This window comes from Sphingobacterium sp. UBA5789 (assembly GCF_002418355.1).
GTDB lineage: Bacteria > Bacteroidota > Bacteroidia > Sphingobacteriales > Sphingobacteriaceae > Sphingobacterium.
This window is the reverse complement of sequence record NZ_DIDX01000001.1, coordinates 692,057-922,742: the sequence shown is the minus strand read 5'-3', so window position 1 is coordinate 922,742 and position 230,686 is coordinate 692,057. Positions and strand designations below refer to the sequence as shown.

The 230,686-nt window shown below is 39.3% G+C and carries 188 protein-coding genes and 3 tRNA genes (2 of these 191 cut by a window edge); 91 read left to right on the top strand and 100 right to left on the bottom strand.

Annotated features, from left to right (window positions below):
* The 3 genes in view from nrfD to B4B65_RS03950 are tightly spaced (at most 43 nt apart) and all read right to left on the bottom strand, a layout consistent with a single transcriptional unit that may run on beyond the window.
* Positions 1-464, bottom strand: partial view of an NrfD/PsrC family molybdoenzyme membrane anchor subunit gene (nrfD, locus tag B4B65_RS03960; protein ID WP_037460200.1) — the 5' portion only. 1,015 nt of this gene lie to the left of the window's left edge; 464 of the gene's 1,479 nt are visible here — the first part of the coding sequence; it begins with the start codon at positions 462-464; its stop codon lies off the left edge, out of view.
* Positions 465-494: 30 nt separating this feature from the next.
* A complete protein-coding gene (locus B4B65_RS03955) occupies positions 495-3,500 on the bottom strand; it encodes a TAT-variant-translocated molybdopterin oxidoreductase (protein ID WP_201681581.1) in 3,006 nt (1,001 codons plus the stop codon).
* Between the two features lie 43 nt (positions 3,501-3,543).
* The gene (locus B4B65_RS03950) at positions 3,544-4,818 is read right to left on the bottom strand and encodes a cytochrome c3 family protein (RefSeq protein WP_201681580.1); all 1,275 of its coding nucleotides are present in this window, start codon (positions 4,816-4,818) and stop codon (positions 3,544-3,546) included.
* 371 nt (positions 4,819-5,189) lie between these two features.
* Here B4B65_RS03950 and B4B65_RS03945 point away from each other — a divergent pair, with 371 nt between their 5' ends.
* Complete coding sequence (locus tag B4B65_RS03945) at positions 5,190-5,687, top strand: methionine-R-sulfoxide reductase (protein ID WP_293913511.1); 498 nt, start codon at positions 5,190-5,192, stop codon at positions 5,685-5,687.
* 15 nt (positions 5,688-5,702) lie between these two features.
* On the opposite strand, the gene B4B65_RS03940 is transcribed toward B4B65_RS03945, so the two are convergent.
* Positions 5,703-6,710: a LacI family DNA-binding transcriptional regulator gene (locus B4B65_RS03940; RefSeq protein ID WP_201681578.1), complete on the bottom strand. Its 1,008-nt coding sequence runs from the start codon at positions 6,708-6,710 to the stop codon at positions 5,703-5,705.
* Positions 6,711-6,877: 167 nt separating this feature from the next.
* On the opposite strand from B4B65_RS03940, the gene B4B65_RS03935 reads away from it, so the two are divergent.
* Positions 6,878-9,163, top strand: coding sequence for a GH92 family glycosyl hydrolase (locus B4B65_RS03935; protein WP_293913508.1), 2,286 nt, complete (start codon positions 6,878-6,880; stop codon positions 9,161-9,163).
* Between the two features lie 118 nt (positions 9,164-9,281).
* On the top strand, positions 9,282-9,608 hold the full coding sequence (locus B4B65_RS03930; protein ID WP_002997042.1) for a DUF493 domain-containing protein: 327 nt from the start codon (positions 9,282-9,284) through the stop codon (positions 9,606-9,608).
* Positions 9,609-9,779: 171 nt separating this feature from the next.
* Here the strand turns inward: B4B65_RS03930 and pnp are convergent, their stop codons facing one another.
* The 3 genes from pnp to B4B65_RS03915 form a co-directional block, all read right to left on the bottom strand.
* The gene (pnp, locus tag B4B65_RS03925) at positions 9,780-11,969 is read right to left on the bottom strand and encodes a polyribonucleotide nucleotidyltransferase (protein ID WP_293913504.1); all 2,190 of its coding nucleotides are present in this window, start codon (positions 11,967-11,969) and stop codon (positions 9,780-9,782) included.
* 299 nt (positions 11,970-12,268) lie between these two features.
* Positions 12,269-12,547 carry a 30S ribosomal protein S15 gene (gene rpsO, locus B4B65_RS03920; RefSeq protein WP_003008102.1) on the bottom strand — a complete coding sequence of 93 codons (279 nt, stop codon included), beginning with the start codon at positions 12,545-12,547 and terminating at the stop codon, positions 12,269-12,271.
* 69 nt (positions 12,548-12,616) lie between these two features.
* Positions 12,617-13,831 carry an acyltransferase family protein gene (locus tag B4B65_RS03915; RefSeq protein WP_293913501.1) on the bottom strand — a complete coding sequence of 405 codons (1,215 nt, stop codon included), beginning with the start codon at positions 13,829-13,831 and terminating at the stop codon, positions 12,617-12,619.
* Positions 13,832-14,305: 474 nt separating this feature from the next.
* Here B4B65_RS03915 and B4B65_RS03910 point away from each other — a divergent pair, with 474 nt between their 5' ends.
* Complete coding sequence (locus B4B65_RS03910; RefSeq protein ID WP_293913499.1) at positions 14,306-15,505, top strand: ROK family protein; 1,200 nt, start codon at positions 14,306-14,308, stop codon at positions 15,503-15,505.
* Between the two features lie 252 nt (positions 15,506-15,757).
* On the opposite strand, the gene B4B65_RS03905 is transcribed toward B4B65_RS03910, so the two are convergent.
* Positions 15,758-17,902 (bottom strand): S8 family serine peptidase, encoded by a 2,145-nt coding sequence (locus tag B4B65_RS03905; protein WP_293913497.1) that lies wholly within the window; start codon positions 17,900-17,902, stop codon positions 15,758-15,760.
* A gap of 446 nt (positions 17,903-18,348) precedes the next feature.
* Here B4B65_RS03905 and B4B65_RS03900 point away from each other — a divergent pair, with 446 nt between their 5' ends.
* From B4B65_RS03900 to B4B65_RS03850, 11 genes are all read left to right on the top strand, one after another.
* Positions 18,349-19,548, top strand: a complete 1,200-nt coding sequence (locus B4B65_RS03900) for an ROK family protein (protein ID WP_293913495.1) — start codon at positions 18,349-18,351, stop codon at positions 19,546-19,548.
* Positions 19,549-19,561: 13 nt separating this feature from the next.
* On the top strand, positions 19,562-22,894 hold the full coding sequence (locus B4B65_RS03895) for a SusC/RagA family TonB-linked outer membrane protein (protein ID WP_293913493.1): 3,333 nt from the start codon (positions 19,562-19,564) through the stop codon (positions 22,892-22,894).
* A gap of 11 nt (positions 22,895-22,905) precedes the next feature.
* Positions 22,906-24,483, top strand: coding sequence for a SusD/RagB family nutrient-binding outer membrane lipoprotein (locus B4B65_RS03890; RefSeq protein WP_293913491.1), 1,578 nt, complete (start codon positions 22,906-22,908; stop codon positions 24,481-24,483).
* A 233-nt stretch (positions 24,484-24,716) separates the two neighbouring features.
* Complete coding sequence (locus B4B65_RS03885) at positions 24,717-25,922, top strand: ROK family protein (RefSeq protein WP_293913489.1); 1,206 nt, start codon at positions 24,717-24,719, stop codon at positions 25,920-25,922.
* The gene (locus B4B65_RS03880) at positions 25,919-29,143 is read left to right on the top strand and encodes a SusC/RagA family TonB-linked outer membrane protein (protein WP_293913487.1); all 3,225 of its coding nucleotides are present in this window, start codon (positions 25,919-25,921) and stop codon (positions 29,141-29,143) included. The genes B4B65_RS03885 and B4B65_RS03880 overlap by 4 nt, the downstream gene beginning before the upstream one ends.
* Before the next feature lie 19 nt (positions 29,144-29,162).
* Positions 29,163-30,743, top strand: coding sequence for a SusD/RagB family nutrient-binding outer membrane lipoprotein (locus B4B65_RS03875; protein ID WP_236582400.1), 1,581 nt, complete (start codon positions 29,163-29,165; stop codon positions 30,741-30,743).
* Positions 30,744-30,848: 105 nt separating this feature from the next.
* A complete protein-coding gene (locus tag B4B65_RS03870; RefSeq protein ID WP_293913484.1) occupies positions 30,849-32,282 on the top strand; it encodes an alpha-L-fucosidase in 1,434 nt (477 codons plus the stop codon).
* A gap of 64 nt (positions 32,283-32,346) precedes the next feature.
* Complete coding sequence (locus B4B65_RS03865; protein ID WP_293913482.1) at positions 32,347-35,013, top strand: glycoside hydrolase family 3 N-terminal domain-containing protein; 2,667 nt, start codon at positions 32,347-32,349, stop codon at positions 35,011-35,013.
* Between the two features lie 3 nt (positions 35,014-35,016).
* Positions 35,017-36,045: a sialidase family protein gene (locus B4B65_RS03860; RefSeq protein WP_293913480.1), complete on the top strand. Its 1,029-nt coding sequence runs from the start codon at positions 35,017-35,019 to the stop codon at positions 36,043-36,045.
* A 44-nt stretch (positions 36,046-36,089) separates the two neighbouring features.
* Complete coding sequence (locus B4B65_RS03855; RefSeq protein ID WP_293913478.1) at positions 36,090-37,874, top strand: alpha-L-fucosidase; 1,785 nt, start codon at positions 36,090-36,092, stop codon at positions 37,872-37,874.
* 298 nt (positions 37,875-38,172) lie between these two features.
* Positions 38,173-39,711 (top strand): transglutaminase-like domain-containing protein, encoded by a 1,539-nt coding sequence (locus tag B4B65_RS03850; protein ID WP_293913476.1) that lies wholly within the window; start codon positions 38,173-38,175, stop codon positions 39,709-39,711.
* A gap of 65 nt (positions 39,712-39,776) precedes the next feature.
* On the opposite strand, the gene B4B65_RS03845 is transcribed toward B4B65_RS03850, so the two are convergent.
* From B4B65_RS03845 to B4B65_RS03830, 4 genes are all read right to left on the bottom strand, one after another.
* Positions 39,777-41,510: an O-antigen ligase family protein gene (locus B4B65_RS03845; protein ID WP_293913474.1), complete on the bottom strand. Its 1,734-nt coding sequence runs from the start codon at positions 41,508-41,510 to the stop codon at positions 39,777-39,779.
* A 186-nt stretch (positions 41,511-41,696) separates the two neighbouring features.
* Positions 41,697-42,359 (bottom strand): bacteriocin fulvocin C-related protein, encoded by a 663-nt coding sequence (locus B4B65_RS03840; RefSeq protein ID WP_293913472.1) that lies wholly within the window; start codon positions 42,357-42,359, stop codon positions 41,697-41,699.
* 346 nt (positions 42,360-42,705) lie between these two features.
* Positions 42,706-44,349 carry a protein-disulfide reductase DsbD family protein gene (locus tag B4B65_RS03835; RefSeq protein ID WP_293913470.1) on the bottom strand — a complete coding sequence of 548 codons (1,644 nt, stop codon included), beginning with the start codon at positions 44,347-44,349 and terminating at the stop codon, positions 42,706-42,708.
* Positions 44,350-44,458: 109 nt separating this feature from the next.
* On the bottom strand, positions 44,459-45,544 hold the full coding sequence (locus tag B4B65_RS03830) for a PLP-dependent cysteine synthase family protein (RefSeq protein WP_293913468.1): 1,086 nt from the start codon (positions 45,542-45,544) through the stop codon (positions 44,459-44,461).
* A 237-nt stretch (positions 45,545-45,781) separates the two neighbouring features.
* Here B4B65_RS03830 and B4B65_RS03825 point away from each other — a divergent pair, with 237 nt between their 5' ends.
* Complete coding sequence (locus tag B4B65_RS03825) at positions 45,782-46,243, top strand: Lrp/AsnC family transcriptional regulator (protein WP_003008146.1); 462 nt, start codon at positions 45,782-45,784, stop codon at positions 46,241-46,243.
* A gap of 95 nt (positions 46,244-46,338) precedes the next feature.
* Here the strand turns inward: B4B65_RS03825 and B4B65_RS03820 are convergent, their stop codons facing one another.
* The 6 genes from B4B65_RS03820 to B4B65_RS03795 all read right to left on the bottom strand — a co-directional run bounded on the left by B4B65_RS03820 (position 46,339) and on the right by B4B65_RS03795 (position 59,012).
* On the bottom strand, positions 46,339-47,928 hold the full coding sequence (locus B4B65_RS03820; RefSeq protein ID WP_293913465.1) for a SusD/RagB family nutrient-binding outer membrane lipoprotein: 1,590 nt from the start codon (positions 47,926-47,928) through the stop codon (positions 46,339-46,341).
* Between the two features lie 15 nt (positions 47,929-47,943).
* Positions 47,944-51,276, bottom strand: a complete 3,333-nt coding sequence (locus B4B65_RS03815; protein WP_293913463.1) for a SusC/RagA family TonB-linked outer membrane protein — start codon at positions 51,274-51,276, stop codon at positions 47,944-47,946.
* 552 nt (positions 51,277-51,828) lie between these two features.
* Entirely contained in the window at positions 51,829-54,309 is a 2,481-nt protein-coding gene (locus tag B4B65_RS03810; RefSeq protein ID WP_293913461.1) for a glycoside hydrolase family 95 protein, read from the bottom strand.
* A gap of 80 nt (positions 54,310-54,389) precedes the next feature.
* Entirely contained in the window at positions 54,390-56,075 is a 1,686-nt protein-coding gene (locus B4B65_RS03805; RefSeq protein ID WP_201681551.1) for a sodium/sugar symporter, read from the bottom strand.
* 35 nt (positions 56,076-56,110) lie between these two features.
* On the bottom strand, positions 56,111-57,439 hold the full coding sequence (gene xylA, locus B4B65_RS03800; protein WP_293913459.1) for a xylose isomerase: 1,329 nt from the start codon (positions 57,437-57,439) through the stop codon (positions 56,111-56,113).
* A 91-nt stretch (positions 57,440-57,530) separates the two neighbouring features.
* A complete protein-coding gene (locus B4B65_RS03795; protein ID WP_293913457.1) occupies positions 57,531-59,012 on the bottom strand; it encodes a xylulokinase in 1,482 nt (493 codons plus the stop codon).
* A gap of 80 nt (positions 59,013-59,092) precedes the next feature.
* Between B4B65_RS03795 and B4B65_RS03790 the strand changes: the two genes are divergently transcribed.
* From B4B65_RS03790 to B4B65_RS03760, 7 genes are all read left to right on the top strand, one after another.
* Positions 59,093-60,121, top strand: coding sequence for a LacI family DNA-binding transcriptional regulator (locus tag B4B65_RS03790; RefSeq protein ID WP_293913455.1), 1,029 nt, complete (start codon positions 59,093-59,095; stop codon positions 60,119-60,121).
* Between the two features lie 142 nt (positions 60,122-60,263).
* Positions 60,264-60,812: an RNA polymerase sigma factor gene (locus B4B65_RS03785; protein ID WP_293913453.1), complete on the top strand. Its 549-nt coding sequence runs from the start codon at positions 60,264-60,266 to the stop codon at positions 60,810-60,812.
* Between the two features lie 106 nt (positions 60,813-60,918).
* Entirely contained in the window at positions 60,919-61,923 is a 1,005-nt protein-coding gene (locus B4B65_RS03780; protein ID WP_293913451.1) for a FecR family protein, read from the top strand.
* 3 nt (positions 61,924-61,926) lie between these two features.
* Complete coding sequence (locus tag B4B65_RS03775; protein WP_293913449.1) at positions 61,927-64,968, top strand: TonB-dependent receptor domain-containing protein; 3,042 nt, start codon at positions 61,927-61,929, stop codon at positions 64,966-64,968.
* Positions 64,969-64,972: 4 nt separating this feature from the next.
* Positions 64,973-66,307, top strand: a complete 1,335-nt coding sequence (locus B4B65_RS03770) for a DUF4876 domain-containing protein (RefSeq protein WP_293913447.1) — start codon at positions 64,973-64,975, stop codon at positions 66,305-66,307.
* A gap of 13 nt (positions 66,308-66,320) precedes the next feature.
* Positions 66,321-67,862, top strand: coding sequence for a DUF6850 family outer membrane beta-barrel protein (locus B4B65_RS03765; RefSeq protein WP_293913445.1), 1,542 nt, complete (start codon positions 66,321-66,323; stop codon positions 67,860-67,862).
* A gap of 13 nt (positions 67,863-67,875) precedes the next feature.
* Positions 67,876-69,021, top strand: coding sequence for a cytochrome-c peroxidase (locus B4B65_RS03760; RefSeq protein WP_293913443.1), 1,146 nt, complete (start codon positions 67,876-67,878; stop codon positions 69,019-69,021).
* A gap of 202 nt (positions 69,022-69,223) precedes the next feature.
* Here the strand turns inward: B4B65_RS03760 and B4B65_RS03755 are convergent, their stop codons facing one another.
* The 3 genes from B4B65_RS03755 to B4B65_RS03745 all read right to left on the bottom strand — a co-directional run bounded on the left by B4B65_RS03755 (position 69,224) and on the right by B4B65_RS03745 (position 74,688).
* Positions 69,224-72,166, bottom strand: a complete 2,943-nt coding sequence (locus B4B65_RS03755) for a M16 family metallopeptidase (protein ID WP_293913441.1) — start codon at positions 72,164-72,166, stop codon at positions 69,224-69,226.
* Between the two features lie 33 nt (positions 72,167-72,199).
* Entirely contained in the window at positions 72,200-72,649 is a 450-nt protein-coding gene (locus B4B65_RS03750) for a protein-disulfide reductase DsbD domain-containing protein (RefSeq protein ID WP_293913439.1), read from the bottom strand.
* Between the two features lie 263 nt (positions 72,650-72,912).
* Positions 72,913-74,688, bottom strand: coding sequence for an aminopeptidase P family protein (locus tag B4B65_RS03745; protein WP_293913437.1), 1,776 nt, complete (start codon positions 74,686-74,688; stop codon positions 72,913-72,915).
* Positions 74,689-74,832: 144 nt separating this feature from the next.
* Here B4B65_RS03745 and dacB point away from each other — a divergent pair, with 144 nt between their 5' ends.
* From dacB to B4B65_RS03710, 7 genes are all read left to right on the top strand, one after another.
* Positions 74,833-76,260, top strand: a complete 1,428-nt coding sequence (gene dacB / locus B4B65_RS03740) for a D-alanyl-D-alanine carboxypeptidase/D-alanyl-D-alanine endopeptidase (RefSeq protein ID WP_293913435.1) — start codon at positions 74,833-74,835, stop codon at positions 76,258-76,260.
* 120 nt (positions 76,261-76,380) lie between these two features.
* Positions 76,381-78,660: an NADP-dependent malic enzyme gene (locus B4B65_RS03735; RefSeq protein ID WP_201681540.1), complete on the top strand. Its 2,280-nt coding sequence runs from the start codon at positions 76,381-76,383 to the stop codon at positions 78,658-78,660.
* A gap of 120 nt (positions 78,661-78,780) precedes the next feature.
* Positions 78,781-79,365, top strand: coding sequence for a Holliday junction branch migration protein RuvA (ruvA, locus tag B4B65_RS03730; protein ID WP_201681539.1), 585 nt, complete (start codon positions 78,781-78,783; stop codon positions 79,363-79,365).
* A 161-nt stretch (positions 79,366-79,526) separates the two neighbouring features.
* Positions 79,527-86,552 carry a cell surface protein SprA gene (sprA, locus tag B4B65_RS03725; protein ID WP_293913432.1) on the top strand — a complete coding sequence of 2,342 codons (7,026 nt, stop codon included), beginning with the start codon at positions 79,527-79,529 and terminating at the stop codon, positions 86,550-86,552.
* Between the two features lie 374 nt (positions 86,553-86,926).
* A complete protein-coding gene (locus B4B65_RS03720; protein WP_293913430.1) occupies positions 86,927-88,030 on the top strand; it encodes a glycoside hydrolase family 43 protein in 1,104 nt (367 codons plus the stop codon).
* Positions 88,017-89,381, top strand: coding sequence for a family 43 glycosylhydrolase (locus B4B65_RS03715; protein WP_293913428.1), 1,365 nt, complete (start codon positions 88,017-88,019; stop codon positions 89,379-89,381). The genes B4B65_RS03720 and B4B65_RS03715 overlap by 14 nt, the downstream gene beginning before the upstream one ends.
* A 122-nt stretch (positions 89,382-89,503) precedes the next feature.
* Positions 89,504-89,977: a GAF domain-containing protein gene (locus B4B65_RS03710; protein WP_293913426.1), complete on the top strand. Its 474-nt coding sequence runs from the start codon at positions 89,504-89,506 to the stop codon at positions 89,975-89,977.
* Between the two features lie 42 nt (positions 89,978-90,019).
* On the opposite strand, the gene B4B65_RS03705 is transcribed toward B4B65_RS03710, so the two are convergent.
* The 13 genes from B4B65_RS03705 to B4B65_RS03645 form a co-directional block, all read right to left on the bottom strand.
* Positions 90,020-91,240, bottom strand: coding sequence for a DUF3999 family protein (locus B4B65_RS03705; protein ID WP_293913424.1), 1,221 nt, complete (start codon positions 91,238-91,240; stop codon positions 90,020-90,022).
* Entirely contained in the window at positions 91,224-93,728 is a 2,505-nt protein-coding gene (locus B4B65_RS03700) for a DUF2339 domain-containing protein (RefSeq protein WP_293913422.1), read from the bottom strand. The genes B4B65_RS03705 and B4B65_RS03700 overlap by 17 nt, the downstream gene beginning before the upstream one ends.
* A 97-nt stretch (positions 93,729-93,825) precedes the next feature.
* Positions 93,826-94,743, bottom strand: a complete 918-nt coding sequence (locus B4B65_RS03695; RefSeq protein ID WP_293913420.1) for a WD40 repeat domain-containing protein — start codon at positions 94,741-94,743, stop codon at positions 93,826-93,828.
* Positions 94,744-94,810: 67 nt separating this feature from the next.
* A complete protein-coding gene (gene hisIE, locus B4B65_RS03690; RefSeq protein WP_293913418.1) occupies positions 94,811-95,395 on the bottom strand; it encodes a bifunctional phosphoribosyl-AMP cyclohydrolase/phosphoribosyl-ATP diphosphatase HisIE in 585 nt (194 codons plus the stop codon).
* A gap of 104 nt (positions 95,396-95,499) precedes the next feature.
* Complete coding sequence (gene hisF, locus B4B65_RS03685) at positions 95,500-96,252, bottom strand: imidazole glycerol phosphate synthase subunit HisF (protein ID WP_201681528.1); 753 nt, start codon at positions 96,250-96,252, stop codon at positions 95,500-95,502.
* A gap of 3 nt (positions 96,253-96,255) precedes the next feature.
* Entirely contained in the window at positions 96,256-97,008 is a 753-nt protein-coding gene (locus B4B65_RS03680; protein ID WP_002997169.1) for a HisA/HisF-related TIM barrel protein, read from the bottom strand.
* Positions 97,009-97,025: 17 nt separating this feature from the next.
* On the bottom strand, positions 97,026-97,619 hold the full coding sequence (hisH, locus tag B4B65_RS03675; RefSeq protein WP_293913415.1) for an imidazole glycerol phosphate synthase subunit HisH: 594 nt from the start codon (positions 97,617-97,619) through the stop codon (positions 97,026-97,028).
* Between the two features lie 73 nt (positions 97,620-97,692).
* Entirely contained in the window at positions 97,693-98,832 is a 1,140-nt protein-coding gene (gene hisB, locus B4B65_RS03670) for a bifunctional histidinol-phosphatase/imidazoleglycerol-phosphate dehydratase HisB (protein ID WP_293913413.1), read from the bottom strand.
* 10 nt (positions 98,833-98,842) lie between these two features.
* On the bottom strand, positions 98,843-99,901 hold the full coding sequence (gene hisC, locus B4B65_RS03665; RefSeq protein ID WP_293913411.1) for a histidinol-phosphate transaminase: 1,059 nt from the start codon (positions 99,899-99,901) through the stop codon (positions 98,843-98,845).
* Between the two features lie 47 nt (positions 99,902-99,948).
* Positions 99,949-100,860, bottom strand: coding sequence for a ribonuclease Z (locus B4B65_RS03660; RefSeq protein ID WP_293913409.1), 912 nt, complete (start codon positions 100,858-100,860; stop codon positions 99,949-99,951).
* Positions 100,861-100,863: 3 nt separating this feature from the next.
* Positions 100,864-101,241 (bottom strand): STAS domain-containing protein, encoded by a 378-nt coding sequence (locus tag B4B65_RS03655; protein WP_201681523.1) that lies wholly within the window; start codon positions 101,239-101,241, stop codon positions 100,864-100,866.
* 133 nt (positions 101,242-101,374) lie between these two features.
* Positions 101,375-102,322, bottom strand: coding sequence for a phosphoribosylaminoimidazolesuccinocarboxamide synthase (locus tag B4B65_RS03650; RefSeq protein ID WP_201681522.1), 948 nt, complete (start codon positions 102,320-102,322; stop codon positions 101,375-101,377).
* A 90-nt stretch (positions 102,323-102,412) separates the two neighbouring features.
* The gene (locus B4B65_RS03645) at positions 102,413-103,387 is read right to left on the bottom strand and encodes a PhoH family protein (protein ID WP_201681521.1); all 975 of its coding nucleotides are present in this window, start codon (positions 103,385-103,387) and stop codon (positions 102,413-102,415) included.
* 343 nt (positions 103,388-103,730) lie between these two features.
* On the opposite strand from B4B65_RS03645, the gene B4B65_RS03640 reads away from it, so the two are divergent.
* The 18 genes from B4B65_RS03640 to B4B65_RS03555 all read left to right on the top strand — a co-directional run bounded on the left by B4B65_RS03640 (position 103,731) and on the right by B4B65_RS03555 (position 121,597).
* Positions 103,731-104,516: an SAM hydrolase/SAM-dependent halogenase family protein gene (locus tag B4B65_RS03640; protein ID WP_002997184.1), complete on the top strand. Its 786-nt coding sequence runs from the start codon at positions 103,731-103,733 to the stop codon at positions 104,514-104,516.
* A gap of 57 nt (positions 104,517-104,573) precedes the next feature.
* Complete coding sequence (locus B4B65_RS03635; protein ID WP_293913405.1) at positions 104,574-105,125, top strand: hypothetical protein; 552 nt, start codon at positions 104,574-104,576, stop codon at positions 105,123-105,125.
* A 60-nt stretch (positions 105,126-105,185) separates the two neighbouring features.
* Complete coding sequence (locus tag B4B65_RS03630; protein WP_201681519.1) at positions 105,186-107,021, top strand: ABC transporter ATP-binding protein; 1,836 nt, start codon at positions 105,186-105,188, stop codon at positions 107,019-107,021.
* 97 nt (positions 107,022-107,118) lie between these two features.
* Positions 107,119-107,460, top strand: coding sequence for a YtxH domain-containing protein (locus B4B65_RS03625; protein ID WP_201681518.1), 342 nt, complete (start codon positions 107,119-107,121; stop codon positions 107,458-107,460).
* 72 nt (positions 107,461-107,532) lie between these two features.
* On the top strand, positions 107,533-108,192 hold the full coding sequence (locus tag B4B65_RS03620; protein WP_293913403.1) for a heme exporter protein CcmB: 660 nt from the start codon (positions 107,533-107,535) through the stop codon (positions 108,190-108,192).
* Positions 108,193-108,216: 24 nt separating this feature from the next.
* Positions 108,217-108,888 (top strand): cytochrome c biogenesis protein CcsA, encoded by a 672-nt coding sequence (ccsA, locus tag B4B65_RS03615; RefSeq protein ID WP_201681516.1) that lies wholly within the window; start codon positions 108,217-108,219, stop codon positions 108,886-108,888.
* A 15-nt stretch (positions 108,889-108,903) separates the two neighbouring features.
* Positions 108,904-109,116: a CcmD family protein gene (locus B4B65_RS03610; protein WP_201681515.1), complete on the top strand. Its 213-nt coding sequence runs from the start codon at positions 108,904-108,906 to the stop codon at positions 109,114-109,116.
* 82 nt (positions 109,117-109,198) lie between these two features.
* Positions 109,199-110,182, top strand: coding sequence for a DUF6427 family protein (locus tag B4B65_RS03605; protein WP_293913399.1), 984 nt, complete (start codon positions 109,199-109,201; stop codon positions 110,180-110,182).
* A 377-nt stretch (positions 110,183-110,559) separates the two neighbouring features.
* Positions 110,560-111,882, top strand: coding sequence for a hypothetical protein (locus B4B65_RS03600; RefSeq protein WP_293913397.1), 1,323 nt, complete (start codon positions 110,560-110,562; stop codon positions 111,880-111,882).
* Positions 111,883-111,894: 12 nt separating this feature from the next.
* Positions 111,895-112,497, top strand: coding sequence for an LPS export ABC transporter periplasmic protein LptC (gene lptC, locus B4B65_RS03595; RefSeq protein WP_293913395.1), 603 nt, complete (start codon positions 111,895-111,897; stop codon positions 112,495-112,497).
* 156 nt (positions 112,498-112,653) lie between these two features.
* Entirely contained in the window at positions 112,654-114,765 is a 2,112-nt protein-coding gene (locus B4B65_RS03590; RefSeq protein ID WP_293913393.1) for a peptidylprolyl isomerase, read from the top strand.
* Between the two features lie 62 nt (positions 114,766-114,827).
* Positions 114,828-115,343, top strand: a complete 516-nt coding sequence (locus tag B4B65_RS03585; protein WP_293913391.1) for a DUF2480 family protein — start codon at positions 114,828-114,830, stop codon at positions 115,341-115,343.
* Positions 115,344-115,377: 34 nt separating this feature from the next.
* Positions 115,378-116,169: a DUF3108 domain-containing protein gene (locus B4B65_RS03580; protein WP_201681509.1), complete on the top strand. Its 792-nt coding sequence runs from the start codon at positions 115,378-115,380 to the stop codon at positions 116,167-116,169.
* A 4-nt stretch (positions 116,170-116,173) separates the two neighbouring features.
* Positions 116,174-116,737: a DUF3109 family protein gene (locus B4B65_RS03575; RefSeq protein ID WP_293913389.1), complete on the top strand. Its 564-nt coding sequence runs from the start codon at positions 116,174-116,176 to the stop codon at positions 116,735-116,737.
* Between the two features lie 61 nt (positions 116,738-116,798).
* Entirely contained in the window at positions 116,799-117,770 is a 972-nt protein-coding gene (locus B4B65_RS03570; RefSeq protein ID WP_201681507.1) for a polyprenyl synthetase family protein, read from the top strand.
* Positions 117,771-117,772: 2 nt separating this feature from the next.
* Entirely contained in the window at positions 117,773-118,831 is a 1,059-nt protein-coding gene (locus tag B4B65_RS03565; protein ID WP_201681506.1) for a TerC/Alx family metal homeostasis membrane protein, read from the top strand.
* 236 nt (positions 118,832-119,067) lie between these two features.
* On the top strand, positions 119,068-120,252 hold the full coding sequence (locus tag B4B65_RS03560; RefSeq protein WP_201681505.1) for an aminopeptidase C: 1,185 nt from the start codon (positions 119,068-119,070) through the stop codon (positions 120,250-120,252).
* A gap of 118 nt (positions 120,253-120,370) precedes the next feature.
* On the top strand, positions 120,371-121,597 hold the full coding sequence (locus tag B4B65_RS03555) for a thioredoxin family protein (protein WP_293913384.1): 1,227 nt from the start codon (positions 120,371-120,373) through the stop codon (positions 121,595-121,597).
* A 72-nt stretch (positions 121,598-121,669) separates the two neighbouring features.
* Here B4B65_RS03555 and B4B65_RS03550 read toward each other — a convergent pair whose 3' ends face one another.
* Positions 121,670-123,808: a prolyl oligopeptidase family serine peptidase gene (locus B4B65_RS03550; RefSeq protein ID WP_293913382.1), complete on the bottom strand. Its 2,139-nt coding sequence runs from the start codon at positions 123,806-123,808 to the stop codon at positions 121,670-121,672.
* A 212-nt stretch (positions 123,809-124,020) separates the two neighbouring features.
* Between B4B65_RS03550 and B4B65_RS03545 the strand changes: the two genes are divergently transcribed.
* The 6 genes from B4B65_RS03545 (at position 124,021) to B4B65_RS03520 (ending at position 126,778) form a co-directional block, all read left to right on the top strand.
* Positions 124,021-124,785 (top strand): UDP-2,3-diacylglucosamine diphosphatase, encoded by a 765-nt coding sequence (locus tag B4B65_RS03545; protein WP_201681502.1) that lies wholly within the window; start codon positions 124,021-124,023, stop codon positions 124,783-124,785.
* Positions 124,786-124,872: 87 nt separating this feature from the next.
* Positions 124,873-125,202, top strand: coding sequence for a DMT family transporter (locus tag B4B65_RS03540; protein WP_002997227.1), 330 nt, complete (start codon positions 124,873-124,875; stop codon positions 125,200-125,202).
* A 97-nt stretch (positions 125,203-125,299) separates the two neighbouring features.
* Positions 125,300-126,373, top strand: coding sequence for a peptide chain release factor 1 (prfA, locus tag B4B65_RS03535; protein ID WP_201681501.1), 1,074 nt, complete (start codon positions 125,300-125,302; stop codon positions 126,371-126,373).
* A 71-nt stretch (positions 126,374-126,444) separates the two neighbouring features.
* A tRNA-Asp gene (locus tag B4B65_RS03530) sits at positions 126,445-126,518 on the top strand.
* A gap of 59 nt (positions 126,519-126,577) precedes the next feature.
* Positions 126,578-126,651, top strand: a tRNA-Asp gene (locus B4B65_RS03525).
* 53 nt (positions 126,652-126,704) lie between these two features.
* Positions 126,705-126,778 (top strand) — tRNA-Asp (locus B4B65_RS03520).
* A gap of 79 nt (positions 126,779-126,857) precedes the next feature.
* On the opposite strand, the gene B4B65_RS03515 is transcribed toward B4B65_RS03520, so the two are convergent.
* A complete protein-coding gene (locus B4B65_RS03515; RefSeq protein ID WP_293913379.1) occupies positions 126,858-127,811 on the bottom strand; it encodes a glycoside hydrolase family 43 protein in 954 nt (317 codons plus the stop codon).
* A gap of 378 nt (positions 127,812-128,189) precedes the next feature.
* On the opposite strand from B4B65_RS03515, the gene B4B65_RS03510 reads away from it, so the two are divergent.
* The 3 genes from B4B65_RS03510 (at position 128,190) to B4B65_RS03500 (ending at position 131,629) form a co-directional block, all read left to right on the top strand.
* Positions 128,190-128,771, top strand: a complete 582-nt coding sequence (locus B4B65_RS03510; RefSeq protein ID WP_293913377.1) for an RNA polymerase sigma factor — start codon at positions 128,190-128,192, stop codon at positions 128,769-128,771.
* A gap of 39 nt (positions 128,772-128,810) precedes the next feature.
* Positions 128,811-129,917 carry a S1C family serine protease gene (locus tag B4B65_RS03505; RefSeq protein ID WP_293913375.1) on the top strand — a complete coding sequence of 369 codons (1,107 nt, stop codon included), beginning with the start codon at positions 128,811-128,813 and terminating at the stop codon, positions 129,915-129,917.
* Positions 129,918-130,114: 197 nt separating this feature from the next.
* Positions 130,115-131,629, top strand: a complete 1,515-nt coding sequence (locus B4B65_RS03500) for a TPM domain-containing protein (protein WP_293913373.1) — start codon at positions 130,115-130,117, stop codon at positions 131,627-131,629.
* Positions 131,630-131,706: 77 nt separating this feature from the next.
* Here the strand turns inward: B4B65_RS03500 and B4B65_RS03495 are convergent, their stop codons facing one another.
* Positions 131,707-132,342, bottom strand: a complete 636-nt coding sequence (locus B4B65_RS03495) for a peroxiredoxin (RefSeq protein ID WP_002997239.1) — start codon at positions 132,340-132,342, stop codon at positions 131,707-131,709.
* 179 nt (positions 132,343-132,521) lie between these two features.
* Between B4B65_RS03495 and B4B65_RS03490 the strand changes: the two genes are divergently transcribed.
* Positions 132,522-133,661, top strand: a complete 1,140-nt coding sequence (locus B4B65_RS03490; RefSeq protein WP_293913371.1) for an acyl-CoA dehydrogenase — start codon at positions 132,522-132,524, stop codon at positions 133,659-133,661.
* A gap of 71 nt (positions 133,662-133,732) precedes the next feature.
* Here the strand turns inward: B4B65_RS03490 and B4B65_RS03485 are convergent, their stop codons facing one another.
* Complete coding sequence (locus B4B65_RS03485; RefSeq protein ID WP_293913369.1) at positions 133,733-134,722, bottom strand: hypothetical protein; 990 nt, start codon at positions 134,720-134,722, stop codon at positions 133,733-133,735.
* 249 nt (positions 134,723-134,971) lie between these two features.
* Between B4B65_RS03485 and B4B65_RS03480 the strand changes: the two genes are divergently transcribed.
* Positions 134,972-135,580, top strand: coding sequence for a DoxX family protein (locus tag B4B65_RS03480; RefSeq protein ID WP_293913367.1), 609 nt, complete (start codon positions 134,972-134,974; stop codon positions 135,578-135,580).
* 10 nt (positions 135,581-135,590) lie between these two features.
* Here the strand turns inward: B4B65_RS03480 and B4B65_RS03475 are convergent, their stop codons facing one another.
* The 5 genes from B4B65_RS03475 to B4B65_RS03455 all read right to left on the bottom strand — a co-directional run bounded on the left by B4B65_RS03475 (position 135,591) and on the right by B4B65_RS03455 (position 142,790).
* Entirely contained in the window at positions 135,591-137,705 is a 2,115-nt protein-coding gene (locus B4B65_RS03475) for a type IA DNA topoisomerase (RefSeq protein ID WP_293913365.1), read from the bottom strand.
* A 94-nt stretch (positions 137,706-137,799) separates the two neighbouring features.
* Positions 137,800-139,164, bottom strand: a complete 1,365-nt coding sequence (locus B4B65_RS03470) for a deoxyguanosinetriphosphate triphosphohydrolase (protein WP_293913363.1) — start codon at positions 139,162-139,164, stop codon at positions 137,800-137,802.
* Between the two features lie 60 nt (positions 139,165-139,224).
* Complete coding sequence (locus B4B65_RS03465) at positions 139,225-140,451, bottom strand: Glu/Leu/Phe/Val dehydrogenase dimerization domain-containing protein (RefSeq protein WP_293913361.1); 1,227 nt, start codon at positions 140,449-140,451, stop codon at positions 139,225-139,227.
* Positions 140,452-140,480: 29 nt separating this feature from the next.
* Positions 140,481-141,608 carry a 4-hydroxyphenylpyruvate dioxygenase gene (gene hppD / locus B4B65_RS03460; RefSeq protein WP_293913359.1) on the bottom strand — a complete coding sequence of 376 codons (1,128 nt, stop codon included), beginning with the start codon at positions 141,606-141,608 and terminating at the stop codon, positions 140,481-140,483.
* A gap of 24 nt (positions 141,609-141,632) precedes the next feature.
* Positions 141,633-142,790: a homogentisate 1,2-dioxygenase gene (locus B4B65_RS03455; protein WP_293913357.1), complete on the bottom strand. Its 1,158-nt coding sequence runs from the start codon at positions 142,788-142,790 to the stop codon at positions 141,633-141,635.
* Between the two features lie 312 nt (positions 142,791-143,102).
* Here B4B65_RS03455 and B4B65_RS03450 point away from each other — a divergent pair, with 312 nt between their 5' ends.
* Positions 143,103-144,086, top strand: coding sequence for a fumarylacetoacetate hydrolase family protein (locus B4B65_RS03450; RefSeq protein WP_293913355.1), 984 nt, complete (start codon positions 143,103-143,105; stop codon positions 144,084-144,086).
* 50 nt (positions 144,087-144,136) lie between these two features.
* Positions 144,137-145,042 carry a flavin reductase family protein gene (locus tag B4B65_RS03445; RefSeq protein ID WP_293913353.1) on the top strand — a complete coding sequence of 302 codons (906 nt, stop codon included), beginning with the start codon at positions 144,137-144,139 and terminating at the stop codon, positions 145,040-145,042.
* On the opposite strand, the gene B4B65_RS03440 is transcribed toward B4B65_RS03445, so the two are convergent.
* Together B4B65_RS03440 and B4B65_RS03435 are read right to left on the bottom strand one after the other, a co-directional pair.
* Positions 145,028-146,794, bottom strand: a complete 1,767-nt coding sequence (locus B4B65_RS03440; RefSeq protein ID WP_293913352.1) for an aromatic amino acid hydroxylase — start codon at positions 146,792-146,794, stop codon at positions 145,028-145,030. The two genes, B4B65_RS03445 and B4B65_RS03440, sit on opposite strands and share 15 nt — an antisense overlap.
* Positions 146,795-146,894: 100 nt before the next feature.
* Positions 146,895-147,419, bottom strand: a complete 525-nt coding sequence (locus tag B4B65_RS03435) for a hypothetical protein (RefSeq protein WP_293913350.1) — start codon at positions 147,417-147,419, stop codon at positions 146,895-146,897.
* Positions 147,420-147,571: 152 nt separating this feature from the next.
* Here B4B65_RS03435 and B4B65_RS03430 point away from each other — a divergent pair, with 152 nt between their 5' ends.
* Positions 147,572-148,627: an aldose epimerase family protein gene (locus B4B65_RS03430; protein ID WP_293913348.1), complete on the top strand. Its 1,056-nt coding sequence runs from the start codon at positions 147,572-147,574 to the stop codon at positions 148,625-148,627.
* Positions 148,628-148,756: 129 nt separating this feature from the next.
* Here the strand turns inward: B4B65_RS03430 and argH are convergent, their stop codons facing one another.
* Positions 148,757-150,088 carry an argininosuccinate lyase gene (gene argH / locus B4B65_RS03425; protein ID WP_293913346.1) on the bottom strand — a complete coding sequence of 444 codons (1,332 nt, stop codon included), beginning with the start codon at positions 150,086-150,088 and terminating at the stop codon, positions 148,757-148,759.
* A 646-nt stretch (positions 150,089-150,734) separates the two neighbouring features.
* Here argH and rbfA point away from each other — a divergent pair.
* The 4 genes from rbfA (at position 150,735) to B4B65_RS03405 (ending at position 153,703) form a co-directional block, all read left to right on the top strand.
* On the top strand, positions 150,735-151,106 hold the full coding sequence (gene rbfA / locus B4B65_RS03420; RefSeq protein WP_003008319.1) for a 30S ribosome-binding factor RbfA: 372 nt from the start codon (positions 150,735-150,737) through the stop codon (positions 151,104-151,106).
* A 29-nt stretch (positions 151,107-151,135) separates the two neighbouring features.
* Positions 151,136-151,768 carry a leucyl/phenylalanyl-tRNA--protein transferase gene (gene aat, locus B4B65_RS03415; protein WP_293913343.1) on the top strand — a complete coding sequence of 211 codons (633 nt, stop codon included), beginning with the start codon at positions 151,136-151,138 and terminating at the stop codon, positions 151,766-151,768.
* Positions 151,769-151,772: 4 nt separating this feature from the next.
* Entirely contained in the window at positions 151,773-152,861 is a 1,089-nt protein-coding gene (locus B4B65_RS03410) for an aminotransferase class V-fold PLP-dependent enzyme (protein ID WP_293913341.1), read from the top strand.
* A 194-nt stretch (positions 152,862-153,055) separates the two neighbouring features.
* Positions 153,056-153,703 (top strand): hypothetical protein, encoded by a 648-nt coding sequence (locus B4B65_RS03405; protein ID WP_293913339.1) that lies wholly within the window; start codon positions 153,056-153,058, stop codon positions 153,701-153,703.
* Between the two features lie 22 nt (positions 153,704-153,725).
* On the opposite strand, the gene B4B65_RS03400 is transcribed toward B4B65_RS03405, so the two are convergent.
* Positions 153,726-154,130, bottom strand: a complete 405-nt coding sequence (locus B4B65_RS03400) for a hypothetical protein (RefSeq protein WP_201681480.1) — start codon at positions 154,128-154,130, stop codon at positions 153,726-153,728.
* 412 nt (positions 154,131-154,542) lie between these two features.
* Between B4B65_RS03400 and hemA the strand changes: the two genes are divergently transcribed.
* The 7 genes from hemA to B4B65_RS03365 all read left to right on the top strand — a co-directional run bounded on the left by hemA (position 154,543) and on the right by B4B65_RS03365 (position 164,391).
* The gene (hemA, locus tag B4B65_RS03395; protein WP_293913336.1) at positions 154,543-155,784 is read left to right on the top strand and encodes a glutamyl-tRNA reductase; all 1,242 of its coding nucleotides are present in this window, start codon (positions 154,543-154,545) and stop codon (positions 155,782-155,784) included.
* Positions 155,785-155,914: 130 nt separating this feature from the next.
* On the top strand, positions 155,915-157,501 hold the full coding sequence (gene hemC, locus B4B65_RS03390; protein ID WP_293913334.1) for a hydroxymethylbilane synthase: 1,587 nt from the start codon (positions 155,915-155,917) through the stop codon (positions 157,499-157,501).
* A 91-nt stretch (positions 157,502-157,592) separates the two neighbouring features.
* Positions 157,593-158,567: a porphobilinogen synthase gene (hemB, locus tag B4B65_RS03385; RefSeq protein WP_293913332.1), complete on the top strand. Its 975-nt coding sequence runs from the start codon at positions 157,593-157,595 to the stop codon at positions 158,565-158,567.
* A 324-nt stretch (positions 158,568-158,891) separates the two neighbouring features.
* On the top strand, positions 158,892-160,808 hold the full coding sequence (locus tag B4B65_RS03380; protein ID WP_293913330.1) for a glycoside hydrolase family 35 protein: 1,917 nt from the start codon (positions 158,892-158,894) through the stop codon (positions 160,806-160,808).
* 147 nt (positions 160,809-160,955) lie between these two features.
* On the top strand, positions 160,956-162,272 hold the full coding sequence (gene hemL, locus B4B65_RS03375) for a glutamate-1-semialdehyde 2,1-aminomutase (RefSeq protein WP_293913328.1): 1,317 nt from the start codon (positions 160,956-160,958) through the stop codon (positions 162,270-162,272).
* A gap of 100 nt (positions 162,273-162,372) precedes the next feature.
* Positions 162,373-163,203: a hypothetical protein gene (locus tag B4B65_RS03370; RefSeq protein ID WP_293913326.1), complete on the top strand. Its 831-nt coding sequence runs from the start codon at positions 162,373-162,375 to the stop codon at positions 163,201-163,203.
* Between the two features lie 174 nt (positions 163,204-163,377).
* Entirely contained in the window at positions 163,378-164,391 is a 1,014-nt protein-coding gene (locus B4B65_RS03365; protein WP_293913324.1) for a LacI family DNA-binding transcriptional regulator, read from the top strand.
* Positions 164,392-164,396: 5 nt separating this feature from the next.
* On the opposite strand, the gene nagA is transcribed toward B4B65_RS03365, so the two are convergent.
* From nagA to B4B65_RS03315, 10 genes are all read right to left on the bottom strand, one after another.
* Complete coding sequence (gene nagA / locus B4B65_RS03360; RefSeq protein WP_293914071.1) at positions 164,397-165,587, bottom strand: N-acetylglucosamine-6-phosphate deacetylase; 1,191 nt, start codon at positions 165,585-165,587, stop codon at positions 164,397-164,399.
* A gap of 57 nt (positions 165,588-165,644) precedes the next feature.
* Positions 165,645-166,928, bottom strand: a complete 1,284-nt coding sequence (locus B4B65_RS03355) for a sugar MFS transporter (protein WP_293913322.1) — start codon at positions 166,926-166,928, stop codon at positions 165,645-165,647.
* A gap of 10 nt (positions 166,929-166,938) precedes the next feature.
* Positions 166,939-167,676, bottom strand: a complete 738-nt coding sequence (locus tag B4B65_RS03350) for a glucosamine-6-phosphate deaminase (protein WP_293913320.1) — start codon at positions 167,674-167,676, stop codon at positions 166,939-166,941.
* 21 nt (positions 167,677-167,697) lie between these two features.
* Entirely contained in the window at positions 167,698-169,131 is a 1,434-nt protein-coding gene (locus B4B65_RS03345; RefSeq protein WP_293913318.1) for a Gfo/Idh/MocA family protein, read from the bottom strand.
* Positions 169,132-169,141: 10 nt separating this feature from the next.
* Positions 169,142-171,097, bottom strand: coding sequence for an alpha/beta hydrolase family protein (locus B4B65_RS03340; RefSeq protein ID WP_293913316.1), 1,956 nt, complete (start codon positions 171,095-171,097; stop codon positions 169,142-169,144).
* Positions 171,098-171,153: 56 nt separating this feature from the next.
* Complete coding sequence (locus B4B65_RS03335) at positions 171,154-172,707, bottom strand: SusD/RagB family nutrient-binding outer membrane lipoprotein (RefSeq protein ID WP_293913314.1); 1,554 nt, start codon at positions 172,705-172,707, stop codon at positions 171,154-171,156.
* Positions 172,708-172,719: 12 nt separating this feature from the next.
* Positions 172,720-175,809, bottom strand: a complete 3,090-nt coding sequence (locus B4B65_RS03330; protein WP_293913312.1) for a SusC/RagA family TonB-linked outer membrane protein — start codon at positions 175,807-175,809, stop codon at positions 172,720-172,722.
* A 265-nt stretch (positions 175,810-176,074) separates the two neighbouring features.
* Complete coding sequence (argC, locus tag B4B65_RS03325; protein WP_293913310.1) at positions 176,075-177,094, bottom strand: N-acetyl-gamma-glutamyl-phosphate reductase; 1,020 nt, start codon at positions 177,092-177,094, stop codon at positions 176,075-176,077.
* Between the two features lie 54 nt (positions 177,095-177,148).
* On the bottom strand, positions 177,149-178,333 hold the full coding sequence (gene argG, locus B4B65_RS03320; RefSeq protein WP_201681465.1) for an argininosuccinate synthase: 1,185 nt from the start codon (positions 178,331-178,333) through the stop codon (positions 177,149-177,151).
* A gap of 149 nt (positions 178,334-178,482) precedes the next feature.
* Positions 178,483-179,199, bottom strand: a complete 717-nt coding sequence (locus B4B65_RS03315) for a GNAT family N-acetyltransferase (RefSeq protein WP_002997320.1) — start codon at positions 179,197-179,199, stop codon at positions 178,483-178,485.
* A 632-nt stretch (positions 179,200-179,831) separates the two neighbouring features.
* On the opposite strand from B4B65_RS03315, the gene B4B65_RS03310 reads away from it, so the two are divergent.
* Positions 179,832-180,080 (top strand): hypothetical protein, encoded by a 249-nt coding sequence (locus B4B65_RS03310; RefSeq protein WP_002997325.1) that lies wholly within the window; start codon positions 179,832-179,834, stop codon positions 180,078-180,080.
* A gap of 59 nt (positions 180,081-180,139) precedes the next feature.
* Here the strand turns inward: B4B65_RS03310 and B4B65_RS03305 are convergent, their stop codons facing one another.
* Entirely contained in the window at positions 180,140-182,299 is a 2,160-nt protein-coding gene (locus tag B4B65_RS03305) for a S9 family peptidase (protein WP_293913306.1), read from the bottom strand.
* 181 nt (positions 182,300-182,480) lie between these two features.
* Here B4B65_RS03305 and B4B65_RS03300 point away from each other — a divergent pair, with 181 nt between their 5' ends.
* From B4B65_RS03300 to B4B65_RS03275, 6 genes are all read left to right on the top strand, one after another.
* Entirely contained in the window at positions 182,481-184,115 is a 1,635-nt protein-coding gene (locus B4B65_RS03300) for a S8 family serine peptidase (protein ID WP_293913304.1), read from the top strand.
* A gap of 82 nt (positions 184,116-184,197) precedes the next feature.
* The gene (locus B4B65_RS03295; protein WP_293913302.1) at positions 184,198-184,383 is read left to right on the top strand and encodes a hypothetical protein; all 186 of its coding nucleotides are present in this window, start codon (positions 184,198-184,200) and stop codon (positions 184,381-184,383) included.
* A gap of 76 nt (positions 184,384-184,459) precedes the next feature.
* Complete coding sequence (gene nth / locus B4B65_RS03290; RefSeq protein ID WP_201681461.1) at positions 184,460-185,146, top strand: endonuclease III; 687 nt, start codon at positions 184,460-184,462, stop codon at positions 185,144-185,146.
* A gap of 90 nt (positions 185,147-185,236) precedes the next feature.
* Positions 185,237-186,250, top strand: a complete 1,014-nt coding sequence (gene recA, locus B4B65_RS03285) for a recombinase RecA (protein WP_002997339.1) — start codon at positions 185,237-185,239, stop codon at positions 186,248-186,250.
* Positions 186,251-186,336: 86 nt separating this feature from the next.
* Positions 186,337-187,113, top strand: a complete 777-nt coding sequence (locus B4B65_RS03280) for an endonuclease/exonuclease/phosphatase family protein (RefSeq protein ID WP_293913299.1) — start codon at positions 186,337-186,339, stop codon at positions 187,111-187,113.
* A gap of 233 nt (positions 187,114-187,346) precedes the next feature.
* Positions 187,347-187,520 carry a hypothetical protein gene (locus B4B65_RS03275; protein ID WP_293913297.1) on the top strand — a complete coding sequence of 58 codons (174 nt, stop codon included), beginning with the start codon at positions 187,347-187,349 and terminating at the stop codon, positions 187,518-187,520.
* A gap of 177 nt (positions 187,521-187,697) precedes the next feature.
* Here the strand turns inward: B4B65_RS03275 and pruA are convergent, their stop codons facing one another.
* The 6 genes from pruA to B4B65_RS03245 form a co-directional block, all read right to left on the bottom strand.
* Positions 187,698-189,335 (bottom strand): L-glutamate gamma-semialdehyde dehydrogenase, encoded by a 1,638-nt coding sequence (gene pruA, locus B4B65_RS03270; RefSeq protein ID WP_201681459.1) that lies wholly within the window; start codon positions 189,333-189,335, stop codon positions 187,698-187,700.
* A 74-nt stretch (positions 189,336-189,409) separates the two neighbouring features.
* Complete coding sequence (msrA, locus tag B4B65_RS03265) at positions 189,410-190,078, bottom strand: peptide-methionine (S)-S-oxide reductase MsrA (protein WP_293913295.1); 669 nt, start codon at positions 190,076-190,078, stop codon at positions 189,410-189,412.
* A gap of 68 nt (positions 190,079-190,146) precedes the next feature.
* Positions 190,147-190,758, bottom strand: a complete 612-nt coding sequence (locus tag B4B65_RS03260) for a superoxide dismutase (RefSeq protein WP_293913293.1) — start codon at positions 190,756-190,758, stop codon at positions 190,147-190,149.
* Positions 190,759-190,862: 104 nt separating this feature from the next.
* A complete protein-coding gene (locus tag B4B65_RS03255; RefSeq protein ID WP_293913291.1) occupies positions 190,863-191,327 on the bottom strand; it encodes a nucleoside deaminase in 465 nt (154 codons plus the stop codon).
* A gap of 10 nt (positions 191,328-191,337) precedes the next feature.
* Complete coding sequence (locus tag B4B65_RS03250; protein ID WP_293913289.1) at positions 191,338-191,676, bottom strand: tRNA-binding protein; 339 nt, start codon at positions 191,674-191,676, stop codon at positions 191,338-191,340.
* Positions 191,677-191,678: 2 nt separating this feature from the next.
* Complete coding sequence (locus B4B65_RS03245) at positions 191,679-191,894, bottom strand: hypothetical protein (protein ID WP_003008418.1); 216 nt, start codon at positions 191,892-191,894, stop codon at positions 191,679-191,681.
* Positions 191,895-191,965: 71 nt separating this feature from the next.
* Here B4B65_RS03245 and B4B65_RS03240 point away from each other — a divergent pair, with 71 nt between their 5' ends.
* From B4B65_RS03240 to B4B65_RS03220, 5 genes are all read left to right on the top strand, one after another.
* Positions 191,966-192,553, top strand: coding sequence for a porin family protein (locus B4B65_RS03240; RefSeq protein WP_002997363.1), 588 nt, complete (start codon positions 191,966-191,968; stop codon positions 192,551-192,553).
* 168 nt (positions 192,554-192,721) lie between these two features.
* Entirely contained in the window at positions 192,722-193,495 is a 774-nt protein-coding gene (locus tag B4B65_RS03235) for a succinate dehydrogenase cytochrome b subunit (protein WP_201681454.1), read from the top strand.
* A gap of 54 nt (positions 193,496-193,549) precedes the next feature.
* The gene (locus tag B4B65_RS03230) at positions 193,550-195,481 is read left to right on the top strand and encodes a fumarate reductase/succinate dehydrogenase flavoprotein subunit (RefSeq protein WP_293913284.1); all 1,932 of its coding nucleotides are present in this window, start codon (positions 193,550-193,552) and stop codon (positions 195,479-195,481) included.
* Positions 195,482-195,534: 53 nt separating this feature from the next.
* Positions 195,535-196,308, top strand: a complete 774-nt coding sequence (locus B4B65_RS03225; protein ID WP_201681452.1) for a succinate dehydrogenase/fumarate reductase iron-sulfur subunit — start codon at positions 195,535-195,537, stop codon at positions 196,306-196,308.
* A gap of 89 nt (positions 196,309-196,397) precedes the next feature.
* Positions 196,398-200,147 (top strand): sensor histidine kinase, encoded by a 3,750-nt coding sequence (locus B4B65_RS03220; protein ID WP_293913281.1) that lies wholly within the window; start codon positions 196,398-196,400, stop codon positions 200,145-200,147.
* Positions 200,148-200,248: 101 nt separating this feature from the next.
* Here the strand turns inward: B4B65_RS03220 and B4B65_RS03215 are convergent, their stop codons facing one another.
* Positions 200,249-201,181 (bottom strand): hypothetical protein, encoded by a 933-nt coding sequence (locus tag B4B65_RS03215; protein WP_003008429.1) that lies wholly within the window; start codon positions 201,179-201,181, stop codon positions 200,249-200,251.
* Positions 201,182-201,450: 269 nt separating this feature from the next.
* On the bottom strand, positions 201,451-202,017 hold the full coding sequence (locus B4B65_RS03210) for a lipocalin family protein (RefSeq protein ID WP_201681451.1): 567 nt from the start codon (positions 202,015-202,017) through the stop codon (positions 201,451-201,453).
* Positions 202,018-202,076: 59 nt separating this feature from the next.
* On the opposite strand from B4B65_RS03210, the gene B4B65_RS03205 reads away from it, so the two are divergent.
* The 3 genes from B4B65_RS03205 (at position 202,077) to B4B65_RS03195 (ending at position 204,112) form a co-directional block, all read left to right on the top strand.
* Complete coding sequence (locus B4B65_RS03205; RefSeq protein ID WP_201681450.1) at positions 202,077-202,406, top strand: hypothetical protein; 330 nt, start codon at positions 202,077-202,079, stop codon at positions 202,404-202,406.
* Positions 202,407-202,480: 74 nt separating this feature from the next.
* The gene (locus tag B4B65_RS03200; RefSeq protein ID WP_293913277.1) at positions 202,481-203,395 is read left to right on the top strand and encodes a lysylphosphatidylglycerol synthase transmembrane domain-containing protein; all 915 of its coding nucleotides are present in this window, start codon (positions 202,481-202,483) and stop codon (positions 203,393-203,395) included.
* A gap of 6 nt (positions 203,396-203,401) precedes the next feature.
* Positions 203,402-204,112 carry an SDR family NAD(P)-dependent oxidoreductase gene (locus tag B4B65_RS03195; RefSeq protein WP_201681448.1) on the top strand — a complete coding sequence of 237 codons (711 nt, stop codon included), beginning with the start codon at positions 203,402-203,404 and terminating at the stop codon, positions 204,110-204,112.
* Between the two features lie 62 nt (positions 204,113-204,174).
* Here B4B65_RS03195 and B4B65_RS03190 read toward each other — a convergent pair whose 3' ends face one another.
* The 5 genes from B4B65_RS03190 to B4B65_RS03170 all read right to left on the bottom strand — a co-directional run bounded on the left by B4B65_RS03190 (position 204,175) and on the right by B4B65_RS03170 (position 209,315).
* Complete coding sequence (locus tag B4B65_RS03190) at positions 204,175-206,364, bottom strand: glycoside hydrolase family 2 protein (protein ID WP_293913274.1); 2,190 nt, start codon at positions 206,362-206,364, stop codon at positions 204,175-204,177.
* 262 nt (positions 206,365-206,626) lie between these two features.
* On the bottom strand, positions 206,627-207,970 hold the full coding sequence (locus B4B65_RS03185) for an alpha/beta hydrolase family protein (RefSeq protein WP_293913272.1): 1,344 nt from the start codon (positions 207,968-207,970) through the stop codon (positions 206,627-206,629).
* Positions 207,970-208,560 (bottom strand): hypothetical protein, encoded by a 591-nt coding sequence (locus B4B65_RS03180; protein ID WP_293913270.1) that lies wholly within the window; start codon positions 208,558-208,560, stop codon positions 207,970-207,972. Before B4B65_RS03180 ends, B4B65_RS03185 begins: the two co-directional genes overlap by 1 nt.
* Entirely contained in the window at positions 208,547-209,050 is a 504-nt protein-coding gene (locus tag B4B65_RS03175) for a hypothetical protein (RefSeq protein WP_201681444.1), read from the bottom strand. Before B4B65_RS03175 ends, B4B65_RS03180 begins: the two co-directional genes overlap by 14 nt.
* Entirely contained in the window at positions 209,040-209,315 is a 276-nt protein-coding gene (locus B4B65_RS03170) for a DUF2089 family protein (RefSeq protein WP_201681443.1), read from the bottom strand. Before B4B65_RS03170 ends, B4B65_RS03175 begins: the two co-directional genes overlap by 11 nt.
* 348 nt (positions 209,316-209,663) lie before the next feature.
* On the opposite strand from B4B65_RS03170, the gene B4B65_RS03165 reads away from it, so the two are divergent.
* Positions 209,664-210,404 carry a lysophospholipid acyltransferase family protein gene (locus B4B65_RS03165; RefSeq protein WP_293913268.1) on the top strand — a complete coding sequence of 247 codons (741 nt, stop codon included), beginning with the start codon at positions 209,664-209,666 and terminating at the stop codon, positions 210,402-210,404.
* Between the two features lie 4 nt (positions 210,405-210,408).
* Here the strand turns inward: B4B65_RS03165 and B4B65_RS03160 are convergent, their stop codons facing one another.
* Positions 210,409-211,509 carry a glycosyltransferase family 2 protein gene (locus B4B65_RS03160; protein WP_293913266.1) on the bottom strand — a complete coding sequence of 367 codons (1,101 nt, stop codon included), beginning with the start codon at positions 211,507-211,509 and terminating at the stop codon, positions 210,409-210,411.
* A 16-nt stretch (positions 211,510-211,525) separates the two neighbouring features.
* Positions 211,526-212,500 carry a lysylphosphatidylglycerol synthase domain-containing protein gene (locus tag B4B65_RS03155; protein ID WP_293913264.1) on the bottom strand — a complete coding sequence of 325 codons (975 nt, stop codon included), beginning with the start codon at positions 212,498-212,500 and terminating at the stop codon, positions 211,526-211,528.
* 91 nt (positions 212,501-212,591) lie between these two features.
* Here B4B65_RS03155 and ruvC point away from each other — a divergent pair, with 91 nt between their 5' ends.
* Positions 212,592-213,161, top strand: a complete 570-nt coding sequence (gene ruvC / locus B4B65_RS03150; RefSeq protein WP_002997414.1) for a crossover junction endodeoxyribonuclease RuvC — start codon at positions 212,592-212,594, stop codon at positions 213,159-213,161.
* Between the two features lie 2 nt (positions 213,162-213,163).
* Here the strand turns inward: ruvC and B4B65_RS03145 are convergent, their stop codons facing one another.
* A complete protein-coding gene (locus tag B4B65_RS03145) occupies positions 213,164-214,207 on the bottom strand; it encodes a hypothetical protein (protein ID WP_201681439.1) in 1,044 nt (347 codons plus the stop codon).
* Between the two features lie 349 nt (positions 214,208-214,556).
* On the opposite strand from B4B65_RS03145, the gene B4B65_RS03140 reads away from it, so the two are divergent.
* Complete coding sequence (locus B4B65_RS03140) at positions 214,557-215,030, top strand: Lrp/AsnC ligand binding domain-containing protein (protein ID WP_002997421.1); 474 nt, start codon at positions 214,557-214,559, stop codon at positions 215,028-215,030.
* A gap of 51 nt (positions 215,031-215,081) precedes the next feature.
* Here B4B65_RS03140 and B4B65_RS03135 read toward each other — a convergent pair whose 3' ends face one another.
* The 26 genes from B4B65_RS03135 to rpmC form a co-directional block, all read right to left on the bottom strand.
* A complete protein-coding gene (locus B4B65_RS03135; RefSeq protein WP_293913260.1) occupies positions 215,082-216,149 on the bottom strand; it encodes a M20 family metallo-hydrolase in 1,068 nt (355 codons plus the stop codon).
* Positions 216,142-216,942 carry a pyrroline-5-carboxylate reductase gene (gene proC, locus B4B65_RS03130; protein WP_201681437.1) on the bottom strand — a complete coding sequence of 267 codons (801 nt, stop codon included), beginning with the start codon at positions 216,940-216,942 and terminating at the stop codon, positions 216,142-216,144. The genes B4B65_RS03135 and proC overlap by 8 nt, the downstream gene beginning before the upstream one ends.
* 20 nt (positions 216,943-216,962) lie before the next feature.
* The gene (gene argB, locus B4B65_RS03125) at positions 216,963-217,760 is read right to left on the bottom strand and encodes an acetylglutamate kinase (RefSeq protein WP_201681436.1); all 798 of its coding nucleotides are present in this window, start codon (positions 217,758-217,760) and stop codon (positions 216,963-216,965) included.
* 21 nt (positions 217,761-217,781) lie between these two features.
* A complete protein-coding gene (locus tag B4B65_RS03120) occupies positions 217,782-218,750 on the bottom strand; it encodes an acetylornithine carbamoyltransferase (protein ID WP_201681435.1) in 969 nt (322 codons plus the stop codon).
* 11 nt (positions 218,751-218,761) lie between these two features.
* Positions 218,762-219,898 carry an aspartate aminotransferase family protein gene (locus tag B4B65_RS03115; RefSeq protein WP_293913256.1) on the bottom strand — a complete coding sequence of 379 codons (1,137 nt, stop codon included), beginning with the start codon at positions 219,896-219,898 and terminating at the stop codon, positions 218,762-218,764.
* A gap of 147 nt (positions 219,899-220,045) precedes the next feature.
* Positions 220,046-220,795: a 50S ribosomal protein L17 gene (rplQ, locus tag B4B65_RS03110; RefSeq protein WP_201681433.1), complete on the bottom strand. Its 750-nt coding sequence runs from the start codon at positions 220,793-220,795 to the stop codon at positions 220,046-220,048.
* Between the two features lie 153 nt (positions 220,796-220,948).
* Positions 220,949-221,941: a DNA-directed RNA polymerase subunit alpha gene (locus tag B4B65_RS03105; RefSeq protein WP_003008503.1), complete on the bottom strand. Its 993-nt coding sequence runs from the start codon at positions 221,939-221,941 to the stop codon at positions 220,949-220,951.
* Positions 221,942-222,036: 95 nt separating this feature from the next.
* Positions 222,037-222,645 (bottom strand): 30S ribosomal protein S4, encoded by a 609-nt coding sequence (gene rpsD, locus B4B65_RS03100; protein ID WP_201681432.1) that lies wholly within the window; start codon positions 222,643-222,645, stop codon positions 222,037-222,039.
* A 60-nt stretch (positions 222,646-222,705) separates the two neighbouring features.
* Positions 222,706-223,095 (bottom strand): 30S ribosomal protein S11, encoded by a 390-nt coding sequence (gene rpsK, locus B4B65_RS03095; RefSeq protein ID WP_201681431.1) that lies wholly within the window; start codon positions 223,093-223,095, stop codon positions 222,706-222,708.
* 10 nt (positions 223,096-223,105) lie between these two features.
* On the bottom strand, positions 223,106-223,483 hold the full coding sequence (rpsM, locus tag B4B65_RS03090) for a 30S ribosomal protein S13 (RefSeq protein ID WP_115169982.1): 378 nt from the start codon (positions 223,481-223,483) through the stop codon (positions 223,106-223,108).
* A gap of 27 nt (positions 223,484-223,510) precedes the next feature.
* Entirely contained in the window at positions 223,511-223,627 is a 117-nt protein-coding gene (gene rpmJ, locus B4B65_RS03085; protein WP_038702005.1) for a 50S ribosomal protein L36, read from the bottom strand.
* Between the two features lie 40 nt (positions 223,628-223,667).
* Positions 223,668-223,886 carry a translation initiation factor IF-1 gene (gene infA, locus B4B65_RS03080; protein WP_002997456.1) on the bottom strand — a complete coding sequence of 73 codons (219 nt, stop codon included), beginning with the start codon at positions 223,884-223,886 and terminating at the stop codon, positions 223,668-223,670.
* Between the two features lie 76 nt (positions 223,887-223,962).
* Complete coding sequence (gene map / locus B4B65_RS03075; RefSeq protein ID WP_201681429.1) at positions 223,963-224,745, bottom strand: type I methionyl aminopeptidase; 783 nt, start codon at positions 224,743-224,745, stop codon at positions 223,963-223,965.
* Between the two features lie 11 nt (positions 224,746-224,756).
* A complete protein-coding gene (secY, locus tag B4B65_RS03070; RefSeq protein WP_002997460.1) occupies positions 224,757-226,097 on the bottom strand; it encodes a preprotein translocase subunit SecY in 1,341 nt (446 codons plus the stop codon).
* A gap of 3 nt (positions 226,098-226,100) precedes the next feature.
* Positions 226,101-226,547: a 50S ribosomal protein L15 gene (gene rplO / locus B4B65_RS03065; RefSeq protein ID WP_002997464.1), complete on the bottom strand. Its 447-nt coding sequence runs from the start codon at positions 226,545-226,547 to the stop codon at positions 226,101-226,103.
* Positions 226,548-226,656: 109 nt separating this feature from the next.
* Positions 226,657-226,836 carry a 50S ribosomal protein L30 gene (gene rpmD / locus B4B65_RS03060; protein ID WP_002997468.1) on the bottom strand — a complete coding sequence of 60 codons (180 nt, stop codon included), beginning with the start codon at positions 226,834-226,836 and terminating at the stop codon, positions 226,657-226,659.
* A gap of 5 nt (positions 226,837-226,841) precedes the next feature.
* Positions 226,842-227,345 (bottom strand): 30S ribosomal protein S5, encoded by a 504-nt coding sequence (gene rpsE, locus B4B65_RS03055; RefSeq protein ID WP_305888081.1) that lies wholly within the window; start codon positions 227,343-227,345, stop codon positions 226,842-226,844.
* A 27-nt stretch (positions 227,346-227,372) separates the two neighbouring features.
* A complete protein-coding gene (gene rplR / locus B4B65_RS03050) occupies positions 227,373-227,735 on the bottom strand; it encodes a 50S ribosomal protein L18 (protein ID WP_181876008.1) in 363 nt (120 codons plus the stop codon).
* On the bottom strand, positions 227,732-228,286 hold the full coding sequence (gene rplF / locus B4B65_RS03045) for a 50S ribosomal protein L6 (RefSeq protein WP_201681428.1): 555 nt from the start codon (positions 228,284-228,286) through the stop codon (positions 227,732-227,734). Before rplF ends, rplR begins: the two co-directional genes overlap by 4 nt.
* A gap of 20 nt (positions 228,287-228,306) precedes the next feature.
* Entirely contained in the window at positions 228,307-228,708 is a 402-nt protein-coding gene (rpsH, locus tag B4B65_RS03040) for a 30S ribosomal protein S8 (protein ID WP_232279786.1), read from the bottom strand.
* A gap of 133 nt (positions 228,709-228,841) precedes the next feature.
* Complete coding sequence (gene rpsN, locus B4B65_RS03035; protein ID WP_002997479.1) at positions 228,842-229,111, bottom strand: 30S ribosomal protein S14; 270 nt, start codon at positions 229,109-229,111, stop codon at positions 228,842-228,844.
* Entirely contained in the window at positions 229,104-229,673 is a 570-nt protein-coding gene (rplE, locus tag B4B65_RS03030) for a 50S ribosomal protein L5 (protein ID WP_003008519.1), read from the bottom strand. The genes rpsN and rplE overlap by 8 nt, the downstream gene beginning before the upstream one ends.
* Positions 229,673-230,014 (bottom strand): 50S ribosomal protein L24, encoded by a 342-nt coding sequence (gene rplX / locus B4B65_RS03025; RefSeq protein ID WP_002997482.1) that lies wholly within the window; start codon positions 230,012-230,014, stop codon positions 229,673-229,675. The genes rplE and rplX overlap by 1 nt, the downstream gene beginning before the upstream one ends.
* Positions 230,015-230,016: 2 nt before the next feature.
* Positions 230,017-230,385 carry a 50S ribosomal protein L14 gene (rplN, locus tag B4B65_RS03020; protein WP_002997484.1) on the bottom strand — a complete coding sequence of 123 codons (369 nt, stop codon included), beginning with the start codon at positions 230,383-230,385 and terminating at the stop codon, positions 230,017-230,019.
* Positions 230,385-230,639: a 30S ribosomal protein S17 gene (gene rpsQ, locus B4B65_RS03015; RefSeq protein WP_003008522.1), complete on the bottom strand. Its 255-nt coding sequence runs from the start codon at positions 230,637-230,639 to the stop codon at positions 230,385-230,387. Before rpsQ ends, rplN begins: the two co-directional genes overlap by 1 nt.
* Positions 230,640-230,652: 13 nt before the next feature.
* Positions 230,653-230,686: the 3' end of a 50S ribosomal protein L29 gene (gene rpmC / locus B4B65_RS03010; RefSeq protein WP_002997488.1), read on the bottom strand. It continues 185 nt past the right edge of the window; 34 of the gene's 219 nt are visible here — the last part of the coding sequence; its start codon lies beyond the right edge, outside the window; its stop codon occupies positions 230,653-230,655.

Here is a 230,686-nt window from a genome sequence, read left to right as displayed (position 1 = left end):
CAAAGTGATCCGAATTGATTTGGTAACGGGAAAATCCAGTATGCTAACCATGGACGTCCCATGTGAGCTACGACATAAGTAGCGGCACAGATAACGGCGAAGATAGTCATCGCCTCTGCAGAACGGTTAATCGAGTTACGCCAGTTCTGACGGAAGATTAACAATACTGCTGAAATCAGCGTACCTGCGTGACCGATACCCACCCACCATACGAAGTCGGTGATATCCCATGCCCAGCCTACTGTTTTGTTAAGACCCCATGCACCGATACCGGTCCAGAAGGTATAACTTACACTCACTACCCATAATAAAGCACCAAGGGCTGCAACGGTAAAACCGATCCACCATGCTTTATTAGGTTTATTTTCAACTGGCAGTAGAATATCATCCGTGATCTTAGCATAGGTGATATCACGACCAGTCATTAATGGTTCTCTTAATATTGATTCGTTATGCGATGACATAGTTTTTTTTATTTCAAGTATTGAACAAGATTAAGCCTCAAAAGTGTTTCTAACTTTTGTCATATAACCAATACCTGGTTGTACGTTGATTTCTTCAAGAACATAGTAAACGCGTTCGTTACGTAATGCTTTTGAAACTTCTGACTCTGGATCGTTTGCGTCTCCGAAGATGATAGCATTTGCAGAACAAGCCGCCTGACATGCCATTTTAATATCACCATCTTTAACTTTACGGTTTTCCATTTTCGCATGCAATTTACCTGCCTGTATACGTTGGATACACATTGAACATTTCTCCATTACCCCACGTGAACGAGAAGTAACATCAGGATTCAATACTAATTGTGTAAATTCGTTATTCAGGTAATTGTCGAAACGGGAATCATTCCAGTAGTTGAACCAGTTGAAACGACGTACTTTATAAGGACAGTTGTTCGCACAGTAACGCGTACCGAAACAACGGTTATAAGCCATATGGTTAAGACCTTCAGAAGAGTGAACAGTCGCCAGTACCGGACATACTGTCTCACATGGTGCGTGAGCACAGTGCTGACATAACATCGGCTGGTGTACTACTGTTACATTTTCGAAATCTTTGATATGCGCAATTTCTTTCTCTTTTGTATATTCTTTACCTTCTTCTTCAATCGTGTAATAACGGTCAATACGTAACCAGTGCATCTCACGACGACGGCGTACCTCGTCACGACCTACAACAGGAATATTATTTTCAACGTTACATGCTACGATACATGAGCCACAACCTGTACATGCATTCAGGTCGATCGCCATTACCCATTTGTGACCAGGTTGCTCAAATTTGTTCCACAAATCATATGTTTTGTGATTATCTGAGAATTTACCTGATTCAGAAGCCGGGTTTTTAAGGTATTGTGCAAATGAAGTCTCACGGATAATGTTACGACCTTCAATTGTGTGGTGTGTCTGTGTCTGTGCTAATTCGTACGTACCGGATGCTTTGGTAACTTTTGCTTTGGATACAAACTGTACAGTACCGTTGATCAGGCTAGCAAACGGATAAGCGTTCACCCCTACTCCGTTACCTGCTTTACCTACTTTCTCACGTCCGAAACCTATTGCAACAGATACTGTCTTCATCGCCTGTCCAGGTTGAAGAAGAACAGGAAGATCTACTTTGTAGCCGTTTGCTTCTACTGTAACAATTCCATTCTCACCTAAGCCTAACTCTTCTGCATATGCAGGGTTAAGTGCAGCATAGTTATCCCATGTTACTTTAGATACCGGATCCGGTAACTCTAACAGGTAAGCATTATTTCCGTAGCGACCATCACGAACTGTAGTAGGTTCGTATAATTTCAACTCTACATCACCTGCAATATTCTTAGCAGCAGCAGCAATTGCTGAAACAGCAGTATTTACGTTACCAGCAAAAGTTGCGGCACTTCCTGAAGCTGTTCCTTTGAATACGAAACCAGTTTGTAAAACATCTTTCCATGTTTTACCTGATCCCGGAAGGATTGCAGATTCCCATGTCTGTTTTACGAAGTCGTAAATATTTGTAGTATCACCAGCCCAGATCAGCAAACTTTGTTCAGCTTGTCTGGTGTTGAATACCGGATTGATTGTCGGTTGTACGATAGTGTAGTATCCTTCTGTAGCAGAAGCATCACCCCATGATTCCAGGAATGTACTGTTAGGCGCAATAGCTTTCAATAAAGAAGCAGTTTCGTCAGCACGATCTGAGAAAGAAAGGCTGAATTCGACTTTTGCCAATGCATCTTTTACATCACCTGCTTTGAAATACGTGTAGGCAGGGTTCGTGTCCAGGAAGAAAGCTACTCCTACCTGACCAGATTTAGCATCTGTAAGGAATTGCTGGAAAGCAGCATCAGATCCCTGATGTTGTTTGCTGAAGTTATTAAGATCGATAACAGGTCCGTAAGCGTTAAGAGCCGCATTGATCGCATTGACCAACACCTGTACATTCACGTCATTAGATCCTGAAACGACTACAGAAGCACCTTTGTTAGCTAACAATTCTTTTGAAGCTAATTTAATTGCTGTCTGTGCTTTTTGTACTGTTATACCACCTGCAAGATTTGAACCTGTGATCTCATTATACAGCGAGATCAGAACAGCTCCTTCTTCAGAAGGTTTGATTGCAATACGCACATCGGCATTTGTTCCGGTCATACTTAATCCAGATTCAAATTGGATGTGACGTGACATTTTACCATTTTTCAATGATTTGTAGTCACGGTTTTTCATATAGTCCTGCGTATGTTCTTCACCAGCCAACCAGCTTCCTAAGAAGTCTGCAGCTACTGAAACTACGACCTGTGCTTTATCAAAATGATAAGTCGGGATGACAGCTTTACCAAAGCTTTGGTTATTCGCTTCTGAAATACCGTTGTAAGATACTGCATCTACCTGAACAAGGTTAGCAGTAGGATATTTGCCCGTTAATTTTGCTATTGCGGCTAAAGTAGAAGGACTGTTGATCGTGGAAGCAACAATTGTAATTTTCTTGCCAGCAGCAGCAGCTTTATCCAAAGCAGCTTTTACTGTGCTATCCAATTTAGACCATTCAACGTCTTTACCTCCGATTTGAGGATTCTGAACTTTAGACATGTCGTACAGATCCAACACCGATGCTGATGTTGCAGCGTCTGTACCCTGAGTCAAACCGATAGAATTCGGGTTTGCCTCTAATGAGATCGGACGGCCTTCACGTGTTCTTACTAATACACTCTGTCCGTTGAAAGACGAAGCGTAAAAGTTAGGTATACCTGGAGTTACCTCTTCAGGTTTGATCACATAAGGCACAGCCTTATGCACTGGTGTACGGTTACAAGCTGCTAAAGTTACAGCACCTAAACCAAAGCCCAATGCTTTTAAGAAATCACGGCGAGGAGTTTTAGTACTCAAGCCGGCTTCATTCAATACATCTTCTACAGGAATTGATTCGGCAAACTCTCCCTTGCTGTTTTTTACAAAAGCAGGCGTTTGATGCAATTCTTCCAAACCTTTCCAATATTTCTTGTTGCTATCCATTTAAGCTGTATATATAAGATTGCGTATTCCTAAATAATAATTATTAATAGTGACATTTACCACATTCCAGACCACCAATCATCGCTGCAGTCATCTTCTCACCCTTCTTCAATTTCTCGTGAGCTTCAATTAACTGGTCATAGTATTTATTGTCAGTATTTACTTCTGTTTTTCTGTGACAGTCTACACACCATTTCATGGTTAACTGTGAATACTGGTACACTTCTTCCATATCCTGAATAGGACCGTGACATGTCTGACACTCTACTCCTGCTACCACTACGTGTTGCGAGTGATTGAAGTAAGCAAAGTCTGGCAGATTGTGGATACGGATCCACTGGATCGGACTAGGATTATCGCCATATTGACGTGTATCCGGATTGTAATCCAATGCTTTGTAGATTTTCGCGATTTCCGGAGAGATCTCACCATCGTAGTGCTCAGACGCTGTTACTGTATTGTGACAGTTCATACATACATTCGCAGATGGAATAGAAGCATTCTTCGATTTGAAAGCTCCTCCGTGACAATACTGACATTCGATCTTATTCACACCAGCGTGTAGTTGGTGCGAGAATTTAATTGGCTGTACAGGTTTGTACCCTTCATGCACACCGATATTCCACATTGTTTTCCAACCGGCAACTGATAATACAGCTACGATCATCAACACGGCGAAGAACACCAGTTTCTTGTTTTTGACAAAGCTCTTAGCGAATGCCAGATAACGGCTATCAGTACCTGTACCAAGATTTGCATCTTCAGCGATCTGATTTTTAGCGATTACCTTCTCTAATGTTTTAGAAACACGGTTCAGCAATACAATCACCACCAATGCCAACAGGATAATACCTGCCATACCCAGGATAGACCAGTTAGAAGCTCCTGTATTTTCTACAGCAGCACCTCCTTTAGCACCTCCTTTATCCGGATTGTCAGCTTTTGCACTTTCAGCATCGATGTATGCCAATACACTTTTGATTTGATCGTCAGACAAATCTGTGAAGGCAGTCATCACCGATTTGTTGTACTCTTCAAAAATGGCTATCGCATCCGGATCACCGGAAGCGATTAACGCTTGCGAGTTTCTAACCCATTTGATCAACCATTCCTGATCTTTGGTTTTTGTAATGTCCTTCAAAGCAGGACCAACTAATTTTCTGTTAATCGCGTGACAAGATGTACATTTAGATTTGAAGATAGCTTCACCTTCCTTAGCATCCTGCGCATGCGACACAGTCGTAACGGCAAATAACAATACCAAACTAACTGATATTGACTTCGCAAGTCTTCCCAAAACGGATGAGATATTTCTCATATTTAGCACTTTATACTATTTATTTATGAATATAAAAATTTTTAATCCGACTATATAAGAAGACACTCCTCCCATATAGTGCCACAAAAGTATAACTTATTAAGCAATCGCTGACAATTTCATGACGTAATTTATCAATTTATAATCATTCTAAACAAATTGGATTTTTCGCCCCTCGTGATTCATGGTAGAACAACTGTTTTTATAGCTCTGTTCAACGGATTTAACGTTATTTTTGTTTTTCTGATGACAAATATACCCCAATATATTAGGATATTTACTGCTGGAAACAGACAAATATTCGGCAAAACCAAAGCCCTGAAAAAGCGAATCGCCGTGTCATCATAAACTAAAGTAATGACAGTCATTTTATGCTAAGAAAATTATTTATATCCCTCTCTGTCATACTGTCTTTATGGATCATTGGCACCACGTTTGCAACCGGTTCATTTTACTCCGGAGAAAATACAAGCGACACTATAAAAAACACATTAAAGATGGACGATAACAGCAAATACAACGAACTGACTCCTGAAGAAGAATACGTAATCTTACGTAAGGGAACAGAATACCCTTTTACCGGAACTTTATTGGAAAACAAGAAAAAAGGCACTTATATCTGTAAAAGATGCAATGCCCCACTCTATCGCTCCGAAGACAAATTTGAATCTCACTGTGGCTGGCCAAGTTTTGACGATGAGATAAAAGGAGCCGTAAAACATGTCCCTGATGCGGATGGCAGACGTACAGAGATCGTCTGTAACGCTTGTGGTGCACATCTGGGACACGTATTTACAGGTGAACAGTTCACCGCTAAGAATACACGTCACTGTGTCAATTCTATATCCATGAAATTCGTGGAAGATTAAAAAATCTCACTCTGATCAGTTTGCACTGATCAGAGAGGATTCTCTTATTTTGAGTTCACAAGGCAATACAACCTGCTTTAGTTTCTTATTTTTTCCTTGTATCTGTCCCAACAGCGCTGTGATAAGCTCATCTGCAATTTCAGCAATAGGCTGAGACACGACAGTAATGGACGGTTCATACAGCTTGAACAGTGTATGATCATCAAATGCAACCATTGCTGGTAGTTTCCGCTGATTGATTTTCACGGCTTTCAGGCCGTCAATAGCCAGATAATTGGTTGCAAAAACGACAGCATCCAGTCTGTTATCCTCGATGAATTCATCGATCTCACGTACCCGCTCCTCTTCCGGAGCATCCTGCTGTACCTTTTTAATAAAAGCCTGCTTCTTATATTTGTCTATACCTTTCATATAACCTTCCAACCGGTCTCTCATCTGTGTCTGATCGGAATACAGCGAAACAAATCCAACACGCTTGAATCCCTGTCCGATCAGATGATCGGTAGCATCATAGGCACCTTTAAAATTGTCAGTAATCACATAATTGGTTTCCACATTCGCGAGATAACGGTCAAAAAGAATAAGAGGTACATTATTCTGTTGTAATTGTGTGATGGTTTCATCCAATCCTTCAGAAGGAGTGATAATAAATCCGTCAATCTGACGATCGTAAAACATCTGGATAAGCTCCTTGGATTTTGTTTCGTCATTGTCCATACTACAATAGATAATATGGTATCCGCTGGCATAAGCTTTTCCTTCGATCAGTTTAGCAATATTGGAAAAGAAAGGGTTCGAAATATCCTCTACCAGCAAGCCTAAAATTTTAGTTTTCCCAGTGCGCAAACTTTTAGCAAGTTGGTTTGGTTTATATCCGACTTTCTTCACGTGATCAAGCACACGCTTCGTCAGACCATCGCTAATTCGCTTTTCTTTGGCTTTATCATTTAAAATAAAAGAAACGGTGGTGACGGAGATGCCCAAGTCTTTAGCAATATCGCTAATTAAAATTCTTTTCTTCATCCTGTAACTGTATAGGTAAAATTGATTGAATAACGAAGCTAAAAAATTTTTAGCATATAATCTATTATAATTTTTACAAAATTGCTAAAAGGTTTTAATAGGCATATTTAAATATTTTTTGTAATATTATCCTTATTTTAATAACAATCTATAAAAACAAATACTGAATGAAAAGTGCAGGAATTAAAGTTTTAATCTCCATAGTTGCCTCAGCAGGCCTTAGTCTTTCATCTGCTCAGGCTCAAAATTTCACCCAATATGTGGATCCTCTGATCGGGTCTGCAGGACATGGCCACGTATTCGTCGGTGCCAATGTTCCGTTGGGAGCCGTACAATTAGGTCCGACCCAGATCGCTCAGACCTGGGACAAATTCAACGGATGGGATTGGGTAAGCGGATATAATTTCAAAAGTAAAGATATACTGGGATTTACACATACACATCTCAGCGGAACCGGTATCGGAGATCTGAATGATATTATGATTGTACCGGCTAATGGTAAGCTGCAACTTCAACCTGCTCAATTTGACAAAATGGATACGGGATATGGCTCTCATTTTGCCAAAGAGAATGAAAAAGCTGTCCCCGGACTATACACTGTGTATCTTGACGATTACAAGGTAAAGGCTAAACTGACGGCATCTGAGCGTGTAGGATACCATCAATACACGTATGAAAAGACAGACAACGCACATATCCTGATTGATCTTGCATTTAAGATGAACTGGGATAAAACTACAGATACTTACATTAAGCAAATCAATGACAGTACATTCGTAGGTTACCGTTTTTCTACAGGATGGGCCAATGATCAGAAAGTATACTTCGCGCTGAAAACTTCTGTTCCAATCCAGAAAGTCGACTTTTATGATGATAAAACCCCAAAATTGGGAAGTCACGTTGTAAAGGGACTTGGAATAAAAGCTGCACTATACTTCGACGCTGTTAAAAACAAAACTATTGAACTAAAAGTCGGACTTTCTCCTGTCAGTACAGTCAATGCATTGGCCAATATTGATACCGAAATACCGGGATGGAATTTTGATAAAACAGCGGCTCTTGCAGATACAAAATGGAATAAAACACTTGGAAAAATTGACTTTCAAGGTGACGCAGATACCAAGAAAATATTCTACACTGCTTTATACCACACCTATTTTGCCCCGACTATTTTTAATGATGCAAACGGTGACTACTTAGGTACAGATAAACAGGTATACGAAAAACAAGACTTTACAAATCACACGGTCTTCTCACTTTGGGACACCTATCGTGCTCTGCACCCTTTGATGACAATTACTGAAGAACCGCAGGTTGTACGTGATTTTATTAAGTCTATGCTTGCTATCTATGAGCAACAAGGCAAATTACCGGTATGGCATTTACAGGGAAATGAAACAAACACGATGGTAGGCCTTCCGGCTATTCCGATTATTGCTGATGCAGTACTAAAAGGATTTCTGACGAAAGAAGAAGAAGAAATGGCATGGGAAGCTGTCAAAACAACAGCCATGGGCTATGATAACGGCTTACGTTTTGTGCGTGATCTGACTTATATTCCTATCGACAGCATGGATCACGAATCTGTAGCCTGGGCGCTGGAATATGCTATCGCTGATTTTGGTGCGTATAAAATAGCAGAGAAATTAGGTAAACAGGAAGATGTAGCCTATTTCCAAAAGCGTTATAAACTGTATGAGAAGTACTTTGATAAAGAAGTAGGACATTTTGTTGGCAGACGTGTCAACGGAGAATTCCGCAGACCATTTAATCCTTTAATGGCTAAACACCGTGAAAACGACTATTGTGAGGGAAATGCATGGCAATACACCTGGTTAGTCCCTCAGGATGTAAAAGGCCTGATCACCTTATTCGGGGGAGAAAAGAACTTCCTGAAGAAACTGGATGAATTCACGACTATGTCATCCCAGCTTGGCGACGAAGCTTCTCCAGACATATCAGGGCTGATTGGTCAATATGCGCAGGGTAATGAACCCAATCACCACATCCCTTACTTGTATGCTTATGCGGGCGAACAATGGAAAGGTGCAGCATTGGCAAGAAAAGCGATGACTGAATTTTACACTTCAGCCCCTGATGGCTTATGCGGAAATGATGATGTGGGACAGATGAGTGCCTGGTATGTATTTTCGGCTATGGGCTTCTACCCTCTTAACCCGATGATCGGAACTTATGTGTTCGGATCACCATTAATGGAAAAGGCAACTATTAATCTACCTAACGGAAGCAAATTTGTTATTAATGTCAAAAACCAAGGCAAAAACAATACGTATATCAAATCAATCAAACTTGACGGAAAACCGTATCACAAAACCTATATCACACACAGTGACATCAGTAAAGGTGGTCAGCTTGAAATCGAAATGAGCAGTACAGCAAATAAAAATTTCGGTAAGAACAAAGACAGCTGGCCATCAGCTATAGAAAACTAAGAAGAAGGGTTGCTTAATGGATTAAGCAACCCTTCTTTTTTGCCTGACAGAATGACATCCAAAACACAAAGGAATAGAATTTGTTAATACTATAATGTAACTAAAAAAGGAGATTAAAATGAGTAATTTGAAAAATATAAATATTCAGGACATCGGTGATGGAAACGATAACCAAAAAGATTTCTACACAACTTTCAAAGAAAGATTACAGGATGTAGAAACTTTTCCAAGTGTTTATACCTTCAAATTTATTTTACCAAAAGACGAAGAGCAATTGAATCAGATCAAATCTATTTTTTCAGGAAAAGATGCTCAATTCTCTTTAAAAGAGTCTAAAACCGGAAAATACAATTCCATAACTGTTAACGTAACGGTAAACGATGCGGATGAAGTTGTACACTACTATCAGGAAGTGGCTAAAATAAAAGGTGTTATCATGCTGTAACGAGCAGAATAAGAAACATCATCCAAAAGGCATTCTGAATTAAATCAGAATGCCTTTTTTAGTTACCCCTTCTTTCCTTGTAAAAATTATATTTCCTCTGCTATCCAGCAAAAAAAGACAATAAAAAAGCCCACCAAAGGTGGGCTGTTCTTTATCTAAAGTTCATCAGGATTACGCCTGAGGCGCATCGTTCTGAGGTGCCTGTTCAGCACTTTTTTGCTCTTGCTGAGGTTTGTCTTCTCTCGGAGGACGAGGCAATAATGCTTTACGTGAAAGCTTCATTTTACCTTGTTTATCTACATCTAACAATTTGACAGTAACTTTATCTCCTTCTTTGAAGATTCCGTCCATTGTTTCATAACGTTTCCAATCGATTTCTGAAATATGTAACAATCCGTCTTTACCCGGCATGATTTCTACGAAAGCACCAAATGGCATGATAGATTTCACTTTACCTTCATATGTAGCACCAATCTCCGGTTTAGCTGCGATCGCTCTTATACGAGCTGTAGCTTCATCGATAGCAGCTTTGTTATCGGCGAAGATCTGTACGATACCTTTGTTATCCACCTCTTCGATTGAGATAGTAGCTCCGGTTTCGCGTTGCATCTCCTGAATAATCTTACCACCTGGCCCGATAACAGCACCGATAAATTCTTTATCGATAATGATCTGAATAATGCGTGGTGCATGTGGTTTGTAATCTTCACGAGGAGCAGAAATGGTTTTAGCCATCTCTCCAAGAATATGAAGACGAGCTTCTTTGGCTTGATCCAAAGCTTGTGTCAACACTTCCCATTTAAGACCATTGATCTTAAGGTCCATCTGACAAGCTACGATACCATTAGAAGTACCTGTTACTTTAAAGTCCATATCACCCAGGTGATCTTCGTCACCAAGGATATCGGATAAGATTGCATATTTACCTGTTTTCTCATCTGTGATCAGACCCATTGCAATACCGGATACAGGAGCTTTCAGTTTCACACCTGCATCCATTAACGCCAATGTTCCGGCACATACAGTCGCCATTGATGACGAACCGTTAGACTCCAGAATGTCGGACACTACACGAATCGTATATGGGTTTTCAGCATCTGCTGGTAATACTTGCTTCAATGAACGCATAGCCAGGTTACCATGACCTACTTCACGACGACCAGGACCTCTGTTAGGTCTGACCTCACCTGTAGAGAATGCAGGGAAGTTATAGTGCAGGATAAATTTGTTGTATCCATTGATAAATGCACCGTCTATCATCTGCTCATCGTCTTTAGCACCCAGAGTAACTGAAGTCAATGATTGTGTTTCACCACGTGTGAATACTGCAGATCCGTGGGCAGCCGGAAGGTAATTCACTTCTGACCAGATCGGACGTACTGTACGTACATCACGACCATCCAGACGGATTCCTTCGTCCAGCACTAAATTACGCACTGCATCGTACTGTACATCGTGAAAATATTTTTTAGCCAGGAATTTTGTATCATCATCGATTTCTTCTCCAAGTGTAACGAAGAATTCTTCACCGATCTCAGAAAATTTCTCTCCACGTTCGTGTTTTGTTGAACCTGATTTTGCGATTGCATATACTTTATCGTATGTAGCAGCAAAAATCGCTTCACGTAACTCAGGGTTTGAAGGTTCGTGATTGTATTCACGTTTCACAGTAGCACCGACAAGATTAGCCAATTCTACCTGTGCAGCGATTTGTTTCTTTATAGCTTCGTGAGCGAAAGCAATTGCTTCAACCATTTCAGTCTCTGAAATTTCATTTGCTTCACCTTCCACCATACCGATATCCTGTGCAGAACCTGCTACGATAAATTCTAAAGTAGCACGTTCCAGATCTGATAATTTCGGGTTAATGACCAACTCGCCGTCGATTTTAGCAACACGAACTTCTGAAATAGGACCATTGAAAGGAATATCTGAAACTGCGATAGCAGCTGATGCAGCAAGACCTGCTAATGCATCAGGCATAATATCTTTATCTGCAGAGATCAGGCTGATCATTACTTGTGTATCTGCGTGATAGTTTTCAGGGAATAACGGGCGTAAAGCTCTGTCTACCAAACGAGAGATCAACACCTCATAGTCTGACAATCTGGCTTCACGACGTAGAAAACCACCAGGGATACGGCCTGTAGCCGCATATTTTTCTTGATAATCTACGGATAAAGGTAAAAAGTCTACTCCCGGCTTAGCTTCTCTTGCAGAAACAACTGTAGCCAGCAACATCGTATCACCTTGTTTGACGACTACTGAACCATCAGCTTGTTTAGCCAATTTACCAGTAGACAGTTCGATTTGGGTGCCATTACCCATATCGATAATTGTTTTGATTTCGTTATAACTCATTTTTTGTTCATTGTGACACGCTTTTCATCATTTTGGCAGCGCGTCAATATATTAAAACTTTTAAATTCAGCACAAAGGTAAGATAAAATATCTAAAGTGAAACAGTCCTGACAAGGAGTTATCCACCAAAATACCTTACCGGCAGGCAAGAGTTTAACCGGAGGTCAGGATATGTTGCGAATTACAGGAGATATCAAGCTTAAAGAAAGGCTCTATACCTTTCCCAATTAGATCATTAACCATAAAAAAAGGCTGCTTATCTTTCGATGAACAGCCTTTTCATGTGTTTTACTAAAAGCTTATTTGATAATATCACGTAAACCTAAGCCTTTGATGATCGCACGATATCTTTCGATATCTTTCTTGTAAAGATATGCTAACAAAGAACGACGTTTACCTACTAATTTCTGTAGTGAACGTTGTGTTGCGAAGTCTTTTCTGTTGTTTTTCAAATGCCCAGTTAAGTGAGCAATTCTTTTAGTGAATAATGCCACCTGACCTTCAGTAGATCCTGTGTTTGTAGCTGCTCCGGCAAATTCTGCGAAGATATCAGCTTTGTACTCTTTACTTAAATACATCTCTTGAATAATATTAAAGCGTTAAAAATTCTGTTAATTGGCTGCAAAGATAGGCATTAAAACTTTAAATTACACCTTTATATAAATTTTCTTTTTATCCAGTATATAGCAGATCACCCACATAAAAGCAAGAAAGCATAGAGAATACGCAAAAGATCCGACTTCAGGCGGACCTGGCAATTGCGCACAAACATGGGAATAGAACCAGTTGAGTGCATTGGTATAAGCCGGCAGACCATCTTCTCCTACTCCATCCGGTATACGCCATAATCCGACTAAGCGCGGCAACAAACCGCTTAACACAAAAATGAACAAAGGATTTTTACCGAATACATCAAAAAATCGCGTCAGACTATTTTTAACCCCTTGAACTTCTATAAACCAGATCATACTTCCAATATTCATTATACCCAAACCAGTTGTATACAATACATACGAACTCGTCCAGATCTTCTTATTGATCGGAAAGCCTAAAGACCATATCCATGCCAGAACAACCAAAATAAAACCGGTCACAAACAATCCGGACAATAATTTAAAGTGGGGTTCATGGGACGCCGGAACTTTTTTCCATAACCAGTCTACCTGCCCCTGCTTCTTGATATAAGTACCGGCAAGATAGCCCAGTACAACTTGTACAATTGCAGGCAGTGTACTCATCAGTCCTTCCGGATCAAAGGGAACTCCTTCTCCTTTATATACATGCGCAACTCCTAAAATCTGAATATCGTATGCGGTACCAAACCAGCCCTGTAAGCTGTATGGATCTCCGGGTGTTCCCAAAAATGCACAGATAGCCCAGTACAATACTAAAATCAAGGTTGAAATCCAGATAATAGCCTTTTCCCTGAAATAGTAAGCAATGATAGAGGCAAAACAATACGCTAATGCGATCCGTTGTAATACACCTAATATACGTACTCCACGCATCGGATCATCTGCATAACTCCATTGCTTAAAGACAAGCGTATCCTGCGCCCATTGCACAAAAGGCCACCAGTTGATAAAAAGACCTATTAAAAATATAAGAACTGTTCTCTTCAATACTTTTTGCCAGAAAACAGCAGGTCCAGCCTCCTGTAACCGCGGAATTACAAAAGACATTGCGTTCCCGACTGCAAACAGAAAAAATGGAAAAACAAGATCTGTAGGTGTACAGCCATGCCATTCTGCGTGCTTGAGAGGTGCAAACATATGCCCCCATGATCCAGGATTGTTAACCATGATCATAAGTGCGACAGTAGCTCCTCTAAATACATCCAGAGAATAATAACGTTGTTTCATGGGATAATGTGTCTGTTCTTATTTTGAAGTAAGAAGTTGTTTGATATAAAATAGGATTACAGGAGCTAATATAGAAAATATTTGACTTGCTCCCGTACTATTTAACAAAAACATACCTTTTGAAGCATTTTTATATTCTAAACATGCATAAAAGTGCATTTGAAACATTCCCCCTCTCTTCAAAAATATAAAAAGACATTAATATTAATAACAAGTTAATTTCTAAAAGTAAAGAAAATTTACAAATGCAATTCAAAATTTAATGCTGAAAGTAACTTTCAGAATAAAACCTAAAAAATGAACAAAACAAAATTAAAACTGAAAAAATTCAGAAAAAATTAACATAAATACATCATTTATTAATTTAAATAAAAAATACTTTATAATTTTTATGAAAAAGATTTTGAAGTTAAAAAATATTTGTATTAACTTTATCTTAATCACAACATAGTAAACTAACTACATTAACCTAAAATGGACAAATCAAACTTAAGCCACAAAGAGCTTATAATAAACATATTATACTACAATAAAGCTCATTCCATTGCAGAACTGAGTGCTAAGACAAAAAAAAGCATCCCCAGTATAAGCAAAATTATTAACGAACTTTATTATGATCAGTTAATTATAGACGATGGCCTGGCTCCCAGTACTGGAGGGCGCAGACCTACCCGATACAGCATTAATCCGAACCTGAACAAATTCATTCTTTCCGTAGCAGTGGATCAACATTACATTCGGACCGTAATCTACAATATGTCTAATGAAGAGCAAATCCCAATTCTTACAACTGAAAATAACTTAAACAACGCAGACCTCACTTTCCAAAATATTGTTGAATCAATAGAAAAAACACTTAATCATGGGAATTACAATCAGCATAATATTCTAGGCATCGGAATAAGTATGCCGGGCTTTGTTGATAATATACTTGGCACCAATGGTTCATACGCAGATAAAAATGAGAATTTATTCCATATCAAACGTAATATCGAGCATAAGTTCCAGATACCTACATTTTTAGAAAATGATTCATCGGCAATAGCAATAGCAGAGCAATATTTTGGTAAAGCCAAAGACACGTCACATTCACTCATTATAAATATTGGATGGGGTGTAGGATTGGGAATTATTGTTGACAACAAATTATTCAGAGGATACAGCGGGTATGCCGGAGAATTTAGCCATATTCCATTATCTGACAGCAACAAGCTATGCTCTTGTGGAAAAAGAGGATGTTTAGAAGTCGAAGCGTCCCTGTCCGCTGCAGTGGAATTTGCAGAAGAAAAACTTAAAAGCGGAGAGAAATCTATATTAGCACATCAACTGACCAATGACAAACCTGGAAACAGTCATTTATTAATTCAATCCTCCCTCGAAGGTGATCAACTGGCAATTTCAGCACTGGCTAAGTCCGGTTATATGCTTGGCAAAGGAATAGCAACACTTATACATATTTTAAATCCGGAAAAAATTATCCTAAGCGGTAGGGGTTCACAGGCCGGATCTATTCTGATGCCGCAAATCCAAACCGCCATTAATGAATTCTGTATTCCCAAAATAGCACAAAAGACAACCATTACTATATCAAATATGACAGACAGGGCGCAGTTGATAGGTTCAGCTTGTATAGTTCTGGAATACTCACTCGAAAAGCTTGTAAGTACAAATTGACAATCATTTAATTCAGATCATTAATATTATATATCACCAATACATTCTAACTTGGATTTTAGTAAAAAAACACTATAGATCACAATTTGGCACACCCACCATCAATTTAAGATAGTAGTCTCAAATTATAAACCTAAATACACATAATTAATTTTCATAATACTAAAATTAGAACGACTATTTATTATTTTACATAAATAATTAAAGATAAATTGCAATAGAAACACACAAACTTATATTATTACCTAACAGCTACTGCTTATACACAGTAGTGCTCTTCCAATTAGTCCAAACACCACATTTATTTTTCACTCTTGCCGAAATTGTATATGTACCGCTTCCAAAAAATTGTATTGTCACACCAGTATTATTTGATATTGGACAAGATATCTGACCTTCATAATTAATAATCGCATTAGCAGGAGAAACAATCCATTCTCCATCAATTGCATCTGTACATCTACGAGGAAATAAAGCAACAAAATTCATGAAAGGAAACGAACCTGGACCAATAGTCGAGGACTCTTTCCAGATTTCATCTAAAACTGTCACTCCTCCAACATTAATTGCCTTCTTAACTATGTAACTCCCACCAGCTTGACTAACAATTGCCCTTAGCACCACACTACTATTTCCCCAAACATTAAGGGTTGCATTCGCTCCTGTTCCGGAAACATTTGCTCCTGAACCAATCACAGACCAACTAACACTTGCCCCTGAAGGAACAAAACTTAGAGAATACGTATCAGACGAACACACATCAGCTGGGCCATTAATAGTCGGAATAACCCTTTTTAACGCTCCCTCTGCATTCAATCTCCCATATCCAAATGTATTATCAAATCCGCTAGCCCCCATATCAGTTGCACTCATCTGTAGATGCGATCTTACCTGAGATTCAGTGAGATTAGGACTTACAGAAAGCATAAGAGCAGCTACTCCTGCAACCTGTGGACAAGCAGCAGATGTGCCGCCAAAAATAGACGTATAATTATCGTTACTGTAACCCCAACTACCAACTCTATCTGTCGTGTATACATCACCACTCAGATTTACATTGCCAGAAGGAGCTACCAAATCCATTTCAGGTCCACGTTGGCTATAATTCCAGATATTTCCATTTTTATCTATTGCCCCCACTGTTAAGACACCATTTACACTTGAAGGGAATGATACTCCGCTTACATAAGGATTATTATTACCTGATGCAAATACAACAATAGCGCCTAAGCCGTTTCTGCCGTTTGTACGTGCATTCGTAATCTCGCTGATAATATCATTGTTGGACACGCCTCCTCCCCAGGAATTACTTAACACATCCGCATTTCCAAGATCCGGTCTCCATGCCCAATTAATTGCTGTCGCAATTTCCGAAGAAGTAACAGCTCCACTGTCATATATATTTGCAGGAGTATAGGGGAATATATTCACAGGTAATATTAATGAATTGGGAGCAATACCTTTTATGCCATCGTTGTCATCCTGAGCCGCCGCAATAATACCGGCAGAAGCGACTCCATGTCCTTTACTCGGATGATTTAATGGAGCCCCTAATGTATTGTTGCTCCCAGCAGTAAAACCACTAAGCAATCTGTTGCCGAACTCAGGATGCGCCTCCACGCCATCATCAATGACTGCAACACGAACATTTCTACCTAATGTAATATCCCATGCTTCAGGAGCATTAATATCTATATTATATATACCTCCTGTTTGTCCCATGTTATTTAGATAGTATTGATTAGGGTAATAGTCCACATACCTTTCTATTAATTGTACAAAATCTGGATTACTCCACTCCACGGCTTCATTTTCATGTATATAATTTGCAATCTTACATGTATTAACCGGAGCAATAGCTTTAAAGATTTCAGCACCATAAGGAGTTGTTGAAATATAGTTCAAATTATGTTTTTTAGCAAACCCAATCAAATCCTGGTTACTCATTTTTTGCTTGAACTTTACTGAAATCCGATCAGTGATAAATGCTGCTCCTTTACTATTAGGTACTTTAATCGATGGATAATAGCTTTTAATATTTAGCGTTCCACGTTTTTGTAACAAATCCGATTTTGCATCCCCTTGAACGATAACTTGTATAGTACTATCGTTCTCTACACGTAAAGTTTTAGAATTTTGAAGGGATCTTGATAGTTGAGGAAGGTTCGTTATCCTATCTCTTATTTGTACTAACAGCAAAGTTGTGTCATAAGTGAAGTAGTGTTTTTCATTACCTGACCAATAATACATTTCATTATTAGATTGTGCTAGTAATTGTAACAAATTTTTATCATTTAAAACATCATTTTTTAAATGATCTTTTTTACAACTAAAAAGCATTATAGAAAAGCCCATGACTACCAGCAGAGACTTAATAGCATAATTTTTCCTTTTCATAAACCAATAATTTAGGTAAAAAATTCATCAAAGCTCCAAACTAAAACTGAGCATAAAATAAAATTAATAAAAAAATATAAAAAAGAAAAAATAAATTTATCTTAGGTTAATTTAAATCAATAGTCAAATTTAAAAAACCTTCAAAATAACAAAAATACACAATACTTACATTTTATTATTTTGAAATTACAAAACAGCATTTGAGCCATGAAATGATTACTCCATAGCTCAAACCTGAAATATACTTATTAAAGTACAAATTCAATTTAACAATGAGCATGGATTGATAATCTATTCATCTTAATATTTCCTTCCAAAAAATGTTATATACATTTATTAAAAAATTAAAATACTTTTTATTTTTTTTTAAAAAGATTTTGAAGTTACAATTTCTTTATATTAACTTTATTCAAATATTACAAACCAGTTAATAACCCTAAGTCAAAATGGAAAAGACCAATTACGGACTTAAAGAGCTTATTATAAGCTTATTATATTATGAAAAATCGTATTCTATTGCCGATCTCAGTTTATTAATTGGCAAAAGCATTCCGAGTACTACAAAAATTATTAATGAACTAGCTGATTACAACCTCATTATAGAAGATGGTTTAGCTCCTTCTACAGGAGGCCGCAGACCTATAAAGTATACCATAAATTCGAATCTAAATAAATTTATACTTTCTGTAGCTATTGACCAGCATTATTCCACAGCTGTAATCTATGATCTTTCCAATGAAGAGCGCACACCTGTATTTACTATAGAAAATCATCTGGACAACCACGATGAAGTCTTTGATAATATTGTTGGCCTTATGGAAAAGACGCTGCAACATGGAGAATTTAATCAAAATAATATTCTGGGAATAGGCATCAGTATGCCTGGTTTTGTGGACAACAAACAAGGGACAAACGGATCTTATAAAGATAAAAACCCAAAATTGTATCATATTAAGCGCGAAATAGAAAACCGCTTTCAGCTTCCCACTTTTATTGAGAATGACTCCACTGCGATTGCCATAGCCGAACAGAATTTTGGAAAAGCCAGAAATATCTCCCATTCCCTCATCATTAATATTGGATGGGGCGTCGGATTGGGAATAATAGTGGATAATAAACTGTTCAGAGGATACAGCGGTTATGCCGGAGAATTCAGTCATATTCCCCTTTCAGACAGCAACAAACTATGTTCATGTGGAAAGAAAGGCTGTCTGGAAGTAGAAGCATCGTTATCTGCTGCTGTTGAATTTGCAGAAGAGAGACTGCAAAATGGTGAAAAATCCAAATTAGCAAATCATTTGACCAATGATCGGTTAGAGAGCAGTAATTCCCTTATACAATCAGCCCTTAACGGAGACCAGCTTGCTATTTCAGCACTCACCAAGTCCGGCTATATGCTTGGAAAAGGAGTAGCCACTCTCATCCACATTATGAATCCGGAAAAGATTATCCTAAGCGGTCGCGGATCTCAGGCTGGTCAGATTCTGATGCCTCAGATACAAACTGCAATCAATGAATTCTGTATACCAAGAATAGCGCAAAAAACAAGTGTAGAGATATCCGATCTGAAAAACAAGGCACAATTGATAGGTTCTGCCTGTATCGTATTGGAATATTCACTATCCAAATTTGTAAACCTTAATTAATCATCAATAAAACATGAAACAATTCTATCAAACATGTTGCACAATCATGCTGCTATCGATCTTCTCGATAACAAGCGTATTTGCACAGCAGACCGTTACAGGAAAGGTAACGGATGCAAGTGGAAATGTTCCCGGAGTAACAGTTTCCGTAAAAGGAACTTCCCGTGGAACACAAACAGCAGCGGACGGAAGTTATTCCATTCAGGCTGCACAAGGAGAGACCTTGCGTTTCTCCATGGTTGGTTACACTTCACAAGAAATTGCAGTGGGGTCAACTAAAACGATTAATGTAACTTTACAAACAGACGAAGGAGCATTAGAAGAAGTCGTAATTACAGCGATGGGCATCAAAAGAGCTCCAAAAGAGCTTGGTTATGCCATGAGCACAGTTGATTCCAAAGAACTGACTAAAACCGGTTCACCTAACTTTGCTGGAGCCTTATATGGTAAAGCTCCCGGAGTAAGAATCTCTGCAGCACCAGGTGGAGCAACTTCAGGTATCAACATCAACATTCGTGGTACCAACTCCATTACCGGAAATTCTCAGCCTCTGGTTATTATTGACGGGGTACCGATGCGTCAAACAACTTTTAACAACTCTGACTACTGGGGTGATCAACGCGCAAGAGGTAATGGTTTGGAAGATTTAAACCCTGAAGATATTGAATCTATCAGCGTTCTAAAAGGAGCTTCTGCAGCGGCACTATATGGCTCCGAAGCGATGAACGGGGTAGTATTAGTGACGACAAAGTCAGGTAAAGGCGGTAAAGGTTTTGCGATTGATTTCAATGCAACTTACACACATGATCAAATTGCATATTTACCACGCTTTCAAGACGTAAGAGGTCCAGGATATACGACCGCATATCAGAATGATGGTCAGGCAGATGATATGTTTTATTATTACCCTAATAGTAGCGCTATCAACGGAGTAAACAGAGGTTTGTTAGCTGCAACAGTAAATTTCGGTCCAAAATTCGACGGAAAAGATGTAATCTCATGGGATGGACAAGTAAGACCTTATGTCGCACAAAATGCGTATAATAAATTATTTAATAATCCGAATAATACAATCTTCAATTTAGCCCTTAGCAACACCACTGAAAACTCTAACACCAGATTTTCCGTTACACGTCAGGATAATCAGATGACTTCTTTAGACTCTTATAATAAGAAAAATATAGCGAATTTAAATTCAACTATTAAGCTTTGGGACAAACTGACTACGGATGTAGTTGTAAACTATGTAAATCAACATACCCATAACAGACCTTTTCTAACGGATCGTCTGATAAACAACTTTACCGGTATGATCTCGACGTTTGATAATCCGGAGTGGTATCTGAATAAATATCAAACCAGTTTAGGATACAAATATGTTGTACAATCTGCTGATGCACAAAGTTTAACCCCAGATGAAAACATCAGATACAACGGTGCTAAAACAGATGTATTAGATTATATCTGGAATACCAAAGCAAAACAATATGATGAGTATTCTAATCGTATAATTGGTTCCGTCACGAACACTTATCAGATTACCAGTGATTTATCCGTAAGAGCCAGATTTTCTGCTGATATGACCTCTGTGAAAACAGAAGACAAAGAGCCGAATGCTGTTCCCCTTCAATTTAATAATAGCGGATATTTCGGGTTGGGCAATCAGAATGCGAACATCTACTACACCGATCTACTAGCAACTTACAACAAACAAATCAATAAAGATATCAAATTGGGTGTAATGGCCGGTTATACTGCAACTAAAAGTCAGGATACCTATGTACAAAGAGAGACAGCAGGTGGTCTTAGTGTACGCAACTGGTATGACATCAATGCTTCAGTAAATACTATTGGTGGTAATACACGTTACAATTATCGCAGAAATATGTTGAGAGATGCATTATTTGGGACATTAAACTTCAACCTGAAAGAATTCTGGTTTGTAGAAGGAACATTACGTCGTGAGATTATTTCTACTATGCACCCAGACAGAAATGTATTGTACTATCCTTCTGTTAATTCAAGTTTAATCTTAAGTGAAGCATTCCAACTCCCTGAAATATTTAATTATGCAAAATTAAGAGGATCATGGGGTGTTGTAGGTAATTATCCAGGCATCTATCAAAGTGCTTTAAGTTATACTCAACAAAGCTTAGGCGTTCAGACTCCAAATGGTGCTTCGGTTATTTATAATAATGTTCCGACAACAGGATTTGGAAATGAGAACATTAAGCCGGAGAGAAAAAAAGAGATCGAATTCGGTTTAGAAACCCGTTTACTGAACAATCGTTTAGGGTTTGACATTACCTATTACAATGGTCTAATTCAAGATCAGATTCTGGATTATACACTTCCTATTTCAATGGGAGCGAGCTCTATCGTAGCAAATGTCGGAACTTTACGCAATAAAGGTTGGGAGTTTGCAATAACAGGGACTCCTGTTCAACACGAAAACTTCAAATGGAATACGATTTTGAATTTTTCTATGAACAAAAATATAGTAGAAGAATTACCAGGTGGTGTTCAGGAATTACTACACAGAGATTATGACGGTGCTGCTGCACAATTGGTATCTAAAGTCGGTCAACCTATGGGAGATATTATGGTTCACCCTATCAAGACAGATGCTAGTGGCAATAAAATTGTTCAGGAAAATGGTATTTATCAATTAGATGCTGATAAGTGGATTAAAGCAGGAAATGCAATGCCAAAAGCTGTCGGAGGTTTTATTAACACATTTACATATAAAAACTTCACTTTAGATGCTTTGATTGACTTTCGTTGGGGTGGTCATGCTATGCCTACCGGTATCAACTGGATGACCAGCAGAGGATTGACAGAAGAGAGTTTAACAGCAATGGATGCAGAAAACGGTGGACTAAGTTACTATAGAGTAGGAACACAAGGTATTGCAACGAACTCTGCAACCGGCCCCAATGGTGAAAAAGTTTATCATGATGGTATGTTGATGGACGGGGTATTAGCTGATGGAAGCCGTAATAATAATATCATTTCTCAAGCTACTTACTACAACCAGACTTACAACTGGGGTGGTCCTCAATATTCTAACTCCAGATATGAATTGTATGTGCAGAAAAATAATTATATCAAAATGCGCGAGATATCATTAGGTTATAGAATTCCTGCACATCTGGCATCTAAACTCAGAGCAAAGAATGTACAGATATCAGCTTTCGGCCGTAACCTTTTCTTCTTATACAGAAGTATTAAAGACTTAGATCCGGAACAAATGACCGGAGGATCTAACTGGGTGAATAATGTGTCAAATGCAGGAACAAGTCCGGCAACTAGAACAATTGGTTTAATGCTACGTGCTAGCTTTTAAAAACAGATAATATGAAACGATATTTTTTAATAATGGGGCTAGGCTTTGCTTCATTAATATATACTAGCTCCTGTAAAAAGAGCGATTTTGATGATGTTTATAGAGATCCGTCAAAAGTGACAGAAATTAACATTGAGCGACAGTTTACCGGAATAATATACAGCTATCGTCAATTAGTCGTGCCAGATTACAGAAATTTGTTTGTAACCCTGAGACCTACTATATTCAGATACTTACACACAACAGGCTGGATCAATGAACAGAATCACCTGTTGCCGGGAGCTGCTGCGATTGAAGACAGATGGACACGCTATTATGAAGGTCTTGCGCAGTACAGAGAATTGGAAACAGCTTATAACAAGTCTATTGATGTAGAAAAAGAAGAAAAGAAAATTTTCTTTCTGGCAGCCAAGGTATTATTCTATGATCAAACACAGCAAACTGTAGACTTACATGGAGATATTCCATGGAGTAAGGCAGGGATGCTGAGTACAAATAATAGTGATTATCAAAATTCTTACCCGGCTTATGACAAAGCAGAGGATATCTACAAAACAATGTTAGATGATCTGAAAGTAATAAGCACTTCACTTAATAGTATAACATTAAGTAAATCTATTCAGGAAAAATTCAAAACACAGGATCTTGTAAACAACGGAGATGTAACGCTATGGAAAAAATACTGTAACTCCCTTCGTCTACGCTTACTGACAAGAGTATCCGAAAGCCCGACCTTCGCTTCCCGTGCTACTCAGGAAATAGCGGAGATTATTAACGATCAAACTACATATCCACTTATCTTAACAAATAGTGATAATGCACAGGTTGACATCTTCAATCTAGATGATAATAATATCAACACTAAAGGTATTAAAGATGCGTTTGAAGCTACTGGATGGTATGCAAATATGGCGAGTAAGGCAATGATTGATCATATGGTCGGCAAAAGTGACCCGCGTTTACCTTTCTTCTTTGAGGCCGGATCTGATGGTCAATTCAGAGGTTTGGATCAATCATTAACAAGCGGGGCCCAATCTGATTTAGCAAGAGGAGGCACTATCTCCATTTTCAATCGTTCTACGTTTTCACGCAATCAGTATTTCCCTGGAATTTTATTTTCTGCCACTGAAACAAATCTTTTGCTGGCGGAATATTACCAGAAAAATGGAAATTCCGGATCTGCTAAAACTGCGTTTGAAAACAGTGTAAAGGAATCTGTAGATCTTTACCGCGCTATCAGAAGCAAAAGTAATGATAATACAGTAGCAGCTCCAGCCACCCCTACTCCTGCACAGATCAATACGTATATAACAAACCTGAACTGGGATGGTGCAAGTAATAAAATAGAATTAATTGCTACTCAGAAATGGTTACATTTCAATGTTCTTCAGACAGTTCAAGCATGGTCAGAAGCAAGAAGATTTGACTATCCAACATTTAGTTTTGTTGTGCAAAATTCGGATATTCAAAAAACCGTACCTGTCAAATTTAACCTGCCTCCATCAGAAAGCGTCTACAATTCTGCTAACTATGAGGCTGTAAAAGCTCAGGACAATGTAAACACAAAACTCTTCTGGGACGTTAAGTAACAGATAGTTAATGAATTTTTAAAAGGAGAGCAATTATGCTCTCCTTTTTCTTTTATATACTATCCCGCGACCAATCTACTTAATAAAATAGCATATCCTTTTCAAGAAAACATATTAAATAAAAATCTATTTTACAGCAATACTTATTGTTAAATTTTAAAAAGTATTTGAAGTTTATATCTTTTTAACATACCTTTAACGCCAAATCTATATTATTTTAACAATTAATGGATATGGAAAAGACCGTTTTAGGCCTTAAAGAATTGCTTTTGAATCTGCTTTATTTCAATAGTACCTACACTATTGCGGAATTAAGCGGACTGACCAACAAGAGTATTCCCAGCATTTCAAAGATTGTTAATGAATTGCTGGAAGACGGATTACTTGTCGAGGATGGCCTCGCCCCTTCTACCGGAGGACGAAGAGCAATCCATTATGCCCTAAACGCAAAATTAAATTGTTACATTCTTACCGTTGCCATAGATCAACATTATACTTCCGTCATTGTCTACGATCTGCATAATAAGGAATTAACTCCCGTCCATACAATTGAAAATCATCTTGATCATCCGGAAGCAGCTTTTAACAACATTGTCAATCTGATTAATGATTTGCTCACAAAACATCATTTGTCTGCAGATAATATCCTTGGGATTGGTGTAAGTATGCCGGGATTTGTCGATAATGTATCCGGAACAAATGGATCTTTCAAAGATTTTCAACTGTTCAATATTAAGAAAGAGTTTGAACGGGTATTTGCTATCCCCACTTTTATAGAGAATGATTCTACTGCTATTGCTATAGCAGAGCAGAATTTTGGAAAAGCAAAAGAAATCTCCCATGCCCTGATTATCAATGTAGGCTGGGGAGTCGGTCTGGGAATCATAGTGGACAACAAATTATTCAGAGGTTTTAGTGGATATGCCGGTGAATTCAGCCATATTCCCTTATCAAAAAGTAATAAAATGTGCTCCTGTGGTAAGACCGGCTGTCTCGAGGTAGAAGCTTCCCTGTCTGCAGCAGTAGCGTATCTCGAAGAGAGACTTACAGCCGGTGAAAAATCCGTACTTCAATACGAGGATTCTCAAAATCAGCTTCAAAAAGCACAACTTCTTATCAATGCTGCGCTGAGCGGAGACCAGTTGGCTATATCAGCATTAAATAAGTCGGCATACATGCTAGGTAAAGGAATCGCAACCCTGATCCACATTATGAATCCACAGAAGATAATTATCAGCGGCAGAGGTGCTGAGGCAGGAAAAATTCTGATGCCGCAGATTCAGACTGCAATTCATGAATTTTGTATACCTAAAATATCCAATAAAACAGTTCTCGAGATTTCAGACATGAAAAATGCACAGCTTATCGGCACCGCATCTATCGTATTCGAATATTCACTTACCAAATTTGCAAACCTTAATAAATCATTAATAAAATGAAACAAATCTATCAATCATGTTGCATGATAGTAATGGTCTCGATCCTGTCGGTGACTAATCTATTTGCACAACAAAATGTTACAGGAAAAGTAACAGATGCACAAGGAGCCGTTCCCGGAGTAACCGTATCTGTAAAAGGTACCGCCCGTGGTACACAGACCGGTACAGACGGAAGCTACAGCATTCAGGCCAATGCAGGTGAAACTATTCGTTTCTCTATCGTAGGCTATACTGCACAGGAATTTACGGTGTCCGCAGCTAAAACGATTAATGTAATTTTAAAAGAGGATGCCGGAGCATTGGAGGAAGTCGTTGTTACAGCGATGGGTATCAAAAGAGAGGCTAAAGCATTAGGTTACGCTGTTTCCAACATCAAAGCTGATGAAATTACAAAAGCAGGAAATACTAACTTCGGATCAGCACTATATGGTAAAGCTCCGGGTGTGAAAATTACAACCGCTCCGGGTGGTGCCTCAAGTGCTGTAAACGTACAAATACGTGGTATCAACTCCCTGAATTATCAAAGACAACCGCTGTACGTTGTAGACGGTATCGTAATCAGAAATGATCAGCAAAACGGAAGCTCAGGTGCCAATAACAATAATTACTGGGGTGATCAGCGTATCAGAGGTAACGGTATGCTTGACATCAATCCTGCTGATATCGACAACATCTCTATCTTAAAAGGAGCTGCTGCAAGTGCACTGTATGGATCGGATGCGGCGAGTGGTGTTATTGTTATTACTACAAAGAAAGGAACAAAAGGCAAAGGATTAGGTATTGATTTCAATTACAATGGATCTATCGAAAGAGCGGCTTTCTTACCTAAATTCCAGAATGAATATGGTCCGGGTTATGATGCAGGAACTAACACTGCAAATGGTGCATCAGCGGAAGGATGGATTCCTGCAGCAGATTCTCCATCAGGAAGACGCCCATACTTCCGTGCATACGGTAACTTTGGACCGAAATTCACAGGTGAGGAAGTGATGTGGTGGGATGGACAGGTACGTACCTATTCTGCAAGACCAAACAACTACTATGATGTATTTGATAAAGGTTACAACTCCAATATCAATGTGGGTATCTCTAACCAGACAGACAATATCAATTACAGATTGAGTGCTACCCGTATGGACTATAAGAGTACAAGTCCGGGCAGTAAGCAAAATAAAAACACATTCAACTTAAACAGTTCAATTAAATTAAGTGACAAATTATCTACAGACATTGTAGCTAACTACATTAACACGAATACGCACAACCGTTCTCATTTATTAGGACAGGTTTTGAGTTCATTTGACGGATTCTTTAGCAGAACTGAGGATATGTCTGCATTAAAAAATGCATATGAAACTGCAGACGGATATAAATATTCAAGATTCGGAACAGGAAGACCGGGAGACTTAAAATATACCATCCGTCCATACAATCTGATGGACTACTTCTGGACACAGTACAAAAACAACTACGATGAGACAGAAAACCGTCTCTTGACAAGTGCTACATTAAACTGGGATGTCATCAAAAACCTAAGATTCCGTGGAAGAATTGGTAATGACTTAACTTCTGCTACCAGTCGGTACGAACAGTACAATGAGTATCCTACAGCCTATAATTCGACTACAGAAAGTACTGGTGGTTATACGACGACAAAAGGAATCTATTCTATTCTGTACGGAGATGCCATGTTAACCTATTCCAACAAGATCAGCGAAGATTTTGATTACTCTGCCAGCGTGGGTTTCCAATCCCGTTCAGAAAAATATGATGACCAGTCATCCGGCACAAATGCAGGTTTGGTTACTGAAAACTGGTTCAGTCTGAGCAACAGTTATGCCATTCCTAACACTTCTAATTTAAGAAAGGAAATGTTAAAGTATGCATACTTCGGATCATTGAATATTGGCTATAAAGGTTACCTGTACCTGGACGGAACATACAGATCAGAGTATTCCTCTACCCTACCTGTACAGAATAATAATTACAAGTACGGTTCAGTCAGTGGAAGTTTTATCTTTTCGGATGCTTTCAATCTGACAAATGATACATTCAGCTATGGTAAACTAAGAGCTTCATACGGTATCGTAGGTAATGATGCAGGTATTTATCTGGCAAATATTGCTTACAACCAGACGTCATTACAAACTATCAACGGATCCGTTCCTTCTCTGACTTACGGAAATTCATATGGTAACTTAAACCTGAAACCAGAGCGTAAGTACGAAACAGAATTCGGGGTAGAGTTGAAATTCCTGAGAAACAGACTTGGATTGGATGCAAGTTACTACACCAACCGCATCGAGGATCAGATCCTTCCGTTAGCAGCGCCTGCTTCATCCGGAGCAACTTCTCAGGTACTGAACGTCGGAGAAATTGCTAATAACGGGGTTGAGATCTCGCTGTCAGGCACACCTATTCAGAATGAGGTATTTACCTGGACATCCCGTATCAACTACGCTTTCAACCAGTCCAAAGTTAAATCATTGGCAGAAGGGGTAGACGAACTAGTATTCTATGATTCTGATCAAAGTTCATTGAGAATTGTAGCCAGACCTGGTGAAAAATTAGGAAATATCTATGTATATCCTTTGGCAACAGATGCAAACGGTAATAACCTCATCACAGACGAAGGTTATTATGTAGTTGACAAGACACAGTACAAAAATGTAGGCAACATTCTTCCTAAAGCAATAGGCGGATGGACCAATACATTTACATACAAAAACTTTATGCTGGATTTCACAGCGGATTATCGTTTTGGCGGAAAAATGGTTTCTCAGAACCTGAAATACGGTATGAGTGCCGGTCAGTATGAAAACACACTTCCGTACAGAGATGGTGGTGTAACACTTCAGGGAGTAAACGAAAAAACAGGTGCACCTAACACGGTCAACCTGAGTGCGGCCGAGTATTATATGAATACTTTCGGTTGGGGAGCTGATTCATGGAATGAAAAAGGTGCGGTATATGACAACAGCTTTATCAAACTAAGAGAGCTTTCCATCGGATATAAAATTCCGGATGCATTCACAAGCAAGCTTAAAATCAACAATCTTCGTGTGTCTCTGATCGGAAGAAACTTATTCTATTTCTACAGAACATTAGAAAACCTGGATCCGGAATCTCCTGTTGGAAATCAATGGTGGTCACAAGGAGTAGACGTTGGTTCTACAGCAGCTACACGTAGCTTCGGATTCTCTTTGAATGCTAATTTCTAATCAATCAATCCTTTACAAAATGAAAAAATCACTATTATATATTTTATTTTCAGGACTTACCCTTCTATCCTTCACCGGATGTAAGAAAGATCTGGAAGATAAATTTCAGAACCCAGATGCCTCTACACAGCCAAACATTCCGGCTTTTTTCACGGATATGCTCAATAATGACCGGGTAAGACCATCTTACTGGCATTACAGAACATTCATCCTTTCTAATCAGGCAATATATACACAGACTGCATCCTTCTATCCGTCTAATACAATGTATCAGCCAAATGACGGATATGCATATAATTACTGGACAGATTTCTATGCACCAGGTGTATTAGGTATCTATCGCTCAATGGAAGTAGCCTATGCAAATCTTCCCGAGACAGAAAGAGCAACGAAAGAAGTATTCCTGAATGCAGGTAAAGTTGTTCTATTTGATGAAGCATCAAAAATGATTGATAACTTCGGTGATATTCCTTTCAGTGAAGCAGGTAGTTTACCAACAAACAGTACCATCATCAAACCAAAATTTGATGATCAGAAAGAGTTGTACTATTCGTTTATCGACGAACTGAAAGCACTGAACCTTTATTTTGAAAAAGCCAGCACAAATGCCGATTTTTCAAAGTATGACATTCTGAATAGCGGAAACATCCAGAAATGGAGAAAATACACCAATTCATTACGTCTTCGTCTGTTAATGAGAATTTCTAATGTGGATGAAACAAAAGCCAGAACAGAGATTATGGAAATGCTGGGCAATGCGACTCTATATCCGTTAGTTGACGGATCTGCTAATCCAAATTACTCTCCGAAGGCAGATGATATCTTATTGTATCCATTGACCAACAACACAACCAGTCTGAGACAGGCCTTATTAGAAGGACCGAATCACTATGCAACGGACTATATGTTGAATAAAGTGATGCTCCCTTCAAATGACCCGAGAATCCCTGTGTTTTATGATAAATTCGGTAGAACAGTAGATGGAAAATTTGTACAAAACAAAGAGTACAAAGCAATGCCTATTGAGTTTACATCAACAGATATGGAAAACAACTTTCAGGATTATGCAGTGCTGGACTCTGCTACATTCTTTGATAACGTATCCACTCCGGGTATTGTGATCAATGCTTCAGAAGTCAATTTCATCAAAGCGGAGGCGCACCTGAGATGGGGTAACGAGGCAGATGCAAAGACGGCTTACGACCTGGGAGTTAAACAATCCATTACGTTCTATTACTACCTTAATAATCTGAATACTTCCGGATTAAAAACAGAACAAAAACCAACAGAAGAAATTATCTCTGAATTTGTGGATAATTCTGCAGCAGCCTTTACCGGAGATGCAACAAAGAAATTAGAACTTATTATCACGCAAAAATGGTTACATTTCGGTTATTTACAGGCACAGCAAGCCTGGTCTGAATACAGAAGAACTGAACTGCCAAAACTGACATTCCAGACGGCAGGTCTTGTTAACTATGCTAATCCTCCAAAAAGATTAACATATCCAAGTACTGAAGTTTCAAACAACAATGTAAACTATCAGGCTGTTAAAAGTAAAGATACCAGAGACACGAAGATATTCTGGGATATTAAGTAATAAATCTATTTCAATTCATAAAAAAGCTGCCAATTGGCAGCTTTTTTTGTTAAAAATCAGTATTTTTAAAGTTGATAAAAAATCACCTCTAAGCATTTATATGAAATGAAATTACGTACACTATTATTAACCGCTTTCCTGAGCAGTAAATTGCTAAATGGTTTCAGCCAGGAGCATAATGTATCAGCAGGATACCAACAGCCCACAGATCCACAGGTTATCCAGAATCTGGATAGCTGGCAGGACATGAAATTCGGACTTTTTATGCATTGGGGTACCTATAGCCAATGGGGTATTGTAGAGAGCTGGTCTCTATGTCCGGAAGATGAAGGATGGACACAACGTAAACCAGAACACGGATCGTCTTATTACGAATATGTGAAGAATTATGAAAATCTTCAAAAGACCTTTAATCCGACTGCCTTCAATCCTGAAAAGTGGGCCGCAGCAGCTAAAGGTGCAGGCATGAAATACGTAGTGTTTACCACCAAGCATCATGACGGATTTGCGATGTTTGATACCAAACAATCCGATTATAAAATCACAGACTCTAAAACTCCATTTTCAAGCAATCCTAAAGCTGATGTAACAAAAGAAATTTTTAACACATTCCGCAAAGACGGATTCAAGATCGGAGCTTATTTTTCTAAACCGGATTGGCATACCGAATACTACTGGTGGTCCTATTTTCCACCGAAAGACAGAAATGTAAATTACGATCCGACCAAATATCCGGAACGTTGGAAACAATACAAAGATTTCACCTTTAATCAGATTAACGAGCTGACGTCTAACTACGGAAAAGTAGATATACTCTGGCTGGACGGAGGATGGGTACGTCCATTCAAAACCATAGATCAGTCTGTTGAATGGCAGCGCACGATCAAGGTAGAGCAAGATATTGACATGGATCGGATCGGAACCATGGCTCGTAAAAATCAGCCGGGTATTATCGTAGTGGACCGGACTGTACCGGGAGCCTGGGAAAATTATGTAACGCCGGAACAGGCTATACCTGACCATAAAATGGATATTCCATGGGAGAGCTGTATCACGATGGGGAATTCGTTCAGCTATGTCCCTAATGATCAGTATAAGCCAACCAAAAAGATCGTAGAAACTTTGGTCAAAATTATATCGCGTGGTGGTAATTATTTGTTGAATATAGCGCCCGGACCGAACGGTGATTTTGATCAGGCGGCATATGACCGTTTAAAAGACTTATCAGCATGGATGCAGATTAATGAAAGTGCTGTCTTTGCAACCCGTCCTGTTGCACCTTACCATGAGGGAGATTATTATTATACTAAAAGCAAAGACAATAAAATCGTAAATGTATTTCACCTGTCTGACAACACAACCTATACCATGCCGGAAGAATTTACATTTACACTTCCCGAAAACTTCAATCCCAGATCGGTTGAAATCTTAGGTTATAAAGGCAAATTAAAATGGACGAAAACAGCAGATAAGATCACTATCAAAAAACCAAACAGCAGCCTGAATTATGCGGCCGTTATCCGTTTAGTTTCAAAATAAAAAACCCATAAGCAATTGGGTTGTCAGTCTATGCAACCCGTTGCTTTTCACCTATCAACTACTTATGAAAAAACAAACAGTTTTGCTTTCAGCAGCTTTATTACTTCAATCATTTGTAAGCTTCGGACAGCAAAAACCAATTTACAAAGATCCGGCTCAGCCTCTCGAAAAAAGAGTACAGGATCTCTTAAGCCGAATGACTCCGGAAGAAAAATTCTGGCAATGCTTTATGATTCCGGGAGATTTAGACCATGTAAGTAAAGATCAGTATAAGCACGGCATCTTCGGTTTTCAGGTGAGTGCCGGTACACAAGGCGGAGGTGCTTCAGGACAACTGTTACAGTACAACGCCAATGAAGGCGCAGAACAACTTGTACGTAAGATTAATGCTATCCAAAAATATTTCGTAGAACAGTCCCGTCTTGGGATTCCTATTATTCCGTTTGACGAGGCACTTCACGGACTCATGCGCGAAGGCGCTACAGCTTTCCCACAGGCCATAGGTCTGGCTGCTACATTTGATCCCGCTCTGATGCATGAGGTAGCAACAGCAATCGCTACCGAATCGCGCCTCCGGGGAATCAGACAGATTCTGACACCCGTTGTCAATCTGGCCAATGATGTAAGATGGGGAAGAACAGAGGAGACTTATGGTGAAGATCCTTATCTCAGCTCATTAATGGGTGTCGCTTTTGTGAGCGCTTTCGAAAAACAGGATATTATTACGACACCTAAACACTTTCTGGCCAATGTCGGAGATGGAGGACGTGACTCCTACCCTATTTTCTGGAATAAACGCTTTTTAGAAGAAACACATCTGGTCCCTTTTAAAAAAGCATTTCAGCAGGGAAAAAGCCGTTCAGTAATGACAGCTTACAACCTGATCGACGGCCGTCCTTCCACAGCAAGTAAGTGGTTATTGACAGATAAACTGAAAGGCGAATGGAAATTTGATGGATTTATTATCTCGGATGCCAGCGCAGTTGGTGGATCTACCGTATTGCATTACACTGCCAAAGATTATCCGGATGCATCAGCACAAGCTATCAATGCAGGATTAGATGTCATTTTCCAGACAGAATACGATCATTACAAACTGTTCATGCCTCCCTTTCTGGACGGAAGAATTTCCAAAACCCGTATTGATGATGCTGTGTCACGCGTATTGAAAGCTAAATTTGAACTGGGTCTTTTTGAACAACCTTATGTCAGCGAAAAAGATATTCAAAAATTAGTACAACAAATCAACAACAAACCTATTGCACAGCAAGCCGCTGAAGGATCTTTTGTCTTGCTTCAAAATCAGCATCATACGCTTCCTGTTGATGCTTCCTATAAGAAAATCCTGGTTGTGGGAGAAGAGGCGACTGCAGCACGGCTAGGCGGATACAGCGGTCCCGGCAATGGTAAAGTCAGTATACTGCAAGGGATACAGGAGTATGGCAAAGGAAAAGGACTCGATATCCAATATGCCAAGGGTATTACTATGAAACTGCTTTCCACGAGTGTTGTGGCTCCTTCTTACCTGACTTCGGGAAATATTAAAGGACTTAAAGGCGAGTATTTTAACAATGCATCCGTATCAGGAATACCAGCATTCACCCGTACAGATGAAAAAATAGACTTTAGCTGGACATTAGGTTCTCCGGATGACAAACAGCTTAAAATGGATCAATACAGCATCCGCTGGACAGGTCAGATCAGTTCTCCTTCCTCCGGTACATATGAAATCGGATTAAAAGGAAATGATGGCTACCGTCTCTATGTGGACAATAAGCTGATCGTAGATAAGTGGAAAAAAGAAAGTTACTCGACCACCACAGCTCCGTTTACATTTGAAAAAGGTAAAAGCTACCCTATCCGCGTAGAGTTTCGCGAAATGCGTGGCAATGCCCATATTGAATTAGTGTGGAATTACGGATTGCCGGATTACAAAAAAGATTATGACGAAGCATTAGCGAAAGCAAAAGAAGCGGATTATATTATTGTCACCACCGGAATACACGAAGGTGAATTTCAGGATCGTGCTCTTCTAAATCTGGAGGGTAATCAGGAACAATTTATTCAGGAAGTATCTTTATTAAATAAACCGACAACGGTAGTCCTTGTCGGTGGTTCTGCAATTAAGACGACTGCCTGGAAGGATAAAGTAGGTGCTATCCTTAATGTATGGTATCCGGGTGAAGAAGGAGGTCATGCAGTAGCTAATACCTTATTCGGGAAGGTAAGCCCTTCGGGTAAACTGCCGATAACGTACCCCGTTCATGAAGGTCAGTTGCCGTTGGTATACAATCATCATCCGACAGGACGTGGTGATGATTACCATCACCTGAGCGGTGAGCCTCTGTATCCTTTTGGTTTCGGACTCAGTTACAGTACATTTGATTTTACAAATCTCACTTTGGAAACTCCTGCAGTCTCAAATAAGGAACTTATTCGTTTTTCGGTAGATGTAACCAATACCGGGAATATAGATGCTGCTGAAGTAACACAGGTATATGTAAGAGATCTGCTCAGTTCTGTATCCCGGCCGATACTGGAACTCAAAGCATTCAAAAAGGAATTTATAAAGGCCGGAGAAACAAAGAAGATACATTTCACTTTGGACCCTCAGGAGCTGGCTTTCTTTGATGAACAGATGAACTGGACAACTGAACCCGGAGAATACCGGATACTTATTGGCAATTCGTCTAAAAATCTTCCTTTAAAAGCTACAGTTTCTATCCGATAAGTTATGAACAGATTTATTTTATACTGTGGAGTTCTCCTGTTATTCGGTTCCTGTAAAAGTATACAGCCGACAGTGGTGAAAACAGGTTTTCTATTTGAAGAAAACAGATATTTTGCACAATGTCATGCTTCTACTCTCGCAGAAACAGCTTCCGGGGAGATTCTGGCCTCCTGGTTCGGAGGCACACACGAAGGAAATAAAGATGTGGCCATCTGGAGTTCAGCATTCGATGGCCAGAAATGGTCCGTTCCTAAACAGATAGCTGATGGAATCAGTAATGACACCGTACAATATGCCTGTTGGAATCCTGTACTATTTAAAGCGAAAGAAGACAATACCCTGTATCTCTATTATAAAGTAGGACCGAATCCACGTGAATGGTGGGGTGCAGTAAAGACTTCAGCAGATAATGGCAAGACGTGGTCATCGGCCAGTCTGTTGCCAAAGGGTATTTTAGGCCCGATTAAAAATAAGCCATTGGAACTCTCCAATGGCATTATTCTGTCTCCATCCAGTGTGGAGGTCACTGAAGACCGCTGGATAGGTCATGTGGAGCGCAGCGATGATCAGCAGAAGTCATGGGCCAGTTATCCTATTGATCATAACTCCCCGTTCAACATTATTCAACCCAGTATCGTACAGCATGCTGATGGAAGGCTTCAGGTACTTTGCCGCAGCAAGGAAGGGTTTGTTATGACTTCATGGTCTTCGGATGAAGGGAAAAACTGGTCTGCATTATCCAAAACAAATCTGATCAATCCCAATTCAGCTACAGATGCTATCCGCATCAAAAATGGTTTCCTGATTGTTTATAATCCTGACATTCCGGGAAAAGACTGGTGGGAAGGCAGAGCCAAACTCAGAGTTGCCTATTCAAAAGATGGTATCACCTGGAAAGATATTCTGGTATTGGAAGACGAGGATAAAGGAGAATTTAGTTACCCTACGATTATACAGGATACTAAAGGCCTGGTGCATATTACGTATACATACAACCGTAGGAATATTAAACATATTATCTTAAAAATCTGATATGAATTAACTAAATTTAAATCTTAATCCTAATCCCCGATCTGATGAAAAAAATATTTCTTATCCTTTTCATATTTATAGGCTTATCGTTTAGCTCCTTTGCCCAGCTCAGTCCGGAAAAGCGGACAGAATGGTTCAAGCAGGACCGGTTTGGAATGTTTATTCATTGGGGACTTTACAGTGCTGCAGAAGGTTTATGGAAGGGAGAAAAACTCCGTTATGTAAATAATTATGCCGAATGGATCCGGTACCGCAACCGAATCTCCAAAGAGGAATACGGTACACTTGCTACCCGGTTTGACTGGGATAAGATCAACCCGGAACAGTGGGTGTTACTGGCAAAAGAAGCCGGAATGAAGTACATCATTATCACCACCAAACACCACGACGGAGTAGCCATATGGGATACTAAAATAGGTGATTACAGCCTGCCTAAACTTAGCGGAAGCAAGCGCGATGTCATCAAAGAACTGGCAGATGCCTGTCGTAAACATGGTATGAAACTGGGGTTTTATTATTCACACTGGATTGACTGGGAACATCCATATGCCTGGAATCATATGCAGGAATTGACCGGACGTGTTACAGATGCGCAATTCAATCAGTACTGGCAGGAAAAAGCTTTACCTCAGTTAAGAGAACTACTCACCAATTACGGGGATATCGCGATTATGTGGTTTGACATGTGGATACCGTATCAAAAAACTATTTTCAAAAAAGAGCAGCTGGATCAGGCTATTGCTTTAATACGTGAGCTTCAGCCCGATTGTCTTATCAATTCCCGACTTGGGCTACCTGCTTCGGACCCGAATATTGATTTTGAAACATTGGGAGATAATCAGTTCGGAACAGCCTATACAACTCACCCCTGGGAAACTCCGGGTACTATAGCACATTCCTGGGGATACAATGCACAGGAAAATGAATGGAAATCTACAACGCAGTTGTTCAATTCCCTGATCGGCAATGTCAGCATGAATGGAGATTTCACACTGAATATCGGTCCCCGTGCTGATGGAACAGTTCCTTATGAGAGCATAAGCCGCCTCCGTGATTTAGGAAACTGGCTGACAAAAAACGGAGAAGCATTATATGGCAATACAGGTCTGGAGCTCCGTACAGATCAGCATGACTGGGGCAAACTGACAACCAAAATGGTTAACGGCAAACAAATGGTCTATGCTCATGTCTTTAACTGGCCTTTGGATCATATTCTCCGTGTCAGTGGCATCAGTTCAACCCCTTCTGGTGTAGAATTGTGGAAAGAAGATGGCAGCAAAGAAAAGTTAGCATTCGATCAGACAGGGCCTTTGATCCACGTGAAATTACCTTCTTCTCAAAGTAATCCTTTTGTTTCTGTTGTCGCTTTTGAATTTCCTCAGGCAGTTACATTAGAAAAGGATATTGCAGGTGAGTCGACATTCGGAGGATTTTCATTAAACAGCATCAATACGATCAATAAGGATTTTAAAGTAGTCCGTTATGATGGTCTCAAACCTACTCATCTGATCGTTGATCAACCTAAAGAAATCCGCTGGAAAGTATATATTCCAAAAGCAGGAACGTATTCAGTAGCCGTCTCCGCTCATAACCCGAATAAAGAAAACGTGGAAATTAAAGTAACTGAAGGAAACCATCAACTGGAAGGAAAAATTGCCCCAACCGGTAAAATGGTTGCCGAACCAAACGAAAATAACTATGTGGATGAATTTGTAGACACCAGTATCGGAACACTTCAATTTTCAAACGCCGGAGCCTATGAAATCCGATTTCAAATCAAAGGAAACAAACCTCTATGGCTAAACAGAATCTGGCTGGAAGAGAAGTAAAATATCTTTAAAAAAAAGGCGATGCCCCGAATGTTAACATTCGGGGCATCGCCTTTTTTATCCTAACTTATCTCAAAATCTCGTTAAGTAAGCGATATACTTTAGCAGTTCGTTTATCTCATAACTATGGACTCAAAATTACTATAACAAAAAAAACACAATAGTTTCATTAAAAATCAAATTCTTAAATTTAAGAATTTACATAAAATATTATTAAGGGTTGTAAATATTAAATTTATCAAAACAAACAGCTATATTTATTTAAAGATGGAAAAAATTTAACAACCCAAAAACATAAATGTACAAGTTTAAAATTCTTAAAATAGAGTTTAAGTCAAAAATACATACAATAAAATACTTCATCTTAATGACATTATTTTTTATTGGACAATCATGTCAAAATAATGAAAAAGTAAATTTCGACAAACTGATACAAAAATATTCAATTGACAAAAAAGACAGTTTAAAGTTACAATGTTTGATTTTTATAAAAGAGAATATTGGAGATATAAGCTCTGAAATACCCGTATTTTACAATGAAGACGGAACTACAATAGATTTTAGATTAGATACCATAACTTCTGAAAATTCATTAAATAAGATACTAATAAATAAAAAAATAGTTTTCTCTTCTAATGATATTAAAGATTCTGACTTTTTGCCTACAAATTTATTGGAAGAAAACATAGATAAAGCAATATCTGATTGGCAAAAATATCCATGGAATAAGAATGTACCTAAGGACGTATTTTTCAACTATCTTCTGCCTTATAAAATTCTAAATGAGAAACCAGATAACTGGAGATTTAGACTATTTCAAAAATACAAGGACAGCATACTTAATTACCAACTGAAGGACGAGAACGATGGTGGCAAACTATATATGACTCTAAGAAACGAAGCCTGGTCTTGGTTAGAATATACTGGAAATTTTACAAGATTAACCCGATCCCCTTCCTCAGCAGAATTGTTAGCAATAAAAAAAGGGGGCTGTTTCGAGCTGTCACGATTATTTGTCTTTATAGCTAGATCGGCTGGTATTCCTGCAACTATAGATATTGTTCCCATGTGGGGAAAGACTAACGGCAGCCATGCTTCCGAAGTATTTTATGGTCCTATTAAAGAAAAGGATATAATTAAAGGGTATGGATTTCAACCACCAGATGTTTTTAAATTTCCCGCAAAAGTATTTAGAATTAGCTTTAAAAAAACAAATCTGTGGACAGATTCCATAAAACCAGTTCTGAATAATAAGAATTACTACATGCCAAATTTTTTAAAATCAGACCATCTACTAGATGTTACACATGAACACACGCCAACGTTTGATCTTGTTTATAAATTTGAAAAAACACAAAACAAAACCTTTGCATATATATGCGTAAACAGTTATGGAAAATGGAAACCTATTTTTTATGGAAAAATCACCCCAAATGGCGCATATGCCAATTTCAAAAATATGGCGGCAGATATAGCATATCATATTGCCATACCAGAGGACTCTGGTTTTAAACTTGTCGGTAAACCATTTATTTTAGACTCGTTAAACAATATAACATACTCAGCACCTGATTTCAGAAAAACAGTTAATATCCACACAAAAAGAATAAATATCGGTGAAAAATCCTGGGTAAAAAGGAACAGAAAATACACTTTAAAATTTCTGGATCAGAATAATGTGTGGAAAGAATTAAGGACAAAATCTTGTCTAACGGATTCTACTCTAAATTTTTCAGATGTTCCAAGCGGAGCATTTTTGATATTGGAGGAAAAGGACTCAAAGAAAAGATTAGCAAGAATGTTTTTGTATAAAAATGGCAAGCAAATATGGTATTAGATAAAAATAAAGACTATCAAAGTACCTTCCAAAATTAAAATACAATCTTAATAAGAAAGAATAACCTATTGTACTTTTAATCGTTTAATAAGTTCTTGTTTCATTTCATAAACATAAACACTTTCAATTTTGGGATGAAATCTTAATGTTTCAATTGCCATTGGATAAAATCTATCACAATCATAATCATAATAAAGTAACGATCTCAAATATTTTGGTCTTATTAAATGTGGAATTGAATTTTCTATGTAACAATAAATTTTTTCTGCATCATTAGGAAAACCGTTATCTTTGTAAAGATCGGCAAGATAATAATAATGATCTTTTTTACTCGACAACGCAATTGCCTCTTCAGCAAAATGAATACTCTTTTCCATATTTCCTTTAACTTTATATATTTTTGATAATGATATTAAGAAGGACGGACGATTATAAAGAAATGGATATAATGATAACATTGCGTTTTCCTCTTTGTACGACATTCTCTGTTCTAATTGAAACCACTTTCTATATGACTTATACTTATAGTAAGTAAAATAACTTGTAACAGAAAAAATAAAGAGTATTACAATAATCATAAAACTCCTGTTTAAAGTAAAACTATATCTCACCTTATACATATAAGAATTATAAATACCTAAAGATGTCCAAAAAATGAGAGACAATGGAATTGTTTGAAGGGGATAGGAAAATAATCCAGAAATTATTATTATTAGCAAAAGACATCTTAGAATTTCTATATCCTTTTTTTCATCACTATTAATTGAAAAATACTTAGAAAACAATATACTTTTAACAATAATTAAAATCGATGTAAGACCAATAATACCGCGTTCACAAGCAAAATGTAAAATATCATTGAATGCTGCCTGAGACTCATCTGCATAATTTTGTAAGTATCTTTTAAAAAGATTTATTTCAAAAATACTAGCCTGATATTTTAAAAAATTGACGGAAAAACGCTCTAAACCCACACCAAATATCCAATTTTCTCTAAACATTTCCCATGATGTTAACCAAATCAAAATTCTGCCATTCGCAGATTGGGCTTTAAAAATATATAGAAAGTAACCAATTATTATTAAGAAAGAAACAATGATATATATATATAATGAGTTTTGTAATATTGTTTTGTTTAATGGTATATACATAAGTAGGCAGATGATTATAGAAATCCATGCTGACCTAGAATCACTCTGTATTAAAAAGTAGAATACTATAAAAATAAAAAACACTAAATAGATATTTCTAACAGAGAATGGTTTCCTTAAAAAGTAAAAAGCCATCACTACTGAAAGGGCGAGGAAAATACCAAATGGTCCGGGATTATTAAAAAATGCCGTAGGGTTGTTTACTGCATAAAAATTTGGCAGGAAATTTAACAATTGTAAAAAGACAACTATTAATGTAATATGTATTATTATAAAAAAACTTTGATAGAAAAATTTCAATATAATACTTTTGTATTTTTTGGCAAATCTCGAAATTGTGATAAATACGATATAATAAGAAAAAGGTTTCAACATTGAGAGATGACTTACTCCAGATACAAAGTAATTTTGGATTATTGGGACAAAAATCAATAGAGAAAAAACTGCTAATTCTAATTGAGAAAGGTATATTCTATTTCCGATTAGAGGAATAACACTTATACAACATATTGAACAAAGAATATATAATCCGATCTCATTACTTGATAAAATGCTGTCCCTAACATTAGAAAAATGCAAAAAAGGAATAGTTAAAATAGCAAAAATAACAGTTCGTACAACTATCAAATAAAAGGGTAGAATTCTCATCTTCACTGATTTCTTATATTAAAGTATTAGAAAACCCTACCGTTAAGCTATTTTATTAAAATGAAACTTCAAAATAGCAGATAGTCATTCTAATTTTTTGGTATAAATGCTGTAACTAAAGAGATATTTATACTTAAAAATCTAACTTAATGAGGAGCCATTTTTTAATATAATAATTTATATTTATTACAGCGGATCTATTACATCTATATCGAGTGCACAATCACCATTACAAGGGTCTACCCAGAAGTAACCACATCCCCTTTGTTCTACTTTACAGTAATTATTTTTATTGCAAGCAGGTATATATGTTGGGCAATCATCAATTAAAACCCCTGAATTGATAGTATTACAGCTACAAGAAGCTGATCTTAGTGCTGAAACATTATTGTTTTTAAAATAATTCTCTTCATTAACATCTAAAGACATTACTAGAAATCGAAGACGCTCATCACCCCAAAGAAATTTCCCTCTAACTTCCTGAATCCAGTTATTTATAAATGTTAAACGTTCTTTATTTAAACCGTCACTAATAATAAAATTTAACAATTTCTTGACAAACTGTAATTCCTCAACAGTATAATTATTAGGATTATTTTTAAGTATATATTCATATTTCTCTTTCCAAACATCTTGCTGCCTTTGTTTATCATACATTCGAAATGTTGCCCGTTGAATTTCAGGCTTATACTGAGCTAGTTTAACTATTGAAATAGTAGACAATTCTTCATTATTTTTTTTAACAAACTCATCTACTTTTGTGTCACAACTGTAACACTCACTTGACTTATTGCACGATATTGTTGCAATAAAAAGTATACTGAATAAAAATAATTTTGATTTTTTCATAATTTAAAATTTATAATGGCTCCTCATTTTAGCTTTAAAAGACCCACTTATATATTAATTAGATCAATATATAAAGGTGAAATATTAAAAAATTATAAAAATATTTAAGTCGCCAATAATTAATATAGATCAACAATATTAGACTTAGCCCCTAACGACTTAAAATCAATTAAAGATAATAGTATTTTATCTTAAAAAAAGCTTTTTAAGATAAAAATTTTATTGTATATATATTTAACCCTCAAAATAATAAATTCTAAAAATTACATATTAGAGATTATTCTTATCCAACATTAATGATTAATAACATGTCATATAAAAATAAATACCCCATACTAAATTTCGACTACTTCTTAAACTGATCCAGTCCAGCCTGCAGGAATTTGATATAGTTATCTATGTTATAGTCCGCTCCGGTCGGAGGTATCAAAACCTTTCCATTCGGATCGACGATAACATACAGGGGTTGTGAATTACTATTAAATGTGGATGCCTGAAAATCGCTGTTCTTCCCACCAATCGTTTTGATGGATTTACCACTAAATTTAGAAACATATTGTTCTTCTGCAGCCAATTCTGTTTTATCATCCACAAAAAGTTCTGCCATTACAAATTCTTCTTTAAGCAACTTTGCAACACGCGGATCCGTCCACACGTTTGCTTCCATTTTCCTGCAATTGACACAGTTCCAACCTGTAAAATCAATCAGTACAGGCTTATTAATCTCTTTTGCTGTTTCTAATGCCTGTGTATAGTCGTAGTAGGGATCAAAACCTTTTGGTGTACCTCTTTCATGAAAGATCTCTGCATATTTCTTGACTTTGCCGTCATGTGGCGCAGCAGAAGTACCGGAAGAAATACCTGTTGTCAGATCAAAATCCTGGGTAGCAGAAGGCGGCAGAAATGCGGAGATCGACTTCAGAGGAGCGCCCCATAATCCGGGAACCATATACATCACAAAAGAAAATACGATAACAGCAATCAGCGTTCTGGGTACAGAAAGAAAGCGGAGATCACTGTCATGTGAAAATTTAATCTTTCCGATCAGGTATAATCCCATGAGCCCGAAGATCACGATCCACAGGGACAGGAATACTTCTCTGTCAAGCCAGTTCCAGTGATAAGCCAGATCCACATTTGATAAAAATTTCAGCGCAAAAGCCAGTTCCAAAAATCCCAATACCACCTTTACACTGTTGAGCCAGCCGCCTGACTTTGGCATTGATTTTAACAGGGACGGAAACATGGCAAAGAGTGCAAACGGAATAGCCAGAGCAACTGAAAAACCCAACATACCTATAGCCGGGCCAATACGGTCTCCTTTAGACGCTGCGTCTACCAATAATGTCCCGATGATAGGTCCGGTACAAGAGAAGGAAACTACAGCCAGACTGAATGCCATAAAGAATAGACCTACTAATCCACCCTTATCTGATTTAGCATCAATTTTATTGACAAACGAACTGGGTAATGTTATTTCAAATGCACCCAGGAAAGATGCTGCAAAGACAACCAGCAAAAGGAAAAAGAAGAAATTAAATATTCCGTTTGTGGAAAGAGCATTCAATGCATCCGAACCAAACACGATAGACACTATCATTCCTAATGCTACATAAATGATAATGATAAAAAGTCCATAAAGTAGTGCCTGTGCGATACCCTTAGCTCTGCTTCCCGCCTTTTTGGTAAAGAAGCTAACCGTCAGCGGAACCATCGGAAAAATGCAGGGCATCAGAAATGCCGTAAAACCTCCGATCAGTCCGGCGATAAATATACTCCACAATGAGTCTCCTGCCTCTGGAGTCTGAGATACAGGTAAAGTCTCTTTGGATTTAGTCGTGTCGGAAGCTGCTACAGAAGTAGTATCAATTGTCGATTCCATTTCCACAAATTCCAGCCCCTCCAGTGATGCAGAATCCAGTTCCTGTGCATGTGAAGCCACAGGTATCAAAAGCATGATCCACATGGTCCATTTAAAGATATTTTTCATTTGCAATGTAATTAAGTTAATAATTTAGGTTAATTATATATCAGTTGGTCTATTCATCAGATTCGCTCAGGATGACAATGTCACCCTGAGTTGAATCCTTTAATAAACATTACATATTGTATTCTTTTACCCTGTTACCAAATAGGGGTTTTTCTAAACGGCATACCGGATGAAATCCGGTAAAACTAAGGTCAGTAGAGATATATCCTTCTTTAACAGGTTCCTCACGTACCAGATCAGTGCTCAGGTATTTCTTGTTGTCATCACACAATAGTGTAACTACCGTAGCAGCCTGTCCCATTTCTTCTTTCAGTTTGATTGCGCCGATTACGTTGGCTCCGGAAGAGATACCAACGGCAAGTCCAAGTTCCCGAGCCAACTTCTGAGCCATTATGATAGCATCCCCGTCACAGGCATTAATAACATTGTCTAGATGATCAAGCTTAACAATAGCCGGAATAAATTCATCTGAAATTCCCTGAATGCGGTGTGATCCAACTTTATGGCCTGTAGACAAAGTAGGACTTTCAGCGGGTTCTAAGGGATGTATGCGCACATTGGGATTCTGTACACGCAGGTAATTTCCTACTCCCATCACCGTCCCACCTGTACCAACACCTGCAACAAAAGCATCCGCCACCAGCCCAAGAGATGAGAGTTGCAAAGCAATTTCCTTTCCTGTTGTCAGTTCATGCGCTTCTGCATTAAACTGGTTTTCGAATTGTCTCGGAAGAAATACCCCTCCGCCCGCAGCAAGTTCCTCACTGATACGTATACTACCCAGGAAACCTCCTTCCTCCTTACTCACAAGCTGAATATCCGCGCCCATACTCTTTATAATATCAATACGTTCTTTACTTAACCAATTGGGCATAATGATTTTGACCTGATGTCCCAGTGCCTTTCCAATGGCTGAAAATGCAATACCTGTATTTCCACTTGTTGCTTCTACAATTACATCATCCGGACGAATCTGACAATTCATATAGGCCTTATAAAGAATATACAAAGCCATACGATCTTTAATACTACCTGTCAGGTTGTAATTTTCGCACTTTACATAAATCTTGTCCTCTTTTCCTTTATAGGTGTAATGCAATTCCAGCATAGGCGTGTTACCTACCAGGTGCCATAAATGTGTAAATCTACTATCCAGTTCAGGTGAAAGACATTCACTTATTGATTTTAACTTCATTTGCTTTGTATTGTTTAATTTTACTTTACAGACCGGTCTCTTTGATTATTGAGGATCTGAAAATCATAATTTATATCAGCATCAGCTGATTTTTAAAACATAAGCAAAATTGACTTTAAACAATATATTATTCAATAGATAGCATAAAAAACAATAAAATTTAAGGAATATTAAAATAAAATAGTTTTTTATTCAGAAACTATACATATATTGGTATCAAATCAATAAAAAGAAAAGATGTCAGCTCTTGATGATACCGACCTAAAGCTTCTTCGCATCCTTCAGAAGGACAGCACATTGAGTAATAAGGAATTAGCCTTCCAGCTTCATAAATCCATTCCGGCCATACACGAACGCGTCAAAAAATTAAAAGCACAGGGCTACATAAAGCGAACTGTAGCGATTCTCGACAGACATCGGATCGGGATGGGATTAATTTCTTTTTCACAGGTTTTTCTGAAGGCACATACTGCAGATGTACTCAATGAATTTGAGCGGGAAGTTGCCAAATTTCCGGAAGTTATGGAATGTTATCAGATGGCAGGTTCTTATGACTTTATGCTTCGGATAGCGACACGGGACATGGACGCTTATCATCAGTTCTTAAGACATAAACTTTCGGTTCTGCCACATGTCAGCACCGTTCAAACCTACTTTGTGCTTTCAGAAACTAAAAGCGAAACCGCATATCCTCTTTAAGCATCCGCCGCAAACTTAATCTGTATATAATACAAAAAAGGGAGACAATAAATTGTCTCCCTTAAAGATTTCATGCTGTATTTGAATAACAAAGATTATCTGCCACTCAACCAAACAGGAGAAGTAAAATTACTTACACCTGCTACTTCACTGAAATTCTCTGCATTATTGATACTTTCAGTTGTAGGATACGGTACACGCTCCATCATTCTTCTACTTGTAGGCTTCTTAATAACACGATCTCCCAACTCCTTATAAAGACGTCTTGTCTCTGTCCATAATTCATATGGTTTAAGCATGTTGAAATGCACATACTTCTGATCATAAATTAAACCTTTCTTTTCTAAAGTATTCGCTGTATTAAACTCTGCAATCTTAGCCTGCACAAATGCATTAATTTCTGTTGCAGATGGCTTGACCGCTTTAGCTCCTGGAGCAGGACTGGCATAGGACGAACTGTTAAGTGCATTTATGTCGTAATACAGATCAATAGATTGCGAAATTGAAGTCTGATACTCTGTTGTTGCATTTAAACCAAGATCAGGCCATCTTAAAGCAGCTTCTGCCAGAATCAGGTGAATCTCACTGGATGTAATAATCTGATATGGCATTGCAAAATTCTGCTCAAATGTTGTTCTGTTGTACATCGAAGGAAAAGTTGCCGCCAGATTCGTATTTGTTATTTTATCTGTAAATGCCTGATCAAAAGGCCCCTCAGTAGGCATAGCAGAATAATTACCATCTTTATCCGGCTGAAAAAGGACTTTTAAACGTGGATCATCTGGAAACCCGCTCTTTCTCAGCACTTTAAGCATATTTTCCGGAAGCCACAAACTTGATCTCTGCTCTATCATTGCTCTGGCCAAAAGGAATTCTGTAGCCCTATCTTGCTGACGATCAGTCATAAGAAAACTAGTTGCCTTATCCTTTGCATACACACCATCAGCCAAAACTTCTTTTATTGTTGATTGTGCCAGTTCAGGAGCAACATTTGTAAGGTGAATAGCCAGCCGCATTCTCAAGCTATTGATAAAGCTTCTCCATTGTGTAATATCACCCTTAAAGCTAATATCATTACTTGTAAACTGTGTTTCAATAAAAGATGTCCCTAAGGTGTACCCTTTCAGACTTTCCGAAAGCGTTTTAAGCTGGTTAAGAATATCTTTATAGACCAATTCCTGCTTCTCAAATTTTGGAAAAAACATATTGTCTTTCCCCTGTAACGCCTGACTATAAGGAATATCATTATACGTATCAGTCAATTGATAAAACAGATAATACTTAATTGTCTGACTGGCGGCATAATATGCAGTGTACTGCTTTTGCTCATCAGCTGATAAACTTTTATATCTTCTTTCAATTTCAGCCACTGTCCTTAGTTTATCAAAAATATCTGTATACTGAGAATGCCCCCATGAATAGGTATTGGTGACTCCGTCATTGGCAAAACCTCCTGTTCCTAACATGCGATTAAAGACAGAGAATGTATGATACATCTCTCCATATGCATATCTGAATGTACCTAAACGCTGTTGCAGATCAACAAAAAAGGACTCGATGGTAGGTGAGGTATACCCATCCGGGTTTAAAAACTCATCCTTAAGCGTTTTCTGACACGAAATATTTGATAGCATAAGCCCTCCTGTCAGCAAAGCAAATGCGTATGTTTTTATAACTTTTTTCATCATCTAATAATTTAATTAAAATGAAGCTCTGATACTCATTCCGAAACTTCTTGTGGTTGCCCATCCATTGTTTTCAAAGAAAACATTCGTTCCATTAAAGGATTCCGGATCTACGTTTGGTAATGTTCTGTGGATATAACCTACATTATTCATATATGCGGATAACATCACTTTATTCATTTTCAACTTATTTACAACTGATTTAGGTAAATCATATGATAATGTGATATTACGGATCTTGATATAATCATTTTTGTAGACTACATCTTCCTGTAATTCCATAAAGCTTTGCCAGTAATATGAATATTTATCTGCAGCCGGAATAATGATATCATTCGGAGTTCCATCTTGTTTTACACCCGGAAGGATAACTCCATCATGAAAAATCATCGGATATTTGGAGCCTGCAGGAACTGCTGCATCATGTGAATTTAATAATATGGAGTTTCCGGCACTATTGACATAATAAGGTAATCCCCCTGTTGCTGCATCTCTGCCCTGTAAGGTTTCTTTACTCGACCCGTTACCAATCATGTACATATTGGTCATGGAAGGAAGGGAACTTCCAAACTGGCCATCAATCTGTATTCCTAAGACAATCCCTTTATAAGAGATATTGTTTATGATACCGCCGGATATATCCGGAATAACTTTCCCTACGACTTTCTCTCTTGATTTATCCGTATAATATACGCCGTCATTTCCAACCAATCTGTTTCCATCTCTGTCTGTTGCAAACGGATTAACGATAATCTGACCATATGGCTGTCCTTCTTGCGCAACAACTCTACCTCCTTGCATTCCCCAAAGGTTTTGAGATGTAATGCCTAAATCTAATTTTTCTACCTTAGGTTGTGCACGTGTTCCGTTTAAAATAAAATTCCACTCAAAATCTTTAGATTTTACTGGCACAGCATTAAACATGAATTCAAATCCATTCGTAGATACCTGACCAGCATTCACACCTACAGCATTGTAACCTGTAGATGCAGTGATACTCAATGGCATAATCTGGTTATACGTATTTGCATTAAAATAACTAAATTCCAGACCTAATCTATTATTCAGAAATTTAGTGTCAAATCCGATTTCAAATTCACGCTTACGTTCCGGCTTAAGATCCAACGGAGGTATAGTAGATGGTGCAGTTGTTGAGATGGTTCCACCATAATTTCCAAGTGTATAGACCTCGTTTGCAAAATAACGTGAACCCGGCCGGCCTACATCTGCCCATGAAGCTCTCAATTTACCCAAAGACATCCAACTCGGTACATCCATTGATTCTGAGAATACCCATGATACACTTGCTCCAGGATAGAAATAAGAGTTGTTGGCAGGAGGAAGGTAAGAAGACCAGTCATTTCTACCTTGCAACTCTAAGAATAACCATTCTTTATAGGCCAATTGCGCTGAACCAAACAATCCATATAATGTCTCTTCACCTAATCCGGATCCGCTAAATCTCAGATCATTTACTGAGTTATTGACAGAAGTCCAGTCCCGTGTAATAAATCCGCCATTAGTCGATCTTTCCAGATAACGGTAGGATTCCTTTTGATAGACAGCACCAACAAATGACGAAAGTCTGAAGTCGGGGTTTTTCAGATACTTTTCATATCTCAGCATTGCCTGACTATGCCATTTAATACGTTGCTCTGAACTAAGTAAATTTTTACCTCCGGATCCCTGTGATAAAGGCTGACGTAATACCGTATTTTCATCTCTGTCCAGAATCGTCCAGTCAAAACCACCAATCGCATCAATACTCAACTCATTAGTCAGCTTCACATTCATCGTAGCTGAATTGGTGAAGTGTGTTCTTTTTTGATCGTATGTATCTTTCCACTGACTATAGAAGTAATTCTCGGCCAGACTGGTACGCGTAATACTACCCGGATTCATTAAAGTAGCTCTGTTATTCATTCTCCAGTAACTAAAGCCGGTCTCAGGATCAATGACCTGATTACGTAATTCCTTTATATCCAGATTTCGGGCAATTCCATAAGTTACAAAGGCATCTTGCTGAGGCCCCGGGGAGTTATGATTTTTGGTCTGGCTAAAATTAGATATCAATTGAAAACGTACACGATCTGTAATATTTACATTTCCATTAAACGTGATTTTGTTATCTTTGAGATTAAATCCTTCAAAAATACCTTTGTAATCACGATGCGAATACGCTACCCTGAAGCTTCCGTTATTACCGCCACCTACTAACGCTACATTGGCAGTAGATGTATGCCCGTCGCGGTATAAGTCTTTAAGATTATCCGGCTGAGCTACATATGGTCTCATTTCATTATCATACCACAAAATCTCTCTTCCGTCAAAACGAGGTCCAAAGTTGTACGTTACAGGAGCGAATGCTTCCTGATTATTTCGCTTGTAAAAGCCATCTGTACTGTAGTTAGCATATGCATTCCATACAATTGGATATCCTGATCCAAAATCATTCTGTACTTCCTGCAATACCCAAGGCTTATCAAACTGATGGGTTAGACTGACATCCAATCCAAATCCAGGTTTTTTTCCTCCTCCTTTAGAAGTGATCAGGATAACACCATTTGCTCCCTGTGAACCATATAGTAACGAAGCTTTGGCTCCTCTCAGAATCTCAAAAGATTCAATGTCATCCATATTCAGATCGTTTAGACCATTACCTGGATTACGGTTAATATCGGTCTGCCAATCCAGCATTGGAATTCCATCAATTACAAACAACGGACGTGTGTTAGAATTTTCAGAAAAAGAAACTGCATTACGGATATTAATGTTCATTCCACCGGCAGGACCTAAAGCTGAACTATTTATACGAAGTCCCGGTACCTGACCATACATAGAAGAAAGCGCATTAATCGGAGATCCGAGATCTTTTAGCTTCTCTGTTGAGATGGTGGTCGCTGCGTATCCCAATGCCTTACGTTCACGTTTTACCCCCATTGCCGTTACAACAACTTCTTCTAAAGAGTTTTCACTCTCTGTCAATGTTATTGTCAACGGATTACTGACATTTGATACCGTTGCAGTTAATGTCTGAAATCCAAGAGATCGGAATTCAAGTACATCACCAGAACTGGCATTAAGAACAAAATGTCCCTGTGTATCAGTTTTTGTTCCAATTTTGGTTGTTTTGTTAAGAACAGATACAGAAGCCATAGGAGCTCCGCTACTGTTCACCACTTTTCCATTTAGGTTGGATTGTTGAAGGACAATATCATTTGATACTTTATTTTCTGCTGCAATCAATGGATTTTCAGACATCCATAATGCACATGCAAGAAAACATAATCCTCGTAATTGAAGAGATTTTGGAAAAACTCTCTTTTGTGTGAGTAAGTTTTTTTTCATACACAATGAGTTAAGGTTAAAAAATAGGTCATTAATATCCCATCATCTTATAAATAAGATGCAGAATCTATATAGATAGAAATTCATTACTACTTAATTCAAAAATTGAATTATTCCTGAGGTTGACTAGCTATATGTATGGCTTGGATTCGGTTTCATATTTTAGTTGTTTATAGTTTAATAATGGTATAGTAAAACTATGTAAAGAAATTGTTATATCAAAAACTTTTTTAAAAAAAATAAAAAGTTTGCCAACATACAACAATACTTACAAAACAAATCGATGTATTTATTAAAATTCATTCAAAACAAGCTACATTAAAATAAATATAAATTCAACTTATAATTGTAACAACAGCTATATAATCTACTTTGTGCTTTCAGAAACTAAAAGCGAAACCGCTTATCCGCTTTAGAATAATTGAACCTGATTGTGTTTATATTGCCTGAATCCGGAACAACATGCTGTAAAATAAAAAAGAAAACCCTGATCCGGGTATGATTTGCCGGATCAGGGTTATTATCGTATAGTAATCTTTATTATCCTTCGGATTACTCGGCTACAAACGTGTATATTCCATTCGCTTTAGTATCAAAATCCAGAAGTGTTGTAGATGGCACCTGTAACCCTTTAAGAGTTGCTTTCTCCGACTTTAAAGGTGATTTGATTTCATTAACAAAATAGTAAGAATTGGTATTCTCACCTTTTGCAGGACTAAGCTTAGCATTCCCGGAGAGATGAGTATCACTATTTAATCTTAGCCGGCAATTACCGCCCAAAGTCGATTTCACTACCAGCGTTTGAATTTTGCTGTCCTTCCATTCCATATCCACTTCAAATCCTCCACGGGCTTTCAATCCGGTAACTTTCCCATTTGCAAGAGCTCGGGGCAAAGCAGGAAGAAGATAAATATTACCATCGTAAGACTGAAGCAACATCTCGGCAATACCCGAAGTACAACCAAAATTACCATCAATCTGAAAAGGCGGATGTGCATCCAGCAGATTGGGATATGTGCCTCCCGATTGTCCGCTATCTTCCATTGGAGCAGGGCTGAGCTGATCTTTTATCAGCTTATACGCCTGATCACCATCCAGCAGTCTGGCCCACCAGTTGACTTTCCATCCCATAGACCATCCTGTAGATTTATCCCCTCTGTAGATCATGGAGTTTTTGGCGGCTTCCAGCAATTCCGGATTCCGGAAGGGGGATATCTGACCAGAAGGAAACAAACCGTACAAATGAGAAATATGCCTGTGCTTATCTGTAGGTTTATCCAGATCCTGCAACCACTCCTGCAACTGGTTGTACTGTCCGATCTGCATAGGAGGAAGCCTGTCTAATGCCAATTGTACAGAATCCCTCAAAGCAGCGTCTTCCTTCAAAACTGCAGCAGCCTGAATAAAATGGTGAAAAACATCAGCTACCAGTTGATTGTCCATCGTAGTCCCTGCGCTTATCCCCACTCCCGGTTGATAAGAGTTTTCCGGAGACATAGAAGGAGCGACTACCAGCCATTTATGTGTAGGTTCCTCCTGCAAAACATCCAGATAGAATAAAGCTTTCCCTTTCAGTACAGGATAATACTCCTTTAAAAATGATTTGTCACCTGAATAGAGAAAATGTTGCCAGAGATGCTGACTCATCCACGCACCTCCCATAGGCCACATCCCGTAAAAACCACCGTCTACTACTCCCGTAATACGCCAAAGATCCGTGTTGTGATGAATGTTCCATCCCCTGGCATGATAGAGTTTCTTTGCACTTTCCTGGCCTGTCACAGACAGGTCTTTGAGCATAGCAAACAAAGGTTCGTGCAATTCGCCCAGATTTGTTACTTCAGCAGGCCAGTAATTCATTTCTGTATTAATATTAACCGTGTACTTACTATCCCACGGCGGACTGAGCTTGTCATTCCAGATTCCTTGCAGGTTGGCAGGTTGGCCTCCCGGTTGCGAACTACTGATAAGCAGATAACGGCCAAATTGAAAATACAACGCCACCAACTCGGGATCATCAGTTCCCGCAAATTCCCGGATGCGGATATCTGTCATTTTTTTAGATTGCGGACTTTCACCTAAGTAAAGGCTCACTCTGTTAAAATACTGCTGGTATTTCTGAATATGATCCGCTTTTGCCTTTTCATACTTTCTGGCGGCAGCTTTGTTGAGGATATCCAGTGCCTTTGCAGCTGCATTCCCGCTTATATCGTTGTATTTTTTAAAATTAGTGCCTATCGAAATGTACAGGATAACTTCATCGGCATTGGTTATTTCCAGTTGATTATCCTTTTGAATCAATTTTCCCCCTTTGAGTACTGGACGGACGATACCTTTAAATTGAATCCGACCCGTCTTACCTTCGTGAGAGCCACTGATACCACTTAATACCAGTTGGTTGTTTTCAATTTCGGTTTTACTGTTTTGATGCGGACTGCTTAATCCTATCGAAAAGGAAAGATTATTTTTAGCATCAGCACTAAGTTTTACAATGACCACATCATCTTTTAAAGCCGCAAATACTTCTCTGGTAAAGGCAACTGCTCCTACTTTGTAACTTGTCCGGGTAATTGCATCCTGAATATCCAGCTCCCTGCTGTACGAAGTATACTGCTTGTGGTCCGGAAATTTTATCCACAAATCGCCAAATGGCTGATACGGCATGCCGTAGTCAATGCCTGAGGGTGCAGGTCTTGGAAAAGTAGCATTGGAAAGTTCCTGTGCTTCTTTGGATTTCCCGGCAAAGAGTAGCCTTCTGATCTCCTGAATCTTATCATAAGCATCTTTAGGTACATTATTCCCGGGTCCGCCCGCCCATATTGTTTCTTCATTCAGCTGGATCTGTTCCTGATCAGGCTGTCCGAAAACCATAGCTCCCAACCGTCCGTTTCCAATGGGAAGTGCCTCATTCCAGTTTGAGGCAGGTTGATTATACTGTAATCTGTAAGTGTTCTGTGCATGAACAGAAGCAACAAATCCTATAAAGAGTAACGTTAATAACCATATATATCTTCTGTAATGGTTCTTTTTCATTTCATTTTTAATGTATAATGATGAACTAATAAAAAGGGAACACCATTGTGTTCCCTTTTCTATTTTATATCTTCAGCTATCTACCAATAGATGGTATAGAGTGCTGCAGTGACCATAATTACAATGAGCGCCCCTACAAGGAAACCGGAATGAACTTTGAACATTTTGGTATCAATCTCCAGTCCTTTCGGAACAATTCCTCGTGCATTTTCAATTTTACTGATGATATACATTCCAATAATACAGATCACAAAAACAAATCCCATACGGTCTATAAATGGTATTTCATATACACCGGATGCTTTATTCAATATCGCAAAATTAGATGCACTCAAGAAAGATAAATCTGCAAAGTTTGGCAGGAATTTAAAAAAGACAGAGAAGAAGAACCCCCCGATTGTAGCGAAAAGAGCTGCATTTGATGTGGTTTTTTTCCAGAAAAATCCCAGAATAAACATGGCAAATATACCCGGAGATACGAAACCAGTGTATTCCTGAATATATTGAAAACCACCTTTTTTATCAATTCCTAAATGCGGGGCAATAATTACTGCCAGAATCATAGAGACAATGATGGTTATCTTCCCTACACTTATCAGTTTTTTCTCGGAAGCATTCTTATCGAATATCTTTTTATATACATCGAGCGAAAAAATAGTGGCAATACTATTTGCTTTTCCAGCCAGCGACGCCACAACTGCAGCTGTTAATGCCGCAAAAGACAATCCTTTCAAACCGGAAGGAAGCAAATTAAGCAATACCGGATATGCTCTGTCCGGATTCACTTCTCCGCCCTGCATCATTTCATTCTGAAACAACCCGTCTTTCCACATGACATAAGCTGCGATTCCTGGTAATACGACAATTACCGGCATCAGTAACTTCAGGAAAGCAGCAAACAGAATTCCGCTACGTGCTGTTTTAAGATCGGCTCCTAAAGCCCGCTGCGTGATATACTGATTACATCCCCAATAGTTAAGGTTCACAATCCACATCCCGCCTATCAATACCGATAAACCCGGAAGATCAAGATAACTCTCATTGTCAGGTTTCAGCACCATATGAAAATGTTCAGAGGCCTTTGTTGTCATCATATGATAACCGTGTAATATACCCTGACCGTTACCATAATGCTCTGAAACCAGATTTAAGGCCAGATAAGTCGTGGCAAGACCACCCAGAATAAGAAAAAAGACTTGTATAACATCCGTATAGCCGATTACCTTCATTCCCCCCAGTGTAATAATAATGGCAAATACCGCAATGGCATACATACAAAAGGTGATGCTCAATCCTGATATACTACTTACAGCCAGGGCCCCAAGATAGAGGATAGATGTAAGATTTACGACAACATACAGCAGAAGCCAGAAAACAGCCATAATCATAGCTACAGTACTGTTGTAACGTTGATTCAGAAACTGTGGCATCGTAAATATCTTGTTTTTAAGATAGACCGGAATAAAGAATACCGCAACCACGATCAATGTAATCGCAGCCATCCATTCGTATGTGGCAATGGCCAGCCCCATCTTAAAACCGGAACCGCTCATACCGATAAATTGCTCAGCTGAGATATTAGAAGCAATCAGAGATGCACCTATTGCCCACCATGTTAATGAACCCTCCGCCAGGAAATAATCTTTGGATTCTCCACCTGCCGTCTTAGCCCTTTTCCGGTAAAAAACCCAAAGACCGTACGATGCGACGATGATAAAATAAATAAAGAATACAATGTAATCTTTTGTTGATAGTATATTGCTCATAAATTTATAATGGTTTAGATTTAAAAAGCGCAATATCAGATATATCTGTTAATCAGATTTTCCAGATATTCCTGCTTCCCTGATCTCACTTCAGGCTCTCCGTTTGCTGCAGCGAAATCGCGTAAATCTTCCAAAGATAGATTTCCTTTTTCAAATTCAGCACCCTTACCTGTATCAAATGACTGATAACGCTCTTTTCGAAGCTGAAGATAAGAAGATTTTTCTAAAATCTTATCCGCGGTTAAGAGTGCTCTTGCAAACAGGTCCATTCCTCCTATATGTGCAAAAAACAAATCTTCTCTATCTGTCGAATTTCTGCGAATCTTCGCATCAAAATTGACACCGCCTCCCTGCAATCCGCCAGCTTCTAAAATAATGAGCATAGACTCTGTCAGTTCATTGATATTATACGGAAACTGATCCGTATCCCATCCATTCTGCTCATCTCCTCTGTTAGCATCTATAGAGCCTAATAAACCTGCATCAGCAGCAACCTGCAATTCGTGCTGGAAAGTATGTCCAGCCAGCGTAGCGTGGTTGACCTCAAGATTGAGTTTGAAATCATCAAGCAGGTTATACTGACGTAAGAAACTGATAACAGTAGCGGAGTCATAATCATATTGATGTTTAGTGGGTTCACAAGGTTTAGGTTCAATAAAGAAGGTACCTTTAAATCCGTTTTTGCGGGCGTAATCTTTCGCCAGATGTAAAAATTTAGCCAGATGCTCCTGCTCTCTCTTCATGTCTGTATTCAGAAGAGACATGTATCCTTCACGTCCACCCCAGAATACATAGTTCTGGCCACCCAGGGCAATTGTTGCATCCAGAGCTGCCTTTACCTGTGCAGCACCATGAGCCAGGACATGAAAGTCCGGATTGGTAGCAGCACCATTCATATAGCGTTCGTGGCTGAACAGATTAGCCGTACCCCACAGAAGTTTGATTCCGCTATCCTGTTGCTTATCTAAAGCATACGCTGTAATAGCCTGCAGTCTTCTTTCATTTTCAGCGATATCATTCGTGTAATCCACCAGATCTACATCGTGAAAGCAGTAATAAGGAAGTTGCATTTTACTCATAAATTCAAATGCTGCATCCATCTTATCTTTCGCACGATCTATAGCGTCTGATTTTTGATCCCATGGGAATATATGTGTAGCTCCGCCAAAGGGATCAGCTCCGTTACCATTGAAAGAGTGCCAGTATGCACAGGCAAATTTTAAGTGTTCAGCCATGCTCTTTCCACGTACGATACGAGTAGGATCATACCAACGGAATGCAAGCGGATTGTCACTTTCCTGACCTTCATATTGTATCTGTCCGATACCTGCGAAAAATTCTTTTTGTCCTTTAATATAGTTCATATTTTTTTATTTAGATATAATTATTTTTATACAATATTAATGAGAGCAACAAGCCTCAATGAATTTATAAACCTTATCAACTTTATAAATCCTATAACCCCACCAGTCTATTCAACAGCATCTTCCATTCCTGATAAAGTTCTTCATATACAGACGTCTGCACAGGTTCTATGGTCCGGATCTTCTTCATATTCTGAAAAGCTTCCTTAGGTTCCGTATAATATCCCACTCCTATTCCCGCTCCCAATGCAGCTCCCACACTTCCGTCATTATTGAACAGCTCAACAGGCGTATCCGTTACATTTACAAAGGAATCACAGAATAAAGGACTAAGGAAAAGATTCGCATATCCTGCACGAATAACAGAAGGATGAAGTCCGTTTTCACGTAAGATATCCAGTCCGTAGCGAAAGGCAAAAGCTATCCCCTCCTGACTTGCACGTATCAGCTCGGCTTTGCCGTGTTTATTAAAATCAATATGATGAATATGACTGTGGATGAGCTTATTATCCAGCATTCGTTCAGCACCATTTCCAAAAGGAAGTATTCTTAATCCTTTACTTCCTGCAGGAGCCTGCTGACCTAGTGTATTCAATTCATTATACGACATGTCCGCTCCTATCATTCTCCTGATCCAGCTGTTCTGTATTCCGGTACCATTAATACAAAGCAGAATACCCGTACGGATATCATCAGGTAAGTAGTTGACATGGGCAAATGTATTGATACGGGATTGCGGATCAAATATCAGCTCATCACTGACCGCGTAGATAACCCCGGAAGTACCGGCTGTAGCCGCCACTTCTCCTGCATTCAGCACATTGAGAGAAAGTGCATTATTGGGTTGGTCGCCGGCTTTGTAGGAAACAACCGTATCTGAGGAAAGCTTAAGCAATTCTGCAATTTCGGGTTTTAACGTTCCGTGATGACTAAAAACAGGATTTATGTCCGGAATCAATTCCCTGTCAAATCCAAAGTAATCAAGTATAGCAGTGGAAACATCATTTTTTTCGAAATTCCAGAATATCCCTTCAGAAAGTGCACTCACCGTTGTATTAATTTCTCCGGTAAGCTTCATGGTCAGAAAATCTCCGGGTAGCAGTATTTTTGCGATCCGACTGTAAAGATCAGGTTCATTATTTTTAATCCAGGCAAGTTTGGAAGCTGTAAAATTGCCTGGTGAGTTAAGATGCTGTCTCAGCGTTTGTGCTTTCCCCATATCTTCCCATGCGCGTTCTCCGATAGCTACACTTCTGCTATCACACCATATAATAGCATTACGCAACACCTTATCCTCTTTATCGACCACGATGAGACCGTGCATCTGATAAGATAATCCGATTGCTTTGATTTCACGGGGATCATATTTTTCACTGCTGTGCGCTTTGTGTACAGCCTTAACGGTATACTCCCACCACACATCGGGAGATTGTTCTGCCCAGCCTGCATGTGGTGAAATGATCTCCGCTTCCTGTTCCGGATAGCTGACAGATACTAATGTCTCCTGCGTATCAGCAGACACAACCGATACTTTTATAGAGGAGGTTCCTAAATCAATTCCTAATAATAACATATAATTTATAACTGGCTAATGCAACCGCTTGCATAAAAGTATTTATATTTTTTTATATTTACAAAAAGAGTTTAATCAAAGTGGAAAAAAAACCTACTATATACGATATAGCCAAGGCGCTTAATATCACGACGTCTACTGTATCAAGAGCCCTGAACAACAGCACATTAATAAGTAAAGAGACTAAAGAAGCTGTTTGGAAATTCGCAAAGAAAATAAACTATCGTCCCAATAAACTTGCTTCCTCTTTAAGTTCGGGAAAGACCCACATTATAGGAGTGGTTATTCCGAGTGCGCAAATTCAATTTTTCTCAGCAGTAATTAATAGTCTGGAACAAACGCTCCAGAAAGAGGGCTACAACATATTGCTGTATCAGACTAATGAATCTTATAAGTCAGAAATAAGCGGCATCAGCACACTTCTGGAGGCTCAGGTAGATGGCATCATTATTTCGCCTTCACTGGAAACCTATGATTTTACTCATCTGGACAAAGCGCATCAGGAAGGAATGCCTGTTATTTTATTTGACCGTGTACACGATACCTTAGATCTTCCCTCTGTATCCATAGATGATGAAAAAGCCGGCTATATGGCAACAATTCACCTTCTGGAAAAAGGCTATAAAAGAATCGGTTATATTTCAACGGATTCCAGTATACAGATTTTCAAAGCCCGTTTTGAAGGCTATAAAAAAGCTTTAAAAGAACATCATCTACCGTACCTCGAAGAACTTATCATTCTGGATCAGATGTCCATCAAAGGCGGTATGGAGGGTGCCCGAAAAATGATGCAACTAAAACAAAAACCGGATGCTATAATCGGAGGTGATGATTTTACAGCATTAGGAATAATAAAGGAATTATCTCAACTGGGTGTAACTCCCCCAAAAATGGGAGTCATCGGATTTGCAAATCAGACATTCTCTGAATTTATAACGCCTAGCTTATCTACTATAGATCAACAGGCTGTAAATATGGGTAAAGAATGTGCTAATCTGTTTTTAAAAATTGTCCATAAGAAATCTCCTAAAAATAAAATTGAAAAGATTGTGCTTCCGCCTATACTGGTTACAAGAGATTCTTCCCAACCCACACAAAATAAAAAATAACCGTTTAAACACGCATTAAAAAAAACACACAACCCGTTAAAAACCAAACACATAAACCAAACTAAAAATTATTTTATACAATTTTCTTTCATCAGTTATTTGGAATCAATATAAATAAGAGCGTACATTTGCCAGCATTAGTATGCATCAGCACTGGGAAAGAATACGGAAGGATGACAGTCAAAGTTTTAAATTGCTCTATGATGAGCTTTATAAAGCTTTGTTCAGCTATGGTATGCATATCCGTCCGGACAGAGAACTGGTAAAAGAATGTCTACATGAATTGTTCTGTGAGCTATGGAGCAATCGCAACCGTCTTCCTGCTGTCACTAATCCGCAATACTATCTTTTTACCTGGCTGAAAAGGATTATCCTCAGAACTGCACACCATCAGGAGCAGCTCTATGTACAGGACCCCTCTCTACCCTCTTTTGCAGACTCGCCTGAAGAGGAACATATCGAATTTGAACAACTTAAGGAGAGAAATCACAGATTGCAACTGGCTCTTGAGAAACTAACACCCAGGCAGTCAGAAATCATCAGTCTTCGTTTCTTTGAAAACAAATCGTACGAAGAGATTGCCGAACTTCATCAGTCATCTACACGAACCGTATATAATACGGTTTATGAAGCTATAAAAATACTCAAAAAATATACGCTCACCATCTTGATAGTTTTTCTATTTCTGTAGATAAAAAAACTGATATAGAGCCATTTACACCAAAACCTTATTTTTAATTAAAATAAATCCGGTAAAAATCACCGAATCTGTACACTATACCTGAAAGTACCCATAAATGAATATCGAAGAGTATACTTTAGAAGATTTAATTGCAGATCCTACATTTGTCAACTATTGTCTGCATCAAAATCCAACAGATGTTGCCTATTGGACAACTATTATCCAGGCAAATCCCCGTAAGTCACAACTAATACAGAATGCAAAGGAACAGATAATGCTTTTATCGCATCAGCTATCAGACCATGAGTTAGCAGAAGAAAGAACCAGAACATTCGATCATCTTTTTGAGCACGAAGTACAAATATCAAAACTTAAAAAATCAACTTTACCTATACGCTGGCTGACAGCTGCATGTCTGCTGATCATAGGATCTGCAACCTATTTTTTCACAAAGAATCAGCAGAACAACGTCTCTACGTCTACTGCAATGATTACACAGGTAGTTCCTGCACAAAAATTTATGACCATCACATTGAGTGACGGGACTACAGTACGTCTTGCCCCTGCATCTACCTTTATCTATCCACAGGAATTCACAGGTAATACCCGGGTTGTAGAACTTAACGGAGATGCTTATTTCGAAGTTAGCCACAACCCGGAAAAACCGTTTACTGTCCATACGGCTGATCTGGATGTACAAGTACTCGGAACATCCTTTAATGTAAATGCCTTTAAAGAAGACCCGTATACTAAAGTTGCTTTGTTCGAAGGCAAAGTACAGGTATCTACCAATACCGGCAGGCAAGATTTGCGCCCAGGTCAATTATTTACATACAACAAAAAAGAGAACAAGAATGCAGTAAACAAGTTTGATCCGGTAGCAGAAAGGGATCAGATGAAAGGATTGATAACCTTTGACCATGCGTCTTACGAGGAATTGCGACTCAAATTATCCCGTAAATACGGCATAGTGACAAAAGCGGATCCTTCTGTCAAATTGCAGTTTACAGGCACAATATTCAATGAATCTCTAGCTGATGTACTAGACAAATTAAGTTTTACGACTGCTTATCATTTCCATCTACAATCAGACAGCCTATTAACCGTCACCTCTAAATAACAAATGAACACACCTATCCATTACCGGCTCAAAAAAGCAATTGCAATCTTGTTTTTTTTGAGTTCCGCGACCTGTATGTATTTTGCTCAGGGGCAGCAAAACATACAACTTCACTTTCAAAATAAGCCTCTGAAAGAAATCTTTTCAGCTATAGAACAACAAACGGATTACAGTTTCCTGTTTGACGAAAATGTGGTTAATATAAACCGCAAGATTAGTATCCGATCCACCGCAAATATCACCGCTACACTGAATCAGCTGGAGAATATGACTTTTCTTGATTTTCAGATTTCAGGCAGAAATATTTTAGTAAAACGTGCAGGTATTGCCCGCCTTAGCGGAAAAGTACTGGATGAAACAGGGGAACCTCTGTCATCCGTTTCCGTTTATCTGAGAGAGTTTAACCAGTACTTTTTTACGGATAAAGAAGGACAGTTTACATTCACCTATCCTGTTTCAAGAGCACAGGAAATAAACCTGAGTTTTACCATGCTTGGCCGTCAGGCGCAAAACAAAAAGGTAACGTTGGGCACTTCAGATATCCGTTTACCTCACACTACCTTACCTGTACTGAGTGTGGGACTCGAAGAGATCGCTATTAATCCAAAGGTCAATCAGAATCTGCAAAGTAATTCGTCCCTGTTTATCAATCGGGAAGTGATCGAACAGTCCGGAGCACTAAGTCTCGGAGATCTACTGAATCTTATCCCGGGTCAGAAAATAGCACCTCCTTCCCTTCAGCAGGTTCAGCAGGCGACATTACGCAGTTCTGTTCTGCAAACCAACTCTGCTTCTACACGTGATCCTTTTTCATTGAACAGCTCGTTTGGAGTTGCCATCATTATGGATGGTATTGCCATCTCCAACAATGCAAATATGCAAACCCGCAATCCCGGCATCTCCGGAATGGGAGAATCGTACGTTAATGGATTTATTTCATCTCTGACGGGAAGTGCGGACCGCCAGAGAAGATATACAGGTGATTATACTTTTGGAGGTACAGATCTCCGGCAGATCGCCACAGATAATATTGAAAGTGTGGAAATTGTTGCCGGTGTACCCTCAGTACGCTACGGAGATATGACAGATGGCGCTATTATCGTTAACCGAATTGCCGGAAATACGCCACTCAATTTCAGTCTGCAACTCCGGGATAATGCAACTTCATATGGTCTATCGAAAGGCTTCAGTACAAAAAAAATAGGTTCGTTTAGTTTTGGAGCCAATTTCATCCGCTCCTTTATGGATAACAGGGATAAGCTCAAATCCTATGACCGCCTGGGTACAAATATGATGTGGAGCACCGCTGCCGGTAAAGAACGTGCTTTTACCAATACCTTTTCACTGGATTACGGACGCAACCTGGACAATATCAGGCGTGATGCTGATGACCCTACAGGCACCTTTATTAAATTCAGATCGTACAATTTTTCTGTTGGTAACAGAAGTAACTACCGTGTAGACAATAGTTTTATTACCAATATCGGGCTCAACTTACGTTATAGCCAAAATTATCAAAACACCTATCAGGAACAGGAAAAGAACGAACTTTTCACCATTTACACAGATGCAACAGAACCCGGAATTACACAGGGCACCTACGGTCCGGGGATATACACAGCTGTAACTAACATCGAAGGTAAGCCTATAGATTTTAGCGGAAGGCTGGATCTTACCGGACAAATCAAAACCGGAGCCATTGAGCATCAGATCAATTTCGGAGCCAGCTACAACTATTCCAAGAATAATGGTAAAGGGCAGATTATTGATCCTACCAGACCACGCAACAATACCACCACAGCAAATGGTGACAACCGCTCTGAGCGATATTATGATTTTTCAAGGATTCATGCACAGAATAATTTCGGTCTTTATGCGGAAGATTTCTTCCGTGCAAAGATTGCAGACCGCAATTTAAATGTAAGAGCTGGATTACGTATGGATGTATTTGAAGGATATACAACCTTTTCGCCACGCACAAATGTGAACTATGAAATATTACCAAATCTCCGGTTGGGCGCTGCATTAGGACTAAGCTCAAAGGCTCCGGCCCTTGCCCAGCTTTACCCGGGACCTGTTTTCTACGAAATCCCGCTTTTCCAGAAAACAGCTCTTACTCCAAACGGAAGTATTGACGAAGCCAACAGTCTTTATCTGCTTTACGTAGACAAATATACTCCTGACAATGCAAATCTTAAACCTTCAACATCCCGTCAGTTAGAGTTTTCTTTGCTGTATGAATTAAAAGAGTTCAGCATGTCCATGAACGTATATAAAAAGAATACGGACAGAGGAATTACAACAATTAATGAAGTAGAGCGCATTACGCTTGCACAATATATCAACAATCCGGATCCGAATGCAGACTTACCTTATGTCATCTCCGGAACCAAAAACTACAGTCTGTCCAGAAATCTGTTTGTCAACGGTAACCGTACGGAAAGCAGAGGGGTAGAATTACTCCTAAGCACGCCAAAATGGAAAGCTATACAGACTTCTTTTAATGTACGCGGAGGATATGTAGAAACCAGTTACAATCCCATTCAGAACAGAAGGTCGTTCACAAACTCAACTACGAACACCGAATATGCTACAACAGGTGTATATCCTGCAATGAAAAGGATCACTTCTTCGAGCAACGCCGCATTTACAAGTAGTACACATATTCCAAAAGCAAAACTGCTTATCAACTTTATTGCAGAATTCAATCTGCTGCGAAGAACAAATACAGAAGCTTCTGATGGTATCCCTGTAGGCTATTACACAGAAGACGGACGTTACTTTACCATTGAAAACTTCGATGTAACCAATCTTAACTACGGGCACCTTTTGGTGCCGGAAGCAGAGGTAAAAAATGAAAATCAGCCGGGAGTATATACCAATTTTCATTTAAATCTCTCTAAAGAAATCAGTAAACGACTGGTGCTGGCATTCAATGTTTACAATGTATTTAATTACAGACCTCAATTCAAACGTGCAGACAATAGTATGGTGATCCCGAATGGCAAACCGACCTATGGCGCACAGCTCAGACTAAAACTCTAACACTATGAAAATCGTTCTTTGTACTACATATCTGCTAATTGCATCCATGGGTCTCGTTTCCTGTCGTAAAGACTGGATTCCGGAAAACCATCCCGTCGATATCGGGATCGATGTAAAGTTTTACAGCACGGAATATGACGAAAAATTATCACCCTCAGGAGCTGAAGTGAAGATCATGACCATAAAAGGAGATCTTATATTCAGTGGCAAAACGGATCAAAAGGGTCATTTAAGCATACCACAACTGGCCCCGGACAATTACCGTGTACAGGCCACCAAGCTATACAATTTTGCTGAATTCAATACATTACTGGAGAGAGCAGAGGAATCTGACATTGCTTTCAGCAGTCTGATCACAGACTATACGGTCAATCCAAATAACCCTACCAGTCTGAATCTTTCTTTGCAGGCGGGACAGTATAGTCCGTTAGTTATCAAACAGCTTTATTATGCCGGATCCAGCACCACTCAGGGAGCCAGCTTCAGAGATCAGTTTATTGAGATCTATAACAACTCGGCTGAAGTACAATATGCAGATAGTCTGTATATAGGAGAAGCAATGGGGACACTGAATGCAAGCACCACATATGCATACCAGCCTGTTAGTAAACAATACGACTGGAGTAAATCATATGGTATGCCTGCAAATATCAATGCCAATGAGGATTATGTTTATGCGCGTACGGTGCTGATGATTCCTGGAACAGGAAAACAATATCCTATAAATCCCGGTGAAAGTATCGTGATCGCAGCAACAGCTATCAATCACAAAAGTCCTTATTCAGGTACTGATGGAAAAGAAATTTCTGTTAAAGATCCAAGTCTGACAATCGATCTGAGTAATGCAGATTTTGAAGCACACTACGCACCCTACCTGGGAACTGTACGTCCTCTGGCGTCTGATGTGGATAATCCGAATGTCCCAAATCTGACCGTTTTCAAGTTTAGTGGTACAGATCTTATAATGAGTGTCGCTGCACAGCAGAGTTGGTTTATTTTCAGAAATGGAAATTTAGGTGAATTTGACAAATGGCCTAGCTATGATTATCCGTTTGCGGATGGCCGTGTGAAAACAGGAGTATATTTACAAATTCCGGTGGCAAATATTCTGGATGCAGTAGACCTGCAATCGGCTATTACGAACACTAACTATCCTAAAAAGTTCAATGCTGAAATTGATGCTGGACAAAAATCCGTAACCGGAGGACAGAACTCTTCCAATTCTATTATCCGGAAAACAAAAGAAATCATCAACGGCAGGAAAGTTCTTTCGGATACCAATAACTCTACTGAAGATTTTATAACGATCAAAGCCGAACCGCGGGCTTTTGCTAATTAATTACATCTATAAAATGAAACCCAACATATTCATCTATATTCTTTCCTTTGGATTTGTCTTCCTCCCCTATTTCTGTAAAGCACAGCAGCATACATCAGAAATAGATACGGTACAGCAAACCTTACGTTATTTCTCCATTGAGAGTCCTATGTGGCTCCAGGAAATGACGACTCCCCGCTTCACAAAACTTGCCATACAGTATGCCGGAGAACAGGGATCCTATCGGACTGCGCAGGACGCACAAAAAGCAAGAAATATAAACTTTGACAGTGAGGGAACTATCACTTTACAGGATGTACGCCTGTGGGGAAGGTTTGCCTATTCCAATATAGCAGAAGACAGTACCCGGTTTGGGCATCAGACGCGCCACAATCTTTCTGCTCCTTTATATTTTGCATCTTACGGTTTTAACCATTACGAACGTACCCTCTATACTATTCAGGCCAGAGGCCAGCGTTATTGGTCTGATCGCAAATTCTCCGTATTCGGGGGCTTGGATTATAACGTTGGTGATCATTTCAGCAACAATGATCCACGTGGAAGCATCGATGAAATCCGTCTCGATGCAAGCCTGGGCGGAAGTATCCGGATAGCTAAAGGTTTGGATGCAGGAACAGAAGCTTTATATGGTTACGGACAGGAAAATGTGGAAGTAGCTTTCAAAAACGAAAATTATAACTCAAGTCCTGTTAAATCTCCCTATCTCAACTACATCGTCAAAGGGTACGGCTGGCAGGTAAGAGATTACCTGACCAATATGTTCTACCAGAATGATTACCATCATATCGGAGCGAATGCCTATCTCTCCGCTCAGACTGCAGCTGGAAAATTTTACGCTAAAAGTGGATACAGATACGACCAGCAGAAGTACAGACAGGTATTGCGAAGTGAACAGCGCACTAATGAGCTGAATAATTATAAATTATATACCTGGTCTAACCAACTTATGTGGTTCCTCGCAAAAGATAACCGCTCATACAGGTTCACACTCCATACTGAAATCACAGACGGTAAAGACTTTGATGTTCAGAATAACATCAATAATTATATATACAGAAGTGAGGATTATACGGCTTCACTGGCTTATAGCCTTAGGGGTAAAAAATGGAATCAATACTATGAGCTGACATCAGGATGGAATGCAGAGAAACGTCATGACGGAGGCTCCGGAACGCTTTTGGATTATGGTATTTTCAGCTCTTCTGCTTCCGCAAACTACGCGTACAAACTGGCGGAAAACCAAAGTATAGAATTTGGCCTCACAGGACTATTAAGCCGCCCTACCAGAACAGTATGGGAACTGCCTGAAATCAATGAGAATGTATTCCACGAGTATGTTTTTTATCATGATATCCTTTTCAGAAGTGCCGAAACATGGGGTGGTAGAGCAAGAATAGCTTACAAGCATCCCATTTACAAGCATTATACAGGTCGTTTGTCATTGGAGGGAGGAATGCGTAAAGCCTCGCATTTTAAAACCATCGACAGAGCAAGTTTATCTATTCCCGGGAACAGAAGAACTGATTTTAAAATAAAAATGGAACTGATTTTCTAATAGACAAAAAAGAGTGAGAAGATACATTACTATTGCTGTTATATTAACAATACCGCTTCTGATAGCGGCATTCGATATACAATATCAACAAAAGGATTACAGCATTGCTGAATTAAGGCAACTGTACAGCAGCGGTGATATGACCCGGTGGCCACAGCCTCATATTGACGAGTCTGTCCGGACAGATTTTAAAGATATAGGTGTTTTGCCAAAGATGGTCTATCCCGATCAGAATCTTTACAGTAAGGCCAAAGAAACATTGGGGAAGAAACTATTCTTCGACCCCAGAATGTCTGCTTCTATGCAGATCTCCTGCGCCAATTGTCATGAGCCGCAATTAGGATTCGGAGATGGTAAAAGTCTTGCAAACGGCCACGGGAGAAGAATAGGAAAGCGCAATGCCATGACGCTATACAATGTCGGATATTACACTAGTTTTATGTGGGATGGCCGTGCAAGATCGTTGGAAGATCAGGTACTGCTCCCGACTCAGGATCATGTGGAAATGAACACCTCTTTGGAGATCCTGATCAAAAATTTAAAAAATATCAAAGGATATTATCCCCTGTTCAGGGACGCTTTTGGTGACGATCAGATCACACTGAATCGGGTACAGATGGCACTGGCTACTTTTGAGCGAAGTATAGTAAGTTATCCCAGCCGTTTTGACCGCTTCGTATCCGGAGACAGTACGGCTCTGAATGATGCGCAACTGAAAGGACTTCACTTATTCCGGACGAAAGCCCGCTGTATAAATTGTCACAACACACCGCTTTTCTCGGATAATAAATTTCACAATGACGGACAGACATTGTATGGAACTAAACAAGAGGATTTCGGGCACTACCATATCAGCGGAAAACAGGAAGATATTGGGGCTTTCCGAACACCATCTTTGCGGGAAACGAATCTGACAGGTCCATGGATGCACCACGGTAACTTCCCGACCTTAAGGGATGTCGTAGAGTTGTATAATCTTGGTAATCCTGCTCCTATACAACGCAGAGTAGTCGTAGACGAAAAAACACGCCCTATCCATTCTCCTTTATTAAAAAAACTCAACCTTACAAAAGCAGAGGTAGATGAACTGATTGCCTTTTTACAAGCCATCAGCTCCTCTACACAGCGAAGAGTAACCATACCGGAACTTCCGGAATAATGGAAACATTGTCTTTACAATCCCTCTAAAAAAGATAGCCCCAGAACGTTGTTCAGGGGCTATCTTTTTTATTATAAGAAAATTTATCTCTGATAGTATGGACACGCATCAAACACTTGTCCCGATTAAAAATTTCTAAAAAATTGGTTTTCCGTATTTGTCAACAGATATAATACGTCGACAACAACCCTAACAGATAATCTTAATATCCGAAGATCTCCTCAAGAGTCAGTTTCTTAACTTCTCCCAATTTCTTTAGATCTTCATCCTTCATACTATCTTCCTGAGCCACTATACAATACACATATGGTTTATGACTCATTTCTTTAGCATGGAAAGCTTTCAGATCCGAATAATTCAGTAAAGGAGCTTTTTCATAAATAGCTTTACGGATATCTGTTGTATTACCCAGGCGCTGAGCAGAAAGGTAACTCATCAGAATACCGGAATTGGTAATACGATCACTTGCCAGAGATTTCGTCAGACTGACCTTCGCAATTTCCAATGCTTTGGAAGACTCCGGAAGATCATTAAGCAATTCATTCATTCCGATTACAGCTTCATTAAATTTATCAGCTTGTGTACCTACGTAAGCACCCACCATATAATGATTTTCCTTTTTGTAAGGTTGTCCATAATAGGCGTAAGTGGAATAAGCCAATGCTTTCGATTCACGGATCGTCTGGAAGACAATACTACCCATACCGCCACCAAAATAGTTATTAAATAACGCTACAGTCGGTGATAATGCACTGTTGTACAGTTCCGAACTTCTGTGCCAGAATACTTCGGCTTGTTTCATATTGAAATTTGCAAACAGTACCTGATTACGGTCAGTTGGCAGCTCTGTAAATTTGGTTCCTTCCTGCACTTCTGTATATGCTCTGCGGTCCACTTTCAGCGGTTTCAATTCAGCCACCAGACTTGTTGAAGGTTTGGGTCCGAAATACAGAATAGTATGTCTCATGTTTGCAAAATCATGCAGCAGGCGAACCAGTTCTTCCGCTTTAATAGCATCCAGTTCAGCATCCGTAAAAGTATAGTTAAACGGATTTTTAGCGCCGTATTTAGCGTACGATTTCAGACCTTCCATAATCGCTCCCTTATTCTCCTTCGCATTAATACGGGATTTCTTTAATCTTGCTATATAAGAATCAAAAGCAGCCTGATCAACGACACAATTTTTCACAAGATCCTGAATCAGAGATACGGTCTTATCAAAATTTGTATTCAATCCGGATATAGAGATATTCGTTTCTTCATTTCCGGAAGACACCGAAAAGCTGGATGCCAACTTGTAGAATTCTTTACTGAAGTCTTCACTGCTTCTGTCTTTCGTGCCCAGAAACTCCAGATAACCAGCAGCAAGAGAGAGGAGTTTATTATTCCATTTCCCTATTTTATACTGATAAGTAAGGCTGAACAACTCATTGTCTTTATTCTGAACTGCTAATACTTCCGTATCAAATAACTTCGCTTTCTGCACATCTTTACTGTAATCCAACCATACAGGCTGAATAGCATTCTCCGGCATCATATCCACTTTTTTCAAAAAATCGGATTGATCTTCTCTGTTTACGGAGACAGGCGTAATTGCAGGCTTCACGACTTTCACTACTTTGTCATCCACACCCTGACGTTTGTAAACGGCAACATAGTTCTGGTCATTCAAATACTTGTTAGCGAAGTCTACAATATCTTTTTTAGTAATCTTCGATAAATTATCCAGATAGCTTACTTCAGAAGTCCAGTCCACATCTGTTACGAAAGCATCCACCAACTCCTCTGCCCGTGCAGTATAATTGTCATTTTGGGATATCTGAGACTTCTTCGCATTGTTGATAATAGAAGTAATCAGATCATCTGAAAAATCACCCTTCTTTAATTTCGTCAATTCCGCCAACACCAGTTGCTTTACATCATCCAGAGACTGGCCCTGAGCAGGATTTGCTTGCAGGATCAACATGGAATAATCCTTCAGGGAATACACAAAAGCTCCGGCTCCCAATAGTTTTTGGGATTTGACAAGATCTAAATCAATCAGACCTGCAGAACCGTTTGCCAGAATATCGCCCATCAGATTTAACATCTGCGCATCTTTGGAGGCTGCTCCCGGGAAACGAAAACCCAGCCACAGGAATTCTGCATTTGGCCCCTTCACTTCGCGGATAATCGGCTGTGTAATTGGTTTCTCAGGCGCAAATGTATAAGCCGGCACCTTCTTAGGCTGCATATATCCAAATATAGCATCTATTTTTTTGACAATATCTGTAGGGTTAAAATCACCAGACATAATCACACCCATGTTATTCGGAACGTAGTAAGTATCGAAATATTCACGTATTGCTGTCAGGGAAGGATTTTTCAGGTGTTCGACTGTACCGATAACGGTCTGCTTGCCATAGTTATTATTGGCAAACATCGCTTCAAACATGGCCTCCATAGTTTTGCGGCCATCGTTGTCAAGCCCTATATTTTTTTCTTCATATACAGCTTCCAGTTCGGTGTGAAAAAGCCGGAATACAGGATTTCGGAATCGTTCTCCTTGCACCGCCAGAAATTTGTCTACGACATTATTCGGAATATCTTCCACGTATACTGTTTGTTCAAATGAAGTGTATGCATTCGTACCGTCAGCCCCCATCCCACTCATCATCTTATCGTATTCATTGGCTATCGCAAACTTTGCAGCTTCTCCTGACACCTGATCAATCTCTTTGTAAATTTCTTTACGTTGGGTTTCATCTGTTGTAGAATTATATTTTTCATACAGCGCACTGATTTTATCCAGCAGTGGTTTTTCCTGAGCCCAATCCTTAGATCCGTACTTATCCGTACCTTTGAAAAGAAGATGTTCCAGATAATGCGCCAGTCCGGTATGATCCTTAGGATCTGTTTTGCTTCCGGCTTTCGTAACGACATAGGTTTGTATACGAGGCACTTTCTTACTTGGACTCAGTATAACGGTCAACCCGTTTTTTAAGGTATAAAAACGGGATTGTGTAGGATCGTTTGTTACATAACGGTATTTGTATCCACCCTCTGTATTTTCCTTCCACTGATATTTTTGTGATTGTGCAAAGCCAGCACTGCCAGACAGAGCAACAAACACAAGTAGTGTAATTGATTTTAAGGTTTTTCTCATGATTCCTTATCTATTAATTGGCCAACAAAATAGTTACTTTATGGCTATTTTAAATGCAATTTCTTCCGGAGGAAGACACTGCTTATCATCGCATACCATAAATTCGACCGTACCCTGAACAACAGGTGATTTTGTATTGAGTTTGATTTTCTGTTGGAAAACAACCTCATTTTCAAAATAACTGACAGTCATTTTAAAAGTGTCTTCAAATTTTGCTATTGCCTTTGGTTCAAGTGTCTTTCCGATCAAACCGTATTCTTTGCCTGGCTTGAAAGTAAATTTAGTCTTCACAGGACCTCCCTCGGCCATATTCTGAGAGTAGATATGCCAGCCTTTATCAATTTGGGCTTTCATATACAACATAGCTTCTTTGTCATTGATTTTTTTGGCAGCATAAGTCCATTTTACAGGATTCAGAATCTGTGCCTCAGCCACTCCTCCCAAAAAGAGAATAGCCAACAAAGTGAAAAATACGTGTTTCATCTTGATTTGTTATTAATGTTAATGTGAGACTTTTGCCGGGTAGGCGTCAAAGTGAGTTTATAATTATTATCAAATATTAAAGCACTAAATTAAAGCAAAGACCTTAATACTCAATAGGGTTACAAAATTTCCGTAAAATTTATTGAAATAATGCTTTTTTCAATAAATTTTACAGGCAAAAGTCAGATAAAACACTGTAAACCAGTAAATTTTAAATAAACAACAAGCTCCTGCGAAATACAGGAGCTTGTTGTTACCTTCAATTAGATGGCTTTGCACTTTTCAGCTAACCATACTTTTTCCTCTTCAGTCAGTCTTGGAGAGACCTGATCATATACCCATTGATTATATTGATTCAACCAGTCTACATGCGATTGATCCAGTAAGGATTTTTCGATGAGATCTGTGGTGATATAACAGATGGTTAACGTCTCAAAATTCAGAAAATCTCCAAATTCGCTGGATTCCAAATTCTTAGTAAGCACCAGATTTTCTATTCGTATGCCGTGTTTCCCTACTCTGTACAATCCGGGCTCGATAGAAGTAATGGTTCCCGGATCTACTGCTACATCAATATTAGAAGGGTTGAAAGTATGAGGCCCTTCGTGTACATTTAAGAAAAATCCGACCCCATGTCCTGTTCCGTGACCATAATTACGCAACGTTTGCCAGATCGGGCGACGTGTAATCGCATCGATCTGATATCCACGGGTACCAACGGGAAATATGGCTTGTGAACCTTCGATTGTACCTTTCAATACAATTGTATAATCCTCTTTCTCTTCCTGCGTAATATGTCCCAGAGAGATTACCCGAGTTATATCTGTAGTACCTGTTTTGTATTGACCACCCGAGTCTACCAGTAAAAGTCCTCTTGACTCCAACGTCGAACTGCTTTTTTCCGTTGCGGAATAATGAGGAAGAGCACCATGTTCCAGATATCCGGCTATGGTATTGAAACTCACATCTACAAATCCTTCCTGAGCTGCTCTGAAACCTCTCAGCTTATCTGCAATCGAAAGTTCGGTCAGTGTTCCCGAAGCAACATTCTCTTCTACCCATTTAAAGAATTTTGTCATCGCAACACCGTCATTGATCATGGTCTGGCGGGTATGTGCTATTTCCGTATTATTCTTGATCGCCTTGAGAGACGTTGATGGATTCAGTTTTTCGGTAATCTTAACCGTATCCGGAATACGATCATAGATTGCAAAACAAGTACGCTTAGGATCAATAAGAATAGTCGTATCTGCCAGAGCATCTATGGCGCTGAATATTTCTTCGTACGGGTGAACTTCAACACCAGACTGTGCCAGAGAAGAAACTGCGTCTTCATTCAGTTTAGATGGTTCAATAAATAAGGTCGCCTTTGAGGCTGATATCAGCGCAAATCCAAGCACTACCGGATTACAAGGCACATCCTGACCCCGGATATTAAACAGCCATGCCAGATCATCAAGCGAAGAAACCAGATGATATTCAGCTCTGTTTTTCTGCAATACCTTACGTACTTCTTCCAGCTTGGATGCAGTAGACTGCCCGGTGATCCCTTCATCAAGCAAGTAAGCCGGAGCCAGCGGTAAAGAAGGACGATCAGTCCAAAGTGGAGACAGCAGATCGGCATGACCATTCACATGGATTCCTACAGGCGTCAAGGTCTGTTGTACAGCCTGAGCGACCTGCAGAGAGGCCAGATTACCATCAAACGCAACAGTAGCCCCGACCGGAAGCTTATCAGCCATCCAATCGGCATACTCCGCACTACCTTGTACCTTTAATTTAACAAGTTCAAATCCCGTACCTGACAATTGTTCATTGGCCTGTACAAAATAACGGGAGTCAGTCCACAACCCGGCAAAATCCTGAGTAATCGCTAATGTACCTGCAGAACCGGTAAAACCCGATACCCAGGCGATGCATTTATATCTTTCCGGTAAATATTCGCTGATATGCGGATCAGAAGAAGGAATAATGTAGCCATCAATTCCCTGCTCTTTCATTAATCCACGGATTGCAGCCAATTTTTCTAGATGATTCATGGTATGTATATTTTAAGGAGGCAAGTTAGGCAATTCAACAATAACTCACGAAACGGGTAATCAAGTTTTGACAATTTAAAAACGAATGAAAATCATACCCATCAATTTTCAATATGCTATATTTGTCTTACATTCTATTGATTTATGAAGAGACTATTTTTTCAAACACTACTACTGACACTCTGTGCAAACACATTCATGATCAATATTTTTGCACAGGATTCGAAGGCAATTCAACAGGCTTACAGCAATTTTGAACAGCAAGCCAATCTCAAATATGGCATAGCATCATTAACGGTACTAGATTCCAAAACAGGAAATGTGCTCTTTTCCAAAAATGGTCAGACCGGACTTCCTACAGCTTCCACGCTCAAAGTCATCACCTCAGCTACTGCTTTAGATCTTTTAGGTCCAAATTTCACCTTTAAAACAAAACTGTACTATACAGGTGAGATTGATAGCCTGGGCACTTTAAAAGGAAATATAATTATTGAAGGTGGAGGCGATCCTACCCTGGCCAGTTCGAGGTTTGAAGGAATGAACGAAGAGACCTTATTGAATAAATGGGTCTACGCCATCCAGAATGCAGGGATCAAATGTGTAGAAGGAAGTATTATCGGTGATGACCGCTTTTTCAATGGCAATACCGTTCCGGGAGGATGGATATGGACAGACATCGGCAATTACTATGGAGCAGGGGTTTCCGGACTCAACTGGCGAGAGAACAGTATTGGTGTGCAATTTAAAGCGGGAAATACAGCAGGCTCAAAGGCAACACTAACCGCGATGACTGTAGACTCCTCTTACCTGGACATTCACAATGAAACATTAACAGGTCCGAAGGGATCCGGAGATAATGTATATGCCTATTCTGCCCCGTATTCAACCCGGATTTATATCAGAGGAACATATGGTCTGGATCTTAAAAAAACAATCGAAATTGCAGTTCCCGATCCGGCATTCGATGCTGCTTTTCAACTGCAAAAATCTTTGCGAAGAGCCGGCATATTGACAGAAAACGAACCTCTAACCGGCAAACAGCTGACAGAAAGAGGCGAAACTATAGCGAAAGACAGAAAAGAACTGGATGTGCACGAATCTCCGAAGATGCAGGATATTGTATACTGGTTCAACCAGAAAAGTATCAATCTCTACGGAGAGACATTATTGAAGACGATCGGTATGTACAGCGGGCAAAAGATCGAAACAGCAGATGCGGCTGATATGGTGAAAAAATTCTGGAAGGCAAAACTGAATATCCCGGAAGGCGAACTTAACATCGTTGACGGTTCGGGCCTGTCTCCACAAAACAGAGTGACTTCTCTCGCAATGGCAAAAATAATGAACTACGCCCGATCACGTAACTGGTATGAAATTTTCTACAAGAGTCTGCCCACATACAATGAGATGAAGATGAAAAGCGGAACTATAGGAGGCGTACTGGGCTATACCGGATATCAGACTTCTAAGGCAGGTCAGGAATATACTTTTACCTTATTAGTCAATAACTACGAGGGGACCGGATCGGCTATGCGTAAGTCTATGTTCGGCTTACTCGACATCCTGAAGTAAAAAATTCGTTCAAATGCCAGATTTTTTGAAGTTTAATACCTTAAAAATATTGTTCTCCGAAAAAGAAGATTACATTTGTAGCCTTAAATAAGTAAATAACTGAAATAAGTATAGTGTATAATGAGTAAAATTAATCGCAAGCAGGAAGCCTTAAACTACCATTCAAAAGGACGTCCGGGCAAGATCGAGGTAGTGCCTACAAAACCTACTAATTCACAGAGAGACCTATCATTAGCATATTCTCCGGGTGTAGCTGAGCCATGTCTGGCTATCGCTGCTAACAAAGAAGATGCGTATAAATATACAGCAAAAGGAAACCTTGTTGCGGTTATCAGCAATGGTACTGCAGTATTAGGTCTGGGAGACATCGGAGCACAAGCCGGAAAACCAGTAATGGAAGGTAAAGGACTGTTGTTCAAGATATTTGCTGACATTGATGTTTTTGACATCGAGCTGGACACCAAAAATGTAGATGAGTTTGTCAATATCGTAAAAGCACTGGAACCTACTTTCGGAGGAATCAATCTGGAAGATATCAAAGCACCTGAATGTTTTGAGATCGAAAGACGCCTGAAAGCAGAAATGTCAATTCCTGTTATGCATGATGATCAACACGGTACAGCCATCATTTCTGGTGCAGCTCTGATTAATGCTTGTGAATTACAGCACAAAGATATTTCAGAAGTAAAAATCGTGGTTAACGGAGCCGGAGCAGCAGCGATCTCTTGTACAGGTATGTATATGTCTGTAGGTGCTAAGAAAGAGAACATCGTGATGCTGGACAGTAAAGGTGTAATCCGCAGCGATCGTGAAAATCTGGATAAAATGAAAGCAGAATTTGCTACAGACCGTGATATCCATACATTAGCAGATGCATTAAAAGATGCGGATGTATTTATCGGTCTTTCTGCAGCAGATGTGATGACAGAAGAAATGCTGTTATCCATGGCAGATAAACCGATCGTATTGGCAATGGCTAATCCGAATCCGGAAATCGCATATGATCTGGCTGTAGCGACACGCTCAGATATTATCATGGGTACAGGCCGTTCGGATTATCCTAATCAGGTAAACAATGTACTTGGATTCCCTTATATCTTCCGTGGTGCACTGGACGTAAGAGCAACAGGTATCAATGAAGCAATGAAAATTGCCGCTGTAAAAGCGATTGCTGATCTGGCAAAACAGTCTGTTCCGGAAGCAGTAAACCAGGCGTACAATGCTAATAATTTGAAATTTGGTATAGACTATATCATTCCAAAACCAAACGATCCAAGATTGATTACAGAAGTTTCGGTAGCTGTCGCTAAAGCAGCAATCGAATCAGGTGTAGCCCGTTTGCCAATCACAGACTGGGATAAATATAAAGAAGATTTGCGCCAGCGCATGGGTAAAGATGACCGCATTATGCGCGATCTGACCATGGTGGCCAAACGTGATGCTAAACGCGTTGTATTTGCGGAAGCAGATAATTACAAAATTCTTCGTGCAGCACAGATCGTCAAAGAAGAAGGTATTGCAATTCCGATCTTATTAGGTAAAAAAGCAAAAATCAACAAATTGATTGATGATTATGCATTGGAACTGGAAGGTGTGGAAATCATAGATCCTGTAGAAGAAATCGAATCTGAGCGTTATCAGAAATTTGCGGATCACCTGTATAAGAAAAGACAACGTCGCGGTCTTTCCAGACTGGATGCTGAAAAAATGTTACTGGATCGCAATTACTTCGGAGCAAGTCTGGTCGAATTTGGAGAAGCAGATACGCTTATCTCGGGTATGACTAAGAATTATGCGAAGACCATCAGACCTGCTCTTCATGTTATTGGTGCACAGCCTGGCAGCAAGATCGCAGGGATGTATATGATGCTGACTGAAAAAGGACCAGTTTTCTTCGGAGATACGACTGTAAATGTAGATCCTTGTGCGGAAGAATTAGTGGATATCACAGTATTACTGGACAAAGCTATACGTAAGATGGGTATTGAGCCACGTATCGCATTATTATCATACTCTAACTTTGGGTCTAACGATGGCAAAACGCCTCAGAAAGTTCGTAAAGCAGCACAGTTACTGCACGATCAATATCCGTCCATCATCGTAGATGGTGACTTACAGGCCAACTTTGCTATGAATCCGGAAATGCTCACAGCAAATTTCCCGTTCAGCAATTTAAACGGTCATGCAGCTAATACCTTGGTTTTCCCTAATCTGGAATCTGGAAACATCGCTTACAAACTGCTTCAGGAGATTGGAAATGCAGAAGCGGTCGGTCCTATTTTATTAGGAATGAACAAACCAGTACATGTATTACAACTGGACAGTTCTGTCCGTGAGATTGTTAATATGGTCACTATTGCCGTAGTAGACGTACAGTCTTACCAGAAAGGCAGACAATAATATAACTGATGGAGACTGCCTGCTGTAAGGACTTACAAACGGCAGGCAGACTCCATTCCTTTTGAATATGGAAGATTAAAAACATACCTTTAGGTTTTTACTTTTGAATCTTACTTGAATATGTACGAATATTTTAACGGTAAATTAGTTTTTAAAGCCCCTACCCATGTCGTTTTGGATGTAAACGGGATCGGCTACTATATCCATATTTCACTCAACACCTTTTCACTGATCAAAGATCAGGAAAACTGTAAATTATTTATTTCATTCCAGGTACGTGAAGATTCGCAGACCCTTTTTGGTTTTGCAACCGAAGGCGAACGCCAGCTTTTCGAACATCTTATTTCCGTATCCGGTATCGGTCCTAATACAGGCCGTATGATCCTCTCCTCTATTACCCCTGAAGAAATTCAGTCTGCCATTATCAACGGACAGGTAGCAGTGATCCAGAAAATAAAAGGAATCGGTCCTAAAACAGCACAACGCCTCATTCTGGAATTACAGGATAAACTCAAAAAACAAGGCCCGGACGCACTCATCTCCCCTGTGATAAGTAAACAATCCGTTCCGGAAGAAGCACTCAGCGCACTCGTTATGCTGGGATTTGTTAAAAACCAGGCAGAGAAGGTTTTAAACACCATTATTAATACTGAACCTGACTTATCCGTCGAGCAACTTATAAAACTTGCCTTAAAGCGTTTGTAGAGCTATCTCTACACTTAATTAAACCCACATACCTATTATTCATTATGTTTCTCATAACTAAGAATATAATGGTTGTTTTGTTATACAAAATAGTTGATATTTGCATAATAGTTATATAACGAGATCAATTAATCTGTTGTGAAAAATTTAACGGCTACCATTTGAAGACAAACATTTACGCTTTAATCTTTGCTATTTTCCTGTTTTTTTTATGCGGGCAAACAAATGGGCAAACCATTCGTCCTGCGCAAAAAGAGCAGGATTCTACTGCTATTCCTTACCGGTTTAAGGACCATCCGTTTTTGAATATTCATAAACAATACAATCCGTTTTCTCTGGAGCATCCCAACAATATCAAAAGGGAAATTATTTATGACACCAAGTCAGGCCAGTATATCATCAAGGAAAATCTGGGAGCCAAACAATATCGTCCCCCACTTTATCTGACATTGCCTGAATTTCGTGATTATGAAGCCAAGCGATCACAGAAAAATTATTGGGAAGAGTTAGCCGATAAGAATCTTGCAGAAGAACGCCGCCGCCGTCTGTTTCCGGTTATCGAAATCGAAAGTCCGGCTTTTGAACGTATTTTCGGAGGAAACAAAATCGATCTTATTCCACGTGGAAGCGCAGATATTACCCTGATGGGGCAATATAATAACAATGCGAATCCCATGTTTGATGAGACAAGACGCAAACAGTGGGGATTTGATTTTGACCAGCAGATCAATATGAACCTTACAGGTCATATCGGCACACGCGTAAAGATCAATGCCAATTTTAACTCAACAGCACAGTTCGACTTTGAAAATCAGATTCGTTTTGACTATGTTGCTAAAGACGATGATATCTTACGCCGGCTGGAAATTGGTAACGTCTCCATGCCCTTGAATTCGACATTGATTCAGGGGGTACAATCCTTATTCGGGGTCAAGGCACAGCTTCAGTTCGGACGCCTCAACTTCACCGGATTACTCTCACAGCAACGTTCCAGACAAAAAGAGATAACCATTACAAACGGTGCACAGGAAAGCGAATACACTTTACAGGCTGACAACTACGAAGCCAATCAGCACTATTTCTTGTCGCAATATTTCAGAGAAAACTATAACCGTACACTGGCGCTTGCTCCTATTATCAATACCAATATCAATATATCACAGGTGGAGGTATGGCTGAGCAACCGTTCCAATTCCTATGAAGATGCCCGTGATGTCATGGCCCTGATGGATTTAGGAGAATATCAACCCTATAATAATCTCATCAGCCCCGGAAGTTCCAGACTTCCCTCCACTGGTATTCCTAATGAAAACAATGCAACCGTATCCAACAACCTGTTGTCTCTGTTAGGCGATAACGGACGTCAATCTAATGGTACATTTGTACAGAGTTTCTTTGCCGGCTCGGGAGCGAACGACAACTATGCCAAGATGACTTACGCCCGTAAGCTGATTGAGAACCGAGACTTTACTATAGACAGAAAACTCGGATACATTTCCTTAAATCTTCCGCTCAATGCCGATCAGGTGCTCTCCGTAGCTTATCGCTATACGGCTAATGGCAGAGAGTATCAGGTGGGTGAATTCAGTACAGATATTCCGGTGACACCATCCGATCCCAAGATGCTGTATACAAAACTGTTGAAGAATGAGACCTTAAAACCCAAACTACCTATATGGGATCTGATGATGAAAAACATCTATGCTCTGGGTGCTTACAATGTCTCCAATTCCAACTTTATTCTGCAGATCTACCGTACAGAAGACGAAACCGGAACAGAACGACCGGCTATATATGAAGGTCAGCGAACGGCTGAAAAAACATGGCTGGAACTGACAGGCCTTGACCGCCTCAATCAGCAGCAGGCACAATCTCCAGACGGATATTTTGATTATCTGGAAAACATTACCATTGAACCTAAAAAAGGAAAACTGATATTTCCGGTGGTCGAACCTTTCGGCAGAGACCTGGCCAGTCAGTTTATTACCGGATCTGAACAAGCCCTGATTGATAAATATACATATCCGGAATTATACGATTCCACCAAGGTCATAGCTCAACAGCAATTCCCGAATAAAAACAGGTACCGTATAAAAGGCAGATACAATTCGGCAATGGGTACCGAATACCAAATCGGAGCCTATAATATTACAAGAGGATCCATTCAGGTCATGGCCGGCGGAGCTCTTCTGCAGGAAGGTGTAGACTATACGATCGATTATGAGATAGGGCGTCTGCGTATACTCAATGAAGCACTGATGCTCTCGGGTCAACCCATACGGGTGACGGTGGAAGATGATGCCATGTTCAATCTGCAGCAGAAGACACTGATGGGCGGACGGTTTGATTATCTCGTGAATGACCAGCTTCAGGTAGGTGCCACGATTATGAATCTGACGGAAAAACCTTTGACAGAAAAGGTGAATATCGGTGAAGAGCCAATGTCCAACACCATGTTGGGAGCCGATCTGACCTATAATGCACCTTCAAGATGGCTGACCCGAATGGTGGATAAACTCCCATTCCTGAGTACCAAAGAGGAATCAAACATTTCCTTCTACGGGGAATTTGCAAAATTGATACCCGGACATCCGAAAGGACTTGATACTCAAAACGGAACAACAGGAACTACTTATATAGATGATTTTGAAAACAGTGTATCTTACATTGATCTCAAAAACCAATATAGCTGGCAAATCTCCGGAACTCCACGCCTGTTTACAGAATCTAATCTCAGTGACGACCTCCGTTACGGATACAATCGTGCATTACTGGCCGTGTATAATATTGACCCTATTTTTTACCGTAATAACAGTCTGACTCCAACCAATATTACAACGGCAGAACTAAGCGACCACCGTGTACGTGAAGTTGGAGAAAAAGAGGTTTTTCCAAATAAAGATACACGCTCCGGCCAAAATGACTGGTTGCAGACCCTTGATTTTGCCTATTATCCTAATCTGAGAGGTCCGTATAACTATACAACTTCAGGGGTAAATGCTGACGGAACATTAGCCAATCCGAAAAGCCGTTGGGGAGGTATGTTTAGAAAGATTGATAATACCGATTTCGAAGCACAGAATATTGAATTCTTAGAAATGTGGATGATGGATCCTGTCCTGACAAACCCGAATAAAGATGGTGGTGACATTTACTTTAACTTAGGAAATATTTCAGAAGATATTCTAAAAGATGGCCGCAAGTCCCTTGAAAATGCGTTATCTCCGGTAGGAGATCTGTCTCAGGTAGATCAGACCAACTGGGGACGTGTTACGAAAAATCAGCCGGTTATTCAGGCATTCGACAGCGATAATGAAAGTCGTGAACGTCAGGATGTGGGTCTGGATGGACTGAGTGATGCGGACGAGTCTTCCTTCCACGGCAGCTTCTTATCTCAGCTTCAGGGGGTATTAAATCCTGCTGCCCTAGCGGAGATACAGAATGACCCTTCCAGTGACAACTATATGTACTTCCGCAGCCAGCAAATGGATCAGCAATCGGCAGGTATATTGAAAAGATATCAACGCTACAACGGTGTAGACGGTAACTCCAAAACAAATGAACAGTCACAACGTGACTTTGGCGTGCCTACCTCTGCCAGTACATTACTTCCTGATGGCGAAGATGTAAACCGTGATAACAATATGAATGAGATCGACGAATACTACCAGTACCGTATCTCTATCAGACAACAGGATATGATCGTAGGACAAAATCATATCGTAGATGAACAGACGACAAAAGTAACCCTGGCGAATGGCCAGCAGCAGGATATCAAATGGTATAAATTCCGCATACCATTGACACAATATGAAAGCAAATTCGGAGATGTACAGGATTTCAAATCGATCCGTTTCATCCGTACTTTCATGACTAATTTTACAGATACCGCAATAGTACGTCTCGCTAAACTGCAGTTTGTAAAAGGAGAATGGAGAAGATATAATCCTGAAAACAATCCTTCCAAAGTCATCAGCGATTATTCCATGGGTGTCGTTGCTTCAGATAATTCTATCTTTGATGTAGCGAATATCAATGTCGAAGAAAACGGGAAAAGAGATCCTATTCCTTATATACAGCCTCCGGGCATCAACAGACAGGTAGATTGGAGTAACAATAATTATAATGTAAGATTGAATGAACAGGCACTTAGTTTAGACGTCATCAATCTACGTGACGGATACGGCCGCGGGACATTCAAGACAACTTCTCATGACTTCAGACCATATGGCCGTATTGAGATGTTTATCCATGCGGAAGGAATGAACCTCAAGAATGGAGATGCACGCGCATTTCTGCGGGTAGGTACTGATGATAAATACAACTATTACGAATACGACATGCCGTTAGCGGTCACTCCATATGGTGCAACCTCCCCGGATCTGATCTGGCCAAATGAAAACCGGATGAACATTCAGATTCGTTTATTCCAGGATGCGAAGATGGCGCGTAGCAAAGCTACGCTAAACGGCCAGCCATGGCCGCTGGATGTACCATTTGAATATATGGATGGCAACAATCGTATTGTCGTATTAGGAGCTCCGGACATCAGTAAAGTCCGCTATTATATGATGGGGGTGCGAAATCCTCTAAAAGGCAGCTCGACCAGTAACTCAGCCGATGATGGAAGCAACATTACAGGATCATTCTGGTTTAATGAACTTCGTCTTACAGACTTTGATGATAAAGGAGGCTGGGCAGCAACAGCCCGCCTGAATCTGAAACTTGCAGATTTTGCAAACGTCTCTGTATCGGGAACTAAATCTACAATTGGATTCGGATTCCTATCTCAAAGAATGAATGAACGCCGCCGTTCTGAGGATATGTACTTTGACATCATGTCTAATGCTGAACTGGGAAAATTCTTCCCAAGAAATTACGGCCTTGTCATTCCGTTTTATTTCAGTTATTCTAAACAGACATCTACTCCGGAATACAATCCGTTGAATCCGGATATAGAACTGAACTCAGCATTAGCAACTATGTCTCGTAATCAGCAGGATTCATTAATGAGACTGGTACAGGACTATACAACACGTAAAAGTTTCAGTCTGACCAATGTCCGCAAGATCAGAACCAACAACGAAAAACCGATCAGACCATGGGACATTGAGAACTTCAGTGCGACATATGCTTACTCCGCATACAATCACAGAGATTTCTCCGTAGCCTCTTCGATTCAGCGCAACTATCGTGCAGCATTGGATTACAATTACAGTAACCCTTCTGTTAAGTTTATAGAACCGTTTAAAAATGTAATTAAATCTGATCACCTCAAACTGATCAGAGACATCAATTTCAACCTTGTTCCGTCATTGATTAATTTCAGAATAGATGTAAACCGGGTGTACAGTGAAAATACAATCCGGGATAATACCTCCGATAATGTGTTGCCGACATTGTATAATAAAAACTTCAACATGAGCCGTATTTACGGTATCAGCTGGGACCTGAGTAAATCCCTGCGTCTGGATTTCAATGCGACAAACTACTCCATCATTGATGAACCGGATGGTCGCTTGAATGGAATAAAACGGGATACCATGTGGAACAACTTCTGGAAAATGGGCAGAACCACCGATTATAATCACATGTTGAATATAGCCTACACTTTGCCTGTTTCCAAACTACCTTACATGGATTGGGTAAATGTAATAACCCGGTATGGAGCACAGTTTACATGGCAAAGTGAACCTCTGTTATCACTGCGCAGTCCGGATATAAACGTAGGAAACAGTATACAGAATAACCGGACAATACAGATCAATCCATCATTAAATATGGTTGGACTCTATAATAAATTTGGTTTTATCAGACGTAATTCCGGACGGAATGCAAAAGGTTCGAAAGCCTTCTTTATTCAGCTGTTGACATCTATACGCAAGATTGACGGAGCCTATACTAAAATCGAGGGAACGTATTTGCCAGGCTATCTTCCGAAGACAAAAGCTTTTGGATATGATTTTGAGGCCAACGCTCCGGGTTGGGGATTCCTGTTCGGTAGCCAAAGCGATATCCTTCAAAAAGCGATCAATAATAACTGGCTATCAACCGACTCTCTGCAGACGCAGCTGTTTACACGTTCTTTTGCAGAAAATCTTTCACTGGTTGCCAATCTCGAGCCTGTAAAAGGTCTTCGTATTGACCTTACGGCAGCACGTACAGACAATTACAATTACACAGCAACAGTAATGTATAATTCGGGATCAGGAACGTTTGAACGTGTTACGCCATTCACAACCGGTAACTACAGCATTACGCAGATTGCCATCACTACCGCATTCAAAAATCATCAGGATCTGTTCCAAAAGTTTGAAGAAAGCCGTATGGTAGCTTCCCAGCGTCTCGCACAAACCAATGCCAACTCAGTAGGACAAAGTGCAGACTTCTATGCAGATGGTTACGGAAAAGCACAACAGGATGTTGTAGTAAATGCCTTCTTATCTACCTACCTGGGAAAAGATGTCAGCAAGAATAAGCTGAGCAGCATACCACGTACTCCACTTCCTAACTGGCGTGTCAGCTACAACGGACTTGGCAAGCTACCGGGATTGAGCGATGTATTTTCTTCATTAACAGTTCTGCACAGCTATGCTTCCCAATATACAATCAGCGGGTACAGCTCAGTGATACGCTATGAAGAAAACGCAGGTGCACCTTCGGAGAGAGATATTAATAATAACTTCCTGCCGAAAAATCAGTTCCAGCAGATCTCTATTATTGATCAGTTTGTGCCTTTGGTAGGTTTAGATGCCCGATTCAAAAACAACATATCAGCAACTTCAGAATACCGCAAAAACCGAAATGTAAACTTCAGTCTGCAGAATAGCCAGATGGCAATTTTGACCGAAGAAGCATTTGTGCTGGGGGTTGGATTCAGAAAGAATAATTTCAGATTGCCATTCGGCTGGTTCAGCGACAGAAAAATGAATAACGATCTTAATTTTAAACTGGATGTAGCGATCAATGATCGTAAAACACTGGTCTACAGATCTGACCTGAATCGTTCGGAAGTGTCCACAGGTAACAAAAGTATCAGCTTCAATCCTACCTTAGATTATATGCTGAATCAGACCTACAACATACGTCTGTTCCTGAATACGAATTCTGTAAGACCTTATACCTCTCAGAATTACGCAACTTCTTATACCAACTTTGGTATCAATCTGAGAGTGATGTTCCAATAACGATTATTACATCAATATTAGAAAGGGATTGTTACATAGTAGCAATCCCTTTTTATTTATACCTGATTCCATAGCAGATAATATCCTCAAAATTTAAATCGTTTTCGTAATAAAAATTTGCTTTCAAGTAATATTTAATTTATTATTGCAATCGGTTGCATTAACTATATCAATTAAAACAAACCATCTTCCATAACAATTTCCGATACTACGTAAGCAAGTATTCAAATTGGGAAATAAATTCATCGCTAATAGCTTTTGAATATTATTTCGATTATGGAAACAAATCTCTTAAAGTCACTAATTAATATTTCCGATAATTTACCGGCACTTGCCTTTTTTTATCAATATCTAATATTATAAAATAGATAATTATGAAAAAAACGACATTTCAAAAGACAAGGATTCACTTATATGTGTTTACCTTATTATTCTGTTTTCCCTTTCTGACCTTTGCACAGAAAAAAGAATCGGATCAGGATTCCTTTAAAAATGCTATTTCAAAGCCATTGGTCAGAAATATGTACACCGCAGATCCTTCTACCCATGTTTTTAATAACAGAATATACATCTATGGCTCCCATGACATAGAAACCCATGTTGCGGAAAGTGACAACGGAGATCATTTTCAGATGAAAGATTACCATGTGTTATCCATGGATAGCCCTACCGGAAAAGTGACCGATCATGGTGTAGCACTATCCGTAGAGAATATCCCCTGGGCAGGGAAACAGCTTTGGGCACCCGATGCTGCATACCGAAACAATACCTACTACCTGTATTTTCCTCTAAAAGATAAAGAAGGAATATTCCGCATTGGCGTAGCCACATCCGAACGTCCTGAAGGACCGTTTAAGGCTGAAAAAGAACCGATAAAAGGAACATACAGTATGGACCCGGCAGTGTTTAAGGACAGTGACGGTAGTTTTTATCTTTATTTTGGAGGTCTTCATGGCGGACAGCTACAGCGCTGGAAAAGTGGTGAATTCAACAAAAATATTTCTGATAAAGCAGACGGACAACAGAAGGACGAACCGGCACTTACAGCTAAGGTGGCGAAGCTAAGTGCTGATATGAAACACCTTGGCGAAGTGCCTAAAGACGTAGTTATACTTGATGAAAAGGGGAATACGATACTTAGTGGCGACCACGACAGACGTTTCTTTGAAGGTTCATGGCTACACCAATACAATGGGAAATACTATTTTTCTTATTCCACCGGCGATACCCATAAACTAGTGTATGCAACCGGTGATTCACCATATGGTCCATTTACTTATAAAGGGGTAATTTTACTCCCTGTAATAGGATGGACAACACATCACTCCATTGTTGAATTTAAAAATAAATGGTGGCTGTATTATCACGATACCGAATTATCGAAAGGTAAAACCCACTTAAGAAATATTAAAGTAACCGAACTAAAATATAACAAAGATGGCAGTATCATAACCATTGATCCTTATGGCAAAAAATAACATTTTAAGCAGATCATTCATCTGTCTGTGCAGTATGCTGTCATGCAGTTTAGTACTGGCACAAAATCCAATCATCGGCATTCCGGGTATTTCCGATCCTCATGTAAGGGTTTTTAACAACAAAATATACCTGTACTCCGGACATGACGACAAGCCTACCGATGCTACCTGGGTAATGAAGGACTGGCGGGTATTTTCAACGTCTGATCTTGTAAACTGGAAGCTGGAAACTGTAATTTCGCCCAAAGACAATTATATGGGTGCCAACTCTACAGATTGCTGGGCAGGAGATGCCGCCGAAAGAAACGGAAAATATTATTTCTATTTTTCGGACAGAAAAAGAAGTATAGGTGTAATGAAGGCCGATTCACCCGGTGGAAAATATGTGGATGCACTGGGCAAACCTCTGGTAGCACCTATGCACGATCCTACTATCCTTACAGACGATGATCCAAACAAAACACCCTATTTGCTGTATGGCGACAAAGAAGGCGGAGGTTATCATATCGCAAGACTCAATGATGATATGATATCCCTTGCCGAAACACCCAAACCTATTACCATCACAGGTAAAGAATGGGAACGGGCTCCGGTATGGATGGACAAAAATTATATCTTCAAATACAAAGATACCTACTACCTGAGCTGGGGGACCAACTACGCTGTTTCTAAAAATATCTATGGTCCTTATACCGGTGCAGGTTCAACAGGTAAAGGGCATCATTTGGACGAATTTGCACACAGCAGCTTTTTTTGGTGGAAAGGACAATTTTACCACGTATGGTGTTACTACCTGCGACCGGGATATAAATTCAGAGCTACAATTATTACCTATTGCCACTTTGATGATCAGGGACTTATTGTTACCGACACCGAATTTCTGGACAAGCATTTTGCCGCCGGAGTAGGACAATATGATGCAGGTTGGCCGAAAATAGAAGCAGAATGGTTTTATGAAAAAGACAGCCTGACCCGTAAACAATCATCCGCTGATGGTGGCTTTGAACTTGCTGGAATGCGTAACGGAAGCTGGATTCGTTTTGCAAATGTGGACATGACCAGCAGCGATAAACAGTTTACTGCACAATTAGCCGGTCTGTCACCAAAAGGTAAACTGGAAGTACGTACAGGTAGCATAAGCGGTCCGTTGATCGGAACAATAAAACCCGTTGCAAGTAAAAGTCAAGACCCGAATCAATATCAGATCTTATCCTGCAAAATCAATCCGCCAAAAGGCAAAACGGACATATTCTTAGTGTATACAGCTGCTGATAAAAAAGCAACTCTATCACTGGACTGGATAAGTTTTAACCGGAAAACAGGGTCACGATATACGGATTACAAAAAGTAATATATAGCTATGCTCTTGAAATATTAATTTTGAAAACCCAATACTCCTCCAAACATTTTGTAATTTTGAATACTTGTCTTTAATCAAAGACGAGTATTCAATACTTGTGGAGCAACAATAATATGGCAGAAGATCTGAATATACTTACAGGAAATAAAGCAGAACAATATAAAGGACTGATCCCTCAGATAGAGGCTTTAATTAGCGGAGAATCTAATCTGATTGCTAATCTTGCAAATATCAGCGCTGCACTCAAAGAACAGTTCGGATTCTTTTGGGTAGGATTTTATCTTGTTGAAGGTGAAGAATTAGTTTTAGGTCCGTTTCAAGGTCCCGTAGCATGTACACGTATAAAGAAAGGAAAAGGTGTCTGCGGAACAGCCTGGGCAGAAGAGCAAACCCTTATTGTTCCGGATGTAGATAAATTTCCCGGTCATATTGCATGCAGCTCCTTATCCAAATCAGAAATTGTGCTACCCGTACGTGTAGGCGGAAAAATTATTGCTGTACTTGATGTAGATAGTGACACCCTGAATTCATTCGATCAGGAAGATGCTGTGTATTTAGAGAAAGTTCTTTCTTTTATACCGGCTTAATCCGACGTGAGTATTTACATAAACGGATTCTGATTTCGGATCTTACTTCTTATTAACATCTTTCAGGAAACCGATGGCAAAATAGCATATCACGATTATTGCGATGACCATCCCTCCCCATAGCAGGATATTACCAAAAGTATTTTTCCAGGCTTCATTCTTAATAGCTCCGCTTCCCGGTTTTATGGGTTTCAACTTGCTTACCGTCAATACGGGAAGCTGATCACTGGCATTATTCTTAAATAAAGAAAGATCATAATCCGGAGCCTTGTAAGCAGAGTCTATCACGATACTGTACTGCTTGCCGGCGGCAAGATTAGTAACAATATTTAACGCAGTTTGTCCCAAAGAAATACTGTCAATTCGCAGAGGAGGACTATCCAGATTCTCGATCTGAATATAAAAATCCTTTACAAACAGACTCGGAACAACCATATGCGTATTGGCCGGACTCAACTCATACTGCCCGATCTCCACGAGCTGATCCTCCCATCTGTTACGCTTCACCTGCACCAACTGACTGGCAAGTACAGCAACTTTACGCTGGTATAATTTCGGATCAGAAACAGACAGAGACACATAATCAATAATCTGAAAGTCAGGCAACATCACATGAAGAATAGAATTTTTATTTTCTGACTTCATATCGAATTTAACTCCCTGAACAGGCTGATATGTGGCGGCTGTCTTGATGCTTTCATAACGTCCCACCTCTAACACATTGATCGGACTGGAGCCTTTATCCCAAATTATAATCTTCAGATACCTGTAGTTATTCAATGGAAAAGTAATTTCCTGATCTTTAAAAGTCTGACCTGATCCAACAAGATTGTCTAACAACTGATTCTCTGAAAGGCTGAACCAATTCACAGAGTCATTACTTCCTGTCAGTGTATACCGCTTGCTGCTATTGCTGTTTGCAATTCGTAAAGACAGAGAAGTCCAGGTTTCCTGCTTTGTATTCCGGATGATAAGAGTTGTCACACTATCCGCTATAATCTCTTTTTTGACGATAGTCAAAGGCAAAAATTTGTCCCCCGCAGATGCATTTACAAATTTCACAAACGGCACTTCCTGACCTCCGTTATCTCTGATCCGGATTTTTGAGATATCATTACCAATAATCGAACGAATTCCCGCAGGAATTTTAAACTGATAATATCCCTCTTTTTTGTTTCCTTCTAATGTGGCACTGTATTGCTGGCCATACACCTGGATAACCGCTAAAAGACTGCATAAAAAAACACTAACTATTCTTTTCATAAGGGAGTTCTTTATTATCGACTACAATTAGTTTTTTAATTCTTTGGTACACAAAAGAGATGACCAGAATAAGTACACCGAGCAGGATAAATGCTATAATCTTACCCGTCTCAGATACATCCTTAATATCATACACAAACAGCTTGAGAATAGTTACACCGAGTAATGAGAGTGCTGCAATACGCAACATTCTCCAGTCCTGTTTGATCCCCAATATCAGAAATACAAATGAAAGTACTCCCCATGCCACAGGGAACATAACCTTGAATACCATATTCTCACGTGCATGGTAAATACCAAAAGTTTCAGCGAATGAAAGGGTATGAACGCTAAGCTCTACACTGCATATAAATACCAGTACAAATACAAGTGGCCACACCAGCAACTTATGTCTGAAATACGTACTGGCAACATTTAATATAGTATCTTTTACCATCCGGTAAAGTTGAAAGATCAGACAGATAAGAATCGGATAGTGTAAGAAGAAAGCAAGATACCTGCCTTCTACCTTATTCAGCCGGTTCAATGTTTCTATAAAAGGAATACGGTGTACAAACACTAAATATGCGGCTATATTTAGTATGACCAATGCATAGCACAGTATACGAGGCAGTACAGGAGTATTCGATTTAGTCCCATAATAAACCAGTACGGTCGCAAATACAAAATGTGTCAAGGCAATACATGCCATTACAGACCCGTCATTAGACATTAGGTTAGAGGCCTGATAAGAAACTTCTAATATCAGAACAACGTAACTCAGTGCAATGGCTACACACGCTACTATCCTCCGGTAATCAACAGGATTAAAATCCACATTAAAGCTCAGACGTTCGACTTCATCACTTTGCTTAAATAAACGATAGGATACATAATACGAAGCAACGACAAGGAGTCCGGTCAGGAATATTTCATTTAATCCGATCCGCATCACCGTATCGGAAGGAACATAATCAATTGTCCAGTCTATAAATAAGCTGAAGAGAACTAACACCTGCAGGATAATTCCGAATGCATAGTATATGGTAAACTTCGATTTTTTGGCCAACCAAAGTAATATGACGGCTTCACAAGCCCAGAAAGCAGTAATATAATTGCCTTTAAACTGAATTGGAATGGTCACAACGGCAAACAGCAAAGTCAGACCAATCAACAGATAGACAATCTCTTCACTCAATCTGTACTTGCGGTAAATAGTCACCGCAAAAATAAGATTGTATACAGCCAGAATTAAAGAAAACAGCCCTTTATACTCCGAATTCCAAACAGATAAAATGGCAAGCCCGAAACTGAAATACAGGAATGTATTCGCCAGGATAATAATAAGCTCCCACTTGGTAAACTTGTTCTTGAACCTTACATTATTGATAATAAAGGCCAGACTAAAAATAAGGAAGAACAGCGTCAGATACCCAAACGCCCCTGCATAAGTGGCATCCTTTACGAAATCCGTTTGAAAATACCAGCCGGCATAGATGAGAAAAGTTGCTGCAAAAGCTACAAAATTGACCCAGTTCCATCTCTTGAAATAGGATACACTCAGCATTCCTATGTTCAGAATAGAAAGATAGGTAAAGAGTACGTGATAATTACCCTGACCGGTACTCACCATAAACGGAACTGCAAATCCTCCGATAATAGATAAGATAGCAAGCTCCTGACGATCATATAGCAGTGATATAAAGATACTGAATACCGTAATCAGCACCATTATTCCGAATGCCAGCGATTGACTGAAGAGATGATAATCATGGAATGCAATCCCAATCGTCAGATAGAATACGCTGACCGCTCCTGCCACAAATACAGAACTGAAAGCTGCAAATTTTCGGCGTAAGAAGTGCGCAACCCCCATCAGGAGTCCTCCGGAGAATATCCCAATACCCACACGGCCGGCTTCATTGATCCAGTCTCTGTCAATCGCAAATTTGACAAAGAAACTGATCCCCAATACCAGAATCAGGATACCAATCTTGTTGATCAGATTTTCTCCGATAAATTTTTCCAGATCAGGATTATTCTGTTTGAATCTTTCAAACCAGCTTAAGGCAGGCTCTTGCTCTTCAACAGGACTTACAGAATCAGAAACTTCATTTGGAATATATATATCAGTAGGTTCAGGATTAGTATTCACGAGACTTCCTGCTTGATATCGCTCAGTTAATTCTTCCGGTTCCTGAGGTAACGCCGGCAACGCAGGTTCAGTACTACTTTCCTTGATATCCTGAGGAATAGGTGGTGGGATATAGACTTCAGGTGTCTGCAATACTGGAGGTTCAGCTATTTCTTCTGCAGAAGCAGTAGATTCTGCAGCCACAGGAAGAGCAGATTCATTCAGCTTCTCGATAACCTGATCCATTTTTTTCTGAAGCTCAAACTGATGCTCCTGAAATTTATAAAGCCCTTCGTTAAGGCTCTTTAATTGATTTTTTGTATTTATAATAGAATAAATAACAAGTACAATTAAGGCAAACGCCAAATATTCCATAGTAATCCGGTTAGGTTAGTACTAATTCTAACAAACCAAATCTAACCAAAAACATTTAAAAAATTTAACGATTCTTTACAGAAGCAGATATTTGTAATTAAATATCTACTTTCCAGATACGTACAATTTTATCATCTCCTCCTGTAATAAAATACTCGCTGTCTGCTGTCCACAAGCCTACATTTATAGACAGGTGATGACTTTCATACCCTTTATCCCGACTCACATTTTTCAGAAGTCCATAGGTATCTTTATCCCATATTTTAAATGTTTTATCCCTGCTGACTGTTGCAAAAACAGGTGCTGTCGGGTGAAACAATATACCGTACACGGTAAACATATGCGGAATATAAGACAGTTGCTGAGAAAGATCCGCAATATTCCAGACCACCAGTTTTGCGTCTCTTCCACCAGAAAGCAAATGCCGGCTTTCCGGATCAAAAGATAAAGAGGTGACAGGCAAATCGTGCCCCTGCACTTTAGCCATCAGATGATAGGCCTCAGCATCATACAGATGGATGTAACCTGCCTTATCTCCAAAAGCAAGTTGTTTTTCATTCGCAGACACTGCAATAACGCGTATAATGGTTTCTGATATCCTGAACTGGTATATTAAGTTAAAATCAAGAAGATTCCACACATATAACTGGCCATCTTCCCCTACAGCAATTAATTCCTTTTTATGAGTTAAGGCTTTAATGCTGAACACGGCTCCTTTGTCAACTTTAAGACGCACCACCAGCTTCTGAGCCTCTACATCTACGATCATAATGGACCCATCACGAAGTCCTATGGCAAGGTAAGCTGTCTCCGGAATAAGGTAGAGACAATATACGGACGAACTTACGGCACAAAGAATACGCTTAAATGCTCCAGCCTGCAGATCCCATTCCACCACTCCTTTGTCATTACCCGCGGTAAATAAAGTGTGCGGAAAGAAACCATTTTCAATCGCAAATATTTGATTTTGATGTCCTGTCAGCGCAGTTGCCAACTCCGTAGATATTCTATTCATAAAAAAAGTGCCGGACACAAATGTACGGCACATTGAAGACTATTATGTCATGTAAGGATAACTTTGCTTATTGATGTCTGGATTCCAGATTTTTAGCAATCGTTTCCAGTGAGAATCCTTTTTCTCTTAACAATACAATAAGATGAAATAACAAGTCTGACGTTTCATCAATAAATTCCTTGTCTGTCTCCGTCAATGCTGCGATAACAGTCTCTACAGCCTCTTCTCCTACTTTTTGAGCAATCTTGTTAATCCCTCTGCTACGCAGACGATTCACATAGGACTCATCAGAAGGATGCTCAAAACGATTATTTACAATACGTTCCAGTTCAAATAAAAAATTCTGATCGTATTGCGTCTTAAAGCAACTGCGGCTTCCTGTATGACAAGTCGGTCCGTCAGGGCGTGCTTTGATCAGCAGTGTATCCTGGTCACAGTCAATATGATAACTGATCACATGTAGAAAATTTCCGCTTTCCTCCCCTTTTGTCCAGAGCCTGTTCTTACTTCTGGAGAAAAAAGTTACTTTTCTTTCTGCCTGCGTCTTTTGCCAGGCCTCTTCATTCATATACCCCAACATCAGCACTTCCAATGTCTGTGTATCTTGTACTATGACCGGAACAAGTCCGTCACTTTTAGAAAAATCTAGCATCTTTTATTTTAAAAAGTTAAAATTAAAAAGCAGAACGGATAAAGTCGGGTCTCCTGGAATAAATAGTACCCATATCTTCTGCTTTTAATTTCTGTATTATTATTTTACCGGACTGTAATGCCGTTGGCTCTTAACGTATTTTTCAATTCCGGAATCAAAATCTCTCCATAATGGAAAACCGAAGCTGCCAATGCAGCGTCAACTCCCGTCTGTTGAAACACTTCTGTAAAATGTTCCTGATTCCCGGCTCCACCCGATGCAATCAGTGGAATCCCGATCATCGCATTAATTTTTTTCAGAAATGAACAATCAAATCCGTTTTTAGTACCGTCATGATCCATTGAAGTCAACAGTATTTCACCTGCTCCCCTGTCCTGAGCTTCACGAATCCAGTCTTCTGTCTGGATTTCCGTTTTGATCCGGCCACCGCTGAGATGCACAAAATTCTGACCTTCTGTATGTCTGGTATCTACTGCTACGACCACAAATTGAGCTCCGAAAGCAGCCGACATCTCATTGATTAACTCCGGACGACGTACTGCTGCTGAATTAATCGAAATCTTATCTGCTCCCGAATTTAACAGGATTTCTGCATCACGGATCTCATTGATTCCGCCACCAATAGTAAAAGGAATATTTACCTGTCTGGCCACCGCTTTTACTAAATCTATAGTCGTTTTGCGGCCTTCATGTGTAGCCGTAATATCAAGAAAGACCAATTCATCAGCCCCCTGTTCAGAATACGCATACGCCAGCTCCACAGGATCACCCGCATCCCGCAGATCAACAAAGTTGACCCCTTTCACCGTCCGACCGTCTTTCACATCCAGACAAGGAATGATTCGCTTTGCTAACATGTATTAAAAGCTTATTAAAGATTTCAAATTCCAATCCTGAATCTCTTCGATCGAAATACGATTTTCATAAATAGCTTTTCCTACCACACAGGATTCCATTCTTCCCAATTCCTGCAATTTGCGGATATCGTCCATGGAGCTGATACCTCCTGAACCGATAAGTTTGATAATAGGCGAATGATCCAAAAGTTTCTTATACAATTCTACACCTGCACCGCCTAACTTGCCGTCCTTGCTGATATCTGTACACAGAAAACGGTAAAAACCTAAAGCCAGACACTTATCAATATATTCAATCAGTTTGATAGGCGAGCTTTCTAACCATCCCGAATACTTGATCACCTCATCCAGCACATCTATCGCTATCACGATATGATCTGCATACTTTATTTTACCCTCATTAAGCGTACTCAACTCTTCCAGGAATTCAGGATTAGTGATTGCCTGTGTACCTACGATGACACGATATACACCTGCGTCAATCAGTTCTTTTACTTTTTCGATGCTACGGACTCCACCTCCGTATTGAATCTTCATTTCAGTTTTACGGATGATATTAAATAAATACTCCTGGTTACTGAAATCTCCTTTTGCACCATTCAGATCGATGATATGCACCAATTCAGTACCATTTGCATGGTATCTGTCTATTTGTTCTTCAAGGCTTATATCGTAAGTCGTTACATCGTCATAATTTCCTTCGCGTAGACGAACTACTTTTTTGTCCAATACATCGATTGCTGGTATGATATACATAGTAAAATATTTTGTTTCTAATTTATCTTTGAAAAATTCAATAATAACTGCTCTCCGGCCTTACCCGATTTTTCCGGGTGAAACTGGACTCCATAAAAGTTTCCTTTTGACATTGCTGCCGAAAACGGAACATCATAATCGCATTTTGCAATGGTATAATCTTCATGATATTCAATAAAATACGAATGTACGAAGTAAAAATACGCATTATCTTCAATATGGAGGAATAACGGATGACCTGCAGACGGAGAGATGCTATTCCAGCCCATATGCGGAACCTTCTGTGCTATCCGTTCTTTAAAATGTAACGTTTGTATCGGCACAATCTTCAGGAGTTCGGCATTACCTTCTTCCGAAAAATCGGTCATCAGTTGCATACCAACACATATCCCCAGTACAGGTTTCTTGATGGTATGGATATATTCAGATAAGCCCGATTCCCGCAGCTTCTGCATAGCAGCGCCGGCATGCCCTACCCCCGGGATAATAATACGATCACACTGATCGATCTCTTCAGGCAGATTGATCATCATATACGAAAGTCCAACCCTGTCTAATGCCGCTGTCAATGAAAATATATTCCCCGCTCCGTAATTGATAATTCCTATCATATCTTTAATGATTAAGGCTGATCAGACAGAAGAAATACCTATTCTGTACCGTTCAGATCCCTTATTTATAATTCTACAAAACACCTTTAGTGCTTGGTAACTGCATGTTATCCGCATCACGACGCACTGCCTTTTTGATTGATTTAGCAAATGCTTTGAAGATCGCTTCAATCTTGTGATGTTCATTCTCACCCTCAGCTTTGATATTGAGATTAGATCTGGATGCATCAGAGAATGACTTAAAGAAATGGAAAAACATTTCTGTAGGCATGTCCCCTATTTTCTCTCTGTTGAATGTGGCATCCCAGACAATCCAGTTGCGTCCCCCAAAATCCAGCGCCACCTGAGCCAGGCAATCATCCATGGGCAAAGTATAGGAATATCGTTCAATACCACGCTTATCACCCAATACCTTTAAAAAGACTTCTCCCAAAGCAATCCCTGTATCTTCTATGGTATGATGCTCATCTATATGCAGATCTCCTTTCGCTTTTATAGTAAGATCGATCGCTCCGTGACGGGCAATCTGATCCAACATATGATCAAAAAATGGTAATCCGGTATCGATATCTGACTTACCTGATCCATCCAGATTGAGATGGATATAAATATCTGTTTCATTAGTCTTACGGTGATGTTCTCCCGTTCTTGAACCCAATTTAAGGAATTCGTATATCGTTTTCCAGTCTTTGGTTTCCAGAGCAACTGCACTCGCCTCTATTTGCAGATTCTCAGCAACACCAAGATTATCATTCGCACGTAGCCAGATAGCTTTTGCTCCCAGATTCTGAGCCAGTTTCACATCATTTACACGATCACCAATTACAAATGAATGCTGTAAATCATATTTCTCCGGATCAAAATAATCCAATAGCATGCCAATTCCCGGTTTGCGGGTGGCTGCATTTTCATGTGGGAAAGTACGGTCAATATGTTCTTTTGCAAAAACCACTCCTTCTCCGGCAAAAGTATCTGTCACCAGCTGATGCACAGGCCAGAAATTAGCTTCCGGATGCGAATCTGTTCCCAGTCCATCCTGATTGGTCACAAGAACCAGTTCATAGTCCAGTTCTTTAGCAATACGAGGCAGATACTGTAATGCTCCGGGATAAAATTTCAATTTAGCAAAAGAGTCAATTTGTTCATCTTCAGGCTCCAGAATCAATGTTCCGTCACGATCGATAAATAGTACGCGCTTGATATGGTTTGGCATGATTATATAATTAGCCTGCAAAAGCAGTCATTTTTTCTAATAGTATTTTATTTTCATCAGGAGTACCTACAGTAATACGTAAGCACCCTTCACATAGTTCTACTTTGGAACGGTCGCGCACAATGATACCGTGTTTTACTAAATAAGTATATAGACCTCTCGGATCATCCATTCTGACTAAGATAAAGTTAGCGTCAGATGGAGTGATATATTGTACATATCCGATCTTAACGAGTTCTTTCACCAACAATTCACGTTCTGAGACTGTTTCTTTAATCCACGCATTTACCTGATCAACCTGATCGAGAGCCTCCAGAACAATATCTTGTGTCGCCTGATTAATATTATACGGCGGTTTTATTTTATTGAATACCTCAATAATCTCTTTACTGGCAAAAGCCATTCCAAGACGTAATGCAGCCAGCCCCCAGGCTTTGGAAAGCGTCTGCAGGACAACAAGATTAGGATATTCTGCAAGCTCCTGTGTAAATGATCGGGTCTGCGAAAAATTAATATATGCCTCATCTACTACTACAATCCCGTGAAAGTTATTCAGAATCAACTCGATATCCTTACGGTTAATAGCATTTCCTGTCGGATTGTTTGGTGAACAGATAAAAATAAGCTTGGTATAAGCATCTACAGCCTCCTGTATACCATCCAGATCCAGCTGATACTCTTTAGTCAGATTGACTTTTTTGAAAGCCACATCATTAATATTGGCAGATACTTCATACATTCCGTAAGTGGGCGGAACAAGAATGACATTATCTACACCCGGACGGCAGAATGCGCGGAATAAAATATCGATAGCTTCATCGCTCCCGTTTCCTAAAAACATATTTGCTGAAGGAACGCCTTTTATATGCGAAAGTTTATCTTTCACCTGATGCTGCAACGGATCGGGATAACGGTTGTAATTATGATTCAGAGGTGATCCAAAGGCATTTTCATTGGCATCAATCAGGATAGATGCTTCTCCTTTAAATTCATCTCTGGCAGAAGAATAAGGTACGAGATTTTTGATATTATCCCGTAGTAAGTCGGTTAAGTTGAATGGATTATCCATTTTAAAAAAATTAGAGCCGTAAATATGAGGAAAAATTCACAAAAACACTACACAGAAAACCATTTACCTTCAACAGAAAGCTGAGTATTCTTAAAAATGTGTTGTGCTTCCTCTAATAGTGGCTGTAATTCACGATATCTTGCAGAGTAATGCCCCAGAAGTAATTTATGTGCGCCAACTTCTTTCGCTATTTCAGCTGCCTCCTGAGCAGTTGTATGCAGTGTTTCTTTGGCCCTTTCGACCATTTCATGCAAAAAAGTGGATTCGTGATACAACAGATCTACATTGCTGATCGCAGCCAGATAGTCAGGTACACGTACAGTATCCGAACAATAAGCATAGCTTCTTGACGGAGGTGCTGGTATAGTCAGATCAGTAGCTTTATATACTTTTCCATCAGGGGCAGTGTAATCAAGCCCTCTTTTTATTCCACCTATGTATTGTTTAGGAATATTCAACTGCTCTACCAGCTCTCCTATTATAGATGGTGAACGTTTGCCTTCATCAAACCGGAATCCTGTGCAGGGAATGCGGTGTGTAAGTGGAAATGTACTTACTTTGAAGGCAGCAGTTTCCAGAATAACTTCTTCTTTATCCGGATTCGTGGCATGAAAGATCAGATTGTACCGTAATTGTGTATCAGAATGTCTGAACTGCACATCCAGGATCTCTTTCAAAGGTGCCGGGCCATATAAATGCAGATCCGACTTGCGGCCCACTAAATGCATAGAAGACAGTAGACCTACAAGTCCCAGATAATGATCACCATGCAGGTGACTGATAAATATATGGCCTATGCGATTACTACGGATACCGTAGCGGAATAGTTGCATCTGTGTGCCTTCTCCACAATCGATCAGAAAAAACTGTTCATTAAAATTGAGGAGTTGACTCGAAGGATGACGTTCGTACATCGGCGTAGCGGAGCTATTCCCCAAAATCAAAACCTCAAACTTCATGCGCTAATCTTTCTCCCCTCTGTAATCCATTTCTAATTCATGCGCAAAGATCATATCCTCGGCTATCTTTACAGAGTCTACTATAGTCAGGGTTTGGTGCAAATGAGACATTTCCAATACTTCCAGCACTGCAGAGTCTACATTGGCCAGAATAAACAGCCCCCCTATCGTATGACAAAGTCTGTTGGCCAGAATGCCAATACGAACACCTTCCTCATCTACCTCACGTACATTTGACAGGTCCAACACAATATTGCGTTGCCCGGTTGTATTGCGCAATAAAAGTTCAGCTTTCAACTTTGCTGCTTTTTCAGCGTTCAACACGTCCGATAACGGTTCGATTACAATATATCGGTCATGCTTATCAATTGTATATTTCATATGCCAATTTTTTACGTTAAAGACTATCCTTCTTGTACAGGAAATCCCTTCTTCTTCTTACTAAACGACAGCCTGTCATTTAAGCACGAGCCGCCACGACAGGTGTTCTTAATTTCCAACTTTATTTCCCTGCTTAATGCAGCGTCTTTAATGCAGCAGAAATATTATGTTCTACTCTCCCGAGGACTTCACCCTCTTTAGGATATTTGAATTGTTCTCCGGTAATATGTTCATACAGTTCAATATATCGCTCGGAAATAGAATTTACGATTTCATCTGTCATTTCCGGCACCTGTTGTCCGTCTTTTCCCTGAAAACCATTTTCTATTAACCATTTGCGTACGAACTCTTTGGACAATTGCTTTTGAGCTTCGCCGTTTGCCTGACGTTCTTCATATCCATCTGCATAAAAGTATCTGGAAGAATCCGGTGTATGGATCTCGTCTATAAGATAAATGACTCCGTCACGCTTACCAAACTCATACTTGGTATCTACCAGAATCAAACCTCTTTCTTTCGCAATCTCCGTACCCCGTTGGAACAAGGCTTTCGTGTATTTTTCCAGTTGGATATAATCTTCCTCACTCACAATTCCTTTTTTCAGAATATCAGCTCGTGAAATATCTTCGTCATGGCCTACTGCAGCTTTTGTGGTCGGCGTTATGATAGGCTCAGGAAGCTTATCATTCTCTTTAAGACCTTCTACAAGCTTCTCTCCGCAGACTTCTCTTCTACCCGCACTATATTCACGCCACGCATGTCCGGAAAGATATCCCCGGATAACCATCTCTACCTTGAATGGCTCACACATCTTACCAATAGTCACACTTGGATCCGGCACTTCTACTACCCAGTTTGGCAGAATATCTTCCGTAGCTTTTAAAAACTTAGCCGCTATTTGATTCAGGACCTGACCTTTATAAGGTATAGCACGGGGCAGCACAACATCAAATGCAGATATACGATCTGTCGCAACCATTGCCAGATACTGATCTGCAATAGTATAGACATCACGTACCTTTCCTCTGTAAAAAGCGGTTTGGTTTTCGAAATTAAAATTTGTTTCTCTTATTGCGTTCATTTCAAAATAAAAATTCATAAGTAATAATAAGCAGTATGAACTGCCTTAGCAATGTCTTTCAGCAAATGATTTCAGCTGATAGACAAATTACTAAATATCTCCGTATGCCTCTAATATACGTTTCACCAGTTTATGTCTCACCACATCTCCGCCACTCAGATAAATCATATCTATACCTTCTATTCCTTCCAGCAATTTCACTGCTGTAGATAATCCGGATTGATTTTTCTTCGGAAGGTCAATCTGTGTCATATCACCGGTTACAATAAATTTGGCCGTAGGCCCCATCCGTGTCAGAAACATCTTCAGCTGCATATCCGTTGCATTCTGTGCTTCATCCAGAATCACAAAACAATTGTCCAGTGTACGTCCGCGCATAAAAGCCAGAGGAGCCACTTCAATAGTTCTGTTTTCCAGATATCCCTTCAGCTTTTCTGCAGGAATCATATCATCCAGCGCATCATATAAAGGTCTCAGATAAGGATCTACTTTCTCCTTCAGATCGCCCGGAAGAAAACCCAGATTCTCCCCTGCTTCTACAGCAGGCCGGGTCAGGATGATACGTTTGATTTCTTTATTGCGCAAGGCACGTACAGCTAGAGCAACAGCAGTATATGTCTTCCCTGTTCCTGCCGGACCTATTGCAAATAAAATATCATTCTTGGAAATACTGTCAACCATCCTACGCTGATTAAGCGTACGTGCCCGTACAATTATTCCATTAGGACCATACACAATAGGTTCTCCGCTAAAAGCGGGCGCACCTTCTTGTTTCTTTTCCGAACCATCAGCCTTTTTCTCCGCTACAGGATGCTTTACTCCTATTATTTCTTCCAGATCCAATATAGACAGACTATGAAACCGTTCGATATGAGACAAGATCTGATCAAAGGCTCCCTTAAAATGTTGCTGTTCCTGTTCTTCTCCCAATACTTTCAGTTCATTTCCTCTGGCTACCATTCTGATCTTCGGAAATTGCTTCTTAATGTATTCAAAATTCTCATTTTGAGTCCCCCACAGAGTGACCAAATTGACTTCCTCAAGTGTTATCAGTAGTTCGTTCAAATTAATATATTTTTCATGTAACCATAGAAAATAAAGACGCAGGTATACAATCCTTATTTCGCACTAAATGTACTAAAATTTTGTGGGCATAGTATGCAAAATACATTCAAAAACTTCGATATTTTTTTAGTATTTTGCAAATGATCAATCAAAAGTACAAACTATCTGTACCAATTAAAAAAAGATAAAGATTAATTGATTGTAAACTATGATTCCAGTAAATAACTCTTACTTTTGTAGTCCTTATCGAAAAAATATTTCGATTCAACAGATGTCGCGAGCTATTTTTGGGAAGGCCGCCAAGATCAGGATAAATTAGAGACAAAATACGTTTTGCGGTTATATGGGTGTTATTACTTTAACAACGGACTTAGGATATCAAGATTTTTACCAAGCTGCTTTGAAGGGGAGTATAATCTCTCAGCTTCCTGATGTTCGTATTGTAGATATTACTCACGAAATCCCCTCTTTCAATGTACAGCATGCCGCTTTCGTTCTAAAGAATGCGTACCACTATTTCCCTAAGAAAACGGTACATCTCATCGGGATTGACACCGTATTTCAGGAAGATTCCCGATATATTGCTATGAAATACAACGGACACTTCTTTGTCGGAGCGGACAATGGCATCTTCAGTATTATATTAGGCGAAAATCAGGCTGAAGAAGTTGTGGAACTGGACATTATGCAGGACCTGAGATATCTGCACTTCCCACTGGCGGATATCCTTACCAAAGCGACCTGCCATATTGCCAAAGGAGGAAAGATGAGCGAAATTGGTATCCCTATAGATAAACCCATAGAAAAAGCTACTTTTCAACCGATCTTCGATCAGAATTCGATCAAAGGACATGTCTCTTATATTGACTCTTTCGGAAATGTGATCAGCAATATCAGCAAAGATTTGTTCAATAAAATACAAGCTGGCCGCGGATTTACGTTATACTTTAAACGTAATGAGACAATTGATAAAATGAGCTGGCACTATAATGAAGTTTCTGAAGGCGAGAAGCTATGTCTCTTCGGGATCAGCAACTTTTTAGAAATAGCGATCAACAAAGGAAATGCAAGTCAGCTCCTGGGATTATCTCAGGATGAAGCCATCCGGGTTGAGTTCCATAAGCCGTAACATTCACTAACACCGCGATTACAGTACGTTTTTCAAATCCGAAAAATAGAATAATACATGAAAATAAAACATCTTCTTTTTTATGTTGCTCTATTGCTGGCCTATGTACCGGCTGCACATGCACAACAACCAACTTCAGATACGCTTTCTTATGAAATACAACGTAAGAAAGTGAATGAACTGCTTCACAACCGTAGTGTCCAATTTGGAGAATATGATGTGAGCCTTCAGAAAAAAACAGGAATATTCGGACTCTTTAAGTCTAAGGGTGATATGCAAAAGTCTATCGATATCCTGAAAGACATAGTTACTACGGACAACAATATCTTTATCGAAACCAAAAGGCTTTTGGATTTGAAAGATTTTGAAAGAGAGAAATTTCAGAAACTGGCAACTGAGTATGACGGGCAGGTCACGGCCTATATGAATACAATCAACAAACTGCAGAATGAAAATGAAGCGTTAAAAAAACAAACCGATACGCTGGAGAATAGTGACCACAGTGGAAACCTCCTCCTTTATCTGGCCGTTGCTGTTATTTTTGTTCTCGTTTTCTTCCTTTATAAACTCTATAAGCAGGTTCAACAACAAAAAGTGACGAAAGCGTGATATGCTCACACAATAATATGGCTACTTTTGCAAATAGATTTTTTTTATAGGCAATAGAAAATGGCGAGAGCGAGATTGAACAGCGGTAATACGCAATCTGAAGATTTACCCAAGCCCAAACTAAACAAAGAGTTACTTCACAAGGCAAGCAAAATCTTTTCGTATATCAAACCGTACCGTGTAAAATTCGGTTTCGGTATGGCTTTTTTAATTATTTCAAGTTTGACAATGCTTACATTTCCGGCGTTGTTAGGTGCGATGATTGATGCTGCTCAAGGCAAACAAACCTACCCATGGCTTCATAATAATATAGCTTACATCGGAGGCATCAGCTTCTCGATTCTATTTATTCAATCTATCATTTCTTTTTTCAGAATACGGTTATTTGTCGAAATAGCAGAAAAAGCATTAGCCAATATCCGTCGTGATACCTATAATAAATTAATAACCCTTCCTATTGAGTTTTTTGCAAACCGCAGAGTAGGTGAATTAAACAGCCGTCTTTCCTCTGATCTGGCACAAATACAGGACACCATGACAACGACACTGGCCGAGACCCTGCGCCAGGTTATCAGTCTGGCCTTTGGGGTGGTACTTCTGATTGCAGTGTCACCTAAATTAGCATTAATGAACCTATGCATCCTGCCGATTCTGGTGGTCACAGCACTTATATTCGGCCGTTTTATCCGTAATTTTTCGCGTCAGGCACAGGATCAGCTTGCAGATTCCAACAGTATAGTGCAGGAGACATTATTAGGAATCAGCAATGTAAAGGCTTTTGTCAATGAATATTATGAGACAAAAAGATATTCCGGCAAACTGGATGCAGTAATCTGCCTGGCTGTAAAAGGCGCTACTTACCGGGGCATGTTTGCTTCTTTCATTATTTTCTGCATTTTCGGAGCAGTGATTGCAGTCATATGGTACGGTGCCTCATTAGTATCTGCAGGAGAAATTTCAGTAGGAGATCTGACTACATATATTCTTTATTCTATGTTTGTGGCGGGTTCAATGGGAAGTTTCCCGGAGTTGTATGCCAATATACAGCGGTCATTGGGTGCCAGCGAACGTGTTATCGAAATCTTAAACGAGAAACAGGAAGATATCGCACTAAGCGAGGATAACAAAACAATCAAAAAACAAATTGAAGGTCATCTCACATTCAGGAATGTAGCATTTACTTATCCGGGAAGGAGAGACAATCAGATCCTTAAGAATATTTCTTTCGATGCCAGTTCCGGCGAGAAGATTGCCATCGTAGGACCAAGCGGAACGGGTAAATCAACAATAGCTTCCCTTATCCTTCAGTTTTACAGTCCGGACAGTGGACAGATCCTCTATGACGGAGTCCCTTCTAAAGACTATTTACTGACAGACATCCGTAATCAGGTCGCTATAGTACCGCAGGATGTGCTTCTATTTGGAGGAACAATTCGCGAAAATATCGGCTACGGTAAGCTGGATGCTGATGCTGAAGAGATTATCAAAGCAGCAAGAAGAGCAAATGCACATAATTTTATAATGGAATTTCCGGAAGGATACGACACCCTTGTTGGAGAACGGGGAGTAAAGCTTTCCGGAGGACAGCGTCAGCGTATAGCGATAGCCCGGGCATTATTAAAAGATCCTGCCATACTCATATTGGACGAAGCAACCTCAGCGTTAGATTCCGAATCCGAAAGATTGGTACAGCTGGCCCTGGAAGAGCTCATGAAAAACAGAACATCCATCATTATTGCCCACCGCCTTTCAACAGTAATCCATGCCGATAAGATCATTGTTGTCGAAGATGGAATAGTATCTGACATGGGTAATCATGTGGAACTTATGAGCAAAGGTTCAGGACTTTACCATCATCTATATTCCTTACAGTCATCCCAAAAAGAGCAACTGTAAAAAAATGTTAATTTTTTATGTGTTGAAACTTTTTGGTGTAGCTATTGTTAATACTTATAGATAACAATAGAGTTGACAACATTAAAAACATGAAATCATGAAAAATAAAAACGGAATTTTGGCATTTGCATTATTAGGATTAGCAGCAGGTACAGCAGCTTACTATCTATTAGCAACAGAGGATGGAAAAAAACAGATGGATCGTGCGAATGACGGTATCAAAAGTCTGACAAAATCCCTAAAAGATCTTTCTAAAAAAGAAGCTAAACGCGCTTCTAAATTTGCACAATCTGCAAAAGATGAAATCATGGAACTGAAAGGTAAAGCTAAAGATTTAGGTAAAGATCTGGCAGAAAAAGCAAGCAGTGCAGCACACAATATGGCGAATAAAGTAGATGAAGGAGCTTCAAAAGCAAAATCCAGCATCGACAACGCATAATCTGATATAGCTTAAGGCTATATATCGTTTCGCTACACTATTCACATTCGATTTTTAGTATCTTTGTAGCGAATGAATTTGTTTCAACAAGTTAAGACTTTAGTATATAAAGATGTACTGTTAGAATGGCGATCTAAATACGCTATCAATGGCATCTTACTCTACGTGGTATCTACGGTTTTTGTCTGTTATCAGGCATTTACAGCCGTAGATTCCATTGTTTGGAATGCACTCTTCTGGATCATTATGCTTTTTGCATCTATCAATGCCATCAGCAGAAGTTTTGTACAGGAGAGCACAAACCGTCAACTTTATTATTACTCCATAGTTGACGCCAAAGCAATCATTCTTTCCAAGATTATTTACAACACACTGGTCATGATGCTGTTATCGGCAATAGCGTTCAGTGTATATGCTATAATCTTCCGGAATCCCCTTGCAGATCCCTTGTTCTATTTCATTTCCGTGATACTGGGAAGTATCAGCTTTGCATCTGTATTTACAATGGTATCAGGTATCAGTTCCAAAGCTGGCAATAACAGTACACTAATGGCTATACTTAGTTTTCCTGTTATCATTCCGCTGTTACTGGTTCTCATCCGTTTGTCAAAAAATGCAATGGATGGACTGGAAAGAAGTCAGAGCCTGGATCATATTGTTGTATTACTTGCGATTAATGTGATAACTGTTACGATTTCTTTATTGTTATTTCCTTACCTTTGGAGAGATTAAAACAGTACAAAATTTAGAATTGAAATGAGAAAAAATTGGTGGAAAATCCTTGCCGTAGTTTTAGTAGCAGCATCCATCGTTGCAGGATTAATTGGCCCCGTCCCTACTCTCCCAATACTCCATGAAAGTATCCGAAATGTTTATTTCCACGTACCGATGTGGTTTGCGATGCTCACCCTATATCTTATCTCCGTCATTTATAGTGTCAAATATCTGAATTCAGGAAACATGAAATATGACCTGATTGCTGTAGAAGCAGTAAATACAGGGATTATTTTTTGCTTTCTGGGATTAGGAACCGGTATGCTGTGGGCTAATATTACATGGGGCGATCCCTGGCCAAAAGATCCGAAATTAAATAGTTCGGCTATAGCCACACTGATGTACCTGGCCTATTTAGTACTGCGAAATGCACTTGACGAAGAGCAGAAGAGAGCCAAAATATCGGCTATCTACAACATCTTTGCCTTTCCGGTCATGATCGTCCTGCTATATGTGTTACCGAGACTCACAGATTCTCTGCATCCAGGGAATGGGGGGAATTCCACATTTAGTGACATAGACATGGACAACAATCTGAGACCTGTATTGTACGCTGCCGGTTTAGGCTGGAGTCTTATCGGAGTATGGATAGGTTCACTCCGTTACAGAGCCAGATTAATCGAACGCGAACAATTTAACAACGAAATTAATTAATCGATAGTAAGAATCATGAAACAAACTATTCTATCTATATTCTTCATTTTGTGTACGTCATTGTATGCTTCGGCACAAGGTGAAATCGAAATGGCAACGGGACTGAGAAGCTCAGGAAAAATCTGGGTTGTAGTCCTGGTTTTACTTCTTATTTTTCTGGGTGTAGCAGCATACCTCTTTACACTGGACAAAAGAATCAGCAAATTAGAGAAAAATAACAAAAAGTAATTTTATCGGGGCGTTGACATACAAAAGTTTACGCCCTGATTGCATAACATCTAAGCGCCTAATATAAACGAGATCCGGATCAATGATCATCAATCAGTTCAGAAAATTTACACCTGTTAATATCGTATTACTCGCAGTAATTGGACTCGGGTTATGTCTTGGTGTATTTCTGCATCTTCCGGATGAACTCACCCCCATGCTGTTTGAGCCTGCGCTTAATAACCTCTTAGGCTTACAATTCGGACTGACACTGGCACCACAATCAAATGTGCTGACAACTCTTGCCCTTACGCTGATACAGGCATTTTTACTCAACAGGCTCATGAACAATTTTAATTTTCTGGGCAAACCGAGTTTTTTGACAGCATTGATGTACATGACACTGGCCAGTCTCTTCATTCCTTTTTTAGTCCTTTCACCCACACTTATCTGTAACTTTATTTCCATCTGGATGCTCAGCAAATTGCTGAATATCTATCACCATCAGGATATCAAAGCGATCATGTTTGATCTGGGTATGATTGTCGGAATAGGAAGTCTGGTCTATTTTCCGTTTATTGTCATGTTTATTCTCTTGTGGATAAGTCTGATTATTTTCAGACCGTTCAACTGGAGAGAATGGATTGCAACATTACTCGGATTATGTACCATATATTTTATTATCGGGGTTATTTATTATTGGCTTGGCCGTATAGATCAGTTTTTCGGAATATTCAAACCATTTACAAATTCATTTCCAAAGTCCTTACATATGGACTTTCATGATTACCTTGTATTGGTACCTATACTTTTTGCTCTGATACTCTTTTTACTCATATTGAAAGATCAGTTCTTTAAGAGTATAGTCCATGTCAGGAAATCCTTCCAGTTACTGTTTTTCATGTTACTTTTGGCGATCGGTTCCTTTTATCTTAACCCTGTCATTTCTGAAAGTCACTTTTTACTTTGTGCACCACCGATTACCATTTATTTGGCTTACTATTTTACTTACGCCAAAAATAAATGGATATATGAATCTCTTTATGCTATAATTATTATGGCAATTATCTACTTTCAGTTTATGTAAAAAGCTGAAAATAAGAGCTTTAACCTTTTTTAACAAATAGAACTTACGGAATAATCAAAAAATAGATAGTTTTGTAACTGAAAAAATCAGGATACTACTGACATTCAAGCAGGAATATATCCGGATCTGATCACTGAAAAAACAAGAATTGTTGTTAAACATAAGCACGGAGATGTATTTCAAAACCTTATATTCGGATCAACACAAAGTTGCCAGTAAAGGTCTTGATTTTTGTTTAATACATGACCGTATTTTCGAGGATAACAGAGTTTCCTGTTTAGGAACTTTGAACAAGCGTGTTGCTAACAGTCTCCCGTATTATAGAAAAATATGCGATAGCATATACGGGAATTATGGCATCAATATCAATTTTTAACATGCAGAAACACTTTATACAAGGGCTGAAAAAGACAGCTTCGACATTATTTATTGCATTAGGTATCCTGTCTTGCGGCACAGCAGTATATGCGCAGAAGTCGACTTCAGCGTCACCTTATTCCAAATTAGGCATTGGTCAGATGCGCCTGGATTTACTCCCGCAAACCAGAGCAATGGGAGGAATTTCTACGGGTTTGAGATATCTTGGCGGAACAAATACAATGAACATAGCCAATCCGGCTTCCTACAGCGGTTTTCACCATACCATATTTGATGCCGGACTCTACGGAAATGTAACACAGCTGGAAAAAGGAAGTGCTGCAGATAATACCGCAGATTTTGCTTTCAGCCATATCACCATGGGAATTCCTTTGGGTAAAGCGGGTGGTGTCGCTTTCGGTCTTTTGCCTTTTTCAGATGTAGGTTATTCTTACAATAATATCAAAACGCTGGACACCTTGTCTTACAGAAGTACACTTTCAGGTGAAGGAGGATTGAATAAAGCATTCATCGGATACGGAATAAGTCCTTTCAAAGGTTTCAGCATAGGAGCGAACGTAAGTTATATATTTGGTAATCTGACTGATATCTCCAAAATTGAATTCCCGTACAGCTTAGGAGCTTACAACACGACACAAAATAATATTCGTTCATTTTCCGGAGCATCACTGGACTATGGGGTACAATATTTTAAATCATTGGGTAACAAACTCAACCTGACAGTCGGATACTCAGGTTCCCTGAATAATACGATCAAAGATAAATCTACCGTACTCATTACCCGTACGCAACCAAGTCTTTCGGATGTAGAAAATATTGCTACGGATACGTCATACATCAATGAAAAAGGATCCAGAAACATCAATCTTCCTTTGAAGCACAATGTTGGATTTACACTTGCGAAATCAAACAAATGGCTGGTAGGTGCAGATTTCAAATATGCTGACTGGTCAGATTTTCAGGTAAGACAAGGCGAACAACAACTGGGGAAAAGCTATGGCGTAGCAATAGGTGGGCAATTCACACCTGATCCTTCATCGATCCGCTACCTGAACCTGGTAGATTACCGAATCGGATTCAGATACGACAAGACACAAATGAATATCAATGGCACCGATATCAAAGATATGGCCATCACTTTAGGTATGGGTCTTCCTTTACCGTCTACACCTTATTCCCGTGCTTTCTCTAAGATCAATGTCTCAGCAGAACTTGGACAGATGGGTACCTTGTCAAACAATCTTGTCCGCGAGCGGTATATCAATTTCAATATTGGATTTACACTCAATGACAAGTGGTTTTCACGAAGAAATTATGATTAGTAGCGATTGCTAATGACAGCATTCATTTCTATATTAAAACATACACTGCCCCTATCGATAATATTATGGTTAGGGGCAATCTTATTACACTCCTGCGAGCCCGATCTTAAAGAAGTAGACCGTATCGCCAATATGAAAAAAGGAGAGGCTGTAGATATCTCTTACGGCGTCACGATTACATATAGTGATTCCGCACTGGTAAAAGCGGTACTGACCAGTCCGGAAATGCGCGTTCATCATGACACAACCAGTAATTACGAATTTCCAAAAGGCGTAAAAATTGTGTTTTATGATGCTCTTGGCAAAGAAAGTCAACAGATTGTATCGGATTATGCGATCCAGCGGGAAAAGCAGAAAACAACTACCTTCAAAAAGAATGTAGTCATCACCCGGATTGATGGTTCAATCATAAAAACAGAAGAACTTATTTATGATGAAAACTCCGATTCGTTTTATAACCACGTGATGATCACTGGTTTCTTTAAAGATGGCAGAGGTAATCTACAGGGATCATCTTTTACATCAGATGCTGACTTTAAAGATGTCCGGATTCAGAATGCAACAGGTTTATACTACATTCAGGACAACTCAGCATTCCCTTCTTTTGGCCATTAGACCGTGTAAAACAAAAAAAGTAGGAGAATAGTTTTCAACAACAATAAAATATTACGCTTTTTTTTATAAAAGTTGTATCTTGCACCTCGTTTTTAGTGTAGGTGAATTATTAAACTAAAAATCAGCATTTAAACAATAAAATACAGTTTATAAACTATGGGATTAATGACCTTTTTGCGAAACCGTGCGGGTTTGATCGTAACCGTTATCGGTATTGCAATTGTTGCATTTTTGTTAGGAGACGTTGTACGTACTGGAGCGCCTTTTTTGGCCGACTCAAAGAATCAGGTAGGAAGCGTCAATGGAGAATCAATCAGCTACCCTGATTTCAATGTTCAGGTTGAACAAGCATCAGCAATGTTCCAACAACAAATGGGTGGAGGAAGCCTCACCCCGCAAATGAAAAATTATGCCGTTCAGCAAGTATGGAATCAATTTGTAACCAAAGAAATTCTAAAACAGGAAGTTGAGAAAATCGGTTTGTCAGTAGGTAAAGACGAATTGAATGCATTGGTAAATGGTCCAAACCCATCTTATCAGGTCGTTCAGGCTTTCACAAACCCTCAGACTGGTCAGTTTGACAAAGCACAACTGAATATGTTCCTGAGCAGATTGAAAAGTGAAGGCACCCCTGAAATGCAGCAACAATGGGAAATGTTACTGGAAAGTGTACGTGACGAGCGTATGGGCACCAAATACACAAACCTGCTTAACAACAGCATTTACGTCACTTCCCTGGAAGCAAATGACGATTACATTCAACGTAACAAACTTGCAAACTTTAAATATGTATTGTTAGACTACTCTTCTATCAAAGATGCTGACATCAAACTGACAGATGCAGACTATAAAGAGTACTACGATGAAAATAAAAATGCATTCAAAAATCCTGAAGAAACACGCTCTATTGAGTATGTACTTGTAGACGGACGCCCTAATCAAAGAGATACAGCAGCAACATTAGCTGTTGTTCAGAAATTAAAAGCGGATCTTGCTGCATCTACAAATGACTCTTTATTTGCAAGTGTAAACTCAGATACAAAATATCCGTACACTTATCTGAAAAAAGGTCAGGTAAGCCCTGCTCTTGATTCCGTATTATTCAATGCTCCGGTAGGTGCTACAGTAGGTCCGTTTCTTTCAAATGGCGTATACGAAATCGCTAAAATCAAAGATGCTACTTTCAGCCCTGATTCGGTAAAAGCAAGTCATATCTTATTAAATCCGACTGCAGAAGGCGGTGTTGACAAAGCTAAAGCCAAAGCAGACTCTATTAAGAATCTGATTGCAAAAGGCGAAGCATTTGGTCCATTGGCCATTCAATTCAGCCAGGACGAAGGCAGCAAAGCAAACGGAGGTGATCTTGGAACATTTGGAAGAGGAAGAATGGTTCCTGAATTTGACAAAGCAGTATTCGAAGGCAAGACTGGAGATGTATTGATCGTAAACAGTCAGTTCGGTGTACACATTGTAAAAATCGAAAAACAAGTCGGAAACTCTAAAGTAGTAAAAGCTGCGATTGTAGATAAAGCCATTTCAAGTGGTAAAGAAACAATTGATGCAGCATATGCAAAAGCAAACAGCTTCTTCTCTGCTTTGGATAAAGATAATTTCACAGCTCTGGCAGCGAAACAAGGTTTGAAAGATGCAACAGCAAAACGTGTTACTGCAATGGACAATACTTTGGATGGCAATGAAGTACCAAGAGAATTGTTGAGATGGGCATTCGATGCCAAAAAAGGAGATGTAACAGATAAAGTTTATGAAACAGATCATACTTTTATCGTTGCTCGTCTGGCAGATATTCAACCAAAAGGAATTCTTCCTTTGGAAGCTATCAAAGCTGATATCGAAACTCCGGTAAGAAATCTGGTAAAAGCCAGACAACTGAAAGAAAAAGCAGAAAATGCTTTGAAAGGAGCATCTTCAATTGATCAGGTTGGTCAGAAATTAGGTAAATCACCTATTCAGGTTGAAAACATAGTATTAGCAAATCCTGTTATCCCGGGAGTAGCATTGGAAAACGCAGTTGTAGGTACTGTATTTGGATTACAGCCAAACAAACCTTCAACAGCGATCAAAGGAAATCAAGGTGTATATGTTGTACAGGTAAACGGATTTGTAAATCCTAAAAACCAGGTAGCAACAGAGATCAAAGCACAACAGAAACAGTTGATCGCTTCTAAAGCGCAACGTTCATGGAACTCTATCTTCAAAGCACTTCAGGATAAAGCTAAGATTGATGACAATCGCATTAGATTCTTTTAGAATATAATTAAGTAACTTTGTAGCCGGACAGTATTTGTCCGGCTTTTTTTATTTTTATGATCATGGAAATTCAAGAAAATATCGTTAATAAAGTAGCACAAAGCGGACTAATAACCTTTGATCTGGCCAGCCTTGCTCCTGCCGGAGAGCTTACCGAATATGACATCAAGGATAATCTTTTTCATGGATTGATATTAAAGGAAAAAGACTTCAGAGAATTTATTAAAGAAAACGACTGGACAACATATACAGACAAACATGTTGCCATTACCTGTTCTACAGATGCCATTATCCCGACATGGGCAATCATGTTGTTAGCAAATAAACTTGAACCTTTTGCAAAAACTGTTATTTTTGGAACAAAAGAAGAACTGGAAAGCCAGTTATTCCAAGAAAAGTTAGCAACTTTGGATATGTCACAGTTTGTTGATCAGCGCGTTGTTGTAAAAGGTTGTGGTGATGTGCATATTCCGGAGTCTGCTTTTGTGACATTTACAGTGAAATTAAGCAAAGTTGCAAAAAGTATAATGTACGGTGAACCATGCTCGACAGTACCGGTTTTCAAGCGAAAGCCTTAATGTAGTTTTTTAGAATTGTAGTTTTAATTGATATATGAAAAGAATCTTTACGTTACTTATTATTGCATTATACTGCATTTCAAATGCACCGGCACAAATGCTCCCGTATTTAAAAGAATCATCTTATCAGGCGGGAGAAAAACTACAATACAAACTCAGGTACGGTATCGTATCAGCCGCTACAGGATCCCTGATGGTGTCCGATTCCAAACTTCGGTTCAGTAATCCCAAAACATTTCAATTGACAGCTTTTGGATCAACATCGGGGGCTTTCTCGGTATTGTATACTGTAAAGAACAAATACAATTCATATATAGATGGCAGTACATTCCTCCCCTACCTGTATACGGAAGATATTCACGAAGGAAGCTATACCAGACAGGATTATGTAACATTCGATCATAAGAAGCAATCTGCAAAAGGGAAAAAAGGGACTTTTCAAAGTCCTACTCCACAGACTTTCGATTTACTGTCCGCTTATTACTTCTCACGTAACCTTGACCTGTCTAAACTTAAGATAGGAGATTCATTCAGAATCACTTATTTCTTAAACGATGAAATGGCCTCTCTGGGCATCAAATATCTCGGAGTAGAGGACGTGAAAACCAAACTTGGCACATTAGAATGTATAAAATTTAGCCCAGAGATCAAACCCGGACGTATTTTTAAGAAAAACAGTCAGTTGTATCTTTGGGTCACAAACGATGGAAATCGTATTCCGGTAAAGGCCGAAGTCGAAATATTAATCGGCTCGATTACTATGGAACTTACCAAAGCTGAAGGTTTGAAATATAAACTAGGTCAACGAGTAAGCTATTCAAAATAACATCATGATAGAAGTAGGAAGTGTCCTGGTACACGAAGATTTGATTGAAAATGATTTTGTTTGCAACCTTTCCAAATGCAAAGGCGCGTGCTGTATAGAAGGAGATTCAGGAGCTCCGCTAAAAGAGAGTGAACTGGCTGTCCTGGCAGAAATATATCCGAAAGTAAAGCCTTACATGACCCAGAAAGGCATCCAGGCTGTAGAAGAACAGGGTACTCATGTCATTGATATGGACGGTGATCTGACAACAACCTGCGTAGACGGCAATAAAGAGTGTGCATATGTTACCTGGGAAAACGGAGTAACGAAATGTGCCATTGAAAAAGCATATGAGCAAGGTGAAATTCACTGGAAAAAACCTATTTCATGTCACCTCTATCCTATCCGTACGACACATTATCCCGAGTTTGATGTCCTGCATTATGACAGGTGGCATATCTGCAAAGATGCATGTTCGTTCGGCAAAGAACTACAGGTACCTGTGTACCGTTTTTTGAAAGATCCGCTTATCCGTGAGTATGGAGAAACCTGGTATCAGGAATTAGAGAATACTATAGAATCATTATAATCTATTTCTTATCTTTAGACTTCAAAAAAAGTATCTAAATCATGGTTTTTAACCATCATACATGCTAAAGTTAAACGATATACAGAAGCCTATAGCCAATGAACTGGCGGCATTTGAACATAAATTTAAGGCTTCCATGCAAAGCTCCGTTCCTTTGCTGGACAGAATTACGCATTATATAGTAAAGCGTAAAGGAAAGCAAATGCGCCCTATGTTCGTTTTCTTTTCAGCAGGGCTATGCGGATCGATAAACGAATCTACATTTCGGGGTGCTTCACTTGTAGAGCTTTTGCATACTGCATCTCTCGTACATGATGATGTGGTTGATAATGCAAATGAAAGAAGAGGTTTTTTCTCAGTCAATGCACTATGGAAAAATAAGGTTGCCGTATTAGTCGGTGATTTTTTATTATCAAAGGGACTTCTGCTTTCTGTAGATAATAATGATTTTCATCTTCTTAAGATCGTATCGGAAGCTGTAGAACAAATGAGCGAAGGGGAACTGTTACAGATCGAAAAGGCACGTAAACTGGATATAGAAGAATCGGTTTATTTTGAAGTCATCAGACAAAAAACAGCCTCCCTCATTGCATCTTGCTGTGCCTGCGGAGCAGCCTCTACAGATGTAGATGAAGAAACCGTAAAAAAAATGCATGCTTTCGGTGAGAAAGTAGGGATAGCTTTTCAGATAAAAGATGATCTTTTTGACTTTGGACTGGATGATGTCGGCAAACCTCTCGGGAATGATATTAAAGAGAAAAAAATGACCTTGCCACTTATTTATGCATTGAGCCAGACGGATAAATCAGAGAAAAGACGGATTATTAACCTCGTTAAGAATCATAATGAGGATAACAAGAAAGTCGCAGAAGTCATCGCTTTTGTCAGAAGCAGCGGAGGACTTGACTATGCTACCGAAAAAATGTTTCAATACCAGCAGGAAGCATTCGAAATATTAAACTCTTTTCCGGAGGGTGTTTACAGAACCGGGCTGGAACAATTGGTGAGATATACTACTGAACGAAAAAAATAAATATGAGTCACGAATTAATGTTTTTTGGAGGATTTATTCTTTTTATCATCCTCATGTTAGCCATTGATTTAGGTTTATTCTCCAAAGGAGACAAACCTATTTCCCTAACCACAGCCGCTGTCATGAGCGTGATATGGGTACTGTTTGCATTAGGTTTTTTCGTCGTATTAAGAATCTGGGGTAATCAGCTCCATGATGTACATGATATTGCCCGCTTACAGGAAGTCATCGCCAAGCATTATCACAACATCAAAATCAATCCAAATGACTTAGCTGCCAGCATAAAGATCTACAACAATAACCTCTCATTAGAGTATATAACAGGTTATGTAGTCGAATATGCGCTGTCTGTGGACAATATTTTTGTCATGGTGCTACTCTTCCATTCCTTCGGTATTCCGGAAAAATATTACCACAAAGTATTAGTTTGGGGTATATTGGGAGCGATTATACTACGTTGTATATTCATTTTTGTCGGAGCGGCATTGATTGCTAAATTCGGATGGATCTTATATGTGTTCGGAGCATTCCTTGTGTATACCGGAATAACGATGTATATCAACCGTAATCAGGAAGAAGAAGTCGATCCGCAAAATCACGCAGTCGTCAGATTTGCATCTAAATATTTCAAAGTATATCCTAAGATTGAACATGGAAATTTCTTTCATATCGAAAACGGAATACGCTACGTAACACCATTATTCCTTGTCCTGCTGGTTATTGAATTTACAGATCTGATCTTTGCAGTAGATTCGATTCCAGCTATCTTTTCTGTAACCAAGGATCCGTATATCGTATTCTTCTCCAATATCTTTGCTATATTGGGATTACGTTCTATGTTCTTCCTGTTAGTCAATATCATCCACAAATTCCATTACCTGAAAGTCGGATTGGCATTTCTTCTGGTCTTTATCGGATTAAAAATGTTGTTGCACAGCTGGTTGGAAAAATTTGGTTTTACAACGACTCACTCTCTGATCATCATCCTCAGTATACTGGTCATTAGTGTCATAGCTTCACTCCTCTTTCCACAAAAGAAAGATGATCCCGCTTTAAAATAATCAGAAAAGGCACCTTGAAGGTGCCTTTTCTGATTGTCAAATCTCCGGCACTTGCTATGTTGTAATATTTTTACATTAGACATGAAGCAATTGTCATTAATAAAGTTAAATTCGTCCCATAAAATTATAATACAAATTACATCAATATGAAATATCCATGCTGTACAGACTGCACAAACACCAATAAATAGAGTTTGGATATTCCATATGGCCATTGAAAATCAAATTAAATACATATGAATTGGAATAAATCACTTGTGCTGGCTGCATCATTATTTGTTGCATCTTTTCAGGTACAGGCACAAGACAATTTAATTAACGCTTTAAAAGCAAATCAAAATGACAACAGTAAGGCTGGCTTTACGTTTACAGAAGTAATTAATCTGGCTAATACATCTATTAAAGATCAGGGTTCTTCGGGTACGTGCTGGTCTTATTCCGGAAACTCATTTTTAGAATCTGAAATGATACGTATGGGCAAAAAACCTGTGGAAATCTCTCAGATCTTTAGTGCAAGAAATACCTATCTTGAAAAAGCCAAAACATATGTTCGTCTTCACGGCGGATTGTCTCTTGGCGAAGGAGGACAATTCCACGATGTGTTAAATGCGTATCGCAAATATGGAGCACTTCCTCAGGAAGTATATACAGGCTTACATTACGGATCAAAGCGTAATAATATCGGTGAAATGACCAATATGCTGGATGCTATGTTAGGTACATTTGTAAAAGCAAAAAAATTGACACCAAACTGGGAGAAAGCATATACAGCAGCAATGGATTCCTATCTGGGTGAAGTGCCTGAAAAATTTGATTATCAGGGCAAGTCATATACACCAAGAACATTTGCAGATCAGGTAATCGGAATCAATCCGGACGATTATATCGGTCTGGCTTCGGTCACAGATCACCCTTACTACAAACAATTTGTATTGTTGATCCCAGACAACTGGTCATTTGACAGATTCTATAATGTTCAAATGAATGATTTGACATCTGTTATTGATAATGCATTGAAAAACGGATATACAGTGGCATGGGCAACAGATGTATCTGAGAAAGGATTCAGCTGGAAAAACGGTGTGGCTTATGTTCCGGAGAAAGCATTTGAAGACATGAATGATGCAGAAAAACAATCGATGTTTGTGGGTCCTCAGCCGGAAGCGAAAATTACTCCTGAGCAAAGACAACTGGCATTTGACGATTATACAACGACAGATGATCACGGTATGCACATTGTAGGACTTGTAAAAGATCAAAACGGAAAAGAATACTACATCGTTAAAAACTCCTGGGGTGTTTCAAACGATTACAAAGGATACTTATACGTGACAAAAGAATTTGTTCGTTACAAAACAACTTCTTTGCTTATACATAAAAACGCAATTCAAAAAGATTTAAGATCAAAAATGGGATTCTAATCCACTTTTAATCAGAATGAAGAAAGTCTCCGGCATGAAAAATGACCGGAGACTTTTTTTTGTATACATTATTTTCTACTTTCATTTCATACTTCACATTAATTCTAACTACTAAAAAATGAAAAAGCTAATTATTCTATTTCTTCTGGCTCCTTTTTTGAGTTTTGCTCAAGAATCAGGAGTCAAATTTGAACATGGTCTCTCCTGGTCTCAAATCAAGGAAAAAGCAAAAAAAGAAAACAAACACATTTTCGTCGATTGTTTTACAACCTGGTGCGGCCCATGTAAATACATGGCAAATACCGTTTTCCCACAACCCAAAGTCGGAGAATTTTTTAATTCCAACTTTATCAATGCCAAGATACAGATGGATCAGACAAAAGATGACAGCGAGGATGTAAAAGCATGGTATGCAGAAGCCAGCCGATTTGAAAAAGATTACAATGTCAGAGCATACCCTACCTTCCTTATTTTCGATCCGAACGGAACCTTAGTACACCGTATTGTAGGTGGCGGAGAGGCAGACGAATTTATTGCCAAAGCAAAAGAAGGTCTGAATCCCTCATCTCAGTATTATACATTGCTTAGTAAATTTGATGCAAAACCGGATGATATAGAGATTGCCCGGAAATTAGCAGTAGCAGCAGAGAATGCATATGATCAGGAAACTGTAAAAAGAACGCAAACCATGATTATCAACTCTCTTCCGGAACAGGAGCTGTTTCAGCAAGAAAACCTACAGATGCTACTCACAAGTGCGACCAGTTCTGATTCAAGATCTTACCAGCTGATAAAAAATAATATAGATAAAATAGATGCTATATTAGGAAAGGGAAGTGCAAACAATGCTATGTCGACTGTATTAATGAGCGAGTTCGTAATGCCTTTGCTAAAAAATGATCAGAATATCAATCTAGATGTTGTACAGCAACAGCTTTCCAAAAGTCATCCGGAAGTAGATATGACGAGTATGTTTGTTCGTTTTAAACCCCAATTCTATTTTAGCAAAAGAGACTGGCCCGCTTTCAAAGATGCTGTAAATGCTTACATCAACACTTCTAAAGTAATTTCTAATGAACTTAATTCCTTTGCATGGACAATTTTTGAGAATTGTGAAGATAAAACGTGTATCGAATCTGCACTCGAATGGAGTAAACAATCATTAAAGAATAACCCTCAAAATGCATTATTCCTGGATACCTATGCAAACCTACTTTATAAAAAAGGAGATAAGAATCAGGCAATCACTTTTCAGGAAAAAGCTATCGCTGCTGCCGATGAAGATAGTAAAGCCGAACTACAGGCCAATCTCGACAAAATGCGAAAAGGTGAACCTACATGGTAATAACAAACATATAAAATAACAATGGCCACCTTTTCAGGTGGCCATTGTTATTTTGGAGGAATACAGAATCTGCTACTTCAAAGTAGTGATCCCCATATTCCACAAGGTAAAAGCAAATTTATCCGCCGTCTCATTGATCACTACATCCGTAGAACGCCCTGCTCCATGGCCTGCTTTCGTCTCAATACGGATTAAGACCGGATTAGCACACTTCTGTTTTGATTGCAGCTCTGCCGCAAATTTATAGGAATGTGCAGGCACAACACGATCATCATGATCACCTGTGGTCACTAATGTAGCAGGATAACAAACCCCTTCTTTCACATTGTGTACAGGAGAATACCCTTTCAGATACTCAAACATTTCTTTACTGTCATTAGCCGTACCATAGTCATATCCCCATCCTGCACCAGCAGTAAAGGTATGATAACGCAACATATCCAGTACGCCAACAGCCGGTAATGCAACTTTCGCCACATGAGGATTGATCGTCATTGTCGCTCCGACTAACAGCCCCCCGTTAGAACCTCCAGAGAGCGCTGTATATTCCGGAGAAGTATATTTATTTTGCTGCAGATATTCAGCTGCAGCGATAAAATCGTTGAACACGTTCAATTTATTAAACTGACGCCCGCCATCATGCCATTTTTTTCCATATTCGCCTCCGCCACGTAGGTTCGGAACAGCATATACACCACCGTTTGCCAACCATGTTGCAGTAGCTACACTGAATCCAGGAGTCAGGCTGACATTAAATCCTCCATATCCATATACAATAGTTGGATTTTTTCCATCTAGCTTCAATCCCTTCTTATGAGTAATGATCATCGGCACCTTAGTTCCGTCTTTGGAAGTATAGAATACCTGCTTAGATTCGTATTCATCAGGATTGAATTTCACATTAGGCTTAATATAAAGTTCAGACTTACCGGACTCTACATTAAACTTAAAGCTGGATGACGGCGTGATATAATTTGAAAAGCTGAAATAAATATCTTTTTCCTTTTTCTTACCGCCAAATCCGGAAGCCGTACCTACCCCGGGCAGTTCAATCGCACGGACTTTTTTCCCTTCATAAGTATACTGCTCTACTACAGAAATCGCATCTTTCAGATAATTGGCAAAAATATAGCCTCCTCCTGTAGAAATACTCAATACATTGTCTGTTTCCGGAATAACTGTTTTCCAATTAGCAGCAGTTGGGTTTTTGCTATCCACCTTGACTAATTTATTATTCGGTGCATCCAAATTAGTTTTCAGAAAAAATACATCCCCGATATTGTCTATAATAGCTGTATTAGAATTAAAATCACCTACAACCGTTTTGATAGCTGATTTCGAATCAGACAGATCTTTAAAATAAAGCTCATTTCCAGTTGTGGTATTTGCCGCTGTAATAATTAAAAAGCGTTCGTCATCTGTCAGATATGCTCCCACATAACGTCTTGGTGTCTCACTTCCTCCAAAGATCAGTTTATCAGTAGACTGTGCTGTTCCCAGTTTATGATAATATAATTTATGCTGATCTGTCTTTTCGGACAATTCAGATCCCTTTGGCTTATCATAGCTGGAATAATAAAATCCTTCATTACCTTTCCATGCAACACCCGAAAATTTAACATCGATAAGTGTTTCCCCTACCGTTGATTTATCATTTGTATTCAACACGATTACCTTTCTCCAGTCAGATCCGCCTTCGGAGATAGAATAGGCCATCAGGCTACCATCTTTCGAAAAGCTGACATCTGATAAAGATGTGGATCCGTCTTTTGAAAATGTGTTAGGATCAAGAAAAACTTCTTCTTTACCCTTATCCCCTTTTTTACGATATAAAACAGAATGCTGTTGCAAGCCATCGTTTTTATAGAAATAGGTATAAGCACCCTCTACAAATGGCGTACTTACTTTCTCATAATTCCATATATCAGTCAATTGTTTTTTCAGCTCATCCCGGTAAGGAATGGCATTCAAATAATCAAAAGTTGTCTTATTCTGACTCAATACCCATTCTTTTGTTTCGGCAGAACGGTCATCTTCTAACCAACGGTAAGGATCTGCAACCGTAACACCAAAAAAATCATCACTTACATTCCCCTTTTGTGTAGAAGGGTAAGCTTTTACCTGAGGTCCTGTTTGCCCCGAAACATGCTGTTGCTGCAATGTGGTCATACTTAACACCATTAAGATCAATCCTAGTTTCTTATTCATCATAAATTTGCTTATACGTTAATGCTATTATCACAAATCTACTAATTTATGTGTGAACTCAATAGATAGATAAGACCGATTTTGATTTCACTGCAATCCGATTAGGGATAATCAGACTTCAGATGCGACCATTACTTTTTAAAAGCAATGTAAGGATTGTAATTTAGTCTGTATCCGAATTTGAATATTACACTGATTTAGGTAGTTTTGAAAAAATGTCTGACAGAAAAAATATCTATTTCGCATCCGATTTTCATTTAGGATCCTATCCTGAAGCAAAATCAATTGCCCGTGAACATGAGATAGTAAAATGGCTCAATCACATCAAATCAGATGCAAAAGAACTCTATCTTATGGGGGATGTATTTGACTTTTGGTTTGAATATCAATCCGTGATTCCTAAAGGATATATCCGTTTTCTGGGAAAATTAGCAGAATTAGCTGATGAAGGAGTCAAAATTACCTTTTTCAAAGGCAATCATGACATGTGGATGTTTGGATATCTGCGGGATCAGCTTGGAGCAAACATCATAGATAATGAGCTCGAAATCATCAGAGATGGTAAATCATTCTATTTACATCATGGAGATGGATTGGGAGATGGTGATAAAAAATATAAATTCCTGAAAAAAATATTCCGCAGCAAAGCCTGCCAATGGCTGTTTGCCAGGCTGCACCCCAATCTGGGTATAGCTATTGCTCAGCGCTGGTCCAGATCCAGCAGAGCAGCCAATGATATCGATGAAATCTTTTTAGGTGAAGACCGGGAGTGGCTGATCCAGTATGCCAGACAATTGGAAAATACTCAGCATTTTGATTTTTACATATTCGGTCACCGCCACCTTTCTTACCATCTTCCGCTCTCTTCCGGAAGTCAGATTATTAATCTCGGAGAATGGTTCAAAGGTAAATCTTATGCCGTTTGGGATGGAACCAAACTAGAATTGCTACAATGGAACAATGAGCTTAACACAAAATAAGCCCGTTTCTGCAATTAAAAAATGATAAAAAAACTTCGATTTAAATTTGTTATTCACACCTTTGCCCTACATATTTAGACATTAATTATGAATTGGATTATTCTTATCATCGGAGGATTATTTGAAGTAGGTTTTACGACTTGTCTGGGTAAGGCAAAAGAAACCTCAGGGACACAAATGTATCTGTGGTACCTGGGATTCATAATATCTTTGTTCCTCAGTATGGGCTTGCTCATGAAGGCTACACAAACATTACCACTGGGAACAGCGTATGCCGTCTGGACTGGAATAGGAGCAGTAGGGACTGTATTAATGGGTATCTTTTTCTTCAAAGAACCCGTCGACTTTTGGAGAGTTTTCTTCATTTTTACCTTAATAGCTTCGATAATAGGATTAAAGGTGGTTTCTTCCCATTAATATAACTTATAAAAAGCGACAAAATTTCTTTATTTTTGTGCACTAAAAAAAGACACATCTTGGCCGTTGGCAGGAAGTGTCGTCATATTTTGATTTTATGTTAGATAAATTACAAGCTATAAAAGAACGTTGGCAGGAAGTGGAAGCTGAATTAAGCAATCCTGATACAATCAGTGATATGAAACGTTTCGCCAAACTTAATAAAGAATATAAAGATTTGGGTAGAATTGTTGATCAGTACCATATTTACAAAAATATGGTCAGCAACATTGATGCAAATAAAGACATTCTGGCAAATGAAAAAGATCAGGAGCTTAGAGAAATGGCCAAAGAAGAGCTGGACATACTCTATGGACAGAAAGAGGAGAAGGAAGAAGAAATTCGTCTTATGCTTATTCCCAAAGATCCGGAAGATGCCAAAAATGCAATTATTGAGATTCGTGGAGGAACAGGTGGAGACGAAGCCGCATTATTCGCGGGGGATCTTTACCGTATGTATACCCGCTTTTTTGAAACAAAAGGCTGGAGAAATGAAGTAATGGATGTCACAGAAGGAACTTCAGGTGGTTATAAAGAGGTAATTCTTAAAGTAATCGGTGACGATGCATATGGCCAGTTAAAATATGAGTCAGGAGTACACCGTGTACAACGTGTACCGGATACAGAGACTCAGGGTCGTGTACACACATCAGCAGCATCAGTTGCGGTTTTACCGGAAGCAGAAGATGTCGATGTCGAATTGAATCCCGGAGATATTGAAATGCAGACATCCCGTTCGGGAGGTGCCGGTGGTCAGAACGTAAATAAAGTAGAAACCAAAGTACAATTAACACACAAACCTTCGGGAATCGTAGTGGTATGTCAGGTAGAACGTTCGCAATTGGCCAACAGAGAACTGGCAATGGAGATGCTTCGTAACAAATTGTATGAGCTGGAAGTTCAGAAGAAACACGGAGATACTGCTGCAAAAAGAAAAACAATGGTATCTACAGGTGACCGTTCGGCAAAAGTACGTACCTACAACTACCCTCAAGGTAGAGTTACCGAACATCGTATCGGGTTAACATTGTATAACTTACCAGCTGTTATGGACGGTGATATTCAAGGAATTATCGATGCATTACAGTTTGCAGAGAATGCAGAAAAGATGAAAGAAGGAACTGTAGAGTAGTTTTTTTTCAAAAATTATTAGCAAATAAAGAAATTAACGCTATATTTGCACACCTTCTCAGGAAGGAAAAAGGTCTGGTAGTTCAGCTGGTTAGAATACATGCCTGTCACGCATGGGGTCGCGGGTTCGAGTCCCGTCCAGACCGCTAAAAAATAAGAAGTAAATGGTACTTCATCATGTTCTTTATTTAATTAAAAAATTTGAGGTCTGGTAGTTCAGCTGGTTAGAATACATGCCTGTCACGCATGGGGTCGCGGGTTCGAGTCCCGTCCAGACCGCTTCAAATGAAGTGAAAACTTCAAATTTGTTCTTTATTACAATTAAAAAATTAGGTCTGGTAGTTCAGCTGGTTAGAATACATGCCTGTCACGCATGGGGTCGCGGGTTCGAGTCCCGTCCAGACCGCTTTTAAAGCATCCACGTTATGTGGATGCTTTTTTTGTTTATAAAGGCACTACTTCCCCTTCAGATCTTTTCAATATGCTTATTTCAAAGGATGACTGACACCTGTGGAAGTCATTTTTACAGGTAAGATATAACCATCCTTATCAAAATTCAATTCATCAATACATGTTTCTCTTTCATTCGCACTGGTTTTACCTATTGGGCGTCGGTGATACACAATAAAGTATTTATCGGCATCAGGAGCTTTTATAACGGAATGATGACCTGCACCAACAGCAATAGTCGAATCCTGTTCTAAGATAGTAGAGACCCTTTCAAAAGGGCCAAACGGAGAATCAGCTATAGCATATGCGACCTTATAATCCGGACCGGTCCATCCTCCTTCAGACCACATAAAATAATACTTATTATTATAAATAAACATAAATGGTCCTTCCACATAATTTTCAGGAGTTACCTCTTTGTATACCTGTCCGTCCGGAAATGGCTGTATACCCGTAAAATCATCCTTCAGCCGCACCACATTACAATGTTTCCACCCTCCATAATACATATAGTAGCTGCCGTCCTTATCTTTAAACACAAACTGATCAATGGGTTGCGCACCATTAATGACATCTTGTATAAGAGGCTTACCTAACAAGTCTTTATAAGGACCTTCAGGCTTGTCCGCCACAGCAACTCCTATCCCTCCTACTTCTCCCGGATGTACATCATTTGCACCAAAAAACAGATAATACTTCCCCTCCTTTTCTATTACACTGGGCGCCCACATCGCTTTTTTTGCCCACTTGACAGCAGCCGTATCCAATATACGTTCATGCTTATCCCAATGGACCAGATCTTTGGATGAAAAAGCATCGAAAAGAATCTGCTTTTCATATGGAGCAGAATACGTCGGGAATATCCAGTAGGTATTATTATATACAATACCTTCGGGGTCAGCATACCAGCCCTTAATCACGGGATTTTGTTGACAAAAACCAAGAGTCATAAAACTCAAACAGACAAACAGGGAAATTCTCTTTTTCATAGGCAGATCATATTAATTCTAAAAGCTGAACAGCATTTTTAATTTTAGAATTTATAGTTATAGGTTTATTTTCAGATTGAAGATACCAAAAAGACTTGATAAATCGATTTATCATTTGAAATTAAAGATCTCATCCGGTAATCTATTCCGGATTTTCAAAAAATGATAAATACGGAAAAAGTCTCTGTTAAAAAATAAATCTTTGAGACACAACATTCCAGCAATTCTAACCGTTTTAATTCAAAAATTGCCCAAATAATCCTATCCATTTTAAAAAAAATAGTGTACGTTTGGAATGAGTAACTACATGCTTTTCGTTAAAAGTTTCAAATTCATCAAAGTAATTGGGTTACTATTAGTTATAAAAGGTATTAATAGGTGAGTAAGTTTAGCAAATCATTCACTCCGGAAAATGACCAGGAAATAATCGATGGAATTCTGATTGGTGATCATTTAGCTTTAGATGCAATCTACAAGTTATATTATCCCAGTATCAGCCATATGATTATCCAGAACAATGGTAGTGAGGAAGAAGCGAAAGATATTTTTCAGGAAGCAGTAATCGTGCTTTATGATAAAGTATCGCACGGAGATTTTGAGTTGAAAAGTAAACTTAAAACCTATCTGTATTCGATTTGCAGAAGACTATGGCTGAAGCAGCTCAATCGTAATGGTGCAGGATATGCAACAAATGACATTCGTGATTATGAAGATACCCTTCAATATGAGGATGATATCGACAAACACGAAGAGCTGGATCTCAGATTTACACAAATGGAAGAAGCCATGAGTAAACTGGGGGAGCCCTGTAAGACGATTCTTCATGATTTTTATATCCTGAATCATTCTATGCAGGACATTTGTGAAAAATTCGGCTATACGAATACTGACAATGCCAAAACTCAAAAATACAAATGCCTGCAAAGGCTGAAAAAGTATTTTTTTCAGAGTGAGAATTAATTTGTAACTAATATAATAATAAGGACCAGTGCCATGGCAATGATGAGTCAACAAGAATTTTATGACCTCGCAGACCGATATCTGCGGAATGAGATGACCACGGAAGAGCGCATGTCCTTTGAAGCATTTTGTGCTGAAAATCCGACTTTCAGTATCCAGCTTCAACAGCACCGTACATTTATCAACGATATGCAATCTGTAACAGCACGCATGGATTTCAAAAATCAGCTGAAGAATGTATCGACATCTTACCACCGTAGTCATAAACATAAAACACAAACAAAAGAAACGCCTGTTGTTCCGATTCAGGCACGTTTTAAATTAAATATTGCTGTAGCTGCAGCGGTTGCTATTATTTCTGTATTCTCTACATTGTGGCTGAGTGGTTATTATACCAATCTGGAAAAAGCATCGACGGACTATAGTGCTTTGCGCAGAGATATGAACAATGTAAAGCGCAATGTCAACGAACATAATGCCGCCCTACGCAATATCGACAACAAGAAAAAAGACATCAATAATAAAGTAGACAGTCACTATGGCGCTACAGGTTTTATGGTTACTAAAGACGGTTATGTTGTTACCAATTTTCATGTGATCAACGGTGCTGATTCTATCCATTTACAGAATAACAAAGGAGATTCCTTCAGAGCAAGTGTTATCTATACAGATGCTGCAAAAGATCTGGCTATTCTGCATATTAACGATAGTAATTTCAGAAAGCTTAAAAGTATTCCGTATACCTTCAAATCAAGATCTTCAGATTTAGGTGAAGATATCTACACTATCGGGTTCCCTCGTGATGAAGCGGTCTATGGACAAGGATATCTGAGTTCCGCAACCGGATATGCCGGCGATACCATCGCTTATCAGATATCTATTCCGGTCAACCCTGGTAACAGTGGAGGTCCTGTATTGGATAATAAAGGAAATATCATTGGTATTATCAGCGGTAAACAAACAGGCATTGACGGGGCAGGTTTTGCAATCAAAACTAAAATCCTGTTAGATGCATTAAATGAAATCCCTGCAAACTCATTAAATGGAGAAATTGTTTTAAACAAAAAGAATAGTCTGTCGAATTTATCAAGGACAGATCAGATCAAACAATTGCAAGACTATATTTACATGGTAAAAGTCTTTTAAAAATACTTTTACAATAATGAAAGAGCTTCATTTCTTAGAAAGATGAAGCTCTTTTTTTGTTATTTATGTTTCAGTTTTTTTATATTCGGTGAAGTACAATACATTTATGTTTCTTTCGTATTATATATGAATTGTGAAGAAATAACCAACACCCCCGAAATAAATGATCGGATTCTTAAAGAAGTAAGTAATACCAAATGAAAAACAACAAGAGTTTCATGCATGTATTCTGCTATACCGTATTCAGTATAGTTATTCATGCTTCTCTCCTTTTCGGATCCCTGCCTGTGCAAGCTCAGTATGCCGTAGAAGAGATTCCCAATCCTAAAGAGAATGGACAAAATTATTATGTGAGCAATCCAAATGGCATACTTAGCAGTGCTACTGAATCTGAACTAAATCAGATAGCAGTTGAGATTGAAGAGAAGACAAAGGCCGAAGTCGCAGTTGTTATTGTCAATGATTTTCAGGGGGATGATGACTTTGCTTTTGCACACCGTCTTTTCAATACCTGGGGTATCGGCAAAAAGGAAGCAAACAATGGCCTCCTACTCTTTATTGGAAAGGATAGACATTATTACCGTTTTATAACAGGCTACGGGATGGAAGCTCTTCTTCCTGATGCTTATCTCAAAAGAGTAGGTGAATCCTTTCTCGTTCCACATTTTCGAAATTCAGACTATGACGCAGGGGTTCTGGCCGCTATGCAAGCTATTAAGCAGTCCCTGTTAGCTCCGGATTCTGTAAAAGAACTGGATTCTATACTCAAACGTAATAACTCCTTCTGGTTCAAACATGCTGAACTTTTAAATAAAGTCGGTATCATTTTCTTAATAGTACTTATAATATATCTCTATCTGGGATGGATTACCAAATCCGTATCGGGACAGATCAAAATCAAAAAAGGACTTAATCCCGTCGTCAGCGGATGCGGATGTTTCGGGATAATGTTATTCTTCAGCATCTTTATCTTTGCTTTTGGATTCAACAACCTGGAGCAGGTTTTTAAACTCAAAAATCTCCCTATATTTTTAGGCATACTTGGCAGTCTGATCCTGTCCATGAAATACAACCAATCGAGAACACTCATCAGCGACTCGTATCAGGATGATGAAAGCAAGTCCACAGCCCTTTCCAAATTTTCGTCAAGAGCCTTTTTAATTCCTTTTATTGCTCCGCTAGCCTTCTTTGATCTTTTTGCCGTATTTAAGTTTAGAAATAAAGTAAAAGTCCGGTTTATTCCTCCGGATGAGTCAGGACAATGGAAACGAATAAATAAAGATGAAATAAGCGCAAAGGAACTTACAAAATATCTGAACGATGGTCAGAAAAATGAACAGAAGGTCAAATCAAAAATTTTCGAATTCTGGAAAAACCTGCAGTCAGGAAAAATTCAGGTAAATGCTTTTGATGGAGAAGAAGCTTATTCCTATGAGCAGTGTCCGCAATGTCACTTCTTTACCTTCCACACCCCTTATATCAAAACAATCACTGCAGCTACTTATTCCAGCTCAGGCACCGGTATAGAAAAACAGGATTGTAGAAATTGTAATTACGAGATAGAGCTAGGCAAAGTCACTATACCTAAAAAAGTCAGAAGCACTTCTTCAGGATCTTCCGGTTCATCGGGATCTTCCGGTTCCTCCGGATCATCAGGTGGCAGTTTCGGTGGAGGATCAAGTGGAGGTGGCGGAGCCGGAGGCAGATGGTAATTTATGCAAATAAAAATGTCTTTCATTTTGTATTGAGCTAATACAAAATGAAAGACATTTATCATTATAATAATTTGCTATAAATTCGGTTGTGGAGTAGTACGCAGATAAGGTTTTATTTCCTTAAATCCTTTTGGAAATTTAGCCGGTATATCTTCGGTCTTAATAGCCGGTACCACGATGACGTCCTCTCCATGTTTCCAATCTGCAGGTGTAGCAACAGAATAATCAGCTGTAAGCTGTAAAGAATCAATCACACGTAGTATTTCATCAAAATTACGCCCTGTAGATGCCGGATAAGTCAATGTCAGTTTGATCTTCTTATCAGGTCCGATAATAAATACAGAACGCACTGTTGCAGTAGCAGAAGCATTCGGATGGATCATATCATATAATTCCGAAATATGACGGTCGACATCTGCTACAATCGGAAAATTGACTGTCGTATCCTGCGTTTCATTAATATCCTTCACCCAGTTGTGATGATCTTCCAGATTGTCAACACTTAAAGCAAGTGCCTTCACTCCTCTTTTGTCAAACTCAGATTTCAGTTTGGCTGTACGTCCAAGTTCAGTTGTACATACCGGCGTATAATCTGATGGATGTGAAAAAAATACAACCCAGCTGTCTTTGATATAATCATGAAAATCAATATCTCCTATTGTTGTTTGCGCCTTGAAATTCGGGGCTTCGTCTCCTAATCTTAAACTCATAATTTCTTAATATTATTAAATTAAAAACCTATTTACCCTACTAATATAGTAGATTTTATTTTATAAACAAATTACTCTTCTAAATTGTGACAATGAAGCGATAAAAAATAAAATTTTACTATGCAAGCATAATATATTTTTAATATATTTGGATATAAACCATCAAAAATGAGTGCTTTATGATATTTGAACTGAGCGAAGAACATAAAATGATACAGGCTGCTGCCCGTGACTTTGCACAACAGGATCTTAAACCAGGTGTAATTGAACGCGATGAACTCGCCAAATTTCCCTTTGAACACGTTAAGCAAATGGGACAACTTGGCTTCATGGGAATGATGGTCGATCCCCAATATGGTGGTGCAGGAATGGATACAATCGCCTATACACTTGTGCTGGAGGAGTTGGCCAGAATTGATGCATCTGCAGCTGTAATTATGTCTGCCAACAACTCTCTTGTATGCTATGGGTTAGATGCGTTTGGAACGGAGGAACAAAAACAGAAGTATTTACATCCGCTTGCCTCCGGCGAAAAACTAGGTGCTTTTGCTTTGTCAGAGCCTGAAGCTGGGTCTGATGCAACTTCACAGCATACAATTGCAGAGGATAAAGGAAATCACTACCTGCTGAACGGCACAAAAAACTGGATCACTAATGGTGGAAATGCAGATTACTATCTTGTGATCGCTCAGACGCATCCTGACAAAGGTCATCGCGGTATTAATGTTTTGATTGTAGAAAAAGGAATGGAGGGATTCACCATAGGCCCGAAAGAAAACAAACTGGGTATTCGCAGTTCAGACACGCACTCTCTTATGTTTTCGGATGTCAAAGTGCCTAAAGAAAATCGTATAGGAGAAGATGGATTCGGGTTCAAATTTGCAATGAAAACACTGGATGGTGGGCGCATAGGTATTGCAGCGCAGGCACTCGGTATTGCAGCAGGAGCGTATGAGCTGGCGCTGGCATATGCTAAAGAACGGAAGACATTTGGTAAACCGATTTCCGAACATCAGGCTATTCAATTCAAACTAGCTGACATGGAAATGGAAATAGAAGCAGCACGACTCCTTATTCATAAAGCTGCCTGGCTGAAAGATAACGGACAGCCTTATGGCAAAGCAGCAGCTATGGCCAAATTATTTGCTTCTGAAGTTGCAATGAAAACAACAATAGAAGCGATTCAGATTCACGGCGGATATGGATATGTCAAGGAATACCATGTCGAACGTCTGATGCGTGACGCAAAGATCACGCAGATCTATGAAGGTACTTCCGAAATTCAACGTCTGGTTATAGCCCGTGAAATCTTAAAATAAGATATCTAAAAAGTACAATTGTTAATAAATCAACTTCGTCCCGATCGCAGCATGTGACCGGGACTTTTATATTATCCCAACGGTAGCGTAATTTCTGTGTTCGGAATAAAAGCTTTCTGTTCATCCGTAATAAAACTCATCGGGTTCTCTGGGTCTTTGATAATTTCATACAATATAAAACCCCACGGTTTCCAGAAGTTTTCCAACACCTGTCCATAAGTTTTCACCTGCCAGTGATCAAAGATTGGTTTCATCGACATATCAGCAAGTGGCATAGGTTCCACATACACCATTGCAGGCGTATGCAGGTAAGTATATTCGGGTAGCCTGTTGAAAAGGTATGCCGAATAAAAATATCGTGCAGCTAATTCCTCAAACTGTATAGGATGCAGTTGTTTGTCATTCAGCAACTGTAAAGCCTCTTCGTGATAGATATTATTGGTGGCATTATCCTGCAAACAGGCAATAAGCCCGAAATCATTCATACGAAGTGAAAAAATCAAAGTATTGATCTCATCCCGGTAATTGAAGGTTTGAGGAGGATTATCTACAGGCACTACAACCAGAGAAAACGGCAGTGTATTTTCAAATTCCATAGGCACAAGCAAAGACTGTAACATCGCATGCAGATTTTTAAATTTCTGCACAAGCGCCTGTGAAAAATTCATATCCTCTCCGGATAACACCTGCTGGCGTATACCCGATTGAATCTCATTGAATACAACTCCATATACAATTTTTGCCATCCATTGAAAAAGAGTAACAGGAGGAAGATTTTTAACGGCTTTATAGCCATCGGCAAAAGCACGCTCTACCTCCGACTCCATCTTTTCGATGGTCAATGCAGCTTCAGCACTACAGGGAAGTTTTAATGATTTGTATGTCACTACATTTTCGTCCAGCATTTTGAACGGCTTATCTTCCAGATCAAAAGCCCGCATCATCCATACCGGAAAGACCTGAATTTGCTCGTCTGCAGAAGCTAAAGGTTGACCTGTCAAAAAGCAGGTGTTATTATCAAATTTAAATGCTTTAAAAGGATTGTATAATGTTGTCGACATAAGGATACAAAAGTAGCCTATTTCCAATATAAAAAAGTTTACATACTGTCAAGAATTCCTTTCGATACAACACATAATTATTTACAGAGACGCTTTTATAGATTTTGTCCCTCTTTTCATCCCATAGAACACGTGATTTCTATTCGGTGTCTGTTGTATTCTGGGCTAGCGATATCCCCATTTTTTATTTCTTTATGGAATATTGTAATTTCCGGCATCTATATATTACTAACCAACCGATTATAAATTATGCAATTACGAATCAATCAGGAAAAGACTTTAGATCTTATCATTCTTTCTATCCGATATTTACTGGCATTTATTTTTTTATCTTATGGTATTGGTAAACTTTCCGGAGGGCAATTTGGGAATCTGTCCGCAAAGGAGCTGGCTACCCCCATAAAAGACCTTTCGCTCTTCAAAACAGGCTGGTATCTTTTTGACCATCAACCCTTTAAATATTTTATCGCAATTTCACAGATTACAGCCTCATTATTACTTCTTTATAAAAGAACGGTCATTATCGGGGCATTAATGCTTATTCCCATAATAGTGAACATTCTGATCATCGATCTGACTATAATGCCACATAGTTTCAAAATAGCCTTTACTTTCCGTCTGTCTTTTTACCTGCTCTTTATTGCATTGTTACTGTATTATTATAGAGAAGATTTAATGCCAATGCTGAAAAAGCTAATGAATATACATACACTCAAATACAAACATAGTAAGCTGTCTTATCTGCTTATTCCTGTTTTTATGGTGCTTCTCGAATGTTTAAACGGGGTTTTCAAAATCATCTATCTGATTGGTTCAAACCCGCAACGTAGCTGGGAAATGTTAAAAGATATCTTCTGATCAAGCAGGATTATGCAATACTGACTTTCAGATTTTCAAAAACTAAAACACCGTCAACTTTTTTACCTTCTTTGTCCTGAAGGTTTTTCAATGCACCGGTTTTACCTTTTTCGAGTAAGTTTTTCATTTCCTTTTCTTCCAATGTGACGCCGGAAAGGGTACGCCATATTTTGAAGTCACAGCCTCTTGCATAATGATCACATTGGGCGACCTTGTCATACAGAATCATACTACCCTTATCACATTTAGGACATTTTATAGAGACGGTCTGTTTCGGTGGTTCCGCATCCTGTGTCAGTGAAATCCGCAGTTGCAGCAATTCTTTTGTGATACGCACCGTAAAATCTTTGATATGCTTCATAAACACATCATAGGATACTTTATTTGCACGCATTTCTTCCAGTTTCTGTTCCCATTTACCGGTAAGTTCCACTTTTGCAATAGCCCGGTCTTTGACTAGATTATACACCGCCAGTCCTTTATCAGTAGGAATCAGTTTCTTCTTATCTCTTCTGATATAATCACGCTGAAACAATGTTTCAATGGTTGCGGCTCGTGTAGCAGGTGTACCCAATCCACAGTCTTTCATCGCCTGACGCATTTCATCATCATCGATTTCCTTCCCTGAAGTTTCCATTGCTTTTAAGAGAGAAGCTTCTGTATGAATAGGTTTGGCTTTGGTAAATTTTTCCATCAGATCCAACGCCAGTATTTCCAGTAATTCTTCCGCTGAAAGTTTTGGTAACTGCGCGTTTTCAGTATCCGCATCATCGCTATCTTTCTTATCATCCTCCGGTTGTTCCAGCTGATCCGCAGACAGTCTCCAGCCATACTGCTTGATAACTGTTCCTTTAGCGATCAGTTCTACGCCTTCCGCATCCATGATTACAGTTGTGATATCCTTGAGGCAGACATCAGAGAAACTTTCCACCATACGTTTAGCAATCATATTATATATATTGGATTGCTCCTTAAGCATAGCAGAAGGCTTTTCATCTGTAACAAGCAGGGCATGGTGATCTGTTACTTTTTTATCATCTACAGAGCGCTTATTGAGTTTGGCACCAATCAGATTTCGGCTTATTGTTGCGATCCCCTCTTCAGCAGTATCTGCAAGATGCTGAAAAAGCTCCTCTATTTTTTCAAACACATCCTCTCCGATGTAGCGGCTGCCTGTACGTGGATAAGTGATTACCTTCTTTTCGTAGAGGGTCTGTGCAATACTGAGTGTCTGATCTGCAGAATATCCGTATTTCTTATTGGCATCCTGTTGTAAGTTAGTCAGATCATACAGCAAGGGAGGAGGTTCTTTGACTTCCTTTCCTTCTACTTTGGTCACTTTGGCCGAAGCCCCGACAGTTATTTTTGCCAGTGTTTCCTCCGCCAGATCTTTTTGATCTATTCGGTTAGATGTGGCTTTAAACTTGATATTTTCCTTTTCAAACTGTGCCTGTATCTTATAGAAAGCTGTTGGTTTAAAGTTTTTATTTTCAATAAAACGGGAGCAGATCATCGCCAATGTGGGTGTCTGTACACGTCCCAGAGATAGTAATCCTCGATTGCCGGCAGCCAGAGTAATAGCCTGTGTTGCATTGATACCGATCAGCCAGTCCGACTCGGAGCGCGACCTTGCGGACATATACAGGCTATCGTACTCGCTTCCTTCTTTGAGATTGGCAAATCCTTCTTTTATCGCTTTATCTGTCTGGCTGGAAATCCATAATCTTTTGAAGGGAACATTTGCGCCCAGATAATAGTAAATATTACGAAATATCAATTCTCCTTCGCGCCCGGCATCCGTCGCTACAATCACCTCTTCTGCTTTATCCAGCAAACCTTTTATTGTATTCAGCTGCTTTAAAGCTCCTCCGTCATCCATTTGCTTACCGTCTTTCTTTACTTTTTTAGACTCCAGCTTGAATTGTGCAGGTATAATCGGCAGATTAGAAACTGACCAGGTGTGAAAACCATAAGCCTGTGGCGTACATAACTGCACCAGATGGCCAAATGCATAGGTAAATGCATACCCATTACCCGAAATATAGCCGTCATTCACTTCCTTGGCTCCCATAACACGAGCCAGATCTCTTGCAACAGACGGTTTTTCCGCGATAACTACTTTCATGTATTTTGTATTGTGCTATTATATAAGGGATAAGGAAAGAACAATATAGGATGTGGATCACATTTCTACCTGCCCTTTCCTTAAATCATTATTCTTAATCTATGGAAGGAATGGTGATTCCTTTTATTTTGCGATATAAATCGATGGCGTATACATCGGTCATACCTGAAACGTAATCCAGTATCGAGCGGATTTTGGAATACGCATCATCGTTGGTTGTGTAAAATTGGTTTGGAACCAATGCGACCAACTTCTGATCATAGCCATTCTTATTTTTTTTGAGGTAAGCGGGCACAAATTCAGCCAATAAAGCATTCATAACCTTGTACCCGGCCACTTCAATCTGAACAACAGTTGGCGCATTATAAATCTGCGCAACTGAGATTTTGGATATTTTTTTCATCTGCTGCACAACGTCATCCTCCAGTGCATCCATCAGCGCCATTGGAAATGTGCCTGCCAGAAATTTGTCCTGTTCCTTGAAAAATACATCTACACATCCGTGAATTAATGTATTGATTGCTTTTGCACGAAGCAAAGCTACCCTGCTGGCTGTATCATTCAGGCTATCCAGTCGGTTGCGTAAGTTTTCACCACCACAAAGAGGTAAAAGTAATTCTTCTACTTCGTTATAAGACAGGATTTTGAGATGATGTGCATCTTCCAGGTCAATAATATTGTAACAGATATCATCTGCAGCCTCTACCAGATAAACCAGTGGGTGACGAAGGTATCCTTTAGGATTCGTCGGATCCTGCAGCAACCCCAACTCCGCAGCTATTTTAGCAAACGACTCCCGTTCGGCTGTAAAAAAGCCATATTTTTTACGATGATGATTCTTTTTTATATGTCCGTCGATGGCCGCACAGGGATACTTCACAATAGAGGCCAGAGAGGTATAAGTCAGTGCAAAACCTTTGTCATCTTTCCCATTAAAAGGATGAGTCAATATGCGCAATGCATTTGCATTTCCTTCAAAATGCGTCAGATCGGCCCATTCTTCTGCAGAGACCTGTTCCTGAAATTTGCGGCCCTCTCCTTCTGTAAAATAAGTCGAGATGGCTGATTCTCCGGAATGCCCGAAAGCAGGATTACCCAGATCATGCGACAGACAAGCTGCAGATACCATGTTTCCTACTTCCTGTAAAAACGGATAGTCCTCATCTACATCAGGATTTGCTTCTTTCATTTTTGCATAAAAAAGCCTGCCCAACGAACGGCCTACACTTGCTACCTCCAGACTATGAGTCAGACGATTATGAACAAAAACAGCCCCCGGTAATGGAAATACCTGGGTTTTATTCTGTAATCTTCTGAATGGAGATGAAAAAATCAATCTGTCATAGTCTCTTTGAAATTCTGAACGAGCCTCCAGATGATCTTTATTAATACGATCCTCATATCCCCAACGCTTAGCAGAGAGCAACTGTTTCCAATTCATTTGCATGTTTTCAGACATAGCGCAAATATACTGTTTCTAACGCAAAAGGTTTTGCTATGAATGCTACTGAAATGAGATTTATACCAATTCTTTTAATGCGATTTCATAAGCATGAGAAGATACATGTATCCGCTCTGCTGTTGTGTTACGGATCTTTTGCAGGGCATTAAAAATAACAGAAGACACATCCGAAAAAATAGCTTCATCACTGATCTCTACATTTGGTTGCATCAGGTAGGCAAAGACTCTTGCCATTCCGCTATTGGCAATAAAATCAGGAATGACTGCCACTTGCTGATCTGCAAATTCCATCACCGGCCCGTAAAATATCTCTCTGTCTGCAAAAGGCACATTCGCTCCTGAAGCGATGACTTCCAACCCGTTATCCACTAACAGACTGACCTGCTCTTTTGAGACCAGACGTGAAGCGGCTGCCGGAATAAATATTTCCGCACCGATATTCCACACTTCTTCGTTGATCTGTGCAAAGGGCAACAGATCCGGAGTATACAGTTCATTCTTTTTTCTATTGAGAAAAAGCGTAGTGATCTCTTCTTCTGTAAATCCTTCTCTATTGATCAGTCCTCCTGCCCGATCAATTATCCCCACTATTTGCACACCAAGCCGGCTCAGATAAAAAGCTGCCGAAGCGGCAACATTTCCCCAGCCCTGAATAATAGCACGCTTTCCTGCACAGGTATCCCCATAAAGATTGTAAAAGTGTTTTACAGATTCTGCCACTCCATACCCCGTTATCATATCGGCCACTTTATATTTTCGCTTCAGATCAGGACTGAAGGCTGCATCTTCCAGCACTTTAGAGACACCGTAACGCAACTGTCCGATCTGATGTATACGATCCTTTTCACGAACATTAAAATGTCCGTTCAATACTCCTTCCTGCGGATGCCACAGTCCGTACTGTTCTGTCAGCGGTATTACATCATGTATTTCATCGACATTCAAGTCTCCTCCTGTACCATAATAATTTTTGAGTAAAGGTGTGACAACTTTAAACCAGCGGTCCAGTACTGCTTCTTTACGGGGATCAGCAGGATCAAAATTTATTCCTGATTTTGCTCCACCGATAGCGGGACCGGAGACGGTAAATTTAACTTCCATAGTCTTAGCGAGCGATTCCACCTCGTTCCGATCCAAACCTGCCCGCATCCGGGTGCCGCCGCCGGCAGCACCACCCCGAAGGGAGTTGATCACTACCCAGCCTTCAGCTTCAGTCTCATTGTCTTTCCATTCAAATATAATTTCGGGTCTTTTACGCTCAAAAGCCTGCAAAAGTTCTTTCATAAATTGGCTGTTTTTTAAAAATAATATGTCTACAGATTACCTCGTTTTTCCTGTTCCCGTTCAATGGCTTCAAATAAAGCTTTAAAATTTCCGGCTCCAAAGCTTTGCGCTCCTTTGCGTTGTATGATCTCATAAAAAAGTGTAGGTCTGTCTTCTACAGGTTTTGTAAATATTTGAAGCAGATAACCCTCATCATCCCTATCGACCAGTATCCCCAATTCCTGAATCACTTTTATTTCTTCATCAATCACGCCAACACGATCTGGCAACATATCATAATACGCTTCTGGCGGAGCACCCAAAAACTCTACTCCTCTCGCTTTAAGCGCTTTGACTGTACCTACAATATCCTTTGTTGCCAGTGCTGCATGTTGCACCCCTTCTCCTTCATAATATTCCAGGTACTCTTCAATCTGTGATTTTTTCTTGCCTTCTGCAGGTTCATTAATCGGAAATTTCACATATCCGTTTCCGTTACTCATCACCTTACTCATCAGGGCAGAATATTCCGTATTGATTTGTTTGTCATCAAAAGAAAGGACATTTACAAATCCCATCACATGCTGATACCACTCTACAGTTTCATTCATCTTATTCCATCCCACATTACCTACACAATGATCAATATACTGCAATCCGGTTTCTTCAGGCTGATAGTCGCTGTCCCAGACTTCATAGCCCGGCATAAATGTCCCCGTATAATTTTTACGCTCTATAAACATGTGGATGGTTTCTCCGTACGTGTAGATCCCTGAAGTACATACTTCTCCATGCTGATCTTTCATTACCTGAGGTTCCTGATAAGGTTTTGCGCCCCTCTTTACTGTCTCCTCAAATGATTTTGTAGCATCATCTACCCAAAGCGCAAGGATTTTGACACCGTCACCATGCTTTTTGACATGTTCGGCTACAGGATGCTCAGAGCGCAATGCGGTCGTCAACACGAGTCTGATTTTATTCTGTTTTAATACATAAGAAGCCCGATCTCTAACACCAGTCTCGGGGCCTGCATAGGCTTCTGACTGAAACCCAAATGCTGTTTTATAGTAATGTGCTGCCTGCTTGGCATTACCTACATAGAATTCAATGTAATCTGTTCCGTTGATGGGCAGAAAATCCTGCGCCAAAGCTATTTTTTCTGCAAATGTCTGTGCCATAATGCTGCTGTTTTTTTTATTTTTTTAACCTATCCAGGATTTATAATATTCCTGATCTTCAATTTCTAATGCTTCTTCTGTCAGCATCAACGGCCTGAATGGATCGATCATGACTGCCAGTTCTTCTGTTTTTGTCTGCCCTATACTTTTCTCCACTGTACCCGGATGTGGCCCATGCGGAATACCTCCGGGATGCAAGGTGATCTGCCCGCGTTCTACACTCTTGCGGCTCATAAAATCTCCGTCCACATAATACAATACCTCATCTGAATCTACATTGCTATGGTTGTACGGAGCGGGAATAGACTGAGGATGATAATCATATAATCTCGGACAAAAACTACAGAGTACAAATGTTTCCGTCTCAAAAGTCTGATGCACCGGCGGAGGCTGATGAAGTTTACCGGTAATAGGCATAAAATCATGAATAGAAAATGCCCATGGATAATGATATCCGTCCCAACCCACAAAATCAAAGGGATGACTGCCATATACATAGGGATATATAAGTCCTTGTTTTTTGATTCTGATTTCAAATTCTCCGGTTTGATCTATCGTTTCCAGATCTTCCGGCCGTTTGATATCTCTCTCACAAAACGGCGCATGCTCCATAAGCTGTCCGAATTCATTCCGGTAACGTTTAGGCGTACGGATCGGAGAAAAAGACTCCACGATAAACAGCCTGTTGTCCGGATTATCAAAATGTAACTGATAAATAACACCCCGGGGAATGACCAGATAGTCGCCATATTCAAACCGGATCTTTCCGTAACCTGTTTGCAGCACACCGCTGCCTTCATGGATAAAGATGATCTCATCCGCCTGACTATTTTTATAGAAGTAATCCTTCATGGAAAGTCTTGGAGCCGCAAGTGACACATGAAGATCCTGATTGACCAGTACAGGTGTACGGCTTTCGAGGTAATCATCTTTAGGTTGTACTTTAAAACCTTTCAGACTGGTGTGTTTGAGGTGTTTTTCACGCGCTATGCGTGGAGATACATCATACGGATCCCGGATCTGCTTCACTAATGTAGGCGGGTAGCAATGATATACCAGAGAATACGTACTGGAGAAGCCATGAGTTGACACCAGTTCTTCAGAGAACAGTTCGCCGTTGGGTTTTCGGAAAATAGTGTGTCTTTTTTGAGGGACTTTTCCCAATTGATGATAAATTGGCATGATAAAGTCTATTTTAAAAATATGAAACAATTATAGTATTAAACTTGCCAAAGGATTATTTGGCGCAAGAAAAGAAATGCCTAGTATTGGGCAAAAACAACATCTGCAATCATCGCTTTTACTAAAGCGATCATGCCCGTGGATACCGTAAGGTACTGTAGTCCAAAGATGTTCATAACTGGTGTATAAGTTTATCTCAAATATAAGATTTATTTACTACATCTTTTTTAGATATTGCATAAATAATTCAGATCATCATTATATTTACCCAATATTCCTTATTTGTGATGATTTTAACAGCTCTATTTTGATATGAAACTTGTAACATGCGAATATGATAACAAGGAGCAACTTGGATTTCTTTTGGATGACCTGATCTATATCTGCAGTCTGACAGATTCAGGTTTACCCGTATCTATGAACGATTTTCTGACAGGAGGTGAGCAGTGTATGCAAGCGATGTTACAAGCTGTTGACCTGGCTAAAGAAGGAAAATTCAGGAACATTGCACTTGACAAAAGTACTGTCAGGTTATTAGCTCCGGTACCTTATCCATCGACCTTTCGGGATGCCTATGCTTTTCGCCAGCATGTATCTACATCAAGGCGTAACCGTGGCCTGGAGATGATTCCGGAATTTGATAAGTTTCCTGTTTTTTATTTTTCGAATCATCGCGCTATAATGGGGCCAGGCAGTGTATCTTGTATGCCTTTGCATTTTGATCAACTTGACTTTGAACTTGAAGTTGCCATTGTACTGAATAAAAGGGGAAAGAATATCCCGGCATCTGAAGCGGATCAGTACATAGCAGGATATATGATTATGAATGATCTGAGCGCCCGACAACTTCAGATGGAAGAAATGAAACTCAACCTGGGACCGGCAAAAGGGAAAGATTTTGCGACGATGATCGGCCCTTATATGGTAACAAAAGATGAACTGGAGTCTTATAAGGTTGCAACACCTGAAGGACACACAGGAGATACGTACAACCTGCATATGAGCTGTACCGTAAACGGAAAACAGGTATCCGCAGGTAATATGGCAGATATGAACTGGACCTTCGCAGAAATCATAGAGCGTGTTTCTTACGGAGTCGAGGTTTTCCCCGGAGATCTCATCGGATCAGGAACTGTTGGCACGGGATGCTTTCTGGAACTCAACGGTACTGGTAAACGGAATGATCCGAATTATGAGATACAATGGCTGCAGCCCGGAGATCACATCAGCATGCAAGTTACCGGACTGGGACAGCTGGAGAATACTGTTGTTCTGGATCCCATAAATAAATATTAAAATATCCTTTTTTACAAGCTTTTATATTTTCGTTTTTAATTGAATAGTATATGTCCGATATCAAAACTAAAGTAATAGATCCCATCCAGCAACAGGCTATTTTTGATAACCTTATCAAATATGCCATTGCTCCGCGTCCCATATGTTTTGCAAGTACAATAGATGCTGCAGGTCAGGTCAACCTCAGCCCCTTCAGCTATTTCAATTTAATGTCTCACCAACCTCCTGTCTGTGTTTTTTCTCCTTTAAGAAGGATGCGGGACGGAACGACCAAGCATACACTTGAAAATATAAAAGAAGTAAATGAAGTTGTCATCAATATTGTCAACTACGATATGGTACAGCAGCAATCACTTGCCAGTACAGAATATGCGAAGGGTATCAATGAATTTGAAAAATCCGGCTTTACAGCTCTGCCATCCACACATGTAAGACCTCCACGGGTTGCGGAATCCCCTGTACAGCTGGAGTGTAAGGTAAAAGAAATCATCGCACTGAGTGATGAGCCTGGAGCCGGGAATCTTGTACTGGCGGAAGTTGTATGTATGCATATTCACGGAGATTTATTAGACAGTAACAATCAGGTTGATCAGGCAAAGCTGGATCTTGTTGCAAGATTGGGTGGTGACTGGTACTGTCGCGTAACAGAGGAAAGTTTATTTAAGGTTCCCAAGCCCCTGCGCAACCTTGGAATCGGAATAGATCAGCTACCGGAAAGCATACGTTTTTCTTCTGTTCTCACAGGCAATCATCTGGGTTTGCTGGCAAATGTTGAAGTAATACCGGAATCTCACACGGAAGGCAGCTCTTCAATCGATCAGGATATCCTGTCCAATCTGGAAAGATGGAAAGATGATCCTGTCAGATTCCAAAAGGAGCAACATACGCAGGCAGCTAGATTACTGGACATCGGAGAACTTCAAAAAGCCTGGCAGATCCTGTTACTCCGTCAGTAGTATACCCACCTGATCATCTTTTGCTAGTCGTATTCCGTCATGGATTAATTTGATAAGATGAACATGTTTATCCTGTATTTTCAGAAGTGTATCCTCTACTGAAGAAGCAAGATCTTCCCATTGTTCTTTAACTGCTATTTCCAGGATTTCTAAAAGTCCTAACCAGTCATCCGGATAGCGGTCTGAAAGTTCGGCATACAGACCTTTTAAGGTTTGTGATGAGGATTTGCTTTCCCTTTCTTTTCTGATACGGGCATAGATCTGATGTAAAGTTAATGTCTGTTCATCATATACCTGATGAACAGTTTTTGTCTGTGATACCGTAGATTCCTGTTCAAATGCATCTTTATCAGCGGCACCGCAATAAACCGATACAATTTCTTTACCTACAGCCATATCATATGTGCCCCATTCCGGATCAAAATACAGCTGACAACTCTCGATCTCTACTACCTGACAAGGTGCCATAGACACCAAAATTAGTTTTCCATTCTGACGAAGAACTGACTGAACCAAACCTCTGACTTCTATACCGGATTCAAAAGTAAGGACAGTTTCCTTTCCTTCAACAATATCATACTTCGCCAATTCATCATCTGTAAAATCTTCTAAGGCGACATTAGTTCCTTTCAAAAGTCCTACAGGAGAACCAAATCCTTCCTGATGGTAGTTCTTGCCATGCCCCTTCAATTGTTTATTTTGACAAGACAGTGCTGTAGGCCCTGCAGATTTAATATAGAACAACGTATCATCATCGCTTACCTTTTGGAATATTCCAGAAACCTGCAATCCTGAACTATATACAACCGTACATACATTCTGACAGGCAATGGCTTTATCCACACTATCCTTCCCTCCGATCCGGAAAGCCATTGTATTGGCAAAATCATCCAATACATTTCTCAGATGCAAAAAATCCGGAGTGACAAATAATTGTGGCTGAGGCTTAGTTATATCATATGCGTAATTCAATGCATCCAGACTATAAGGTAATTTTGGAACTTCTTTACGCATACACGAAGCACTTTCTCCTATTGAAGATAACAAACCGGCACCGTAAATTTTCGGAACATCAGGAGTTCCGATAAGGCCATATTCAACCGTCCACCAGTGCAGTCGGCTTAGTAAAGCCATTTCAGAAGGATCACCCATATTCTCCTGAACATTTTTCAGGTGTAATTCGGCCTCTTCTATTTCATGACTTGTTGCACTATTCTTTTCTTTAATGATGGAAAGACTTCTGATCGCTTCATATAAAGCAAAATCCTGAGCAGAAAACATAGCTTTCGACCCTATCTCACCAAAATACTGCAAGTATTCTGCATACTCAGGCTCACCTATAATAGGTGCATGGCCCGATGATTCGTGGATAATATCAGGAGCCGGTGTATACTCAATATGCTCAAGCTGACGGATATCCGCAGCAATTACCAATACACGATGTGCCTGAAATTCCATAAATGCCGATGGCGGAATGAATCCGTCTACCGTAGCAGCTCCCCAGCCTATTTGTTTCAAACTGTCATTCATTGCCTGCAAATCCGGAATATGCTCGATTGTCAACCCAGCCTTTTTTAGCCCGGGAATGTAAGGGTAATAGGCTACATCTTTAAGATAAGCATAATTTTGACGCATAACATAGCGCCAGATAGCCTGGTCCACGGGTGTGTATCTTTCGTATTGCTGAGGCACAACATATTTCTTAAGATGTGCGGGTAACTGCTCCAAAATCGGATTATTGTATGTATCCATTTACAATCGGCTTTAACACAAACTTAAATATTTAGTCTCTGATGTGCAAATCCTTAATCCGAACATGACTTTATTTCAATGAAAGTTCTGTGGACACAAATCAGTCTCCGAAATCTATAGGATGAAATTTTCGCTGAAAATCAAACCAGCAGGTTTTATTGAAAACGATTTCTTTTTTATAGAAAGCATTTTTATACAGACTACCGGAGGATGGATTAATTCCTCTTCCGTATACTTCACTCTTTTTCAAAAGCCTGTCAATTGCGTTCATCAAAGACGTTATTTTTTTATCAGGTGTCTTTGAAACAATACGCAAATTGATATTTTCTATTTCACTATCTGTTGACCGTCCACCAAGCCCTTCGATCACATAATGAAAAAAATCATCGTCAAAGAAGCTGGAATTTCTGTCTTCATCGTATACTTCTGAAGTAATATAAAAAGCGTGATAGTCTTTATTCAACAGGCTGGATATATCCTCTATAGATTCATTGAGCCGGATAGTCTCTCTTTTACTTTTTGCTATTTTCATAAGGTAAAGATGATATCCTCCTGCAGTTATAAGATTCTGTATATCCTTACAAAAATCTTCCAGAGAATTGACCACATTGATACGAACAGGCATTTTTATTTGTGTTTACAGGGTAAGAATTCTTTCTATAACGAACAATCGTTCATGCTATCATCTGGGGTCAATCCAGATAAACTACCTTGATCAATGTTTCGTTTACACTATAAAAATACTTAAATTAGAGTAATTTTTTAGAACCCATAATCATGATATATCAACTACCTTCCTCCAAAAATTTTGAAAGTCAACTTAAAGACAAAAACACGCATCTCTTCATCCTGAAAAATGCCAGAGGAATGCAAGTTGCTTTAAGTGATTATGGAGCACGTATAGTCAGTATTTTAGTTCCGGATCAAAAAGGAAATCTAAGAGACGTTGCACTGGGTTTTGATTCAATTCAGAAATATTATGAAGCAGACGAGCAGTATCACGGTGTTACAGCAGGCCGTTTTGCTAATCGTATTGCCAATGGCAAATTTGAAATAAACGGTTCTTCTTATACGTTGGATCAGAATAACGGGATCAACTCACTTCACGGTGGAATAGAAGGATTTCATCGCCGTGTTTGGGACAGAAGAATGAATCAGGAGTCATATGTGGAATTTTACTATGTTTCGAAAGACGGGGAAGAAGGTTTTCCCGGCAACCTGAGTGTTGTCGTTTCATATTCTTTGACGGATGAGAATGAAATCATTATCAAGTATCGTGCAGAATCAGACCAGGATACTGTTATCAACCTCACCAATCATACATACTTCAATCTCAATGGTGAAGGTAATGGCGATATTCTTAATCATCACTTACAGATCAATTCCAGTGAATATCTTGCTGTAGATGAACATCAGATTCCAAATGCTGTCATACCTGTTGAAGGCACTGCTTTTGACTTCAGAGAGTTCAAAACCATCGCAAAGGATATAGCGGCAAATGATGAACAGCTAATTGCGGCCAAAGGCTATGACCATTGCTTTGTAAATGCTATTCCTATTTCAAGTCCATGTGCTTCTGTATTCTCACCTGCTTCCGGAATACGAATGGATGTGCTGACAACAGAGCCGGGAGTACAGCTTTATACCGGTAACTGGATGACCGGAAATGATATCGGGAAATCCGGACACAAGTATTTACCGTATGCAGGGTTTTGTCTGGAGACTCAACACTATCCGGACAGCCCTAATCAACTGCAATTTCCGACTACCTTGCTGAAAAAAGGGGAAGTATTTACTTCAGAAACTCATTTTAAGTTTTCAATTCAAAAATAAAGAATACAACCTATATCAATATATTTCCTTCTCCTTTCCAAGTAGAGGGTTAAGGTGAGGTTCTGAAAAGAAAAGGCTTCAGGAATAAAATTCCTGAAGCCTTTCTGTATTATTCTCCTATTCGAGATTTTATTTTACTAACGCCTGCAAAGCGTTATCCACTTTTTCAAAACCAAAATCAGCCTTGACCTGTTCAAACATCCGTCTTATATGGTCATTACACAGATTACCTATACTTCCTTCATGGGTATGATTTACTTCCTTAGAAGGTTGAAAAGTTCCTTCTTCAATAGCCAAACCAATATTTTTATACGCTTCTCTAAATGGAACACCTTTCAACACCTCATTATTAACCACTTCTACTGAAAATAAATAATCGTATTTAGGATCATCCAATACATTTTCTTTGACTGAGATATTCGCTAACATATAAGTTGCGATTTCCAGACACTCATTTAGTGATTTAAAAGCCGGGAAAAGATTTTCTTTCAATAATTGCAGATCTCTGTGATATCCGGACGGGAGATTGGTGGTCATCAAAGCAATTTCATTGGGTAATGCCTGTATCTTATTACAACGTGAGCGAATCAATTCGAACACATCCGGATTTTTTTTATGAGGCATAATACTGGATCCTGTAGTCAGATGCGCAGGAAAAGAGATAAAACCAAAATTCTGATTAATGTATAGTGTTACATCCATCGCAAACTTGGCAAGGGTTGCTGCAATTGCGCTCATACCCTGAGCAAGTATTCGTTCTGTCTTGCCACGCCCCATCTGTGCGTACACCACATTATAGTTAAGATCCTCAAACCCCAGCAACTCCGTTGTAAGTGTACGATTCAATGGAAAAGATGAACCGTATCCGGCTGCAGATCCCAACGGATTTTTATTACACACCTTCCATGCTGCCTTCATCAGCTCCATATCGTCTACAAGACTCTCTGCATATGCTCCAAACCAAAGTCCAAAGGAAGAAGGCATTGCAATCTGTAAATGTGTATAGCCCGGAATCAATACCTGTTTGTATTGTTCACTCAACGTAAGCAACTGATCAAAAAAGTGCGTTGTATTCTGCACTATGCTTTGAATTTCCGAACGGAAGTATAATTTAAGATCTACCAGAACCTGATCATTTCGGGATCTTCCTGAATGTATTTTTTTTCCAGCCTCACCTATTCTTTGCGTAAGCAGCATTTCTACCTGAGAATGCACATCTTCAACTGAATCCTCAATTTGAAAATTACCTTCCTGAATTTCACGGTAGATATTTTTAAGTTCTTTCTGAACGACAGCTAGATCTTCATCTGACATCAGATCTATACTATTAAGCATACGTGTGTGTGCTAATGAGCCCAATACATCGGCTTCCGCCAGCTGCAAGTCCATTACCCGATCGTTACCTACTGTAAATGTTTCTACCAGGGAATCCACATCAATATTTTTTTGCCAGATCTTCATGCTTTTATCTTTTTAAGGTGTACAAAAATACCATTTGAAATTTAAATAAAACAATGCAATTCGATGTTTACGTTTTTGTTTTCGAAAGCTCATATTATGTTTGTGCATCTATTTAAGAATCCATAGAAAATCAGCATAATACAAAGGAGCTGGCATACCGATTTGCAGAAATATGGAGAACATTATCAACTCATTCGCTGACTTATTATATTTTGGTCATGATTTTTAGCTCTAAATAAAGCATGTTTAAACAACGTAAAAACCATGTTAACGCTATGTTAAGGGTTATTTTTGAAATTTATCGAAAAACAGTTAGTGAGTGAGCGGTTACTTTTTTTAAAAAAAGACTTTGTACAAATAATTTATATCCATATGTTTGTGACAACAAAGGGAGAATGGAAAGAGAGAAAAAGGAACGGATGAGTTAACACTCACCTTTTTCAACAAAACAAAAGTAAACCAACTATGATAGACCCAAAAGTCTTAAAACTTGAAAAAAATATTACAACCTAGCCAATTATAAACTAATTTTGAGCAAAAGGCCTGTCAGCACCCACGACAAGCCTTTTTTGTTTTTGACAGGCTGCAAAAAGACTTTTCAAAATTTAAACTGTATCTTTGTATATTATCATCTCAATTTCCAACTATGGCTACAGAAAGTAAAAGACAGCAACGGTTTGCCGGAGTCATTCAGCAGGATTTGGCAGAACTCTTCCAACGCGACGGGAACAACTGGGCACCGGGTGCTTTTATTACCGTAACTCGTGTACGTGTAACTCCCGATCTGGCAATAGCCCGTGTATATCTGAGTTTCTTAAATACAAAAACAGCTCCGGAAGATATCAAGGCAATACGCACAAAAACTTCAGAAATAAGATATAAACTTGGGTCAAGAATCAAGAATCAGGCTCGGATAGTTCCGCAACTTGAGTTCTTCCTCGATGACACCAATGAATATGTAGAACATATGGACAAGATCTTTGACGAGATCAGCAAAGAACCAAGACAACCAGATTAAACAATCTGGTTTTTTTATGGAATAAGTATATGATTTTTCAACTCGATGATCAGGATCTGAGTTTCCCTCATCCAAAATACGCAGAAGAAGACGGCTTGCTGGCTGTCGGTGGCGATTTAAGTCCCGACCGTCTGCTACTCGCTTACAGCAACGGAATCTTTCCCTGGTTTAGTGATGACAGTCCGATTCTTTGGTATGCTCCTCATGAACGCTTTGTAATCTTTCCTGAAAAATTAAAAGTCAGCAAGAGTATGAAGCAGATATTGCGTAAAGCACAGTTTAAAGTTACGCTTAATACAGCCTTTGAAAGGGTAATCCGTCAATGTGCCAAAATAGAGCGCAAAGATCAGGACGGTACATGGATCACTGCTGATATGATTGATGCTTACATCAGGCTTCACCAATCTGGTTATGCTCACGCTATTGAGGTATGGCAGGATGGTCAGCTCGTTGGTGGATTATATGGTGTACTGATCGGGCAGGTCTTCTGCGGAGAAAGTATGTTTTCAAAAGTGCCCAACGCATCTAAGATAGCTCTTATCCATTTATTTCAGTTTTTTGATCTCAAATTTGTAGATTGCCAGTTCCATACAGATCATCTCGCTTCTATGGGTGGTGAAATGATTTCACAGGAAAACTATCTAAATATACTTAACACTTAAACGCATGTCTCAGCAATACAAATCATATTTTGATATTCCTGAAAATATCAGCTATTTAACAACTCCCGGATCAGGTCTTATTACCAAAGAAATAAAGAAATGGCGGTCACAATATGATACGGATTTTCATATGACGGACACCATATTAAGAGAACAACAGGGAGTATTTATTCAACAGGTAAAGCAGACTATAGCTGAATTTACGCACACAGCTACACAAAATATCTACTGTACACCAAACTTTTCACATGGCTTTAATGTCATACTTAACGGTCTCCCTGCAGATGTACGTATACTGTTACTGAATGAAGATTATCCTTCTGTCAATTTTCCCGTTATCAGCCGTGGATTTGATCATACTTTTGTGAACATTGATGAAAACATGGAACAGAATATTCTGGAAGCTATCCGTCATTACAAACCCGATGTATTTATATGTAGCATTGTTCAGTATATCTCAGGCATTAAAATCGATCTGTCTTTTATTCAGGAACTAAAAGCGACTCATCCGGATCTGTTGATTATAGGTGACGGCACACAATATCTGGGTACAGAACCCTTTGATTTTGAAACCTCAGGTTTTGACGGAATAGGCACCAGCGGATACAAATGGTTACTCTCCGGTTTTGGAAACGGTTTTTTTATCCTTAATGACCTCTTGAAAAGCAAACTCTATCAGACAGCTCAACAACAGAAGCCCGTATTTGAAAAAATGTGGGAAGGAAAGAGCATATTGCAGTTATATTTTGAGCCTGGCCATGTAGATACATTGGCTCAGGGTACACTCCAGAAATCTTTACAGTTTTTTCAGCTGCTCGGTATTCAGCATACAGCAGCCTATACTTCCCGGCTATCTGAGCATGCAAGGGAAGAGTTTGAAAAAAGAAACCTGTTGACAAATATTGTAAAAAAGCGAAAGAACGGAAGTACTATTTTCAATTTACAGATCGATCCAAATCATTTTACGACTTTAATGGAAAACGGCATTAAATGTTTTCCGCGTGGAACGGGTATACGTATAGGATTTCATTTGTATAATGACACAAAGGATCTGGAGCGATTATTACAGGTCATAGACACATTGCCAAAATAAAAAAATAGAAATTATTTACTTAAAACAGACCACCAAGACACAAATGCATAAGTCCGGAACTGTTCGTTAGCAAATAGCAATTGAAAAAATAACTTAAATACATATGAAATATCCATGTAGTACAGACTGCACAAACACGAATAAATAAAGTTTGGATATTCCATATGACCATTGAAAAATCAAATTATATACATATGAAATTCAAAATCGGAGATCTGGTAAGATTTGTTGACGAGCCTATAGAAGGCCACGTAACATCTTTTCAGGATAATGATATAGTAGGTGTAACAGATGAAACAGGATTTGAAATCCCTGTACTGACGAGTAAAATTACACTAGTACACGGTAATATGAACCGTGAAGATGATGAGGTTACAGAAACCAAAATAATAGAGCCTGCAAAATTTGTAGAAAAAGGCATTCTGCTTGCTGTATCAGGAGACCAGAAAGAAGGCTTAGCAAAATTGCACATCATCAATGAGACTTCTTACGAGCTTTTAGTGAGTGTATCTGAGATTAGCAACGCGAAGGCAAAAGGAATATTTGCCGGAATGGTGAGCCCGCATGATGCTGTACAGTTTTTCTCCGGCAATTTTTCAGCTGTTGGAAATTGGCCAAATTTTCATTTTCAGATCATCAAACACAGCCGTTCGGCACAGAAAATAAATCAGCCAATAGAGAAAGAACAACGGGTACGGCCTGTAGATCTGACGAATGCGAAGCTGATGAACGACACACTCCGCGAGAAGGTCTGGCACTATGTATTGGATAAAGAAGAGGAAAATATTGGTTTGGATAAATTGCAATCCCATTTTATTTCTAACAGACCTCAAAAAAAATAAGCCCGGAAAACCCGGGCTTATTTTATACATTTTGTTCAGCCTGTTTCAGCTGTTTAGTACTTATCAGCAAACACAATATGCCTATTAGATATACAACCCATCCCCAACGCATATGAATTGCTTTGGATAGCAAACCGTCTGCAAACTTCCATCCGAAATAATTATTGATCTTAAAGTACACGGCCGAAATACTTAAAAGATACCAGCCTGCAGCGATGCGGGTCATCAAACGATAGCCTTTGAGCTGACGAATAAAAAACAACAATCCTGTAATCCCAATGATACCATAGGTAATGAAAAACAGAGCTTCATCTGTCTGGTATAAATTCCAGTTTCCTTTAATAGGGACCTTCAGCATAGGTAGCATCCCGGACAACAGACACAGGATCACACCCGCAAGTGCAAAATTCTTTCGAATGATTAGCATAATTTCTTTCTTATTTTACGGCAAAAATAAAGATACTTTCCCGATCTATCATCTTCCGGATATAAACTTTTATTACACATAAGGAGCTATCATTTTAAAGGTTCAAATCCATTGTTAAGCGGATTGACAAGCCTTTTAACCCTCGTTACAAAAAACAACCAAAACTGTCATTTTACTGTCAATTGCTCCGCCTCACAGATAATAAATACTTTTTGTTCCAAATCATTTAAATGATTGACATCACATTTTTAAATCAAAAAATATAACAACAAATTGATTAACAGCATTTTAACAAATTTTTAACACTATTTATAATCGTTCTAAATTCATCCGTTTGACAGATTTTTGACATAATACATAGTCGATTAGACTACATTTGCACTACTAAAATAGTGAGCAACGAGATTCAGCTTTGAAGAATTTAAAAGTTATAGCATTTACACACAAGCACGTCGAGTTAAAAGATCTTGGCAATCTGGTAATCTGTAATGAGGAACTGGAGAGTCGGTTAATTAACTTAAAGCACAGCCTTGATATTCCAGAGATTTTTTACATCGGCACCTGTAACCGGGTTGAATTTGTATTTTACGGAGCATATGAGCTGAGCGATGACTTTGTTGCGAAGTTTATGGAAAAATTAAACTTCTGTGTACCTCAGGAACGTCTTCAATGTTACTTAGGTCAGGTAAACCGCTATGAAGGACTGGATGCATTAAACCATCTGCTTCGTATGTCGTGTTCTCTTGAGAGTCTTGTCGTTGGCGAGAAAGAAATTCTGTCTCAGGTAAGAAGAGCCTATGAAAGATGCCGCGAAGCGGGTTTCACAGGAGATTTTCTGCGTCTGATGATGGATCGCCTGATCAAGACAGCCAAGGAAGTATATACTTACACTAAGATTTCACGCAACCCTATTTCCGTAGTATCCTTAGCTTATCGTAAACTTCGTGAGCTTAAGCTGACAAATAATCCCCGCATCCTTGTTATCGGATCCGGAGAGACAAATCAGAATCTTGCGAAATATCTGCAAAAGCATAAGTTTGAAAATTTTGTAATTTTCAACCGTACAGTAGAGAATGCTCATACTCTGGCGCAGGAACTAAATGCACAGGTATACCCATTAAGCGAGTTGGGTAATTATAAAAATGGTTTCGATATTCTGATCACCTGTACAGGAGCTCCGGATGCTATCGTGAATAACGCTCTGTATGAATCTTTACTAAACGGCGAAACAGACAAAAAAATCATTGTGGATCTCGCTATTCCAAATGATATTGATGCAGAAGTAATTGCCCGCCATCCTATTCACTATATTGAAGTAAGCAGTCTGCAGGCTATTGCTGAGAAAAATATTCAGGAACGTTACGATGAGCTGACTAGTGCAGAGTGCATCATCAAACAGAATATTGAAGAATTTCTTCCTATCATCAAACAGCGTCGTGTGGAAGTCGCTATGAGACAAGTCCCTGAAAAAATCAAGGAAATCAAGTCTTTTGCGATTAATGAAGTGTTTGCTCAGGATCTCAGCAAACTGGATCCTCAGGCAAGAGAAGTACTGGAAAAAGTCATCAACTATATGGAAAAGAAATATATCAAAGTTCCTATGGTAATGGCAAAAGAAATTCTGGTCAAAACTTCAGAGGCTGAAAACAATTAGTTTTCGATAATTTTTCCTTTTAATTTTTATAAAAATTGACTTAATCTGACATAGGTATGTCGGCATTATACATCTATTTGGCTAAATTTGTGCTTTCTTATTCTAAATCTATTTAATATAGTTAATTAACGTGAACAGAAAATTAATCATTGGAACACGCGGAAGCCAACTCGCTATGTGGCAAGCAAATCATATTAAAGACAGACTTGCAGCAGCGGGGATTGACTCTGAATTGAAAGTAATCAAGACTCAGGGAGATATTATACAGCATTTGCGTCTGGACAAACTGGAGGGCAAAGGATTTTTCACCAAAGAACTGGAAGAAGAATTATTGTCATCAACGATTGATCTGGCTGTTCACTCTCACAAAGATTTACCTACAGTCAATCCTCCGGGATTAATTATTGCAGCTGTTTCTGAACGGGAAAGCCCTGCAGAACTGCTGATTGTATTAAAAGACTGTGTAGATATTAAAAAGCGTCTTTCACTGAAGCATAATGCAACGGTAGGAACGTCTTCTAACCGCAGAAAAGCACAGCTTTTATCCTTACGTCCTGATCTGGAATTTGATGACCTTCGTGGCAATCTTCAAACACGTATTCAGAAACTGAGAGATGAGAATTATGATGCGATTATCCTGGCTAAAGCTGGTGTTGAACGTATAGATATGGATCTTTCAGATTTTTATGTAGAAGAGATTCCTCCTGTTGAGCTTATTCCGGCACCCGCACAAGGTGTGCTGGCCATACAGATTCGCGAATCAGATCAGGAATTGTTTGAAGCATTGCAAGTCATTCATAATAACGAAGTAGCTGAAGTAATAGCTGTAGAACGTAAAGTATTAAACTTATTTGATGCCGGATGCCATGCTCCACTCGGGTGCTATTGTCGCAAGAGTGAAGGTAAATATGAAGCCTGGACATCTGTTGCAGAAACCAGCGATGAATTTCCGGACAGATTATATATCCAGCGTGATTCTACGGAAGGAATGGCAGAAGAGATCTTTGCAAAATTTGCAAAGGACCGCAAACTTCCATCGTCTATCTTTATATCACGGGATATAGACGAAAACACGTATTTCGCCAGAGCCATGGCCAAGCATAATATCCAGCTTGATGCCCGTTCTCTGATACGCATCTATCCTATCATTAACAAATTAGATCCTTTTATCTTAAAGCATGTAGATTGGGTATTCTTTGCAAGTAGAAATGGTATTGATCATTTCTTTTCGCTGGATCCGCAGTTACGCAAGCATACAAAGATAGGGGTAGTAGGAAGAGGATCAGAAGAAGCATTGCGTAAATATGACCGTGTTGCTGATTTCTCCGGAGATGATTTCGGAATTCATACGGATGAGATTGGTCTTGAGTTTGCTAAAATAGCAAATGGACAGACAGTACTTTTTCCAAGAGCAAAGGATTCATTAGAAACGATACAGAAAGCCATGAGTGCGGATACAAAAATCATTGATATGCCAGTCTATGAAACGGTACTTGATGAAAACGTAGCCGCTACAACTGCTGAAGTTCTGATCTTTACCAGTCCAAGTAATGTCGAGGCCTATTTTATCGACAATCTTATTGAACCGGGACAGCAGATTATTTCTATAGGCAAATCCACAGGCGCCAAAATAGCCGAAATGGGATTACCTTATGTTACCCCTTATTCGCCTGATGAAATCGGCCTGACAGAGGCTGTATTTGGATTGAAATATTAAATTCAAAAGTGAAAACTTAAAGGTAAAAGAGAGTCTGTCAGACAAAAGGCTCTCCTTTATCTCTTGTTTTTGATTCTAAAACACATATAACATGTTACAACGTCCGAGAAGAAATCGTAAATCAGCCGTGATCCGCGACATGATTCAAGAGACACGTTTAGACGCGTCCAATCTCATTTTCCCCCTATTTATTATAGAAGGTAATCAGCAAAAAACTGAAGTTTCTTCTATGCCGGGTATTTATCGCTATTCCATCGATAATCTGTTAAGAGAGGTGGAAAGTTGTCTGAAATTGGGACTAAGATCCTTTGATTTATTCCCTAATATTGAAGAATCATTAAAGGATAAATATGCAACAGAAAGCTACAGAGATGGTAGCCTTTATCTACGTGCTATAGCTGAAGTAAAGAAAAACTTTCCGGAAGCATGTGTCGTTACAGATGTAGCAATGGACCCTTACAGCAGTGACGGACATGACGGAATCGTTGAAAACGGCGAAATTCTTAATGATGAGACGCTGGATGTATTAGGAAAGATGGCATTGGCTCACGCTCAGGCAGGAGCTGATATTATTGCACCGTCTGATATGATGGACGGACGTATCGGATATATTCGGGAACATCTGGATCAGCATGGTTTCAGTCATGTATCGCTGATGTCTTACACTGCGAAGTATGCTTCTGCTTTTTATGGTCCTTTTCGGGATGCATTGGGATCTGCCCCAAAACATGGAGATAAGAAAACATATCAGATGAATCCTGCAAACAGTAAAGAAGCACTTATTGAAGGGCAACTTGATGCCGCAGAAGGCGCAGATTTCCTGATGGTAAAACCGGGTCTTCCCTATCTCGATATCATAAAGCTATTAGCAGACAACTTCGATCTTCCTATTGCAGCCTATAATGTAAGTGGTGAATATGCCATGTTGAAAGCTGCTATCCAAAACGGATGGTTAGATGCAGAACGTTCGATAATGGAAACATTATTGAGTTTCAGACGTGCTGGTGCAACAGCAATTCTGACATATCATGCCAAAGAGGTTTTAGAAAAAGGCTGGCTTAAATAGTCACAGCATTTACAGTTATAAAAAAGTCCGGAAAATAAGCCGGACTTTTTTATTTTAAAAATCTCTGCACAGTCTTAAGGACTATTATCATATGGCACCGATAGGATGCAAAATTGAGTTTTAACTTAACAAATTAATACTATTAAGAACATTTACTATCAGTAAATCCAAGATTTCAATACTGTTAATACGATTATTGTAACAAATAGATGGCGCAAACGTTTGTTTTTAAATTATCATTGATCAAAACAACACTTTTCCTTAACATTACATATAAATATCTCTAAAATGAGATAAATCAAGCACTTTAATCACAATCTAAAGATGAAGTTAATAAAAAAGGCATTCTGTTATGCCATTCTCACCACCACTTTTATTAGCGCTATTACATTTCAGGATGTTCAGGCTCAAAAAAAGCATACTTTCGAGATCAAAGACGGAAATTTTGTATATGATGGGAAGGCAACCCGCATATTATCCGGTGAAATGCACTATGCACGTATTCCTCATCAATACTGGAAGCATCGTCTTCAGATGGTCAAGTCAATGGGGCTTAATACAGTTGCTACTTACGTATTCTGGAATTTTCATGAAGAAAGTCCCGGAAAATGGAACTTTGAAGGAGATCATGATTTAGCTGCTTTTATAAAAACAGCCGGAGAAGTGGGTTTACATGTAATTCTCCGTCCGGGTCCTTATGCCTGTGCAGAATGGGATTTTGGAGGATATCCATGGTGGCTTCAAAAGATCGATGGCCTTGAAATAAGACGTGACAATGCCAAATTTCTGGAGTATACAAAAAAGTACATTGACCGTCTGGCACAGGAAGTGGGAAGTTTACAGATTACAAATGGAGGCCCCATTATAATGGTTCAAGCCGAAAATGAATTCGGATCCTATGTCAGCCAGCGTAAAGATATCCCGTTAGAGGAACATAAAGTCTATAACGCTAAGATCAAAAAACAATTGGAAGAAGCGGGTTTCAATGTTCCCTTGTTTACTTCAGACGGAAGCTGGTTGTTTGAGGGCGGAGCTATTCCGGGTGCATTACCGACAGCTAACGGAGAAAACAACATCTCCAATCTTAAGAAAGTAGTTGATCAGTATAACAATAATCAGGGGCCTTATATGGTAGCGGAGTTTTATCCGGGCTGGTTAGATCACTGGGCAGAACCTTTTGCAAAAGTAGATGCAGGCAGAATAGCACGTCAAACCGAGAAATATCTTCAAAATGACATTTCCTTCAATTATTACATGGTACATGGCGGAACTAATTTCGGCTTCACTTCAGGAGCAAACTACAATAATAAATCTGATATACAACCGGATATTACCAGTTATGATTATGATGCTCCTATAAGTGAGGCAGGATGGTCAACTCCGAAATATGATTCTATCCGGACGGTGATACAGAAATATGCCGATTATACTATACCGGCAGTACCTAAAGCAAATCCGGTTATTGAGATTCCGTCCATTAAACTTACTGCTGTAGCAAATGTTTTTGATTACGCAAAGTCAGCAAAAACAACGATCAATGAGAATCCTCTTAACTTTGAACAACTGGATCAGGCAAATGGCTATGTTTTATACAGTAAGCAGTTTAATCAACCTATAAATGGAAAGTTAAAAATTGATGGTTTGAGAGATTTTGCGGTCGTATACGTTGACGGCATAAAAGTAGGTGAACTAAACCGTGTGTTTAAAAACTATGAAATGGATATTGATATTCCCTTTAATTCTACTTTACAGATTCTGGTTGAAAATATGGGAAGAATCAACTATGGCTCAGAAATTATTCATAACCAAAAAGGCATAATCTCCCCGGTGCTTATCAATGATATGGAAATCACAGGAGACTGGACAATGCAACAATTACCTATGGACAAAGTACCTGATCTTGGAGGCAAACAGACTGTTGCTATTCAGAATACTAAAACAAATGCTTCAAAAACCGCGGCTCTCAAGGGCCTGCCGGTATTGTATCAGGGTGCTTTCGATTTAAAAGAAATCGGGGATACATTTATTGATATGGAAAAGTGGGGAAAAGGCATTGTATTTATTAATGGGATCAACATTGGAAGATACTGGAAAACAGGACCTCAGCATACCTTATATATTCCCGGTCCCTATCTCAAAAAAGGCAGTAACAGTATCGTTATTTTTGAACAGTTAAACGACGAAATCAAGACGGAAGTCGGCACCGTCAAAGTACCTGTTCTGGATAAAGTGGTCTTATAGACTATTTACATTTACAATCGTACTAAAAGGGCTTTTATGTAAATCATAAAGCCCTTTTTATTTGTCACAGCTTTTCCATACTTGAAAAATTGGGCTTATAATTCACAAATAATTGAATAATTTTACACGAACAACGAGAATAACGATATGAGTAATACATCCTACCCTGATATTTCAAGGGCTAAATCTGCAGAACTATTTGAAAAAGCAAAACAATATTTTCCGGGAGGCGTAAATTCGCCTGTTCGTGCTTTCAAATCCGTATACGGTACCCCTTTATTTATTGAGCGTGGTGACAAAGCACATATCTGGGATGCAGATGGCAACGAGTTTGTGGATTTCTGCTGCTCCTGGGGTCCGCTGATCCTGGGCCATAATAATGATGAGGTACGTGAAGCAGTGACAGCACAATTGGGAAAAGGATTGAGTTTTGGTGCACCAACAGCATTAGAAAATGAATTAGCGGAACTGATTCTATCCAACAATAAATATCTGGAAAAGATCCGTTTTGTAAGTTCAGGTACTGAAGCGGTGATGTCAGCGATACGCCTGGCCCGTGGTTATACAAAAAGAGACAAAATTGTCAAATTTGAGGGATGCTACCATGGCCATTCCGATTCTTTACTGGTTAAAGCCGGATCAGGATTAGTGACATTCGGGGAGACCTCATCAGCCGGAGTTCCGAAATCTTTTGCAGATGAAACCATTGTAATCGCGTTGAACGATGAAGAGGCCTTAAAAACTGTTTTCCAACAGTTCAAAGATCAGATCGCAGCAGTGATTATAGAAGGTATTCCGGCTAATAACGGACTGCTGATTCAAACAAAGGAGTATATCAATTTGTTACGTCAGATCACTAAGGAAAACGGATCTTTATTGATATTCGATGAAGTAATTACCGGATTCCGTTTAGGTTTTGAAGGAGCCGCAGCATATTACAATATTCAACCGGACATTATCACCTATGGTAAAATTATCGGCGGAGGTATGCCGGTAGGAGCTTACGGAGCTTCAAAAGAATTGATGGGCTGCATATCTCCTGACGGAAATGTATATCAGGCAGGTACTTTATCCGGTAACCCTGTTGCCATGTCGGCAGGTATTGCTGCTCTGAACATATTGGCTCAACCGGATTTTTACAAAACACTGGCTGCTACAACAACAGCATTTGTACAGGCTATTCAGGAATATGCAGATCAGCATGGTTATGAATTAAATATTCCTACGATCGGCTCAATATTCTGGTTTGCGTTCACGACCAATACGGAAATCCGTCGTGCAGATCAAATCGACCCTGCTTCTATGGAAAAATATAAGGTCATGCACCGTGAGTTGCTGAACAGAGGAATCTATATGGGCCCTTCCGGATATGAGGTAGGTTTTATTTCGGCGGCACATACAGAAGAAGATCTTCAAAAGGCAAAAAAAGCTATTTTTGAAAGTTTAGATATTGTCTTTGCTTAATTATTTCTGAAACCTTTTTCTGTATTTATTGTTTTAATTAAATAGGGTCCCTGATCCTTAAAATTAGTTTATCGTAATCATTAATTATAAATTTATTAAGATGAAAAAACAATCTTGGAAATCGGCATTGGCTATTGTTGCTGTAGGAGCAACTATAGTTTCGTGTAATAATCCGACAAAGACTACAGGCGGAGACAGCGGTGATTCTACCTCCATGTCAGATACATCAAAGACAGGAGAAGTTACAGTTACTCCAGTCGGTCACTCTAAAGAGTTTCCGGGTGCTACCTTAAAAATTGCGTCCCTTACATCTGAAAAAGCAGGAACTGATTCTGCTAAAATAACTGTTAAGTACACGGTAGAAAATTTCAAACTGACCGAGCAAACTACTCATGAGCATGCAGATCATATGGCCAATTCGCATGATGGGCAACATATTCATTTTATTTTGGATAACAAGCCATATGCAGCATTGTATAAACCTGAAAATTCGGTAACAGTAGCACTTAATTCTGAGCATTACCTGCTATCATTCCTTTCACGTTCTTATCATGAATCTATCAAAGCAGCAGATGCTTATAAATTGGTAAAATTCAAGGTCGATAATACCGGAAAGATTACTGAACTTCCAACTCCTAAAGAGGCCTCCCTATTTTACAGTCGTCCTAAAGGAGAATATAAAGGTGAAGACACTAAAAATCTGTTGTTAGATTTTTATCTGGTGAATACTACGTTAGCAGCTGACGGGAATAAGGTTGTAGCGAGTGTAAACGGACAGGATTTTACATTAGATCAGTGGACACCATATGAGATCAAAGGTCTTCCTTTGGGTGATGCCAAGATCAAGCTGACATTGGTCGATAAAGATGGTAAAGCTGTAACTGGCGACAACGTATCTATCGAAAGAGATATCAAATTGTTAGAAAAGTAGAAAACAATTTTTTCTATATAGGAGACGGGGTTGTATTGAATAATCAATACAACCCCGTTTTTTTAATCTTTCTTTTTTTTCCGGCAAGGAATATCATTATCCTGACTTCTTAATCCGTGGAAGCATCCATAAATTAAAGATGTTTTATTATATTAGAAATTTAGTAAACCGGTCATGAAAAAGAATATTGGTATTAAAGAAATCGCAGATATCCTTAATATATCTGTCTCCACTGTTTCTCGAGCACTCCGGGATACCTATGATGTAAATCCTGAAACCAGAAACAGGGTGCTTGAACTCGCAAAGGAACTTAATTTCAAACCCAATAAAAATGCAGCAGCTCTTGCATCAGGCAGTACCAAGAATATCGGGATTGTGATTCCCTTTATCACGAACTATTATTTTTCAACAGTTATATCGGGTATACAGGAGCAGGCGTATGAATCTGGATACAATGTGATCCTTTATGTAACTAACGATCATGCTGAACGCGAGCGTGATCTTCTGGAAAATCTGGCTATAACAAGTCTGGACGGTCTTCTGATTTCTATCTCCTCTGATTCCCTACTGGAGGATCATTTTGAAAGACTCCGGAATGATGGTATGCCCATCGTATTTTTCGACCGCGCACCGATGAATAGCACGGCTTCAAAAGTATTACAGGATGATTTTCAAGGTGCCTATGAAGCTACCACTTATCTTATAAAGCACGGATACAGCAGAATTGCTCATATTGCAGGCCCCAAAGAATTAAAATTCACTCAACAACGTCTGAATGGCTATCTCAGGGCATTAGAACAGCACAGACTTCCTGTACTATCTGATTATATTATACATTCCGGTTTTTCGCAGACAAACGGATCTGAAGATACAGAAAAACTAGTAGCTCTCCATCAAAGACCTGATGCAATTTTTGCTGTCAATGACCGGAAAGCTGTTGGAGCTATTCTCACTCTAAAACGTCATCATATACAGGTAGGTGCTGAAGTTGGTGTTATTGGGTTCACGAACGATCCAATTGCCAGTGTAGTCGAGCCTAACCTTACTACTATAGAAGAACCTGCTTTTGAAATAGGTAAGAGAAGTTGCGAGTTACTAATCAAACATATCAAAAACCGGAATTATGAATCTAAAGATGTTATTTTGCCCGGAAGACTGATTGTCCGGGATTCTGTCAGTTTTCAATAGTCCGGCTATTTCTCCTTTTCATAAACGGATCTGCCCTGAATAATGGTTCTGTGGATATTAATGTCCTTATCAAAAAATACCAGATCAGCATCTTTGCCTATTGCTATTGATCCTATTTCCTGATCTTTTTTTATCAGACGGGCAGGGTTGATACTGACCATACGGATAACTTCCAGCAGGCTTACCGAAGTCTCACTCAGCATCGTGCGGATCAATCTGTCCATAGTAGCCACACTTCCCGCAAAAGAAGAACGATCCGGCAACTTAGCTACGCCGTCCTCTACAATTACTTCTAAACCATTTCGCAGACTTCCTAATACACTTTTACCTTCAGGCATTCCTGCTGCACGCATTGCATCCGTTATCAATGTAATACGCTCCGTACCTTTTGTTTTATGGATTAACTGTAAAAACGGAGCCGGGAGGTGTACACCATCTGCAATTATTTCGACATGAATATCGTCCAGCAAAAGGCAGCTTTCTATCGTACCCGCATATCGGTAAGCATTCTTTCGGGTCATACCGGACATTCCGGAATACAGATGAGTAGCGAGATTATATCCCGATTCCAGCCCCTCTATAATTTCCCCGTATACCGCATCTGTATGTGCTAATGCCAGTAAAATATCCTTTTCACGCACTTTGCGACCAAATATTAATGCTCCGGGCAATTCCGGTGCTGCACTCCATCGGGCTATGAGATGGTGGTAATCACGCAAAATAGGTTCATACTCAGCCGGATCCGGATCTCGGATATAACGCGGATCCTGAGCTCCGCGCTGGTTCATAGCAAAATAAGGTCCTTCCAGATGAAGCCCGAGAAAACGTGCACCATCTTTATTTTGTAACAGTGCCTGCTCATACATGTGAAACAAATCAATTAAATCAGCAGTTTCGCTAGTGAGCGTTGTAGGCAACAGGGCAGTTGTTCCATATTTTGCATGTGTAGCGGCAACGATCAGAAAGGCTTCTACCGTATTATCCATGATATCCGCCCCACCTCCGCCATGAACATGTATATCTATAAATCCGGGTGATACATACATCCCTTCCGCATCTATAACTGTTTCATCACTCTCCGTTTCTACAGGTGATTCGTGAATTTCGACAATCTTTCCATCCCGGATCAACAGAGATCCGTCGGGAATAATATAATCCTGTAATATCAGCTTGGCATTAATTATTTTCACTTGCATTTCACTCATGTTAATGATGTTATAAAACAGCCGGATGCATTCCCCCGACTGTAAATTCTACCAGTTTTTGATTCTATGTCCAATAAAAGCATAAAATACTAAATATAAAAAGCATGGAATCAATACAGCATACGCTGTCTGTACATTACTTACATCTGCAACTGCCCCATAAATAAGAGGCAGAATGGCATTTCCGCATAACCCCATAATCAGTAATGCTGATCCTTCCTTAGCATATTTACCAAGTCCGTCCAATGCCAGAGGCCATATTCCTGCCCATATCAACGCATTTGGCAGGCCAATAAGTACAACAAACCAGATCGATATATCTACATGGTGATTCAGCCAATCTACCTGACCGTGAAAAAGATGTATAGACAAAGACAACAGTAGCCCTGTCAGCGTACAAATCTTCAACATATTACGCTGGCTGATAAACCTAGGGATAACAACAATTCCTAAAAGATAACCTACTATAGTTGCTGTAAGAGTATAGGAAGGAAATACTTTGGCTTCAATAAGTGTCAGCCCCATGGTATCGGCATAGCTAATCACTGTATCAATAGCAATAACCTGCGTTCCTACGTGCAGAAAAATCGCGATTGCTCCTAACACAAGGTGCGGAAATTGCAGAATATTTTTCTTCCCTGCTTTATTATCTGTATCGTCTTCCAGCGTCAGTTCAGGAAGAGGAGAGTAACGTACCACTATTCCGATAATAAAAAGAACACAGGCAACTATTGTATAAGGTATGACTACACGCATGATCAGTTCGTCCAGCACTGTCGCCCGGACAAGATCATTCATCAGTGGAATCTGCCGGAAGAGTTCACTATCTGTAGGACGCAATATGGCAGCTGAAAACGCTAAAGGAGCAAGTATACCTGCTCCTTTATTACATATACCCATAATGCTTATGCGTTGTGCCGCACGTTCCTTATTGCCGACAACGGTGATATACAAATTAGCGACTGTTTGTAAAATGGCAAGACCAGCTCCTAACGTGAATAATCCCAGTAAAAACACAGGATAAGCTCTGCTGTATGCTGCTGGCACAAATATGAATGCACCTAATGCCATTGTCCAGAATCCAACCATAATTCCCTTTTTAAATCCTATTTTCTTAAGCAAAAAAGAAGAAGGTAAAGACATAACCAGATAGGAAATATAAAAGGCAAACGCAACCAGATAAGACTCAAAATTAGTCAGTTCACAGGCAATTTTAAAATAAGGAATCAGTATCGCATTTATCCAGGACACAAATCCGAAGATGAAAAACATCATCCCTATTATGCCAACCGAAATAGCTGTATCTCTTTTATTAAGGGGTTTATTTGTCATAAGTTCCTGTTTATGGCAATAACGCTCCTGACCCACTATCCACAAAACAAGTACAATCCGGATGCTGCTGCAAGATACTCGCCGGATGCATATTGGATACCTCTCCGCTCAGACAATTTTTCACAGCCTGTGCTTTTCGGCTATCCGGCACAGCACAGATAATCTTCTTTGATTTCATAATCTGTCTGATAGACATACTTATTGCCTGCAAAGGCACATCATCCAGAGAAGGAAACCACCCTTCTCCCAATTGCTGTTGCCGGCATTGTTTATCCAGATTGACGACAATGTATGGTGATGTTTCTTCAAAATCCGCAGGAGGATCATTAAATGCAAGATGTCCGTTCTCTCCAATTCCTACAAATGCGACATCAATAGGGTTATCCAGGATTTTCCGGGCCAGTCGCTGACACTCCTCTTCCACCGGCACAACCTCTCCATCAATCAGCACCACCTCAGCAAGAGCCGGCACATGATTCACAAATCTCTCTGTGAGGTATTTTCTAAAACTTGCCAGATGTGTTACAGGTAATCCGATATATTCATCCAGATGAAACATTCTCACTTTGGACCAATCCAAGTCTTCCGCCCTGACCAGTTCCTGAATGGTCTCAAACTGACTTTGTCCTGTTGCTAAAATAATGTTTGCATATCCTTGTTTACGAATAGCTTGTCTAATGGCTTCAGCTCCGATCTGACCTGCGCGTTTGCCCAAATCCTGATGATTTTCTAGTTTTTCAATTTTCACAATTACTCCTTCTATATGTGTTTAGTTATTTAATACTCCAGTTGTTCCGCCAGTATGCAGATCAATATCATGTACCTTATTCTTTTTCCAGTTTCCTCTTGTAAAGTCAGGTATTATAATAGGTTTTGAGCCATTGGCAACAGACCATTCGCTTAGGGGGCCTATTACACTCCATGCTGCCGCATCATAGACATCCATATCCATTGGAAGTCCGTTTCTGAGACAATCGATCAGTCGCCAATCCATCATAAAGTCCATGCCTCCATGTCCTCCTATTTTTTTTGCCAGTTCTCCGATTTTCTTAACCAGTCCGGGTGTATGTGTATCTTCCAGCTTTTTCATTTCAGCTTCACCCATAAAATCCTCATGTCCTACGGCTATTTTACCTGGCAAGGGATATTTCTGTGCAAATGCTTTAGTCCCGCTAATCAGGTGCAGACGGGAATAGGGTCTTGGTGTGGAAACATCATGCTGCAGCATAATCGTACTTCCCGAAGCTGTCATTATATTGGATATATTCATGTTGCCCCGAAAAGGCTTGCCTACATAAGCTTTAAAACGGGGATCAGTCTTCGCCATCTCTTCGGCTTTCGCTTCCAGCATAAAATCTTTGGAAGACATCGAACTCATGTATTCAAGCCGGTTTCCGCGATTCACTTTTAGTACCTGACAAACCGGTCCCAGTCCGTGGGTGGGATACAGGTTTCCGTTGCGCTGTGCATTCTCCTTTAATCTCCAAAAATCATAGCGTTTCTTCTCATCAAAAAAACTATCCAGAATATCATGAATATAAGCACCTTCACAATGTACAATATCCCCAAAGAAGCCCTGACGGGCAAGGTTAAGCGTAAGCAACTCAAAAAAGTCGTAGCAACAGTTTTCCAGAATAACGCAGTGTTGTTTTGTTTTTTCAGATGTCATCACTAGCTTCCAGCAATCTTCAACCGAAGTTGCAGACGGAATTTCCAGAGCGACGTGTTTACCATGTTCCATAGCGTATACAGCCATTTCAGCATGTGTAGCCCAGTGTGTAGCGATATAAACAAGAGATATATCTTCCCGCTGACACATTTCTTTCCAGGCTTCATCCGATCCGCTGTATATCTTAGCTTCATGATTGCCGGCTTTTATTCGGGCTTTGGCTTCATTTGCCTTTTCGGTTCGTACGTCGCATATACCTTTTATCGAGACACCTTCGATATAACTCATACGTTCCACAGCAGCTGACCCTCGGTTTCCGACACCTATAAATCCAATATTCACGACCTCAAGTCGGGGAGCCGCATATCCGGACATATTAAATCCGGAGCTATATTCCTTCTCTGCTTCTTTAAGAATATGTCCGAGTTTACTATCTGCTTCTGTAGCCTGGTTAGTCCCGGTACTACAGCCACTGAGCAAGCCGACTCCCGCCAATCCTGATAATTTCAAAAATGATCTTCTATCTGTACCCATATCTGTGTTGTTAGTTTCGTAAAATTTTTCCGTTCGTATTTAATTTATGTTTAAGGGTCTTCAACCAGGAATTGTATGTTTCCCAACCGCTATTGCTCAGTTTCTCACCCGTAATGGAAACTACATTTGAAAGGTGAATTTGTGAATTGCTCAACGCTAACAGCATCGGCAAATCTCCCCATGAAACGATACCGGGAACATGCACAGCCATATTAAATGCATCTGTACTTTTCCCTTCATCCCATACATAACTAAGAGGTACTTCATTCAGCTCTACCGGATAAGTCTGTCCGGCTAATGCGGTGTAATAAAGTGTGGCCAATGCCGCCTCCTTATCCGCCAGAATAGATAGCGGCTGATCCGGAAAACGTTGTTGTATCTCTTGAATAACCATAGCAATCTCGTTGCTCCATATACCCATCATCGGTTCTCCAAACCAGAGCGATGCACGTGAAACAGTATGAAAACGGGGTAATTGTCCGTCAATATGATCACCGGTATCTGAGGATCTTTCACCAACAGCATAGAGATCAAAGACAATAATACCATACCCATGCTGTTCGAGCGTAGTCAGTTGCACAGCATCAATCTCTTGTTTTCCTTTTGAAGATATAATCAGTTTAAATCCTTTACTCTGATTTTTTGGAAGGCGGTATAAAAGTGGAATAAACTGCTCATGACGGGTTTCCAACAGAAGAGGATGCCACCCTTTGTTTGCGTTATACGCATATCTCTTTATGATACTATCTCTTTGTCCAGGATACAACAGCCTCTCGAGCTCTGTCTGTTTTTCTTTCCGATCGATAGGCGCTTCATTCTCTAGTTGTTTCCGCAAATTTTGTCCGGCTATCCTGATATAATCTTTGGTCGTCACAATAGAAGGCAGTGCTTTATCTCCTTTGAATACTGATAAGTCCTCAACAGGCACAAGTGGTGCAACAGTAAGATCCTGCTGTTTTGTCGTATTGGTTTTGAGGTGTGTATCAAACCAGTTTAACATACTCCTCTGCATATCCGTATTATAATCATGTCCGGAATTAAACAATTCATATGCAAACTGTTTTTCAGAAAAACGACCTACGATTTGTTTATAGGTTTTTAACATTTGCAGCGGAGCAAAGGCTGCATTCCCATCCTGAATGGCGGTAAGCATCTTCAATGCACGTGGTGCCACCGCAGCCAGTACGTCACTTTCTTCTAATTGAGTGAGCCCGTCCGGCATTAATTCACACACACAGTTACTGTTCATGACATATGCCCTGAATGTACCCACACTCACTACAGGAACTACTGCCTTGATACGATCATCCGTTGCAGCCAACCACATCGTCTGATTACCTCCGCCACTCGCTCCTGTTGCACCAATATGATTTGGATCAACATAAGGAAGCGTACATAACAGATCTACTCCTCTCCTGTTATCCGACAATTGTAACCCTAACAGGGTCTCTCCGACATTCATCAAAGAGGCTCCGAGATTGGAACCGTGGTATTCATGTGTATGTTCCGAACCCCGCTCGCCGGCACCCCAGGCATCCATGTTAAGGCATACATATCCATTATTTGCCAGTAACTGGGCAGTTTGCTGCGCTATATCTGTACGCCTTCCATCCTTCCAGTGTCCGTGGCTATTAATAACTGCAGGAAATGGCCCCTCTCCTTTCGGAACATACAGACTTGCCGGCACCCAAACGCCTTCCCTGCTCTCAAACAGGATAGTATGTATTGTAAATCCCGGACGTTCCAGCGAGTTTACAATCTTGTAACTTACATTTTTGTTTTCGTGATTCCTGAAATTGGTATTTTCCCGGATGATACGAATTACATCTTCTCTTTCCAACGGCGGTCTGCTCCAATGTCTACAAGCCAGTTCTGCAGCTTTGCTTGTCAATGGCAAAGCGACAGGGTCAGGTATATTTTCGGATTCAAACAAACGGGGAATTGAATTTTGAGCTCGTGTATGCATTGAAAATAACATTATCATAAAAACAATAAAACAGGGTTTCATTATACGGCCTGTACTTAATCTACATCCCACCATAATCTTGTTGCAGCATTATCTTTTCCTCCCAGTAGTGCCCGGCCTTTATTCAGTTCCTCCAGATTACTGGTTTCTTCTGTTAATGGATAAGGCATCCGTTTAATAAATGTCCCTTGAGGCAGATCGGGGCTATCGGATTTCACGACATCATACATTTTCGGGTATCCTGTTCTTCTGTATTCCGCCCATGCTTCCATACCATTAGGAAAGATAGCCAGCCACTTCTGTACACCAATCTGCTCCCGTTGTTCCGTTGCACCTGCAGACCATTTTACCGGAGTCTGCGCAACAGCAGGAGAATTATTAAAGTCTCCCGGAGCTGCAGGTGTTTTTACAGAAGACACATAAGTATTGATCAGCGTCGCATCCGTTACCCCCCATTGCTGAAGACTAAGTTTTATTCCCTGTTCATATAACTCCTGTGCTGTTCCTCCCATATTCCAGCCATTCAAAGCTCCTTCTGACCGAAGAAAATAAGACTCTGCGGCACACATAATGTGAAATTTGTTGACCAGATTTCCATCAAAAGTACCATCCGTCTTTTTGGTTGCCCAGTACGTTCCGACATTAGAATTGGAGCCGGGTCTGTTTCGCTGGTTACCCAGATCTGTTGCTGTGAGGCCATTACGAAGACTATTAAATGAATTGCTAAGCACTGACGGCTGGAAATATATAGACAATCGCGGATCTTCGTATCCTTTAAGGTAGGAAGCTATGGTAGAACTCATGGCAAATTCATTCCATGCAGCTACTTGCGACAAACCATTTGTATCGTTACCTGCGAGTGCTTTCAGCAGTAAAGCATTTTCGTCATTGACGGTCATGACTCCTGCCGCAATAGCAGCCTCTGCTTCTGCCTTAGCTTTTGTCGGATTGACTTTGGAGATACGTAATGCCAGACGCAACCGAAGTGAATTTGCAAACTTGGCCCAATAATCTATATTACCATTATACATAAGTTCATATCCTTCAAAGATTTTAGTCCCAGGGGGCAAAGCTTTTAAATCTGCGACCGACTTCGTCAGCCGAACGAAGAAATCATCATAGATTTTGTCCATAGGATCATATGGAATTACATCCTTTGCTTCTGCAGCATCAAAATACGGAACAGGTCCAAAGTGGTCTGTCAGCCTGTGAAATGCATAAACCCACAGGATATTCGCCAAAGCAGCTTCTCCCGAATTTGGTTCCGCATTACTTAGTATACTTTTTAACTGCGGAGCAGTATCAACATATACAACAGTCCAGAATCGTCTTTGCCAATCCGGCACCAATGCATAGCGGTCTGTAGCAAAGGATGTACTTGTCAGTGCAAAATACTGGGCATATAAATCGGCCCCCAGATTCTGTACCGTTTGATAGAAACTTCTGTTAAGTGCCGAAGAAGACTGCGCCTTTGCAAACATAAAAGGCATTTCGCGTTGTCCTACTTCTGTCAGCTTGTTGGGATCTTTATTAATATCCACAAAATCTTTTGTACATGAAGCCAAACCTAAGGCTACCAGTACATATATTTTATACATTCTCTTTATCATGATATTCTCTCTTTAAAAAGTCAGTTTTACATTCATTCCAAACGTTCTTACCGATGGTGGAAGTCCCAGTTCAACACCTTGATAATTTCCGGCTCCCAATGCTGCTTCCGGATCTATCGGATTATTTCGTTTTCCGATTCCCGGGATATTGAGCGTAGATTTACCGCGGTAGAAAAAGAACAAGTTTCTACCTGTTACGGATACTTGTGCATTTTTAATAAAATGTTGCTCTTTCAATTTGAATTTATAGGAGAGTGCTAATTCACGTAAACGGACATTAGTCATATCATAGGTGAAAAACTCGCCCCATGCGTCACGTCCATTCTGAGATACCGTAGTCCAAAGTTGTTGTGCAGTGATAGCTGTGGTATTAGCTGCGCCGGTTTCTGTTACGGCATCCAGCACTAATCCACCTTCGCGACCGGTTTCTGTAAAATCGCCTACTCCGAAAGCAGCAAGATAAGCAGCCGTACCGGAGACAATTTCTCCTCCGATCCTCGCATCAATAAGTGCATTCAGCTGAAAGTTTTTATAACTGAAACTGTTGCTCCATCCTACTAAAGCATCCGGATTAAAATTGCCTAATTTTTTATTGGCTTCTACGATCGGAAGACCATTAGCACCTACGACATACTTTCCTGTAGCAGCGTCCACTTTCCATTTATGTCCGTACAGGTCGCCATAACGTTCCCCTTCTTTAACTACAACTGTTGCATACTTGGTATTATCAGTGACATTTACCTGCTTTGTCTTTTCGCTCAGTTCGATCACCTTATTAGTATTGGCAGAAAAGTTAATTCCTGTCTCCCAGGAGAAATTTTCTTTACGCACAGGCGTCGCATTCAGTTGCAACTCCATACCACTATTGCGGATGTCTCCGGCATTAATATACTGACGACTAAATCCACTGGCCATAGGCATTCCTATAAATAACAATTGATTAATTGTATTCGCTTTATAGTAGGTAAAGTCAAATCCTAAACGATTGTCAAAGAATTTCATATCCAGCCCCACTTCCAGAGACTTCGTTTTTTCCGGCTTAAGGTCTTCAATAGATTTATTTGGTGAGCGCGAAATAAACCCTTGCCCAGCTCCTTGTGAGAAGAGGTATAATTGTCTCAGTAAAGAAGGTTCTGCATCATTACCAACAATGGTGTAAGATCCTCTGACCTTCCCGAAAGTTACCCATTGCGGCAATTTAAGAGCCTCATGAAATACCGCTGAAACCCCTACAGAAGGATAGAAATAACTATGTGGAGCTTTTAATGTAGAGGACCAGTCGTTACGTGCAGTCATATCCAGAAACAGGTAATCAAAAAATCCAAACTGCAGACTTCCGTATACAGAGTTGAGTCTTCTTTCATAATCCTGTACTATCGGAAATTCAGGTGTGGTCGCAGCAGTCAGAGAAAAGTGATTTGGAATAGACAAGCCATTAGCCATATCCTGTGTTATGGAATATTTACGCGTCAGTGCACTTGCTCCTGCTGTAAAATTAAGTTTAATCTGTTCTGATAAATCCTGGTCACCTGTAAGGAGTACATCCAGATTTCTCTCCCAGTATCTGGCGTTGGTTTCATAATATTTACCCCCCTTACGTACATCTCCTAATGAAACTGTACCATCATAGAATTTACCATAGGTCTTATCGATATATTTGTCAAAACTAGCTCTTCCCATTAAGCGGATACGATCTGTAAACTCGTAGGTCACCGAACCTAGAGCGGTGATACGATCCCGCTGTTCGTCTACCGAAGTGCGGTTTGTACTCCAGTACGGATTGTCATAAATAGAAGAATTCGTCCAGTACTTACGGATAGGCTGGCCATTCGCCGGATTGATGGTTTCGTACTGTCCAAGTTCATCGGATGTCATATCCCGAGGCATAATATAGGCTTCGATAGGTGTGCCTGCATCGCCAAGACGAGGTCTGTTATCTATTTTTTGATTAAGATAATTCAGTTTTACATCTGTTTTCAATCCTGGGATCAGTTCTGTATTGACTCTCAGATTCAGCGCATTCTTTCCCAACTTATTGCCGGGAACAATTCCTCCGATCTTACTGTTAGAATAGGACACGTATCCCTGTACCTTTTCAGTTCCGCCATAGGTACTGACCGTATTATTGAAAGTCGCAGAGTTTTCGAAAAAGTCTCCAACATTATTTTGGTAAGTCTGTGCTTTTGTACCCCAGCTCTCTGCAGCGTTGTCGGCATATACGCCTCCATTTCCTCTTCCGTAGGTATTTTGAAATTTGGTGAGCATATTAACCTGGTCAAAAGAAGCACTTCCGTTGTAATCAATCTGGTAACGTCCTGCAGTTCCGCGCTTTGTCGTAATGACGATAGCGCCATTCGCTCCGCGACTACCATACAAGGCTGCTGCAGAAGGTCCTTTAAGAATATTAATGGATTCGATATCGTCCGGATTGATATTGGCAGCTCCATCACTTGTGCCATAATTATAAGTAGTTCCGGTAGCCTGCTGCTGGCTGGAGTTATCAAAAACAACCCCATCGACCACGATCAGCGCATTATTATTACCGCTTATAGATTTATTACCCCGAAGAACCACCCGAGCCGAAGCTCCCGGCCCTGTGGCTGCTGTAGTGACAACGGCACCTGCAACCTTCCCCGTAAGGCTGCTCATAACGTTACCACTATTATCACGCACATCATTTACTGCGGATCCTGACAGTTGCTGAGTAGCATAAGTCAGAGATTTGACGTCACGTTTTATGCCTAAGGCTGTCACGACGACTTCTTCTATCATAGAATTGCTCGCTTTCATAGCGACTTCTATAGATTTTGTTGCTGTAACAGAGACATTGACCTGTTCGTAGCCAAGAAAGGAGAATCTGAGCACATCTCCGACATTCGCCCTGATGCTGAAAGCACCGGAAGCATCTGTGCTGGTCTGCTGTTTGGTTTTCGGGTTGCTAACTAATACTCCTGCAATTACGGACTGAGTAGAAGCGTCTTTGACCACTCCCTTTATCTGCATATCATTTTCCTGAGCCACCACATCTGAAGTGCCTGACAAGAAAAAAAACAGCAATAATCCTAACAAGAATACAAAGCTAAATGGTTTACATTGTATCATAATCTGTTTATTAATTTGGGTGAATATTTCCAATAGCTAGCGCTATCTGATATTCAAAGAAAGAGGATGTTTGCTATAAAAACGACTAAACAGACAAATAAAACACCGGTAGCGTTATCGGTAACGCTATCGATAAAACATACTCGTAGAATCCATTTTACTACAAGGAAAATTAAGATTTATTATGAAACTAAAAATGGTGTTATATAAAAAAAGCGTCTGGTATACACCAGACGCTCTTCTATATCTATAGGTTTGACAATAATTAGAATCCTACACTTTTCAATCGGAGACCGGCTCGTTCATCCAGTCCAAACATCAGATTCATATTCTGAACAGCCTGTCCGGAAGCTCCTTTTAAGAGATTATCCGTTGCATTAAGAATGAGTAGCTTATTCCCGTGTTTTTCAAGGTGAATAATACTTTTATTTGTATTGACAACTTGCTTAAGATCTACATTTGCACGGCTTACATGTGTAAACGGATGACCGGCATAATACAATTCGTACAACTTATATACCTCTTCTTCAGTAAGATCAGCGTCAACATATATAGCCGAGAAAATACCTCTTGTAAAATCACCTCTTTGCGGAACGAAATTGATTCTTTCTGCAGCCCGATCTAACAATGTTTTTTCGGAAATTGGTAAGAATCCGTTTTGCAGCTGATCGAGTGATTCGGAAATCTCCTGCAGATGCTGGTGCTCAAAGGATTTATACGCTGACAAGTTATTATTGCGCCAGGAGAAATGAGTCGTTGCACCTGGTTTTTGTCCTGCACCCGTGGATCCTGTCGTAGCATTGATATGGATCTGATCAGGAAGTAATCCCTGCTCTGCCAATGGTAATAATGCCAGTTGGATATTGGTAGCAAAACAGCCCGGATTAGCAATATATTGAGCTGTTTTGATCAGATCTCTGTTTAATTCAGGCAACCCGTATATAAATTGTTTTTGCTGATAGTCTGTATTTGCACGGAGACGGTAGTCCTGTGACAAATCAATAATACGCACATGTTCTGCAATAATATTGGCTTCCAGGAATTTGCGTGCATCACCATGTCCGACACATAAGAACAGAACATCTATATCATCACAGATGTCTGAAGAAAAAGTGAGTTCGGTATCTCCGAACAGGTCATTGTGTACATCGTAAATTTTATTTCCGGAGTTAGAAGCACTTTGCGCAAATACGATCTCCACATCGGGGTGATAGATCAATACCCGAAGAAGTTCTCCTCCTGTATATCCTGCAGATCCTACAATTCCTACTTTAATCTTTTCCATTCTTTCATTTGTATTGCGACAGACTTCTGTATCGCGTTAACGTATTATGCTTTCTTATTTAGCATTCACTTTATGCCAGATCAATGTCTGATTCCCGAAAATCTTAGAGAAACCCTTTACATCATCTCCTGTCCATCCATTGTTCATCTCACCGTATGTTCCGAATTTGTTAGACATCAGGTCATTCGGAGAATCTATTCCCAGAATTGTAAAACGGTAAGGATTTAATTCTACGTATACGCGACCGTTAACTGTAGATTGTGAACTTGCAAGGAACGCTTCGATATCACGCATCACAGGATCGTGCATCTGCCCTTCGTGCATATAATTGCCGTAGAAACCTGCGATCTGGTCTTTCCATGCCAGTTGCCATTTTGTTAACGTGTGTTTTTCTAAAGTATGGTGAGCTTTGATCAGAATCACAGGGGCTGCTGCTTCAAATCCAACTCGTCCCTTGATACCGATGATTGTATCTCCTACGTGAATATCACGGCCAATACCGTATGGCTGTGCAATAGCCTGAAGTTCCTGAATAACACGTACAGCACCGATCTTGTTACCATCCAATGCTACAGGCTCACCGTTTTCAAAGTCGATAGTTACCTGACGTGGGGTAGATGAAGTAACCGGAGTAGGCCATGCTGAATCTGGTAGATATTGATTGGAAGTCAATGTCTCTGCTCCACCCACAGAAGTACCCCAGATCCCTTTATTGATAGAATATTTAGCTTTCTCAGCAGAATATTCCACTCCATGTTTGCTCAGGTATTCGATTTCCGCTTCGCGGCTCAGTTTAAGATCACGGATAGGCGTAATAATCTCCACACCAGGAATCAGGGTATTAAAGATCATATCAAAACGTACCTGATCATTACCTGCTCCAGTAGAACCATGAGCTACACATTCTGCTCCTATTTTTTTAGCGTAATTAGCAATTGCTGTAGCCTGACACACACGTTCTGCAGAAACGGATAAAGGGTAAGTAGCATTTTTCAATACATTACCGAAGATCAGATATTTGATACTGTCACGGTAGTAGTTTTCTGTTTCATCCACTACTGCGTGTGATTTAACGCCTAATTCGTATGCGCGCTTCTCAATTGTCGCCAACTCTTCAGTCGAAAAACCACCTGTATTCACGATAACAGAGTGAACTTCCAAACCTAAATCCCGGGTTAGATAGATACAACAAAATGACGTATCCAATCCTCCGCTAAATGCTAAAACTACTTTTTTCATGTGTCCTTTTTACTTTTTATTATATATGAAATTTTGATAAAAGGCTTCTTTTGACCACAGTCAGAAGTACTTAAATCTCATTTTCATTATTGTTGAAATTATATACTGTCTATTCTTCAACGTGAAGATGTACAACAATAATATAAAAATTAAAATCCTTTTGCAGGTTTACGATGATATGGAAAAACCGCCATCACCATTTTTTTTGTGGATTTCCACAATTTTGCTTCAATACGTTTCAATAGTGATTGCTTTTTGGCAATACGATCCAAACGTTCTTTCGCTTCCATTTTACGCTGTATCTTTTCTTTCAACTCCCGTTCTTTCTCGACCGGGTCCCACAGCATAGCTGTACACATACAGTTTTTGCGTTCTTTACTAACCAGTATATCATAGTTCACACAGCTTTGACATCCCTTCCAGAATTCATCATCTGTTGTGAGTTCAGAATAGGTCACAGGCTCATACCCCAAGTCCGAATTGATCTTCATTACGGCCAGTCCTGTTGTAAGACCAAAAATCTTGGCATGCGGATATTTTTCACGGGACAATTCAAAGACACGCTTTTTGATTGCTTTGGCCAGTCCGACTTTACGAAATTCAGGATTAACAATAAGACCTGAATTAGCGACATAGTCACCATGGCTCCATGTCTCAATATAACAGAAGCCAGCCCATCTGCCATCTCTATGCAATGCAATTACAGCTTTACCCTCCGTCATCTTGTTCGCCACATACTCCGGTTTACGACGTGCAATACCAGTACCGCGAGCTTTCGCAGATTCGAACATTTCATCACATATGATCTCTGCATAGTGCGTATGTTCTGGTTTGGCCGGAATAATTAAAAAATCTGAAATTGTCATGAATGAAACGACCCCAAATAATAAAACAACAACTAAATGTTAGTTTTGTCAGTAAATAAACAAAAAAAATTGAAACCCGGATCTTCGAGCAGGAAGAACCTTTTATTTGTTGGAAGTAGCCTGCCTCTTTATCAAGCTCGAGGCAGTATAGGTCGTCGGAAGCGAATAACAGGACATTCCATATATAAAAAAGCATAAACCAACCTGCTCACAAACCTTTCGAAAGGTTGTAAATACGATTGAGCTATTGTTTTTTTACTGTTCATATGCAATGAAAAAATGTCTTTGTTATTGACTGCGCAAATGTATAAAATTATTTTTTTCTTTTATGCAATAAACGCATCGTTTTTTTGAAAAAAATTCAAAACCTTACTGAATTATGATTTTCAAAGAATATATTGATTTCCAATACCATACCGCCCCCTCCTTCTGACTTCTCCATATTCTAAAATTGAAATTTTTACATGTACAAATTGCAATCGTAGCATTATGATTTTGTAAATAGGATAAGAAAGCTACATGTCAGTAACAGGTCATCATCTGGCGACAGCAAACGTAAAATTTTTTAAATGCTTATTTTTCGATAATTTTGCATCTGCAAACAGGTGCAATACACCTTAAATTTAGTTTATATGGATACGCCCAGCATTATCTTTTATCTGTTTTTCGCAGTACCTTATATCTTTTGTATGTATTGGCTTGTCAAACAAGACAAGAAGAAATACGTCTGGGGGATATCGATAGTAACGATTATTGCTATTATCGGCATTATAGTTTCTCAAAAAGCCAGTAAAGTAGCTATAGACAATTACCGTCAGCACCAACTGGATTCCCGGGAGATCGAACGGGAAGAAAAACTGGACAGCCTGCATAATAAATAGGCTAACGGTATTTTTAAAATAATAAAGGGCAACCAACTGGTTGCCCTTATTTTGTAATGCTATTTGGTGATACCTTCCAAAGCAAAGAGGAATGCGTCTTCCAGTGCCACCTCCTTGAGGTAATCAAATCTTCCGGATGCACCTCCATGACCATAGTCCATATCCGTCTTTAGCAACAGTATATTTTTATCCGTCTTGGTTGCTCTTAGTTTTGCCACCCATTTCGCAGGTTCGAAATACTGTACCTGACTATCATGAAGTCCTGTTGTCACGAGCATATTAGGGTAATCCTTCTTTTCAATATTTTCATATGGAGAATAACTTTTCATATATTCATATGCAGCTTTTGTATTCGGATTTCCCCATTCATCGTATTCATTTGTTGTTAAAGGAATCGTTTCATCCAGCATGGTATTCACTACATCGACAAACGGAACATTAGCAATTACACCATTCCAAAGATCCGGTGCCATATTTACCACAGCTCCCATCAACAATCCTCCTGCACTACCTCCTTTAGCATACAGGTGACCTTTACTTGTATATTTCTGATCGATCAGATATTCTCCACAATCGATAAAATCGGTAAAGGTATTTTTCTTTTTCATCATTTTACCGTCTTCATACCACTGACGGCCCATCTCTTCTCCTCCTCTGATGTGAGCGATGGCATATACAAATCCGCGATCAAGCAAACTCAATCTTGTAGATGAAAAACTCGGATCCGTAGATGCTCCGTAGGAACCATAGGCATAGAGCAGAAGTGGCGATTGACCATCTTTTTTGAAACCTTTCTTGTATACGATAGACATAGGTACGGATGTACCATCTTTTGCTTTTGCAAAAATACGCTCAGTGACATAGTTGCCCGCATCATATCCGCCTAATACCGGTTGTTGTTTCAGTAATTTCTTTTCATGTGTCTCCATATTATACTCATAGGTAGAAGAAGGAGTCACCAATGATGTATATCCGTAACGTACCGTACTCAGATTGTACTCAACATTCGTACTTGGAGATACTGTATATGCTGCCTCACCAAAATCCAGATAATGCTGTTTACCATCTTTCAGATTCCGTACAGCTAATTGCGTCAGCCCGTTTTTACGCTCGGAAATCACCAGAAAATCTTTGAACTCATCAATGTCACTTACCATCACATCTGCACGGTGAGGGATCATCTCTTTCCAGTTTTCTTTTCCGGTTTTGTCCAGCGGACATTCCATAACTTTAAAATTCTTAGCATTATCATTGGTAACGATCAGAAACCTGTCTTCCAAAGCAGTCACAGAATAGAGTACATCTTTAATACGTGGCTGAAAAATTTTAAATGTTCCGTTGGGATCATCAGCATTCAGAATATATTCTTCTGAAGATAATGTTCCTCCGGTATAGATCATTATATATTTTCCGTTTTTGGACTTGCTCACACCAATGTAATTGGTGTTATCTTTTTCATGATATACAGTGACATCATTTTTCTCATCTGTGCCCAGCGTATGTCTTTTTATTTTCTCACTGAGCAATGTGACCGGGTTTTTAGCTGTATAAAACAACGTCTTATTATCATTAGCCCAGGTTGTGCCACCACTTGTACGGGAAATCCTGTCGCTCATGATCTTTCCGGTCTCCAGGTTTTTTACATGTACAATATATTCACGACGTGACACCGTATCTACACCATAAGCCAATAATTTATTATCCGGACTCACCGATAAACCACTTACAGCATAGTAAGCATGACCTTTAGCCATTGCATCTACATCCAACAGTATCTCTTCAGGAGCATCCAGACTACCTTTTTTACGGCAGTATTTATAATATTGCTGCCCTTCTAATGTACGTGTATAATAATAATATCCGTTTTTAAAGTACGGAACAGATTCATCGGTTTCTTTAATCCGGCTTTTCAATTCATCAAATAAGCGTTGCTGAAAAGGCTCTGTCTGCTTCATTATCGCAGTAGTATAAGCATTTTCAGCCTCAAGATAACTGACAACATTTGAAGAATCCGGTCCCTTTTTAAAATAATCGATCATCCAATAGTAATTGTCTGTAACGGTGTCTCCATGAATGACCCGTTGGTGCGGTTTGACAGCAGCGACCGGAGCAGCTACATCCGGCCATTTTAATGGTTTGTTTTCTGACATATTGTTATTTGAAGAACAAGAGGATAGCAAGACTAAAGCTCCTATCCATATGGTAATTTTTCTCATCATAAATAGAGTTTTGAAATTAGTATTTTGACAAAATACAGGCCGTTGAAACCCATAAAATGAAAACTCACTAAAGATAACCGAAAAGTTTTACCGATTTAGAAAAAATTAACAATTTGCTTCAGATTATTGCCCTATATTTGTTTATAGATCATTAATTAAGAAATAACGTTTATAAGCGACTATGAGATTAAAAAAATTAGCTATTATATTAGCTTTTGGTACATTACCGGTTCTTTCGTTTGCGCAAAAGGATCAAAAGACACCCCCCAACTGGTTCAACCTTGATTTCCAACAGGATGGCGTAATGGGAATCAGCACAGAAAAGGCCTATCAGACATTATTGAAAGGAAGAAAAGCTACTCCGGTCATTGTAGCTGTTATAGACGGAGGTGTGGATGTCAAGCATGAAGACCTTAAAGATGTACTCTGGATCAACCCCAAAGACAATAATGATAACGGTAAAGACAATGATAAAAACGGCTATATCAATGATAAATATGGTTGGAACTTTATCGGAAATGCAAACGGAGAAAATGTCAACCATGATAATCTGGAATTGACTCGTATGATCCGTAAGTATGAGCCTAAATATATTTCCGTATTGCCAAGTACTCCTTTAACTGCGGCTGAAAGAAGAGAATTTGTAGCTTATCAGGGGATGGTAAGCGAATATGCAAATAAACTGGAAGAAGCACAAATGGGCGAATTGAATTATGTCAAACTGAAAGAGCAGTTAGAGATTATCTTCAAAAAAATAGGAAAGGACACCAATGCATTGACATTAGCAGATATAGAAGCGTATTCCCCTGCCAATGATCAGGAAAAAATGGCTTTGCGTATTGCTAAAAGAGGTATTCAGGAAGAAAAAGGATCAATATCCAAATTTTACAGTCAATTGGGAGAGGCTGCAACTTATTATGGAGATCAGGTCAAATATCACCTGAACAAAGAGTTTGATCCACGTCATATCATTGGTGATAATTATGAAGATGCTACAGAGCGATATTATGGAAATGCAGATGTTACAGGACCTGATGCGGAGCATGGAACACATGTAGCCGGTATCATCGGAGCAAAACGCAATAACAATATAGGTATTAATGGTGTAGCAGATCAGGTGAGAATAATGGCTGTACGAACAGTACCAAATGGTGATGAGCGCGATAAAGATGTAGCAAATGCGATCCGTTATGCAGCTGAGAATGGCGCTAAGGTCATCAATATGAGCTTTGGAAAAAGTTATGCTTACAACAAAAAAGCGGTGGATGACGCAGTTAAATTTGCAATCTCTAAAGATGTATTGTTAGTACACGCTGCCGGTAACGATGGCCAGGATGTAGATATTCACAAAAATTTTCCGACAAAATACTATACGGATAGCCTGGATGCCATTCAGGGGGAAGCAGATGCCTGGATCACAGTAGGTGCAAGCGGACTTTATCAGGATGACAATCTGGTAGCCGATTTTTCCAATTACGGATACAAGACAGTAGATGTATTTGCTCCCGGAGTAAAAATCAATTCTACTATGCCGGGATCTCTATACAAAGAGCAGCAAGGTACAAGCATGGCTTCACCGGTAGTGGCAGGTCTTGCTGCTATGATTCGCTCCTATTATCCGCAGTTGACGGCTAAAGAAACAAAAGATATTATCATGAAATCTGTTGTTAAAGTGGATAAAAAAGTATCTATTAAAACTGAAGACGGACGCAAGAAAAAAGTATATCTGGATGAAATCAGTGTTACAGGTGGTGTTGTGAATGCATATCAGGCTATTGCCGAAGCAGATAAATATCTGTCACAGAAGAAAAAATAATTTTTTTTGTGATATAAAATACTATAAGTTGCTTATCTTACGTTTGATAAGAAGTTGATAACAAACAAATTTAGTTCAGCTTATGGTAGAAAACTTTACAAAAATTAAAGAAGATACTTACACAACAGAAGATAAAGATCTGACAAACTATCAGGACGATATTTTCGAGATTCAGCTAAAATCAAATCTTCAAAATTTGTCTAAAAATCCCAACAGCAAGACAATTGACAGTATTTTGGCTTATTCCAAATCGTTGAAAAAAGATTAAGTATCTTAAAGATCAAGGCCCGGTAACATCACTGGGCCTTGTTTTTTAAAAGGTAAAGGTTTTTGTATCTTTGGATATGTTAAAGAAAGATCGTTACCGTGCTTTTGTAGAATATTTTTCTACTCACAATCCTGATGCACAGACCGAATTAAATTACAGTAATCCATATGAACTTCTCATTGCTGTTATTCTGTCGGCTCAATGTACAGACAAACGGATCAATCAGATAACTCCAGCTCTTTTCGAGCGTTTCCCTGTAGTCGAAGCATTGGCAGAAGCTTCTGTTGATGAAGTTTTCAGTTATATCCGCTCCGTTAGCTACCCCAATAACAAAGCTAAACATCTGGTTGGTATGGCAAATATGCTTATTGAAAAGTTCAATGGAGAAGTGCCTGAGCAAATAGAAGATCTTATCAAATTACCGGGTGTAGGTCGCAAAACAGCAAATGTAATCTCTTCTGTCGTTTACAATAAACCGGCCATGGCAGTTGATACGCACGTATTCAGGGTAAGTAACAGATTAGGCCTGACCAGCAGAGCGACTACTCCCCTTGCTGTAGAAAAACAGCTTGTCAAATTTCTTCCGGAAGAAACTATAGCAGTTGCACATCACTGGCTTATTTTGCACGGACGATATATATGTCTTGCACGAAAACCCAAATGCGAGATTTGCCCTATTACTTATATGTGTAAATATTATGAAACTGAGTTTCTAAAAACTTCACATCGGAAATTAAATACAGGCAAAGAACATATCGTTTAATTCTGAAATACTATAAAACTAATTATATTAGCATTTTAAATTTGATAATTTCATTTTTATGTGTACTTTTGATTAATAATTACTAAAAATATGAGCAACCAAGACAAATTAAAAGCTTTACAGCTTACTTTAGATAAATTAGAAAAATCGTACGGTAAAGGTACGATCATGAAATTAGGTGATTCAGCGGTTGAACCCATTGAGTCTATTTCTACAGGTTCTTTAGGTCTGGATATTGCACTTGGAATCGGAGGTGTACCAAAAGGCCGTATTATCGAGATCTATGGTCCGGAATCTTCAGGTAAAACAACATTAGCAACACATATAGTTGCAGAGGCTCAGAAAAAAGGCGGAATTGCAGCCATCATCGATGCCGAGCACGCATTTGATAAATATTACGCACAAAAATTAGGTGTCGATGTAGAGAACCTGCTGATTTCTCAGCCGGATAACGGTGAACAAGGTCTGGAGATAGCGGACAACCTGATCCGATCAGGAGCTATTGATGTTATCGTCATTGACTCTGTTGCAGCATTAGTACCTAAAGGTGAAATTGAAGGTGAAATGGGCGATTCCAAAATGGGTCTGCAGGCTCGTCTGATGTCTCAGGCTTTGCGTAAACTGACCGGAACTATATCCAAAACAAATTGTTGTTGTATTTTTATTAACCAATTGCGCGAAAAAATTGGTGTAATGTTCGGAAATCCGGAAACAACAACTGGTGGTAATGCACTGAAATTCTATGCTTCTGTTCGTTTGGATATCCGTCGTACTTCACAGATCAAAGATTCGGATGAAGTATCAGGTAACCGTGTAAAAGTAAAAATTGTAAAAAATAAAGTTGCTCCTCCTTTCCGCATTGCAGAATTTGATATTATGTTTGGAGAAGGTATCTCTAAAGTTGGTGAGATCATCGACCTTGGCGTGGAGTACAATATCATCAAAAAATCAGGATCATGGTTCAGTTATGGAGATACCAAACTTGGACAGGGCCGCGATGCTGTAAAATCATTGCTTCAGGATAATCCGGATCTGATGGATGAATTAGAGCAAAAGATTAAAGCAGAAGTATCCGGTGTAGAAGCTGTTGTCGAACCGGAATAGAACATCTCCGGTCACGATTATGTTATAATTTATTCATATAGCCATTCCAAAAGAATGGCTATATTTATTTTTCACAACCTCATATCATGAAAAATAAATCTATTCCTTTTCTCTTGTTGCTTCTGTTTATCTTTTGTGTCCCGGTGTTCGGACAGCAGCCCTTAAAGATTCTATCCTACAACATTCACCATGGTAATCCGCCCAGCAAACCCGCTATTATCGATCTTGAAGCTATCGCAAAAGTGATCCGTATATCCGGTGCTGACGTAGTTGGATTGCAGGAAATAGATGTAAATGTAAGCCGTTCGGAGCATGTAGATCAGGCCAAAAAACTCGCAGAATTATCCGGAATGAAATATTATTTTTTTTCAAAAGGAATCGATCTGGAAAAAGGAGAATACGGAACAGTGATTCTTTCAAAATTTCCGATCACAAATACAGAGCGTCTGGAACTGCCTATGCCTGTCAAAAGTGAAATGCGAAGTCTGGGTATTGCAAAAATCAAAATTCCTTCGGGCAAAGAGATTCTTTTTGCCAATACGCATCTGGATTTAAAAGAAGAAAACAGAATCGCTCAAACCAAATTTATAGTCAATCATTTTCAGGACACAAAACATGTTGTTGTTCTTGTAGGAGACCTTAATGCACAACCTCAATCGCAACCCATAAAGATATTAGGAGATTTTTTTAAACGTAGCGAGATTCCGAACGGATTTACTATTCCGGAAGTGAATCCTAACCGTGAAATTGATTTTATTATGGTCAATAAAAGCAAAAATCCTACATTCCAAAACCACAAGGTAATAGAAGAGTCTTACGCATCTGATCACAGACCGGTATATGCTGAACTTGTGATTAAATAAACTGTTGGTGGAGACACCAACACACGCTGCTACTGCGTTTGCCCATTTCTGGCGCAAGCGTCCACTTGTGCCCGCTACTTTTATCGGTTCAGGCACAAGCAGTGCTGTGCTAATTCGTCAGAACAGTGACAACGGTTTGACCGGACTGTTCTTCTCTCCTTTTTAAAGGTGAGATCCCGGTAGGTTAAAGACTGATATGACAAGCATATACTTCTACTCCTGATTGCTACTTCATGACTATACTGTTGGTGGAGACACCAACAGACGCTGCTACTGCGTTTGTCCATTTCTGGCGCAAGCGTCCGCTTGTGCCCGCTACATTTATCGGTTCAGGCACAAGCAGTGCTGTACTAATTCGTCAGAACAATGACAACGGTTTGACCAGACTGTCCTTCTCTCCTTTTTAAGGAGAGATCCCGGTTTGACCGGAAGAGAGGTTAAAGACTAATATGACAAGTATATACTTCTACTAATTAGTGCTACTCTATATTTTAAAATAAAACCCAAAGCGCACGCTAAATAAATGAAAAGAGCTGGTAAAAATCAATTTACCAGCTCTTTTACTTAAATTATACTCCGATCTCTTATTCTCCCTTTTCCAGGAACGGATATCTGTAATCTGTATCCGGATTGAATGTTTCTTTGATTGTACGTGGAGAAACCCAACGTAACAAGTTGATCATGGATCCTGCTTTATCATTCGTACCTGATCCTCTTGCGCCACCGAATGGTTGTTGACCAACTACAGCTCCTGTACATTTATCATTGACATAAAAGTTACCCGCAGCATTACGTAAAGCATGAGTCGCTTGTGCGATTGCATAACGATCCTGTGCAATTACTGATCCTGTAAGCGCATAGATGGATGTTTTATCGACCAACTCTAAAGTTTCTTCCCATTTCTCATCTTCGTACACATATACAGTCAATACCGGACCAAACAGTTCTTCTGATAATGTCTCGTAGTCGGGTTTATTTGCCACAATAACTGTCGGATGGATAAAGTATCCTTTAGATTTATCGTATGTACCCCCCACTATAATTTCTGCATCAGCGGAATCTTTAGCACGGTCAATATATTTAGCCAATTTATCAAATGATTTCTCATCAATAACGGCATTGATAAAGTTTGTAAAATCTTCTGTACCTCCGATAGTGAATGACTGAATATCAGCAACCATTGATTTCTTTAATTCAGGCCATAATGATTTTGGTATATATACACGGGATGCTGCTGAACATTTTTGTCCCTGATATTCAAATGCACCACGTACTATAGCTGTATTGGTTACTTTTAGATCCGCAGAAGGGTGTACTAAGATAAAATCTTTACCGCCAGTCTCTCCTACGATACGAGGATATGTTTTATATAAGTGAATATTTTCACCGATAGTTTTCCAGATATTCTGGAAAACTCCTGTAGAACCTGTAAAGTGGATACCTGCGAAATCAGCATGTTTGAAAATGATATCTCCTGCGTCCGGACCGGAAACAAATACCAGATTAATAACTCCGTCAGGAAGACCTGCTTCTCTGAAGATTTCCATTAATACATTTGCCGAATAGATCTGCGTATTAGAAGGCTTCCATACAACCACATTTCCCATCATAGCAACACATGAAGGCAAATTACCTGCAATAGCGGTAAAGTTAAATGGAGTCAAAGCAAATACGAAACCTTCCAGAGGACGTTGCTCAAGACGGTTCCATACACCTTTTCCGGATACAGGAGGTTGCTGAGCGTAGATCTCACTCATGTATTGCACATTGAAACGAAGAAAATCTACAATCTCACATGCCGAATCAATCTCTGCCTGATACGGGTTTTTAGATTGTCCTAACATTGTTGCTGCATTCAGCTTATAGCGGTATTTACCCGCAATCAGATCAGCAGCTTTTAAGAAAATAGCAGCACGATCTTCCCATGGCAGGTTTTCCCAATCTTTCTTAGCCGCCAAAGCTGCATTTATCGCATCCGTAACATGTGTTTTGGTACCTTCACTATATTGTCCTAATACATGCTGATGATCATGAGGAGGAGTGATATTGATCTTTTTATCCGTACGGATTTCTTTCCCTCCGATAAACATCGGAACATCTATTTGCTTTGAACGCGCTTCTTCAATAGCTGCTTTCAATAATTTACGCTCGTTACTTCCAACCGCGTAAGTATATACCGGTTCATTAACAGGAACAGGAACTTTGAAAAATCCTTTTAACATAAGTATTTAATTTTATTCAGTAACCTACTGATTTACACTATAAAATTACAGCAAAAACTATGGACTGTCAACCTTTAAGGAGTATGCTTAAGGTTAGTGGAGAAAATGTGTTTAAACTTTTCCAATTTCGGTTTAATCACATACTGACAATAGGCTTCATCAGGGTTGTTTGCGTAATAATTCTGATGATAATCCTCTGCCTTGTAAAACACTGTGAAAGGTTCAACCTGTGTAACGATTGGCTTATCATAAAGTTTTTCTTCCGTCATTTTCCGGATATAGTACCGGACTTTATCAAGCTGAATTTTATCATGTACAAACACCGCTGAACGATATTGCTCTCCAACATCATTTCCCTGACGATTGAGCTGAGTGGGATCGTGCGCAAGAAAAAAACCTTGTAAAAGCTGGTCATAGGACACAATTCGGGGATTATACACCACCTGTATTACTTCAGCATGCCCCGTCCCCCCTAAAGATACCTGAGTATATGTTGGATTTTTTACATCTCCTCCGCTATAGCCTGACATCACCTGTTCAACACCCTTCAACTCTTTAAACTGCGCTTCTATACACCAGAAACATCCAGCAGCAAAAGTAGCTGTATCGTGTTCGCTGTTCCGGGGTTGAGACGGAAGCTGCCCGAAAGATACTTTTTCAGCTTTAGGGGCATGACAACCAGTAAACAATGTGCCTAAAAGGACAATTGTCAAAATATATTTACTTACACATTTTACCTTCATAACCTTTACGTATAAAAAAAGCGATGGAGATACCCCATCGCTTTTACTGTAATCGCTATTCAGCGAAATTATTTTTTAGCTGCTGCATATCTTTCTGCTACAGCATCCCAGTTAATCACATTGAAAATTGCTTCCAGGTAGGCCGGGCGTTTGTTTTGATATTTTAGGTAGTAAGCATGCTCCCATACATCTATACCCAATACCGGAGTTCCTTTTACTTCAGCAACATCCATTAAAGGGTTGTCCTGATTAGGCGTAGAAGTAACTGCTAATTTTCCATCAGCACCTACGATTAACCATGACCAGCCAGAACCAAAACGTCCTGCACCAGCTTCCTGAAGTTTTTTCTTTAATTCGTCAAATGAACCAAATGTTTCATCGATAGCAGTTGCAAGCTCACCTGTAGGCTGACCACCTGCATTTGCACCTAAAACACTCCAGAACAGACCGTGGTTAAAGTGACCTCCACCATTGTTACGCACTGCAGGGCTATATTTAGAAACATTTTTTACAATTTCTTCTAATGATAAATTCTCAGCATCTGTTCCTGCAATAGCTTTGTTCAAATTGTCAACATACGCCTGATGGTGTCTGTCATGGTGAATTTCCATGGTTTCTTTGTCAATATGTGGTTCTAATGCGTCCGATGCGTATGGTAACGCTTCTAATTGAAATGCCATAATATTTATAAATTTAATAGTTTAATACTTTACTTGATTTGTATACAAATATAACGTTTAGATTGAGGATATGTTTTGAATACTGTCAAGAAATGAGATTTGTCTTATCTTTTCTGACGAAAAAATGATGTAATCAATTCTGCACATTCTTCCTGCAGTACTCCGGATATAATTTCCGTCTTCGGATGGAATAATTTACCATATCTTGAAGCGCCCCTTTTTTCATCAGGAGTTCCGTATACAATCCGGGACACCTGCGTCCAATAGGATGCACCTGCACACATCACACAGGGTTCTACAGTGACATACAGAGTACAATCTTTTAGATATTTTCCTCCCAGATAACTGGATGCAGCAGTGAAAGCCTGCATTTCGGCATGAGCAGTCACATCATTAAGACGTTCTGTCAGATTATATCCCTTCCCGATGATTTTTCCCTGACTTACAATAACAGCGCCTATAGGAACTTCATCTTCTTCATATGCTTTCTTTGCAAGGGTCAAAGCAGCTTTCATAAAATACTCATCAGGATCAATGTTACTGCCCTCTTCAAAATTAATATATCTCATATCTGATTTACTAACACAACCTCGATCCGTTTGGCAACGGACGTTCAACAGCAGTCAATACTATATCTCCATTCTCATCTGCAAATCCTGTCACCAGGCACTCAGACATAAAATTAGCGATTTGCTTCTTCGGAAAATTGATGACCGCCACGACTTGCCTGCCGATCAGACTTTCCTTAGTATAATGTACAGTAATCTGTGCACTGGATTTACGCATACCGATTTCTTCTCCAAAATCTACGACTAACTGATAAGCCGGTTTTTTGGCTTTAGGAAAATCTACCGCTTCGAGAATTGTCCCTACTCTCAAATCAACTTTCTCAAAGTCTGCCCAACTAATCTCCGCCATACCTACAAGCGATTACTCGTTAAGTCTTCCAGTTCTTTACCCAATGTAAACAGTATATAATCCGTATTGCGACGGATACGCTTAGCCAGTCGCTGCACCAACTCCTCTTCTTGTCCTTCCCTGTAGAGAAGATCTTCCTGCGTCAAACTATTATATTTTCTTTTTAACTTTACCTTTAGGATTTCCCAATCGGAATCGCTTATTTTGATAGTTGCCATTTTTGGTTTAAAATTTGTACGTAGATTGAAAAGTAATAAAAATTAAAATTATAACAAAAAATACATTTTTTATGAAAAAGTTTATACTCAGTTTAGTTGCCTCTATGATGTTAGTCGTTTCAGCAAATGCCCAGCTGATCCCAAGTTTAAAGTTCGGGGTTAAAGGAGCGCTGAATTTCTCCAGTCTGAAATCTGAAGGCAAATGGCTTAATTCGGATACAAAAACAGGATATCAGGCAGGTTTGTGGGCGAGAGTTGGTGCTGCAGGATTTCATGTTCAGCCGGAAGCTTACTTCACCGGAAAGAAAATAAAAGGTGAATACCAGACAGAAAACGGATCGACAGAAAACGGAACTTTTGATCTGACTACCATTGACGTGCCTGTATTGTTAGGTACACGTGTTGGATTAGGTCCTATCGGAGTAAGATTTCAGGCAGGTCCGGTATTTGCATTCAAAGTAAGCGAAGGCGGTTCATTGAGTAAATACACTGACTTTGCTAATTACAAAAAAGCATCCACAGGAATTATCGGTGGTATAGGTGCTGATATTAGCAAGTTCACCGTAGACCTTCGTTACGAACATGGATTGTCCAGTCTTAGTGACAACAAAGACAAGATCAAAATGTGGTCAATTGGTGTAGGATACAATTTCTTATAGTAGAAACGCAGGTCTCAGGACCTCCAAAACGATAATAAGAGCCCGGTTTTCCGGGCTTTTTCAGTTTACAAACTTAGAACAATTCTAAATTAGTACTTTTTACGCACTTGCTTACATTTTTATGACGCAAATAGATAGTTTTGCGTATTAAATTAAAATACAAGGACAATGAGTAAATCAAAGCCAGTTTTAAGTTCTTCGTTGGGGAAGAAACTGATCATGAGCTTAACAGGACTTTTCCTATGTACGTTTTTGATCGTCCATTTGATCGGAAACCTACAACTGTTTAAGAGTGATGAAGGTCTTGCGTTTAACCAATACGCATACACCATGACCCATTTTGCACCTATTAAAGTAGTTTCTTATTTACTTTATGCTTCTATCATTATCCATGCTATTTATGCATTGGTACTGACGTTGAAAAATAAAGCAGCCCGTCCGATCGGATATGCAAAGTACGACGGAGCGGCTAACAGTGCGTGGAATTCCAGAAACATGGGAATTTTAGGAACAGTATTATTGGTATTTATTGCTACGCACATGGCAAACTTCTGGTGGAAATATCACAATGATCAGACTCCTTATATAGAATATAAAACAGATCTGGCCACCAATGTGACCACCTCAAAGGAATTAAGTCAGTCTGAATTCACTGATTTCCGTATAGAAGTCAAAGACGGCGTACAGACGATACAGGCACGTGACCTGTACAAACAGGTAGATTATGCTTTCCAAAATGTATGGTTAGTATTATTATATGTTGTAGCAATGGCAGCATTGTCTTTTCACCTGATACATGGTTTCCAATCGGCTTTTCAGACCGTTGGATTCAATCACAAAAAATATATTCCAATTGTTAGATTTTTAGGTATTTGGGTGTTTGGTGTACTTATCCCGATTGGATTTGCGGCCATGCCTTTATATTTTTTCTTTGCTAAATAAACTATTTTAAGGTAAGAGCGAAAGCAAATATCTATCAAAATAAAATAAAGAGATATGTTAGATTCAAAAGTACCAGCGGGTCCTTTAGCCCAAAAATGGTCAAATTATAAATTCAATCTTAAGTTGGTTAATCCGGCTAACAAACGTAAATTCACCATTATCGTTGTTGGTACAGGATTAGCAGGCGCTTCTGCAGCTGCTTCACTAGCTGAGTTGGGATATAACGTAAAAGCATTCTGCTATCAGGATTCTCCACGCCGTGCGCACTCTATCGCAGCACAGGGAGGTATCAACGCAGCAAAAAATTATCAAAACGATGGTGACTCTGTTTACCGTCTGTTCTACGATACAATCAAAGGTGGTGACTACCGTGCACGTGAGGCAAATGTATACCGCCTGGCTGAAGTATCAGTAAATATTATCGACCAATGTGTGGCTCAGGGAGTTCCTTTTGCCCGTGAATACGGAGGTTTGTTAGACAACCGTTCATTTGGTGGCGCACAGGTATCCCGTACCTTCTATGCACGTGGCCAGACCGGACAACAATTATTATTAGGTGCTTATTCTGCATTAAACCGTCAGATCAAAAAAGGCAAAGTTGAAATGTTCAACCGTCATGAGATGCTTGATGTCGTAAAATTGGATGGTCATGCTAAAGGTATTATCACACGTGATCTTGTAACCGGAGCTATTGAATCTCACGCAGGACATGCGGTATTATTGTGTACAGGAGGTTATGGTAACGTATTCTTCTTATCTACAAATGCTATGGGTTGTAACGTAACTGCTGCGTGGAGAGCACACAAACGTGGTGCATTCTTCGCGAACCCTTGTTACACACAGATTCACCCGACATGTATTCCTGTAACGGGAGATCATCAGTCTAAACTGACATTAATGTCGGAATCTCTGCGTAATGATGGCCGTGTATGGGTACCTAAAACTCAGGAATTATCGGCTAAACTTCGTAACGGAGAATTAAAAGCTGCTGATATCAAAGAAGAAGACAGGGATTACTTCCTGGAAAGAAAATACCCTTCATTCGGTAACCTTGTTCCTCGTGACGTTGCTTCCCGTAATGCTAAAGAAGCGGTAGATGATGGTCGTGGTGTTGGTAAATCCGGAGTAGCTGTATTCCTTGATTTTGCGGATGCGATCAAACGTCTTGGTGAAGATACAGTACGTGCAAAATATGGTAACTTATTTGACATGTACTATCAGATCACTGATGAGAATCCATATAAACAACCAATGCGTATCTACCCTGCAGTTCACTATACTATGGGTGGTGTATGGGTTGATTATAACCTGATGACGACTATCCCTGGATTGTACGCATTAGGAGAATGTAATTTCTCTGATCACGGAGCTAACAGATTAGGAGCATCTGCATTAATGCAGGGTCTTGCCGACGGTTACTTCGTAATTCCTTATACTGTGGGTGATTACCTTTCAGGATTAGGTTTTGCACCTGTAGACAACAATCGCCCTGAATTTGAGCAGGCAAGACAAGAGGTCGAGGCAAAAACCAAACAGTTACTTTCTCTGAAAGGAACAAAAACTGTAGATGATATCCACAAAGAACTGGGTAAAATCATGTGGGAATACTGTGGTATGGCTCGTACGGCAGAAGGATTGACAAAAGCAAAAGGATTAATTCAGGAGCTTAAGAAAGAATTCTGGTCCAATGTTACTGTACTGGGAGAGAATGAAGAGCTTAACCTGTCTCTGGAAAAAGCCGGCCGTGTTGCTGACTTTATCGAATTGGGTGAATTGATGGTAGATGATGCTTTCAACCGCTCTGAATCATGTGGAGGTCACTTCCGTCTGGAAAGTCAGACTGAAGAAGGTGAAGCGAAACGTAATGATGAAGAATTTACTTACGTTGCTGCCTGGGAATTCAAAGGCGAAAACCAGCCAGAGGTTCTTCACAAAGAAGAGTTAATTTTCGAAAATGTTAAATTAACACAAAGAAGTTATAAATAGTAGATATAGCGGACGGCACCACCGTTCGCTATTCATTACTTAAAAATATTGTCATGAGTGCACATATGAATTTAACGCTGAAGGTATGGCGTCAGAAAAATGATAAACAAAGAGGTCAGTTCGTAACCTATCAGGCAAATAATATCGCTGACGATATGTCTTTCTTGGAAATGCTTGACATTGTTAACGAAGAATTAACCCGTAAAGGTGAAGATCCTATTTATTTTGACCATGACTGTCGCGAAGGTATTTGCGGAATGTGTTCATTGGTTATTAATGGTCGTCCTCACGGTCCTAAACAAGGGACAACAACTTGTCAATTGCACATGCGTAGTTTCCATGACGGACAAACAATCGTCATCGAACCATGGCGTGCAGCTGCATTCCCTGTATTGAAAGATCTTGCAGTAGACCGTACTGCATTTGACCGTATCCAACAAGCCGGAGGATATGTAAATGTCAATACCGGAGGTGTACCAGATGCGAATGCAATCCTTATTCCTAAAAGAATTGCGGATGAAGCATTTGAATCTGCAACCTGTATCGGCTGCGGAGCTTGTGTTGCTGCCTGTAAAAATGCATCAGCAATGCTTTTTGTTTCTGCAAAAGTTTCTCAGTTTGCATTGTTACCACAAGGTCAGACAGAGCGTTATGAACGCGCTCAGGCTATGGTAGATCAGATGGATGCTGAAGGATTCGGTAACTGTACCAACACAGGAGCTTGTGAAGCAGAATGTCCTGTAGGTATCAAACTGACAAATATTGCACGATTGAATCGTGAATATTTAACAGCAAAATTATTCAGAGAAGAAGATATTCACAACTAGAATTCCTTTTCAGGTAAAATACACAAGTCCTCACATAAAAGTATGTGGGGACTTTTTTTTATATTTACTTACGTAAATCTTTTATAGCTGTGCAATTAACGACGAAAATACGTATACTCCTTCTTATTCTTACGATCTCCTTCATGGGCACAGCCCTCACGATACATCTTACTATTACGGACAAAGATATGCTGGAGCTGGATAAAAATGAGCTTACCGCCAATATCCACAAAAAAGAAAGTATCATTGAGGATCTGTTTGCAGATTCCACCATAATGAAGACGTTTAAGAATGTGGAACAGTTTCCTCTGCAATCTGCAGATATACTGGAAAAATTTGCATCGGAAAAAGGAGTATTCCTCTATCTGTACAAAGATAGTAAGCCTGTCCTCTGGAGTACGGATGTATACGTACCTGTGACTGATGCAGGACTCAAGTCAAATACGACCTATATGATCGAAAATAACCGGTCCTTTGTCGTGAAAAAGAAAACAGCCGGAGATGTCAATATACTTGCTCTTGTACTCGTAAAACGTCTATTCAACAGTAATAATGAGTACCTGAAAAATACCTTCAATAAACAACTCATAGATGATTCCAATCTGGAGATAGCGGACTATACAGATATACAGAATATACAGAATGTGTATAGCAAGGACGGAACCTATTTATTCTCTGTAAAGTTAAAGAGTGGAAAACATGATAATGTATTTATCTTCCTCCAATTTATCTGTTGGGTATCCGCAATGTTCTGTTTTATTATCCTTACACACAATATATGTCTGAATCTGGCTAAAAAAGGATTTGCCTGGCTTGGAGTTTTTATATTTGTATCGGTTCTCTCCTCCCTCCGTTTCATCGATCTGCAGAGTAACTGGCTTGCCATGCACTCCAGTCTGGGAATATTCGACCCTAAATACTATGCATATAATTCGGTTTTTCCAAACCTGTGGGCACTTACATTAACGAATCTGAGTTGCCTCTGGTGTCTCGCATTTATACATTCTGTATCGGACAAACTTATTCTGCCACCTCAGCTCAAAAAGAAGATTATTCCGTATCTGATATCCGGTCTTCTTGTATTCAGTATTTACTTTTTCTACAACCTGCTCTTTAAGCATCTGGGCAGTCTGATTACACATACCTCTATTGTGAGTTATGATTTTTCAAAAATAGCGGATCTGAGTAAATACAGCTGGTTAAACCTGTTTAACCTCTGTCTGGCGATACTCTCTCTGTTCTTTTATATCGATATTCTTTTGCGGCTTATTGATCAGTTATTCGAACAGGTCAGTATCAAGCTAAATATTCAACTGGCTGTGTTGATATTCTCGATGATTGTATACGCTCTGTTGGGAGAAAACAGTATTAATAATGTTCTTCTTGGCATCCTTATACTGCTTATTTTCCTGAGAAAATATGCTTTGGGGCAGTACCGTTTTTCTTTCTATATAGTCATACTTGTTATCGTTGCGCTCTTCTCTTCTATTAATCATGATAAATACATGAAAATAAAAAAGCTGGAGAGTATGAAATTAGTGCTTAGTAATCTGGAAGCAGAAGATGATACCAATGCCATTTCCTTATTTATGGATATTGAAAAATCCATGAAAAACGATGAACAGCTTCAACACTTATTCCGACTTTCTGCAAATCAGCAGAATGCCATCGAAATAACAGATTTCATTAAGAAAAAATACCTGAGCGGATACTTGTCTAAATTTGATTTTAACGGGTATTACTATGCAAATAATATCCCACTTGATAATTACCCTAATAATAAATTCGAAGAATACAGAGAGAAGGTTATTAACAATTCTATCAAAGTAACAGAGAGCTTCTACCGGGTGAAAAGTGAATTGGGCACACATGAATACTTCATGACCTTAAACTTGCCGTTAGGAGATAACACAACAGCCAATATCTTCTTAAATCTCAAGAACAGAGCCTTCAGTTACATCTTGCCTTATCCGGAGATTCTGTCAGACAGCCGCACCACTTCATTACAGCAGGAGTCCTTTCTGAATAACTCTTTTGCTCTCTATAAAGATAAGCAGCTCGTGACCCAATATGGTAAATATACGTATCCAAGTGCTGACAGTAAATTTCCTGACAAAGTAGGTAAGTTTATAGAAATTGATGAACCGGGAGATTATTTTCACCTGATGTATCGTCCGGACAGCCATACTACGTTGGTGATCAGTCGGGCCAATCAGAATTTTTATGACTATCTGGCTGTTACCTGTTTCTTCTTTGTACTTCTGTTTGTATTCTTTAGCATAGTCGATATTGTGATTTACCTGATCCAGACGATGACGCAGAAATCTTTCAGGCTAAAGAGTATCAAATACCATTTTATGATCCTTAAAAATACCATACAGTATAGTACAAGGATTCAGACCATATTTATCGTATCTATCATATTTGCGATCCTCATCTCGGGTGCATTGGCTTTCTACAATATAAACTCGAGGCTGAGTCATGAAAGAGAAAATAACCGTATAAAATATATTGCCGAAGTCTCCCGGAAACTGGAGAATATGATGAACTCGGCAGAAAGCATGAATAGTAAAGAAACAGTAGAGTCCTATCTTAATATTCTATCCCAAGCCATGACCACGGATTTTACATTGTTCAATCGCAATGGACGGCTGATCTATTCATCTCAACCTAAGATCTATGATTTGAAGCTCTTCTCGACTTTTATCAATCCTACAGCGTACAAAAAACTATCGTTAATCAAAAAAACGGAGACAATCGAACCTGAAAGAGTTGGTGATTTCGAATTCTCCTCCAGCTATGCAAGTATCCGTAATGCCGATTATCAGATCGCCTATTACCTGAATATACCTTATTTTGCATCTAAAAAGGAAGAAAGCACCAGTATCAACCTGTTGCTCAACACGTTAATCAATATCTACACGATCATTATTATTGCATTCGGCTTCTTTGCGGTGTATATTTCCAATAAGATTACTGCACCTCTGGTAATGATCGGTAAGAAATTGTCGCAGACAAATGTGGGTAAACAGAATGAACCACTTTTCTGGCAACGTAATGATGAGGTGGGTGCATTGGTCAAAGAATACAACTTTATGCTGATCAAACTAGAGGAAAACTCTAAGAAGCTGATGGGTATAGAGCGGGAGGCTGCATGGAGAGAAATGGCCAAACAGATCGCTCATGAAATTAAAAATCCGCTGACTCCTATGAAACTTGGAATTCAGCAGTTATCCCGATCCTATAAGGAAAATGATCCGCGCTTTGAAGAACGCTTTAATCGGATCTCGACTTCATTTATCGAGCAGATTGACAGCTTATCTCATATTGCCAGCGAATTTTCAGCATTTGCCAAACTTCCGGATACCCGGTTTGAAAAGGTGAATATTATTCAAAAGATTAACAAGTCCGTTTCATTTTACAGCACAAATACACAGGCTAAGATTACCGTTACCAATCATGCTGATTCTAATGAAATATTTGTATTGGGAGATAAAGATCAGTTATTGAGAACTTTTAATAATCTTATCAAGAACGCAATTGAGGCTGGCCTGGGTCGCAGAAAACTCAAAATCGACTTTGAGATCTATGCTAACCCGAATGAAATGGTCGAAATACATATCACCGATAATGGAAACGGAATATCGGATGAAGCACTACCCAAGATTTTTCAGGCTAATTTTACAACTAAGAGTTCAGGAACCGGTCTGGGTCTCGCTTTCGTTAAACAAACCATTGAAGGTATGCGGGGAACTATAAATTTCAAAACTACACAGGGAAAAGGAACAGTATTTATTATACATATTCCATTTTACCATACAATGATTAAAGATATCTAACCGTTACAATGCCGTTAGCCGTCTGCTATTAAACAATAAAAAGGGCTTTGTATTACTACAAAACCCTTTTATTGTTTAGTTTAGTTTGTACTAAGATCTTATTACTTCAGTATTACACTGGATCTGCCCATTATAGCATTGTCCGCATAGAGCAATATGGTATAAGCTCCTTTTGCAAAATCTTTACTCTCTTCCTGCCACAAAAACTTGTACTCCTCACCGTTATTTGTAAAGTTGATACTTTCCTTAAACGTGTACTGAAGTTTCTCTCCGTGGACATAGAAAATGTCGTTTGATTGTGCAATAAGATTACCCTGAGGATTAATAATTCTTACAAAGATTTCCTTGGCGCCTGTCTTAGCCAGCGTATTATCTGCTATAGTAAAGTTGATCTCTAACTTATCTACACGCTTAGCTCTTGTCTCTACTTCTACACGTCCTTTTCTTTTTTCCTGAAGGCCGTTGATAGTAATATTAGACACTTTAACTGCAGAGGCTGTTGTTACTTTATCTTTTAAGTCAGAATTATGTGCCGTGAGCCCACTAATTTTTGATTCTCCCTCCGAGACTTTACTATTGAGAATTTCATTCTCCTTTTCAAGCATTTCATTCTTTGCTTTCAGATCAGCTATATCTGTTTTCAATCCGGATACATCTACTTTTAAGGATGCCACTATTTTTCGGGCCTGATTGAGTTGTTCAGTAGTCAGCACATTTGCTTCCAGTTCCTTACGCAGATCCGCAATAATTTTACGCGCCTGTAATTCGGATTTTTTCATTGCTTCACTTAAAGCAACATTCTCCTCATTCAGATTATCCAATTCTGCTTCTATTCTATCTATCTCAATCTGCAGACTTTCTTTCTGCACCGTTAGTGTATAAACTTTCTCACCGGAAGACCTGAACTTTACGTAGAAATAGATATTAGTTGCCAGCAAAGCAGCTATTGCGATTATAAAAAAATAAATCTTTGAACTATCTCTCTTTCTTTGTCCCTCTTTTTCCTTTTCCCTTACTTCATCTACCATTTCCATAATTATTAATTAACCATTCATTTCTGCTTTCATAGATGGATGATTTGCATCTTTGACACAAGCAAAAAATGTTCCAATTTAGAACATTTGAATAAAAAATACATGTTACAACACAATAAAGGTTAATTTTAATCTTCCACTGCCATTTTTTCTTTTATGCACTGACAATTCAAAGTACAGTTTTTTAGTACAAAACCGTAAAATACAGCACAAAAAAAACGCAGGTGATATCGCCTGCGTTTTCCATATTATTATCTTTATTCAGATACTTATCTATCTCCTTTTGAAAAATTAAAGACTAAATAACCAGTACCATTATCCAACTGAACAGGCATTTTCATGACCAATTTTTCTCCGTCAGAAAAGGAAAGATCCATACGGTATCCTGTAGTAACATTTCTGGCCTTATCTCCTGAATAGATTTTTTTGAATTGAAACTGTGGTTGTCCGCCCATTTTTCCAGGGTTATAGATTGACCATACAATATTACGGACAGCTCCTTTAGCACACAACGTACCTTCTGCTGTAAATTCTATACTTCCTTTACCATTGGATGGAAAATTCCATACACTTCCTTCAAAGCACTCAGCAGGAGCTTCTTCGAATACAGTTTTAATAGTATAAGCAGCCGGGATATTCTCACGGGTAATGGTATTGAGAATCCATGTACCTTTTACACCACCTTTCCATTGAGAGGCACTTGGTCCGTCATTTACTTCTGTGCTGGAAGAACTGGAGCTACCTGAAGAAGACGTAGTCTTTCTCTGTGCTCCGCACGATGAAAACAAGAAAACACCTGCTAGGATCGCTACGAAAGTCAAAATATGTTTACGCATAGTTTAAGAATTATATAAATCAATCTTTGTATGTTTGCAAATATACAAAATACAAAACCATGAACGAGCATTCCAAAAATCATACCACAAGCAAATTGGTTGCAAAAGTTTTATTGCGATTGTTCATTATCATTCTGGGGCTTGCCGCCTTTCCATTTATATCCGGAAAATCTCAACAATTAGACCAATCATATGTATATTTTGAACATAAATGGTTTTTGATATTTCCATTTTTACTCTTCACCATATTTGTTATTCTACTGATAACCATGCTTAAAGAAAAGTATAAAAAAACAGACATCAACTGGCTTTTCTCGCTTTCTGCTTTAATGCTGATCGGATATCTGATAATGCTCTACACCCGGATTTATCCTATGTTTAACATGTAATCTCCTTTACAGGACCTGAAGTTTTTATTACCTTTGAGCCGCTAATCTCTGCAAGTGATTAGTTTTACATACACATGAACAAAAAGAAATACTGGAATATTCTTAAAAACATACTCAAAGTTGTTGTCACTATAGGGGCTTTGTACTGGGTATTCAGCAAAGTCGATATAAAGGATCTGGTAGAAGCCATCCGCAATAGTAATCCATTATTTTTATTCCTCGCATTTTTAGCCTTTCTACTTTCTATATTTATTTCGTCTTCCAGATTACTTAGTTTTCTAAAAGGAATAGGCCTGGATGTAAGTGAAAAATATAACTTCAAACTGTATCAGTTAGGTTTATTCTACAATCTCTTTCTACCCGGAGGTATTGGAGGAGATGGTTATAAAATCTATTTTCTTCGCAAAAAGTTCAAAATCAAAGGCCGGAAACTATTGAGTGCCTTGTTTTTTGATCGTCTGAGCGGACTGTGGGCATTGTGTCTTATTATAGCCGTACTGATCATGTTCATGCCGCAACTTAAGATACCAAATGCCCTTACAGCTGCATGCTTTATATCGGGTACAGTAGTCTATTATCTTGTAATATGGAAGTTTTTCCCGGATTTCAAACCCCGCTTTTTCAGAACACATATCAAAGCTATAGGTGTACAGTCGATGCAGGTAATATCTGCGATTATGATTTTGTATGCATTGGGATTTGACGGAAAATTTTCTCCTTATCTTTTCCTTTTCCTAGCTTCATCTCTGGTTGCTATCATTCCTTTTTCAGTGGGCGGTCTGGGTATGCGTGAGATTGTATATATGTGGGGAGCAAAGATCTTTTATCTGGATTCACACCTTGCGGTATTGATTAGTTTATTATTTTATATTATTTCTGCTCTAGTTTCATTGTCTGGTGCTTATTACGTCTTTAACCCGAAAGGTCTGGGTGAAGAGAAATTACCATCAGCTGAAGAGGTGGAACAGAGCAGAATTGAAGAGGATTAAATTATTATGGCAAATATAGTTATAACAGGAGCGAGTAGCGGAATCGGCTTTGAGGCAGTTCTAGATCTGACAGCAAATAAAGAGAATAATGTCATCGCATTAGCAAGATCTGCAGATAAACTCAGAAAATTACATGAAATTGCTTCTTCCCTAAATTACGATGGGGGAAAATTATATCCGGCTCAATTTGATATTGTGTATGATAATTACCCGGAAATATTGATCCCGTTTATTCAGTCGAAGTTTGACAGTGTAGATATTCTGATCAATAATGCCGGAGCATTGGTGTACAAACCTTTTTTGGAAACCAGTGCGGAAGACTTTGCGACAATGCTTCAGACAAACGTATTGGGACATGTAAATATGATCCGACATGTAGCACCTTTGATGAAAAACGGTGGACATATCGTCAACATAAGCAGTATGGGAGGCTTTCAGGGTTCTGTAAAATTCCCTGGACTATCCGCTTATTCAGCAAGTAAAGGCGCTCTGGGTGTATTGACGGAATGTCTGGCAGAAGAGTTTAAAGAGCAAGGGATCAAAGTCAATTGTCTTGCTCTGGGATCATCTCAGACAGAAATGTTTGAGACAGCTTTTCCAGGCGTAGAAGCAGGTACACTGGCTTTTGAGATGGGAAGATATATTGCCGAATTCGCACAAAATGGAAGTAAGTATTATAACGGAAAGATCTTGCCCGTATCCAATACAACTCCATAATAAGAAAGTATCTAATAAAACAAAAGCCAGACGTAATTGTCTGGCTTTTGTTTTATAGTATATCAGAGACCGATATGCTCTGATTTATTTGATTTCGGACCATCCTTTTCCGAAGATTTAGCATTATCTTTTGCATAATGCCATGTTATTTTATCCTCAAAAGTTTTACCGTCTTTTTGTCCCTTCACTTCTACAATATTTTCACCTTCTTTTAATTTTACCTGTTCAAAAATATAGTGAACATCTGTATATCCCTTTCGGAAGGTTTTAACTTCCTCTCCATTGACAAACAGTTGCGGATTTCCGACATTAGAATATACTGTAACAGGAGTAATCTGATTCCCTCTTTCCACGACTCTGCGCTGTGTCAGATAAAGTACCGGCTCTTTACTCCAATTGGCTTTATACCAGTAAAACGGATCTTTCTTCAATGCTCTGTCAAAAGTTACCATTCCTTTATAGTTACGTGGCTCTACCTGAAAAGTAATGGGTGTAGCAAAATCAAACGTATTCCACAGATATGAGGCCACAAATACGGGATGTTTAGCTATTACACCCCAATGAATCTCATGAAATTTGGTTGAAAATTCTTCCGGGAAAAAGGCTGGATTAGACCATTGATTACCAATATCTCCTACGGCTTCCTGCTGATGTTTTGGATTCGCTTCAGCTCCATACTCTGAAAAAATAATTTTATATCCGGCAAAATCCTTCGTAATCTTATCTGCCCATTGCTCCACATCCTGTATTTTACCATTATACCATCCAAAATAATGGTTGATACCCTGTATATCTGCATTATTGTTAACAGGATGATCAATGACATTGTATCCGCTTACCTGAACAGAATAACGATCCGGATCCTCTGTTTTTGCCAGATCATTTAACTTAGTAGTAAGTTCGATTGTATAAGCCTGCGGGCTGTATACCTCATTGTGCAGTCCCCAAACGTAAATGGAAGGGTGATTAAAATTCTGACGAATCAATTCTGTCAGTTGCTGCTTTGCATTGTTCTCTTCCTGAGTAGTTACGCGATTGACAAAAGGTATCTCCGCCCAGATAATAAAGCCGATGCTATCGCATTTGGCGTAAAAGTATTCAGATTGCTGATAATGTGCGAGACGAATAGTGGTAGCACCAATCTCCTTAATAATAGCGAGATCCTTATCGTGGTCAGCATTGGATAATGCAGATCCTTTGCCCCAGTGATCCTGATGACGCGTCACACCATACATCGGAGTCTTAATCCCGTTAAGGTACATTCCGTCTCCAGCCTTTAGTTCAAAATGTCGCAAACCTAATGGTTGGATCACCTCATCCACAACTTTACCTCCCTGTACGACCTGAGTTACCAGTTTATAAAGATAAGGATCTTCCAGACCCTGCCATAGATGTGGATTCCTGATTGCAATATGTTGTAATACCTGCTGTCTGCCCTGCGGCAATACAGTGTAAGGAGTTGTTTCTTTGACTTTAACCGTACCATTTTTTTCAAATACAGTTGTCACCACTTCTACTTTCTGGGCATCATGATTTTTGTTTTCCAGCTTCACCTTTACCTCTACATCGGCAGATTTTTTCGAAACATTCTCCTGTCGTATGTAGATCCCCGGAGATGCGAAGTCATTGACCGCTATATTGACCTTTTCCGTAACGATCAATGCAACCGGTCTGTAGATACCGCCGTACATAGGAAACAAGGTATGATTAACCGGAATAACATCCGGACGTGCTTCATTATTTACTTTGACTAATATTTCGTTTTCCTGTCCATATTTCAACATATCCGTCAGTTCTAACGTAAATGCGGAATACCCTCCGTTATGTCTGCCTACAATATTGTATTTACCATTTACAGTCGAATTATTGTAAACGACATCATTCTTCTCTGTTGAGAATGAAACAGGAGCAGTATTGAGATATACTTCCGTGTTGGTATTAACACCTTCAAAACGGATAAATACACGCTTGCCTTTCCAGGAAGCATCAGCTTTAAATGCTTTTCTGTAATAGGCATCTCCAGTATAAAACTTGTCTTTCACAGTCTGCATATCTACAGCATTCCAGGTATGAGGTACGGAAACAGCTTGCCATTTTCCTGTGAATATATCAGCATATTGTAGCGGATCTGTTGTAAAAGGTCCCTTCTTGAATGACCACTCTTTATTAAACGGAATAACCTCCCGGGCAAAAGTGGTTTGTGAAAAAATCGTCAGCAAGAGTAGGCAATAGAAATGTTTCAGCTTTATCATTTTTAATATCAGTATATATATTTCATTAGGTTTTTCTCATATGGCTCATTCTATTCAATCGAGCCATATTCTTGACTAACAAATATAATCATCGCAACATCTATTCGAAAATAATGCCGGCTAACCCGCTGTATGGGGATTTACATGTTATGGATGAAAAACTTGGTTACTTTATCTTAAGACACATATACAACGTTGTAGTAAAAAGATGTAATTTACCTATGTGTCACATCAATAATACAGTCATCAATTATGCGGGAATCTACTTCGTAACCTGTTTTAACCAGGAAAAAAGGTCTTTAAGAACATCCTCACTGAATGTTTCTTCCAGTTCCCCGTATTCATTTATTAATCCTGTATGTGCGTGTTGAAAAAGATGGTTAAGGTTAGGATACATTTTTATGAAATCCATCTTATGTCTATTGGCTTCTGAAATTTTATAAACCGAATTGAGATTCTGCTCAGCCGGAACCTGCAAATCTTTTCCTCCATATACTGCGAATATAGGACATTTGACCGCTTTCAATACGGGAACAGGATCAAAACGGATAAAATACCGAAACCATTTGGATGTGAATTCAGAAAGCTCTTTATCATTGGCCGCAACATCCGCCAGTTGCTTCTTCACCTCTTCATCCGAAAGGTTACTTTTCAAAACTTTATATACCCGATTATTGAGCTCCTTTGCTTGTTGCAGCTTATCTTCAGACATACCGTAGGCTTTTCCAATCGCATAATTCTGCAAGATCATTAATGAATCTATAGCGATAGCAGGTCCTGCAAGCATAGCTATGAATGCAATATCTTTATCTTCAGATGCTAATAAAGGTGCGATCATGCCTCCTTCACTATGTCCTATGACTCCTATCTTCCGGATATTGATATCTGTACGTATTCTGAGGAAATTGATTGCTGCAAGGGCATCATTTGCAAAGTCTCGCGTTGTAGCTGTACCAAATGATCCTGTAGATGCTCCTACTCCTCTGTCATCATAACGCAATACTGCAAATCCTCTTCGGGTTAAATAGTCAGCAATCAGCTTAAAAGGCTTATGTCCAAACAATTCACTGTCACGGTTCTGCGGCCCGCTTCCTGTCACCAGGACAACCGCCGGAAAATTCCGACCCTTTGCCGGCAGCGTTAATGTACCCGCCAATGTTACTTTGGATACAGGATTTTCAAAGGTCACATTTTCCTCTTTGTACGGGAATGGACCTTCCGGCTCCTGCGGACGCTTTATCACGGTAACGGTATCCAGACTTCTAGTCAAACGCAGCGGAATATTACCTCCGCCCTGCTGAAACAATCCCGTGATTATATTTTTAGTGAGCTCACCCTGAAATACGATTCCGGCAGAAGCCATCTTAAAGGTAACCTGGTTCTTGCCGAATGACACTTCACTGAGCGGCAAGCCTATTGCACCTTGTCGGGGGCTATCCATTTTTCCGGAAAATTTCCCATTGCTTTGGTTAATATGAAATACCAAAGGAATTTCCTGTCCGGAAGCATTTAGAGTACCCTTCCAGGTACCTATGATATTCTGCCCAAAAGCTACAGATAAAATCGAAATAAAGAAAAGAGTATATATATACTTAATAATATTCATTAGAAATACGGAAAATAAAACTGTGCTATCAAATCAGCTATTAAAAAAATAATCACAATAGCTCCATTGATAATTATCTTTTTATTATTCATTGCAACTTTCATACCTTGAATAAGTATGTAGAAATAATAAATCATTATTAACAACGAAAGTATGCCAATAAAAATGACGACAAACAGATCTAATTTGGAAACTGTTTCCAGCTTTATATCTCCGGCTTCAACCGCTCTGGTAATCTTTTCGGTAGCAGATTTGGATTTATCCAGTACAACAAGAACTGATGTCAGATAAATAACTATTCTTGCTATCAAAACTGTATTGAGGACGTCAATAAACCTTGTTTTTGCATATATTATTTTCGCAAACAAAAACAATATCACTGCAGGAAGCACTGTATTAACTAAATTATTGATAAACGGAAAGTAAAATGCTGTGCTTTCACCAAGTCGTATGTTAATAAAGCCATTATACTTAATGTGGTAAAAATAGGCCAACAGACTTCCCAAAAAGTAAAAAAGGATACCTGTAATAAATAATGATCTTTCAGAAAAATCATCAAAAGGTTTAAGTAATAGTTTACCTGCTCTCATCTGCTTTTTTAGATTTTATAAATTCATCCATAATTTTGCTTAGCTCTTCCGGGCGCTGTGTCCCAATCAAGATCTGCTTTCCATTCTTCAAGGTAAGTTTAAGCCCATATTTACCTTTTGTAGTATACGCTACTCCAGATGATGAAATTCGCATACCCCACCCTCCATAATCAAAAATGGAATATTTTACGACTTTGTAAGAGCGTATATCTTCAAACCTGTAGGTTTTATTCCATAAGAATGGTTTAAAATCTACATACACACCATTATCACTAATTTCTGTCCGCAACATAATCATTGCGAAAAACACAACCACGGCTAACCAGATATAGAATGGTACATAAGTCAAAATTTCCAGGAGCATCTTGTACCAATTTTGCGAAAAAGACAGGGATGCACCGGTACTATATATAGGGATAAACAAAGCTAACAGAGATATCCACAGCCACCATTGCGAAAAAGATTGCACTTCGTTAAACTTACTGCTCATATCCTAAACTTTTTATTTTTTGAATCAGATCATCTAACATATTACGTACGGTAGGATAACTCTTTCCCAGGTCTCTGGCCATATCTTTCAAACTGCCGGAGTTATACAGAAATCCCAGTACAAATTCCTGCTCCTCAACCGTAAGATGCATAAGAACAGGAAGCGAAAATTTGCCGACAACTTCCGTTTCACACGCATCACAAACTAGCTTGGATACTTTAAGCTTGGCATCACAACTGGGACAAGTAGTAGGTATTCTTTTCATTCTATTTTTCTTAAATCATAACTATATAGTTCGGAAATCACTAATCGGTCTTCTCAAACAACTCAGGTAACACTAAATTGTCTTTTGTATCAATAATTATTGATACAAATATAAACTTTATTTATTAAAATATTAATAATATTAAAATACATATAAATAATTAAAAACTATACATGAATTTATATGAACAAAAATTCAACATTACAGCTATTGCATTATCTTTTGTCATTCATACTTTAATATTGGGAATTGAATTTTACCGCAGTAACTTGCGTATACTTGCCCTATATTATAATTGCATATAAAAGCAAGTTTATCTAAGTTTGCAGCATTAAATACACACCACAAATGAGAAAAGTTCTTGGATATATTCTTTCCCCTATATTTTACTTATTTTTTGCCCTGGAGCTGGTTATTTTTCACCCCATCCAATGGCTATGTCTGAAATTAGGCGGATATAGTGCGCACAAACGAAGTGTAGATCTTTTGAATTTCACATTATTGAGTGACAATTTTCTACTATTCAATCCTGTAAAGTTTATTAACGAGCATCATATCCCTACAGGTCAGCCTATTATCTTTGTTGCCAATCACCAAAGTCCGTTCGATATTCCTCCGATGATTTTCTTCCTTCGTAAATACCATGCTAAGTTTATTTCGAAGATTGAACTTGCAAAGGCTAATATCCCAAGTATCTCCTACAACCTTAAATATGGAGGTGCTGCTAATATAGACAGAAAAGATTCTAAGCAATCCATCAGTGAAATTCTGAAATTAGCCAACAATATGAAGACCAAAAACTGGTCAGTGTTTATTTTCCCGGAAGGTACACGTACCAAAACCGGAAAAATGAAAGAGTTCTCTGTAGGAGGTATTGCGACCATATTAAAGAAAAACCCTACTGCTCTGGTTGTACCTATTGCAATCAATGGTTCTTTTGAGATGGTAAAGTATGGTATGTTTCCGCTGAATCCTTTCACAAAAATGTCCTGGGAAATTCTCCAGCCGATCGAACCAGCCGGAAGAACTGCTGAAGAGATCGTAAAAGAAGCTGAACTAGCAATTCGGGCTAAGGTGAAAGGAAGTTAATATCTTATTTAACGATCCGACCCTTCCAGTCATATTTACCTATATTACCGGCGATACCGATATATACCAGGTATATAATATGTCCTACAGTGAGTATAGGTAAATATTTTAAGAGATCTGTACGATTGGCAAATTCGCATAAAGGTCTCATAAAGTATAATTCGACAGCAAACTTAATTACAATAACGGCAAAGATCAATGCACCTAAGGTTGACGGGAACAGAAATGCGAGTAATCCACTCAGGATCATAGCCAGATTGAACAGCCAGATACTCACCCCCAATACAATCACACTTTTGTTTTTATAGCGTGTGCTTTTGGAAGCCCAGCGCTTACGCTGACTGATGAAAGATGCCATATTAGGTTTAGCATCTGTATATACGATAGCTGAAGGCGATTTACAGAATCCTATTTTATCAGCATATTTTTCAGCAACTTTATGCAGTAGCAGTTCATCGTCTCCTGATGCCAGATCATCAATACCCTTGAAACCATCCATTTCATAGAACACATCTCTTCTATAGGCCAGATTTGCGCCATTGCAGGTCGTTGGATGACCATTGCCTATGCCTGCAGCCCCTAATCCGATCAGATACAGAAATTCCAGAGTTTGTGCTTCTTCAAACGGATTCTTTTCTTCCGAATACACAACCGGTGATGAAACCATATAGGAATCATATTCTTCAAAAAAACCAATCACAGTAGACAACCAGTAACGTCCCATTCGACAGTCGGCATCCGTAGTGACAATAATTTCACCCTGTGCAATATCAATAGCATTAGAAATAGCTTTTTTCTTATATGAATTCAGTTTATCACTTTCATTCATCTGTAGTAATTTCACACCTTTAACAGCATACAGCCTCACAATATCAGCTGTACGATCTGTAGAATGATCATCGATAACAATGATTTCCAACAGTTCCTTAGGATAATCCTGATTCAATAAGCAATTGATGGTACGCTCAATGACTTTTTCTTCATTGCGTGCTGCAATCAATACTGAAACAGTTGTCGAAGGAGTGCTATCCGAAGGCACAAACGTAGAAATAGAAGCCCATCCATTACGCATATACAGCACTAAAGCTACATACACGATGGTCATTATAATGAGAAAAACACTAAGACTTGTTATCACTTAAATAATTAACTTTTATTGCAAAAACTGAACCCAGAATCGCCGGTAAAATCAGGTTGACAAACCAGATACAGGATACGATAGCCATAACAGCAATCTCCTGTGTAGTAATATAACTATATAAATTACTGGCAACAAAACTCCGGACACTAAAATCAAATAAATCAAGCGAAGGTACGGCAGATTGTATAAAAAACAAGATAAAAATCATCAAAACCATTGATAAAAATGGCAAATCAGGAAGAATAACTTCCATCAGGATGATATATTGTGAAGTGAAGATAATAAACCGTGATAATGACAGCCCAAGAATAACAGAAAGTTCGCGTCTGTTATAGTCTTCAAGCACGGAAAAAAAAGGTTGTATTTTTTTCAGAAACTTAATTCTGCGAACCAGTCTGTCCACCCAATGTACATTGAAGAAAATTAGGAGAAATAGAGTGGCATATACTATTCCTGCTATCCATATCAGAATCTTCATACCAGGCTGAAAGGAAAGAAATGTAGTCATAAACCAGGCAATACTCAGCGCTCCGAATATACTGGTAAGTACAAGCTGGGCAAAATGTCCGACTCCCATTGCAACAGCACCGGATGCACGGTTTTCAGCTTTTAAATACATCACCCGCCCACCATATTCCCCTATTCGGTTTGGTGTAAAAATAGCCCATGTAAGACCACAGAAAACGGCCTCAGTTGCCCGCCACCAACTCAGATGTTCAATACGACGGCTGATAAATTTCCATTTTACTATCTCCAGAAACCAGTTACAGAACATGAGTACAACAACAGCAACCAATACTCCGGTAACCAGATTTCTGTCCAGACCTTTCATCAGTAGCTTAAACTCATGAAGATTATGCTGACTACTGACTTTGGAATAAATATACCAGCCCGCTAATAGCAGAACAGCAATTTTGATAATTAAATTGAGATATTTCCGGGTATTATTTGTCAAAATAGTTTGTTGCGAATGGCACAATTTTACTAATTTTTAATGACATCCCGTTAAGTTAATTCACAAAAGAAAAACGTAATATTGTACCAGCATGCAAAAGGAAAAGGCTAAAGAACGTATTATTCTGGGAATTGATCCGGGAACTGTGGTATTAGGCTATGGACTGGTAAAGGAAACCGGCAAAAAAATATCCCTTATTTCTCTGGGTGTTATAAAAATGGGACATCTTGATGATCACGCCTTGAAACTGCAACGTATCTTTAAAAAGACTTCTGCTCTTATCGAAGAATATAAGCCCGATTGTGTAGCCCTTGAAGCGCCCTTTTATGGTAAAAATATTCAGGTTATGCTCAAGCTGGGCCGCGCTCAGGGGGTAGCTATGGCTGCAGCACTCAATCATGATATTCCGATCTTCGAATATTCTCCCCGAAAGATAAAGCAGTCTGTGACCGGTAACGGTAATGCAACAAAAGAACAGGTTGCGGCCATGCTAAAAACACTACTGAGCTTCAATGAAACACCCGAATTTCTGGATGCCACAGATGGCCTGGCTGTTGCAGTCTGCCACTCTTTCCAACAAAATACATCTTCTTCCGGGACATCAAAAAGTTACAGCGGATGGGAAGCTTTTATAAAGGACAACGAAAAACGGGTCAAGTAATTCTATAACTGCACCTGCCGGATCACATTCTTTACATTCAGTTCTATAATATCCGTCATAGATTTACATTTGAGATACTGCGTATTATCGTGAAATTCGGCATAACCTTCTTTCAGACGGTTGATATTTTCTACAGATGAAAGCTGCTGTGTCTTTGAAGCATCACGAAGGTCTGCGATACGATGACGCTCACTTCTCACCCTGTGCACAATAGATGATCGCTCTTCCTGCTGATACTGAGATACGGTACGGTCATTGAGATAATCCATACAGATCTTTACATACGGGAAATTTTCTTTAAAGAACTGGGGCATATATACTTTAGGATTGCCTTCATAAAACTGCTGATCAAAATCTATTGCCCGTATCCTGAACTGAAAATCATCAAAATCCGGTGTAATCTGCATCACAAAATTGTAAGCTCTCATATCTCCGAGTAAGGTAATAATACACCGTTCATTAAACTTTACAAATTCCTTGGCAATCCGGGTCATATTGTAATCCGGGGAATACATTCGGGATTTAGTAAATACATCCCCGGGAATACCCACTATATGCTCTTCGACCAGTGTTTCATGATCGACCAGATAATTGACCTGATTGGGAGACAAAATTTCCTCTAATTCCAATCCATAGATGCGCGAAGCGTCCGCCTGCTTAATATAGAAGTAATCGTATACATCGTTCAATCTATTGACAATACGAATACGGAAAGGTCTTGTATTTCCAAATGCACAGTATTCTATACGATCTATATACTTGTGCTGAACTATCCGGGTATTTCCGGAAGCCTTGAGCTGTGCATAGATTATTTTCAGTCCTTCATACAACTGGTCCTGTAAGTAAGGTGGATACAGGGGTGTTTCCCAAAATGTATCATTTCCATACTTATCCATTACCGGAACAGTTTCTGTAAACGTTAATAAATCTTTGTAGGCGATAGGCAATTTACCATCCCGCTGATACATTTTCAGATATTTATGCAGTCCGGATCCTACCGGAAATATCGGCTTCTTCCGTGAAATCTTTACGTCATCGTATTCCATGCCTGTATTTTTTATAAATATACTGATTTAATAGACTTGGATGACTAGTAATTTTTTTAAACTAATGACATATTAATTATGAAATTAATACCTCAATAACCAAAAATCTTATTATTTTTGTAAAATTATCAAGAATATCAAATAAAAGAATTGAAAGAAGAATACGCTATAGTTGAAAGGGACTTAAAAACAATCACCTATAGTACTAACCACATATAGACCAGGATATTTTTGAATGAAAAACTTACAATTTAATTGTGATGAAAGCCGGAGAAATCTACAGACTTTCATCCTGTCATATATAAAAAGATCTTAACAAAGACATATTTTAAACACAAACACAGGATTTATGGAAAATAATTATTCCAACTACGATTTAGATACACTAGACATCCAGATCTTGTCCATATTAATGGAAGACGCTTCGATTCCGTACACTGAAATAGCTAAAAAATTAATTGTTTCGGGCGGTACCATACACGTTCGTATGAAAAAAATGGAAGAACTTGGAATCATCCGTGGTTCTAATCTGATTATCAATCCTCAAAAAGTAGGTTTTGATATCACTGCATTTTTAGGTATTTATCTGGATAAAGGATCTCAATATGCCGATGCTGTAGAACAATTGAAAAAAATCAAAGAAGTAGTTGAATTACATTATTGTACAGGTCAATACAGTATCTTTGCAAAAATTATCTGCCGTGATACCGGTCACTTGCGTAAGGTTCTGAATGAGGATATTCAATCTGTAAAAGGTATTCAGCGTACAGAGACTATTATCTCTCTTGAGGAGAGCATTAAAAGACAGATCAGTCTGATCTAAGTAAAAGGGATATATTAAAATAGCGCCATTAGTATTAGTGGCGCTATTTTTTTAATGTACGATTTGATCTAATATCTGTATATAGAGGGGAATACCCTGCTCTATTTCATATACATAAATATATTCGTCTGCCATGTGCGAACGGGCAGAGTCTCCGGGTCCAAGTTTTAAAGAAGGTATACGCAATAATGCCTGATCGCTCATCGTCGGAGATCCGTATGTATTACGTCCCAATGCTATACCAGCTTTCACAACCGGATGATCTTTAGGAATAAAAGAAGATGTAAGACGTGTAGATCTTGCTTTGACAGATGATTTTACATGTTGCTGAATAATAGCCAGCGTCTCCTCATTACTGTAAGCATCCGTAGTCCGCACATCAACCACAAAAGAACAAGTTGAGGGCACTACATTATGTTGAGAACCGGCATTAATCTGGGTAACTGACATCTTAACAGGCCCCAGACTGTCCGATTCTTTCGGGAAACGGAAGGTTTTGAACCATTCCATATCCGGCATAGCTTCGTAAATAGCATTTACACCTTCTTCTCTTGCAGCATGTCCGGCTACACCATGTGCCTCGCAATCCAGCACCATTAAACCTTTTTCGGTAATAGCAAGATCCATAAGTGTAGGTTCTCCAACTATTGCAAACTCCAGCCTCCCCAAATCGTCCATAATAGCAGATATTCCGTTGAGTCCTGAGATTTCTTCTTCTGCAGTCGCAGCAAGACAAAAATTGTATCTGAGATCTTTTTGCTCATGATAATGAAGGAATACAGCGATCAATGACACCAAACACCCTCCTGCATCATTACTTCCCAGACCAAACAGCTTATCATCAACAATCTCAGCCTGAAAAGGATCTCTGGAATATCCGGGATTCGGTTTTACCGTATCATGGTGTGAATTCAGTAAAATAGTGGGCTTAGCAGCATCGTAAAAGCGGTTATATGCCCAGATATTATTTCCCTTCCGGTGCGTTTTTACAGCATATGACTCTAAATAGCGTTGAATATGATCTGCTGTATCAGCCTCTTCCCTACTTAAAGACGGAATTCGAATCAGCTCCTGCAGCAGATTAATACTGTTATCGATCAGCGTCAGCATATCACTCATTATATAATCCTCCTGCTTTAGCAGCAGAAAGCTTTATTCCTTTTATAAAAGCAGAACTGAATCCGTTGTGTTCCATCTCGTTCAATCCGGCTATTGTACAGCCTTTAGGACTGGTTACTTTATCTATCTCACTTTCGGGGTGATTTTGTGTCTGCAATAAAAGATCAGCAGCACCTTTGGCTGTCTGAATTGCCATTTTTAATGCGTCATGTGCATGAAATCCTATTTCTACACCTCCCTGAGATGCGGCACGTATACTACGCAGGAAAAACGCAATACCACATGCGCACAAAGCTGTGGCAGAGGTCATCAGATCTTCATTGATAACAACAACAGCACCTACTGTTTCGAAGAGTTGCTGTACCTGCTCCAACTGTTGTTCGCTGGCATTATCGGTGGCAATACAAGTCATAGACTGTCCGATAGCTATAGCTGTATTGGGCATAGCACGTACCACAGGTATAGTACTGCCTAATATTGCTTTCACATCTGCACAGGAAACACCTGATACGACAGAAACTATAAGCTGGTGAGCACCAATAGTCGGTTCGAGCTCCTCCATCACTTTCCTGAGTTGCTGAGGCAGGACGGCAAGAACTACGATATCTGCTGCTTCAACAGCTGCAGCATTATTATCACTCACTCCGAATCCTTCCTGTTTTTCCTTATCCAGTGCGGACAACGATCTTCTCGTCAAAGTAATATCAGAAGCCGGATAAGCGCCTGATTTAACGAGTCCCTTTGCAAGGGAAAGCCCGATATTTCCTGTTCCGATAATTGTTATTTTACTCATGGTTGTAGGTTGATTTTTTCTTATTTAGCGACCAGACAAGTCCCGAAATGACTCTGCTGAAACAGATGCAGATTATTTGCATTGCCAACGTATACATGCTTTACACCTTTACGGATAGCATCAAACGCATTCTGCAATTTAGGGATCATTCCGGTATGAATAACGCCTTCTTTTTTAAGTTGTTCAAAATCCTTAGCATTTATACGTTCAAAAACAGAGTTTTCATCTGTCACATCGCGTAATACGCCATTTTTTTCAAAACAATAAATGAGTGAAGTCTCATACAAATCTGCCAATGCAACGGCCAAAGCGGATGCAATGGTATCCGCATTGGTATTCAGCAACTGCCCGACACCATTGTGTGTGATTGCGGAGAAAACGGGCACAAACCCCGCTTCCAGTACTTTCTTTATAGAAGCTGTATTGATCGAATCGTGCATGATATCGCCCACAAATCCATAATCAATGTCTTTGACAGGGCGTTTCATCGTGCGGATCGTATCTCCGTCAGCACCACTAAGTCCCAATGCGTCACAATTCAAATTCTGCAGTTTAGAGACAATGGACTTATTCGTAAGACCTGCATAAACCATTGTAACGATTTTCAGCATTTCAGCGTCAGTCACTCTTCTGCCATCAATCAGATTAGCTTCAATACCTAAATCTGCTGCTAATCTTGTAGCGATCTTTCCACCACCGTGTACTAATATTTTTTTTCCGGATAACGCAGAGAATTTTTCTAAAAAATCATTCAGATCCTGCTCATTATCTATTACATTACCACCAATCTTTATAATATTCAGCGTACTAACCCCCATAGTCTACTTATTGCTTTCGTTTTATTTCTTTAAATTTTCCAACATTCTTTTGATAACCACCTGAGCAGCCCATACTCTGTTGCTTGCTTCTTTAATAACAAGTGAATTGGGCCCGTCTAAAATCTCAGAAGACAGTTCAAGGTCCCGTCTTACCGGAAGGCAATGCATTACCTTCGCATCATTTGTAAGCTTCAACTTCTTGTTATCCATCATCCAGTCTTCCTCTATAGGATATACCTTTCCGTAATCTTCATAAGAAGACCAGTTTTTGACATATACAAAGTCTGCATCTTTGAGACTTTCTTTAAGATTGGTAGAGATGGTAGCTCCTTCCGTAAATTCTTTGGCTAGCTGATAACCTTCCGGTTGTACAACCGTAAAGTCCAGCAGACCTTCTTCCTGAGCTCTGCACATCCATTCCGCAAAAGAATTAGGGACAGCCTGTGGCAATGCTTTTACATGGGGTGCCCATGTCAACACGACTTTCGGTTTACCCGGCTTGTTCCAATGCTCTACGATCGTAATCAAATCCGTCAAACTTTGCAAAGGGTGTCTGGTTGCACTTTCCAACGAAACAACGGGTACAGCACAATATTTCATAAACTTGCTGAACAGATCTTCGCTGTAATCTTCTTTTCTGTCTTTCAACTTAGGAAAAGAACGCAGCCCCAAGATATCACAGTATTCACCCATAACTGCAGCAGCTTCACGGATATGCTCTACTGTAGTACCATTCATCACAACACCATCCTGTGTCTCCAGAGCCCAGCCATCTTTGTCCATATTCATGACCATGACATTCATACCCAGATTCATTGCTGCTTTTTGGGTACTCAAACGGGTACGTAAACTTGGATTTAAAAAAACTAAACCCAGTGTTTTATGTCTTCCCAGATCTTCATTGGCATTTGGATTAGCCTTTAGTGCTAATGCTTCCTTAACAGCCTCGGAGAGATTCGGAATATCGTCTACTGAAAAAAACTTGTTCATATGCTATTATTCTAAAGGGCTTTTAATGTTCTATCAAATGCTTCCAAAAATTGATCAGCATGCGCTTTTGTTATATTCAATGCCGGAAGTAAACGGATTACGTTTGGTTTAGCTTCACCGGTAAAGATTTTTTCTTTTTCCAGAAGTTCTTTTTTGAGTGTCGATAGTTCTTCCGGAAGATCTATACCGATCATTAACCCTCTTCCTCTTACTTCTTTGATTCTGTCTATTTTTTTCAGTTCCGTTATCAGATACTGACCTATTTCCGCTGCATTTTTTAACAGGTTATCCTGTTTTATTACTTCAAGCACAGCCACTGCAGCTGCACATGCAAGATGATTTCCACCGAAAGTTGTCCCTAACATCCCAAAGACAGCTTTAAACTTCGGAGCAATGCTGATCGCTCCTATCGGAAAACCATTTCCCATACCTTTGGCCATTGTATATATATCAGCATCAATACCTGCATAGTCATGAGAATAAAAAGATCCTGTACGTCCATAACCACACTGTACTGCATCTGCGATGAATACCGCATTATGCTGATCACATAAAGATCTGATCAATCTCAGGAATGGAACAGAAGCTTCCTGTATACCACCAACGCCTTGTATGCCTTCTATTATCACAGAAGATATTTCTTCACCGAAGGAGTCAAAAGCCTGTTGCAGTGCCTGCTCATCATTAAATGGAAGAAATACCACATTATCTGTTTCATTCACCGGAGCCACGATATTCGGATTGTCCGTAGCAGCCACTGCCAAAGATGTACGCCCGTGAAATGCTTTCGTGAAAGAGATTATCTTTTTGCGCTTATTATAGAATGAAGCCAGTTTTAATGCATTTTCATTTGCCTCAGCTCCTGAATTACATAAGAACAGATGATAGTCTGCTTTGCCGGACACTTCTCCCAGTAAGCGAGCCAGTTCTTTTTGAATCGGGATTTCGACAGAATTGGAATAAAAACCTATCTCATTAAGCTGATCCGTCAATCGTCGCACATAATGTGGATGAGTGTGTCCAATAGAAATGACTGCATGTCCACCATACAGATCTAAATAAGCATTTCCTGCTGCATCCCACACCGTAGAACCTTGTGCCTTTACGATGTTGATCGGATTAATGGGATAAACGTTAAATAAGTCCATTTATGATTTAAGTAAAAATAAGGATGTACCCACCCCAGAATGAGATACAAATATAAATAAGTAAAAACTAATTGAGGACAATTAAAGACACAAAAAAAGTCCTCTTGAATATAAGAGGACTTTTTTATGTACCGTTATGGCTTAAAATTATTCAGCTTTTTTACCGCCGTCCAATTCTGCTTTAAGTTTTTCCAATTCTTCGAATTTACCGTCAGCAGCTAATTGTGCCTGCTCAGGCCATGTAGTAGGAACTGCAGTGTTGTAGTTCGAACCAGCTTCAGCCAGTAATTCTTCGATTTTAGAAACTTCTGCTGAAGCTAATTTAGCAAATGTGTCGATACCTGCACCTACCAAGATCTCAGCGATCTTAGGACCGATACCTTCTACGATAGTCAAATCATCAGCTTTAACTTCTGCTTTAGCTGCTTTTTTCGCTGTTGGTTTTTCTTCAGTAGCACCTTCTGCACCTTCAGTTTTTTTCTTACCACCACGACGACGAGTAGTTTTCTTTTCCGTAGCAGCTGTTGCACCGTATACTTCATTGTAGTCTACCAACTCGATGAATGCCATTTCAGCATTATCACCCAGACGATTTTCCATTTTGATGATACGAGTGTAACCACCCGGACGATTTGCTACTTTCTCAGAGATCTCACGGAATAAGATAGTGACAGCATCTTTATCTTTCAGGTAAGAGAAAACTGTACGACGTGAGTGAGTTGTATCGTCTTTTGATTTTGTGATCAAAGGCTCAACATAAGTACGTAATGCTTTAGCTTTAGCCAGAGTAGTAGTAATACGTTTGTGTTTGATCAATGATGTAGCCATGTTTGCTAATAACGCTTTTCTATGGCTATCAGTGCGGCCTAAGTGGTTTACTTTTTTTCCGTGTCTCATTTTTTTAATGTTGTTTGTGCATACCGTCCTTTTTCTGAATAAAGACCCGGAATTCTAAAAAGACTCTTGTATGAATTATCTTTTAAGGTTCCTCCGGTTCATCCATCCCGCTAAGGGGAATTATGCAACAGGTCGCTTAATTTAAATTAATTATTATTCTTCGTCTAACTTGAATTTAGACAAGTTCATTCCGAATGATAAACCTTTCGATTTTACCAATTCCTGGATTTCGCTTAAAGATTTTTTACCAAAGTTTCTGAATTTCAACATATCAGCAACGTCGTATGTAACTAACTCTGCTAATGTGCGAATATCTGCAGCTTTAAGACAGTTCAATGCACGAACTGAAAGATCAAGATCTACTAATTCCGTTTTAAGGATCTTACGCATATGTAAGATTTCTTCGTCTACTACTTTAGTCTCTTCTTTTGTTTGAGATTCCAATAGCATATTCTCGTCAGAGAATAACATGAAGTGTTGGATCAAAATCTTAGCTGCTTCTTTCAAAGCATCCTCTGGGTGAATAGAACCATCAGTAGTGATGTCTAACAACAATTTCTCGTAGTCAGTTTTTTGTTCTACACGGTAGTTCTCAATGGTATATTTAACATTCTTAATCGGAGTAAAGATAGAGTCGATCGCGATCAGACCTACTGGTCCGTCCGTTACTTTATTCTCCTCAGCATTAACATATCCACGTCCCTTAGCAACGCTCAATTCAACTTCAATAGTTACAGAGCTATCCATGTTGCAAACAACAAAATCAGGATTAAGAACTGTAAAATTGTTAGAGAATTTAGTGATATCGCCGGCTAAGAATTGCTCTTGCCCATTGATTACTACAAATATTTTTTCGCTATCACCTTGTTCACCAGTCTTTTTGAAACGAACCTGCTTCAAGTTCAAGATAATCTCAGTTACATCTTCTACTACACCTTTAATAGTAGAAAATTCATGAGAAACTCCTGAAAACCTTATCGACGTAATTGCATATCCTTCTAATGAGGACAATAAAATACGGCGCAAAGCATTACCAATTGTCACGCCAAATCCTGGTTCTAATGGACGAAATTCGAACGTACCATCAAAATCAGTTGATTTTTGCATGATAACTTTATCCGGTCTTTGAAATGCTAAAATTGCCATTTAATTTCTATTAAAGTTTTATTTGTAATAATACTTATGTATACAAACAGGATAATGCATAACCGTATGATTATGCATGATCCTATCTTTATTTATTATTTAGAGTATAACTCTACGATTAAGTTCTCTTTGATGTTCTCTGGAATATCAGTTCTTTCAGGGTAACTTAAGAAAGTACCTTTGAACTCATTTGCATTCCACTCTAACCAAGCAAATTTGTTAATCTTTCTACCTTCTATTGAAGTAGTTACAGCTTCTAAAGACTGTGAACGCTCACGTACAGCGATCACATCACCTGGACGCAGACTGTATGAAGGGATATTAACAACACCACCATTTACAGTGATGTGCTTGTGAGATACTAACTGACGGGCAGCAGCACGAGTAGGAGCGATACCTAAACGGTATACAGTGTTATCTAAACGAGCTTCTAATAATTTCAAGAAGTTCTCACCTGTAATACCATGTTTAGCTGCAGCTTTCACGAATAAGTTTGAAAACTGACGCTCTAATACACCGTAAGTGTATTTTGCTTTTTGTTTCTCTAACAACTGAATAGCATATTCAGACTGTTTTCCTCTGCGCTTTGATGGACCGTGTTGGCCTGGAGGATAATTTTTCTTTTCTAGCGCTTTATCTGGGCCGAAGATCGGCTCTCTGAATTTACGGGCAATTTTGGACTTAGGTCCTGTATATCTAGCCATTTTTTGTTTCGTTTAAAGTATCAGTCAACCTATAGCTGACGAATCTTATCTTTAAAATTATTATACTCTTCTACGTTTTGGAGGACGACAACCGTTGTGTGGAAGTGGAGTGATATCTTTGATAGTAGTCACATCGATTCCTACAGTTTGTAATGTTCTGATTGCAGACTCACGTCCTGCACCAGGTCCTTTAACGAATACTTCAACTTTACGCAATCCCAGGTCATGCGCAACTTTACCACAGTCAGAAGCTGCTTGAGAAGCTGCATACGGAGTGTTCTTTTTAGAACCTCTGAAGCCCATCTTACCAGCGCTTGACCAAGAAATAGTCTGACCTTGGTTGTTTGTCAAAGTTACAATGATATTGTTGAACGTTGCGTTAATGTGAGCTTGACCAACAGACTCAATAACAACGATACGTTTTTTTGTAGCTTTTTTAGTTTTAGCCATTTCTTAATTATTATTTAGTAGCTTTTTTCTTGTTTGCAACTGTCTTACGTTTACCTTTACGGGTACGTGTGTTGTTTTTAGTACGTTGACCACGAACAGGTAAATGTTTACGGTGACGTAATCCACGGTAACAACCGATATCCATCAGACGTTTGATGTTCAATTGAACTTCTGAACGTAAAGCACCTTCAACCTTCAATTCGTCATTGATGATTGTACGGATTGCTGCTAATTGATCGTCATTCCAGTCCTGAACTTTAACGTCCTCACTGATTCCTGCCTTATCTAAGATATAAGTCGCTGTTTGGCGACCAATACCGAAAATATAAGTAAGGCCGATCACACCTCTTTTGTTTTTAGGTAAATCTATACCTGCTATCCTTGCCATATATTATTAAGCGATTATTTTTAATAATTACCCTTGACGTTGCTTGTACTTAGGGTTCTTTTTGTTAATTACAAAAACTTTTCCTTTACGACGGATGATTTTGCAATCCGCGCTGCGTTTTTTTATTGATGCTCTTACTTTCATGATCTATATTTTTAAAAGCTGTAAACCAAGCCTGTATTACCTATTTGTAACGGTAAGTAATACGTCCTTTAGTTAAATCGTAAGGAGACATTTCTAATTTTACTTTATCTCCAGGAAGAATTTTGATATAATGCATCCGCATTTTACCTGAAATGTGAGCAATAATCTCATGCCCATTTTCCAACTCTACTCTGAACATTGCATTAGAAAGTGCCTCTCTAATTATTCCATCTTGTTCTATTGAGGCTTGTTTAGCCATATATTCTTGATTATTAACTGTTAAATAGCCTGCACAAACAGGAGTGCAAAGATAAATAAAAATAATTGTAAATCAATTACTTTTTGTTCAAAACTTTCTCTACATGTTCAAATGTCAACAACACATCAGGTTCTCCCTTACGTATTGCCACCATTTGTTCAAAGTGTGCGGATAACTTTCCGTCGACAGTACTCACTGTCCAGCCATCATCCCAGAATTTCACTCCGGCCTTTCCTGCATTAATCATCGGTTCGATACAAATGACCAATCCTTGTTCTAATTTAGGTCCGGATCCTCTTTTACCATAGTTTGGCACTTCAGGTTTTTCATGCAGGTGAAATCCTACACCATGACCTACCAGTTCTTTGACAATACCATAGTTATAAGGAGCGACATATTCCTGAACTGCTGAAGAGATATCTCCTACTCGTTTTCCCGCCACTGCCTGCGCAACTCCGCGATTTAATGATTCCTTTGTCACATCCAACAGCTGCTGAGCTTCTGCACTGATCTCACCGACTCCGAAAGTATAAGCAGAATCGCTGATAAAACCATTGAGGTTTACACCTCCGTCTACAGAAACCAAATCACCGTCTTTTATGACGTACTCACTCGGGAATCCGTGAACAATCTGATCGTTAACAGAAATACAAAGTGAGTATGGGAATCCATGATAATTTAGAAACGCTGGCGTCCCTCCATTATCATGGATAAAATCATAAGCTAATTTATCAAGAGATAAGGTGGTGATACCAGGTTTGATAACCTTGGCTACTTCACCAAGCAACTGCGACAGCACATCTGCTGATTTACGCACCTGCTCTATTTCTTCCTCTGATTTGTAATATACTTTAGACATGCTAAAGAAAATTATATTGCTGACTGATCAATACCTTCAACCGTCGCAGACGTAGAACGCCCTTTGATACGGCCTGTTTTCATCAATCCATCGTAATGACGCATTAACAAATGGCTTTCGATCTGTTGCAAAGTATCCAATACCACACCAACCAAAATCAACAATGACGTACCTCCATAGAAGTGGGCAAATTGATTATTGATTCCAAATAAACTCGCAATTGCCGGCAATATTGCAATGATAGCAAGAAACACTGCTCCCGGGAAAGTGATATTAGAAATCACTCTGTCGATATACAGGTTTGTATCATATCCAGGTTTGATTCCGGGAATGAATCCTCCGTTTTTCTTCATATCCTCAGACATTTGCTGAGGGTTAACCATAATCGCTGTATAGAAGAATGTAAACGCAATGATCAACACTGCAAAAGTCACATTATACGCTACAGAAGTATAGTTACTTAAAGAAGTTAAAAAGTCAGATTGCATACCAGGGAAAAACTGGCTTAATGACATAGGCACAAACATGATCGCCTGAGCGAAAATGATTGGCATTACACCAGCGGCATTCACTTTCAAAGGAATGTACTGTCTTACACCACCTACTTGCTTGTTACCTACGATTTTCTTAGCATATTGTACAGGTATCTTCCGAACACCCTGAACAATCAAAATGGTAAATATAACAACAAAGAATAAAGCAAGGAACTCCAACAACAATGGAATAGGTCCACCACCGTTAGGGCTCATACGCGTTACCCATTCTGCTGTAATACCACTTGGTAATTGTGCAATAATACCTGCCATGATAATCAATGAGATACCATTACCGATACCTTTATCCGTAATTTTCTCCCCGAGCCACATCACGAATAAAGTACCTGCAGTCAAAACAAAAGTAGAAAGGATCGTAAACATCGGATCAGCAATTATTCTTGCGCCTGGTTCGATTTGCGTTTTCACGTAAGCGACAGCCTGAACAAGCGTGATTGCCAATGTCAGATAACGAGTAATCTGATTCATTTTTTTACGACCAGACTCTCCTTCCTTTTGCATTTTCTGGAAATAAGGTACCGCAATGCCCAGTAACTGGACAACGATGGATGCCGAGATATAAGGCATTACTCCGAGAGCAAAAATAGCTGAACGGGAGAATGATCCTCCCGCAAACATATCCAACAACCCTAAAAGGCCTTCTTTGTGGCCTGAAGCTAAAGCAGCAGGGTTAACTCCTGGTAATACTATATGACATCCAACACGGTAAATCAGAAGAAAAAGCAATGTATTCAGGATACGATTGCGCAGATCTTCAATTTTCCAAATATTGGTTAAGGTTGTGATTAGTTTCTTCATGTATTAAAGTTTAACGATAGAACCACCAGCTGCTTCAATAGCTTTTTGAGCAGTAGCGGAGAAAGCGTGTGCTTTAACTTCAACTTTAGCTGTTAACTCACCACGACCTAAAATTTTTACTTTATCATTTTTAGATGCTAAACCGTGAGCTACTAATGCTTCAAAGTCTACAGTTGTCAAATTGAATTTCTCAATCAGAGCCTGTACAGCGTCAAGGTTTACACCATTGTACTCTACGCGGTTAATGTTTTTGAAACCAAATTTAGGAACACGACGTTGCAAAGGCATTTGACCACCTTCGAAACCGATTTTAGTACTGTGACCAGAACGGGAACCCGCTCCTTTGTGACCACGTGTAGATGTACCACCACGGCCTGATCCTGTACCACGACCGATACGTTTGCTACTCTTTACTGAACCCTTTGCTGGTCTTAAATTACTTAAGTTCATTTTAAAACTAAATTGTGTCAGGCCTTCGCTCTCACTAAACAGGTCCTAACGATGAGATAATAAATAAAAATGCAATGGAAAGAGTGTGATGCTCTTTCCAAAGTCAAAATTAAATTGCTTCGATAGCTACTAAGTGATTCACTTTTCTTACCATTCCGATGATGGATGGTGTAGCTTCTACTTCTACTGAGTGGTTGATACGTTTCAAACCTAATGCCTCAATAGTTTTCTTTTGGCGCTCGCTTCTGTCGATAACGCTCTTTATCTGGGTGATTTTGATTTTTGCCATGATAATTAACCGTTAAATACTTTATTTAAATCGACACCGCGGTGCTGTGCCACTGTATAAGCGTCACGCATATTAGCTAAAGCGTCAACAGTTGCTTTTACCACGTTATGTGGGTTAGAAGAACCTAATGATTTTGCCAATACGTCTGTGATACCCGCACTCTCCAATACTGCACGCATTGCACCACCGGCTAGTACTCCTGTACCGTGAACTGCTGGTTTGATCAATACTGAACCACCTGAGTATTTACCATACTGAGGGTGAGGTACAGTACCTTTGATGATAGGAACTTTTACCAAGTTCTTCTTAGCGTCATCGATACCTTTAGTAATTGCTTCAGTTACCTCTTTAGCTTTACCAAGTCCGTATCCTACGATACCATTTTCATCACCAACTACTACGATAGCTGAGAAACTAAAAGTACGACCACCTTTAGTAACTTTTGCTACACGTTGGATACTTACTAAGCGATCTTTTAGTTCAATCTCGCTTGATTTTACTCTTTTTATATTGCTTAATGCCATTTCTTCTTTTGATTAAAAGTCTAAACCGCCTTCGCGAGCACCTTCAGCCAAAGATTTGATACGGCCATGGTATAAGTACCCATTACGGTCAAAAACTACTTTATTAATACCTGCTGCGACTGCTTTTTCAGCCACCAATTTACCAACAGCTTTAGATTGATCTACTTTGTTACCTGATGCTGCGAAATCTTTAGATGCGCTTGAAGCTGAAACTAATGTTACGCCTGCTACGTCATCGATGATTTGAGCATAGATACCTTTGTTACTTCTAAAAACTGATAAGCGTGGACGCTCAGCTGATCCAGCAAGGTGTTTTCTTATTCCTTTTTTGATTCGCTCTCTGCGACTTGATTTATGTCCTGCCATGGTTATTATTTTTTAGCTGATTTACCTGCTTTTCTTCTTAAAACTTCACCTTCAAACTTGATACCTTTACCTTTGTATGGCTCTGGTGCACGGAAGCTACGGATTTTCGCTGCAACTTGACCGATCAGTTGTTTGTCGATAGATTCTAATGTGATAGTAGGGTTTTTACCTTTCTCAGCAGTAGTTGATACTTTAATTTCCTGTGGCAATACAAAAACGATCTGGTGAGAGAAACCTAATGTTAACTCTAATGTATTACCATTACTTGAAGCACGGTAACCCACACCGACTAACTCTTGTGTAGTTTTGTAACCTTCTGTAACACCGATTACCATGTTGTTCAATAAAGAACGGTACAATCCGTGTAATGCTTTGTGTTTTTTCTGATCTGTTGGACGAGTTACTACGATGTTACCATCTTCCTGAGCAACTTTAATGTCACGATCAATTTGTTGTGATAATTCACCTTTTGGGCCTTTTACAGTAACTAAATTTTTGTCAGATACCGCAACAGTTACTCCAGCAGGTATAGCGACTGGCGCTTTTCCAATTCTTGACATCTCTGTGTGTTTTTCCTAGATTAATAAACGTAACATAAAACTTCTCCGCCAACATTCTGAACACGGGCTTCTTTATCTGTCATTACTCCTTTAGAAGTAGATAAGATTGCGATACCCAGTCCGTTCAAAACACGAGGTAAGTTGTCAACACTTGCATACTTTCTTAAACCAGGTTTACTCACACGAGTCAATGTGCGAATAGCCGGAATTTTGCTAATTGGATTGTACTTCAATGCAATTTTGATTGTTCCCTGAACTGCACTGTCTTCGAATTTGTAGTTAGCAATGTAACCTTTGTCGAAAAGAACTTTGGTAATTTCTTTCTTAAGGTTCGATGCAGGAATTTCAACAACCCTGTGGTTGGCCTTGATGGCATTCCTTACTCGTGTAAGGTAATCCGCTATTGGATCTGTATTCATTATATATAAAATTGTGACAATGGTTTCCACAGACTCTTCCGAGTCCTAGACCTTTTGTCGGTTAAAAAATGCAAAACAAAAAACCCTGGTAAACCAGTTTACGGTTTACCGGGGCAAAAGTAAATATTTTTTTTGATTACCAAGAAGCTTTTTTTACTCCCGGGATTTTTCCGTCTAACGCCATCTCACGGAAAGTTACACGAGAGATACCGAATTGACGCATATATCCTTTAGGACGTCCAGTTAGTTTACAACGGTTGTGTAAACGTACCGGAGAAGCATTCTTTGGCAATTTATCTAATGCTTCGTAATCTCCGGCTGCTTTAAGGGCAGCGCGTTTATCAGCATATTTTGCTACCAATTTTGCACGTTTTACTTCGCGTGCTTTTAATCCTTCTTTAGCCATTGTTGTTCGTATTTTGATTTTTGAATGGTAAACCGAATTGTTTAAGCAATTCAAGAGCTTCAACATCAGTATTTGCACTAGTCACAAATGTGATATCCATACCTTGGATTTTATTGATTCTATCAATATTGATCTCAGGGAAGATGATTTGTTCAGTGATACCTAAGTTGTAGTTACCTCTACCGTCGAAACCTTTATCATTGATACCACGGAAGTCACGGATACGAGGAAGAGATACAGCGATCAAACGATCTAAGAACTCAAACATGTTGTTGTCACGTAAAGTAACACGTGCACCGATAGGCATACCTTTACGTAATTTGAAGTTTGAGATATCTTTCTTCGATTTAGTTGCAACTGCCTGTTGACCTGAAATAAGGGTTAACTCAGCGATAGCATTATCAATTAACTTTTTGTCAGCAGTAGCGCCACCGATACCTTGTGAGATAACGATTTTTTCAAGTTTAGGAACTTGCATAACGCTTTTATACTGAAATTTTTCTTTAAGTGCAGTACGGATCTCATCCGCATATTTCACTTTTAATCTTGGTACGTAAGTCATTATTTAATTTCCTCCCCTGATTTTTTTGCTACACGAACAATTTTTCCATCTTCATTAACCTTACGGCCTACACGTGTAGGTGCTCCGGTCTTAGGATCGATCAACGCTAAGTTAGAGATATGAATACCTGCTTCTTTCTCGATGATACCACCATTAGGGTTAGCCGCACTTGGTTTAGTGTGTTTTTTAACGATGTTAGCGCCTTCTACTACAGCTCTGTTAGCATCCACCAAAATTTGTAATACTTTTCCTTGAACACCTTTAGAGTTACCAGCGATAACTTTCACTAAATCACCTTTTTTAATCTTGATTTTGTGAGTTGTTTTTGTTTTCTGTGCCATAATTATAAAACCTCCGGTGCTAGTGATACAATTTTCATGAACTGCTTCTCACGTAATTCTCTGGCAACCGGGCCAAAGATACGTGTTCCACGTGGCTCATCATTATTATTTAACAATACTGCAGCATTGTCATCAAAACGAATGTAAGAACCATCTTTACGACGAATTTCTTTTTTCGTTCTAACTACTACAGCTTTAGAAACTGAACCTTTTTTCACGTTTCCTGAAGGTAAAGCGCTTTTCACGGTAACAACAATTTTATCACCGATCGATGCATAACGCTTACGCGTACCGCCCAATACACGAATTACTAAAACTTCTTTAGCACCGCTATTGTCCGCTACATTTAGTCTTGATTCCTGTTGTACCATTATTTAGCTCTTTCTAAAATTTCTACTAATCTCCAATTCTTAGTTTTGCTCAATGGACGTGTTTCCATGATTAATACCGTATCGCCGATACCGCAGGTATTTTCTTCGTCATGAGCCTTAAATTTAGTAGTTTTTTTAACGAACTTACCGTAGATAGGGTGTTTCACTTTACGTTCTACAGTCACTACGATAGACTTGTCCATCTTATTGCTAACTACTAAGCCGATTCTTGTTTTTCTTAATTTTCTTTCCATTTCGACTTAAATTTTATGCCTCAGAGGCTGTTTCTTTTTTAGCGGCA

Bases quoted from the DNA above. Each gene is read 5' to 3' on its own strand.
- B4B65_RS03955 (WP_201681581.1), bottom strand. From the start codon at position 3,500: ATGGATAGCAACAAGAAATATTGGAAAGGTTTGGAAGAATTGCATCAA.
- B4B65_RS03950 (WP_201681580.1), bottom strand. From the start codon at position 4,818: ATGAGAAATATCTCATCCGTTTTGGGAAGACTTGCGAAGTCAATATCA.
- B4B65_RS03945 (WP_293913511.1), top strand. From the start codon at position 5,190: ATGCTAAGAAAATTATTTATATCCCTCTCTGTCATACTGTCTTTATGG.
- B4B65_RS03940 (WP_201681578.1), bottom strand. From the start codon at position 6,710: ATGAAGAAAAGAATTTTAATTAGCGATATTGCTAAAGACTTGGGCATC.
- B4B65_RS03935 (WP_293913508.1), top strand. From the start codon at position 6,878: ATGAAAAGTGCAGGAATTAAAGTTTTAATCTCCATAGTTGCCTCAGCA.
- B4B65_RS03930 (WP_002997042.1), top strand. From the start codon at position 9,282: ATGAGTAATTTGAAAAATATAAATATTCAGGACATCGGTGATGGAAAC.
- pnp (WP_293913504.1), bottom strand. From the start codon at position 11,969: ATGAGTTATAACGAAATCAAAACAATTATCGATATGGGTAATGGCACC.
- rpsO (WP_003008102.1), bottom strand. From the start codon at position 12,547: ATGTATTTAAGTAAAGAGTACAAAGCTGATATCTTCGCAGAATTTGCC.
- B4B65_RS03915 (WP_293913501.1), bottom strand. From the start codon at position 13,831: ATGAAACAACGTTATTATTCTCTGGATGTATTTAGAGGAGCTACTGTC.
- B4B65_RS03910 (WP_293913499.1), top strand. From the start codon at position 14,306: ATGGACAAATCAAACTTAAGCCACAAAGAGCTTATAATAAACATATTA.
- B4B65_RS03905 (WP_293913497.1), bottom strand. From the start codon at position 17,902: ATGAAAAGGAAAAATTATGCTATTAAGTCTCTGCTGGTAGTCATGGGC.
- B4B65_RS03900 (WP_293913495.1), top strand. From the start codon at position 18,349: ATGGAAAAGACCAATTACGGACTTAAAGAGCTTATTATAAGCTTATTA.
- B4B65_RS03895 (WP_293913493.1), top strand. From the start codon at position 19,562: ATGAAACAATTCTATCAAACATGTTGCACAATCATGCTGCTATCGATC.
- B4B65_RS03890 (WP_293913491.1), top strand. From the start codon at position 22,906: ATGAAACGATATTTTTTAATAATGGGGCTAGGCTTTGCTTCATTAATA.
- B4B65_RS03885 (WP_293913489.1), top strand. From the start codon at position 24,717: ATGGAAAAGACCGTTTTAGGCCTTAAAGAATTGCTTTTGAATCTGCTT.
- B4B65_RS03880 (WP_293913487.1), top strand. From the start codon at position 25,919: ATGAAACAAATCTATCAATCATGTTGCATGATAGTAATGGTCTCGATC.
- B4B65_RS03875 (WP_236582400.1), top strand. From the start codon at position 29,163: ATGAAAAAATCACTATTATATATTTTATTTTCAGGACTTACCCTTCTA.
- B4B65_RS03870 (WP_293913484.1), top strand. From the start codon at position 30,849: ATGAAATTACGTACACTATTATTAACCGCTTTCCTGAGCAGTAAATTG.
- B4B65_RS03865 (WP_293913482.1), top strand. From the start codon at position 32,347: ATGAAAAAACAAACAGTTTTGCTTTCAGCAGCTTTATTACTTCAATCA.
- B4B65_RS03860 (WP_293913480.1), top strand. From the start codon at position 35,017: ATGAACAGATTTATTTTATACTGTGGAGTTCTCCTGTTATTCGGTTCC.
- B4B65_RS03855 (WP_293913478.1), top strand. From the start codon at position 36,090: ATGAAAAAAATATTTCTTATCCTTTTCATATTTATAGGCTTATCGTTT.
- B4B65_RS03850 (WP_293913476.1), top strand. From the start codon at position 38,173: ATGTACAAGTTTAAAATTCTTAAAATAGAGTTTAAGTCAAAAATACAT.
- B4B65_RS03845 (WP_293913474.1), bottom strand. From the start codon at position 41,510: ATGAGAATTCTACCCTTTTATTTGATAGTTGTACGAACTGTTATTTTT.
- B4B65_RS03840 (WP_293913472.1), bottom strand. From the start codon at position 42,359: ATGAAAAAATCAAAATTATTTTTATTCAGTATACTTTTTATTGCAACA.
- B4B65_RS03835 (WP_293913470.1), bottom strand. From the start codon at position 44,349: ATGAAAAATATCTTTAAATGGACCATGTGGATCATGCTTTTGATACCT.
- B4B65_RS03830 (WP_293913468.1), bottom strand. From the start codon at position 45,544: ATGAAGTTAAAATCAATAAGTGAATGTCTTTCACCTGAACTGGATAGT.
- B4B65_RS03825 (WP_003008146.1), top strand. From the start codon at position 45,782: ATGTCAGCTCTTGATGATACCGACCTAAAGCTTCTTCGCATCCTTCAG.
- B4B65_RS03820 (WP_293913465.1), bottom strand. From the start codon at position 47,928: ATGAAAAAAGTTATAAAAACATACGCATTTGCTTTGCTGACAGGAGGG.
- B4B65_RS03815 (WP_293913463.1), bottom strand. From the start codon at position 51,276: ATGAAAAAAAACTTACTCACACAAAAGAGAGTTTTTCCAAAATCTCTT.
- B4B65_RS03810 (WP_293913461.1), bottom strand. From the start codon at position 54,309: ATGAAAAAGAACCATTACAGAAGATATATATGGTTATTAACGTTACTC.
- B4B65_RS03805 (WP_201681551.1), bottom strand. From the start codon at position 56,075: ATGAGCAATATACTATCAACAAAAGATTACATTGTATTCTTTATTTAT.
- xylA (WP_293913459.1), bottom strand. From the start codon at position 57,439: ATGAACTATATTAAAGGACAAAAAGAATTTTTCGCAGGTATCGGACAG.
- B4B65_RS03795 (WP_293913457.1), bottom strand. From the start codon at position 59,012: ATGTTATTATTAGGAATTGATTTAGGAACCTCCTCTATAAAAGTATCG.
- B4B65_RS03785 (WP_293913453.1), top strand. From the start codon at position 60,264: ATGCATCAGCACTGGGAAAGAATACGGAAGGATGACAGTCAAAGTTTT.
- B4B65_RS03780 (WP_293913451.1), top strand. From the start codon at position 60,919: ATGAATATCGAAGAGTATACTTTAGAAGATTTAATTGCAGATCCTACA.
- B4B65_RS03775 (WP_293913449.1), top strand. From the start codon at position 61,927: ATGAACACACCTATCCATTACCGGCTCAAAAAAGCAATTGCAATCTTG.
- B4B65_RS03770 (WP_293913447.1), top strand. From the start codon at position 64,973: ATGAAAATCGTTCTTTGTACTACATATCTGCTAATTGCATCCATGGGT.
- B4B65_RS03765 (WP_293913445.1), top strand. From the start codon at position 66,321: ATGAAACCCAACATATTCATCTATATTCTTTCCTTTGGATTTGTCTTC.
- B4B65_RS03755 (WP_293913441.1), bottom strand. From the start codon at position 72,166: ATGAGAAAAACCTTAAAATCAATTACACTACTTGTGTTTGTTGCTCTG.
- B4B65_RS03750 (WP_293913439.1), bottom strand. From the start codon at position 72,649: ATGAAACACGTATTTTTCACTTTGTTGGCTATTCTCTTTTTGGGAGGA.
- B4B65_RS03745 (WP_293913437.1), bottom strand. From the start codon at position 74,688: ATGAATCATCTAGAAAAATTGGCTGCAATCCGTGGATTAATGAAAGAG.
- dacB (WP_293913435.1), top strand. From the start codon at position 74,833: ATGAAGAGACTATTTTTTCAAACACTACTACTGACACTCTGTGCAAAC.
- B4B65_RS03735 (WP_201681540.1), top strand. From the start codon at position 76,381: ATGAGTAAAATTAATCGCAAGCAGGAAGCCTTAAACTACCATTCAAAA.
- ruvA (WP_201681539.1), top strand. From the start codon at position 78,781: ATGTACGAATATTTTAACGGTAAATTAGTTTTTAAAGCCCCTACCCAT.
- B4B65_RS03720 (WP_293913430.1), top strand. From the start codon at position 86,927: ATGAAAAAAACGACATTTCAAAAGACAAGGATTCACTTATATGTGTTT.
- B4B65_RS03715 (WP_293913428.1), top strand. From the start codon at position 88,017: ATGGCAAAAAATAACATTTTAAGCAGATCATTCATCTGTCTGTGCAGT.
- B4B65_RS03710 (WP_293913426.1), top strand. From the start codon at position 89,504: ATGGCAGAAGATCTGAATATACTTACAGGAAATAAAGCAGAACAATAT.
- B4B65_RS03705 (WP_293913424.1), bottom strand. From the start codon at position 91,240: ATGAAAAGAATAGTTAGTGTTTTTTTATGCAGTCTTTTAGCGGTTATC.
- B4B65_RS03700 (WP_293913422.1), bottom strand. From the start codon at position 93,728: ATGGAATATTTGGCGTTTGCCTTAATTGTACTTGTTATTTATTCTATT.
- B4B65_RS03695 (WP_293913420.1), bottom strand. From the start codon at position 94,743: ATGAATAGAATATCTACGGAGTTGGCAACTGCGCTGACAGGACATCAA.
- hisIE (WP_293913418.1), bottom strand. From the start codon at position 95,395: ATGCTAGATTTTTCTAAAAGTGACGGACTTGTTCCGGTCATAGTACAA.
- hisF (WP_201681528.1), bottom strand. From the start codon at position 96,252: ATGTTAGCAAAGCGAATCATTCCTTGTCTGGATGTGAAAGACGGTCGG.
- B4B65_RS03680 (WP_002997169.1), bottom strand. From the start codon at position 97,008: ATGTATATCATACCAGCAATCGATGTATTGGACAAAAAAGTAGTTCGT.
- hisH (WP_293913415.1), bottom strand. From the start codon at position 97,619: ATGATAGGAATTATCAATTACGGAGCGGGGAATATATTTTCATTGACA.
- hisB (WP_293913413.1), bottom strand. From the start codon at position 98,832: ATGCCAAACCATATCAAGCGCGTACTATTTATCGATCGTGACGGAACA.
- hisC (WP_293913411.1), bottom strand. From the start codon at position 99,901: ATGGATAATCCATTCAACTTAACCGACTTACTACGGGATAATATCAAA.
- B4B65_RS03660 (WP_293913409.1), bottom strand. From the start codon at position 100,860: ATGAAGTTTGAGGTTTTGATTTTGGGGAATAGCTCCGCTACGCCGATG.
- B4B65_RS03655 (WP_201681523.1), bottom strand. From the start codon at position 101,241: ATGAAATATACAATTGATAAGCATGACCGATATATTGTAATCGAACCG.
- B4B65_RS03650 (WP_201681522.1), bottom strand. From the start codon at position 102,322: ATGAACGCAATAAGAGAAACAAATTTTAATTTCGAAAACCAAACCGCT.
- B4B65_RS03640 (WP_002997184.1), top strand. From the start codon at position 103,731: ATGGGTGTTATTACTTTAACAACGGACTTAGGATATCAAGATTTTTAC.
- B4B65_RS03635 (WP_293913405.1), top strand. From the start codon at position 104,574: ATGAAAATAAAACATCTTCTTTTTTATGTTGCTCTATTGCTGGCCTAT.
- B4B65_RS03630 (WP_201681519.1), top strand. From the start codon at position 105,186: ATGGCGAGAGCGAGATTGAACAGCGGTAATACGCAATCTGAAGATTTA.
- B4B65_RS03625 (WP_201681518.1), top strand. From the start codon at position 107,119: ATGAAAAATAAAAACGGAATTTTGGCATTTGCATTATTAGGATTAGCA.
- B4B65_RS03620 (WP_293913403.1), top strand. From the start codon at position 107,533: ATGAATTTGTTTCAACAAGTTAAGACTTTAGTATATAAAGATGTACTG.
- ccsA (WP_201681516.1), top strand. From the start codon at position 108,217: ATGAGAAAAAATTGGTGGAAAATCCTTGCCGTAGTTTTAGTAGCAGCA.
- B4B65_RS03610 (WP_201681515.1), top strand. From the start codon at position 108,904: ATGAAACAAACTATTCTATCTATATTCTTCATTTTGTGTACGTCATTG.
- B4B65_RS03605 (WP_293913399.1), top strand. From the start codon at position 109,199: ATGATCATCAATCAGTTCAGAAAATTTACACCTGTTAATATCGTATTA.
- B4B65_RS03600 (WP_293913397.1), top strand. From the start codon at position 110,560: ATGCAGAAACACTTTATACAAGGGCTGAAAAAGACAGCTTCGACATTA.
- lptC (WP_293913395.1), top strand. From the start codon at position 111,895: ATGACAGCATTCATTTCTATATTAAAACATACACTGCCCCTATCGATA.
- B4B65_RS03590 (WP_293913393.1), top strand. From the start codon at position 112,654: ATGGGATTAATGACCTTTTTGCGAAACCGTGCGGGTTTGATCGTAACC.
- B4B65_RS03585 (WP_293913391.1), top strand. From the start codon at position 114,828: ATGGAAATTCAAGAAAATATCGTTAATAAAGTAGCACAAAGCGGACTA.
- B4B65_RS03580 (WP_201681509.1), top strand. From the start codon at position 115,378: ATGAAAAGAATCTTTACGTTACTTATTATTGCATTATACTGCATTTCA.
- B4B65_RS03575 (WP_293913389.1), top strand. From the start codon at position 116,174: ATGATAGAAGTAGGAAGTGTCCTGGTACACGAAGATTTGATTGAAAAT.
- B4B65_RS03570 (WP_201681507.1), top strand. From the start codon at position 116,799: ATGCTAAAGTTAAACGATATACAGAAGCCTATAGCCAATGAACTGGCG.
- B4B65_RS03565 (WP_201681506.1), top strand. From the start codon at position 117,773: ATGAGTCACGAATTAATGTTTTTTGGAGGATTTATTCTTTTTATCATC.
- B4B65_RS03560 (WP_201681505.1), top strand. From the start codon at position 119,068: ATGAATTGGAATAAATCACTTGTGCTGGCTGCATCATTATTTGTTGCA.
- B4B65_RS03555 (WP_293913384.1), top strand. From the start codon at position 120,371: ATGAAAAAGCTAATTATTCTATTTCTTCTGGCTCCTTTTTTGAGTTTT.
- B4B65_RS03550 (WP_293913382.1), bottom strand. From the start codon at position 123,808: ATGATGAATAAGAAACTAGGATTGATCTTAATGGTGTTAAGTATGACC.
- B4B65_RS03545 (WP_201681502.1), top strand. From the start codon at position 124,021: ATGTCTGACAGAAAAAATATCTATTTCGCATCCGATTTTCATTTAGGA.
- B4B65_RS03540 (WP_002997227.1), top strand. From the start codon at position 124,873: ATGAATTGGATTATTCTTATCATCGGAGGATTATTTGAAGTAGGTTTT.
- prfA (WP_201681501.1), top strand. From the start codon at position 125,300: ATGTTAGATAAATTACAAGCTATAAAAGAACGTTGGCAGGAAGTGGAA.
- B4B65_RS03515 (WP_293913379.1), bottom strand. From the start codon at position 127,811: ATGAAAAAGAGAATTTCCCTGTTTGTCTGTTTGAGTTTTATGACTCTT.
- B4B65_RS03505 (WP_293913375.1), top strand. From the start codon at position 128,811: ATGATGAGTCAACAAGAATTTTATGACCTCGCAGACCGATATCTGCGG.
- B4B65_RS03500 (WP_293913373.1), top strand. From the start codon at position 130,115: ATGAAAAACAACAAGAGTTTCATGCATGTATTCTGCTATACCGTATTC.
- B4B65_RS03495 (WP_002997239.1), bottom strand. From the start codon at position 132,342: ATGAGTTTAAGATTAGGAGACGAAGCCCCGAATTTCAAGGCGCAAACA.
- B4B65_RS03490 (WP_293913371.1), top strand. From the start codon at position 132,522: ATGATATTTGAACTGAGCGAAGAACATAAAATGATACAGGCTGCTGCC.
- B4B65_RS03485 (WP_293913369.1), bottom strand. From the start codon at position 134,722: ATGTCGACAACATTATACAATCCTTTTAAAGCATTTAAATTTGATAAT.
- B4B65_RS03480 (WP_293913367.1), top strand. From the start codon at position 134,972: ATGCAATTACGAATCAATCAGGAAAAGACTTTAGATCTTATCATTCTT.
- B4B65_RS03475 (WP_293913365.1), bottom strand. From the start codon at position 137,705: ATGAAAGTAGTTATCGCGGAAAAACCGTCTGTTGCAAGAGATCTGGCT.
- B4B65_RS03470 (WP_293913363.1), bottom strand. From the start codon at position 139,164: ATGTCTGAAAACATGCAAATGAATTGGAAACAGTTGCTCTCTGCTAAG.
- B4B65_RS03465 (WP_293913361.1), bottom strand. From the start codon at position 140,451: ATGAAAGAACTTTTGCAGGCTTTTGAGCGTAAAAGACCCGAAATTATA.
- hppD (WP_293913359.1), bottom strand. From the start codon at position 141,608: ATGGCACAGACATTTGCAGAAAAAATAGCTTTGGCGCAGGATTTTCTG.
- B4B65_RS03455 (WP_293913357.1), bottom strand. From the start codon at position 142,790: ATGCCAATTTATCATCAATTGGGAAAAGTCCCTCAAAAAAGACACACT.
- B4B65_RS03450 (WP_293913355.1), top strand. From the start codon at position 143,103: ATGAAACTTGTAACATGCGAATATGATAACAAGGAGCAACTTGGATTT.
- B4B65_RS03445 (WP_293913353.1), top strand. From the start codon at position 144,137: ATGTCCGATATCAAAACTAAAGTAATAGATCCCATCCAGCAACAGGCT.
- B4B65_RS03440 (WP_293913352.1), bottom strand. From the start codon at position 146,794: ATGGATACATACAATAATCCGATTTTGGAGCAGTTACCCGCACATCTT.
- B4B65_RS03435 (WP_293913350.1), bottom strand. From the start codon at position 147,419: ATGCCTGTTCGTATCAATGTGGTCAATTCTCTGGAAGATTTTTGTAAG.
- B4B65_RS03430 (WP_293913348.1), top strand. From the start codon at position 147,572: ATGATATATCAACTACCTTCCTCCAAAAATTTTGAAAGTCAACTTAAA.
- argH (WP_293913346.1), bottom strand. From the start codon at position 150,088: ATGAAGATCTGGCAAAAAAATATTGATGTGGATTCCCTGGTAGAAACA.
- rbfA (WP_003008319.1), top strand. From the start codon at position 150,735: ATGGCTACAGAAAGTAAAAGACAGCAACGGTTTGCCGGAGTCATTCAG.
- aat (WP_293913343.1), top strand. From the start codon at position 151,136: ATGATTTTTCAACTCGATGATCAGGATCTGAGTTTCCCTCATCCAAAA.
- B4B65_RS03410 (WP_293913341.1), top strand. From the start codon at position 151,773: ATGTCTCAGCAATACAAATCATATTTTGATATTCCTGAAAATATCAGC.
- B4B65_RS03405 (WP_293913339.1), top strand. From the start codon at position 153,056: ATGAAATTCAAAATCGGAGATCTGGTAAGATTTGTTGACGAGCCTATA.
- B4B65_RS03400 (WP_201681480.1), bottom strand. From the start codon at position 154,130: ATGCTAATCATTCGAAAGAATTTTGCACTTGCGGGTGTGATCCTGTGT.
- hemB (WP_293913332.1), top strand. From the start codon at position 157,593: ATGTTACAACGTCCGAGAAGAAATCGTAAATCAGCCGTGATCCGCGAC.
- B4B65_RS03380 (WP_293913330.1), top strand. From the start codon at position 158,892: ATGAAGTTAATAAAAAAGGCATTCTGTTATGCCATTCTCACCACCACT.
- hemL (WP_293913328.1), top strand. From the start codon at position 160,956: ATGAGTAATACATCCTACCCTGATATTTCAAGGGCTAAATCTGCAGAA.
- B4B65_RS03370 (WP_293913326.1), top strand. From the start codon at position 162,373: ATGAAAAAACAATCTTGGAAATCGGCATTGGCTATTGTTGCTGTAGGA.
- B4B65_RS03365 (WP_293913324.1), top strand. From the start codon at position 163,378: ATGAAAAAGAATATTGGTATTAAAGAAATCGCAGATATCCTTAATATA.
- nagA (WP_293914071.1), bottom strand. From the start codon at position 165,587: ATGCAAGTGAAAATAATTAATGCCAAGCTGATATTACAGGATTATATT.
- B4B65_RS03355 (WP_293913322.1), bottom strand. From the start codon at position 166,928: ATGACAAATAAACCCCTTAATAAAAGAGATACAGCTATTTCGGTTGGC.
- B4B65_RS03345 (WP_293913318.1), bottom strand. From the start codon at position 169,131: ATGGGTACAGATAGAAGATCATTTTTGAAATTATCAGGATTGGCGGGA.
- B4B65_RS03340 (WP_293913316.1), bottom strand. From the start codon at position 171,097: ATGCATACACGAGCTCAAAATTCAATTCCCCGTTTGTTTGAATCCGAA.
- B4B65_RS03335 (WP_293913314.1), bottom strand. From the start codon at position 172,707: ATGATAAAGAGAATGTATAAAATATATGTACTGGTAGCCTTAGGTTTG.
- B4B65_RS03330 (WP_293913312.1), bottom strand. From the start codon at position 175,809: ATGATACAATGTAAACCATTTAGCTTTGTATTCTTGTTAGGATTATTG.
- argC (WP_293913310.1), bottom strand. From the start codon at position 177,094: ATGGAAAAGATTAAAGTAGGAATTGTAGGATCTGCAGGATATACAGGA.
- argG (WP_201681465.1), bottom strand. From the start codon at position 178,333: ATGAAAAAAGTAGTTTTAGCATTTAGCGGAGGATTGGATACGTCATTT.
- B4B65_RS03315 (WP_002997320.1), bottom strand. From the start codon at position 179,199: ATGACAATTTCAGATTTTTTAATTATTCCGGCCAAACCAGAACATACG.
- B4B65_RS03310 (WP_002997325.1), top strand. From the start codon at position 179,832: ATGGATACGCCCAGCATTATCTTTTATCTGTTTTTCGCAGTACCTTAT.
- B4B65_RS03305 (WP_293913306.1), bottom strand. From the start codon at position 182,299: ATGATGAGAAAAATTACCATATGGATAGGAGCTTTAGTCTTGCTATCC.
- B4B65_RS03300 (WP_293913304.1), top strand. From the start codon at position 182,481: ATGAGATTAAAAAAATTAGCTATTATATTAGCTTTTGGTACATTACCG.
- B4B65_RS03295 (WP_293913302.1), top strand. From the start codon at position 184,198: ATGGTAGAAAACTTTACAAAAATTAAAGAAGATACTTACACAACAGAA.
- nth (WP_201681461.1), top strand. From the start codon at position 184,460: ATGTTAAAGAAAGATCGTTACCGTGCTTTTGTAGAATATTTTTCTACT.
- recA (WP_002997339.1), top strand. From the start codon at position 185,237: ATGAGCAACCAAGACAAATTAAAAGCTTTACAGCTTACTTTAGATAAA.
- B4B65_RS03280 (WP_293913299.1), top strand. From the start codon at position 186,337: ATGAAAAATAAATCTATTCCTTTTCTCTTGTTGCTTCTGTTTATCTTT.
- B4B65_RS03275 (WP_293913297.1), top strand. From the start codon at position 187,347: ATGACTATACTGTTGGTGGAGACACCAACAGACGCTGCTACTGCGTTT.
- pruA (WP_201681459.1), bottom strand. From the start codon at position 189,335: ATGTTAAAAGGATTTTTCAAAGTTCCTGTTCCTGTTAATGAACCGGTA.
- msrA (WP_293913295.1), bottom strand. From the start codon at position 190,078: ATGAAGGTAAAATGTGTAAGTAAATATATTTTGACAATTGTCCTTTTA.
- B4B65_RS03260 (WP_293913293.1), bottom strand. From the start codon at position 190,758: ATGGCATTTCAATTAGAAGCGTTACCATACGCATCGGACGCATTAGAA.
- B4B65_RS03255 (WP_293913291.1), bottom strand. From the start codon at position 191,327: ATGAGATATATTAATTTTGAAGAGGGCAGTAACATTGATCCTGATGAG.
- B4B65_RS03250 (WP_293913289.1), bottom strand. From the start codon at position 191,676: ATGGCGGAGATTAGTTGGGCAGACTTTGAGAAAGTTGATTTGAGAGTA.
- B4B65_RS03245 (WP_003008418.1), bottom strand. From the start codon at position 191,894: ATGGCAACTATCAAAATAAGCGATTCCGATTGGGAAATCCTAAAGGTA.
- B4B65_RS03240 (WP_002997363.1), top strand. From the start codon at position 191,966: ATGAAAAAGTTTATACTCAGTTTAGTTGCCTCTATGATGTTAGTCGTT.
- B4B65_RS03235 (WP_201681454.1), top strand. From the start codon at position 192,722: ATGAGTAAATCAAAGCCAGTTTTAAGTTCTTCGTTGGGGAAGAAACTG.
- B4B65_RS03230 (WP_293913284.1), top strand. From the start codon at position 193,550: ATGTTAGATTCAAAAGTACCAGCGGGTCCTTTAGCCCAAAAATGGTCA.
- B4B65_RS03225 (WP_201681452.1), top strand. From the start codon at position 195,535: ATGAGTGCACATATGAATTTAACGCTGAAGGTATGGCGTCAGAAAAAT.
- B4B65_RS03215 (WP_003008429.1), bottom strand. From the start codon at position 201,181: ATGGAAATGGTAGATGAAGTAAGGGAAAAGGAAAAAGAGGGACAAAGA.
- B4B65_RS03210 (WP_201681451.1), bottom strand. From the start codon at position 202,017: ATGCGTAAACATATTTTGACTTTCGTAGCGATCCTAGCAGGTGTTTTC.
- B4B65_RS03205 (WP_201681450.1), top strand. From the start codon at position 202,077: ATGAACGAGCATTCCAAAAATCATACCACAAGCAAATTGGTTGCAAAA.
- B4B65_RS03200 (WP_293913277.1), top strand. From the start codon at position 202,481: ATGAACAAAAAGAAATACTGGAATATTCTTAAAAACATACTCAAAGTT.
- B4B65_RS03195 (WP_201681448.1), top strand. From the start codon at position 203,402: ATGGCAAATATAGTTATAACAGGAGCGAGTAGCGGAATCGGCTTTGAG.
- B4B65_RS03190 (WP_293913274.1), bottom strand. From the start codon at position 206,364: ATGATAAAGCTGAAACATTTCTATTGCCTACTCTTGCTGACGATTTTT.
- B4B65_RS03185 (WP_293913272.1), bottom strand. From the start codon at position 207,970: ATGAATATTATTAAGTATATATATACTCTTTTCTTTATTTCGATTTTA.
- B4B65_RS03180 (WP_293913270.1), bottom strand. From the start codon at position 208,560: ATGAGAGCAGGTAAACTATTACTTAAACCTTTTGATGATTTTTCTGAA.
- B4B65_RS03175 (WP_201681444.1), bottom strand. From the start codon at position 209,050: ATGAGCAGTAAGTTTAACGAAGTGCAATCTTTTTCGCAATGGTGGCTG.
- B4B65_RS03170 (WP_201681443.1), bottom strand. From the start codon at position 209,315: ATGAAAAGAATACCTACTACTTGTCCCAGTTGTGATGCCAAGCTTAAA.
- B4B65_RS03165 (WP_293913268.1), top strand. From the start codon at position 209,664: ATGAGAAAAGTTCTTGGATATATTCTTTCCCCTATATTTTACTTATTT.
- B4B65_RS03160 (WP_293913266.1), bottom strand. From the start codon at position 211,509: ATGACCATCGTGTATGTAGCTTTAGTGCTGTATATGCGTAATGGATGG.
- ruvC (WP_002997414.1), top strand. From the start codon at position 212,592: ATGCAAAAGGAAAAGGCTAAAGAACGTATTATTCTGGGAATTGATCCG.
- B4B65_RS03145 (WP_201681439.1), bottom strand. From the start codon at position 214,207: ATGGAATACGATGACGTAAAGATTTCACGGAAGAAGCCGATATTTCCG.
- B4B65_RS03140 (WP_002997421.1), top strand. From the start codon at position 214,557: ATGGAAAATAATTATTCCAACTACGATTTAGATACACTAGACATCCAG.
- B4B65_RS03135 (WP_293913260.1), bottom strand. From the start codon at position 216,149: ATGAGTGATATGCTGACGCTGATCGATAACAGTATTAATCTGCTGCAG.
- proC (WP_201681437.1), bottom strand. From the start codon at position 216,942: ATGAGTAAAATAACAATTATCGGAACAGGAAATATCGGGCTTTCCCTT.
- argB (WP_201681436.1), bottom strand. From the start codon at position 217,760: ATGGGGGTTAGTACGCTGAATATTATAAAGATTGGTGGTAATGTAATA.
- B4B65_RS03120 (WP_201681435.1), bottom strand. From the start codon at position 218,750: ATGAACAAGTTTTTTTCAGTAGACGATATTCCGAATCTCTCCGAGGCT.
- B4B65_RS03115 (WP_293913256.1), bottom strand. From the start codon at position 219,898: ATGGACTTATTTAACGTTTATCCCATTAATCCGATCAACATCGTAAAG.
- rplQ (WP_201681433.1), bottom strand. From the start codon at position 220,795: ATGAGACACGGAAAAAAAGTAAACCACTTAGGCCGCACTGATAGCCAT.
- B4B65_RS03105 (WP_003008503.1), bottom strand. From the start codon at position 221,941: ATGGCAATTTTAGCATTTCAAAGACCGGATAAAGTTATCATGCAAAAA.
- rpsD (WP_201681432.1), bottom strand. From the start codon at position 222,645: ATGGCTAGATATACAGGACCTAAGTCCAAAATTGCCCGTAAATTCAGA.
- rpsK (WP_201681431.1), bottom strand. From the start codon at position 223,095: ATGGCTAAAACTAAAAAAGCTACAAAAAAACGTATCGTTGTTATTGAG.
- rpsM (WP_115169982.1), bottom strand. From the start codon at position 223,483: ATGGCAAGGATAGCAGGTATAGATTTACCTAAAAACAAAAGAGGTGTG.
- rpmJ (WP_038702005.1), bottom strand. From the start codon at position 223,627: ATGAAAGTAAGAGCATCAATAAAAAAACGCAGCGCGGATTGCAAAATC.
- infA (WP_002997456.1), bottom strand. From the start codon at position 223,886: ATGGCTAAACAAGCCTCAATAGAACAAGATGGAATAATTAGAGAGGCA.
- map (WP_201681429.1), bottom strand. From the start codon at position 224,745: ATGTCTAAAGTATATTACAAATCAGAGGAAGAAATAGAGCAGGTGCGT.
- secY (WP_002997460.1), bottom strand. From the start codon at position 226,097: ATGAAGAAACTAATCACAACCTTAACCAATATTTGGAAAATTGAAGAT.
- rplO (WP_002997464.1), bottom strand. From the start codon at position 226,547: ATGAACTTAAGTAATTTAAGACCAGCAAAGGGTTCAGTAAAGAGTAGC.
- rpmD (WP_002997468.1), bottom strand. From the start codon at position 226,836: ATGGCAAAAATCAAAATCACCCAGATAAAGAGCGTTATCGACAGAAGC.
- rplF (WP_201681428.1), bottom strand. From the start codon at position 228,286: ATGTCAAGAATTGGAAAAGCGCCAGTCGCTATACCTGCTGGAGTAACT.
- rpsN (WP_002997479.1), bottom strand. From the start codon at position 229,111: ATGGCTAAAGAAGGATTAAAAGCACGCGAAGTAAAACGTGCAAAATTG.
- rplE (WP_003008519.1), bottom strand. From the start codon at position 229,673: ATGACTTACGTACCAAGATTAAAAGTGAAATATGCGGATGAGATCCGT.
- rplX (WP_002997482.1), bottom strand. From the start codon at position 230,014: ATGGCACAGAAAACAAAAACAACTCACAAAATCAAGATTAAAAAAGGT.
- rplN (WP_002997484.1), bottom strand. From the start codon at position 230,385: ATGGTACAACAGGAATCAAGACTAAATGTAGCGGACAATAGCGGTGCT.
- rpsQ (WP_003008522.1), bottom strand. From the start codon at position 230,639: ATGGAAAGAAAATTAAGAAAAACAAGAATCGGCTTAGTAGTTAGCAAT.